This window comes from Cupriavidus numazuensis (genome assembly GCF_905397435.1).
Taxonomy (GTDB): Bacteria; Pseudomonadota; Gammaproteobacteria; order Burkholderiales; family Burkholderiaceae; genus Cupriavidus; species Cupriavidus numazuensis.
In genome coordinates this window covers 222087-408516 of record NZ_CAJPVI010000001.1, presented here as the reverse complement: position 1 = coordinate 408516, position 186430 = coordinate 222087, and the positions used below count along the sequence as shown (strand labels likewise).

General features: G+C 64.9%; 177 protein-coding genes, 1 tRNA gene and 1 pseudogene (1 of these 179 running past the window's edge). 117 read left to right on the top strand and 62 right to left on the bottom strand.

The genetic code is table 11. From position 1 onward, the window contains the following. Positions 1 to 96, top strand: a pseudogene (locus tag KHO41_RS02040) (IS5-like element ISCARN85 family transposase); the annotation flags it as partial. 35 nt (positions 97 to 131) lie between these two features. Continuing rightward, positions 132 to 404 (top strand): hypothetical protein, encoded by a 273-nt coding sequence (locus tag KHO41_RS02035; RefSeq protein ID WP_211951627.1) that lies wholly within the window; start codon positions 132 to 134, stop codon positions 402 to 404. A gap of 637 nt (positions 405 to 1041) precedes the next feature. Here KHO41_RS02035 and KHO41_RS02030 read toward each other — a convergent pair. Continuing rightward, on the bottom strand, positions 1042 to 1233 hold the full coding sequence (locus tag KHO41_RS02030; protein ID WP_211951626.1) for a hypothetical protein: 192 nt from the start codon (positions 1231 to 1233) through the stop codon (positions 1042 to 1044). A 161-nt stretch (positions 1234 to 1394) separates the two neighbouring features. Here KHO41_RS02030 and KHO41_RS02025 point away from each other — a divergent pair, with 161 nt between their 5' ends. From KHO41_RS02025 to KHO41_RS02005, 5 genes are all read left to right on the top strand, one after another. Next, positions 1395 to 1655 carry a hypothetical protein gene (locus KHO41_RS02025; protein ID WP_211951625.1) on the top strand — a complete coding sequence of 87 codons (261 nt, stop codon included), beginning with the start codon at positions 1395 to 1397 and terminating at the stop codon, positions 1653 to 1655. Positions 1656 to 1860: 205 nt separating this feature from the next. Then, a complete protein-coding gene (locus KHO41_RS02020) occupies positions 1861 to 2508 on the top strand; it encodes a PAAR domain-containing protein (protein WP_211951624.1) in 648 nt (215 codons plus the stop codon). A gap of 36 nt (positions 2509 to 2544) precedes the next feature. Continuing rightward, positions 2545 to 3111, top strand: a complete 567-nt coding sequence (locus KHO41_RS02015; RefSeq protein ID WP_211951623.1) for a PAAR domain-containing protein — start codon at positions 2545 to 2547, stop codon at positions 3109 to 3111. Beyond that, positions 3108 to 3734, top strand: coding sequence for a hypothetical protein (locus KHO41_RS02010; protein WP_211951622.1), 627 nt, complete (start codon positions 3108 to 3110; stop codon positions 3732 to 3734). Before KHO41_RS02015 ends, KHO41_RS02010 begins: the two co-directional genes overlap by 4 nt. Beyond that, a complete protein-coding gene (locus tag KHO41_RS02005; RefSeq protein WP_211951621.1) occupies positions 3731 to 4303 on the top strand; it encodes a hypothetical protein in 573 nt (190 codons plus the stop codon). The genes KHO41_RS02010 and KHO41_RS02005 overlap by 4 nt, the downstream gene beginning before the upstream one ends. 272 nt (positions 4304 to 4575) lie before the next feature. Here the strand turns inward: KHO41_RS02005 and KHO41_RS02000 are convergent, their stop codons facing one another. Beyond that, on the bottom strand, positions 4576 to 5691 hold the full coding sequence (locus KHO41_RS02000; RefSeq protein WP_211951620.1) for a porin: 1116 nt from the start codon (positions 5689 to 5691) through the stop codon (positions 4576 to 4578). Between the two features lie 523 nt (positions 5692 to 6214). On the opposite strand from KHO41_RS02000, the gene KHO41_RS01995 reads away from it, so the two are divergent. The 9 genes from KHO41_RS01995 (at position 6215) to KHO41_RS01955 (ending at position 15083) form a co-directional block, all read left to right on the top strand. Continuing rightward, positions 6215 to 7246, top strand: a complete 1032-nt coding sequence (locus KHO41_RS01995; protein ID WP_211951619.1) for an ABC transporter substrate-binding protein — start codon at positions 6215 to 6217, stop codon at positions 7244 to 7246. Positions 7247 to 7248: 2 nt separating this feature from the next. Further along, positions 7249 to 8043: an ABC transporter ATP-binding protein gene (locus tag KHO41_RS01990; protein ID WP_211951618.1), complete on the top strand. Its 795-nt coding sequence runs from the start codon at positions 7249 to 7251 to the stop codon at positions 8041 to 8043. Further along, on the top strand, positions 8043 to 8882 hold the full coding sequence (locus tag KHO41_RS01985; RefSeq protein ID WP_211951617.1) for an ABC transporter permease: 840 nt from the start codon (positions 8043 to 8045) through the stop codon (positions 8880 to 8882). Before KHO41_RS01990 ends, KHO41_RS01985 begins: the two co-directional genes overlap by 1 nt. A gap of 34 nt (positions 8883 to 8916) precedes the next feature. Beyond that, positions 8917 to 10302 (top strand): FAD-dependent oxidoreductase, encoded by a 1386-nt coding sequence (locus KHO41_RS01980; protein WP_211951616.1) that lies wholly within the window; start codon positions 8917 to 8919, stop codon positions 10300 to 10302. Beyond that, entirely contained in the window at positions 10299 to 11489 is a 1191-nt protein-coding gene (locus KHO41_RS01975) for a CaiB/BaiF CoA transferase family protein (protein ID WP_211951615.1), read from the top strand. Before KHO41_RS01980 ends, KHO41_RS01975 begins: the two co-directional genes overlap by 4 nt. Beyond that, a complete protein-coding gene (locus tag KHO41_RS01970; RefSeq protein ID WP_211951614.1) occupies positions 11486 to 12259 on the top strand; it encodes an enoyl-CoA hydratase-related protein in 774 nt (257 codons plus the stop codon). Before KHO41_RS01975 ends, KHO41_RS01970 begins: the two co-directional genes overlap by 4 nt. After that, complete coding sequence (gene fdxA, locus KHO41_RS01965; RefSeq protein WP_211951613.1) at positions 12259 to 12591, top strand: ferredoxin; 333 nt, start codon at positions 12259 to 12261, stop codon at positions 12589 to 12591. The genes KHO41_RS01970 and fdxA overlap by 1 nt, the downstream gene beginning before the upstream one ends. Positions 12592 to 12632: 41 nt before the next feature. Next, positions 12633 to 13547: a LysR family transcriptional regulator gene (locus KHO41_RS01960; RefSeq protein ID WP_211951612.1), complete on the top strand. Its 915-nt coding sequence runs from the start codon at positions 12633 to 12635 to the stop codon at positions 13545 to 13547. A 105-nt stretch (positions 13548 to 13652) separates the two neighbouring features. Next, positions 13653 to 15083 (top strand): aldehyde dehydrogenase family protein, encoded by a 1431-nt coding sequence (locus tag KHO41_RS01955; RefSeq protein WP_211951611.1) that lies wholly within the window; start codon positions 13653 to 13655, stop codon positions 15081 to 15083. An 89-nt stretch (positions 15084 to 15172) separates the two neighbouring features. Here KHO41_RS01955 and KHO41_RS01950 read toward each other — a convergent pair whose 3' ends face one another. Both KHO41_RS01950 and KHO41_RS01945 read right to left on the bottom strand, forming a co-directional pair. Continuing rightward, positions 15173 to 16102: a 2-hydroxyacid dehydrogenase gene (locus KHO41_RS01950; RefSeq protein WP_211951610.1), complete on the bottom strand. Its 930-nt coding sequence runs from the start codon at positions 16100 to 16102 to the stop codon at positions 15173 to 15175. A 1-nt stretch (position 16103) separates the two neighbouring features. After that, complete coding sequence (locus KHO41_RS01945; RefSeq protein WP_211951609.1) at positions 16104 to 16874, bottom strand: class II aldolase/adducin family protein; 771 nt, start codon at positions 16872 to 16874, stop codon at positions 16104 to 16106. Between the two features lie 116 nt (positions 16875 to 16990). Between KHO41_RS01945 and KHO41_RS01940 the strand changes: the two genes are divergently transcribed. From KHO41_RS01940 to KHO41_RS01925, 4 genes are all read left to right on the top strand, one after another. Next, positions 16991 to 17671 carry a Crp/Fnr family transcriptional regulator gene (locus tag KHO41_RS01940; RefSeq protein ID WP_211951608.1) on the top strand — a complete coding sequence of 227 codons (681 nt, stop codon included), beginning with the start codon at positions 16991 to 16993 and terminating at the stop codon, positions 17669 to 17671. A gap of 112 nt (positions 17672 to 17783) precedes the next feature. After that, positions 17784 to 18539: a histidine utilization repressor gene (gene hutC, locus KHO41_RS01935; protein ID WP_211951607.1), complete on the top strand. Its 756-nt coding sequence runs from the start codon at positions 17784 to 17786 to the stop codon at positions 18537 to 18539. Between the two features lie 194 nt (positions 18540 to 18733). Then, positions 18734 to 20407 carry a urocanate hydratase gene (hutU, locus tag KHO41_RS01930; protein ID WP_211951606.1) on the top strand — a complete coding sequence of 558 codons (1674 nt, stop codon included), beginning with the start codon at positions 18734 to 18736 and terminating at the stop codon, positions 20405 to 20407. A 197-nt stretch (positions 20408 to 20604) separates the two neighbouring features. Continuing rightward, positions 20605 to 21912 (top strand): MFS transporter, encoded by a 1308-nt coding sequence (locus tag KHO41_RS01925; RefSeq protein WP_211951605.1) that lies wholly within the window; start codon positions 20605 to 20607, stop codon positions 21910 to 21912. Between the two features lie 57 nt (positions 21913 to 21969). On the opposite strand, the gene KHO41_RS01920 is transcribed toward KHO41_RS01925, so the two are convergent. Then, complete coding sequence (locus tag KHO41_RS01920) at positions 21970 to 22749, bottom strand: IclR family transcriptional regulator domain-containing protein (protein ID WP_211951604.1); 780 nt, start codon at positions 22747 to 22749, stop codon at positions 21970 to 21972. Positions 22750 to 22885: 136 nt separating this feature from the next. Between KHO41_RS01920 and KHO41_RS01915 the strand changes: the two genes are divergently transcribed. Together KHO41_RS01915 and KHO41_RS01910 are read left to right on the top strand one after the other, a co-directional pair. Next, on the top strand, positions 22886 to 24514 hold the full coding sequence (locus KHO41_RS01915; protein ID WP_211951603.1) for an acyl CoA:acetate/3-ketoacid CoA transferase: 1629 nt from the start codon (positions 22886 to 22888) through the stop codon (positions 24512 to 24514). Positions 24515 to 24650: 136 nt separating this feature from the next. Continuing rightward, positions 24651 to 25655: a Bug family tripartite tricarboxylate transporter substrate binding protein gene (locus tag KHO41_RS01910; RefSeq protein ID WP_211951602.1), complete on the top strand. Its 1005-nt coding sequence runs from the start codon at positions 24651 to 24653 to the stop codon at positions 25653 to 25655. A 39-nt stretch (positions 25656 to 25694) separates the two neighbouring features. On the opposite strand, the gene KHO41_RS01905 is transcribed toward KHO41_RS01910, so the two are convergent. Then, positions 25695 to 25877, bottom strand: a complete 183-nt coding sequence (locus tag KHO41_RS01905) for a hypothetical protein (protein ID WP_211951601.1) — start codon at positions 25875 to 25877, stop codon at positions 25695 to 25697. 366 nt (positions 25878 to 26243) lie between these two features. Between KHO41_RS01905 and KHO41_RS01900 the strand changes: the two genes are divergently transcribed. Then, positions 26244 to 27740, top strand: a complete 1497-nt coding sequence (locus KHO41_RS01900; RefSeq protein ID WP_211951600.1) for a DEAD/DEAH box helicase — start codon at positions 26244 to 26246, stop codon at positions 27738 to 27740. A gap of 38 nt (positions 27741 to 27778) precedes the next feature. On the opposite strand, the gene gluQRS is transcribed toward KHO41_RS01900, so the two are convergent. Next, entirely contained in the window at positions 27779 to 28684 is a 906-nt protein-coding gene (gluQRS, locus tag KHO41_RS01895; RefSeq protein ID WP_211951599.1) for a tRNA glutamyl-Q(34) synthetase GluQRS, read from the bottom strand. A 26-nt stretch (positions 28685 to 28710) separates the two neighbouring features. Next, positions 28711 to 29634, bottom strand: coding sequence for a LysR family transcriptional regulator (locus tag KHO41_RS01890; protein ID WP_211951598.1), 924 nt, complete (start codon positions 29632 to 29634; stop codon positions 28711 to 28713). Positions 29635 to 29785: 151 nt separating this feature from the next. Between KHO41_RS01890 and KHO41_RS01885 the strand changes: the two genes are divergently transcribed. Both KHO41_RS01885 and KHO41_RS01880 read left to right on the top strand, forming a co-directional pair. Continuing rightward, positions 29786 to 30484 carry a pirin family protein gene (locus tag KHO41_RS01885; protein WP_211951597.1) on the top strand — a complete coding sequence of 233 codons (699 nt, stop codon included), beginning with the start codon at positions 29786 to 29788 and terminating at the stop codon, positions 30482 to 30484. Positions 30485 to 30719: 235 nt separating this feature from the next. Then, positions 30720 to 31715 carry a CobD/CbiB family protein gene (locus tag KHO41_RS01880; protein WP_211951596.1) on the top strand — a complete coding sequence of 332 codons (996 nt, stop codon included), beginning with the start codon at positions 30720 to 30722 and terminating at the stop codon, positions 31713 to 31715. Between the two features lie 7 nt (positions 31716 to 31722). Here the strand turns inward: KHO41_RS01880 and KHO41_RS01875 are convergent, their stop codons facing one another. The 3 genes from KHO41_RS01875 to KHO41_RS01865 are packed head-to-tail and all read right to left on the bottom strand — an operon-like array spanning position 31723 to position 34292. Then, positions 31723 to 32034 (bottom strand): putative signal transducing protein, encoded by a 312-nt coding sequence (locus KHO41_RS01875; protein ID WP_211951595.1) that lies wholly within the window; start codon positions 32032 to 32034, stop codon positions 31723 to 31725. A 42-nt stretch (positions 32035 to 32076) separates the two neighbouring features. Further along, positions 32077 to 33048, bottom strand: a complete 972-nt coding sequence (rsgA, locus tag KHO41_RS01870; RefSeq protein ID WP_211951594.1) for a ribosome small subunit-dependent GTPase A — start codon at positions 33046 to 33048, stop codon at positions 32077 to 32079. Continuing rightward, positions 33045 to 34292, bottom strand: coding sequence for a M48 family metallopeptidase (locus KHO41_RS01865; RefSeq protein ID WP_211951593.1), 1248 nt, complete (start codon positions 34290 to 34292; stop codon positions 33045 to 33047). Before KHO41_RS01865 ends, rsgA begins: the two co-directional genes overlap by 4 nt. Positions 34293 to 34487: 195 nt before the next feature. On the opposite strand from KHO41_RS01865, the gene orn reads away from it, so the two are divergent. Next, a complete protein-coding gene (orn, locus tag KHO41_RS01860) occupies positions 34488 to 35126 on the top strand; it encodes an oligoribonuclease (protein ID WP_211951592.1) in 639 nt (212 codons plus the stop codon). A gap of 84 nt (positions 35127 to 35210) precedes the next feature. Next, positions 35211 to 36092, top strand: coding sequence for an AEC family transporter (locus KHO41_RS01855; protein ID WP_211951591.1), 882 nt, complete (start codon positions 35211 to 35213; stop codon positions 36090 to 36092). An 18-nt stretch (positions 36093 to 36110) separates the two neighbouring features. Here the strand turns inward: KHO41_RS01855 and mog are convergent, their stop codons facing one another. Both mog and yjgA read right to left on the bottom strand, forming a co-directional pair. Then, complete coding sequence (gene mog / locus KHO41_RS01850) at positions 36111 to 36749, bottom strand: molybdopterin adenylyltransferase (protein ID WP_211951590.1); 639 nt, start codon at positions 36747 to 36749, stop codon at positions 36111 to 36113. Then, on the bottom strand, positions 36746 to 37348 hold the full coding sequence (gene yjgA / locus KHO41_RS01845) for a ribosome biogenesis factor YjgA (RefSeq protein ID WP_280519684.1): 603 nt from the start codon (positions 37346 to 37348) through the stop codon (positions 36746 to 36748). Before yjgA ends, mog begins: the two co-directional genes overlap by 4 nt. A 57-nt stretch (positions 37349 to 37405) precedes the next feature. Here yjgA and pmbA point away from each other — a divergent pair, with 57 nt between their 5' ends. Continuing rightward, positions 37406 to 38773, top strand: a complete 1368-nt coding sequence (gene pmbA, locus KHO41_RS01840; RefSeq protein WP_211951588.1) for a metalloprotease PmbA — start codon at positions 37406 to 37408, stop codon at positions 38771 to 38773. A 152-nt stretch (positions 38774 to 38925) separates the two neighbouring features. Here the strand turns inward: pmbA and KHO41_RS01835 are convergent, their stop codons facing one another. The 5 genes from KHO41_RS01835 to KHO41_RS01815 all read right to left on the bottom strand — a co-directional run bounded on the left by KHO41_RS01835 (position 38926) and on the right by KHO41_RS01815 (position 41961). Next, positions 38926 to 39186 carry a hypothetical protein gene (locus tag KHO41_RS01835; RefSeq protein WP_211951587.1) on the bottom strand — a complete coding sequence of 87 codons (261 nt, stop codon included), beginning with the start codon at positions 39184 to 39186 and terminating at the stop codon, positions 38926 to 38928. 45 nt (positions 39187 to 39231) lie between these two features. Next, positions 39232 to 39492, bottom strand: a complete 261-nt coding sequence (locus tag KHO41_RS01830; protein WP_211951586.1) for a hypothetical protein — start codon at positions 39490 to 39492, stop codon at positions 39232 to 39234. Positions 39493 to 39824: 332 nt separating this feature from the next. Beyond that, positions 39825 to 40325, bottom strand: coding sequence for a dihydrofolate reductase (locus KHO41_RS01825; RefSeq protein ID WP_211951585.1), 501 nt, complete (start codon positions 40323 to 40325; stop codon positions 39825 to 39827). Next, positions 40322 to 41116, bottom strand: coding sequence for a thymidylate synthase (locus tag KHO41_RS01820; protein WP_211951584.1), 795 nt, complete (start codon positions 41114 to 41116; stop codon positions 40322 to 40324). The genes KHO41_RS01825 and KHO41_RS01820 overlap by 4 nt, the downstream gene beginning before the upstream one ends. Before the next feature lie 131 nt (positions 41117 to 41247). Continuing rightward, a complete protein-coding gene (locus tag KHO41_RS01815; RefSeq protein ID WP_211951583.1) occupies positions 41248 to 41961 on the bottom strand; it encodes a TerC family protein in 714 nt (237 codons plus the stop codon). A gap of 532 nt (positions 41962 to 42493) precedes the next feature. On the opposite strand from KHO41_RS01815, the gene egtD reads away from it, so the two are divergent. Both egtD and KHO41_RS01805 read left to right on the top strand, forming a co-directional pair. After that, on the top strand, positions 42494 to 43609 hold the full coding sequence (gene egtD, locus KHO41_RS01810; RefSeq protein WP_211951582.1) for an L-histidine N(alpha)-methyltransferase: 1116 nt from the start codon (positions 42494 to 42496) through the stop codon (positions 43607 to 43609). 84 nt (positions 43610 to 43693) lie between these two features. Further along, entirely contained in the window at positions 43694 to 44950 is a 1257-nt protein-coding gene (locus tag KHO41_RS01805; protein ID WP_211951581.1) for an SUMF1/EgtB/PvdO family nonheme iron enzyme, read from the top strand. An 821-nt stretch (positions 44951 to 45771) separates the two neighbouring features. Here KHO41_RS01805 and KHO41_RS01800 read toward each other — a convergent pair. Further along, positions 45772 to 47676: a DEAD/DEAH box helicase gene (locus KHO41_RS01800; RefSeq protein WP_211951580.1), complete on the bottom strand. Its 1905-nt coding sequence runs from the start codon at positions 47674 to 47676 to the stop codon at positions 45772 to 45774. Between the two features lie 812 nt (positions 47677 to 48488). After that, on the bottom strand, positions 48489 to 48713 hold the full coding sequence (locus KHO41_RS01795) for a hypothetical protein (protein WP_211951579.1): 225 nt from the start codon (positions 48711 to 48713) through the stop codon (positions 48489 to 48491). Between the two features lie 496 nt (positions 48714 to 49209). On the opposite strand from KHO41_RS01795, the gene KHO41_RS01790 reads away from it, so the two are divergent. After that, positions 49210 to 51267 (top strand): serine/threonine protein kinase, encoded by a 2058-nt coding sequence (locus KHO41_RS01790; RefSeq protein WP_211951578.1) that lies wholly within the window; start codon positions 49210 to 49212, stop codon positions 51265 to 51267. Positions 51268 to 51290: 23 nt separating this feature from the next. On the opposite strand, the gene KHO41_RS01785 is transcribed toward KHO41_RS01790, so the two are convergent. Further along, on the bottom strand, positions 51291 to 52538 hold the full coding sequence (locus KHO41_RS01785) for a formylglycine-generating enzyme family protein (protein ID WP_211951577.1): 1248 nt from the start codon (positions 52536 to 52538) through the stop codon (positions 51291 to 51293). Between the two features lie 329 nt (positions 52539 to 52867). Here KHO41_RS01785 and KHO41_RS01780 point away from each other — a divergent pair, with 329 nt between their 5' ends. From KHO41_RS01780 to KHO41_RS01745, 8 genes are all read left to right on the top strand, one after another. After that, the gene (locus KHO41_RS01780; protein WP_211951576.1) at positions 52868 to 53293 is read left to right on the top strand and encodes a DUF4399 domain-containing protein; all 426 of its coding nucleotides are present in this window, start codon (positions 52868 to 52870) and stop codon (positions 53291 to 53293) included. Positions 53294 to 53319: 26 nt separating this feature from the next. Continuing rightward, positions 53320 to 53748 carry a DUF4399 domain-containing protein gene (locus tag KHO41_RS01775; protein WP_211951575.1) on the top strand — a complete coding sequence of 143 codons (429 nt, stop codon included), beginning with the start codon at positions 53320 to 53322 and terminating at the stop codon, positions 53746 to 53748. Positions 53749 to 54168: 420 nt separating this feature from the next. Continuing rightward, entirely contained in the window at positions 54169 to 55653 is a 1485-nt protein-coding gene (locus KHO41_RS01770) for an efflux transporter outer membrane subunit (protein WP_211951574.1), read from the top strand. A gap of 212 nt (positions 55654 to 55865) precedes the next feature. After that, complete coding sequence (locus tag KHO41_RS01765) at positions 55866 to 58481, top strand: FHA domain-containing protein (protein ID WP_211951573.1); 2616 nt, start codon at positions 55866 to 55868, stop codon at positions 58479 to 58481. Continuing rightward, the gene (locus KHO41_RS01760; protein ID WP_211951572.1) at positions 58478 to 59860 is read left to right on the top strand and encodes an HlyD family efflux transporter periplasmic adaptor subunit; all 1383 of its coding nucleotides are present in this window, start codon (positions 58478 to 58480) and stop codon (positions 59858 to 59860) included. Before KHO41_RS01765 ends, KHO41_RS01760 begins: the two co-directional genes overlap by 4 nt. 65 nt (positions 59861 to 59925) lie before the next feature. After that, the gene (locus KHO41_RS01755) at positions 59926 to 60678 is read left to right on the top strand and encodes a peptidylprolyl isomerase (RefSeq protein WP_211951571.1); all 753 of its coding nucleotides are present in this window, start codon (positions 59926 to 59928) and stop codon (positions 60676 to 60678) included. Next, positions 60659 to 63790 carry a peptidase domain-containing ABC transporter gene (locus tag KHO41_RS01750; protein WP_244873679.1) on the top strand — a complete coding sequence of 1044 codons (3132 nt, stop codon included), beginning with the start codon at positions 60659 to 60661 and terminating at the stop codon, positions 63788 to 63790. Before KHO41_RS01755 ends, KHO41_RS01750 begins: the two co-directional genes overlap by 20 nt. Beyond that, positions 63787 to 65097: a sigma-54 interaction domain-containing protein gene (locus KHO41_RS01745; protein ID WP_211951570.1), complete on the top strand. Its 1311-nt coding sequence runs from the start codon at positions 63787 to 63789 to the stop codon at positions 65095 to 65097. Before KHO41_RS01750 ends, KHO41_RS01745 begins: the two co-directional genes overlap by 4 nt. A 49-nt stretch (positions 65098 to 65146) precedes the next feature. Here KHO41_RS01745 and KHO41_RS01740 read toward each other — a convergent pair whose 3' ends face one another. Next, a complete protein-coding gene (locus KHO41_RS01740; RefSeq protein WP_211951569.1) occupies positions 65147 to 65968 on the bottom strand; it encodes an extracellular solute-binding protein in 822 nt (273 codons plus the stop codon). A 142-nt stretch (positions 65969 to 66110) separates the two neighbouring features. On the opposite strand from KHO41_RS01740, the gene KHO41_RS01735 reads away from it, so the two are divergent. The 5 genes from KHO41_RS01735 to KHO41_RS01715 all read left to right on the top strand — a co-directional run bounded on the left by KHO41_RS01735 (position 66111) and on the right by KHO41_RS01715 (position 71692). Beyond that, positions 66111 to 67208, top strand: a complete 1098-nt coding sequence (locus KHO41_RS01735) for a substrate-binding domain-containing protein (protein ID WP_211951568.1) — start codon at positions 66111 to 66113, stop codon at positions 67206 to 67208. An 88-nt stretch (positions 67209 to 67296) separates the two neighbouring features. After that, a complete protein-coding gene (locus tag KHO41_RS01730) occupies positions 67297 to 67899 on the top strand; it encodes a DUF4126 domain-containing protein (RefSeq protein WP_211951567.1) in 603 nt (200 codons plus the stop codon). A gap of 70 nt (positions 67900 to 67969) precedes the next feature. Then, positions 67970 to 70585 (top strand): ABC transporter permease, encoded by a 2616-nt coding sequence (locus tag KHO41_RS01725; RefSeq protein ID WP_211951566.1) that lies wholly within the window; start codon positions 67970 to 67972, stop codon positions 70583 to 70585. A 47-nt stretch (positions 70586 to 70632) separates the two neighbouring features. Then, positions 70633 to 71052, top strand: a complete 420-nt coding sequence (locus KHO41_RS01720) for a group II truncated hemoglobin (RefSeq protein WP_211951565.1) — start codon at positions 70633 to 70635, stop codon at positions 71050 to 71052. Between the two features lie 34 nt (positions 71053 to 71086). Next, positions 71087 to 71692, top strand: coding sequence for a DUF924 family protein (locus KHO41_RS01715; RefSeq protein ID WP_211951564.1), 606 nt, complete (start codon positions 71087 to 71089; stop codon positions 71690 to 71692). 28 nt (positions 71693 to 71720) lie between these two features. On the opposite strand, the gene KHO41_RS01710 is transcribed toward KHO41_RS01715, so the two are convergent. From KHO41_RS01710 to KHO41_RS01665, 10 genes are all read right to left on the bottom strand, one after another. Further along, positions 71721 to 72305: an LOG family protein gene (locus KHO41_RS01710; protein ID WP_211951563.1), complete on the bottom strand. Its 585-nt coding sequence runs from the start codon at positions 72303 to 72305 to the stop codon at positions 71721 to 71723. Further along, positions 72302 to 73009 carry a TetR/AcrR family transcriptional regulator gene (locus tag KHO41_RS01705; protein ID WP_211951562.1) on the bottom strand — a complete coding sequence of 236 codons (708 nt, stop codon included), beginning with the start codon at positions 73007 to 73009 and terminating at the stop codon, positions 72302 to 72304. Before KHO41_RS01705 ends, KHO41_RS01710 begins: the two co-directional genes overlap by 4 nt. 90 nt (positions 73010 to 73099) lie before the next feature. Next, positions 73100 to 73585 carry a diacylglycerol kinase gene (locus tag KHO41_RS01700; protein ID WP_211951561.1) on the bottom strand — a complete coding sequence of 162 codons (486 nt, stop codon included), beginning with the start codon at positions 73583 to 73585 and terminating at the stop codon, positions 73100 to 73102. Beyond that, positions 73512 to 74639 carry a glycosyltransferase family 4 protein gene (locus KHO41_RS01695; protein WP_211951560.1) on the bottom strand — a complete coding sequence of 376 codons (1128 nt, stop codon included), beginning with the start codon at positions 74637 to 74639 and terminating at the stop codon, positions 73512 to 73514. The genes KHO41_RS01700 and KHO41_RS01695 overlap by 74 nt, the downstream gene beginning before the upstream one ends. Positions 74640 to 74697: 58 nt before the next feature. Continuing rightward, positions 74698 to 75696: a UDP-2,3-diacylglucosamine diphosphatase gene (locus KHO41_RS01690; RefSeq protein WP_211951559.1), complete on the bottom strand. Its 999-nt coding sequence runs from the start codon at positions 75694 to 75696 to the stop codon at positions 74698 to 74700. A gap of 116 nt (positions 75697 to 75812) precedes the next feature. Further along, positions 75813 to 76790 (bottom strand): esterase/lipase family protein, encoded by a 978-nt coding sequence (locus KHO41_RS01685; RefSeq protein ID WP_211951558.1) that lies wholly within the window; start codon positions 76788 to 76790, stop codon positions 75813 to 75815. Continuing rightward, positions 76787 to 77323 carry an RDD family protein gene (locus KHO41_RS01680; protein WP_211951557.1) on the bottom strand — a complete coding sequence of 179 codons (537 nt, stop codon included), beginning with the start codon at positions 77321 to 77323 and terminating at the stop codon, positions 76787 to 76789. Before KHO41_RS01680 ends, KHO41_RS01685 begins: the two co-directional genes overlap by 4 nt. A 117-nt stretch (positions 77324 to 77440) precedes the next feature. Next, positions 77441 to 78202, bottom strand: coding sequence for a DUF3106 domain-containing protein (locus tag KHO41_RS01675; RefSeq protein WP_211951556.1), 762 nt, complete (start codon positions 78200 to 78202; stop codon positions 77441 to 77443). Between the two features lie 2 nt (positions 78203 to 78204). Continuing rightward, a complete protein-coding gene (locus tag KHO41_RS01670; protein WP_211951555.1) occupies positions 78205 to 78639 on the bottom strand; it encodes a DUF3619 family protein in 435 nt (144 codons plus the stop codon). Continuing rightward, the gene (locus KHO41_RS01665) at positions 78636 to 79202 is read right to left on the bottom strand and encodes an RNA polymerase sigma factor (protein ID WP_211951644.1); all 567 of its coding nucleotides are present in this window, start codon (positions 79200 to 79202) and stop codon (positions 78636 to 78638) included. Before KHO41_RS01665 ends, KHO41_RS01670 begins: the two co-directional genes overlap by 4 nt. A 345-nt stretch (positions 79203 to 79547) precedes the next feature. On the opposite strand from KHO41_RS01665, the gene KHO41_RS01660 reads away from it, so the two are divergent. The 7 genes from KHO41_RS01660 to KHO41_RS01630 all read left to right on the top strand — a co-directional run bounded on the left by KHO41_RS01660 (position 79548) and on the right by KHO41_RS01630 (position 87264). Continuing rightward, positions 79548 to 81311, top strand: coding sequence for an acetolactate synthase 3 catalytic subunit (locus KHO41_RS01660; RefSeq protein WP_140952704.1), 1764 nt, complete (start codon positions 79548 to 79550; stop codon positions 81309 to 81311). Then, positions 81312 to 81803, top strand: coding sequence for an acetolactate synthase small subunit (gene ilvN / locus KHO41_RS01655; protein ID WP_010809144.1), 492 nt, complete (start codon positions 81312 to 81314; stop codon positions 81801 to 81803). Between the two features lie 126 nt (positions 81804 to 81929). Then, a complete protein-coding gene (ilvC, locus tag KHO41_RS01650) occupies positions 81930 to 82946 on the top strand; it encodes a ketol-acid reductoisomerase (protein WP_211951554.1) in 1017 nt (338 codons plus the stop codon). Between the two features lie 248 nt (positions 82947 to 83194). Further along, entirely contained in the window at positions 83195 to 83848 is a 654-nt protein-coding gene (locus KHO41_RS01645) for a phosphatidylserine decarboxylase (protein ID WP_211951553.1), read from the top strand. Positions 83849 to 83873: 25 nt separating this feature from the next. Then, complete coding sequence (gene pssA, locus KHO41_RS01640; RefSeq protein WP_211951552.1) at positions 83874 to 84767, top strand: CDP-diacylglycerol--serine O-phosphatidyltransferase; 894 nt, start codon at positions 83874 to 83876, stop codon at positions 84765 to 84767. 134 nt (positions 84768 to 84901) lie between these two features. Continuing rightward, positions 84902 to 85405, top strand: a complete 504-nt coding sequence (gene lysM, locus KHO41_RS01635; protein WP_211951551.1) for a peptidoglycan-binding protein LysM — start codon at positions 84902 to 84904, stop codon at positions 85403 to 85405. A 317-nt stretch (positions 85406 to 85722) separates the two neighbouring features. Next, the gene (locus KHO41_RS01630) at positions 85723 to 87264 is read left to right on the top strand and encodes a 2-isopropylmalate synthase (protein WP_211951550.1); all 1542 of its coding nucleotides are present in this window, start codon (positions 85723 to 85725) and stop codon (positions 87262 to 87264) included. A 133-nt stretch (positions 87265 to 87397) separates the two neighbouring features. Here the strand turns inward: KHO41_RS01630 and KHO41_RS01625 are convergent, their stop codons facing one another. Next, on the bottom strand, positions 87398 to 87925 hold the full coding sequence (locus KHO41_RS01625; protein WP_211951549.1) for a hypothetical protein: 528 nt from the start codon (positions 87923 to 87925) through the stop codon (positions 87398 to 87400). A gap of 192 nt (positions 87926 to 88117) precedes the next feature. Between KHO41_RS01625 and KHO41_RS01620 the strand changes: the two genes are divergently transcribed. The 46 genes from KHO41_RS01620 to ureG all read left to right on the top strand — a co-directional run bounded on the left by KHO41_RS01620 (position 88118) and on the right by ureG (position 132595). Continuing rightward, complete coding sequence (locus tag KHO41_RS01620) at positions 88118 to 89368, top strand: branched-chain amino acid ABC transporter substrate-binding protein (RefSeq protein ID WP_211951548.1); 1251 nt, start codon at positions 88118 to 88120, stop codon at positions 89366 to 89368. A gap of 176 nt (positions 89369 to 89544) precedes the next feature. Beyond that, positions 89545 to 89814 (top strand): 30S ribosomal protein S15, encoded by a 270-nt coding sequence (rpsO, locus tag KHO41_RS01615; protein WP_211951547.1) that lies wholly within the window; start codon positions 89545 to 89547, stop codon positions 89812 to 89814. Between the two features lie 429 nt (positions 89815 to 90243). Beyond that, positions 90244 to 92430 carry a polyribonucleotide nucleotidyltransferase gene (pnp, locus tag KHO41_RS01605; protein WP_211951545.1) on the top strand — a complete coding sequence of 729 codons (2187 nt, stop codon included), beginning with the start codon at positions 90244 to 90246 and terminating at the stop codon, positions 92428 to 92430. A 162-nt stretch (positions 92431 to 92592) separates the two neighbouring features. Continuing rightward, positions 92593 to 93597 (top strand): NAD(P)H-quinone oxidoreductase, encoded by a 1005-nt coding sequence (locus tag KHO41_RS01600; protein WP_211951544.1) that lies wholly within the window; start codon positions 92593 to 92595, stop codon positions 93595 to 93597. A gap of 97 nt (positions 93598 to 93694) precedes the next feature. Beyond that, positions 93695 to 94432 carry a triose-phosphate isomerase gene (tpiA, locus tag KHO41_RS01595; protein ID WP_211951543.1) on the top strand — a complete coding sequence of 246 codons (738 nt, stop codon included), beginning with the start codon at positions 93695 to 93697 and terminating at the stop codon, positions 94430 to 94432. A gap of 52 nt (positions 94433 to 94484) precedes the next feature. After that, a complete protein-coding gene (gene secG / locus KHO41_RS01590) occupies positions 94485 to 94850 on the top strand; it encodes a preprotein translocase subunit SecG (protein ID WP_211951542.1) in 366 nt (121 codons plus the stop codon). Between the two features lie 187 nt (positions 94851 to 95037). Beyond that, positions 95038 to 95122 (top strand) — tRNA-Leu (locus KHO41_RS01585). 166 nt (positions 95123 to 95288) lie between these two features. Next, positions 95289 to 95648, top strand: a complete 360-nt coding sequence (locus tag KHO41_RS01580) for an NADH-quinone oxidoreductase subunit A (RefSeq protein WP_011297144.1) — start codon at positions 95289 to 95291, stop codon at positions 95646 to 95648. Between the two features lie 6 nt (positions 95649 to 95654). Further along, on the top strand, positions 95655 to 96137 hold the full coding sequence (locus KHO41_RS01575) for a NuoB/complex I 20 kDa subunit family protein (RefSeq protein ID WP_011297145.1): 483 nt from the start codon (positions 95655 to 95657) through the stop codon (positions 96135 to 96137). A gap of 1 nt (position 96138) precedes the next feature. Further along, on the top strand, positions 96139 to 96738 hold the full coding sequence (locus KHO41_RS01570; protein ID WP_211951541.1) for an NADH-quinone oxidoreductase subunit C: 600 nt from the start codon (positions 96139 to 96141) through the stop codon (positions 96736 to 96738). A 9-nt stretch (positions 96739 to 96747) separates the two neighbouring features. Next, positions 96748 to 98001 carry an NADH-quinone oxidoreductase subunit D gene (locus KHO41_RS01565; protein ID WP_011297147.1) on the top strand — a complete coding sequence of 418 codons (1254 nt, stop codon included), beginning with the start codon at positions 96748 to 96750 and terminating at the stop codon, positions 97999 to 98001. A 188-nt stretch (positions 98002 to 98189) separates the two neighbouring features. After that, positions 98190 to 98690, top strand: a complete 501-nt coding sequence (gene nuoE / locus KHO41_RS01560; RefSeq protein ID WP_211951540.1) for an NADH-quinone oxidoreductase subunit NuoE — start codon at positions 98190 to 98192, stop codon at positions 98688 to 98690. Between the two features lies 1 nt (position 98691). After that, on the top strand, positions 98692 to 99987 hold the full coding sequence (gene nuoF, locus KHO41_RS01555) for an NADH-quinone oxidoreductase subunit NuoF (protein WP_211951539.1): 1296 nt from the start codon (positions 98692 to 98694) through the stop codon (positions 99985 to 99987). A gap of 12 nt (positions 99988 to 99999) precedes the next feature. Then, entirely contained in the window at positions 100000 to 102375 is a 2376-nt protein-coding gene (nuoG, locus tag KHO41_RS01550) for an NADH-quinone oxidoreductase subunit NuoG (protein WP_211951538.1), read from the top strand. 27 nt (positions 102376 to 102402) lie between these two features. Then, complete coding sequence (gene nuoH, locus KHO41_RS01545) at positions 102403 to 103467, top strand: NADH-quinone oxidoreductase subunit NuoH (protein WP_211951537.1); 1065 nt, start codon at positions 102403 to 102405, stop codon at positions 103465 to 103467. 72 nt (positions 103468 to 103539) lie between these two features. After that, a complete protein-coding gene (gene nuoI, locus KHO41_RS01540; RefSeq protein WP_011297152.1) occupies positions 103540 to 104031 on the top strand; it encodes an NADH-quinone oxidoreductase subunit NuoI in 492 nt (163 codons plus the stop codon). Between the two features lie 143 nt (positions 104032 to 104174). Then, entirely contained in the window at positions 104175 to 104819 is a 645-nt protein-coding gene (locus tag KHO41_RS01535) for an NADH-quinone oxidoreductase subunit J (protein ID WP_211951536.1), read from the top strand. Between the two features lie 17 nt (positions 104820 to 104836). After that, positions 104837 to 105142, top strand: a complete 306-nt coding sequence (nuoK, locus tag KHO41_RS01530; RefSeq protein WP_011297154.1) for an NADH-quinone oxidoreductase subunit NuoK — start codon at positions 104837 to 104839, stop codon at positions 105140 to 105142. A gap of 61 nt (positions 105143 to 105203) precedes the next feature. Beyond that, positions 105204 to 107291 carry an NADH-quinone oxidoreductase subunit L gene (nuoL, locus tag KHO41_RS01525; RefSeq protein ID WP_211951535.1) on the top strand — a complete coding sequence of 696 codons (2088 nt, stop codon included), beginning with the start codon at positions 105204 to 105206 and terminating at the stop codon, positions 107289 to 107291. Between the two features lie 27 nt (positions 107292 to 107318). Beyond that, positions 107319 to 108785 (top strand): NADH-quinone oxidoreductase subunit M, encoded by a 1467-nt coding sequence (locus KHO41_RS01520; protein WP_211951534.1) that lies wholly within the window; start codon positions 107319 to 107321, stop codon positions 108783 to 108785. An 18-nt stretch (positions 108786 to 108803) separates the two neighbouring features. Further along, a complete protein-coding gene (gene nuoN, locus KHO41_RS01515) occupies positions 108804 to 110279 on the top strand; it encodes an NADH-quinone oxidoreductase subunit NuoN (RefSeq protein ID WP_211951533.1) in 1476 nt (491 codons plus the stop codon). Positions 110280 to 110298: 19 nt separating this feature from the next. Further along, positions 110299 to 110607: a DUF2818 family protein gene (locus KHO41_RS01510; protein WP_011297158.1), complete on the top strand. Its 309-nt coding sequence runs from the start codon at positions 110299 to 110301 to the stop codon at positions 110605 to 110607. Positions 110608 to 110652: 45 nt separating this feature from the next. Continuing rightward, the gene (locus KHO41_RS01505; RefSeq protein ID WP_211951532.1) at positions 110653 to 111267 is read left to right on the top strand and encodes an NUDIX domain-containing protein; all 615 of its coding nucleotides are present in this window, start codon (positions 110653 to 110655) and stop codon (positions 111265 to 111267) included. A gap of 145 nt (positions 111268 to 111412) precedes the next feature. Continuing rightward, the gene (locus KHO41_RS01500) at positions 111413 to 111871 is read left to right on the top strand and encodes a DUF1178 family protein (RefSeq protein WP_211951531.1); all 459 of its coding nucleotides are present in this window, start codon (positions 111413 to 111415) and stop codon (positions 111869 to 111871) included. A gap of 86 nt (positions 111872 to 111957) precedes the next feature. Then, positions 111958 to 113160 (top strand): acyl-CoA dehydrogenase family protein, encoded by a 1203-nt coding sequence (locus tag KHO41_RS01495; RefSeq protein ID WP_211951530.1) that lies wholly within the window; start codon positions 111958 to 111960, stop codon positions 113158 to 113160. 13 nt (positions 113161 to 113173) lie between these two features. Then, complete coding sequence (locus KHO41_RS01490) at positions 113174 to 114292, top strand: acyl-CoA dehydrogenase family protein (protein ID WP_211951529.1); 1119 nt, start codon at positions 113174 to 113176, stop codon at positions 114290 to 114292. 156 nt (positions 114293 to 114448) lie between these two features. Then, positions 114449 to 114892 (top strand): MaoC family dehydratase, encoded by a 444-nt coding sequence (locus KHO41_RS01485; RefSeq protein WP_211951528.1) that lies wholly within the window; start codon positions 114449 to 114451, stop codon positions 114890 to 114892. 36 nt (positions 114893 to 114928) lie between these two features. Next, positions 114929 to 115405, top strand: a complete 477-nt coding sequence (locus tag KHO41_RS01480) for a MaoC family dehydratase (RefSeq protein ID WP_140950133.1) — start codon at positions 114929 to 114931, stop codon at positions 115403 to 115405. Between the two features lie 569 nt (positions 115406 to 115974). Next, the gene (gene cyoA, locus KHO41_RS01475; RefSeq protein WP_211951527.1) at positions 115975 to 116946 is read left to right on the top strand and encodes a ubiquinol oxidase subunit II; all 972 of its coding nucleotides are present in this window, start codon (positions 115975 to 115977) and stop codon (positions 116944 to 116946) included. 8 nt (positions 116947 to 116954) lie between these two features. Then, on the top strand, positions 116955 to 118928 hold the full coding sequence (gene cyoB / locus KHO41_RS01470; protein ID WP_011297166.1) for a cytochrome o ubiquinol oxidase subunit I: 1974 nt from the start codon (positions 116955 to 116957) through the stop codon (positions 118926 to 118928). A 5-nt stretch (positions 118929 to 118933) separates the two neighbouring features. Further along, positions 118934 to 119581 (top strand): cytochrome o ubiquinol oxidase subunit III, encoded by a 648-nt coding sequence (cyoC, locus tag KHO41_RS01465; RefSeq protein WP_041679857.1) that lies wholly within the window; start codon positions 118934 to 118936, stop codon positions 119579 to 119581. Next, positions 119582 to 119932, top strand: a complete 351-nt coding sequence (gene cyoD / locus KHO41_RS01460) for a cytochrome o ubiquinol oxidase subunit IV (RefSeq protein ID WP_011297168.1) — start codon at positions 119582 to 119584, stop codon at positions 119930 to 119932. Between the two features lie 336 nt (positions 119933 to 120268). Continuing rightward, positions 120269 to 121525: an urea ABC transporter substrate-binding protein gene (urtA, locus tag KHO41_RS01455; protein WP_211951526.1), complete on the top strand. Its 1257-nt coding sequence runs from the start codon at positions 120269 to 120271 to the stop codon at positions 121523 to 121525. 140 nt (positions 121526 to 121665) lie between these two features. Beyond that, positions 121666 to 123327 (top strand): urea ABC transporter permease subunit UrtB, encoded by a 1662-nt coding sequence (gene urtB / locus KHO41_RS01450; RefSeq protein ID WP_211951525.1) that lies wholly within the window; start codon positions 121666 to 121668, stop codon positions 123325 to 123327. Beyond that, complete coding sequence (gene urtC, locus KHO41_RS01445) at positions 123327 to 124541, top strand: urea ABC transporter permease subunit UrtC (RefSeq protein ID WP_211951643.1); 1215 nt, start codon at positions 123327 to 123329, stop codon at positions 124539 to 124541. Before urtB ends, urtC begins: the two co-directional genes overlap by 1 nt. Continuing rightward, complete coding sequence (urtD, locus tag KHO41_RS01440; protein ID WP_011297172.1) at positions 124538 to 125386, top strand: urea ABC transporter ATP-binding protein UrtD; 849 nt, start codon at positions 124538 to 124540, stop codon at positions 125384 to 125386. The genes urtC and urtD overlap by 4 nt, the downstream gene beginning before the upstream one ends. Before the next feature lie 2 nt (positions 125387 to 125388). After that, positions 125389 to 126081 (top strand): urea ABC transporter ATP-binding subunit UrtE, encoded by a 693-nt coding sequence (gene urtE, locus KHO41_RS01435; protein WP_211951524.1) that lies wholly within the window; start codon positions 125389 to 125391, stop codon positions 126079 to 126081. Positions 126082 to 126213: 132 nt separating this feature from the next. Then, the gene (locus KHO41_RS01430) at positions 126214 to 127083 is read left to right on the top strand and encodes an urease accessory protein UreD (protein WP_211951523.1); all 870 of its coding nucleotides are present in this window, start codon (positions 126214 to 126216) and stop codon (positions 127081 to 127083) included. Positions 127084 to 127117: 34 nt separating this feature from the next. Next, positions 127118 to 127420 carry an urease subunit gamma gene (locus tag KHO41_RS01425; RefSeq protein ID WP_011297175.1) on the top strand — a complete coding sequence of 101 codons (303 nt, stop codon included), beginning with the start codon at positions 127118 to 127120 and terminating at the stop codon, positions 127418 to 127420. 51 nt (positions 127421 to 127471) lie between these two features. Beyond that, positions 127472 to 128083: a HupE/UreJ family protein gene (locus KHO41_RS01420; protein WP_211951522.1), complete on the top strand. Its 612-nt coding sequence runs from the start codon at positions 127472 to 127474 to the stop codon at positions 128081 to 128083. Positions 128084 to 128093: 10 nt separating this feature from the next. After that, a complete protein-coding gene (locus KHO41_RS01415) occupies positions 128094 to 128399 on the top strand; it encodes an urease subunit beta (RefSeq protein ID WP_211951521.1) in 306 nt (101 codons plus the stop codon). Beyond that, entirely contained in the window at positions 128399 to 130114 is a 1716-nt protein-coding gene (ureC, locus tag KHO41_RS01410) for an urease subunit alpha (protein WP_211951520.1), read from the top strand. The genes KHO41_RS01415 and ureC overlap by 1 nt, the downstream gene beginning before the upstream one ends. Before the next feature lie 14 nt (positions 130115 to 130128). After that, on the top strand, positions 130129 to 130731 hold the full coding sequence (gene ureE / locus KHO41_RS01405; RefSeq protein ID WP_211951519.1) for an urease accessory protein UreE: 603 nt from the start codon (positions 130129 to 130131) through the stop codon (positions 130729 to 130731). Then, a complete protein-coding gene (locus KHO41_RS41765) occupies positions 130634 to 131245 on the top strand; it encodes an endonuclease domain-containing protein (RefSeq protein WP_342344452.1) in 612 nt (203 codons plus the stop codon). The genes ureE and KHO41_RS41765 overlap by 98 nt, the downstream gene beginning before the upstream one ends. A 13-nt stretch (positions 131246 to 131258) precedes the next feature. Next, positions 131259 to 131951 carry an urease accessory protein UreF gene (locus KHO41_RS01395; RefSeq protein WP_211951518.1) on the top strand — a complete coding sequence of 231 codons (693 nt, stop codon included), beginning with the start codon at positions 131259 to 131261 and terminating at the stop codon, positions 131949 to 131951. A 14-nt stretch (positions 131952 to 131965) separates the two neighbouring features. Further along, the gene (ureG, locus tag KHO41_RS01390) at positions 131966 to 132595 is read left to right on the top strand and encodes an urease accessory protein UreG (RefSeq protein ID WP_211951517.1); all 630 of its coding nucleotides are present in this window, start codon (positions 131966 to 131968) and stop codon (positions 132593 to 132595) included. Between the two features lie 9 nt (positions 132596 to 132604). On the opposite strand, the gene KHO41_RS01385 is transcribed toward ureG, so the two are convergent. Next, positions 132605 to 132994 carry a helix-turn-helix domain-containing protein gene (locus KHO41_RS01385; protein ID WP_211951641.1) on the bottom strand — a complete coding sequence of 130 codons (390 nt, stop codon included), beginning with the start codon at positions 132992 to 132994 and terminating at the stop codon, positions 132605 to 132607. A 260-nt stretch (positions 132995 to 133254) separates the two neighbouring features. Here KHO41_RS01385 and KHO41_RS01380 point away from each other — a divergent pair, with 260 nt between their 5' ends. Continuing rightward, positions 133255 to 134091, top strand: coding sequence for a hypothetical protein (locus tag KHO41_RS01380; RefSeq protein ID WP_211951516.1), 837 nt, complete (start codon positions 133255 to 133257; stop codon positions 134089 to 134091). A gap of 50 nt (positions 134092 to 134141) precedes the next feature. Here KHO41_RS01380 and KHO41_RS01375 read toward each other — a convergent pair whose 3' ends face one another. Further along, a complete protein-coding gene (locus KHO41_RS01375) occupies positions 134142 to 134834 on the bottom strand; it encodes a glutathione binding-like protein (RefSeq protein WP_140950800.1) in 693 nt (230 codons plus the stop codon). A gap of 143 nt (positions 134835 to 134977) precedes the next feature. Continuing rightward, positions 134978 to 136240: an acyl-CoA dehydrogenase family protein gene (locus KHO41_RS01370; protein ID WP_211951515.1), complete on the bottom strand. Its 1263-nt coding sequence runs from the start codon at positions 136238 to 136240 to the stop codon at positions 134978 to 134980. Between the two features lie 177 nt (positions 136241 to 136417). Between KHO41_RS01370 and KHO41_RS01365 the strand changes: the two genes are divergently transcribed. The 3 genes from KHO41_RS01365 to ggt all read left to right on the top strand — a co-directional run bounded on the left by KHO41_RS01365 (position 136418) and on the right by ggt (position 140752). Next, positions 136418 to 137356, top strand: a complete 939-nt coding sequence (locus tag KHO41_RS01365; protein WP_211951514.1) for a LysR family transcriptional regulator — start codon at positions 136418 to 136420, stop codon at positions 137354 to 137356. 209 nt (positions 137357 to 137565) lie between these two features. Then, complete coding sequence (locus KHO41_RS01360) at positions 137566 to 138744, top strand: CAP domain-containing protein (protein ID WP_211951513.1); 1179 nt, start codon at positions 137566 to 137568, stop codon at positions 138742 to 138744. 121 nt (positions 138745 to 138865) lie between these two features. After that, positions 138866 to 140752, top strand: coding sequence for a gamma-glutamyltransferase (gene ggt, locus KHO41_RS01355; protein ID WP_211951512.1), 1887 nt, complete (start codon positions 138866 to 138868; stop codon positions 140750 to 140752). Positions 140753 to 140838: 86 nt separating this feature from the next. Here ggt and KHO41_RS01350 read toward each other — a convergent pair whose 3' ends face one another. The 5 genes from KHO41_RS01350 to KHO41_RS01330 all read right to left on the bottom strand — a co-directional run bounded on the left by KHO41_RS01350 (position 140839) and on the right by KHO41_RS01330 (position 146356). After that, positions 140839 to 141840 carry a Bug family tripartite tricarboxylate transporter substrate binding protein gene (locus KHO41_RS01350; RefSeq protein ID WP_211951511.1) on the bottom strand — a complete coding sequence of 334 codons (1002 nt, stop codon included), beginning with the start codon at positions 141838 to 141840 and terminating at the stop codon, positions 140839 to 140841. A 222-nt stretch (positions 141841 to 142062) separates the two neighbouring features. Further along, the gene (locus KHO41_RS01345) at positions 142063 to 143139 is read right to left on the bottom strand and encodes a phosphotransferase (RefSeq protein ID WP_211951510.1); all 1077 of its coding nucleotides are present in this window, start codon (positions 143137 to 143139) and stop codon (positions 142063 to 142065) included. Between the two features lie 60 nt (positions 143140 to 143199). Then, complete coding sequence (locus tag KHO41_RS01340; protein WP_211951509.1) at positions 143200 to 143925, bottom strand: histidine phosphatase family protein; 726 nt, start codon at positions 143923 to 143925, stop codon at positions 143200 to 143202. A gap of 84 nt (positions 143926 to 144009) precedes the next feature. After that, positions 144010 to 144789: an oxepin-CoA hydrolase, alternative type gene (locus tag KHO41_RS01335; protein ID WP_211951508.1), complete on the bottom strand. Its 780-nt coding sequence runs from the start codon at positions 144787 to 144789 to the stop codon at positions 144010 to 144012. A gap of 43 nt (positions 144790 to 144832) precedes the next feature. After that, on the bottom strand, positions 144833 to 146356 hold the full coding sequence (locus tag KHO41_RS01330) for a 3-hydroxyacyl-CoA dehydrogenase (RefSeq protein WP_211951507.1): 1524 nt from the start codon (positions 146354 to 146356) through the stop codon (positions 144833 to 144835). A gap of 184 nt (positions 146357 to 146540) precedes the next feature. Between KHO41_RS01330 and KHO41_RS01325 the strand changes: the two genes are divergently transcribed. After that, positions 146541 to 147182 (top strand): glutathione S-transferase, encoded by a 642-nt coding sequence (locus KHO41_RS01325; RefSeq protein WP_211951506.1) that lies wholly within the window; start codon positions 146541 to 146543, stop codon positions 147180 to 147182. 81 nt (positions 147183 to 147263) lie between these two features. Here KHO41_RS01325 and KHO41_RS01320 read toward each other — a convergent pair whose 3' ends face one another. Next, complete coding sequence (locus KHO41_RS01320; RefSeq protein ID WP_211951505.1) at positions 147264 to 148436, bottom strand: pyridoxal phosphate-dependent aminotransferase; 1173 nt, start codon at positions 148434 to 148436, stop codon at positions 147264 to 147266. A 78-nt stretch (positions 148437 to 148514) separates the two neighbouring features. Further along, complete coding sequence (locus KHO41_RS01315; RefSeq protein ID WP_211951504.1) at positions 148515 to 149039, bottom strand: putative toxin-antitoxin system toxin component, PIN family; 525 nt, start codon at positions 149037 to 149039, stop codon at positions 148515 to 148517. 39 nt (positions 149040 to 149078) lie between these two features. Between KHO41_RS01315 and yaaA the strand changes: the two genes are divergently transcribed. Both yaaA and KHO41_RS01305 read left to right on the top strand, forming a co-directional pair. Next, positions 149079 to 149864: a peroxide stress protein YaaA gene (gene yaaA, locus KHO41_RS01310; protein WP_211951503.1), complete on the top strand. Its 786-nt coding sequence runs from the start codon at positions 149079 to 149081 to the stop codon at positions 149862 to 149864. A gap of 23 nt (positions 149865 to 149887) precedes the next feature. Beyond that, positions 149888 to 151030: a M14 family metallopeptidase gene (locus KHO41_RS01305; RefSeq protein WP_211951502.1), complete on the top strand. Its 1143-nt coding sequence runs from the start codon at positions 149888 to 149890 to the stop codon at positions 151028 to 151030. Positions 151031 to 151100: 70 nt separating this feature from the next. Here the strand turns inward: KHO41_RS01305 and KHO41_RS01300 are convergent, their stop codons facing one another. The 3 genes from KHO41_RS01300 to KHO41_RS01290 form a co-directional block, all read right to left on the bottom strand. Beyond that, positions 151101 to 151892 (bottom strand): BspC domain-containing protein, encoded by a 792-nt coding sequence (locus KHO41_RS01300; RefSeq protein WP_368013929.1) that lies wholly within the window; start codon positions 151890 to 151892, stop codon positions 151101 to 151103. A gap of 205 nt (positions 151893 to 152097) precedes the next feature. Then, positions 152098 to 152988 carry an N-formylglutamate amidohydrolase gene (locus KHO41_RS01295; RefSeq protein WP_211951501.1) on the bottom strand — a complete coding sequence of 297 codons (891 nt, stop codon included), beginning with the start codon at positions 152986 to 152988 and terminating at the stop codon, positions 152098 to 152100. Between the two features lie 13 nt (positions 152989 to 153001). Further along, positions 153002 to 153988, bottom strand: coding sequence for a tripartite tricarboxylate transporter substrate binding protein BugE (locus tag KHO41_RS01290; RefSeq protein WP_211951500.1), 987 nt, complete (start codon positions 153986 to 153988; stop codon positions 153002 to 153004). A 133-nt stretch (positions 153989 to 154121) separates the two neighbouring features. On the opposite strand from KHO41_RS01290, the gene KHO41_RS01285 reads away from it, so the two are divergent. Both KHO41_RS01285 and KHO41_RS01280 read left to right on the top strand, forming a co-directional pair. Further along, a complete protein-coding gene (locus KHO41_RS01285; RefSeq protein ID WP_211951499.1) occupies positions 154122 to 155024 on the top strand; it encodes a LysR family transcriptional regulator in 903 nt (300 codons plus the stop codon). A 106-nt stretch (positions 155025 to 155130) separates the two neighbouring features. Beyond that, positions 155131 to 156279 carry an ABC transporter substrate-binding protein gene (locus tag KHO41_RS01280; protein ID WP_211951498.1) on the top strand — a complete coding sequence of 383 codons (1149 nt, stop codon included), beginning with the start codon at positions 155131 to 155133 and terminating at the stop codon, positions 156277 to 156279. 43 nt (positions 156280 to 156322) lie between these two features. Here KHO41_RS01280 and KHO41_RS01275 read toward each other — a convergent pair whose 3' ends face one another. From KHO41_RS01275 to KHO41_RS01265, 3 genes are read right to left on the bottom strand one after another with little or no spacing between them, the layout of a single operon-like run. Beyond that, on the bottom strand, positions 156323 to 157498 hold the full coding sequence (locus KHO41_RS01275) for a vWA domain-containing protein (protein ID WP_211951497.1): 1176 nt from the start codon (positions 157496 to 157498) through the stop codon (positions 156323 to 156325). 35 nt (positions 157499 to 157533) lie between these two features. Then, complete coding sequence (locus KHO41_RS01270) at positions 157534 to 158127, bottom strand: GNAT family N-acetyltransferase (protein WP_211951496.1); 594 nt, start codon at positions 158125 to 158127, stop codon at positions 157534 to 157536. Next, positions 158127 to 159014, bottom strand: coding sequence for an AAA family ATPase (locus tag KHO41_RS01265; RefSeq protein ID WP_211951495.1), 888 nt, complete (start codon positions 159012 to 159014; stop codon positions 158127 to 158129). The genes KHO41_RS01270 and KHO41_RS01265 overlap by 1 nt, the downstream gene beginning before the upstream one ends. 505 nt (positions 159015 to 159519) lie before the next feature. Here KHO41_RS01265 and KHO41_RS01260 point away from each other — a divergent pair. Together KHO41_RS01260 and KHO41_RS01255 are read left to right on the top strand one after the other, a co-directional pair. Next, on the top strand, positions 159520 to 159867 hold the full coding sequence (locus KHO41_RS01260) for a c-type cytochrome (protein ID WP_211951494.1): 348 nt from the start codon (positions 159520 to 159522) through the stop codon (positions 159865 to 159867). Positions 159868 to 159880: 13 nt separating this feature from the next. Beyond that, positions 159881 to 160279, top strand: coding sequence for a c-type cytochrome (locus tag KHO41_RS01255; protein ID WP_211951493.1), 399 nt, complete (start codon positions 159881 to 159883; stop codon positions 160277 to 160279). Positions 160280 to 160371: 92 nt separating this feature from the next. On the opposite strand, the gene aroG is transcribed toward KHO41_RS01255, so the two are convergent. The 4 genes from aroG to KHO41_RS01235 form a co-directional block, all read right to left on the bottom strand. Continuing rightward, a complete protein-coding gene (gene aroG / locus KHO41_RS01250) occupies positions 160372 to 161451 on the bottom strand; it encodes a 3-deoxy-7-phosphoheptulonate synthase AroG (protein WP_211951492.1) in 1080 nt (359 codons plus the stop codon). Between the two features lie 407 nt (positions 161452 to 161858). Further along, positions 161859 to 163319 carry a metalloprotease TldD gene (gene tldD / locus KHO41_RS01245; RefSeq protein WP_211951491.1) on the bottom strand — a complete coding sequence of 487 codons (1461 nt, stop codon included), beginning with the start codon at positions 163317 to 163319 and terminating at the stop codon, positions 161859 to 161861. A gap of 84 nt (positions 163320 to 163403) precedes the next feature. After that, positions 163404 to 164225, bottom strand: a complete 822-nt coding sequence (locus KHO41_RS01240) for a carbon-nitrogen hydrolase family protein (RefSeq protein ID WP_211951490.1) — start codon at positions 164223 to 164225, stop codon at positions 163404 to 163406. Positions 164226 to 164263: 38 nt separating this feature from the next. Beyond that, entirely contained in the window at positions 164264 to 168523 is a 4260-nt protein-coding gene (locus tag KHO41_RS01235; RefSeq protein WP_211951489.1) for a YhdP family protein, read from the bottom strand. Between the two features lie 226 nt (positions 168524 to 168749). Between KHO41_RS01235 and glnE the strand changes: the two genes are divergently transcribed. Together glnE and rrtA are read left to right on the top strand one after the other, a co-directional pair. Next, positions 168750 to 171602 (top strand): bifunctional [glutamate--ammonia ligase]-adenylyl-L-tyrosine phosphorylase/[glutamate--ammonia-ligase] adenylyltransferase, encoded by a 2853-nt coding sequence (gene glnE / locus KHO41_RS01230; RefSeq protein WP_455363898.1) that lies wholly within the window; start codon positions 168750 to 168752, stop codon positions 171600 to 171602. A gap of 73 nt (positions 171603 to 171675) precedes the next feature. Next, complete coding sequence (gene rrtA / locus KHO41_RS01225; protein ID WP_244873682.1) at positions 171676 to 172212, top strand: rhombosortase; 537 nt, start codon at positions 171676 to 171678, stop codon at positions 172210 to 172212. Positions 172213 to 172224: 12 nt separating this feature from the next. On the opposite strand, the gene mprA is transcribed toward rrtA, so the two are convergent. The 4 genes from mprA to KHO41_RS01205 all read right to left on the bottom strand — a co-directional run bounded on the left by mprA (position 172225) and on the right by KHO41_RS01205 (position 177254). Next, positions 172225 to 173907, bottom strand: coding sequence for an MprA protease, GlyGly-CTERM protein-sorting domain-containing form (gene mprA / locus KHO41_RS01220; protein WP_211951487.1), 1683 nt, complete (start codon positions 173905 to 173907; stop codon positions 172225 to 172227). A 143-nt stretch (positions 173908 to 174050) separates the two neighbouring features. Beyond that, a complete protein-coding gene (locus tag KHO41_RS01215; protein WP_211951486.1) occupies positions 174051 to 174491 on the bottom strand; it encodes a hypothetical protein in 441 nt (146 codons plus the stop codon). A 61-nt stretch (positions 174492 to 174552) separates the two neighbouring features. After that, positions 174553 to 176283 (bottom strand): DNA repair protein RecN, encoded by a 1731-nt coding sequence (gene recN, locus KHO41_RS01210; RefSeq protein ID WP_211951485.1) that lies wholly within the window; start codon positions 176281 to 176283, stop codon positions 174553 to 174555. A gap of 53 nt (positions 176284 to 176336) precedes the next feature. Further along, complete coding sequence (locus tag KHO41_RS01205; protein WP_211951484.1) at positions 176337 to 177254, bottom strand: NAD kinase; 918 nt, start codon at positions 177252 to 177254, stop codon at positions 176337 to 176339. 112 nt (positions 177255 to 177366) lie between these two features. On the opposite strand from KHO41_RS01205, the gene hrcA reads away from it, so the two are divergent. From hrcA to KHO41_RS01190, 3 genes are all read left to right on the top strand, one after another. Beyond that, on the top strand, positions 177367 to 178404 hold the full coding sequence (gene hrcA / locus KHO41_RS01200; RefSeq protein WP_211951483.1) for a heat-inducible transcriptional repressor HrcA: 1038 nt from the start codon (positions 177367 to 177369) through the stop codon (positions 178402 to 178404). Between the two features lie 82 nt (positions 178405 to 178486). Further along, on the top strand, positions 178487 to 179602 hold the full coding sequence (gene hemH, locus KHO41_RS01195) for a ferrochelatase (protein ID WP_211951482.1): 1116 nt from the start codon (positions 178487 to 178489) through the stop codon (positions 179600 to 179602). Beyond that, positions 179599 to 179994, top strand: a complete 396-nt coding sequence (locus tag KHO41_RS01190; protein WP_211951481.1) for an RNA-binding S4 domain-containing protein — start codon at positions 179599 to 179601, stop codon at positions 179992 to 179994. Before hemH ends, KHO41_RS01190 begins: the two co-directional genes overlap by 4 nt. Positions 179995 to 180066: 72 nt before the next feature. On the opposite strand, the gene KHO41_RS01185 is transcribed toward KHO41_RS01190, so the two are convergent. Continuing rightward, on the bottom strand, positions 180067 to 180408 hold the full coding sequence (locus KHO41_RS01185) for a hypothetical protein (protein ID WP_211951646.1): 342 nt from the start codon (positions 180406 to 180408) through the stop codon (positions 180067 to 180069). Positions 180409 to 180497: 89 nt separating this feature from the next. Here KHO41_RS01185 and grpE point away from each other — a divergent pair, with 89 nt between their 5' ends. Together grpE and KHO41_RS01175 are read left to right on the top strand one after the other, a co-directional pair. Continuing rightward, positions 180498 to 181052, top strand: a complete 555-nt coding sequence (grpE, locus tag KHO41_RS01180) for a nucleotide exchange factor GrpE (RefSeq protein ID WP_211951480.1) — start codon at positions 180498 to 180500, stop codon at positions 181050 to 181052. 101 nt (positions 181053 to 181153) lie between these two features. Continuing rightward, the gene (locus KHO41_RS01175; RefSeq protein WP_211951479.1) at positions 181154 to 181579 is read left to right on the top strand and encodes a thioredoxin family protein; all 426 of its coding nucleotides are present in this window, start codon (positions 181154 to 181156) and stop codon (positions 181577 to 181579) included. A 12-nt stretch (positions 181580 to 181591) separates the two neighbouring features. On the opposite strand, the gene KHO41_RS01170 is transcribed toward KHO41_RS01175, so the two are convergent. After that, complete coding sequence (locus KHO41_RS01170; protein WP_211951478.1) at positions 181592 to 182845, bottom strand: phospholipase A; 1254 nt, start codon at positions 182843 to 182845, stop codon at positions 181592 to 181594. Positions 182846 to 182976: 131 nt separating this feature from the next. Next, positions 182977 to 183408, bottom strand: coding sequence for a DUF1841 family protein (locus KHO41_RS01165; RefSeq protein WP_211951477.1), 432 nt, complete (start codon positions 183406 to 183408; stop codon positions 182977 to 182979). A gap of 100 nt (positions 183409 to 183508) precedes the next feature. Between KHO41_RS01165 and KHO41_RS01160 the strand changes: the two genes are divergently transcribed. Further along, positions 183509 to 184435, top strand: a complete 927-nt coding sequence (locus KHO41_RS01160; protein WP_211951476.1) for a DMT family transporter — start codon at positions 183509 to 183511, stop codon at positions 184433 to 184435. 89 nt (positions 184436 to 184524) lie between these two features. Next, positions 184525 to 185112: a malonic semialdehyde reductase gene (locus tag KHO41_RS01155; protein WP_211951475.1), complete on the top strand. Its 588-nt coding sequence runs from the start codon at positions 184525 to 184527 to the stop codon at positions 185110 to 185112. Between the two features lie 67 nt (positions 185113 to 185179). Here the strand turns inward: KHO41_RS01155 and nth are convergent, their stop codons facing one another. Both nth and rsxB read right to left on the bottom strand, forming a co-directional pair. Then, positions 185180 to 185824: an endonuclease III gene (gene nth / locus KHO41_RS01150; protein WP_211951474.1), complete on the bottom strand. Its 645-nt coding sequence runs from the start codon at positions 185822 to 185824 to the stop codon at positions 185180 to 185182. Beyond that, positions 185821 to 186430, bottom strand: partial view of an electron transport complex subunit RsxB gene (rsxB, locus tag KHO41_RS01145; protein WP_211951473.1) — the 3' portion only. 137 nt of this gene lie beyond the right edge of the window; only the last 610 of its 747 coding nucleotides appear in the window; the start codon falls outside the window, past its right edge; the stop codon is at positions 185821 to 185823. Before rsxB ends, nth begins: the two co-directional genes overlap by 4 nt.

Here is a 186430-nt window from a genome sequence, read left to right as displayed (position 1 = left end):
AAAGGCTTTCGTCGCATCTTCTCCCGGTTCGACAAGCTGGACGTGATGTTCATCGCCTTCATCAATTTTGCGCTCATCGTCGACGGGCTCAGATAGTGTGAACAGGCCCTAACTATTCACAAGAGGTGACCATGAGCGAACTGACAGTCGGTGAGTTGAGGCGCCAACTCGATGGTCTGGACGACGACGTAAAGCTGTCGTTCTCTGGCGGCCTAACCTTTTACCGGCTCAAACGCTGGGGCGACGACGAATTCATCGTCGAGTTCAACGAGCCACAGGCAGACTTGTCTGACTCGTTTAAAAGGAAGAACCCGAATGTGAAGGTCGCGTTCATTGACATTAGCAATGTCGAGTGGGACGAGTCGGGTGTCATCGGCGGCCCTATCGACGTTGGGGTTCGGTAACCGGCTTCCGCTTGAGGCTTACACAGTGCTTATGTGCTGCGGGTAGAGGCGAACAAATCGCAACCGCAGCAGGAACTTAGCTGTCCCGTCCAAGTAATTCACGGTTGCTTGTTCTTCGCCTGCTGACAGGCGCGCCGCTACAGGCCGCGCACAGCGCTCGCCCGTAGGGTAGAGGCGCCCCCAGTGGTGATCGCGGCCCCAGCCGCCCGCTGTCGCCGCGCGGCCATACAAACGACAGCGGGTGCCATGTGGCACCCGCTGAAGGCAGAATCAGGCGGTGTATGAGTCGCCCTGCTGCTGGTTCCGTTTGATTAACGAGCGACGGTTTCCTATGGCTCGACTGCATCAGCGCCCCGCTGGACAAGACGCTGACGTTCTTCAGTTCATCTTCCACCGACCTCCATTCCGTGCATGAACGCACTCGGCTTGTACCGGTGGGTCACGTCGTTGTGGTTAGCGATGGGAGGTGGCTCGGGCAAGCTCTCTTGACCACACAGTCGCGCGAGGTATTCCGTCGCAATTGTTTCCCATTCCTCGGCGCCCATCATGTCCGGCCATGCCCCGCGAGGACGGTTCACACTGCGCGACTGCTCGACGCGATCAAGCCTCCGCAGTGTGGCCAGGCTGACTCGCGCTCTCATAGCTTGAACGTGATCTTGTTCAGCAGCGGTGCAAGCGCCTGCAACGGGGCTCGGTTGCACTCCACGCATTGCAGATTCGACACATACCGCTCCGCGACGTGCCCATTCTCACAGGGCGTGCCGGTGAAGAAGTGAGTCAATCCCCGGGCCTTCGCTTCGGATCTGGTGATCTCGATACGGTGGGTCATTGCATTCTCCTTGGCGGGACATACCCGACGCGCTGTGAAGCAGACGGGCAGCCTGCATGCGTACCTCAGGGTCATCGCAGTCGCGGATCGCCTCGTAGCACACTCGAACGGTCAGCGCATATTCGACCTCCATTTGCTCCGCGTCGAACGTACCGCCGTCATTGCTTACCACGCGGGCCTGCTGCGCCGTGATCGGGCTCAAGGTCGCGTGGGGTGCTAACGCCGGGTTGCTGTCCGTCTCGTCATACTCCTCAATGAGCCTGTGCGCGAGTTCGCGTGCCTCGTCCATGCTCGTGGGCAAGCGCCTGGATTACATCGAACCTTCGGGGGCGGTGCTGCCCAAGGCCGAAGCACTGCTGCCGATGTCTACAAAGTCCTCGCGCGATTTCGAGGCCCTCAGCGCGGTATGGTTTCGCCAGTGACTAGGCCGCATTGACGACGGGCCGGGCAAACCCCGTCCGGCCCTTGTCATCAATCCCTCTGAAATCTGCCTTTAGAAAGTCGAAATCACTTTAGGCATTTTCCTATATATCCCCCGCCTCGCATTTGGCAGCGTATGCAACGCCGGTGCGCATTGCGCCTGCGGCAGTCGCTGGCTGCCTTGGTAGCTATCTGGAGGCATTACGAATGAAAGAATCGCAGCAACCTATTCAACATCTGTTTGCAACCATCGGTGCGAAGACTGCGCTCGGCGGACGGGTGACTACCGCCACCAGTGGTCTTGTTCTGATGGGTTTGGCCGTCGCGAATGTTGGCGACGTAGTGACCTACGACGATGGTAGCGAGGCCGTGATTATCGATGGTGCCGGAGGATATGCCTACAGCGGAGACAAGCCGTTTGCCCTGGTAGGCAGTCACCTGAGCAACGGGGACCGTATTGTCGAGACGCTTCAGACTGGCCGGGGGATCGTGGTCCGCGAGGGCGACACCGTTGAAGGGCTCTTTGACCTGGCCTATGTGCCGCGGCCCGCCCCGCCGCGTTACCGGCTCGCCATGCGCGGCGCGACGACCGCACGGGGCGGGGTGTTGCGCGAGGTTTCCAGCGGATGGACTTTGCCCGATATGTTCGGCAACGCTGGCGCAGTGGGGGACCTGATTCATTATCGCGACGGTTCCACAGCGCGCATCGTCAGCGGCTTGGGTCTGGTGGACAACGGCGACTTCAAACCCTTGGCTTTCGTCGGCAGCAAGCTGGATAACGGCGACACGATTACCGATAGCCCTGAGCGCGTCGGCGCAGTGTCATCCAGCATGTTCACGGTCATGCGGCGCTAAGAGCCCATCTACCACCGACGAAAGAAGGAGGTATCGATGCCTGATACACGGTATTTTCTAAAGCATGGTGACCGGACCAGCACGGGCGGGCAACTTATCGCGATTCGCCCAAATTTTGCCCACCACGGAGTGGCAATGGGCATCGAAGGGGATATTGCAACGTGCCCGGTCTGTAAGTCATCTGGCCCCGTATTCAATGATTGCTATCCCAGTTGTGACTATCATGGCACGCAAGTGCTCGTGAACGGTGCGCGCGTGTACTGCAAGTGTGCTGAGCATCCAACTGTGTTCAATACGCAAAGAGATTCGACGGTCGAGGTCAACAGGAGTGCCCGTTACTCGCCTCCGTTGTCTGCTTCCAACTCGTATCGGGCAGAACCCTCCGCCCTTCAAGACGGAGAGGAAATCATCGAGCAATACTACGAACTAATTGATGCGAGCACAGGCGAACCCGCATCCGGCTATCGCCATGACTTGTTTATCGATGGTGAACGCGTTAGTCAAGACATGGCGTTGAACGGTGGGCGGAGCGCGACGGTGCGCGGCGGGCTCTCAACCCGCATCGTGATTTGGCTGGACAAGTCTCAGGAGACCCGAGCATGAGCGATTCTAAGGCTGCATCCCCCTTAACGTCCGAAGAGCGCCTTCTAGCGTCCATCGCCTACGGTGAGGCTTCCACGCAAGACAGCTACGAAGAGATGGCGGCCATCGCCAGCGTCATGGTTCGTCAGATGAAGGCGCGTGGCTACACGACCATCGACTCTTTCACGAAGAGTGATAAGACGTTCTCCTTCGCAGTAACGGACGGAAACGAGCGGTATGCGAAGATGATGAAGGCCAAGGATACGGATATTGTGAAGAGTGCCGCCTTGTCGGATGCCGTCAAGGCTTCCAAGAACGCTTTCGCGGGTGGGCAGGATTACTCGAATGGTGCGTACTTCTGGGACGGCGCGGACATCAAGTCCAACTACAAGAACCACGCCAAGGTGAAGAAGGGTGTTCACATTGACCCGGCACACAACGTCTATGGGATTCCGGACTCGGAGAAATTGAAGATCCTCAACAAGACGGTCAAGAAGAAAGTCAACGGAAAGGTCGTCACCTCACAGGAGGAAGTTGGCCGATACTCATGGGTGTATGAGTCCACTGCCGGTGTCGGTGGAACGATCTTCTGGCGCTACGGCCGGGACTTTGTGAACGTTACCCGTGCGAAGGAGTACCGATGATTCGACGAGCTGCCCCCGCCGCAATATTGCTGAGCCTCTGCGCGGTCTCGATGCAGGCATACGCGGAGAGGCCGCCGGAGGCGATTATGGATAGCTGCCTGCTGTTCGATAAGGCGATGCGCAGTTCCATTGTGATCACGCCTATCGACGGGCCGGAGGTGCTGGAAGACGAGTACGCGGTTCCCGGCTATACGGTATTCAAACCCGGCATCAGGTCCAACCCTCTGGCCGTTGGCTATGCGACCAGCCAGCGAGGCATGAATGACTTCGTAATGGTCGGCAAGTATCGCGGCTATCTCCGCCGTGCCGTGCCGCTAGGCAAGTTCAAGCCCGAGCGAATCGAGCCGCCGGAAAGCGCGGCGTATGCGATTGTCCAGGAGGGCGCGAGCCGGTACGTGTGCGTGATGACGAGCGACGGAAACGGAAGCGCAGCTTTCGTGCGATCGGCGCTTGTGGCCCGCATTCCGGCTAAGAAGATCGCGAGCATGACGCTCTACTACAAGGTCGCGGACGTGAAGAAGTTCAAGGTGTTCGATGAGACCCGCAACGATGAGGAGAAGCAACGATGACCAATAGACTGATCATTGCGGCGGCGATGGACAAGCTACAGCAGCGGAATTATGCGGCCGACAACGAATCGGCGGGAGGTCAGGCTAGTGGCCAATTTGTGGCAGATTAGGCAAGTTGTAGGAGGTGGCGAGAATCGGAATTCTTGGAATTCATAATCCGTTGGTGCCGTGTTCGACTCACGGGAGGCCCACCATTAAGCCAAAAAGGGCTTACAGCGATTCGCTGTAAGCCCTTTTTTCATTTCCGCTGCAAGGCGCGCGCTGCGTAGCCGTCAGAACTTATGGCGAATCCCCGCTACGGCGGTCACCTGTGACTTCGTAGACGACGGTGACAGCGTATAGATCTGCGCATAGGTGGCATCGCCCGCCGCACGTTGGTAGATCCCGACCAGGAAAAGGTCCGTGCGCTTGGAAAGGAAGTAGTCGGCGCCAAGGTTGAGCTGGTGCCATTTGGGCTGGTTGCCCCCGGGCTGGTATTCGCCCCAGGTGTAGATGTACGCGACGCCGAGGAGCAGTTCGGGCGAGATGTTGTGGGTGACCGAGATCTCGCCGTTGTTGACGGTCAGCCTGGTCTTGTCCAGGTAGTCAAAGCGCACATTGGTGTATAGCAGCGACACGCCTGTCTTGCCGAACTGGTAGGCGCCGCCGGAGCCGAAGATGCGTTGATGCTCGACTTTCGCTCCGCTTGCCAGGCTCGTGACGAACGGCGACGTAAAGCCGTAGTCGCCCACCACGGCGCCGGACTGGTTGCTGGCGCTGTTCGGCGTGTTCAGTTCTTCATAGGCGACACCCACGGACAGATCGCCGCTCTTGTAGGAAACCCCCAGGCTGTAGGCATTGTTCGAGCGGAAATCACCCGGCTTCTCGCCGAGGCTGAACATGCCGGCGAACTGGAGTCCGCCATACGTAGGGCTCTTGTACGCGAGCGTGTTGTTGACGCGGAAGGTGTTGAAGACGTTGTCGCTGTCGCCGATGTGCGTGCCAAATGCGGCGAACTGCGTGGCCGACTCATACGGCCACAACGTAGCCGCGGGCAGATCGTACTGCCGCCCCAGGGTGATCGTGCCCAGTTGCTGCGATGACATACCGACGAACGCCTGGCGCCCGAACAGGCGACCGCCTTGCGACAGCGTACCGGTGTCGATGGCGAAGCCGCCTTCCAGTGTGTAGAAGGCGTTGACCCCGCCGCCAAGTTCTTCCGTTCCCCGCAAGCCCCAGCGCGGCGTCTGCATCGGCCCGTTGGGCATCTGCACCTGGGAGTGGCCATTCTGATTGTTGGCATACAGGATGCCGGTCGAAATCAGGCCATACAGATTGACCCCACTCTCCGCATGGGGGGTCGAGTACGCCAGCAGCATGGCAGCGCCAGCGATGAGTCGTCGCTTCATGAAGATGTTCTCCTAATGGGCAATGAATGAATAAGGGACGTCCTCCCCGGATGCACGCATGTGCACAGGGATCGAAAAAGGCGGGGCTGGGGAAGCGGCGGGAAGCTGCTAGGTGGGCAGTGCGGTCGTGCCGCAGGCCGCGGTCAATGCCGCGCGCGTCGGAACAGGCATGCCGGCGGGCGTGGACGTAGGAATGCCGGGTAGCCGGCTAAACACATTCTTCACATTGGTCTCCTCTTGAATCTCTTTTTTCACGAGATTTAGGGCCATTGTCTGCGCAGGAAATCCGCCCGAGGAAGCACAGATTTTGGCTCCCATCGAGCGAATTTTTCGCTCACCGCCACGCCGGGCGCCCGCTTGGGCACATCGGGTGATCTGGATGCCAGTGCTCTAATTTCGGCATCACCAATGCTCTAAAAACGATTCTTGTTAGAGCACCTGCGCCCACGCAGAATAGACCCACACGAGATTTGGCCGGTGTTGCCAGGCCAGCGGAATGCAAGAGAAACCAAAGGAGATGTAGATGTCAGGACTGGAAAATCCGAGGCGCCGCCAACTGCTGCAGACGTCGGTCGCAGCGGGCGGACTGGCCGCCTCGGGCGCATTGCTGTCCGTACGCTGCCTTGCGGCCGATCGGGCCATGATCAATATGCAACTGGGCTGGGTGCCCGGCGGCAACCAGGTAGGCGAGGTCGTGGCCAAGCGCCTCGGCTACTACGAGCAGGAAGGGATCGATTTCAAGATCCAGGCCGGAGGCCCGAATATCGATGGCGTGGCCATCGTCGCCTCCGGGCGTGGCGAGGTCGGACAGATCTCTTCGAGCCCCTCGGTCATGCTGGCCGTGTCGGAAGGCCTGCCGGTCAAATGCTTCGCGGTTGGCCTGCAACAGCATCCGTACGCTTTCTTCTCGCTCAAGAAGACGCCGATCCGCTCCCCGCAGGACATGATCGGCAAGCGTATCGGCATCCAGGCTACTGGCCTGGTGCTGCTCAAGGCCTTGATGGTCAAGCACAAGATCGCAGAGAGCCAGGTCAATATCGTGCCGATCGGGGCCGACATGACGCCGCTGCTGAGCGGCCGCGTCGATGCGGTGACGGGCTGGCAGACCAACGTTTCCGCCCTGAAGGCGCTAGGTGCGGACCGCGTCGACCTGAGCCTGTGGGACTCGGGAGTACGCCTCTATGCCTTGCCCTACTACGCGCACACCAGCACGCTGAGCAAGCATCCGGAGTTGCTGCAGCGGTTCCTGCGTGCGACGGCACGCGGCTGGGTCTATGCGAACAAGAACCGCGACCAGGCTGTCGACCTGCTGCTCAAGGACTACCCAAGCCTCAATGCAGCGGATGAACGCGCCGCCATCGATTCGTTGATGGGGTACGCCTTCGGCAAGGACAGCCGCACGCAGGGCTGGGGCACGATGGATCCCGCCGTGTGGCAGGAGCAGATCTCCCTGTATGCGCAACTCGGCCAATTCCGCGCGCGCCCCCCGAAGCTTGAGGATGTGATGACGCTCGACATCCTGCAGGCCACCAAGTCTTCCCGTTTGATGGTGTAAGCATGCACGCAGCTCAACCCAATCTCTCGAGTTCGGCGCTGTCGATCAGTTGCCGCAATATCAACGTCCGCTTTTTCACCGACCGCCGCAAGACGACGGCTCTCGAAGGCCTGAGCCTCGATGTGGCCAGCGGGGAATTCCTGACCTTGCTTGGCCCTTCGGGTTGCGGCAAATCGACCTTCCTGCGCGTGGTTGCCGATCTGGTCAAGCCAAGCCGCGGGGAGATCCAGGTGCTCGACGTGGCCCCGCAGGTTGCGCGGGCTCGCCGCGATATCGGATTCGTATTCCAGGACGCGGCGCTGCTGCCGTGGCGCACCGCCTTGCAGAACGTCGAGTTGCCGCTGGAAGTCGCCAATGGCCGCGCGCGCGCCGGCCGCGCGACCCCGCGCGAATTGCTCGAACTGGTCGGACTGAAAGGCCGCGAGGATGCCTACCCGCACGAGATGTCTGGCGGCATGCGCCAGCGCGTGGCGATCGCCCGGGCACTGGTCAGCGACCCCAAGGTGCTGCTGATGGACGAGCCGTTCGGCGCCCTCGACGAAATTACGCGCGACCGGCTCAACGAGGAGTTGCGCCGCGTCTGGCGCGAAATGGGACTGACCATCCTGTTCGTCACGCACAGCATCTACGAAGCGGCATTCCTCGGCCAGCGCGTGCTGCTGCTGGCCGCCAACCCGGGCCGGGTCAAGGAGATCGTGCCGGTCACATTGCCCGAGGACCGCACGCTGGATATTCGTGAAACGTCCGAATTCGTACAACTGAGCGCGCATCTGCGGCGCGTGCTGGAGACCTGCTGATGAGCACTTCGCAAATAAAGCTGAACCTGCCGGACGTGGGGCCGGATGCCGAGGCGGATGCCTACTTTGCCGGCCGCCGCCGCCGCATCTGGCGGGCACGTGCCATGCCTGCGCTGGGCATCGCCGGACTGCTGCTGGCGTGGTGGGCGGTGGTGGCGGGGTTCGACATCAAGCCATTTATCGCGCCGTCACCGGGCCTGGTGCTGCAGACACTGTTCGACAAGCGCGACGTGTTGTTGCAGAACCTGCTCCCGACCACTATCGAAGCAGTCGGCGGCTTCCTGCTCGGGAACCTGCTCGCGATCGTGTTGGCGACTGTGTTTGTTCACAACAAGACGCTGCAGGAGATCTTCTATCCGGTGGCGGTGATGATCAATTCGATCCCGGTGGTGGCGAAGGCGCCGATCCTGGTGCTGATCATGGGCAACGGCATCGAACCGAAGATCACCATCGCTGCCATCGTGTGCTTCTTCCCGACGCTGGTGAACATGGTGCGCGGGCTGGAAGCCGTCAATCCGCAATCGCTGGAGCTGATGCAAGTGCTGTCGGCCAGCAAGCGGGAGATCTTCTTCAAGCTGCGCCTGTTCAATTCGCTGCCCTATCTGTTTTCCGCCTTGCGAATCGCGGCCTCGATGTCGGTCATCGGCGCGGTGGTGGGCGAGTGGATCGGCGCGACCGAAGGTGTGGGCGCCATGATCATCCAGGCCACCTATGCCTTCGACTCCGCCTTGCTGTATGCGGCCATCGTCATGTGTGCGGCGATGTCCGGCACTTTCTTCCTGGTAATCGCGGCGCTCGAGCGCTGGCTTATCAAGTGGCAACCCCAGAACGCCCATTGAAGACGGCGCGACAACAATTATTCCGAGGATAGCAATGAACAAGATCAGTGACTGGATCCAGCAGCCGGCACGGGACGTGCGCGTCGCAGCCAAGGCCGATGTGGTGGTAGTGGGGGGTGGCCCGGCGGGGCTGTCGGCCGCGCTGGCGGCTGCGCGCAACGGCGCCGATACCATCCTGCTCGAGCGCTACAACCACCTGGGCGGCCTGGCCTCCGGCGGCATGGTGCTGGTGCTCGACGACATGTGGGACGGGCACCAGCAGGAAATCTCGGTGCGCGGCAATTGCATGACCATGATCGAGCGCATGGCCGCGCTTGGCCTGGCCAGGTTCCCGAAGTCCAACGAATGGGGCGAGGACCCTGCCGCCTACCGACGCTGGGGACGTTGGGGCACGTTTGACTTCCATAGCCAGAAGACGCCGCACCCGGTCTGCTTTGCTGCGGCCTTTGATCCCGATGCCTACAAGCGCGTGGCGCTCGACATGGTGCAGCAAGCCGGCGTCCGGCTGCGGCTGCACTCCTGGTTCTCGCAGACCCTGGTCGAGGACGGCCAGGTGAAGGGCGTGATCTGCGAAACCAAGAGCGGGCGCGAGGCCATTCTGGGCGACGTGGTGATCGACGCCACCGGCGACCTGGACGTCGCCGCCTCGGCCGGCGCGCCGCACATCGGTGGCAGCTATATCACCACCACCGTGTTCCGCCTTGGTGGCGTCGACACGGAAGCCGCCGAGCGATTCGAGCATGAGGAACCGGAGGCCTATGCGCAGCTCGATCGGCAGATCAAGCGCATCCTCGGCGGCTCCTGGGGCCTGTGGTGGCTCAAGACGCCGCTGCCGGGCGTGGTGTGGTGCAACTGCCCGCACATGGCCGGCATCGACGGCCTGAAGGCGGAAGACCTGACCCGCGCTGAATTCCAGGGGCGCAGCCACATTCACGCCGTGATCGAGTTCGTGCGCGAGAAGCTTCCCGGCTTCGAGCAGTGCTACCTGATCGACGTCGCGCCGCAGACCGGCGTGCGCCAGACGCGCCTGCTCGAAGGCGAGTACGTAATGAGCAAGGAAGACGTGGCGCAGCGCGTGCGCTTCGAAGACAGCATTGCGCGCGGCCGCGATTACTACATGCCGTACCGCGTACTGCTGCCAAAGCAGGTGGACAACCTGCTGGTGGCCGGCCGCCACTACTCGGCCAGTTCGCAGGCGCAGAAGATTTCGCGCGAGATTCCGCCGTGCATGGCGATGGGCGAAGCGGCGGGCGTCGCGGCGGCAGTGGCGCTTCAGTCGGGCGTGCGGGTGCGTGATGTCGACGTGAGCCGCGTGCAGAAGACCCTGCGTGCCCAGGGCGCGGACCCCGGTGACCAGAGCGGCCGCAATGCCGATATTCCGGCGCTGGCCGCATACGTGCCGCAGGCGCAGGCAGCATGAACAAGAAGGAGAACGAGAACATGCAGCAAGACTTGCCGCTGACGGGAATCCGCGTGATCGATTTCACGCAGGTGATGATGGGGCCGGTGTGCACGCAAACGCTGGCGGACTACGGCGCCGACGTGATCAAGGTAGAGCGCAGGGGAGCTGGCGATCTCAGCCGGTCCACCTTCGCGCCGGTGGCGGGTGCCGACAACCCGATCTTCTGCAGCCTGAACCGCAACAAGCGCAGCGTCGCGCTCGACCTGCGCGATCCGGAGGCCATGGCCGATGTGCGGGCGCTGATCGCCGGCGCTGACGTGGTCGTCAACAACTTCCGTGCGGGGGTGATGGAGCGCATGGGCCTCGGCTACGAGGCATGCCGCGAACTCAACCCGGGGATCATCTACGCGGTCGGTACGGGTTTCGGAGAGAGCGGGCCTTACGCGCACAAGGGTGGTCAGGACGTTCTCGCGCAAGCCGTCAGCGGCGTCATGGCGCGCCGCGCCGACGAGTCGGTGCCGGTCTCCGTCTATCCGACCGCGCTGGCCGACTACTCGGCTGGCATGCATATGGTGCAGGGCGTGCTGCTGGCCCTGCTGCACCGTGCCCGCACCGGAGAGGGACAGAAGATCAGCGTGTCGCTCTACAACTCGATGCTGGCCATGCAGATGCAGGAAGCGGCCATGATCATGATGGAGGACTCGGAGGTCAACTGGGCCGCGATGCCGCTGTCCGGTGTGTTCCACACCCTGACGGGGCCGCTGGTGATGGTCGGCGCCTTCAAGGAGAACCCGCTGCGCGACATCTGTACCGCGCTCGGCCTTGAAGACATGTCGGTCGATCCGCGCTATTGCGACCTGAACCGCCAGTTCGAGAACAAGGCCACGCTGCAGGCGGCATTGCGCGAACGCTTTGCCACCGGCACCCGCGAACACTGGCTGCAGCGGCTGGAAGAGCAGGACATCCTGTGTGCGCCGGTGCGCGACCTGCGCGAGGCGCTGAAGGACCCGCAGACCCTGCACAACCAGCTCCTGCTGGAAGGCCAGGGAGAAGGCAGGCCGGTCCGGTTCGTCGGCAGCCCGATCAGCATGTCGTCAGCCCAGGTCAGCCTGCGCCGGGCGCCGCCGCGCCTTGGCCAGCACAACGACGAGGTGCTGGGCGAAGTGGCCCGCGCGCGCGCCAATACCAGTGTGGGGGCAGTATGAGCGTACACCTGCAAGTCGAGAACTACGTCGCCACGGTGACGCTTTCGCGCCCCGATGTGCTCAACGCGATCGACCTGGCCACCGAGGCCGAGTTGCAGCGCATCTGGAGCGAACTGGAACACCGCCGCGACGTGCGCGTGGTGGTGCTGACCGGCGAGGGCGAGCGTGCCTTCTGCGTCGGCGCCGACCTGAAGAATCCCGCAACCACGGGTCTCGAGTACTGGGGCGCGGCGCGTCCCGGTGGCTTTGGCGGCATCGCGCTGCGCGAGACACTGAACGTGCCGGTGATCGCTCGCGTGAACGGCTTCGCGCTTGGCGGCGGCTTCGAAATGGTGCTGGGCTGCGATATTGTGGTGGCGTGCGAGGAAGCGAGCTTCGGTTTGCCCGAGGCGCTCGTCGGGCGTATGCCGCTCGATGGCGGCATGACGCTGCTGCAGCGGCAGATTCCCTACCGCAAGGCCATGGCGATGCTGCTGACGGGGCAGCGGATGTCGGCGCGCGAGGCCGCAGACATCGGCCTCGTCAACGAAGTGGTGCCGCGCGAAGGGCTGGACGCGGCGGTGCAGCGCTGGGTCGATGCGCTGCTGGCCTGCGCGCCACTGTCCCAGCAGGCCATCAAGCAAGTGGTGCGGCGCACCTCGACGCTGTCGCCGGCCGACGCCCAGGCCTTGCGGCTGCCGGCGCTGGTGACCGCGCTGCAGTCCGAGGACGCGCACGAAGGCGTGCTGGCCTTCCAGCAGAAGCGCAAGCCGCAGTGGCAGGGGCGGTGATGGCTTACGTCATTGCCTCGGCCTGTATCGATGTCAAGGACGGCGCCTGCGTAAAATGCTGTCCGGTCGATTGCATCTATGAAGGCGGCCGCACCCTCTACATCCATCCCGACGAATGCATCAGCTGCGGGGTGTGCGTGTCGGTGTGCCCGACCGAAGCCATCTACGAGGATGTCGAGTTGCCGCCGGCGGAAGTGGTGTTCGCTGACATCAACCGGGAGTTCTTCCATGCCGGGGTTAGCGGGGTTGGCTCACCCGGTGGTGCGGACTATGTCGGCCCACTGGCATGCGATCATCCCCTTGTCGCGGCGTTTCCGGCCAGGGACAGGTAAATAGCGATCGCGCCGGTATCGCGAATCGGGGAGAACAGGTCATGCACGCCAGCATTCTGAAGTACTTTGTCGAGGTCGCCCGTTGCGGATCGATCCGCAAGGCTGCGCAGAATCTTTATGTTGCGTCGAGCGCGGTGAACCGGCAGATCCTCAAGCTGGAATCGGAGATGGGCACCGACCTGTTCGACCGCCTGCCCAACGGCATCCGCCTGAACGCGGCCGGAGAGCGGATGCTTCAGCATATCCGCGTGACGCTGAACGACTTTCACCTGATGCGCAGCGAACTCGACGAACTCAAGGACGAGCGCAAAGGGCACGTGTCGGTCGTGGCGATGGACTCGCTCTTTGTCGACTTCCTGCCCGCGGCAGTGGAAGACTTCTCGGAGCTTTATCCGGCCGTGACGTACTCCATCGCAGCGGTTACGCCCTGGGATGTGCCGTCCAAAGTGCTGGGCGGCGAGTTCGATGTCGGCGTCACCTTCATCGCCAAGCTCCCGGCCGGCCTGGACGTGGCGGCACAGGTGGCGCTGCCGCCCGGAGTGGTGATGGCATCGTCGCATCCGCTGGCCAGGCAGGAACGCCTGAGCTTTGCGGACTGCCGCAACCACGCGTTCCTGCGGCTGGAGGGGCGCTCCCCGATACAGGGCGTGGTGTCTCCGAAGTTTGCGGAATTCTGGGATCTGCTGACGCCCAGCGTCACCTGCAACTCGACCACGCTGCTCAAGCGGCTGATCGCATCGGGGCGGGGCATCTCGTTTTTCTCCAAGCTTGCCTTCGTGGAGGAAATCGCGAGCGGCGAAGTGGTCTGGCGTCCCTTCGACGAGCCCAATATCAACGCGCTGACCGTCGGCATCATCACCCCGACTCAGCGTGCGCTGCCCAATGTCACGCATGACTTCGTCAGAGGCATCGTGCATCGCCTGAAACAGGTGGAGCTGTCCCTGCTCGATACCTGAGCACCCGGCGTCCCGCACTTGGCTTGTCTTGATCTTTCCCGCTTTGGGCGGGAGAGCGGGCGGCTGTCGCCCGTTCCATCCCTCATCAACCGTGAGTACCTTCGAATGAATCGCAACTACATCGCCGGCCAATGGCTGGAGGGCGTCACCACTGTCGCCAACATCAACCCGTCCGACACCACCGACATCGTCGGCTACTACGCCCAGGCCGATGCCGCCCAGGCAGACGAGGCCATCGCTGCAGCGCATGCAGCGGCGCCGCTGTGGGCGAGCAGTACGCCGCAACAGCGCGCCGATGCGCTGGACCGGATCGGCAGCGAGATCCTTGCGCGCCGCGAGGAGCTCGGCCGATTGTTGTCGCGCGAGGAGGGCAAGACCTTGCCGGAGGGCATCGGCGAGGTTGCGCGCGCGGGCAATATCTTCAAGTTCTTTGCCGGTGAAGCACTGCGCCAGCGTGGCGACAAGCTGGCCTCGGTACGCCCGGGCATCGAGATCGAGGTCACGCGCGAGCCGGTCGGTACGGTCGGAATCATTGCGCCGTGGAACTTCCCGATCGCGATTCCAGCCTGGAAGATTGCGCCGGCGCTCGCGTTCGGCAACACGGTCGTATTCAAGCCGGCGGAGCTCGTGCCGGGCTGCGCCTGGGCGCTGGCGGAAATCATCAGCCGGGCCGGGCTGCCTGCGGGGACGTTCAACCTGGTGATGGGCCGGGGTGCGGAGGTCGGCCAGGCCCTGCTGGATGATTGGCGCATTGACGCGATTTCGTTCACCGGGTCGGTTGCTACCGGCACCCGCGTGGCACAGGCGGCCGCGACGCGGCTGGCGAAGGTCCAGCTCGAGATGGGCGGCAAGAACCCGATGGTGGTGCTCAACGATGCCGACCTGGACGTCGCGGTCGAATGCGCGGTACAGAGCGCGTTCTTTTCCACCGGCCAACGCTGTACGGCGTCCAGCCGGCTGATCGTGGAGGAGGGCATCTACAAGCGCTTCGTCCAACGCATGCGCGAGCGTACTGCGGGCCTGAAGATCGACCATGCGCTTGCCACCGGCACTGACATCGGGCCAGTAGTCAGCGGCGCACAGATCGAGCAGGATCTGAGCTACATCGCGATCGGGCAGCAGGAAGGCGCACGGCTTGTGCATGGCGGCGAAGCCGTGACGCGTGCCACGCCGGGCCATTACCTGACGCCGGCCATCTTTGCCGACTGCAGCAACGAGATGCGGATCTGCCGTGAGGAAATCTTCGGGCCCGTTGCTGCCATCATCCCGGCGCGCGACTATGAGCATGCACTGGAGCTTGCCAATGACACGGAATTTGGCCTTGCTACCGGCATCTGCTCTACGTCGCTCAAGCATGTACAGCATTTCAAGCGGCACGCGCAGGCGGGCATGGTCATGGTCAACGTGCCCACCGCAGGCGTGGACTACCACGTGCCATTCGGCGGCCGCAAGGCATCCAGCCTCGGCTCGCGGGAGCAAGGAAGCTATGCGGCCGAGTTTTACACGACGGTAAAGACGGCCTACGTGGCCGGGTAAGGTCAGCGGGGCGCTATGGCCGCATCCCTGAGCACTCTGCGTGAACAAGGATGCGGCTTGTGCTGGCCTGTCAGGCTTGTCGGCTTGCTTCAGTATCCGGCCGTGCGATCGACCAGGTTCAGCAACTCCCTGCCATCGCGCATCCGCCGCACGTTCTCCACGCACTGCTGCGCGACCAATTCATACGACGGATCGCACGCAATATGCGGCGTGGCTTCGATGCGCGGATGGTTCCACACCGGATCGCCGGGCTCCGGCGGTTCCTTCGAAAACACATCGAGCGCCGCACCGGCCAGATGGCCTGCGTCGATCAGCGCGATCAGGTCGGGCTCGACCAGATGCTCGCCCCGGCCGACGTTGATGAAGAACGCGCCGGCGGGCAGTTGCGACAGCGTTTCCCGATTGAGCAGGCCGTGGGTCTGCGGCGTCAGCGGCAGCGTGCAGACGAGGATATCGGTCTGCGCGAGCATGGCCGACAGGCCCTCGGCACCGGTGTAGTCGGTCACGCCCGGAATGCCCTTGTCACTGCGGCTCCATCCCGCCACCGGAAAGCCGATGGACGCGAACGTGCGCGCGACGGCGCTGCCGATCTCGCCCATGCCAAGCACGCCCACGCGGTAGTGCGCGAGGTCGGGGGCAGGGTGGCGCTTCCATTCGCCGCGGCGTTGCTGCTCGGCATAAGTGCCGAGGCGACGCGCATGGCGCAGGGCCATGGCCAGCACGTAATGCGCGATGCCCGTCTGCTGGCCCGGATCGACCACGCGCGTGACTGGCATGCTTTCGGGCAGATCGGGCGCGCTCACGAGCTTGTCGACGCCGGCCGCGGCGCTGCAGATCAGGCGCAGGTTGCGGTAGGCGGGCAGCACGCCAGGCTTCAGGCCCCAGGCGATCATCGCTTCGACTTCGTCGGCGGGCGCGTTTTCGCGGCCGATCCAGACCGGGATGTCGGGCGCGGCTTCGCGCAGTGCGGCGCCAATGGCGCCGGCCATGAACGATGGCAGATGTACGAGGATGCCCATGTCAGTTCCGGAAGTCGGGTTGGATACGGTCCAAACGGCGCAGCAGGGCCGGCCATGCGAGGCCCGAGCCCTTGCCCTTGGTCGCCTGGCGCGCCTGTTCGCCCACGTCGGCGCTGGCGGATTCCGGCACCGTGGTCAACGCCGAGCCGCCGCTCTGCGCGAGGATCTGGATGCGGCAGGCCGACTCCAGCGTGTACATCGTCAGGAACGCGTCGGACACCGCGCGGCCGCAGGTCAGCAGGCCATGGTTGCGCAGGATCATCTGCTTGCTGCGGCCCAGGTCGGCGACCAGGCGAGCCTTCTCGTCCTCGCGCAGCGCCACGCCTTCGTAGTCGTGATAGGCCAGGCCCATGCGCGCGAACATCGCCTGTTGCGACAGCGGCAGCAGGCCGGCCTGCTGCGCCGACACCGCCACGCCGTGCGGCGTGTGCGTATGCATGACGCAGCCGATTTCCGGACGGGCTTCATGCACGGCGCTGTGGATGATGAAGCCGGCCGGGTTCACGTCGTACGGCGTGTCGAGCACGGGCTCGCCGTGGTGGTCGACCTTGACCAGGCTCGACGCCGTGATCTCGTCGAACAGCATGCCGTACGGATTGATCAGGAACTGGTCCGGCGCGTCGGGTACGCGTGCCGAGATGTGCGTGAAGATCAGGTCGTCCCAGCCGAAATGCGCGACCAGGCGATAGGCCGCTGCCAGGTCGACGCGCATCTGCCATTCCGCGTCGGAAACTTGATTCCTGACGGAATCGACGAGTTGAACTTGCGCCATGTGAATGCCTCCGGGGGTGCTTTCTGTGTTGTGAGTGCCGTGGCATTCTGCCCCCGCGGGCGCACGCAAGTCTGTTAAGTATTGGACAATCTCGCTTTGGTCAGCGGGAGGGTGATGTGAAAGGCGTGGATTCCGGCAAGGCGCTGCCGCGCAGCGTGATCACGACTGGCTGGCTGCACAATGCGTCGGCCCGCGTGCTCGATGCCGTACAGAAGGCCGCACGCCGTCAGCGCTTCGGCGATGGCGCGATGATCTTCGCGCGCGGCGATCCGCCCACGTATTTCTGCATGGTGCTGGCGGGGCGCGTGCGCATGAGCCGCGTCAGCGCGAGCGGGCGCGAGTCGGTCTATGCGGTGATCGGGCGCGGCCGGTGGTTCGGCGAGATCTCGCTGCTCGACGGCAAGCCGCGCACGCATGACGCGTTCGCAGTCGGTAGCACCGAACTGCTGGTGCTGGGCCGCCGCGACTTCGACCGCATCCTGGTTGCGCATCCGGAAGGCATGCACCTGATCGTGCAGCAGATGTGCGCACGGCTGCGCGTGGCGTTCGACCATACCGAGCATGCGCAGCAGGCGCCCGTCGATGCGCGCATGGCCGCGCGCCTGCTCGAACTGGCCGACCGCACCGACCACGTGGTGCGCGTGTCGGCCGAAGACCTCGGCGACATGGTCAACCGCTCGCGCCAGACCGTGGCCAAGTATCTGCAGGCGTGGGAAGAGGCGGGCTGGATACGACGCCACTACCGGCAGGTGGAACTGCTGCAGCCCGCGGCACTCAGGAAGCTGGCAACCGGTTGAGGGGGGTGCGCCGCGTGGTACATTCGCCGATGATGTAAACACCGCTCTATACAAGTCCGGCGGGCACCGCGGCAGCATTGCCGGCGGCGCCAGCCTCCACGGGAAAACAGTTTTGTCTCAAGCCACCGCACAGCCGGGCCGGCCCGCCGCCGGGCTGTCCGATACGCTGCCGGCACCGCTCTATGCGCGCGTCAAGCAGTTCATCAGCAGCAAGATCGCCGATGGCAGCTGGCCGCCGCATCATCGCGTGCCTTCCGAAACCGAGCTTGTCGAAGAACTCGGCGTGAGCCGCATGACGGTCAACCGCGCGCTGCGCGAACTGACTGCCGACGGCATGCTGGTGCGCATGCAAGGCGTGGGTACTTTCGTCGCAGAGCCCAAGCGCAACTCCGCGCTGTATGCGGTCAATAACATCGCCGAGGAAATCGCGGCGCGTGGCCGCCGCCACCATGCCAGGGTGGTCAAGAGCAGCGAGGAGGTTGCGGGCGCCGCGCGCGCGGCCGCGCTCGATGTGGGCGAGAGCCAGCGCGTGTTCCACACGGTGATCGTGCACTACGAGGACGATGTGCCGATCCAGCTCGAGGACCGCTACGTCAACCCGACAGTCGCGGCCGATTACCTCGAGCAGGACTTTACGCGCCAGACGCCCTACGAATACCTGTCGCGCGTGGCGCCGCTGACCGAGGGCGAGCACGTGGTCGAAGCGGTGCTGGCCACGCCCGACGAATGCGCGCTGCTGCAGATCGACCGCGGTGAGCCGTGCCTGCTGATCCGCCGGCGCACGTGGTCGGGCAACCGCGTCGTGACGTCGGTGCGCCTGCTGCATCCAGGCTCCATGCATCGGCTGGAAGGGCGCTTCACTTCCTGACCCCGCGTTACTAGTTCGACACTCGCGCCCGGCAAAGTCCGGGCGCAGTCACTTCAAGGCTTAGGTTCTTTGTCGGTCCTCGGGAATACCCCAATACATCTATGCTTGTATATACAACACTATACACCCCTATCAGATGATGTTTCCCGGCCGTGCCGAGGCCAGTTGTTCCGAAATCCCGAAGGAGTTGTGCCGTGAGTGAGAACCCCCGTTTCCGCGATATCGAAATCCGTGCCCCGCGTGGTACCCAGCTGACCGCCAAGAGCTGGCTGACCGAGGCCCCGCTGCGCATGCTGATGAACAACCTCGACCCCGAGGTCGCGGAGAACCCGAAGGAACTGGTGGTCTACGGCGGCATCGGCCGCGCTGCGCGCAACTGGGAATGCTACGACCGCATCGTCGAGGTGCTGACCCGCCTGGAAGACGACGAGACGCTGCTGGTGCAGTCGGGCAAGCCGGTCGGCGTGTTCCGCACGCACCGCGACGCGCCGCGCGTGCTGATCGCCAACTCCAACCTGGTGCCGCACTGGGCCAACTGGGAACACTTCAACGAGCTCGACGCCAAGGGCCTGGCCATGTACGGTCAGATGACCGCCGGTTCGTGGATCTACATCGGCAGCCAGGGCATCGTGCAGGGCACGTACGAGACCTTCGTCGAGGCCGGCCGCCAGCACTACGGCGGCAACCTCAAGGGCCGCTGGGTGCTGACCGCGGGCCTCGGCGGCATGGGCGGCGCGCAGCCGCTGGCCGCGACGCTGGCGGGCGCCTGCTCGCTGAACATCGAATGCCAGCAAAGCCGCATCGATTTCCGCCTGAAGACGCGCTATGTCGACGAGCAGGCCACCGATCTCGACGACGCGCTGGCCCGCATCGACCGCTACACCTCGCAAGGCAAGTCGATCTCGATCGCGCTGTGCGCCAACGCCGCCGAAGTGCTGCCGGAACTCGTGCGCCGCGGCGTGCGCCCGGACATGGTCACCGACCAGACCAGCGCGCATGACCCGCTCAACGGCTACCTGCCGGCGGGCTGGGGCTGGGACGAATACCGCGAGCGTGCGCAGCGCGAGCCGGCCGTGGTGGTGAAGGCCGCCAAGGCGTCGATGGCCGCTCACGTGAAGGCCATGCTGGACTTCCAGAAGATGGGCGTGCCGACCTTCGACTACGGCAACAACATCCGCCAGATGGCCAAGGAAGAGGGCGTGGCCAATGCCTTCGATTTCCCGGGCTTCGTGCCGGCCTATATCCGCCCGCTGTTCTGCCGCGGCATCGGCCCGTTCCGCTGGGCCGCGCTGTCGGGCGATCCGCAGGACATCTACAAGACCGACGCCAAGGTCAAGGAACTGATCCCCGACGACGAGCACCTGCACCGCTGGCTCGACATGGCGCGTGAACGCATCAGCTTCCAGGGCCTGCCGGCACGGATCTGCTGGGTTGGCCTGGGCCTGCGCGCGAAGCTGGGTCTGGCATTCAACGAAATGGTCCGCAGCGGCGAGCTGTCGGCGCCGATCGTGATCGGCCGCGACCACCTCGATTCGGGTTCGGTCGCGAGCCCCAACCGCGAGACCGAGTCCATGCAGGATGGCTCGGACGCCGTGTCCGACTGGCCGCTGCTCAACGCGCTGCTCAACACCGCCAGCGGCGCGACCTGGGTGAGCCTGCACCACGGCGGCGGCGTCGGCATGGGCTTCTCGCAGCATTCGGGCGTGGTGATCGTCTGCGACGGTACCGATGAAGCCGCCGCGCGCATCGCCCGCGTGCTGAACAACGACCCCGCCACTGGCGTGATGCGCCATGCGGACGCCGGCTATCAGATCGCCGTCGACTGCGCGCACGAGCAGGGCCTGGACCTGCCGATGCTGCGCGGCTGAACAGAGTCCAAGAACCCCATGTTTGCTCCCCTCTCCCGCTTGCGGGAGAGGGGCGAGGGAGAGGGCGGGCGTTCGCAATGGCGACACGCTCTCCTTCGTGGAGACGCCGGCCCTCTCCCCCAGCCCCTCTCCCACTTGCGTGGGAGAGGGGAGCAAACAGACTGATTCCACAAAAGCATCACCGGGAGACAATCCGCATGCCCTCCGATATCACTGCGCCCGCCTGTGATGGCGCCACTGGCGCCCCGACTCCAGCTCTGTCCCGCGCGCGCGCCATTGCCGCCATCACGATCGGCAACGGCCTGGAGTTCTACGATTTCGTTGTCTACAGCTTCTTTGCCACGCTGATCGGCCGGCTGTATTTTCCGGTCGACAACCCGACCGGCCAGCTGCTGATGTCGTTCGCCACGTTCGGCGTCGGCTTCCTCATGCGTCCGCTGGGCGGCCTGCTGATCGGCATGTACGCCGACCGTGCCGGACGCAAGCCGGCCGTGGCGCTGACGCTGTGGCTGATGGGCCTGAGCTCGCTGATCTTCGTGGTGACGCCGCCGTACGCGCAGATCGGCATCCTCGCACCGGCCATGGTGGTGCTCGCGCGGCTGGTGCAGGGCTTCGCCATTGGCGGCGAGATGGGCGCATCGACCGCGCTGCTGCTCGAATACGCGGATGACCGCACGCGCGGCTTCTATACCGCGTGGCAGCCGTTCAGCCAGGGCCTGGCGGCGCTGATGGGCGCGGTCACGGGCCTGGTGCTCAGCAATGTGCTGGCGCCGGCCGAGCTGGAATCGTGGGGCTGGCGCCTCGCGTTCCTGATCGGCATTCTGGTCATTCCGGTCGGCCTGTTGATTCGCCGCCGCCTGGAGGAAACTGCAGAGCCTTTGCACCACGGCGAACACGCTGCGCAATGGCCGCTGCTGCGCCAGCATGCACGCGAAGTGCTCGCGAGCGTCCTGCTGATGATCGGTCTGGCCTCGTCGACCTATATCGTTATCTACTACCTCAGCAACTACGCCGTGAGCGTGCTGAAGATGCCGCTGTCGCTCGGTATCTGGGCTGGCTGCATTGCGGCGGCGGTGCAGGTGGTGCTGTCGCCGTTCGCCGGCTGGCTGGCCGACCGCGTCGGCCGCAAGACGGTGGTGCTGTGGTCGCGCGTGGCGCTGCTGGTGATGGTGTACCCGGCCTTCATGCTGATCAACGCGGAGCCATCGCTGGCGCGTCTGCTGGTGGTCGTGGCCTGCCTGTCGGTGCCGATGTCGATGACCTCGCCCGCGTCGATGGTGCTGGTCAGCGAGGTGCTGCCGAAGCGCCTGCGTGCGACCGGCCTGTCGATCGCGTATTGCGTGGCCATCGCCATCTTCGGCGGCTTTGCGCAGTACTTCTCGACCCGGCTGATCCAGATCACCGGTGATGCCAATGCGCCCGCGCTCTACGTGATCGGCTGCGGCCTGGTGTCGCTGATCGGCCTGGCGATGGTGCCCGAGACGCTCGGACGTCGACTGAAATAAACGCTGCGATGGCGTTTGACCGCAGGCTCGTTCATGCGCTGACGCGGTACTTGCCGCTCAGCGCGCCTGCAGGATCCCTTCGATCTGTGCCGCTGCTTCAAGCAGCGGCGGCAGGAACCGAGTTTCGAGATGGGCTTTGTCCCGGCTGCCCAGCACCATGCTGTAGCCGAGCCCTGCCACCACCTTGCCAGCCTGGTTGCGCAGCGGCACCGAGATGCCGGCATAGCCGTCGACCAGTTCGCTGACCAGCACGCAGTAGCCGTCCGCGCGGATCTGCCGCAGCGTGCGCGCCAGCGCCGTCCGCGAGCTGACGGTGAACGGTGTGAGCTTGCGCAGCTCGGCACTGGCCAGGTACGCGTCCAGCGCATCATCCTCCATCCCCGCCAGCAGCACGCGCCCGAGCGAGTGCGCATACGCAGGCATGCGGCGGCCCAGCGCCATGTCCACACGCAGCAACTGCCGCGGTTCCTCGCGCGCCACCAGCACGACCGATTCCGCATCGAGTACGCCGACCGAACAGCTTTCGCCCAGTTGCGCGCATAGCGCCTGCAGATAGGGCCGCGCGAGCTGAGGCAGGTTCATGGATGCGAAGTAGGCGTACCCCAGTTCCATCACCCGCGGCGTGAGCGCGAACTCGCGGCCGTCTTGCGACAGGTAGCCGTTGTGCTGCAGCGTCAGCAATAGCCTGCGCGCAGCGGCGCGCGTGACGTCGAGCTGCTCGGCCACTTCCTGCATGGTGAGCCGTTCCGCGCCGCCGGCAAACAGCCGCAGCAGGGCCAGCCCCTTGGTCAGCGAATCGAGCAGTTCTTCTTTCTTGGGCGCTTCGTGGTCGGACATGAGCCTGTCGTGGATCGGGAAATGGCGGGATTTTCCATGCCTGCCCGGACTTGCGCGACGGGATGGCAACTCCGTATGATATGCGTTTTGCGAACAAATGTTCGCAAAACGCATAGAACAAAACACGGAGACCGCCATGAAGGTGATTACCGCGCAGCAAGCGGCCGCACTCGTCCAGGACGGCTGGACCGTCGCCAGCGCAGGCTTTGTCGGCGCGGGCCATGCCGAGGCGATTACCGAGGCGCTGGAGCAGCGCTTCCTGCAAAGCGGGCTGCCGCGCGACCTGACGCTGGTGTACTCGGCCGGGCAGGGCGACCGCGGTGCGCGCGGCGTGAATCACTTCGGCAATGCCGGCATGACGGCCAGCATCGTTGGCGGCCACTGGCGTTCGGCGACGCGGCTGGCCACGCTGGCCATGGCCGAGCAATGCGAGGGCTACAACCTGCCGCAGGGCGTGCTCACGCACCTGTACCGCGCGATTGCCGGCGGCAAGCCCGGCGTGATGACGAAGATCGGCCTGCATACGTTTGTCGATCCGCGCACGGAACAGGACGCGCGCTACCACGGCGGCGCAGTCAACGAACGGGCGCGCCGCGCACTGGCTGACGGCAAGGCCAGCTGGGTCGAGGCGGTGAATTTCCGCGGCGACGAATACCTGTTCTATCCGAGCTTCCCGATCCACTGCGCGCTGCTGCGCTGCACGGCTGCCGACACGCGCGGCAACCTGAGCACGCATCGCGAAGCGTTCCATCACGAACTGCTGGCGATGGCGCAGGCCGCGCACAACTCCGGCGGCATCGTGATCGCGCAGGTGGAAAGCGTGGTCGACCATCACGAGATCCTGCAGGCGATCCATGTGCCGGGCATTCTCGTGGACTATGTCGTCGTCTGCGAGAATCCGGCCAACCACCAGATGACGTTCGCCGAGGGGTTCAATCCGGCCTACGTGACGCCGTGGCAAGGCGAGTCGGCGAGCCCGCCGCCTGCGGCCGCCACGCCTTCGGACGCCCCGCCTGACGCACGCACCATCGTGCAGCGTCGCGCCGCGATGGAACTCGCGCGCCGCCGGCCGCGCGTGGTCAACCTTGGTGTCGGCATGCCGGCCGCGGTCGGCATGATGGCCGCCGAAGCGGGACTCGACGGCTTCACGCTGACCGTAGAGGCTGGTCCGATCGGCGGCACGCCGGCCGATGGCCTGAGCTTCGGCGCATCGGCCTATCCCGAAGCGGTGGTCGACCAGCCCGCGCAGTTCGATTTCTACGAAGGCGGCGGCATCGACCTGGCGATCCTGGGCCTGGCGGAGCTTGACGGACACGGCAACGTCAATGTCAGCAAATTCGGCGAAGGCGAGGGCGCGCTGATTGCCGGCGTGGGCGGCTTCATCAACATCACGCAGAGCGCGCGTGCCGTGGTGTTCATGGGCACGCTGACCGCGGGCGGGCTCGAAGTCCGCGCCGCCGAGGGCAAGCTGCAGATCGTGCGCGAAGGGCGCGTGAAGAAAATCGTGCCCGAAGTCTCGCACCTGAGCTTCAACGGTCCCTATGTCGCGTCGCTCGGCATCTCCGTGCTGTATATCACCGAGCGTGCCGTGTTCGAGATGCGCGCCGATGACGGCGGCGAGCCGTGCCTGACGCTGGTCGAGATCGCTCCCGGCATGGACTTGCAGCGCGATGTGCTCGACCAGTGCGCGACGCCGGTCGCGGTTGCAGCCGAGTTGCGCGAGATGGATGCGCGACTGTTCCGGGCAGGGCCGATGCGCCTCTGAGCGCGTACCCATCCGCTTCAAACATCGATCATCAGAAGGCCGGCACGTACCGGCCATCGAGGAGACACGCCCAGACCGCATGCCTACCGTAGTGGATTCATCGTTTCCGATTCATCGCAGCACCGTAGCAGCCATCATGCACAAGACAAGCCGACGTACTTTCGCGCGCCGCCTGGGCGCCGCCATTATCCTGACCGCCACCGTGCCGTTCGCCGCGTCCACCGCGTTTGCACAGCAGGGTTATCCGAACAAGCCGATCCGCCTCGTGGTGCCGTTCCCGCCGGGCGGTCCCACCGACACCGCGGCACGCATCATCGGGCAGAAGATGAGCGAGTCGCTCAAGCAGACCGTGGTCGTGGACAATCGTCCGGGCGCATCGGGCACGATCGGTGCGGAAGGGGTTGCCCGGAGCACGCCGGATGGCTACACGCTGCTGGTGCTCGCCACGCCGACGCTGCTGGCGCCGCACCTGATTCCGCGCAAGGGCTACGATATCTTCAAGGACTTCACGCCGATCGGTGCGGCCTACGAACTGCCGATCGTGATGGTGGTGAATCCTCAGGCCATGCCGGATGTGAACGACCTGAAGCAGTACATCGCCAAGGCCAAGGCGAAGCCGGGCTCGCTGAACTACACCAGTGCGGGCAACGGCAGCTTCGGCCATCTGTCGACCGAATTGCTGAAGAGCCTCGGGCATTTCGATGTGCAGCACGTGCCGTACAAGGGCAGCGCGCCGGCCATCTCCGACCTGCTGGCCGGCCAGGTACCGATGATGTTCTCGGACATGATCGCGGCGCTGCCGCACATCAAGGCCGGCAAGCTGCGCCCGATCGCGGTGGGATCGTCAAAACGGGTGAGTTTCACGCCGGATGTGAAGACGGTAGCCGAACAGGGCTTCCCCGGTTTTGACGCCGCAGCCTGGGGCGGCCTGCTGGCCCCGACCGGCACGCCGAAGGAAGTGGTCGCGCTGCTGTCGGCGGAGTTGAAGAGTGCGCTGGCGGACCCGGTGGTGCAGCAGAAGATGCTTGGCGCCGGCACTATCGCTTCGTATATGCCGCCCGATCAGCTCGCGGCGCGCATGCGCGCCGATGACAAGAAGTGGGGCAAGGTGATCCAGGACAACGGCATCCGCGGCGACTGAGCGCGAAGCGGCGAGCCGTCCTGGCAGCCCGATTGGCGCTCAGGCCGCTGTCGGCAGCGCCTGGTGCGCGAACGGCCAGGCTGGCAGTTGCGAGCCGCGTTCCGGCTGGCTGGCGGCGCTGGCCGGCAGCGCGGCCTGGGCCGGCGTGCCAGCCAGGCCGAGGAACGCAGTGGAAGTCATCAGGAAGCGGTCACGCGCCTGGCGAAGGAAGTCCAGATCCATTGTTCGGTGGTAAGGGTTCGGTGTCTTGCCGTGTCGTATGGCAAGCGCCCGGAACAGCCATCGCGGGTTGCAATGGCCGGCGGACAGGTGCGCATCATGGCAGCGCCATGTGACACCTTGTTGAAATCCGCGACACCGATACTGAAACTGAACTGCGCAACACCTCTGTGCGCAGTGCCGCCTTGCCCACCTGTTCAGTACAGCGGCAGAGGTGCTAAAATCTAAGTCTTTGATTCGCTTGGGCAAATGCCGTCAAAGGCATTGCCGTGCCAGGATCCGCCCCGGATCCGGCCTCCAGCAAGGCGAGATGAGTTCCAGACGCGTATCCGTTTGTGCCGGGTTCGCCTCCCGCCACACCCCGATACCATGACAACTACGACCCTACCTGACCAGAACGCAGCCGAACAGACGTTCGAGAGCTTCGGCCTGGATGCGCGCATCCTGCGCGCGCTGTCCGAACAAGGCTACACCAAGCCCACGCCGATCCAGGCGCAGGCCATTCCGGTGGTGCTGCTTGGCAAGGATGTGATGGGCGCGGCACAGACCGGCACCGGCAAGACCGCCGGTTTCGCGCTGCCGATCATCCAGCGCCTGTTGCCGATGGCCAACGCCAGCGCTTCGCCGGCGCGGCACCCGGTGCGTGCGCTGATGCTCACGCCCACGCGCGAACTGGCCGACCAGGTCTACGACAACGTCGCCCGCTACGCCAAGCACACCGACCTGCGCAGCACGGTGGTGTTCGGCGGCGTGGACATGAACCCGCAGACCGACGCCCTGCGCCGCGGCGTGGAAATCCTGGTGGCCACGCCGGGCCGCCTGCTCGATCACGTGCAGCAGAAGTCGGTGAACCTGTCGCAGGTGCAGATGCTGGTGCTGGACGAGGCCGACCGCATGCTCGACATGGGCTTCCTGCCCGACCTGCAGCGCATCATCAACCTGCTGCCGGCGCAACGCCAGACGCTGCTGTTCTCGGCCACGTTCTCGCCCGAGATCAAGCGCCTGGCCGCCAGCTACCTGAAGCAGCCGGTCACGATCGAAGTGGCGCGCAGCAACTCCGCCAACGAAAACGTGCGCCAGATGGTGTACCAGGTGGAAGACGGCCACAAGCAGGCTGCCGTGGTGCACCTGCTGCGCCAGCGCGCCGAGCAGGGCCTGTCGAAACAGTGCATCGTGTTCGTCAACAGCAAGATCGGTTGCTCGCGCCTGGCGCGCCACCTGGAACGCGAAGGCATCAATGCTGCCGCGATCCACGGCGACAAGACGCAGACCGAGCGCATGCAGACGCTGGAAGGCTTCAAGAGCGGCAACATCGACGCACTCGTCGCGACTGACGTGGCCGCACGCGGCCTCGATATCGCCGACATGCCGTGCGTGATCAATTTCGACCTGCCGTTCAGCGCCGAAGACTACGTGCACCGCATCGGCCGTACCGGCCGCGCCGGCGCCAGCGGCGACGCGCTGTCGATCTTCGTGCCCGGCGACGAGCGCCTGCTGACCGATATCGAGAAGCTGATCAAGCGCAGCGTGCCGCGCGGTACGCTGGAAGGTTTTGATCCGACCGGCGAGAAGGCCCGCCAGGAAGACTCCGATCGTCGGCGCCAGCGCGCCGACGTGCGCCGTGCACGCGGCGGCAATGGTGATGGAGAAGGTGAAGATCGCCGTCGCCGCCATGACCATGGGGGCTCGCGCTCCGCGTTCCGCCCGTCGGACGACCCGTTCTTCTCGCGTCCGTACGAGCCCAGCCCGAACAGCGCCTCGGCCAAGCCCGCCGACGAAATGATCGCCGCGGCCCTGTCGCGTGGCCGCCAGGCGCCCAAGCGGCCGGTTGCCGCATTGCTCGGCGGAGCGCCGCGCAAGTCCTGATCGTCCCTTAGTGGCGTGCCGTGAAGCCGGGCTGTGAATCAGCGCCCGGCCGCGGCCGGCAGCGTCGCCAGGCGCTGCAGCCAGTCCCCGGTGGCTCGTTCGAGCCACGTCTTCACGTTGTTCCCGTCATTCCGTAGCCCGAGGTGATCCCCGGCCGCGCGCAGCGCATCGAGCGGCGCGCTGGTGTCGATCGCCTGCGCGCCGCTCTGCTTGCTCAGCTTTTCGCCGACGGCGTTGACCACTACGGGCACATGCAGGTAGCTGGGCGTCGGCAATCCGAGCAGGTGTTGCAGGTGAATCTGGCGCGGAGTGGAGTCGAGCAGGTCGGCGCCGCGCACGATATGCGTGATGCCCTGCAGGCCATCGTCGACCACCACGGCGAGTTGGTACGCCCACAACCCGTCGGCGCGGCGCAGCACGAAGTCGCCCACTTCCGTTTCCAGGTCCTGGCATTGCCGGCCCTGCCAGCGGTCGTCGAAGCAGACGGTGGCGGCCGGACCGTCCGGCACGCGCACGCGCCACGCGCGCGGCAATTTGCCGTTGAGCCCGTGGCGGCATGTACCCGGATAGCCTAGCGTCTGGTGCCGTTCGCGCACATGCAGCAGCGAATCGGCAATCTCCTTGCGCGAGCAGCCGCACGGGTAGAGCTGGCCTGCCGCGTCCAGACGGTGCAGCGCGTCGGCGTACAGCGCCTCTCGCCGGCTTTGCCACACAGGCGGCTCGTCAGGCACCAGTCCCAGCCGTTCCAGCGTCTGCAGGATGTCGATGTCGGCATCGCGCACGCAGCGCGGATAGTCGATGTCCTCGATCCGTACCAGCCATTGGCCGCCATGCGCACGCGCATCCAGCCACGTGGCCAGCGCGGTCACCAGCGAACCCATATGCAGCGGGCCGGTCGGCGAGGGGGCAAAGCGGCCGCGGTAGCCGCCGGCGGATACTGCCATGCGCATATTTCCCGCTCAGTCCCGTCTCAGCCGCCCAGTTCGGGTTGCTGCAGCAGCAGCGCTTGCGCGAGCCGGGGATCTTCGAGCTTGTCGGCCCACCATTGCAGCGCCTTGCCGCGATTGCTGGTGCGCCAGGCCACCTTGAAGTTGCCGGGCGCGCGCACCTCGACGGTTTCGCGGGCCTGCAGCACGCCGCTTTCGATGTGGGGCTGCGCCATGGGCGCTGGCAGCCAGCCACAGCCGAGGCCGCGGATCTGCGCTTCGAGCTTGTCGCGCATGGTCGGCACGACCAGCACGTCCTGGCCGGCCAGCACGCCGTGCGTTCGCGCGGGCAGGTTGCGCGAGGTGTCGCCCACGGCGACGATCCGGTGCCTGGCGATCTGGATGGTGGTCAGCGGCCCCTCTTCGGTCGCGAGCGGGTGATGCGCGGCCACGGCAAAGACAAACGGCATGCTGCCCAGCGCCCGGATCTGGAAGCCCTGCGTGCTTGGGGCGTCATAGGCGCCGCCGATCACCAGGTCGGCACGGTTGCTGACCAGCGCGTCCCACGAGCCGCCGAGCACTTCCTTGGCGAAGCGCAGGCGCGTGGCCGTGTTCTCGGCGTAGAAGTCCTGAACGACCGGTAGCAGCGCGCGGAAATTGATCAGGTCGTCGACCACGATGGTCAGTGTGGCTTCCCAGCCGGTGGCCAGGCGCTTCACGCGGCGCGCCAGGTCGTCCGCGGCGTGCAGCAGGTGGCGGCCTTCGTCGAGCAGTGCACGGCCGGCCGGCGTGAGTTCGGCGCGGTGCCGACGCCGGTCGAACAGCAGGACGTCCAGGTCCTCTTCGAGCTTGCGTACGACGTAGGTCAGTGCCGACGGCACTTTGCCCATCTCGTGGGCGGCGGCGGCAAAGCTTCCCTTGCGCTCGATGGCGTCCAGGACTTCGAGGGATTCGAGGGAGAGTGGCATATTCAGAAATTCTGAATGAGTGCTTCTAAGGCGATGCCGTTCAATATACGCCACTGCGCCTAAACTTCCTAGCATCGTAAGCAAATGCCAAGTCCCACGGCACTATGCCGCTCGGTACTGGTAAGCCAGGGCCACAAGGAGGGCCATCAAAATGATTGAAATCAGAAAGTCTGAAGAGCGCGGTTACGCAGATCATGGCTGGCTGAAGTCGTATCACTCGTTCTCCTTTGCCGACTACTACGATCCCCAGCACGTCCAGTTCGGGCCGCTGCGCGTGATCAATGAGGACCGCGTCGCACCGGGCATGGGTTTCGGCACCCATGGCCATCGCGACATGGAAATCATCAGCTATGTGCTGGAAGGCGAGCTGGCGCACAAGGACAGCATGGGCAACGGCAGCGTGATCCGCCCGGGCGATGTGCAGCGCATGAGCGCTGGTACCGGCGTGCGGCATTCGGAGTACAACCATGCCGCGCACGACACCACGCACTTCCTGCAGATCTGGATCATGCCGGACCGCACCGGGATCGAACCCGGCTACGAGGAAAAGCGCTTCGAGGCGGCCGACAAGCGTGGCCGGCTGCGCCTGGTGGCAAGTCCCGACGGCGCCGACGGTTCGGTCCTGGTGCATCAGGACGTGCGCCTGTATGCCGGCCTGTTCGACGGTGACGAGTCCGCCACGCTGGCGCTGGCACCGGGACGCCGTGCCTATGTGCACGTGGCGCGCGGCCGGGTCGTGGTCAATGGCAAGCCGCTGGAGGCCGGCGATGCGGCCAAGCTGGAGTCCGTGGATGCCGTAGCGCTGACGCAGGGGGAAGACGCTGAAGTGCTGGTGTTTGACCTGTCCTGATCCAAGGGCGACCGCGCGCGGCAGCAGCTGCCGCGCCATCGCGTGATGAAAGCCCGCCGGCGTGTGCCGGCGGGCTTTCTGTCTTTTGTCTTTTGCCGCGGTGCGGTCGTCCGGCAAGTACCGCTGTGCTATCTTCTTGCTATGTATTTGCGACCGGCCCGGCACATCGCCCGCTGGTTGCCGCCCCCGTTACCCGGCCCGTGCGTTAGCGGGCCATTCGTCACCCAGCATCGAGATGACCTTTGTATCTGTTCTCCTGGCGCTGATCGCTGAGCAGTTCCGCGCCCTGGGCCGCAACAACCCGATCCACGAGATCGTGCGCGCGCTCGGTGACCGCGCCGAGCACGCGTTCGATACTGGCCGCCCGCGCGACGCGGCGCTGGCCTGGCTCACGGTGGTGTTGCCGCTCACGCTTGCCGTGATGGTGGTGCACTACCTGCTCGCGTCGATCAGCATCGCCCTCACGCTTGCATGGAACGTGCTGGTGCTCTACATGACGCTGGGTTTTCGCCAGTTCAGCCACTATTTCACGGATATCCACGAGGCCCTGAACCGCGACGACCTGCTCGCCGCGCGCGCGCTGCTGCATGAATGGACCGGCATCGACACCATCGAGATGCCGGTGACCGAAATCGTGCGCCACACGCTCGAAGCCGCGATCGTGGCCGTGCATCGCCACGTGTTCGGCGTGTTCTTCTGGTTCCTGGTGCCGATCGGCCCCGGTGGCGTGGTGCTGTACCGCGCGGCCGAATTCCTGAGTCGCCAGTGGAACCAGCCGTCGGCCGAGCGCAGCCCCGCGCTGGGCCGCTTTGCCGCGCGCGCCTTTTACCTGCTCGACTGGGTGCCCTCGCGCCTGACGGCGATCGGCTTTGCCATCGTCGGCAATTTCGAGGATGCCGTGTACGCGTGGCGCAACCATGCGCGCAAGTGGAACGACGCCGTCAACGGCATCCTGCTCGCTAGCGGCGGCGGGGCGCTGGGCGTGCGGCTGGGCACGCCGCTGCCGGAAGACGATTCCAGCGTCGTGCTGCGCACCAGCATGGCCGCGGGCCCGGCGATCGACTATGCGCCCGGCATGGAAGACGACAGCGGGCCCGAACCGTCGGCGCCCGAGTTTGGTTTCGAACCGAACGTGCGCACGCTGCAGTCGGCAGTGGGGCTGGTGTGGCGCGCGGTCGTGCTGTGGATGCTGCTGCTGGCGATGCTGTCGCTGGCGCTGTGGGTCGGCTGAGCGGCGTCTAGTTCTGGTCCCTGGCGGTGCCGCAACGCCAGCAGGCGCCGAATTGCGGCTCGTGCCATTCGTGGCAGTGGCCACACTGCCAGAGCGGCCCAGGCGGCGGCTCCGTCGCGGCCTTCAACGCAGCCCAGGCCTGCGCTTCCATGTGGTCATCAAGAATCCAGACCTGGGGCGCGCTTTCGCGGAACGGGATTTCCCCGATCGCACCTCCAAGCCACGTATTGCGCAACTCCGCGCGGATGCCTGCAGCCCGCAGCACGTTGCGGCAATGCGCCGCGTGGACAAGCGAGGTGGCGGACAGCAGCAGTTTCATCGGCAGCGCACCGGCAAGGCAGGTGCAGCCACCTTACCACGGCTACCAGGGCTTTTGCTGGCTGGACTCGTGCAGCAGCTGCGTGTACAGCTCGTGGCGGCGCCCCGAGATGCCGCCGGCCTCCACCGCCGCCAGCACGCCGCAGCCCGGCTCGTTGATGTGGTGGCAGTTGTAGAAGCGGCATTCGGTCAGGCGTTCGCGGAATTCCGGAAACGCACGCTCGAGCATGCCTTCGCTCAGGTGGTGCAGGCCGAATTCCTGGAAGCCTGGCGAATCGATCAGGTAGCCCTGCCGGCCATCGACGTTGCCCCATTCGTGCGGCAGGTGATAGAGCCGCGTGAACGTCGTCGTGTGCTTGCCGGAATCGAGCTTGGCCGAGATCTCGCGCGTCTGCGCTTCCACGCCCGGAATCAGCAGGTTCAGCAGCGACGACTTGCCCATGCCAGACTGGCCGATCAGGATGCTCGACAGCCCCGCCAGGCGCGGCTGCAGCGCGGCCAGCGCATGGGCCGGGTCGCCATGCACGGACATCTCGACCGTGTCGTAGCCAAGATCGCGGTATAGCGCCAGCCGGCGCCGCGCTTCATCCAGACGGTCGGGCAGGTCGGTCTTGTTGAGCAGGATCAGCGGGCGGATTTCCATGGCCTCGGCCGATACCAGCGCACGCCCGAGCAGATCCTCGGAGAAGCCCGGTTCGGTCGCCAGCACGATGATGACCTGGTCGATATTGGCCGCGAGCAGCTTGGACTTGAACTGGTCCGAGCGGTACAGCAGGTTCTTGCGCGCGGTGGCGGCCGTGATCACGCACTGGTCGACCGCGGTGCGTTCGACGCTGACATGGTCGCCGACTGCAGTCTCGCTCTTCTTGCCGCGCGGAAACGCGTGCATGTGCGTGCCGTCCGCCAGCTCCACCACGTAGTGGCGGCCATGCGCGGCGATGACCAGGGCGCCTTCGGCGGCTTTGCCTGTGCTGGAATTACCGCCGGCATTGCGGTGTCGTCCGGTGCGGCTCATGCGTGCGCCAGCAGCCGGTCGATCCGCTGCGCGGCGGGCGGGTGCGAGTAGTAGAAGGCGCTGTAGAGCGGGTCGGGCGTCAGCGTGGAGGCATTGTCCTTGTACAGCTTGACCAGTGCCGAGACCAGATGGCCAGCGTTGGTCTGGTCGGCGGCAAAGGCGTCGGCCTCGAACTCATGCCGGCGCGACGATTGGCTCGACAGCGGCCCCAGCAGGAACGTGAATACCGGCAGCGTCAGGAAGAACAGCACCAGCGCCAGCGCGCTGTTCGAGACCCCAAGGTTCGGCGCCACGCCGAGCCCCGTATAGAACCACGTGCGCGTCGACAGCCAGCCGAGCAGCGCCAGGAACACCAGGCTCAGCGCGAAGGTCACGGCGATGCGCTTGGCCACGTGGCGGCGCTTGAAGTGGCCGAGCTCATGGGCCAGCACGGCTTCGATCTCGTCACCGGACAGGCGCGCGAGCAGCGTGTCGAAGAATACGATGCGCTTTGCCGCGCCAAAGCCCGTGAAATAGGCATTGCCGTGCGCGCTGCGCTTGCTGCCATCCATCACGAACAGGCCCTTGCTGGCAAAGCCGCACTTCTTCATGAGAGCCTCGATGCGCTGGCGCAGGGACTCGTCGTTGAGCGGCTCGAACTTGTTGAACAGCGGCGCGATGAACGTCGGGAACACGATGAGCAGCAACAGGTTGAACGCCATCCATACCAGCCACGTCCACACCCACCACAGGCTGCCGGTGCGGTCCATCAGCCAGAGCACCGCGAGCAGCAGCGGCAGGCCCAGCGCGCAGGCGACCAGCAGCATCTTGACCATGTCCGCGAGCCACAGGCGCAGCGTCATCTTGTTGAAGCCGAAGCGCTCTTCGATGCCGAACTGTCCATACAGCGAGAAGGGCAGGTCCACCAGCCCGCCGATCAGCGCGACGCTCGCGATCAGCGCCACGCCGTACGCGTAACCGGGGCCGAACATGTCGAGCCAGAACTGGTTCAGCCACTGCAGCCCGCCGAGCATGGTGAAGCCGATCAGCACGGCGGCGCCGGCCAGCACTTCGAGCATCGACAGCCGCGTGCGGGCGATGGTGTAGTCGGCCGCCTTCTGGTGCGACGACAGCGCGATGGTGTCGGCAAAGCGGGGCGGCACGGCGTTGCGGTGCAGGCCAACATAGCGGACCTGGCGGGCCGCCAGCCACAGTTTGGTCAGCACCATGACGACCAGCGCGGCGAGGAAAATGAACGTGAACATCGGCAAAAGCCTTGTCGGGGAGGCAGCGGCGGCCACATGTGGCTGACGCTGCGCAGGTTATCCACAGAGGCGGCGCATTGACGGCGCAGGTGCGCTGAACGCTGCCACGGCGGACGGATATGCGAGAATTATAAGTTGTTCGCGCGCGCGGGCCTTCCGCGGCGCTTTTTCATTGAGCCAGACACCGCAGTCCACATGACAAGCCAATCCGCCACCAAATCCGTCAAGAGTGAAAACAACCTGGTCTGGTTGGACATGGAAATGACCGGCCTGTCGCCGGATAGCGACCGCATCATCGAGATCGCGATCGTCGTGACCGATTCCGAACTCAACATCCTGGCCGAAGGCCCGGTGCTGGTGATCCACCAGTCCGACGCCGTGCTCGACGGCATGGACAACTGGAACAAGGGCACCCATGGCCGCTCGGGCCTGATCGACAAGGTCAAGGCCTCCACGCTGACCGAAGAGCAGGCCGAGGCCGAGCTGCTGGCCTTCCTCAAGCGCTGGGTGCCGGCCAGCAAGTCGCCCATGTGCGGCAACTCGATCTGCCAGGATCGCCGCTTCATGGCGCGCTACATGCCCAAGCTGGAGGCGTTCTTCCATTACCGCAACCTCGACGTGTCGACGCTCAAGGAACTGTGCAAGCGCTGGGAGCCCGCCATCCACAAGGGCTTCGTCAAGCGCCAGCTGCATACGGCGCTGGCCGATATCCTCGAATCGGTCGAGGAACTGCGCTACTACCGCACGCACTTTATCCGCCATACGGCAGCTACGCCTGCCGCACCGGCCGCTGACGCGCCCGCCGCGCCAGCTGCTGACACCCCCGCCCAATAAACAAGAACCGGCGGACCGGCCCGCGGCCGGTCACGCCGCCCGCCTGCTGCGCGCAGGCTGCCCGATCTCCGTCCCGCCATCCCCATGTTTGCCCGCATCGTCTCCATCATCACACCGGTCATCCTGATCATCCTGGTGGGGTGGCTGTACGGGCGCAAGGCGCATCCCGACATGGCGGGCATCAACCGCGCCACGCTGGACGTGATCGCGCCGCTGCTGGTGGTGTCGGCCTTCGTCAGCAAGGAGTTCGTGCTCGCCGACCAGCTCGTGCTGCTGGCCTGCGCGATTGCCGTGGTGCTGGGCTCGGGCGTGCTCGCGTGGGTCGTGGCGCGCGCACTGCGCGTCGATCCGCGCACCTTCGTGCCGCCGATGATGTTCAACAACTGCGGCAACATGGGTTTGCCGCTGTCGGTCTTTGCCTTCGGGCCGGCGGGGCTGGCGCCCGCGGTGGCGCTGTTCGCGGCGTCGAACCTCATGCACTTCACGATCGGCATGAAGATCGTCAACCGCCATGCCTCGATCGCGCAGATCGCTCGGAACCCGATGGTACTGGCGACGGTGGCCGGCGTTGGGCTGTCGCTCGCGCGGCCGTGGTTCGCGCTGCCGGAGCCGGTCTACCAGTCGATCAAGCTGTTGGGCGATGCCACGGTGCCGCTGATGCTGTTCGCGCTAGGTGTCCGCATGAAGGACGTGAGCCTGCGCAACTGGGGCATGGGGCTGGTGGGTGCCGTGGCTTGTCCGCTCACGGGCATTGCCGTGGCGCTGCCACTCGCGTACTGGGTGCCGATGACTGACCTGCAGCGAGGCCTGCTGTTTGTGTTTGCCTCACTGCCGCCGGCGGTGCTGAACTTCCTGGTGGCCGATCATTTCCGGCAGGAGCCGGACCAGGTGGCGTCGATCGTGCTGCTTGGCAATATCGCCGCCGTCCTTTTCGTCCCCGTGGGGCTATATCTGGGGCTGCGCTGAGCCCCGCTTTGCTGCCGCTCAGGCGGCGGGCTTGCTGCGGATCGCGTGCTTCGGCCGCCAGGCCTTGACCACGCTTTCGTCGGTCTCGATATACGGGCCGCCGATCAGGTCGATGCAATACGGCACTGCAGCAAAAATTCCCTGCACCACCGATTTGCCGGCATCGTCGCTCAGGCCTTCCAGCGTCTCGCGGATCGCGCGCGGCTGGCCCGGCAGGTTGATGATCAGCGCGGCGCGGCTTGGCGTTTCGCGGATCACGGCCACCTGGCGCGAGAGGATCGCCGTCGGCACGAAGTGCAGGCTCACCTGGCGCATCTGCTCGCCGAAACCCGGCATTTCCTTGGTGGCCACGGCCAGCGTCGCTTCGGGCGTGACGTCGCGGCGCGCGGGGCCGGTGCCGCCAGTGGTCAGGACCAGGTCGCAACCGGCCACGTCGACCAGGTCGATCAACGTGCGCGAGACCAGCGCCTGCTCGTCCGGGATCAACCGCTCGACGCCCTGCCACGGCGAGGTCAGCGTGCGGCCGAACCACTCGCGCAGTGCCGGGATGCCTTCGTCCTGGTAGGTGCCGGCCGACGCGCGGTCGGAAATCGAGACAAAGCCCACCACGAGCTCGTCGGGGTGGTTGCGGGCGATCGGTTGCGTGGTCTGCGTCATGCCTCGGGCTCCGGGGTCGGGGGTTGTTCGCCGGCCGCACTGTCCTTCGCTTCCAGCGCGGTCTTGATGGCCTGGAACAGCTCGCGGAAGTAGCGCGGCGGCTTGGCCTGCTCCTTCTCCCTGCGGGCACTGCGGATGATGTTGCGCAGCGTCTGCACGTCCACGCCGGGGTGTTCGCCCAGGAAGCGGGTGAGTGCATCGTCGTCGGCCAGCAGCAGCTCGCGCCAGCGCTCGATCAGGTGCATGCGTGCGGTCTCGGCCTTGCTGGTGCCCTTGAAGCCCTCGAGCGCGGCGCGGATGGCTTCCACCTCGTCGTCTTCGAGGCCACGCATGACCTTGCCGACGAATTGCATCTGGCGCCGCTTGCCTTCATGGCTCGTGGTGCGCCGCGCTTCGTGGATGGCGTCGGCCAGTGCCTCGGGCATCGGCACGCGCGCCAGGCGGTCCTTGGCCAGGGCTTCCAGTTCGGCACCGAGGGCCTGCAGGGCGGTCATGTCGCGCTTCTTCTGCGACTTGCTTTTGGGCTCGTCCATGTCGGGTTCCGGCGCAAAGGCGCCAGGAAAGCGAGAGCCGGGGGAATTACGGGAATTTCGCGTCATGGGCTGCATTTTATCTTGCTATGATTCCCGCTTGGACTTTTGATGACACCGCCCAGCATGGACTCCATCGCCGAACAGACCGCGCATTTCACCCATACCCAGGCCCAGCTCAGCGAGATGGCCGCCGATGTGCTGCGTGTGGCACGCGAACTCGGCGCGACCGATGCTGCGACGGAGATCTCCGAGGGTAGCGGTCTGTCGGTGTCGGTGCGCAAGGGGCAGGTGGAGACCATCGAGCAGAACCGCGACAAGGTGATCGGCGTCACGGTCCTGATCGGCAAGCGCCGCGGCAACGCCAGCACGTCGGATTTCTCGCCGGCCGCGCTGCGCGCCACGGCCGAGGCGGCCTACAACATCGCCCGTTTCACGGCGGAAGACGATTGCGCCGGCCTGGCCGAGGAAGAGCTGCTGGAGCGTAACCCGCAAGACCTCGACCTGTTCCATCCGTGGACGGTCGACGCCGAGGGCGCCATCGACATCGCGCGCCGCGCCGAGGCTTCGGCGTTGGCGGTATCGCCGCGCATCAAGAACAGCGATGGCGCCAGCGTATCGGCGCAGCATTCGCAATTCGTGCTGGCGACCACGCGCGGTTTCATCGGCGGCTATCCGTACTCGCGCCATTTCATTTCGTGCGCGCCGATCGCCGGCAGCGGCGGCGGCATGCAGCGCGACGACTGGTATTCGTCCAAGCGTTCGCCGCTGGCGCTGGCCGTGCCCGAGGACATCGGCCGCTATGCCGCCGAACGTGCGCTTGCCCGCCTGAATGCGCGCAAGCTGTCTACGCGCCGCTGCCCCGTGCTGTTCGAGGCGCCGCTGGCAGCCGGCCTGCTCGGCGCCTTCGTGCAGGCGGTTTCCGGCGGCGCGCTGTACCGCAAGTCCACCTTCCTGCATGACACGCTGGGCAAGGCGGTGTTCGGCCCGCATATCCAGATCCACGAGCGTCCGCACGTGCCGGGCGCCATGGGCAGCGCGCCGTTCGACGAAGAGGGCGTGCGCACGCGCGAACGCGATGTCGTGCGCGACGGCGTGGTGGAGGGCTACTTCCTGTCGACCTACTCGGCACGCAAGCTCGGCATGAAGACCACGGGCAACGCAGGCGGCTCGCACAACCTGACGCTCACGAGCGATCTGACCACGGCCGCCGACGATTTCCGCGGCATGCTGAAGAAGCTCGGCACCGGCCTGCTGGTGACGGAGTTGATGGGGCAGGGGGTGAACTACGTGACCGGCGATTATTCGCGCGGCGCGTCGGGCTACTGGGTCGAGAACGGCGAGATCCAGTATCCGGTCGAAGAAATCACCATCGCCGGCAACATGGGCGAGATGTTCCGCCAGATCGTCGCCATCGGCGCGGATTCGCTGGTGCGCGGCACCAAGGAAACCGGCTCCATCCTGATCGAACAGATGACCATCGCCGGCAACTGATCGCGTACGGCGCAAGCCAGTGAAAAGAAAGACCGCCCGAAAACGGGCGGTCTTTTTTTGTACCCGGCGTACGGCTGCCGGGCCGGGCATGGAGCAGAGCGCCGAACTGCGCCGGCTTCTCGGCTCCTCTTCCTCCGTTCCTGCTTCGCGGCTTAGTGCTGCAGGGCCGCGACAACGCCCCCTACATTGTTGATCGAGTTCATCACGCTCTTCATGTCGACATTCGTGCGGGTCGAGGCATCGACCTGCGTGACCGGCGCCACGATGGTGTTCGGGCTGGCGAACGACACGCCGCCGGCGCTGGTGATGGCATTGACACCGCTGTTCAGGAACAGGCTGCCGCCGCGCACTGCGCCCATCTTGGCGCTGTCGAGGTCTTGTTCGAGCGGGAGGTTCTGGATGGTCAAGGACATGATGGTCTCCTGGGATCGTTTTGGATGAATGGGGTCGTGGGTGGCTTAGAGCTGCATGGCCTGCACGATGCCGCCAACGTTGTTCAGCATGTTGGAGACCGACTTCATGTCGACGTTGGTGCGGGTCGAGGCATCGACTTGCGTGACGGGTGCCACGATCGTGTTCGGGCTGGCGAACGACACGCCGCCACCGCCGGTGATGGCATTGACGCCGCCGTTCAGGAACAGGCTGCCGCCGCGTACGGCGCTCATCTTGGCGCGGTCAAGGTCTTGTTCGACGGGCAGGTTCTGGATGATCAGGGACATGATGGACTCCTTGGATTTGCTGGCTGGTTGGCTTGGTGGAGCACGTTTGCTGCGCTCGCAGTCATATACGCATGGGGTGTGCCAGGGCGTGGCCAGTTTCTTCTTTGACGTCTCAAGTCACTGAAATCAAAAGGAAAATCACGTTTTCTGCCGGGTGGAGACCAGCGCGGAATGGTGCTGCCATGTTCGATGGCGGCCAACATATCGCCGCCGCCTGTTCGCGCACCAGCGACACATCGTGTCCCAACCGCTCGAAAACTCCTTGGAGGCACGGGCGAAAAAAAAGCAGGTGCGGATCGCACCTGCTTTCATGTTGCGCCTGGTCGGCTTTTTTACTCTTCCCCGGAAGGCGGCCGATCATACGTCACGAATGCATAGTCAAAGCCATTGGCCTCCGAATGATGCGTTTCGCGGGACGTCTCAATCCATTTCGCCGGATCGATGGCGGGGAAGAACGCATCGCCCTCAACATCCGCATCGATCTCTGTCACCACAAGCCGATCCGCACTGGGCAGCGCCTCGGCATAAAGCTGCGCACCACCGATCAGAAACACCTGTTCGACGCCTACGCAGAGCCTTTGCGCATCTTCCAGCGAGATGGCAACTTCAGCGCCTTCCAGCTTCAGATCCGCGTTGCGGCTCACGACTATATTGCGCCGCCCAGGCAGAGGCCGGCCAATCGAATCCCAGGTCTTCCGACCCATGATGATCGGCGCACCCATGGTAGTCCGCTTGAAATGCGCAAGGTCTTCCGGCAACCGCCAGGGCAGCGTGTTGTTGCGGCCGATGGTGCCATTGCGGGCGCGCGCGACGACGAGAGTCAGCAACGTCATACGGCCACCGGTGCCTTGATGGCCGGATGCGACTGGTAGCCGACCAGCTCGAAATCTTCGTAGCGGTAATCGAAGATGCTGTCCGGCTTGCGCACGATCTTCAGCGTCGGCAGCGGCAGCGGTTCACGCGACAGCTGCGTCTGCACCTGCTCGTAGTGGTTGCTGTAGATATGGCAATCGCCGCCGGTCCAGATGAAATCGCCGACGTCCAGGCCGGTCTGCTGCGCGATCATGTGCGTCAGCAGCGCGTAGCTCGCGATATTGAAAGGCACGCCGAGGAAGATGTCGGCGCTGCGCTGGTACAGCTGGCACGACAGGCGCCCGTCGGCCACGTAGAACTGGAAGAACGCATGGCACGGCGGCAGTTTCATGCGCGGGATGTCGGCCACGTTCCAGGCCGAGACAATCAGGCGGCGCGAATCCGGGTTGGCGCGGATCTGGTTCAGCAGATCGGTGATCTGGTCGATATGGCGGCCGTCGGGCGTCGGCCACGAACGCCACTGGGAGCCATAGACCGGCCCCAGTTCGCCGTTCTCGTCGGCCCATTCGTCCCAGATGCTGACGCCGTTCTCCTGCAGCCAGCGCACGTTGGTCGAGCCCTGGAGGAACCACAGCAGTTCGAGGATGATCGACTTCAGGTGCAGCTTCTTGGTGGTGACCACCGGGAAGCCCTGGCTCAGGTCGAAGCGCATCTGGTGGCCGAACACCGAGCGCGTGCCGGTGCCGGTGCGGTCGGCCTTTTCGGTGCCATGCTCGTACACATGGCGCATGAAGTCGAGATACTGTTTCATCGGCGCGGGGCAGGGTGGAATGTGACGCGGGCGCGGGCCCGCAAACCGGACATTTTAAAGCAAGAAGGGCCACTCCCTCGGGCGGCCCTTCGGCAACGGCCAGGGTAGTTGCCCTGGCGTGGCGGCAACCCTTAGTGGCTGCCGGCCGGTTGCTGTTGCTGATGTTGCTCGCGGCGCTTCTGCACCAGGTAGCCGCCGCCAAGCACGCCGCCGATGATCAGCACGTACAGGCCCCAGTTGACCACCGGGTTGGCTTCGAAGAACGCCTTGACCAGCGGCTCGTGCACGATCATCTTCACGGCCGTGAAGGCCAGCACGCCGGCGCCGATGTAGATGATTGCCGGGAAGCGCGCCATCAGCTTGAGCACCAGGCTCGAGCCCCACACCACGATGGGAATGCTGATCAGCAGGCCCAGCACCACCAGCAGGAAGCTGCCGTGCGCGGCGCCGGCCACGGCCAGCACGTTGTCCACGCCCATCACCGCGTCGGCGATGATGATGGTCTTCATCGCGCCCCACAGCGTCGAAGCGCCGGAGCCGTGCTCGTCGCCGTCGCCCTCATCGGACAGTAGCTTGTAGGCGATCCACACCAGCGCGAGACCACCGATCAGCAGCAGGCCCGGAATCTTGAGCAGCCAGACCACGCCGATCGTCATGGCCGAGCGCACGACCACGGCACCGACGGTGCCCCAGACAATGGCTTTCTTCTGCAGGTGCGACGGCAGGTTGCGCGCCGCCAGCGCGATCACGATCGCATTGTCGCCGGCCAGGACCAGGTCAATGACGACGATGGATAGCAGTGCCGTCAGGAACTGCATCGTGAACAGATCGGTAAACCACTCCATGAACTCTCCTCAAGTACGAATAGCCGCAAACGTGCGTTTGGTTCGCCTGGAGTCGTGGAGTGAGACGGGGGACCGGGGGTCGCCTTTGCAAACCATGATTCCAGGTTGCAAAGGTCTTGCTCGACGTCTGGCGCGATCTGCGCACCAGTGTCAGCACAACCGGAGACGTCAGTCTCGGAATGACGATTGTGCTAAGGGCATGGCCCCGGAGCTACTCCCCTTTGAAGGGACGCGGACTGAATGTTTCCGCGTTGGGCCGGATTATAAACGAATTGTTGCGCCGTGGCGGCATTGGGGAAGATACGGGGGTGGGGCAGTATGTTGCGTGTGCGACACATGGAGCTGCGCATCTATCTTGCAATGCAGCAAGCGCAATTGCCGTGCGGCACCTATTCTTGAACATCGACTTTCGGCCGATGCGTCCCGGACAGCACAGCGGCGCATCCCGTGAGCCAGCGCGGCCCCACGCGATGCGGGGACGTGTACGCCTCGGGGAATAAAAAGTGGATCCACGACCACACAAGGAAACGTCATGCCGGCTGTCCCGACCCCGCTTAACCGTTCCCGCTCCAACAACTCACACCACAACGCTCACGATTCCCACGACGCCAACGATGCTCACGCCGCCCATGCGGAGGCCGCCTCCCACCCCTCGCTGGTGACGGTGTCCAACGGACATGCCGCGAAGGACGTCCCGCCGCAACCGGAGTTCATCCAGCAGTACCGCGAAGACAGCAGCGCACTGCGCGAGCAGGTACTGGCCGGGCTGCGGCAGTCCGATGCAAGCATCAGCCCGAAGTTCTTCTACGACGTGCTCGGCTCGCGCCTGTTCGAGGCCATCACCGACCTGCCCGAGTACTACCCGACACGCACCGAGGCGGCGATCTTCGCCAGCGCGGCGCCTGCCATTGCCGCGCGCGCTGGCAGTGGCTGCGTGCTGATCGACCTGGGCGCCGGCAACTGCGAGAAAGCGGCGCGGCTGTTCGGCAGCCTGCGGCCGGCGCAGTATGTGGCGCTCGATATCTCGGTGGAGTTCCTGCGCGGCACGCTGTCATGCCTGCAGCAGCAGAACCCGGACATTCCGATGCTCGGGCTCGGCGCGGACCTGTGCGGGAGCTTTGACCTGCCGCGCAGTGTCAGGCGCAGCAGGCGGCTGTTCTTCTATCCGGGCTCGAGCATCGGCAATTTCTCGCCCATGGATGCGCTCGCGCTGCTGCAGCGACTGCGCGGCGCCGCCGGGCGTGGCGATGGGGTGCTAATCGGCGTGGACCTGCTCAAGGAAGAGGCCACGCTTGTTGCAGCCTATGACGATCCGCTCGGTGTCACTGCTGCCTTCAACCGCAACGTGCTGCGCAACGTGAACCGCATCGTTGCCACGGATTTCGACGTCGACGACTGGCGCCATGTAGCGAGCTTCGACCGGGAGGCGTCGCGGATCCAGATGCATCTGCAGGCGAGCCGGCCGGTCAGGGTGCATTGGGATGGCGGTGAGCGCCGGTTCGGCGAGGGCGAGCGTATCCATACCGAAGATTCCTACAAATACCGTCCCGGCGATTTCGCCTTGCTGCTCGAAGCCGCCGGCTTCGATGATCCGGTGTACTGGACCGATCCACTGGGCTGGTTCGCGGTGTTCCACGCGCGCGCCTGAGGCCTGTCTTGGTGTGGTGTCATAATGGCCGCTGCCATGGCGGGCGGCCGCCCGTCTTCGTCCTTCCCGAACGGATGTTTCCCGATGAGCGGCTTCTCCATGCTTCCCGATCTCTACTTCAGTGGCGGCCAGGCGGGCTGGTCCGACGCCCGCCGCCTGCCCCGCGAGGGGCTGGCCCAGGCGCTGGTCGATGCGCGCAGCCGCACCCTGGCCTGGCTGGCGGTGTTCGGCCAGACGCGCAAGGGCTGGGATGTGCCGCGGCAATACGATGCGAATCCGCCGCTGTGGACGCTGGGGCATATCGCCTGGCACGCCGAATGGTGGTGCCTGCGCGGCGTGCGGCAGATCGATCGTGGCGGCGTGCCGGTGCCCGTGGCCAGCGACCCGTCGCGCCTGGATGGCGCGGACGAATGGTTCGACCCCGACCGCATCGGGCCGGACGAACGCTGGGAGATCGTGCTGCCCGACGTTGCCGTGGTCAAGCAATACGCCTCCGACGTGCTCGACGGCCTGCTGCGCCGCCTGGCCCTGCTGCCCGACGATGGCGACCTCACGCTCTATCCGTTTCGCCGTGCGCTGTTCCAGGAGGATGCGGAGGCCGAAAACCTGGCCGCGTTGCTGCAGGCGCTTGGCGTGGCGCCCGCCGCGCCGGTTGCGCCGGGACCCGGTGTGTCGGTCGCGCATGCCGGCACGCTGCATTTTCCCGGTGGCCGCTTCACGCAGGGCTGGTCGGATCCGGACGGCTACGCGCAGCCCGATGAACTGCCGCCGCAGCCTACCTATGTGCCGGCCTTCGAAATGGACGCCGCGCTGGTCAGCAACGCGCAATTCCTCGAGTTCGTCCAGGACGGTGGCTATGAACATCCGGCCTGGTGGTCGACCGCCGGCCGGCAGTGGCTGATGACGCAGGAGCGCTCCGCGCCGCGCTACTGGTCGCGGCATCCGGAGTCGCGCGCATGGATGGTCGAGCGATTCGGCACGCTGCGCACGCTCAACCCTGACGAGGCCGTGCGCCACGTCACGCTGTACGAAGCGCAGGCCTGGTGCGCATGGGCAGGGCGGCGCCTGCCGGTGGAAGCGGAATGGGAACTCGCCGCGCTGCAGAACCGTGGGCTGCAGTGGGGTAGCTTGCGCGAGTGGACGGCGTCGCCGTACGAGCCGTATGCGGGGTTTGCGGCGTCGCCATCGGACAGTGAACTGGTGGCGCGTTTCGGCACGTATCAGGCGGTGCGTGGCACGACGTTCGTCAGTTCGCCGCGGCAGCGGCATGTGCGGGCGAGGCTGGCTTTGCTGCCGGAGGAGGATTTTGTGTTTGTGGGGTTTAGGAGTTGTTCGGTGTAGAGGGTGGTACTTGGCGGGCGCCGCTGTTTCGCCGGCGTAGCCGGCGAGTCACTTTTGTCCGAGCGACAAAAGTAACCAAAAACGCGTTTTGGTTGCCCCAAAGGGGCGAATTTTTATCGTAGTGTGCTGAAGGTGTTGTACGGGTATGGGCTTCAGAGTCAGTGACGCTGCCTGCCGCGTGGGGCACCACCGTGAGTGGGATTACAGCGCTGATTGAACGAGCCCTGCAAGCGTCTGTGGCCCCCGCTGCGAGCGGTATCGTGTGATCGCCTTCGGCTGCGCTGCGCGCAGAGCCCAAGTCTGAGCACGTGGGTCCAAGGCGAACCACGCCTCGGTGACGATGCCTGCCATTGCATGCGCGGAGTAGAGAGAGGGAGAAGAAAGCCGACCCTCTGGCGTCAGCGACGTTGATGCGCTTGCCCCCAGACGACGACGTGCGCGCAGCGCAGCCGAAGGCGTCCTACCACTGACCTGGTTGAAACGCTGTACCCGAGTCCGTCTTGGGGATTGTCCAAAAGCCGTGCCGCGCGAGGCACAGGTTCTGACTCACATGGCGTAGCAGGGTCGAACGGCTGACCACCGTGGCAGGCGTCCAAAGCCGTTTGAACCCCTGCCGCCGTGGAATTGATGGCCAGCGGCAACGACGCGCTTTTTGGTTACTTTTTGTCGCTCGGACAAAAAGTGACTCGCCGGCTACGCCGGCGAAACAGCGGCGCCCGCCAAGCACGACAGCCGCGCAATCCAGCAGAGAACCAAAAAAAAAGAGCACCCCGCAGGGTGCTCTCCATTACACGAACGGCGCGCGCAGCGCCATAAGTGCATTAACGCTCGAAGCGCGAACGGCTGTTGCCATTACGTTGGCCGCCAAAGCCGCCTTCACGGTTGCCGAAGCTGCGACCACCCTCACGGCCGCCGCGATCACCGAAGCTACGGCTTTCGCCGCCGAACTTGCGATCACCAAAGCTGCGGTCGCCGAAGCTGCGTTGCTCGCCGCCACGGTAGCCACCACCTTCGCGGTTGCCGAAACCACGGTTGTCGTCACCGAAGCTGCGGCCGCCTTCCGGGGTGGCGCGCTGGCCGAAGCCGCGGTTGTCGCCGCCGAACTTGCGCTCGCCACCGAAGTTGCGCTCGCCGCGGTCGCCGAAGCTGCGTTGCTCGCCGCCACGGTAGCCACCGCCTTCGCGGTTGCCGAAACCACGATTGTCATCAGCGAAGCTGCGACCACCTTCCTGGTTGCCACGGTTACCGAAACCACGGCTTTCGCCGCCGAACTTGCGGTCACCGAAGTTGCGGTCGCCGAAGCTGCGCTCACCGCCACGGTAGCCGCCGCCGCCGTTGCCACGGCCGCCCGGCTTGCCGCCGAAGTTCGAACGCGGCTTGGGCGAGCGGCGCGGTTCCAGGCCTTCGATCACCGAAGCGTCGATGCGCTGGTTCGTGAAGCGCTCGATGCGCTTCCACTGGAACGTGTCGTTGTGGTTCACCAGGTTGATCGCGACGCCCGAGCGGCCGGCGCGGCCGGTACGGCCGATACGGTGCACGTAGTCCTCGGCCTGCTTGGGCAGGTCGAAGTTCACCACGTGGGTGATGTCGGGTACGTCGATGCCGCGCGCGGCCACATCGGTCGCGACCAGCACGCGCAGGTTGCCGCGGCGCAGGGCGGTCAGGGTGCGGTTACGCGCGCCCTGGGTCATGTCGCCGTGCAGGGCGCCAGCGGCAAAGCCGGTGTCGGACAGGCGCTCGGCCAGCGAGTCGGCATCGCGCTTGGTGGCCGTGAAGACGATGGCCTGCTTGAGCGACGAATCGCGCAGCAGGTGGTCCAGCAGGCGTTCCTTGTGCGACATGTCGTCGGTGAAGTGCAGGCGCTGCTCGATGTGGCTCTGGTCGGCGCGGGCCGCGGCGATTTCAATGCGCTGCGGATCCTTGAGCTGGCGCGAGGCGAGCTGGGCGATACGTGCGTCCAGCGTGGCCGAGAACATCAGCGTCTGGCGGCTCGCCGGGGTGGCGTCGACGATCGCGTCGATGTCATCGGCAAAGCCCATGTCGAGCATGCGGTCGGCTTCGTCGAACACCAGCATGTCCAGCGCGGACAGGTCGATGCGGCCGGCCGAGATATGGTCGAGCAGGCGGCCCGGCGTGGCGACCAGGATGTCAGGCATCTTGGACAGCGCGGCCAGCTGCTTGGGGTAGGGCATGCCGCCCAGGATGCTCGCGCAAACGATGCGGCGCAGGTTGCGGCCATACTTGGCAGCGGCTTCGGTCACCTGCAGCGCTAGTTCGCGCGTCGGCGTCAGCACCAGCAGCGACGGCTGTGCCGGCGACGGACGGGGACGCTTGCCCTTCATGCGCTTGGCCGGTTCGGTCGGGCGGTTCGTTGCGGGCTTTTCGCTGATGCGCTGGATAGCCGGCAGCATGAACGCCGCCGTCTTGCCCGAGCCGGTCTGGCTCGACACCAGCAGGTCGCGGCCGGCCAGGAAGGCGGGAATGGCCTGCGCCTGGACGGGCGTCGGGTTGTTGTAGTTCAGTTCGGAGAGCGCACGCAGGATGGCCGCATCCAGGCCAAGCGTGGCAAAGCCGTTGGTGACTTCCTCTGCCGCGACGGTTTCGGTCACTTGCTCGGGGTTGAGCATGGCGTCGAGCTTGTCGAGCGGGCTCTGGACAGCGGAAGTGATCGAAGCGTCGGTGGCGGAGGCAATAGCTTGCTCCGCACGAGTGTCGTGCTGGGTCATGTCGTAAGGATCAAAAATGCATGGCACCCCTGGCAAAGCAAAAATAGGGGTGGGCGCAGTGCAAAGTCTTAAAAAAGGCTTCGGCGCCAATCGGTGAGGCCGTTACGACAGACTCAGCTGACAGTACGGCGGCAGGCAGGGTGTCGGCAGGCGCAAAGGCCAGCCACATGGTCCCTGGCAGGCAAACAGCTCAATTCAGGCTGTTCAACAGGATCGGAGACGAGGCTACGTCGGTGAGCGGTGCGTTCTGTCGGCAACTGACACAGCAATACAAACGCGGTCAGTGCGGAGAAACAGAGCTTGGGAGGGCAGCGGAATCGCCTTGGCGGGAAGTGCCTGGCGGGTGGCGGAACTCACAGTTGCGAAACTCACGGCGCGGATTATAGCAGAACCGTTGAGAATTGTTGCGGTGCGAAAAAGTAACCAGATATGTCAGGAAGCCGGCACCTGGGCGCCGGCTCTGGCACTCGGGGCCGGCGATTGCCAATTCCGGGTTGAAAGCCCGAGGGGCCATCCTATACTCAAGGCGCGAGCACTGGATTGCTCGCCCGGGGCGGACAATAAAGTTCCCGTACTGGCCTTCTACAGCGATATTGCATCACTGCTCGCTGTGAGCATTGCGGTCATTGTCGTCACTGCCAGAATTCCTGCGACTCTCCGGGTGGTCCGGTGGGACGTCCGCGTCATGGGCGGAATCATGGGAAACCTGCTTGACATGGAATGACCGAACTGCTGATGGCGTTGACCCAGAAGGTCCGGGGCCGTCCGCAACCAGCCCGCCAGGCCATGGCGGGCTTTCTCTTTTGGGGCGGTCACTTGCGGGGCAACTTGCCTTCGATGCGCTCCAGCGGCCTGACATGCGGATTGGTCGGCCAGCCTTGCGGATAGGTGACGAGCCGCGATGGTCCGCGCTGCCGGATTCCGTGCCAGCCACGGCCCGCCGCGCCGCCGCTGCGGCTGCCGCCGAGAATGGCGGTCATGGCATCCCTGTCCAGGTCGATGCTTTCACTGAGGTCCTTGATGACGATCACTGCCATGGTGTTCTCCGGTCAGGGGGCGCCGCGGCCGCGTGGCAGCAACGCCGATTCAGTATAGGTGCACGTTGCGGCCCTGCCGGGACGCAACGCCACGCGCTGCGACTAGCGCCGCGCAACGATCCGGTCGAAGCGCAATGCGTCGACCGGGAGGCATAAAAACGCAGGAGTCATGCCAGTTTTGCGGGGTTTGACGCGTGGGATGAGTGAGAGCTAGTTGCCATGCGGGTTTGCGGGAAAAACCGGCCATCCCGCAACGCGCGATCAGCCGACCTGCATTCACGAAAGTGACTGGGATTCACCAACAGACGGGTGTTCGCTGTTGGGCGTATTCCAACAGCGGTCCGACGGCAAGTGACCCATGCGCTTGCAAGGTGGCAAGCGCGCCGCGCCGCGGGTACGCTCGGTTTGCGGATGCCAAGAGTGCGCACTAGTATCCATCGTGGACGGTGCGCTTGCGTGAGGGCGTTCCGCTTGCATCGACTTCGGGGCAACGCCGGTGGCCAGTGTCAAAGACCTGATTCGGAAGTTCCAGAACGGCGGACTGTCCGACGACGAGTTTGTTGCGTCGTTCGATATGGCGCTGGCGCACGAGCGCACCACGCCAAGCCAGCTCGCACGCGTGATCATCGAAGAAAACACGCGCTTCCCGTTCCCGCCCGCGGTCTATGCCGAAGTCATGCGCCGCATCGAACGCAGCGGTACGACGCAGTTCGATCCGGCGGGCGAATCCACGCGCATGGAAGGTCCCGTGACGGGCTCGCTCTATGCCACGTCACCGGCCGTCGGCACGGTGCCACCCGCGTCGCGGCCGAAGGGCGTCGGCGACACGCTGAACGGACGCTTCGTGCTGGAAGAGTGCCTCGGCGTGGGCGGCATGGGCACGGTGTACAAGGCACTCGACCTGCGCAAGCTCGAGGCTTCGGACCGCAAGCCGTATATCGCGATCAAGGTGCTCAACCTGCAGTTCAGCGGCCACCCCAAGTCGCTGATCGCGCTGCAGCGCGAAGCGCGCAAGGCGCAGACGCTGGCGCACCGGAATATCGTCACGGTCTACGATTTCGACCGCGATGGTCCGGTGGTTTTCCTCACCATGGAATACCTGTCCGGCAAGCCGCTCAGCCAGGTCCTCAAGGCCCCCGGCTTCAACGGCATGCCGATGACCCGGGTCATGCCCATCGTCGCGGGCATGGGCCATGCGCTCGCGTATGCGCACGAGCGAGGCTTCGTGCACTGCGACTTCAAGCCCGCCAACGTCTTCCTGACCGACAGCAACGAAGTCAAGGTGATCGACTTCGGCATCGCGCGCGGCTTCCTGCCCCCGGCGGATGAATCGGACAAGACCGTGTTCGATCCGGGCTCGCTCGGCGGCATGACGCCGGCCTATGCGAGCCCCGAGATGTTCGAGCACCGCGAGCCCGATCCGCGCGATGACATCTATGCTCTGGCCTGCGTGACGTATGAACTGCTGACGGGGCGGCATCCGTACGAACGCATGTCGGCGAACCAGGCGCGCGCGGCGGGACTGAAACCTGTGCAGCCAAAAGAGCTGGCGCGCACGCAGTGGAAGACATTGCGCGAGGCGCTGTCGCTGGACCGCGAGACGCGCACGCCGACCGTCGAACGTTTCCTGGCAGGCATGAGCACGGGGTCGGCGGCGTCGGCGCGACGGCGGCCGGCGCTGCTGGCAGGCGCAGCCGTGGCGGCAGTCGTTGGCGTGTCGGCGGTGGGCTACTACGCATGGCGTACCAGTCGAACGGCGCCGACACCGCCCGTCGTGGCGCAGGCGGACAGTGCACCGGCCACGCCATCGACGCCGCCTGCATCGACGGCTTCCGAAGCACCTGCCGCACCGCCGGTCGCTGCCCGGCCGCAGGCCGAGGTGTTTTCCATGCCTGCCGTGCTGCGCGTCGTGGCCGCCGTGCCATGTTCGCTGCTGGTCGCGAATTCGCCGGAGAACGGCAGGGTGCGCGTGCGTGGCTACCTGGCCGAGAGTGTGGGCGTCTCGGGCCTGCGCGAGCAGCTCAACGCGCTGCCGGGCGTGAAAACGCTGGACGTGGACACGCAACCGCTAAGTGCTGACAAGTGCGATATCGCACGCTTGATTGCGCCGTACTGGTCCGGCCGCCGTGAAGGCGCCGCCGCATCGTCGTTGCGCACACGTGGCAACCGCACGCAGCTCACCGAGGGCGCGCCACTGGTGCTGGAACTGCGTACGCCCGCGCAGGACTCCTACGTCTACGTCGACTATTTTGCCGCGGACGGCAACGTGGCCCACCTTGTGCCGAGCACGCGCGTGCAGGCGCACCAGGCGCCGGCCAGCTATAGCGCAACGATCGGCGATGGCGGCGAGTGGGTGATCTCGCGCCCGTTCGGCACGGAGCTGGTCGTGCTGCTGACCACGCCGGCGCCGCTGTTCGACGGGCGGCGTTCCGACGTGGAGTCGTGGCAGGACTACCTGAAGGCCGTGGAAAAGCCGCTTGGGCAGATGGCGCACAAGTACGGGCAGGACCGCATCAGCGCGGACCTCGTGGAGATCTCCACGCGCGCGAAGTGAGGCTTGGAGGGCGAGGCGTTACGCTACTTCAGGTCGCGCGCCACGCGGAAGCCGTTTTGCGATTGCCGCACGCTCGAGCTGTACTTGAAGCGCGTCGACGACACCATGTAGGTTGCGCCTTCGCGCCATGATCCGCCGCGGATCACGCGCGCGCCGCAACTGGCTTCTTCCCAGCTCCGGCCGTCGGCCGGCGCGTTCTTGTAGCTGCTGTGCCAGCAGTCGCGAACCCATTCCCACACGCTGCCGTTGACGTCGTAGAGGCCGAACGGATTGGCCGCGAACGATCCCACATTGGCTGGCGCATCCTGGCTCCACGGGTCGCCGCAGTCCTTGCAGTTGGCCGTGCCCTTGCGCATCTGGTCGCCCCACCAGTAGGCCGATGCGGTGCCGCCGCGCGCCGCGTATTCCCATTCCGCTTCGGTCGGCAGGCGGTAGGTCTTGCCGGTGGTCTTGCTGAGCCAGGTCACGTACTGCTGCGCGTCGTCCCAACTGACATCGCGCACCGGTGAGTTCTTGGCACTGTTCGCGACCGTGGCGATCCGGTCGCAGCCACCGGTGTCGACGCAGGCGTTCCACTGCTCGACGGTCACTTCATAGCGGCCGATCGCAAACGGCTGGCTGATCGAAACGTGGTGAGGCGGCTTTTCGGCGGGGTCGCTCGCATTGCTGCCCATGGTGAAGCTGCCGGCTGGCAGGCTCACCAGCACGGGGCAGACCGGGCAATCGCGAATCTCGCCTTTGGCTTCGACAGGTGGCTTGCGCTCGCCGCCCACGCTGACCGACCCGGAAGCCGTCGTGCCCGGACGCGAAGGTGGCGCTTCCGATGGCGCCGCGCCTGCACCGGCTGCTGCACCGGCTGCTGCGGGAGCCGGCGGTGCGGACCGCTGCGGCGGCGGGGTAGCCGGTTTGGCCGGAGGCGTCGCGGCAGCCGGTGGCTTGGCGCGTTCCGGTGGCGGAGTTTTTGCAGCGGGCGCACTGGCGGCCGCGAGGCGTTCCATGCGTGCCCGCGCAAGCGCCGCGAAACGCCCGTTCGGGTATTGCTTGAGATAAGCCTCGTAGTCGCCGGCGTAGTTGCTGTTCTTGATCGATTCCCAGAACGTCAGCTCGTACTGCTCATCGCTGTTCTTGGGCAGGATGCCGGCGAGCAGCACCGGTGCACTGTTGCCCGCAGCCGATGCTTCGCCGGCGGTGGCCGGGACCGCCATGCCACCGAGGACCGCGCTGAGGCTCAGCACGGATGCGATCAGAACGACAGGAGGTTTGCGCCACATTTTCGGACCCCGTTGGAACTGCGGCCAGCCCGATGCGCGCGCTGTGGCGGCGCCTGGGGCGCATTGTGGTGTTGCCGCGACGTCGGCTTGCTTCAAGATAGCACAGCGATTGTGAATCCGGAGGTGCTTGCATCGGCGCCTGTGGCGCCCAGCGCATGCGGGTCGCGCAAAGTCGATGCGAAGATGTCATCGCGAGTTCGCTTTTTGCCAAGTTCCGTTCTAACCTGAATACCGAATCGCCGAGCGCTGGGCCAAGAGCAACCAGAAGAACCACGGGCTTGCGGGACAACGTGATCGGGTATTCGGACACTCTCCGGGAGGCGCCGCGTATGTCCAGACGATTCCTGCTCCGCCTGTTGGCGGCTATGGCCGTGGCCGTTGTGCCATCCGTCTCGATGCCGACTTCGGCGCCGCCGAATGCGGAGGTCTACATCATCTGGCCGCCGGACGGCGCCGTCATCACTGGCGGCAAGTTCTGGATCCGCATGGGCCTGCGCAATATGGGCGTCTGTCCCAAGGGCATCGAATCTGCCAAATGCGGCCATCATCACCTGCTGATCGATACGGATCTGCCGCCGCTGGACAAGGAAATCCCTTCCGACAAGAACCACCTGCACTTCGGTGCGGGGGAAACGGATGCGCGCATCGAACTGCCACCGGGCAAGCACACGCTGCAACTGCTGCTCGGCGATGCCAAGCACGTGCCGTTCGATCCGCCGCTCTACTCGAAGAAGATCACCATCACGGTGAAATAGCCGAACCAGCGCGAGGGGGATCCACCATGTTCAAGCTGCTAGCCGCCACGTTGCTCGGCGCGTGCCTCCTGCTGCCAGCCGCGGCCATGGCCGGGGAAACGCCGGCGCCGCCGGATGCGTACCTGTACATCGGCTTTCCGAACAACGGGCAGGTGCTGCCCGCGGGCAAGCCGTTCAAGGTATGGTTCGGCCTGCGCAACATGGGCGTGGCGCCAAAGGACGTCAAGTACCCGAAGACCGGCCACCACCACTTGCTGATCGACGTGGACCTGCCGCCGATGGACAAGGAAATCCCGAACGATCGCAATCACCTGCATTTCGGCGCGGGCGAAACCGAGACCATGGTCGAGCTGCCACCCGGCAAGCACACGCTGCAGTTGATCATGGGCGACGACAAGCACATCCCGACCAATCCGCCGATCTACTCGAAGAAGATCACCATCTACGTGAAGTGATTCCCGCTGCGTGGCGGCCGGTTGGCCGCCACGCGTCCTTGCGCGCGCGGCCTGCGGAGTGGCCCGTCGCACCACATTTACTGTCGTGCACTGTCGTATAACAGCCGACAGTGATCGGCCGACTGTTGGTTCCCGTACGCCAGTGGGCACGCTGTCAATGTGTTCCATCATGGCCCCGCCTATTCCCCGTTGCGCATAAAGCCGCTTGTTTTCAAGGCTTTGCGGTCGATACCGCGCGCACCGCGCCACGCTGGCACACCCTGTGCAATGGTTATCCGGAAAGCAACACCGGACGCCATCTGCCGATGCGCATCCACAACCTCACCGCCGGCCTCATTTCGGGGTTGGAGTGCGCGCCAGCGCGAACCACAATACAGACACGCAAGGCAGGGCGGCACCACTCCGGTGGCGTCGTCGTGCATGCGGTTGCAGGAAGACATCGTGCCCAACGTCTCTACCGAATCGTCCTTGACTGTTCCGCGGCCGCGCCGCATTTTTGCCTGGGTCGCAGCTGCGGCCTGCGCGGGATGGCTCACCGGCTGTGCCGACTTCCGTCCGCCGGTGTACGAGCGTCCGGAAACGCCGGCCAAGACGGAATGGTCGCGGCAGGAGTCGATCACGGTATCTCCGGCCGAGACCGTGCAGCCGAACTGGTGGCAGGGGTTCAAGGACCCGTACCTGAACAAGCTGATCACGCAGGCGCTGTCCGGCAACTACGACATCAAGGTGCTCGCCGCGCGCATCCGCGTGGCGCAGGCGCAGATCGGTGAAGCGAAGGCCGGCCAGCTGCCGGTGATCGACCTCAATGCCAACGCGAACGTCACCAAGACCACCGGCCAGGCGGTCGCGCGCAGCTACAACCTGGGCGGCCAGTTGAGCTGGGACATCGACATCTGGGGCAAGGTCGAGAAGGGCGTGCAGGCGCAGACCGCCGAGTTCCACGCCACCGAAGCGGACTGGCGCGCAGGCTACCTGACGCTGGCGGCCAATGTCTCGACCGCTTACTTCCAGATCCTGCAGTTCGACGAGCAGATCGATCAGCAGGCGCGCACCGTGCAGAAGAACGGGCAGATCCTCAACACGTACCAGGCCATGTTCCAGAACGGGCTGGTGCCGAAGATCCGCGTGATGCAGCAGCAGGCGGAAATCAACCGGCTGACCAAGGACCTGATCGAGCTGCGCCGCTCGCGTGACGTGACCGAGAACGCGCTGGCCACGCTGGTCGGCGTCCCTGCCGGCAATCTCAAGGTGCCGCCCGGCAAGCTGCAGGAGCGCGTGCAGCCGCCGCCGGTGCCGGCGGGCCTGCCGTCGCAGTTGCTGGCGCGCCGGCCCGACATCGTGGCCGCGGAGTATCGCGTGCTCGCGGCGTACAACATCGTCGGCCAGGCCCGGCTCGCGCAACTGCCGAGCATCAGCCTGACCGCGAACGGCGGCATGGCCAGCTTCGCGCTGAACAGCTTGCTGAAATCCTTCACGTTCGGCCTCGCGCCCAGCATCACGCTGCCGATGCTGGACCCCAACGTTCGCGCCCGCATCAAGACGACTGAGGCGCAGGTCAAGGTGGTGGAAAGCGATTACGGCCGCACCGTGATGAACGCGTTCGAAGAGGTGGAAACCGCACTGGTCAACGTCGACGCGCACAAGAAGCAGCGCATCGAGTTGCAGCAGCAGGTTGACCAGTTGCGCGTGGTGTCCTCGCAGATCGAGGCGCAGCTCAAGGAAGGCGTGGTGTCGCAGCTCGAAGTGTTCGAGACCGAGCGTTCGCTGCTGAGCGCGCAACTGTCCTTGTTGGCCGTCCACCAACAGATCCTTGCCGATACTGTCACGCTCTACAAGGCGCTCGGCGGCGGCTGGACCGACGTGCGGGTCAGCAACGCGACGGCGAGCAATTCGCCGTCGCAGTGACCCGGCGCCCGTTCGTCAGGCAGCGTTCACGATACATCAGCTTCCGGGCAGGCAGGGCACGCCAGCGGTTTGCGCCGCATGGGCGACACCTTGCGCGCTACGGCTGGTGCGCATTCAATTGACTAGCGAGAGGCGTCGCCTACTATGTTGATTGTCGATTCATCCTCCGGTGCGGCAGCGTTCGACGCTGCACCTGTTGGTTTCTTGGAAACATGGCTCCTGACGATGCACTGATCATGGAAATGCCGGTGAGGATGGGTCAGGAGTTCGACATTCTGCTGACGCCCGTCTCGCGTCCGGAACTGGGCGAGATCCGCATCGGCGAAGACCTGTTCGCCGTTGGCCGGAGCGAGGCACCGTTCGTTTCCTACCCCGAAGAGCTGACCGCGGCGCTGTCGCGCCGGCACGCGCGCATCTTCGCCGAGCACGGCGCGGTGTACGTGGCGGACCTCGGCAGCAAGAACGGCACGCGCATCAACGGCGCCGACGTTGCCGGGCATCCGCTGCGGCTCAGCGACGGGGACGAGCTTTCCTTCGGGTCGGCGCTGTCGTTCCACGTACGGCTTTCGCCGCGCGTGGCCGCGCCGGAAGCGCCGCGCGTGATGGTCACGCTGCAGCCGGAACGCAGCGACCTGGGTCTGCAGCCGATCGAGCTGAGCGGCTTCCCGTACCTGATCAGCAAGGCCGATGACACGTTCGCGCGCTACCGCGACAGCCATCCGCAGCAGGTCAACTACCTGTCGCGGCGCCATGCGCATATCTACCTGAAGTGCGGCGTGCCGTTCCTGGAGGACCTGGGCAGCACCAACGGCACCTTCGTCAACGGCCACCGTCTTGCCGATCATGGCGTGCCGCTCAACGATGGCGACCTGATTGCGTTCGGCGGCAGCCACTTCGTCTACAAGATCGCGGTGCAGCGCGAAGGCGATGCCGACGCCACGGCTACGCGCACCGTGTTCGCCGCACCGGATGCCGTGGCCGACGTCGAGCCCGTTGCCGAGCATACGGCGGCGCCGGCGCATGCACTGGATGACGACGCGGACAAGACAACCTTCGTCGGCGCGGCCGATTCGTTCCTCGATATCTTTTGCGTCGACTACGCGGCGCGGCAGGAAGACGAGGTCAATGCCGATGCCGAAGCGCAGGCCGCGGCGGCTACCGATGCGTCGGCGCGCAAGGGAAATGCGTCGCGCAGCCGCACGGCGCTGCTTGCGGGAGAAGTCGCCGGACGCTTTGGCCTGAATGACCCGGTGCGCGTGCGGCGCGCAGCGCGATGGGGCCTGGTGGTGCTTGCGCTGATTGCGGTGGGCCTCGGTGCGCTCTACCTGCGCGGCATGCCAGAGCGCGACGTGAAGTCGCTGCTTGCCGACGGCCAGTACGCCGGGGCAGCCAAGGCGGCGGACGCCTATCTCGCGCGGCACCCCGACGATGCGGCGTTCCAGGCCATGGGCACGGAAGCGTTGCTGCGTGCCTACGTGCCGCAATGGGCGGCCAAGCTCAAGGCAAAGGATTTCAGCGGCGCCGCTACGCTGCTGGCCGAGATGGCCTCGGGCAGCCAGCACAACGCGGACGCACACCCGCTGGTGCGCGAGCTCGAATGGATCGGCGACCTGGAGCGCTACTTCGCGCAGCGCGGCGGTGCGGAAGCGCCGATCCGGCTCTACACCGATGAGTCCGTCATACGCGGCCTGCTGACGCACTGGAACCAGGACACCGGCGCGCACCAGCGTGCGCTGGGGCGCATCGCCGGATACGAACCGGCATTCCGCGACGTCTATGCGAGCGCGCTCAGCGATGTGCGCAAGCTGCAGACGGACGAGTCGGTCTACCTGGCCGCGATCGACCGGCTCAATGCCACGATCGCCACCGAACTCGCGCGCGACAAGCCCGAAGCGCTGCAGCCGGTGCTGGATGACTATAAGGAAAAATACCCGCGGCTGTCCGGCCTGGACAAGCTGCAGGACGACCTGCGCCGCTACACCGCGCTGATGCAGCCGCTGCGCGCCCGCAACCCGGGGCCGCTGGTGGCGCGCATGGCCGATGCGAAGTTCGCCACGCCGCCATTCCAGGCACAGTACGCGCGTCTCGCGCAGCGCCTTCCCACCACGGACGTCGCGCGCCAGTATGCCGTGGCCGCGCAAGCGTGGCAGCGCGGCGACAGCGCGACCGCCATCGCGGGCCTGCGCCGCATCAGCGCCGGGCCGTGGGCCGACGACGTGGCGAAAGACGCCGCGCACAAGCAGCAGGTCGCCACGCAGTACGCGGCACTGCAGGGCTCGCGTGGTGCGGGGGGCTACGAGGACAAGCTGCTGGGCTTCTACGCCATGCTGGATCCCGACGAGGACAAGTACTACGCCAAAGCCGTGGAGCCGGATGTCACCGCGATCCGCGACAGTGCCTTGCGGCGTGCGCGTGAGCTGGTGAGCCGCGCCATTGCAGGCTGGAAGCAGTACCGCGCCAACGGCCAGATCGGCGCCGACCAGCGGCTGGAACCCGGCATTTCGCCGAAGTTCCGAGACCAGGCGAAGCGCCTCGCGCAGGCGCAGGAAGATGCGCGGCAAGGGATTCGCATCGTCAGTCAGCTCAAGGCCGGCGAGAGCGCAGATCTCGCGCAGTGGAACAAGGCGGAAGAGGAGATCCGCGCAGAAGTCGACCAGCAGCGCCGCGCCTTGCAGGAGCTGCGCATGGTGCTCGACCCGGCCGTGCTCAAGGCCAAGCTGGACCTGCTGGGCGGCGAAGCGCAGGGCACCGAAGCTCCGGCTGGGGCATCGGCTGCAGCGGCCGCCACCGCGGCGGCATCTGACAAGCCGAAAGAGGCGCGGCCATGAACGACACACAAGGCAGCAACCGCCTGAGGCCACTATCCGAGGCGCTCGAGGACCACGGCGGCGAAGGCATTGCCATCCTCACGGCCGAGCCGTGGCGGCTGAGCTTGCTGACGATCGTGACGACGTTCGCGCTGGTGGTGTGCGCGCTGATCTGGTCGTTCTTCGGGCATGCCGACGTGATCGTCACGGCCGAGGGTACGCTCGCGCCGGAGTCGGAGGTCAGGCGCTTCTACGCCCCCGTGGACGGCGAACTCGCGGACCTGTATGTCGCCGAGGGACAGCCGGTGTCGAAGGATGACGTGCTGGCCCGCCTGAACGCACGCGGCGCCATTGAAGCCGCGGCCAATGCGCTGGAAGCGCAGCTCAAGCTCGAAGACTCCGAGCGCGAATGGAAGCAGTTCCCAGAGAAGAAGGCGTTGATGGAGCGTCGCGCCGCCGCGCTCAAGCAACAGATCGACGTGGGCACGCGCCAGCATGAAACGCGCATTGCCGAGGGCACGACAAAGCTGACCGAGCAGCAGCGCGCGCAGATTCAGGAGGCGCGCAGCAATGTCGAGAATTCGCGCCGGGCCCGAGACTTCGCGCGCCAGGAGCAGGACCGCTATACGCGGCTGTTCGCGCTGCCGGCCGGCGGTGGCGTGTCGCAGTCGCAAGTGGATGCCAAGCGCGCGGCCACGCAGGAGGCCGAAAACACGCTGCGCGTGGCGCAATCGCGGCTGGCCGAGCTGGAAGCGCGGCAGGGCCAGGAGCTGACCCAGGCCAACGTGCAGCTCGAAAGCAGCGGCCAGGAACTTGCCGGTCTGCGCGTGCAGTACGACGCGGCGATGCGCGAGATTGCGAGTACCGAGGACAAGCTGCGCCTGCAGGTGCAGACTGCGCGCCTGGTGGCCGAAGCGGCCGCGCGCATCCGCTTCGAGAACATCGACAAGGACAACTTCCTGCTGATCCTTGCGCCGGTGTCGGGCGTTATCACGGACGTGACCTCGACCCAACGCGGTGACAAGATCCAGGCCAATACACCGATCGGTGGCATCGCACCCAATGACGCGCGCCCCGTGCTGAAGATCGCCATTGCCGAACGCGACCGCGCGTTCCTGAAGGAAGGCCTGCCGGTCAAGCTCAAGTTCAACGCGTTCCCGTACCAGCGCTATGGACTGATCGAAGGCACGCTCGAATACATCTCGCCGGCGACCAAGCCGGGCGGGCCGGACAAGCAGCCGGTCTATGAAGGCCGCATCCGCCTGTCGCGCGATTACTACGCCGTGGGCGAAACCCGTTACCCGCTGCGCTACGGCATGACCGCCACGGCGGAGATCGTGGTGCGCGAGCGCCGCCTGATCGACCTGGGCCTGGATCCGTTCAGGCAGGTGGCAGGCTAGCTGGGCACGGGGTTCACGGAGCGAATCGCGACCGCCGCAGTGCGGCCGTTATAGGAGGTAGGGCCATGACTGGCATTGTGCGTATCGACGACGAGGCACTGGGCGTCGAAGAATTCATCCGCCTGCTCAAGTTCACCGGGCAGTTCGAAGGCCTGGTCGAGCAGATGGTGCGCGACAAGCTCACCGTCCATGCCGCGAAGCGCGCGGGCATGGCCCTGACGCAGGAAGAGATCCAGGAGCGCGCCGACCAGTTCCGGCGCGTGCAGGGGCTGCACCGCGCGGCGGACATGAACCACTATCTCGACGCACTGGGCGTGAGCCTGGACGAGTTCGAGGTCTTCATCACCGACAGCCTGTACCAGGAGCGCATGATAGAGCAGGTCTGCAACGACGCCGCGGTGCACGAATACTTCCAGCTCAATTCGCCGCGCTTCGACAGCATTGAGGTCAGCCACATTGTGGTGGACAGCGAAGGCAAGGCCAAGGAACTGATCTCGTACCTGCAGGACGACCCCGACAGCTTCGCCGAGATGGCCCGCGAGCATTCGATTGCCGATACGCGCGAACGCGGCGGCGACATCGGCAAGGTCTTGCGCGGCTCGCTCAAGACAGATATCGAAGCGAAGGTCTTCAACGCGGAAGCCGGCGACCTGCTCGGGCCGTTCGCGGCGGCGGACCGCTCGTTCTTCGAGGTTTTCCTCGTGCGCGCGAAGCATCCCGCGACGCTCGACGGCGACGTCGCCGTGGAAGTGCGCCGGCTCTTGCGCGAAGAGTGGCTGATGGCGAGGGCGCAGGAACATGTCATCGAAGCCCGCTAGCGAAGGCGCAGCGGCGGCCGAGGTGCCGCCGCCAGCGGCCGCACCTGCATCGCCCGCATCCCCTGCTGCGGGTGCATCGCTCGCCGATTTCCTGTCAACGGTCGAGATCCTGTCGGCACTCACGCGTGACGAACTGGAGCAGCTCGCGGCCGCGGCCCAGACGCAGACGTTCGGCTTCGGCGACACCGTATGCAATGCCGGTGAGCCCGCACCCGGCCTGTACATCATCAAGGCCGGCTCCGTGCGCGTGTTCAACGAGGAGCACGGCAAGGAAATCAGCATGGGCGTGCGCAAGACCGGCGAGGTCTTCGCGGATGTCGCGCTGCTGCGCGACTATCACCATGAGTCGTCGGTGCGCGCATCAGGCAAGACCGAGCTGCTGATGATCCCGCGCAGCGTGGGCGAAAAGGTCGTGGCGGGCAACCAGGCCGCTCTGGCTTTTATCACCAGCTATGTGGCGATCAGCTCGGCAGGCGGGTTCGTGGCGCGGCTGTTCGATTTGCGCGGCAAACTGGACCGGCGCGAGCTCGAAGATGCCGTGCGCAGCGTGGGTGTCAAGCGCGTGGCCGCGGGCAAGGAGATCCTGAAGCAGGACGGGCGCGATGATCGCCGGCTCTACGTGGTGCGCCAGGGCGCCGTGCGCATCGTACGCAACGAGGACGAGGACGAGTTTCCGCTCGCCACGCTCGGGCAGGGCGACATCTTCGGCGAGCGCGCATGCGTGATGCGGCAGGAGCAGATCGCCTCCGCGATCGCCGAGACCGATGTCCGCCTGCTGGTGATTCCTGAAAAGACCGTGCAGCTCATCCTGGAACGCAACCCGCGCTTGCGCGAAGTGCTGGAAGAGCGCATCCGCGTGGTCGATCGCGAGCTGCATCGGCAGAAGAAGCTTGCCGAACGCCGCAAGCGCCCGGTGCTGCTGGACCTGCAGTCCAAGCCGGAGCTTGGCGAGCGGCTGATCCGCCGGTTTGCGCTGGTGGAGCAGGCCGAGGAGATGGATTGCGGTGCCGCCTGCCTGGCCATGATCTGCCGGCACTACGGGATTCCGATGTCGCTCGGCAAGCTGCGCGAACTCGCCAATGTGACCACGCAGGGCGCGACGCTGGAAAGCCTTGCACGCGCCGGCGAGTCGCTTGGCTTCACCACGCGCGGCGTGCAGTGCACGCGCGAGTCGCTGATGGGCTTCGAGCTGCCGTTCATCGTGCACTGGGAGGGCTACCACTACGTGATCGTGTACGGCGTCTCGGCGCGCTGGGTATGGGTGGCGGACCCGGGTATCGGCTTCCGCAAGATGAGCGCCGAGGAGTTCGAGCGCGGCTGGAGCGGCACCTGCCTGCTGTTCAGCCCCGGCGAGAGCATGGCGCAACTGTCGGTGCAGCGCTCTCCGTGGCTGCGCTTCATCAGCTATTTGGCGCCGTACAAGAAGATCCTCGCGCACCTGTTCCTGGCCACGTTCGTGATCCAGGTGCTCGGCGTGGTGCCGCCGCTCATCATCCAGAACATCCTCGATGGCGTGGTCGTGCACCAGAATATCGGGCTGCTGAATTTGCTGATCGTCGGGCTGATCATCGCGAACCTGTTTTCGCAGCTGATGTCGACGATCCGCGCTTACCTGGCCAACTTCATGGTGCGCAACATGGATTTCGCCATGATGTCGCACTTCTTCAAGCACACGCTGTCGCTACCGCTGTCGTTCTTCGCCAAGCGCAAGACCGGCGACATCTTCGCGCGCTTCCAGGAGAACCAGACCATCCGCGCCTTCCTGACCGAGTCCACGGTGACGACGGCGCTGAACCTGCTGATGGTGTTCATCTACTTCACCATCATGTTCCTCTACAACGTCAAGCTCACGCTGCTGCTGATCGCGTTCGTGATCCCGATTGCGGCGTTGACCGTAGTGGTGACACCCAAGGTGAAGACCTACGCGCGCGAGGTGTTTGCTGCATCGACGGACGCCAAGGCCTATCTCATGGAAACGCTGGGCGGTGCCGAGACCGTGAAGGGCATGGGCATCGAGCGGCCTGTCCGCCTGCGCTGGGAAGCCAAGTATGCGAAGGCGCTGGAAAAGCAGTACCAGGCGCAGGCTTTCCACATTCTTGTCGGCATGATCAGCCAGTTGCTCAATGCGGCGACCACGATCGCCGTGCTGTGGGTGGGCGCCACGCTGGTGCTGCAGCGCGAGCTGACCATCGGCCAGTTGATCGCCTTCAATGCGTTCATGGGCAGCGTGCTCGCGCCGTTGATGGGGCTGGTCGCGTTGTGGGGCCAGCTTAACGATGCCGGCGTGGCGATGGAGCGGCTTGGCGACGTGCTGGACCTGGAGCCCGAACAGAAGCCACAGGACGTGATGTCGCGCGTGCTGCTACCCGACCTGCAGGGCGAGATCGAGATGAACGGGCTGTACTTCCGCTACGGCGGCGAGGACACGGCCTATGTGCTCGAGAACATCAGCCTGCATATCAAGCCGGGCGAGATGGTGGCCATTGTCGGGCGCAGCGGCTCCGGCAAGACCACGCTCGCCAAGCTGCTGGTCGGCTTCTACCGGCCCACGGAAGGCTCGATGAAGGTCGACGGCTATGAAATCGGCATGATCGACACCGAGTTCTACCGCGCCCAGGTCGGCTACGTGATGCAGACCAACCTGCTGTTCTCCGGCACCATCGCCGAGAACATCGCCTGCGGCGACGAGAGCCCCGATCGCCGCCGCATCGAGGAAGTGGCCAGGATGGCCGACGCGCACCCGTTCATCACCAAGCTGCCGCTTGGTTATGAACAGATCGTGGGCGAACGCGGCATGGGCCTGTCGGGCGGGCAGATCCAGCGGCTGTGCATTGCGCGCGCGCTGTATCACGATCCGCGCCTGCTGGTGTTCGACGAAGCGACGTCGGCGCTCGATACGCAGTCCGAGAGCAACATCCTCGCGAACATGCAGGAGATCCTGCGCGGGCGCACGGCGGTGATCATCGCGCACCGCCTGAGCACCATCATGCAGGCCGACAAGATCCTGGTGCTGTACGAAGGCGCCGTCGTCGAGCAGGGCCGTCACGAGGAACTGCTCGACCGCAAGGGCATGTATTACCAGCTGGTGCAAAAGCAACTGAGCTCAGCATGAAGCTATATAACCAGGGCGCCCGGCCGCCTGCCGCCACCGGCACCTCTACCGTCTCGTTTGCGGGGCTGATCGAAAAGCTCGAGATCCTGCGCTCCACGCTGCGCTGGTCGTCGCGGCTCGAGCGCACCGATATCGAGAAGCTGCTCAAGCAGGCCACCACGCTGCGCGACGAGGTGATGGGGCTGTCGCACAAGGAACGCTTCGTGCAGGCCGCAACGGGCGGCGAGGTGCCCGTACAGGAGGAAATCGAACGCATGCCCCGCGAGCGCCGGCAGGCGCTGCTGGAGCGCAGCTTTATCTTCGAAGGGACGTTCGGCGATAACCCGAAGCTGCTCGAATCACTGGAAATCTCCGAGAAAGCGGCACCGACCGACCTTCCCGTGCTGATCGATGGCGAAAGCGGCACCGGCAAGGAGCTGATGGCCAAGGTCATCCATGCCAACGGTTCGCGGCAGGATCGGCCGTTCATCTCGGTCAACTGCGGCGCGATTCCGGACAGCCTGCTCGAGTCCGAACTGTTCGGCCACAAGAAGGGCGCGTTCACGGGCGCCAGCAACGACCGGCGCGGCAAGTTCGAGAGCGCCCACACCGGCACCATCTTCCTCGACGAAATCGGCGAGCTGCCGCTGACCGGGCAGGTCAAGCTGCTGCGCGTGCTCGAGGCGCACGAGATCCAGCGCGTGGGCTCGGACGAAGTGATTTCCGTCGACACGCGCATCGTCGCCGCGACCAACAAGGACCTGCGGCGCATGAGCAAGGAGGGGACGTTCCGCGAGGACCTGTTCTACCGGCTCAGCGTGATCCACGTGTCGCTGCCGGCGCTGCGCGAGAGGCGCGACGAGATCCCGTTGCTGGTCGCCTATTTCAGCGACGAAGCGGCCGGCATGCTCAAGCGCAGGCCGGTCAGGCTGACGCCGAGACTGCGCGACTTCCTGATGCATTACGAGTATCCGGGGAACATCCGCGAGCTGCGCAATCTGTTGTACCGGGTGTCGTGCCTGGCCGGCGATACGGCGGACCTTGTCCACCTGCCGGTGGACATTCGTCCGAAGCCGGCTGCGCTGGCCGTGGTGCCGATCGGGCCGGTCGGTGCGTTGTCAGCGTTGCCTACGTCGCTGAGCGAAGCCAAGCGCGCGGCCAGCGACGAAGCGGAACGCGCGTTTCTGGAGCGGGGACTGCAGGAAGTCGGGGGCACCGTTGCCGAACTGGCGCGGCGGTGCGACATGAACCGTTCGCATCTGCAGATGCTGCTGAAGAAGCACGGGATTCATTCGAAGGATTTTCGGGGGCAGAGGGAGAAGGCGTGAGAAGCGGTGAGGGACGGGGGCCCGCCACATACGGCGAGCCCCCCAACCTTCACTTGCCCTTGTAGTCCGGGAAAAAGAGCTGTTCGCCTTCGACCTTGTAGCCCGCAATGGCCTGCTGTCCTTCCGGCGAGGTCATCCACTCCACCAGCTTCATCGCGTCGGTGTAGTTCGTGCCCGGGTGCTTGGCGGGATTGACCGCGATGACGCCGTACGGGTTGAACATCTTCGGATCGCCCTGCACGGCGATCGCCAGGCCGGTCTTGGCGCGGTAGGCGCCATAGGTGGCGCGGTCCGACAGCGTATAAGCGGGCATCTGGGCGGCCATGGTCAGCACCTCGCCCATGCCAAGCCCCGCGTTGACATACCAGGGCTGGCCCTTCGGTTCGATGCCGAGCTGCTTCCAGTAGTCCTTCTCCATCACGTCGGTGCCGGAGTTGTCCCCGCGCGAGATGAACTTGCTGCCGCTGCCGGCCAGTTTGCGGAAACCCGCCAGCACGTCCTTGCCGCCCTTGATGCCAGCCGGGTCACTGGCCGGGCCCACGACGATGAAGTCGTTGTACATGACGTCGCGGCGGTTGACGCCGTAACCGGCCGCCACGAATTCATCTTCCATCTTGCGCGCGTGCACAAGCAGTACGTCCACGTCGCCCATCTCGCCCATCTTCATGGCCTTGCCCGAACCGACGGCGATGACCTTCACGTTCACGCCGGTCTTCTGTTCGAACTTCGGCAGCAGGTACTTGAGCAGGCCCGAGTTCTCGGTACTCGTGGTGGTGGCCAGCTTCAGTTCACCGGCCTGTGCGGCGGAGAGGGCCATCAGGCAGGCAATGGCGGTCATGACGGGAAGCTTGCGAAAACCGATCCGTGACATGTGTGGTTCCTTGATTTATGTTTATGAAAACATAATTGCCACGCCCTTGCGGGTCATGGAGAATGCAAAAAACAACATCAAAAGCGGGGTAGTTCATTGTCTGTGAAGCCGAATCGATGTGTAAATATGCAAGGCGAAACATATGACTTTTCGCTTTGACCTGTTTCCGGTCATCGCCGCGGACGACAACCCGCGCGCCAACGGCAAGGTGTTCCAGTTGCTCAAGGCGGTGCGCGAAACCGGGTCGCTGCACCGCGCGGCGCGCGAGATCGGCTTGTCCTATCGCCATGCCTGGGGCGTGATGCGCACCTGGGAGGCCATGCTGGGACGCAGCGTGCTCGATATGGAGCGTGGGCGCGGCGCGTCGCTGACGCGCTTCGGCGAGCGGCTGCTGCGTGCCGAGATGCGGTTGCGCGAGACCCTCGACCCGGCTGTACAGCGCGCCATGGCCGATTTCATCGCCGACCTCGACGACGCGGCGCAGCCGCAGACCAGCGTGCATTTTTCGGGAAGCCACGATCCGGCCATCGAGGTACTGGCCGGTGCGCTCAAGGACCAGCCGTCCGGGCTTCATCTCGATACGGTGTTCTGCGGCAGCGTGGAAGGGCTGATCTGCCTGCAGGAGCGGCAGTCGGAACTGGCCGGCTTCTATGTGTCGCCCGTGCAGACCGCGGGCTCGGTGGCGCACCTGACATTGCGCAAGTGGCTGCGGCCCGCTTCGGTGCGCCTGCTGCGCCTGGCATGGCGCGAACAGGGCCTGATCGTGTCGCCGGCGTTGAGTGCAGAAATCCATGATCTGCGTGACCTTGTTCGCACCCAGGCGCGTTTCGTCAACCGGCAGCGCAGTTCCGGTACGCGCATGCTGTTCGATCAGCTCCTGGCCGCGCAAGGGCTGTATCCCGACCAGATCTCCGGGTACGACGAACCCGAGTTCAGCAATGAAAAGGTGGCGGAAGCGGTCCACACAGGGCGCGCGCAGGTCGGTTTCGGACTACGCATGAACGCCGAGGCGCTGGGACTGGCCTTTGTGCCGCTCACGCGAGAGGCGTACTACCTGGCGCTGCGCAAGAATGACCAGACCGCAGGCTGGATGGCGGGCCTGCTGGCCTTGCTGGCCGACCCGGCGTTCGCGCGCCGCATCGAAGCGCTGCCGGGCTACACCATGGCCGAGCCTGCCGGCATCCTGACGCCGCAGGAGGCCTTGCCCTGGTACGGGGCGGACGGCAAAGAGGGCGGCTGAGCCGCGCCTGATCACGGGGGCGGGGATCGCGCTACACTCCTTGCGATGGCCTGCACAGCTCGATCGCCCCGCCAACGCAAGGAGCACCATGCTGGAAACCGCTGCCCTGGCCGCAGGCATGTCCTGGGCCAGCGGCTTTCGCCTCTACCTGGCTGTCCTGACCGCGGGCGTGCTGTCGCGGCTGGGCTGGCTCGACCTGCCGCCCGGGCTGCATGCGCTGGAATCGTGGTGGGTGATCGGCGTGGCGGCGGTGCTCGCGCTGGCGGAGTTCGTCGCCGACAAGATCCCGGGTTTCGACTCGGTGTGGGACAGCATCCATACCTTCATACGGATTCCGGCCGGCGCGATCCTTGCCGCGGCCGCGTTCGGTCAGATGGACCCGCAGTGGATGGTCGCGGCGGGCCTGGTCGGCGGAACCCTCGCCGGTACGGCCCACGTCGCCAAGGCCGGCACGCGCGCCTTGATCAATGTCTCGCCGGAACCGTTTTCGAACTGGGCGGCCTCATTCACGGAGGACGTGACGGCGACCGGTAGCCTGCTGCTGGCCTTTTTCCTGCCCGTGCTGTTCCTGGTCCTGCTGGCCGTCTTCCTGCTGGTGGCCATCTGGCTGCTGCCCAAGCTATGGCGCGGGCTGCGCCGTCTGCATGCGAGCTTGCGCAACCGCTCGGGCCCGCCTGCAAGACGAACCTGAGCGCCCCATCACCCATGCTGCCTGTACCAGGTGCCGGCAGCGCCACGAACGAGACTGAAACCAAGAACTGATGCCGACCGAGCCAGCTTCCGTGCCCGATACTGCCGTTTCCCAAGCCATTGCCAGGTCCGTGTCGCAAGGGCGGCCATTCTCGGCCTGGCGCCAGGCCTTGCGCATGGCGCGGCGCGACTGGCTGGCCGGCGAGCTTTACCTGCTGCTGTTTGCGCTGGTGCTGGCGGTCGCGGCGCTGACCAGCGTCGGCTTCCTGGCCGACCGCATGCGCCTGGGCCTGGAGCGCGATGCGCGGCAGATGATTGCCGCGGATGTGCTGCTGGTGTCGGACCAGCCATTCGATGCTGCATTTTCCTCGCGCGCGGCCGGTGCGGGCCTGGCGGTCGCGCATACGGTGACATTCCCGAGCATGGCGACGGCCCGCCGTGCCGATGCCGCCGCCGGCGCCGAGGCGCCCAGCCAGCTCGCCGCGCTCAAGGCGGTCAGCGCCGGCTATCCGCTGCGCGGCAGGCTGAAGGTGGCCACCGCACCGGGTGGCCCCGAACAGGCTGCCGAAGGCATTCCCGCGCCGGGCACGGTCTGGGTGGACGAGGCGCTCCTTTCTGCGCTGGGGCTGCGCATCGGCGATGCGCTCCAGCTTGGCAACCGTACGTTCCGCATCGACCGCATCCTGACCCAGGAACTGGACCGCGGCGCGGGCTTCATGAATTTCGCGCCGCGCGTGCTGTTGCCGCTGTCCGATCTCGACAGCACGGGCCTGATCGGCTGGGGCAGCCGCGTGAGCTACCGCCTGCTCGTAGCGGGCACCGACGCTGCCGACAAGGCCTACCAGCGCTGGGCGGGCGACGAGATCAAACGGCTCAAGCTGCGCAACACGCGCGTGGAGTCGCTGGAATCGGGCCAGCCGCAGATGCGCGCCACGCTGGACCGCGCGGAGCGCTTCCTGTCGCTGGTGGCGGTGCTGTCGTCGATGATCGCCGCGGTGGCGATCGCCATGTCGGCGCGCCGCTATATGCAGCGGCATACCGACGCCTGCGCGGTCTACAAGTGCATGGGGCTGTCGCGCCGGCAGATCCTGGCGGCGTTCGGCATCGAGTTCCTGCTGCTCGGGGCGGCTGGCTCGGTGGTGGGCGTGGTGCTTGGCTACCTGGCCCACTACGGATTGCTGTTGTCGCTGGGCGGCCTGCTGCAGGTGTCGCTGCCGCAGCCTTCGCTGTTGCCGGCAACGGTTGGCATCCTGGCAGGTCTGGTGCTGCTGGCCGGCTTTGCCTTGCCGCCGCTGCTGGCGCTGACGCGCGTGGCGCCGCTGCGCGTGCTGCGCCGTGATATCGGCCCGCCGCCGGTGTCGGCATGGGCGGCCTACGCGCTCGGCCTTGGCGCCTTTATCGGCTTGCTGCTGGTGGCGGCGCGCGACCTGCGGCTCGGACTGACCACGGCTGGCGGGTTTGCGGGTGCCGGGGCCGTTTTTGCATTGCTGGCGCTGGGCATGCTGATGCTGCTTTCGCGGGCGTTGCGTGGCCGGCTGACGGGGCGCTCGGCGGTGGGCTGGCGCTTTGCGCTGGCCGTGCTGGAACGCCGGCGCGCGGTGACGGTGCTGCAGACGGTGGCGCTGGCGATCGGCCTGATGGCGCTGCTGCTGCTGGGCATGACGCGCAACGATCTCGTCGATTCCTGGCGCAGTGCCACGCCGGCTGACGCCCCCAACCGCTTCATCATCAACATCCAGCCGGACCAGCGCGAGCCGCTGCGCGGCATGCTGGCCACGGCGGGCATCCATGACCTGCTCTACCCGATGGTGCGCGGACGCCTCACGCATATCGGCGAGCGCGCGATCCGCGCCGACAGCTTTGCCGAGGGCCGCGCGCGCAACCTGGTGGAGCGCGAGTTCAACCTGTCCTATACCGATGCGCTCCCCGAGGGCAACCAGGTAGTGGCCGGGCGCTGGTCCAATGGCACGGGTACGGGCGCGGGCGCATCGGTGGAGGAGGGCATCGCCAAGACGCTGGGCATCCGGCTGGGCGACACCCTGCGCTTCGACGTGGCCGGCCAGAGCGTGCAGGCGCCGGTCACTTCGCTGCGCAAGCTCGACTGGGGATCGATGCGCGTCAATTTCTTCGTGATCCTGCCGCCGTCCGCGATGCATGGCTTGCCCGAGACCTACATCACCTCGTTCCACCTGCCGCCAGCGAGCGCGGCGCTCGGCAACCGGCTGATCGCGGCGTTCCCCAACATCACGGTGGTCAACACCGACCTGATCCTGCGGCAGATACAGGCCGTGGTGGATCAGGTGATCGCCGCTGTGGAGTTCCTGTTCGTCTTCACACTGGTGGCCGGGATCACCGTGCTGTACGCGGCACTCTCGGGCGCGCGCGACGAACGCATGCGCGATGCCGGGCTGCTGAAGGCACTCGGCGCTTCGGCGGCACAGGTCAAGCAGACGCAGTACGCCGAGTTCCTGGTGGTCGGCGGGCTCGCGGGCCTGCTCGCGAGCATCGGTGCGATCGCCGTAGGCTGGGGCCTGTCCCAGCACGTCTTCGATTTCCCTTACCGCTTCAATCCGTGGATCGTGCCGACCGGCGTGGTTTCTGGCATGCTGTGCGCTTTTGCGGGCGGCTGGCTGGGCCTGCGCGATGTGCTGCGCCAGCCGGCGCTGGCGACATTGCGTGACGCGTAATGCTCCGGAATGCCCTGGAACGCCGCCTGAAGTTTGCGAGTATCTGAATGAGTACCGAACCTGAATCCACCGGCCAGGCCGGCACCGATGTCACCGCCTTCGACCTGGTCGGCGGCGAGGCGCGCGTGCGCGAACTGGTGGACCGCTTCTACGACCTGATGGACCTGGAGCCCGAATTCGCGGGCCTGCGCGCGCTGCATCCGGCTTCGCTGGACGGCTCGCGCGACAAGCTGTTCTGGTTCCTGTGCGGCTGGCTGGGTGGCCCCAATCATTTCATCGAGCGCTTTGGCCATCCGCGCCTGCGTGCGCGCCATATGCCGTTCGAGATCGGCATCAGCGAGCGCGACCAGTGGATGCGCTGCATGGCGCTGGCGATGCAGGACGTCGGCCTGTCCGAGGACCTGCAGATGCGCCTGATGCAGGCTTTTTTCCAGACCGCCGACTGGATGCGCAACGTGGCCCGCTGAAGCGGCCCGGATCTTTTCGAGAAAGGGTAGGACGATGCAAGACAAGTTGCCCGAAGCTGCCCATGAGCTGCTGGAATTCTGGTTCGGCCACCATGGCTCGCCGCAATGGAATACGGCGCGGCCCGAATGGTTCACCAAATCGGCGGCGTTCGATGACGTCATCCGCACGCGTTTCCTGACGCTGTGGGAAGCGGCGCACTCGGGTGACCCCGATGAAGGCGAGGACTGGTGCGCCACGCACGAAGGCGCCTGCGCCCGCGTGGTGCTGCTCGACCAGTTCCCGCGCAACCTGTTCCGCAACGATCCGCGCAGCTTTGCCACCGACGCCCAGGCGCTGGATCTGGCGCGGCGCATCGTGGATGGCGGCATGGACCGCGAACTGCCCACGGGCTATCACCGCGTGTTCTGTTACCTGCCGTTCGAGCATTCGGAATCGTTGCGCGACCAGGATGAGTCTGTCCGCCTGACAACGCAGTTGCGCGAAGACACCGCGGGCAAGGTCGACGTGGTCGAGTGGGCGGAAAAGCATCGCGCGGTGATCGCGCGCTTCGGGCGCTTTCCGCACCGGAATGCCATCCTGGGCCGGCAGAGCACGCCGGAGGAAGTGGCATTCCTGAAGGAGCCGGGCTCGCGGTTCTGACCGTCGCGCCCGGCCTGAGAGACGCTGCTCAGGTCTCGTCGCGGTGTTCCTGCCACTTGTCGACGCGCACGCGCGGCGCGTCGGCCAGCTTTGCCAGCAGCGCGGCCGGCGTGTCGGCCACGCGCAGCAGGTCGACATGCACCTGCTTCAGGAAGCCTTCCTGCACGGCATGCGACATGAAGCCGAGCATGCCGTCATAGAAGCCCGCCACGTTGAGCAGGCCGACCGGCTTGGCGTGGTAGCCGAGCTGCAGCCACGTGAAGGTTTCGAACAGTTCCTCGAAGGTGCCGACGCCGCCGGGCATGGCGATGAAGGCATCGGCGCGGTCGGCCATCATCTGCTTGCGCTCGTGCATATTGCGCACGACATGCAGCTCGGTCAGGCCGCGATGGCCGACTTCCTTCTGCATCAGCGCGTCGGGGATGATGCCGATGGCGCTGCCGCCATGCGCGAGCACGGCATCGGCAACGATGCCCATCAGGCCGACCTTGCCGCCACCGTAGACCAGCGACATGTCGTTGTCGACGAGGGCCTTGCCGAGCGCGCGGGCGGCTTCGGCATATTCAGGGCGGTTGCCGGGGCTGGAACCGCAATACACGCAAACGGATTTCACTTCCTGTCCTTGTCTGACTGGTTTTCCTGGGCCGCCTTGGACGCCGCGTAGTCGCGCGCGAGCTGGTCGAACGCATCGCGCGCACGGCCGCGCAGGTACGGCGCCAGGATCGAGAAGATGTGATAGCTGGACCCGTGCAGGTAGCCGCGGATCTGCTCGGGGTCGTTGTACTGGCGCGGGCGCTGCACGAACTGGAACGACAGCCAGTACGTGGCGATCACCACGATATTCGTACAGATCGCTTCCACCTGTTCGGGCGTGGCTTCCATCTCGCCATCTTCGATGAACTGGCGGCAGATCTCCAGCGCAAAGCGCTTCTTCTGCTCGACAATCCGCTTGAAGTTGGTCTCCAGCATGCGGTTGCGCGCGAGCAGGTCGTTGATGTCCCGGTACAGGAAGCGGTAGTTCCACAGGAACTCCGACATGTACTGCAGGTAGCCCCAGCTTTCGTCCAGCGTGGCCTTGTGATCCTCGGGCAGCTTCAGGCGGCGTTCCATCTCCTGCTCGAATCGCACGAAGATGGAATTGATGATGTCGTCCTTGTTGCGGAAGTGGTAGTAGAGATTGCCGGGGCTGATCTCCATTGCCTCCGCAATGGTGGTCGTGGTGACGTTGGGTTCGCCGACTTCGTTGAACAGGCGCAGCGAGACGTCGAGGATGCGGTCCCTGGTACGGCGGGGGCCGGTTTGCGGTTTGGGTTCCATGGGCGTCCGGGCGATCGGTAAATCGGGGCAGGGTAGCGATTATAAGCAATCGGCCTGCCTGCCCCTTCCGCCTTTCCGGGGCGCCGGCGCTCAGCCCCCGAGCTGGCGCAGCCAGTGCAGCACGTGCGGCCCGGCAATGGCGATCCACGTGCCGCCGCACAGGATCAGCGCCAGCATGACCGCGGCGCTGCCGAAATCCTTGGCGCGCTTGGACAGGCTGTGCCGCTCCAGCGAGATGCGGTCGATCGCCGCCTCGATGCTCGAGTTCAGCAGCTCCACCATCAGCACCACCAGCAGCGTGCCCAGCAGCATGATGCGCTCGACTGTGCCGACGGGCAGCACGAATGCGCACGGCGTGAGAATCACCACCAGCGTCAGTTCCTGCCGGAACGCGCTTTCTTCGAGCACCGCGTAGCGCAGGCCGGACAGCGAATTCAGGGCGGCATGCCAGGCGCGGGCCAGACCGCGGTTGCCCTTGTGCGGGTTCTGTTCAATCGAATAGTCACTGCTTGGCGGGCGAGGCGCCTGCCCCCGCAGCGGCGGGTCGGACGGCAGCGGCTGAGTGGGTTTCGACATGGTTGTGCGAGGCTGGTTGGGTTGGCATCTCGCCTGCGCTGCCGGTACTGCCGCCGGCCGAAAGCGGACGCAGGTGCGCCAGGAACTGCTCGGAGGCTGCGCGCCACGAAAATCGCTCGGCATGGGCGCGGGCGGTGGCGCGGTCGATGCGCAGCGCTTCCAGGCAGGCTTCACGCAAGTCTTCATGCATCACGCCGGCCGGGCTGTCGCCAAGCACGTCGATCGGGCCAGTGACCGGGTAGGCGGCTACCGGCAGGCCGCTCGCCAGCGCCTCGAGCAGTACCAGGCCGAAGGTGTCGGTGCGGCTCGGGAACACGAAGACATCAGCCGAAGCATACACCCTGGCCAGTTCTGGCTGGCTCAGCACGCCGAGGTAGTTCGCGCCGGGGTAGTGCGCGCGCAGCGAAGCCAGTGCCGGGCCGTCGCCGACCACCCATTTGGAGCCCGGCAGGTCCAGCGCCAGGAAGGCTTCCACGTTCTTTTCCACGGCTACGCGGCCGACGTACAGGAAGATCGGATGCGCCGTGTTGAGCACGTTGACGTGCTGCGTCTTGAAGACGTCGAGATCCACGCCGCGCGTCCACAGCACGCAGTGGCCGATGCCGTAGCGCTGCAGGTCGTCCAGTACCACGGGCGTGGGCGCCATCACGGCCTGCGCCTGGCCGTGGAACCAGCGCAGGAAGCGGTACGTCCACGACAGTGGAATGCCGAAGCGCGCGTGCACATACTCCGGAAAGCGCGTGTGATAGGCCGTGGTGAACGGCATCCGCCGGCGCAGTGCGTAACGGCGCGCCGCCATGCCGAGCGGGCCTTCCGTGGCGATATGCAGCGCGTCGGGCGCAAAGTCGTCGATGCGCTTGGCCACCCGGGCCGCAGGCAGCAGCGACAAGCGGATCTCGGGGTAGGTCGGGCAGGGAAGCGTGCGGAATTCCAGCGGCGTGATCATGTCCACCGTATGGCCCATGGCTTCGAGCTCGCGGCGGGTGGACTTGAGCGTGCGCACCACGCCATTGACCTGCGGTTCCCAGGCGTCGGTGACGATCAGGATCTTCATGCGGGCTCCTCGATGGTGTGGCCGCGTTCTAAAGGGGAGTGACGGTGTGGCGTGCCGCTCAGCTGCTGATGGCGGCCACGCGCCGGCGCTTGCGGGGGCGGGCCTCGAGCGGGTCGAGCAGCGTGGTCCAGTAGACGATCTTCAGTTCGCCTTCCATGGTTTCGACCAGTGCGGACAGGCTTTCCACCCAGTCGCCGTCGTTGCAGTAGATCTGGCCGTTCACCTCGCGGATTTCGGCCTTGTGAATGTGGCCGCAGACCACACCGTCGCAGCCGCGCCGGCGCGCTTCATCGACCATCGCATGCTCGAACGAGCTGATGTAGTTGACCGCGTTCTTGACCTGGTGCTTCAGGTACTGCGACAGCGACCAGTACGGGAAGCCCAGCCGCGCGCGGATGCGGTTGAAGTGCCGGTTCATCGCCAGGATCACCGTGTACAGCGAATCGCCGAGATAGGCCAGCCAGCGCGCGTGCTGCACCACGCCGTCGAACAGGTCGCCATGCACGACCCACAGGCGCTTGCCGGTGGCCGTCACGTGCACGGTTTCCTCGCGCACGGTGATGTCGCCGAACGCCAGGCCATCGAACTGGCGCGCGACTTCGTCGTGGTTGCCGGGCACGTAGATGACCTCGGTGCCTTTGCGCGCCTTGCGCAGCAGCTTCTGCACCACGTCGTTGTGGCTCTGCGGCCAGTACCAGCCGCGCCGGAGCTGCCAGCCGTCGATGATGTCGCCGACCAGATAGAGCTGTTCGGATTCGTTGTGCTTGAGGAAGTCGAGCAGATAGTCGGCCTGGCAGCCGGCGGTGCCCAGATGGATATCGGACAGCCAGATCGCGCGGTACTGCTGGATCGGATGCGGCTCGGGAGGGAAGTGCTGGCCCGCGTCGGCCGGAGGTGTCAGAGCCTGGATGGCGGGGGGCTCGGCCGGCGGCGGCACGAAGGCCGCGAGCGCGGCGATACGCGACAAGACCTGGGAAAGCTCGGGATCAGGGCTGCCGCGCAGCCTGAGCGTGAATCCCGACAGAACTCCGAGTGCGGATCGGATGGCTTGAACCATGGCGGCCCCGTTGACGGCAATGGCTGCATTCAGCCAGCGCGCCGTGACGAAGCCGTGTCGGAAACATGACTGACATGTGAATCGTTGCCGGGATCCGACAGCGTCGGGCGGTGCTGTCAGGACGCCTTATTGCGCAGCGTGGCCAGCGCTTCCACCACGGCCGTGACGGCGCGCCGATCGCGCAGCAGCGATACATGGCCGATGCCGGTCAGCGCGATGTGCCGCGCGCCATCCAGCCAGCTCGTGCAAGGCGGCCCGGAGATGGAGTCGTGCCAGCTGAAGATGGAAACCATGCGCGCGCGCAGGGCAGGGGATTCGGCCGCAGCCAGGGTCGTGAGCCATGGGCCGCCACAGCGCATTTGCCAGGCATTGCGCCCGGCGCCGAAGCGCGCGAGCGCACAGCCGTGATGCGGTGTGCCAAGCGTGACGATGCCGGCGCAGACGCCGTGTGCGCCCTTCGCCAGCGCCGCGCGAGCGACCAGTCCGCCCATGCTGTGGCACACCAGCAGCGGTGCGTTTCCTGTTCTTGCTGTGATCTGCTCGATATGCTGCAGCAAAGCGTCGGCATAGTCGTCGATGTCACCGAGAACCGGCTCCATGTCGATCGCTTCACAACGGTAACCGGCTGCTGCGAGTGCGGGCTGCAGGTCGAGCCACACCGCATGGTTGCAGGCATAGCCATGCACGAGCAGCACGGCAGGCGTCTGGTCGGCAGCGAGGGAATTGGCAGGTGCCGCGTAGCGGCGGTGTGAGAAGAACGGCTGCAGCCAGTTGAACATGCGGAATACCGCGATGTACTCCAGGGCAAAGCAGCGCATGGCCTCGGCCAGCGGCAAGGGCTGCCGGCTGCTGGCGAGAGTCGACGGTGCGGGAGGTGGCCACTGCTGGCGTAAAACGCCGGTACCATGCTGCGTCATGGCGAACGCCAGGGCGATGCCCACGGCAAGACCGCCCAGCACTGCGACGGCGCCGGCAGCCAGAGCCGCCGGCCAATGCCAGCCCGCTTGCTGCGTCAGTTGCCAGCCAATGCCGGCCGCTGCGGCCGCCTGCAGCATCACCGCCACGCGGCGGGCGCCGGCGGCGCTCACGGTCATGGGCGCGGCGCGCGCAGGTCAACCAGGCGCGTGCGCGCGAGACGGTCGTGCAGGAACTGGCGGCGCGGATCGAGCCAGGCCAGCAGGATCCAGATGAGCAATCCAGCGCCCAGTACGCCGACGAAGGGCCCTTTGACCAGCCCGAGCGCGTGCCCCAACGCAGCCGACGGCGGCAGCCAGAGCCAGGCCAGCACGTAGCGCAACGCGGCTTGCGGCCAGCGCGGCCGTACTCCGGCTGCGGTTTCGATGCGCATGCGCCAGGTCTGCATCGCCAGCGTCTGGCCGCTGCGCTGCCAGAACCACGTGAAATAGAGCCCCATCACCAAGAAGCTCCAGCCCTGGATTGCGTAGGGGCTGTCGAGGCCCAGTTTCTGCAGCGCCGGGCGGACCAGCAGGAAGAGCGCGGTTGACGCGCTCAGCACCCCGAACAGCAACACGCCTTCGTACAGCATGCAGGCGATGCGGCGGCGCAGCGATGGCGCGGTCGGGAAAGAGGCGTTGGCGGACGACGGAGCGAGGGTAGCGGCTGGCATGGCACGGAAATCGGGAGACCTTGGTTCAGGCGTACCGGCCGTGGCCAGGCCCGGCAAGGCCACGTGCGGAATCCGGCGATTATGCCAAATGCCCGCCTGCGGGGCGCGTTGGCGCCCTTACTGCCGGATCGTGCCGTCGGCCTGGGTGGCGGCAGCGGCTTCGGAGGCGCCTTCCATGGTCGCTGGGGCCGCCGCAGGCACGGCGGGAGCGGGCGCCACAGGCGTTGCGGCGGGCGCAGTCACGGACGCGTCGGCAGTGCTGGACTTGGCCGCCGGCGCTGACGCCGGCTTCGCGGCGACCGACGCGGGCTTCTTGTCCTGGTGGATCTGGCGGCTGGTATCGCTGGGCAGGCGCTTGCCGCTGGGCAGCGCACTGACCGCGCCGGGGCGGCGCGGTACGCGTTCGGCCGCGGCGAGATTCTTCTTCTGCTCTTCCGGCAGTTGCTGGTACTTGTCCCAGGCTTCCGCTTTCTTTTCGGCTGGCAGCGCCCGCGTGATCTGGTAGTTCTCTCGTGCCAGGCGGCGCTGCTGCGGCGTCAGTTTGACCCATTCGGTCATGCGTGTCTGCAGGCGCGCCTGTTCGTCAGGCGAGAACTTCGGATAACGCTCGGCAATCCGCAGCCATTTGCGTCGATTGAGCTCGGGAAGCGTGTCCCACAGCGGCTGCAGCGGGCCGAGGATGCGTTGCTGGACCGGGGTCAGCTCGGACCATGCCGGGCGGGCATTCACCACCTGTGCGGCTTGCCCTGCGGACGCCGGGCCCTGGGCGCGTGCATCGGGCGGTGCCGCGCACCAGGCGGCAGCCGCGCAGAAACCGGCCAGCAGCAAGGTACCCAGCCGGCGGCGTGGGGCGTCGGGGCGGAAAATCGCACGGGCCATGTCTATTGCCCGCGCTTGAGGAACACGTGGAAGCCCTGATCGGCGTATGCCGTCGGCGGGAGATCGTCGAGCAGCATCGCGGCGTCGATATCCGCGAGTTCCTCGACACGTTTCTGCTGCTGCCAGTGATAGATGCCGAACAGGCCGGCGCCAAGCGCGACCAGTGTCCAGATCAGTGCGCCGCGCCGCAGCCAGCCGCCGATCCGGTGCAGCGGCGTGTCTTCCTCGTCCTCGAACGAGGGCGTGTGGCCACCTGGCATCGCATACTGCGGCACGCGAACCGGCGCCTCGGCCTTCTTGTGGGCCAGCGCCATGCGGCGCGCAGCCGCGAGCCGCTCGGTCACGTCCGCTGGCAAATGGTCGGCGGACGCATCAAGTGCAGCGCGAATCTCATGCGCGAAGCGTAGTTCCTGGATTTCTCTGTCGTTTCTGCTCATAGTCGGACCCCCCGTGCGCGCAGTGCTTGCGCCAGGGTATGCGTGGCACGGGAACAGTGCGTCTTGACGCTGCCTTCTGAGCACCCCATGACCGCGGCGGTTTCGGCGACGTCCATATCCTCCCAGTAACGCATCAGGAACGCCTCGCGTTGACGCGTGGGCAGGCGCTGGATTTCCTGCTCGATGATCGCCATGACCTGCGCCCGCTCGACCTTGTCGGCACTGCTCTCGGCCATTTCCGTGCCGGCTTCTGCCACGAGCGTATCGAGCAGGTCGTTATCGTCGCCTTCGCGCTCGTCGCGCAGCGTGGAGAACAGTGATACCCAGGTATTGCGGACTTTCTGGCGGCGGAACCAGTCGTGAATGGTGTTCTGGAGAATGCGCTGAAACAGCGGCGGCAGCTCGGCGGCGCTCTTGTCGCCGTACTTTTCCGCGAGCTTGATCATGGCGTCCTGGACGATGTCCAGCGCAGCTTCGTCGTCGCGCACGGCAAACACCGCCTGCTTGAAGGCGCGCCGCTCGACGCTGGCGAGAAAATCGGACAGTTCCTGGTCGGTAGCCATGCAGGCGGGGAAAACAATATCTCTGTGCTGGCGGATGTGCTGCGAACGGCTCGCCGCATACCCGGAGTGGTGCGATGCTAGCAAAAAACAAGCACGCATGACCACTTCTGTATTGCACCTAATACAAGATGGTCCCGCTGAAATGCTGGCGGGACGACACAAAAAGACCGTAGACCGCGCTGGTGCATTGCAGTATCATCGACGGTTCACACGACATCAGTGGTTGTCTCATCAGACCGCTTATGAGGCGGTCTTCTCATGCAGACGCGCACCGCTTGAACCCGTGCCACAAGCCCGGCAGAGAGCATCCAAACAATTTTTTGCCGAAAATTGCAAAGGACTGAAATGAACATGCCCAGCGCGGAATTCTCCCACGCAGACAGCAATTCATCTGCCGCACCCGAAATGATCGGTGCGGAAATTCTCGTTCATGCACTAGCCGAAGAAGGCGTTGAATACGTCTGGGGTTATCCCGGCGGCGCAGTGCTGTATATCTACGACGAGCTCCACAAGCAGAAGAAATTCGAGCACATCCTGGTGCGCCACGAGCAGGCCGCGGTCCATGCCGCAGACGGCTATGCACGGGCAACCGGCAAGGTGGGCGTCGCCCTGGTGACCTCGGGTCCCGGCGTGACCAATGCCGTCACGGGCATTGCCACCGCGTACCTCGATTCGATCCCGATGGTGGTGATCACCGGCAACGTGCCGACCCACGCGATCGGCCAGGATGCCTTCCAGGAATGCGACACCGTCGGGATTACACGCCCGATCGTCAAGCACAACTTCCTGGTGAAGGACGTGCGCGACCTCGCCTCGACCATCAAGAAGGCGTTCTACATTGCTTCGACCGGCCGTCCGGGCCCGGTGGTGGTGGACATCCCCAAGGATGTTTCGCGCAACACCTGCAAGTACGAGTACCCGAAGTCGCTCGACATGCGCTCGTACAACCCGGTCAACAAGGGCCACTCGGGCCAGATCCGCAAGGCCGTGGCGCTGCTGCAGGGCGCCGAGCGTCCGTACATCTACGCCGGCGGCGGCGTGGTGCTGGCCAACGCCAGCGAGGAACTGCGCCAGCTCGCAGCCCTCACGGGCCACCCGGTCACAAACACACTGATGGGCCTGGGCTCGTTCCCCGGCACCAGCAAGCAGTTCGTCGGCATGCTCGGCATGCACGGCACGTATGAAGCCAACATGGCCATGCAGAACTGCGACGTGCTGATTGCCATCGGTGCGCGTTTCGATGACCGCGTGATTGGCAACCCGTCGCACTTCACCTCGCAGGCGCGCAAGATCGTCCATATCGATATCGACCCGTCGTCGATCTCGAAGCGTGTCAAGGTGGATATCCCGATCGTCGGCAACGTCAAGGACGTGCTGCAGGAGCTGATCGCGCAACTGCAGGCCAGCGATGTCAAGCCCAAGCGCGAGGCGCTCGCCAAGTGGTGGGAGCAGATCGAGCAATGGCGTTCGGTGGACTGCCTCAAGTACGACCGCAGCTCCGAGATCATCAAGCCGCAATACGTGGTCGAGAAGATCTGGGAACTGACCAAGGGCGATGCGTTCATCTGCTCCGACGTCGGCCAGCACCAGATGTGGGCCGCGCAGTTCTACAAGTTCAACGAGCCGCGCCGCTGGATCAACTCCGGCGGCCTGGGCACGATGGGCGTGGGCCTGCCGTACGCAATGGGCATCAAGAAGGCGTTCCCGGAGAAGGAAGTCGTCACCATCACCGGTGAAGGCTCGATCCAGATGTGTATCCAGGAACTGTCGACCTGCCTGCAGTACGACACGCCGGTCAAGATCTGCTCGCTCAACAACGGCTACCTCGGCATGGTGCGCCAGTGGCAGGAAATCGAGTACGACAACCGTTACTCGCATTCCTACATGAATGCGCTGCCCGACTTCGTGAAACTGGCCGAGGCCTATGGCCACGTCGGCATGCGCGTGGAAAAGACGTCCGACGTCGAGCCGGCGCTGCGCGAGGCCTTCCGCCTGAAGGACCGTACCGTGTTCCTGGACTTCCAGACCGATCCGACCGAAAACGTCTGGCCGATGGTCCAGGCGGGCAAGGGCATTTCGGAAATGCTGCTTGGCGCGGAGGACCTGTAAATGCGACACATCATTTCGGTCCTGCTGGAAAACGAACCGGGCGCATTGTCGCGCGTGGTGGGCCTGTTCTCGGCCCGCGGCTACAACATCGAGACGCTGACGGTCGCGCCGACCGAAGACGCTTCGCTGTCGCGCATGACAATCGTCACGAGTGGTTCGGATGACGTGATCGAACAGATCACCAAGCACCTGAACCGCCTGGTGGAAGTGGTCAAGGTGGTCGACCTGACCGAAGGCGCGCACATCGAGCGCGAGCTGATGCTCGTGAAGGTGCGCGCGGTCGGCAAGGAGCGCGAGGAAATGAAGCGCACCGCCGACATCTTCCGCGGCCGCATCATCGACGTCACCGAGAAGACCTACACCATCGAACTGACCGGCAACGGCGTCAAGCTCGATGCCTTCCTCGATGCCATCGACCGCACCGCAATCCTCGAAACCGTCCGCACGGGCGGCTCGGGCATTGGCCGCGGCGAGCGCATCCTTAAGGTCTGACCAGGACGTTTCGCAACGCATCCCAAGGCTTAAGCAGTATCCCCCCCGGGCGGCGCGATCCGGTAGCACACGATGCGCCCGATGATGCCGCCTCCTCATACAAAGATTGAGACTGAAGGAATTATCATGAAAGTGTTTTACGACAAGGACGCCGACCTCTCCCTGATCAAGGGCAAGAACGTCACCATCATCGGCTACGGCTCGCAAGGCCATGCCCACGCGCTGAACCTGAAGGATTCGGGCGTGAACGTGACGGTTGGCCTGCGCAAGAGCGGCGCGTCGTGGAACAAGGCTGTCAACGCCGGCCTGCAAGTGAAGGAAGTGGCCGAGGCCGTGAAGGGTGCCGACGTGGTCATGATCCTGCTGCCGGACGAGCAGATCGCCGACGTGTACAAGAACGAAGTGCACGACAACATCAAGGCAGGCGCCGCGCTGGCCTTCGCCCACGGCTTCAACGTGCACTACGGTGCCGTGGTGCCGCGCGCCGACGTGGACGTCATCATGATCGCGCCGAAGGCCCCGGGCCACACCGTGCGCGCCACGTACACCCAGGGTGGCGGCGTGCCGCACCTGATCGCCGTGTACCAGGACAAGTCGGGCGCTGCCCGTGACGTCGCCCTGTCGTACGCCACCGCCAACGGCGGCGGCCGTGCCGGCATCATCGAAACCAACTTCCGCGAAGAAACCGAAACCGACCTGTTCGGCGAGCAGGCCGTGCTGTGCGGCGGTACCGTCGAGCTGATCAAGGCTGGCTTCGAAACGCTGGTGGAAGCCGGTTACGCGCCGGAAATGGCCTACTTCGAGTGCCTGCACGAACTGAAGCTGATCGTCGACCTGATCTACGAAGGCGGCATCGCCAACATGAACTACTCGATCTCGAACAACGCCGAATACGGCGAGTACGTCACCGGCCCGCGCATCGTGACGGAAGAGACCAAGAAGGCCATGAAGCAGTGCCTGAAGGACATCCAGACCGGCGAATACGCGAAGAGCTTCCTGCTCGAGAACAAGGCTGGCGCCCCGACCCTGTCGTCGCGTCGCCGCCTGAACGCCGAGCACCAGATCGAAGTGGTTGGCGAAAAGCTGCGCGCAATGATGCCGTGGATCGCCAAGAACAAGATGGTCGACCAGTCGAAGAACTAAGCTGCCTGTCAGCGTGAAGGCCGCCCACCTGTAGGTGGCCGGCCAAAGCCGTTCAGTGTTTCGTGGATGCCTTCTATATTGAGAAGGGATTGGCGGGGCCTGAACGGCTTTTTGTTATCCTTGTCAGACTTTGGGCGGAGCGTGCCTTATCCTGCTCCGCGTCGGCGCCGTCGAGCCCTGACAGTGGCCGTATCCGCTGCACCTGAGTGCGCGATCGTGCCTTTTCCTCTCAACCAAACAAGCACTGCATGAACTATCCTCATCCGCTGATCGCCCGTGAAGGCTGGCCATTCCTGGCCGGCGCCTTTCTTATCTCGCTGCTGGTACACGCCAGCGCGGGCTTCTGGTGGGCATTGCCGCTGTGGATCATCACGCTGTTCGTGCTCCAGTTCTTCCGCGATCCGCCGCGGCCCATCCCGGCGCAGCCGAATGCCGTGCTGGCACCAGCTGACGGGCGCATCGTCTCGGTCGAGAAGGTGCAGGATCCCTATGCCGGCCGCGAAGCGCTGAAGATCAGCGTGTTCATGAACGTGTTCAACGTGCATTCGAACCGCGCCTCGGTCGACGGCAAGGTCGAGAAGCTCGAATATTTTCCGGGCAAGTTCGTCAACGCCGACCTGGACAAGGCTTCAACCGAGAACGAACGTAATGCGGTGGTCATCCGCCGTGCTGCTGACGGCCAGATCGTGACGCTGGTGCAGGTGGCTGGCCTGGTGGCACGCCGCATCCTGTGCTACACGAAGGTGGGCGACAGCCTGTCACGCGGCCAGCGCTATGGCTTCATCCGCTTCGGCTCGCGCGTGGACGTCTACCTGCCAGTGAGCGCGCGGCCGCGCGTCACCATCGGCGAAAAGGTGTCGGCATCGTCGACGATCCTCGCCGAGCTGGACGAAGCCAAGTAAGCGACAACCGGACAGGAGCGCTGTAATGGTTGCCTTTCACCGCCGCAACAAGCGGGCCAACAGCGGAAACGTGACGCATCTGCGTCCGTTCCGTCATAACCAGCTGCGCGGCGCCGACGACCTGGACGACGATGCCGCCGACGACGACCACGACATCGTCTACCAGCGGCCGCGCCGGCGCGGCATCTACCTGCTGCCGAATGCGTTTACCACGGCTGCGCTGTTCGCCGGCTTCTTCGCGATCGTGCAGGCCATGAACATGCGCTTCGACGTGGCGGCCATCGCCATCTTCGCAGCCATGGTGCTCGACGGCATGGACGGGCGCGTGGCACGCATCACCAACACGCAGAGCGCGTTTGGCGAGCAGTACGATTCGCTGTCGGACATGACGTCGTTCGGCGTGGCGCCGGCCCTCGTGATGTACGAATGGATCCTGCACGATCTGGGCAAGTGGGGCTGGATAGCAGCCTTTGTCTACTGCACGTGCGCGGCGCTACGGCTGGCGCGCTTCAACGCCAATATCGGCGTGGTCGACAAGCGCTTCTTCCAGGGGCTGCCGAGTCCTGCAGCAGCGGCGCTTGTCGCCGGCTTCGTCTGGCTCGTGATCGACAACAAGCTGCCCGTCAAGGAGCTGTGGATGCCGTGGGTGGCGTTCGGCATCACGCTGTACGCGGGGCTGTCGATGGTTTCGAACGCGCCGTTCTACAGCGGCAAGGCGCTGGATGTCCGCTACCGCGTGCCGTTCGGCATGATGGTGCTGGTACTGGTGCTGTTCGTGCTGGTATCGACCGATCCGCCCGTTGCGCTGTTTGCACTGTTTGTCGCGTATGCAATTTCAGGCTACGTGCTGTGGGGCTGGCGTGCCATCCACGGGCAGCCAGGCGTGGCAAAGAAGGTGCGCGATAACGGCTCGCACTGAGCGTGGTGGCAGGGGAGGGCGCTCAGGCGCCCTTCGTGCTTTTCGCCGGCTGCTTCGAATCCGGATTGCCGCGGTCGCTACCGTGCTACCGCGGCATGCATTCTGTGTTTTCCACTCACCGTCAGGAGGATGTCATGGGCATGTTCGACTTCATCAAGGAAGCGGGCGAAAAGCTGTTCGGTACCGGCGAAGCCAAGGCTGCGCAAGCGGCTGCCGCGGCCGATGCATCGGCCGAGAAGGTCGATGCAGCCAACCGAGCCGCGGGGGATGCCATTGAGGCGTACGTCAAGAAAATGGGCCTCGACGCCACCGGGCTGATGGTGCAAGTGGACGGCTCGCAGGGCCTGGTGACCGTGTTCGGCGTAGCGCCGGACCAGGCCACGCGTGAAAAGATCATCCTGTGCTGCGGCAACGTCGAAGGCGTCGACAAGGTGGAGGACAAGATGTCGGTCAACGTGGAATCGACCGAATCGCAATGGCACACCGTGGTCAAGGGCGACACCCTGTGGGCCATTTCGCAGGCGGCCTACGGCAACGGCGCCGAGTACAACCGCATCTTCGAAGCCAACACGCCGATGCTGTCCCACCCAGACAAGATCTATCCGGGCCAGAAGCTGCGGATTCCGCCGAAGGGCTGAAAACGCGCGGGCCGCACCCGTAAAAGCCCGTCTTGCACGGGCGCAGCAACTCCGCTATATTCCTTGCCATGATTTCGCGCCAAGCCCTACTCGCCCGCACCAAGCTAGGTGGCCTACTAGGCCATCAGGTCGGGACGCGCGCGCGCTGAGGCTACCCATACCCTCAGCACGGAATCACCAAGGAATTTTCCAACGCCCCGGCCTGCATCGATGCACGCCGGGGCGTTTTGCATTCACTCGCAGCGAATGCGTGGAACAGGCGGTACCCGGCGGCACGATGGCGGGGACAGCACACAATAATGCCCAGGAGCTCCACAATGTCTGACAAACTCATCATTTTCGACACCACCTTGCGCGATGGCGAGCAGTCGCCCGGCGCCTCGATGACGCGCGAGGAAAAGATCCGCATTGCGAAGCAGCTGGAGCGCCTGAAGGTCGATGTGATCGAAGCGGGCTTTGCCGCAAGCTCCAATGGCGACTTCGAAGCCATTCGCTCGATCGCTCAGGTCGTGAAGGATTCGACGATCTGCTCGCTGGCTCGTGCCAACGACAAGGACATCGCGCGCGCCGCCGAAGCGCTCAAGCCGGCCAACTCGTTCCGTATCCACACGTTCATCGCCACGTCGGCGCTGCACATGGAAAAGAAGCTGCGCATGACGCCGGACCAGGTCTATGAGCAGGCTCGCTTGGCCGTTCGCTTCGCGCGCCAGTTCACGGACGATATCGAGTTCTCGCCGGAAGACGGCAGCCGCTCGGACATGGACTTCCTGTGCCGCGTGCTCGAGGGCGTGATCGCCGAAGGCGCGACCACGATCAACCTGCCGGACACCGTGGGCTACGCGGTGCCGGAAGGCTACGCCGACCTGATCCGCTCGGTGCGCGAGCGCATCCCGAACTCGGACAAGGCCGTGTGGTCCGTGCACTGCCACAATGACCTCGGCATGGCGGTGGCGAACTCGCTGGCCGCGGTGAAGCTTGGCGGTGCGCGCCAGATCGAATGCACGATCAACGGTCTGGGTGAGCGCGCCGGCAATACCAGCCTCGAAGAAGTCGTGATGGCCGTGAAGACGCGCCGCGACTACTTCAATCTCGATGTCGGCGTCGATACCTCGCAGATCGTACCGGCCTCGAAGCTGGTGTCGCAGATCACCGGTTTCGTGGTGCAGCCGAACAAGGCCGTCGTCGGTGCCAACGCGTTCGCGCATGCTTCGGGCATCCACCAGGATGGCGTGCTGAAGGCGCGTGACACGTACGAGATCATGCGCGCGGAGGATGTGGGCTGGACCGCCAACAAGATCGTGCTGGGCAAGCTGTCGGGCCGCAATGCCTTCAAGCAGCGCCTGCAGGAACTGGGCGTCGAGCTTGAGAGCGAAGCCGAGGTCAATGCCGCGTTCGGTCGTTTCAAGGAGCTTGCCGACCAGAAGGCCGAGATCTTCGACGAAGACATCATGGCCATCGTCTCGAACGAAGCCCAGCACGACGCCAACGAGCACTACCGTTTTATTTCGTTGTCGCAGCGCTCGGAAACCGGGGAGCGTCCGCATGCGCGCGTCGTGTTCAACATGGACGGCCAGGAGCATTCCGGTGAAGGCGAGGGCAACGGCCCGGTCGATGCCACGCTGCATGCGATCGAATCGCAGGTGAACAGCGGCGCCGAGATGGTGCTGTACTCGGTGAACGCCATCACGGGCGGCACCGAGGCACAGGGCGAAGTGACGGTGCGCCTGTCCAAGGCCGGCCGCATCGTCAACGGCGTCGGCACCGATCCGGACATCGTCGCGGCTTCGGCAAAGGCCTACCTGGCCGCGCTGAACAAGCTGCACGACAAGGCCGTGCAGAAGATCAATCCGCAGATCTGATTTTCAGACCCGCATCCTGGCGTCGCCCGTATTCCGGGTGATGCCTGCGGCGAAGGGCCTATCCGGCCTGAGCGCCCGAACCAGCCCGCCGGCCGCCAGACGTGGTCCGCGGGCTGTTTTCATTGGCCACGGTCTACCAGCGCCTGCGGTCCGGGTCGTAGAGCGGGTCCGGCGTGATCTGCGTCTGGCGCAGGATGCCGTCGTCATCGAAATAGAAGTTGAACAGCGACGGCCACACGCCCTCATGGCGAAAGCGGTAGGTCCAGACCTCGCGCTTCATGCGCGGAAAATACTGAACCGGCTCGCGAGTCATGCCGAAATGCTCCTGCACATCGCGCTTGGTCCATTTGCCGACCTCGGCCTTGTACAGCTCGAGCGTATCGAGCATGTTGCGGAAATCGGTCAGGTTACCGTTGCGGTCAAAGTCGGCCGCATAGGCTTGCTGGCCTAGCGGCTGTTGAGAATAGATCCAGCGCGTGGTGCCGTCGCGCAACGCGTAGACCTCCGGCGGCGGGCCGAAGCGTGCCTGCACGGCAGCCTGCGGGGCGCCAATCAACTTTCGCCCTTCGTCCACGGGCATCAGGGTCGCGCAAGCCGACAGCAGGGCGACGCTTGCCGCCAGCGCGATCCGGCGGCCGGTGCGAATCAGGGATCGGTTCATGGCTACCTCGGTTCATACAGTGGCTGAAGTGTAGCGATTCAAGCGGTCGACGTGCATCTGGCATATCTTTTTGCCATGAAGTCGCGGTAAGTTCGTGCAGACAGCGTCTTACTGAGTCAGGCGCGGTTTCGCTCAACGATTTGCGATGCGCGCGGTGCTGCCTTACCATGCGCGCTTTCGCGGAGACTTGGCATGTGGAAACTGGCAAAAGGTTGGCTCGCGGCCGGCCTGATGTGTGTGGCAGCGGGCGCCCAGGCGCAGGAGCCGATCCGGCTTGGCATGATCGACGGGCTGTCCGGGCCGTTCGCCAATGCCGGCGAAGCCGTGGTGCGCAACCTGCGCATTGCGATCGAGCGCGTCAATGCGCGCGGCGGCGTGAAGACTGCGCAGGGCCGGCGGCCGATGGAACTGGTTACGTTCGACAGCAAGGGCAACGTCGACGAAAGCCTGATCCAGCTCCGCAGCCTCGTGGACAAGGGCATTCCCTTCGTCCTGCAGGGCAACAGTTCCGCGGTGGCCAGCGCGCTGGTCGCGGCGATCAACCGGCACAACGTGCGCCAGCCCGATGCGCGGGTGCTGTTCCTGAACTATTCGGCGGTCGACCCCAGCCTGACCAACGAAAACTGCAGCTTCTGGCACTTCCGCTTCGATGCCAGCGCGGACATGCGCATGCAGGCGCTGGCCGAGGTCATCCGTCAGGATCACTCGGTGCGGCGTGTCTACCTGATGAACCAGGACTACAGCTTCGGCCAACAGGTATCGCGTTCCGCGCGCGATATGCTGTCGGCCAAGCGGCCGGACGTGCAGGTGGTCGGCGATGAATTTCATCCGATCGGCAAGATCAAGGACTTCGCGCCCTACATTACCAAGATCAAGGCCAGTGGCGCCGACGCCGTCGTGACGGGAAACTGGGGCAACGACCTCACGCTGATGGTCAAAGCCGCGCGCGAAGGTGGGCTGCAGGCGAAGTTCTACACGTTCTACGGCAATGGCCTCGGTGCGCCGGCCGCGATGGGCGATGCTGGCGTGGGCCGTGTGCTGGCCGTGGCGGAATGGCATCCGAACGTCGGCGGCGCCGCGTCGGACGCCTTCTATGAACAGTTCCGGGCGCGCTACCCGGAGCCCAAGGACGACTACGTGCACCTGCGTATGCAGATGATGATCGAGATGCTGGCGCGCGCCATCGAAAAGGCCGGCTCGACCGATGCGGTGAAAGTCGCCCATGCGCTGGAAAACATGCGCTACGTCAACGACTTCCATGAGGCCACGATTCGCGCCGAGGACCATCAGGTCCTGCAGCCGCTGTATGTGTCGGTGATGGAGCGGCAGGGCGGCGAAGTGCGTTTCGACAACGAAGGCTCAGGCTACGGCTTCCGCACGGTACGCAAGCTCAAGGCGGCGCAGACCACGCTGCCGACCACGTGCCGCATGCAGCGCCCTTAGGGCGCGATCAGGGGAGTCAATGGCAAGCCTGGCCCTTTGCGGCCGCTTTTCCGTTATAATGCGCCGCTGTCGTTGTCCGGCGCTCGCCGGTTGCGGCAGATGCCTGTCTAGTACGCATGGCACGACGCAAGCGGCGCATCCCGCGCTGTCGCGTTCGCAAGTGAAAGGAAATCATCATGGCATTCTCCGGTATCAACAAGACCGAAGTCATCAAGCAGTACGCACGTGGCGCCAACGACACTGGCAGCCCCGAAGTTCAGGTGGCTCTGCTGACCACCCGCATCAACGAACTGACCCCGCACTTCAAGGCCAACATGAAGGATCACCACAGCCGCCGCGGCCTGCTGCGCATGGTGAGCCGTCGTCGTCGCCTGCTGGACTACCTCAAGTCCAGCGATGCTGACCGTTACCGCGCCCTGATCGAAAAGCTGGGCCTGCGCAAGTAAGGATTGGCTGGCATGGCAGCGCGATTCCTGGTTTTGCACGGTTTCGCGTGAGGCCTCGATGCCTGCTTCAGCATTGCTGGGGCAGGCATTTTGCATTTCTGGCGGCCAGTTTGTGCCTGCGCGAAATGCAGCATGTTGATGGGTGATTTTTACTTCACTTTGCCGAGCAAATTCTGATTCGCCGGCCCCCCGTTGCGGCAAGCCCTGCAACGGAGTAAGTTGCTCTTTTTCATGGTTTTAAGTATCCGGACCGGCCAAGGAAACAGGGCTTTGTGTCATTCCAGCGCGGCATCGGCGACAGTGCCGCGCTGGAATGGCATAGCACTTCCCTGCAACTGCGACCGCCTCCGGCAGTTAGCCCGCGGCTGAGAACGCGGGCGAGGCACGCCGCGCAACGATTGCGGCGTGCACGCAAGACAAGGAATGCAAATGTCCATGTTCAACAAGGTTGTGAAGCAGTTCCAGTGGGGCCAGCATACGGTCCGCATGGAAACTGGCGAAATCGCCCGCCAGGCTGGCGGCGCCGTGATCGTCGACGTGGAAGATACCGTCGTGCTGGCGACCGTTGTCGCGGCCAAGAGCCCGAAGCCCGGCCAGGACTTCTTCCCGCTGACCGTCGACTACATCGAAAAGACTTACGCCGCAGGCAAGATCCCCGGTGGCTTCTTCAAGCGTGAAGGCCGTCCGTCGGAAAACGAGACGCTGACTTCGCGCCTGATCGACCGTCCGCTGCGCCCGCTGTTCCCGGAAGGCTTCTACAACGACGTGCAGGTGGTGATCCACGTGGTGTCGCTGAACCCGGAAGTGCCGGCCGACATCCCCGCGCTGATCGGCGCGTCCGCCGCGCTGGCCGTGTCGGGCATTCCGTTCAATGGCCCGGTGGGTGCTGCACGCATCGGCTACAAGGACGGCCAGTACCTGCTGAACCCGACCCGTTCGCAGATCGCCACGTCGGACCTGGACCTCGTCGTCGCCGGTACCGAGCGCGCCGTGCTGATGGTCGAATCGGAAGCCAACCAGCTGTCGGAAGAGGTGATGCTGGGCGCCGTGGTCTATGGCCACGAGCAGATGCAGGTCGCGATCAACGCCATCCACGAACTGGTGCGTGAAGGTGGCAAGCCCGAGTGGGACTGGGCCGCCGCGCCGAAGAACGAAGCCCTGATCGCCAAGGTCACGGAAGTCGCGCTGCCGCTGCTGCAGGAAGCCTATCAACTGCGCCAGAAGTCGGCCCGCAGCCAAAAGCTGAAGGAAGTGTCGGCCAGCGTGACGGCCGCCCTGGCCGAGGCCGGCGTCGAAGCCGACAAGGTGGAAGTCGGCAATATCATGTTCGACCTCGAGGCCAAGATCGTCCGTGGACAGATCCTCGGCGGCGAGCCGCGTATCGACGGCCGCGACACCCGCACCGTGCGTCCGATCGAAATCCGTTCGTCGGTCCTGCCGCGCGCCCACGGCTCGGCCCTGTTCACCCGCGGTGAAACCCAGGCGCTGGTCGTGGCCACGCTGGGCACGAAGAGCGACGAGCAGATCATCGACGCGCTGGCCGGTGAATACCGCGACCGCTTCATGCTCCACTACAACATGCCTCCGTTCGCCACTGGCGAAACCGGCCGCGTGGGTAGCCCGAAGCGCCGCGAAATCGGTCACGGCCGTCTGGCCAAGCGCGCACTGATCCCGGTGCTGCCGAAGGACGACGAGTTCGCCTACACCATCCGCCTGGTTTCGGAAATCACCGAGTCGAACGGTTCGTCGTCGATGGCTTCGGTCTGCGGCGGCTGCCTGGCACTGATGGACGCTGGCGTCCCGGTCAAGGCGCATGTGGCCGGCGTGGCCATGGGCCTGATCCTGGAAGGCAACAAGTTTGCCGTGCTGACTGACATCCTCGGTGACGAAGATCACCTCGGTGACATGGACTTCAAGGTGGCGGGTACCGACAACGGTATCACCGCGCTGCAGATGGACATCAAGGTTCAGGGCATCACCAAGGAAATCATGCAGGTTGCCCTGGCGCAAGCCAAGGAAGGCCGTCTGCATATCCTGGGCGCGATGCAGGGTGCCATGGGCCACGCGCGCACCGAGCTGTCGGCGCACGCACCGCGCATGATCACCATGAAGATCCATCCGGACAAGATCCGCGAAGTGATCGGCAAGGGCGGTTCGACCATCCAGGCACTGACCAAGGAAACCGGCACGACCATCGACATCCAGGAAGACGGTACGATCACCATCGCGTCGACCTCGACCGAAGGCATGGCCGAAGCCAAGCGTCGCATCGAGGGCATCACCGCCGAAGCCGAAGTGGGCAAGATCTACAACGGCACGGTGCTGAAGCTGCTGGACTTCGGCGCGATCGTGAACATCCTGCCGGGCAAGGATGGTCTGCTGCATATCTCCGAGATCGTCAACGAGCGCGTGAAGGACATCAAGGACTGGCTGAAGGAAGGCCAGCAACTGCGCGTCAAGCTGATCCAGGCTGACGAGAAGGGCCGTCTGCGCCTGTCGCTGAAGGCCGCGCTGGCGGAAGAGGGTGGCAGCATCAGCCCGGTGAATGCCGGCGAAGCCGCCGCGGCTCCGGCTCCGGCTGCGGCTCCGGCAACTCCGTCGGACCAGCAGCAGTAAGCTGCAATCGGTGCCGCCCCAGGCGGCGTCGGACAAAAAACGGCTGGCGATGTCCAGCCGTTTTTTTGTTTACACTGCCGGGCAACCCATTGAGCAATCGCTCTTACCGAAGCGCCGCGACAGCGTCATCGCCTCGCGCACAGATAAAGACAAGGAGCAGCAATGCAAGCCATCGAGATTCGCGAATACGGTGCCCCCGAGGTCCTGCAGGAGACGCAACGGCCTGATCCTGTGCCCGGTGCCGGCGAAATCCTGATCCGCGTGGCCGCGGCTGGGGTCAACCGCCCCGACGTGTTCCAGCGTACCGGCAACTATCCGGTGCCGCCGGGCGCGTCCGACCTGCCAGGTCTGGAAGTGGCCGGCGTGGTGGTCGGTGGTGACCTGTCTCATGCCGACAATCGCTTCGGCCTGAAGGTCGGCGACCGCGTGTGCGCGCTCGTGCAGGGCGGTGGCTATGCGCAGCTTTGCATCGCCCCGGTAGCGCAATGCCTGCCGGCCCCGAAGGGCCTGAGCGATATCGAGGCAGCGGCGTTGCCTGAGACGTTCTTCACGGTCTGGAGCAATGTGTTCGATCGCGGCTACCTGGGCCAGGGCCCGCGCGGCAAGGACGAGACGCTGCTGATCCAGGGCGGTTCGAGCGGCATCGGCACGACCGCGATCCAGATCGCCAAGGCGCTCGGCTACAAGGTGTTCGTCACGGCGGGTACGGACGAGAAGTGCAAGGCTTGCGAAGACCTCGGCGCCGATCGCGCGATCAACTACAAGACCCAGGATTTCGTTGCCGAAGTCGCCGCGCTGACTGAAGGCAAGGGCGTCGACGTGATCCTCGATATGGTCGCCGGCTCATACCTCGCGCGCGAGCTGAAGTGCATTGCCGATGACGGCCGCATTGTCATCATCGCGCTGCTGGGCGGCGCCAAGGCGGAAATCCCGCTCGGCGACATCCTGCGCCGCCGTATCACGGTCACGGGTTCGACGCTGCGCCCGCGCTCCGCATCGTTCAAAGGGCAGATTGCGCAGGCACTGCACCAGCAGGTGTGGCCGCTGCTCGAAGCCGGCAAGATCAAGCCGGTGATCCACAAGGTTTTCCCGGCCGCGCAGGCCGCCGAAGCGCATCGCCTGATGGAGTCGAGCGAACACATCGGCAAGATCGTACTGACCTGGTAATCGCGCGAAAAAGTTGCTACCGGGGCCGATCCGGCCGCGGTAGCGCCGGTCCCCCGCCGCAAGCTACAATAACGGGTTTGATTTGGGAGGGGACCTCGTGAGACAAAAGCTCGTCATCGGCAACTGGAAGATGCACGGCAGCCTGGCCGCCAACGCTGCGCTGCTGGAAGGTATCAAGGCTGCACCCGCGCGTGCGCGGCTGGCGGTCTGCGCACCTTTCCCCTATCTTGCACAGTGCCAGGCGTTGCTGAATGGCTCGCAGGTGTCCTGGGGCGCACAAGATGTGTCCGCTGAGGCGCGTGGCGCATTCACCGGCGAGGTGGCTGCGTCGATGTTGGGCGAGTTCGGCTGCACATACGCGCTGGTCGGACACTCGGAGCGCCGCACGTACCATGGGGAATCCGACGCCGTGGTGGCTGCCAAGGCGCTGCGCGCCTTGGAATTCGGCATCATTCCGGTGATTTGCGTCGGCGAAACGCTCGCCCAGCGCGAAGCCGGCGAGACCGAGGCTGTGGTGGGGCGCCAATTGCAGGCCGCCCTGGATGCGCTGTCGGTCGAGCAACTGGGTCGTGCGGTGCTTGCCTATGAGCCCGTGTGGGCCATCGGTACCGGCAAGACGGCAAGCAGCGAGCAGGCGCAGGCCGTGCATGCTTTCTTGCGCGCCAAGGTGCGCGAACGCGACGCTGGTGTTGCTGACCGTATGGCGATTTTGTACGGTGGCAGTGTCAAGCCGGACAATGCAGTCGAATTGTTTTCCATGTCCGATATCGACGGGGGCCTGATTGGTGGTGCCTCGCTGAAGTCGGATGATTTTCTCGCGATCGGCAACGCCTGAATGCCCGTCGTGCCAGACATCCGATCAGGCAAGTAACGCTAACTTTATCCAAATGGCAATTTTCAAGACTTTGTTGGTGCTGGTGCAGGTGTTGTCGGCGCTCGGCGTCATCGGCCTCGTGCTGATTCAACACGGCAAGGGCGCCGATGTTGGCGCGGCGTTCGGGTCGGGAGCTTCGGGCAGTCTGTTCGGCGCTACGGGCTCGGCAAACTTCCTGTCGCGTACTACGGCGGTGCTGGCTACGCTGTTCTTCATCTGCACGCTGAGCCTGACGCTGATGGGTAACTACAAGCCCACCACGTCGCTGGGCGTGATGGGTGCGGCCCCGACTGCTGCGCCGGCTCCGGCTGCTGCATCGGCGCCTGCTGCGGCGGCCGCGGATGCATCGTCGCCGGCTGCGCCCGCTGTTCCGAAATAATCAACCGGCCTTGAATTCGATTCCTGATTTTTTTTGCAGTTGTGCGTTGAACAATGCAGCAAACCGGGTTAGAATCCAAGGCTTGAAACGATTCCCCAGCGATGGGGCTTAAGCAAAGGCAAAAACCTTTGCAAAAGCTCTGAAGGGCCTAAAAAACCCGGCGCCAGGCAATATTGTTTCTCCCCCAGCCGACGTGGTGAAATTGGTAGACACGCTATCTTGAGGGGGTAGTGGCGAAAGCTGTGCGAGTTCGAGTCTCGCCGTCGGCACCAAACAACTCGATCGGAGTCCGCTCCCGGGCAATGCTCCCGGCCAGCGGACTCCGGCGGTCCGCAAGGCGGCGCGCCGTGAGGTCTTCGGCATAGCGCCTGGGGTGGGCAACAGGACGCCGCTTCAGCTGGTGCTGTTGACAACATTCCAGATAAGGCTGGCCGCATCTTGACTCTCGAAGCCTACTTCCCCGTTCTCATCTTCATCATCTTCGGCGTCGTGCTTGGCATTGCGCTGATGTCGATTGGTCGGATCCTCGGTCCGAACAAACCTGATCCCGCGAAGCTGTCGCCGTACGAATGCGGCTTCGAAGCGTTCGAGGATGCGCGCATGAAGTTCGACGTGCGCTACTACCTCATCGCCATCCTTTTTATCCTGTTCGATCTCGAAACCGCCTTCCTGTTTCCGTGGGGTGTTGCCCTGCGCGAAATTGGCTGGCCGGGATTCATCGCCATGGGCGTGTTTCTGCTGGAATTCATCGTGGGCTTCGTCTACATCTGGAAAAAGGGCGCGCTCGATTGGGAGTGATGTGAAATGGCAATCGAAGGCGTTCTCAACGAAGGCTTTGTCACGACTACTGCTGACAAGCTGATCAACTGGACCCGCACCGGGTCGCTCTGGCCGATGACCTTCGGCCTGGCCTGCTGTGCTGTGGAAATGATGCATGCCGGCGCCGCGCGCTACGATCTGGACCGCTTCGGCGTGGTGTTCCGCCCGTCGCCGCGCCAGTCGGACGTGATGATCGTGGCCGGCACGCTGTGCAACAAGATGGCACCCGCGCTGCGCAAGGTCTACGACCAGATGGCCGAGCCGCGCTGGGTGATCTCGATGGGCTCCTGCGCCAATGGCGGCGGCTACTACCACTACTCGTATTCGGTGGTGCGTGGCTGCGACCGCATTGTGCCGGTGGACATCTACGTGCCGGGCTGCCCGCCCACGGCTGAAGCGCTGATCTATGGCGTGATCCAGCTGCAGAACAAGATCAAGCGCACCAACACCATCGCGCGCAAGGGCTGACATGGCGAAGCTTGAGACCCTGAAGGCCGCGCTCGAGAAAGTTCTCGGCAAGCGCGTGCAGAAACTGATCGAGGCGACCGGCGAACTGACGCTGATCGTCAAGGCAGATGACTACCTCGAAGTTGCCCGCACGCTGCGCGACGATCCGTCGCTGCGTTTCGAGCAGCTCATCGACCTCTGCGGCGTCGACTATTCCGACTTTGGCGACGGCGCCTGGGACGGTCTGCGTTTTGCCGCGGTATCGCACCTGCTGTCCGTGACCCACAACTGGCGTCTGCGTCTGCGCGTGTTTGCGCCGGATGACGATTTCCCCGTGGTGCCGTCGCTGATCGACGTGTGGAACTCGGTCAACTGGTTCGAGCGCGAAGCGTTCGATTTCTATGGCATCGTCTTTGAAGACCATCCGGACCTGCGCCGCCTGCTGACCGATTACGGTTTTGTCGGCCACCCGTTCCGCAAGGACTTCCCGGTGTCGGGTTACGTGGAAATGCGCTACGACCCCGAGCAGAAGCGGGTCATTTACCAGCCGGTCACGATCGAACCCCGCGAAATCACGCCGCGCGTGATCCGCGAGGAAAACTACGGCGGCACGCAGCACTGATTACGCGCCATGGCAGATATCAAGAATTACACCCTGAACTTCGGCCCGCAGCACCCGGCCGCACACGGCGTGCTGCGCCTTGTGCTGGAGCTGGACGGCGAAGTGATCCAGCGTGCCGATCCGCACATCGGCCTGCTGCACCGTGCCACCGAAAAGCTGGCAGAGCAGAAGAGCTGGATCCAGAACGTTCCGTACATGGACCGTCTCGACTACGTGTCGATGATGTCCAACGAACATGCCTACGTGATGGCGATCGAGCGGCTGCTCGGCATCGAAGTGCCGATCCGCGCGCAGTACATCCGCGTGATGTTCGACGAAATCACCCGCCTGCTGAACCACCTGATGTGGATCGGCGCGCATGCGCTCGACGTGGGCGCGATGGCGGTGTTCCTCTACGCGTTCCGCGAGCGGGAGGACATGTTCGATATGTACGAGGCGGTGTCGGGCGCGCGCATGCACGCGGCCTACTACCGTCCGGGCGGCGTGTATCGCGACCTGCCTGACACAATGCCGCAATATCGGGCGTCCAAGGTTCACAACGAGCGTGCCATCAAGGTCATGAACGAAGCGCGTTCGGGCTCGCTGCTGGACTTTATCGAGGACTTCACCAACCGGTTCCCGAAGTACGTCGACGAGTACGAGACGCTGCTGACCGACAACCGGATCTGGAAGCAACGCCTGGTCGATATCGGTGTGGTCAGCCCGGAGCGTGCGCTGCAGATGGGTTTCACCGGGCCGATGCTGCGTGGTTCGGGCATTGCCTGGGACCTGCGCAAGAAGCAGCCGTACGAGGTGTACGACAAGATGGACTTCGATGTGCCGGTGGGCGTGGGCGGCGACTGCTACGCGCGCTACCTGGTCCGCGTCGAAGAAATGCGCCAGTCCAACCGCATCATCAAGCAGTGCATCGAATGGCTGCGCCGCAATCCGGGCCCGGTGATCACGGACAACCACAAGGTTGCGCCGCCGTCGCGGGTGGACATGAAGTCGAACATGGAAGAACTGATCCACCACTTCAAGCTGTTCACCGAAGGCATGCACGTGCCGGAAGGTGAAGCGTATGCAGCGGTGGAGCACCCGAAGGGTGAATTCGGTATCTACGCGATCTCTGACGGCGCGAACAAGCCGTACCGCCTGAAGATCCGCGCACCCGGCTTCCCCCACCTGGCCGCCCTCGACGAGATGGCCAAGGGACACATGATTGCTGACGCGGTAACGATCATCGGCACGCAAGACATCGTCTTCGGCGAGATCGACCGCTAAACACGGACCGCTGGCCTGGACGACGATCCGGGCGCTTCCTTGCCGCGACCGGTGCGTCATCGGGGAGCGGCGGGGAAACCCACGGCGGAACGGCAGGGCCTAAGGCCCGCCGGCGGAACAGGCAGCGACGGCTGCAAACCTGCGGATGCAAGCCCGTTTGCTGCCTCCGCCGTTTTACTGCAATGACCATGCTATCAGCAGAAGCTCTCAAGGAAATCGATCGCGCGATCGCGAAGTATCCGGCCGACCAGAAGCAGTCGGCCGTGATGGCGGCGCTTGCCGTGGCACAGGGCGAGGTGGGCTGGGTTTCCCCCGAAGTCATGCAGTTCGTCGCCAGCTACCTCGACATGCCGCCCGTGTGGGTGGAAGAGGTGGCGACCTTCTACAACATGTACGACACCAAGCCGGTGGGCAAATTCAAGCTCGCCGTCTGTACCAACCTGCCGTGCGCCCTGTCGGGCGGCGAGCGGGCCGGCGAGTATCTCAAGCGCAAGCTTGGCATCGATTACAACGAGACCACTGCCGACGGCTGCTTCACCCTCAAAGAGGGTGAGTGCATGGGCGCCTGCGGCGACGCGCCGGTAATGATCGTCAACAACACCCGCATGTGCAGCTTCATGAGCGACGACAAGCTCGACGCGCTGGTCGACGAGCTGAAGGCCGACGCTGCCGCCAAGGGGGCAAAGTAACATGACCTCTCTGCACGACCGCCACATCCAGCCGCTGATCCTGGCCGGCCTGGATGGCAAGAACTGGCACCTGGAAGACTACGTCAAGCGCGGCGGCTACCAGCAGCTCAAGCGCATCCTGACCGAGAAGATCCCGCCCGAGCAGGTGATCGCCGACGTCAAGGCTTCCGGCCTGCGTGGCCGTGGGGGCGCAGGCTTCCCGACCGGCCTGAAGTGGAGCTTCATGCCGCGTACGTTCCCGGGCCAGAAGTACCTCGTCTGCAATACCGATGAGGGCGAGCCCGGTACGTTCAAGGATCGCGACATCATCCGCTACAACCCGCACTCGCTGATCGAGGGCATGGCCATCGGCGCTTACGCGATGGGCATCACCGTGGGCTACAACTACATCCACGGCGAGATCTGGAACGAATACAAGATCTTCGAGGAAGCCCTCGAAGAGGCGCGTGCCGCAGGTTTCCTCGGTGACAACATCCTGGGTTCGGGCTTCAACTTCCAGTTGCACGCCCACCATGGCTATGGCGCGTACATCTGCGGCGAGGAAACTGCGCTGCTCGAATCGCTGGAAGGCAAGAAGGGCCAGCCGCGTTTCAAGCCGCCTTTCCCGGCCAGCTTCGGCCTGTACGGCAAGCCGACCACCATCAACAACACCGAGACGTTTGCCGCGGTGCCGTTCCTGCTGGCCGTTGGCCCGGAGAACTACCTGAAGATGGGCAAGCCGAACAACGGCGGCACCAAGATCTTCTCGATCTCCGGTGACGTCGAGCGTCCGGGCAACTACGAGATCCCGCTGGGCACGCCGTTCGCCAAGCTGCTCGAGCTGGCCGGCGGCATGCGCGGCGGCAAGCGCATCAAGGCAGTGATTCCGGGTGGTTCGTCCGCACCGGTCGTGCCGGGCGAGATGATGATGGCGTCCGACATGGACTACGACTCGATCGCCAAGGCCGGCTCGATGCTGGGCTCGGGCGCCGTGATCGTGATGGACGAGACGCGCTGCATGGTGCGCTCGCTGCTGCGCCTGTCGTATTTCTATTTTGAAGAATCGTGCGGCCAGTGCACGCCGTGCCGTGAAGGCACCGGCTGGCTGTACCGCATGGTCAATCGCATTGAACACGGAGAAGGGCGCCAGGAAGACCTGGACCTGCTCAATAACGTCGCGGAAAACATCATGGGCCGCACCATCTGCGCGCTCGGCGATGCCGCGGCGATGCCGATCCGCGGCATGCTCAAGCACTACTGGAAAGAGTTCGAATATCACGTCGAACACAAGCAGTGCATGGTTCCGGCCTACATCTAAGCGTGGCAGAACATGGTTGAACTCGAGATCGACGGCAAGAAGGTTGAGGTTGCTGAAGGCAGCCTGGTGATGGAAGCCGCCCGCAAGCTGGGCACCTACATCCCGCACTTCTGCTACCACCGCAAACTGTCCATCGCGGCCAACTGCCGCATGTGTCTGGTTGAAGTTGAAAAGGCGCCCAAGGCGCTGCCGGCCTGTGCCACCCCGGTGACCCCGGGCATGAAGGTCTTCACCAATTCGGAGAAGGCCGTCAAGGCGCAGAAGTCCGTGATGGAATTCCTGCTGATCAACCACCCGCTCGACTGCCCGATCTGCGATCAGGGCGGCGAATGCCAGCTGCAGGATCTGGCCGTGGGCTATGGTGCTTCGGAGTCGCGCTACAAGGAAGAGAAGCGCGTGGTGTTCCACAAGAATGTGGGCCCGCTGATCTCCATGGAGGAGATGACCCGCTGCATCCACTGCACCCGCTGCGTGCGCTTTGGCCAGGAAGTGGCCGGCGTGATGGAGCTGGGCATGCTGGGCCGCGGCGAGCACTCGGAAATCACGACCTTCGTCGGCCAGACCGTGGATTCGGAACTGTCCGGCAACATGATCGACCTGTGCCCGGTCGGCGCGCTGACCAGCAAGCCGTTCCGCTACTCGGCCCGTACGTGGGAGCTCGCACGCCGCAAGTCGGTGTCGCCGCACGACGGCCTGGGTGCCAACCTTGTCGTCCAGAGCAAGAACCAGCGCGTCATGCGCGTGCTGCCGCTCGAGAACGAAGACGTCAACGAGTGCTGGATCTCGGACAAGGATCGCTTCTCGTATGAAGGCCTGAACAGTGCCGACCGCCTGACTCGCCCGCTGCTGAAGCAGGGCGGCCAGTGGATCGAAACCGACTGGCAGACGGCGCTCGAATACGTGGCCAATGGCCTCGCGAGCATCAAGCGCGATCATGGCGCCGACCAGATCGCCGCACTGGCCAGTCCGCACAGCACGCTGGAAGAGCTGTACCTGCTGGGCAAGCTGATGCGCGGCATTGGCAGCGACAACGTCGACTTCCGCCTGCGTCAGTCCGATTTCTCGGCAACGCTGAAGGGTGCGCCGTGGCTCGGCATGCCGGTGGCTGACGTGTCCACGCTGCAACGCGTGCTGGTGATCGGCTCGTCGCTGCGCAAGGATCATCCGCTGCTGGCCTCGCGCTTGCGCCAGGCTGGCAAGAAGGGCGCTCGCGTCGCCCTGCTCGGTGCTGGCGGTGAAGACCTGCTGATGCCGCTGGCTGCACGTATCGACGTGGCCCCCTCGGGCTGGACCGCTGCGCTGGCCGGTATCGCCCGCGCCGTGGCGACGGCCAAGGGCGTCGCCGCACCGGCAGGCACCGAAGGTTTTGACGGTAACGATGCTGCCCGTGCCGCCGCCGACGCGCTGCTGTCGGGCGAGCGCCGTGCCGTGTTCCTCGGCAACGAGGCTGTGCGTCACCCGCAATTCGCCGCGCTGCACGCGCTGGCACAGTGGATCGCCACGGAAACCGGCGCCAAGCTGGGCTTCCTGACCGAGGCAGCGAACACCGTGGGCGGCTATGTCGCCGGCGCGCTGCCGAAGCAGGGCGGTGCCAATGCGCAAGCGATGCTGGAGTCGCCGCGCAAGGCTTACGTGCTGCTCAACACCGAGCCCGAGTTCGACGCCGCCGATCCGCGCAAGGCCCTGGCCGCGCTGGCCCAGGCTGGCACCGTGGTCGTGCTGTCGCCGTTCCGCTCGGAAGCAGCCATGCAGTATGCCGACGTGATCCTGCCGGTCACGCCGTTCACCGAAACCGCTGGCACCTTCGTCAACTGCGAAGGCCTGCCGCAGAGCTTCAACGGTGTGGTGCGTGCGCTGGGCGAATCGCGTCCGGCCTGGAAGGTGCTGCGCGTGCTGGGTAACCTGCTGGACGTGGCCGGTTTCGACTACGACAGCGCCGAAGCGGTTCGCGCCGAAGTGCTGGCCAGCCCGGTTGCGCCGCAACTGAGCAACGCCACCGACGCGCCGATCCGCGTGAGCGCCGCCGCTGCCAATGGCATCGAGCGTATTGCAGATGTGCCGATCTACCACGCCGACCCGATCGTGCGTCGTGCCGAATCGCTGCAGCTGACCGCCGCGGCCCGCCGCGCGCAGCAAGTGGCGCTGTCCGCCGACCTGTTCGCCGGCCTGGGTATCCAGTCGGGCGATCCGGTCCGCGTGACGCAGGGCGAGGGTAGCGTGGTGCTGCCGGGCGTGCTGGAAAACACGCTGCCGGCGAACACCGTGCGCGTTCCGGCTGCAACGCCGGCGGCGATGAGCCTCGGCGCGATGTTCGGCACGGTCAAGGTCGAGAAGGCTATCGACCTGTCCGCCGGCCAGAAGGCCGCTGCAACGGCCGGCGCGGCCTGAGCCATACAAGAATAGCGAGAACGCAACATGATCGACTGGATTACCTCGCAAGGCCACGCCATCTTCGGCGGCGCTTGGACGCCGCTGTGGATCCTGATTCGGGCCGTGCTCATTGTGGTGCCGCTGCTGCTGTGCGTGGCTTACCTGATTCTGTGGGAGCGAAAGCTGATCGGCTGGATGCACGTGCGTCTGGGTCCGAACCGCGTCGGCCCGCTGGGCCTGCTGCAGCCGATTGCCGACGTGCTGAAGCTGCTGCTCAAGGAAGTCATGATGCCGACGCAGGTCAGCAAGGGCATGTACCTTGTTGCGCCGCTGATGGTGCTGATGCCCGCCGTGGCGGTCTGGGCGGTGATTCCGTTCCAGGCAGAAGTTGTCATGGCCAACGTGAACGCGGGCCTGCTGTACGTGATGGCGATCAGCTCGGTCGGTGTCTACGGCGTGATCCTGGCCGGCTGGTCCTCGAACTCGAAGTACGCGTTCCTGGGCGGCATGCGCGCCGCCGCGCAGATGGTGTCGTATGAAATCGCCATGGGCTTCGCGCTGGTGACAGTGCTGATGGTCGCAGGCAGCCTGAACCTGTCGGCAATCGTCAACGGCCAGAACACCGGCTACTTCGCCAACATGGGGATCAACGTCCTCTCGTGGAACTGGCTGCCGCTGCTGCCGATGTTCGCTGTGTACTTCATCTCGGGCGTGGCCGAAACCAACCGCCACCCGTTCGACGTGGTGGAAGGCGAGTCGGAAATCGTGGCCGGCCACATGATCGAATACTCGGGCATGGGCTTTGCGCTGTTCTTCCTGGCCGAATACATCAACATGATCATCATCTCGACGATGACCTCGCTGATGTTCCTGGGTGGCTGGGCGCCTCCGTTCTCGAGCTTCCTGACCAACGCGATCCCCGGCTTCTTCTGGCTGCTGATCAAGGTATTCCTGCTGCTGTCCGTCTTCATCTGGATTCGTGCCTCGTTCCCGCGCTACCGCTATGACCAGATCATGCGCCTGGGCTGGAAGGTGTTCATTCCCCTGACCGTGGGCTGGCTGATCATCGTGGCGATCTGGATCAAGTCGCCTTGGAACATCTGGCACTGAACGGCCAAACGAGGGACGCGCACGCTGCAACGAAGCGGCGCGAGCCTCGGGAAACACTAGGAAGCAATCGTCATGCTGCTCGCCATCAAGGACTTCTTTAACAGCCTGCTCCTGAAGGAACTCTTCAAGGGTATGGCACTGACCGGCCGCTATCTCTTCGCGCGCAAGGTCACGGTCCAGTTCCCGGAAGAGAAAACGCCGATCTCGCCGCGTTTCCGTGGCCTGCATGCGCTGCGCCGCTACCCGAACGGGGAAGAGCGCTGCATCGCCTGCAAGCTGTGCGAAGCCGTGTGCCCGGCGCTGGCCATCACGATCGAGTCTGATGTGCGTGCCGACGGCACCCGCCGTACCACGCGCTACGACATCGATCTGACGAAGTGCATTTTCTGCGGCTTCTGCGAAGAGGCCTGCCCGGTCGACGCCGTCGTCGAAACGCCGATCCTGGAATACCACGGCGAGAAACGCGGCGACCTGTACTTCACGAAGGACATGCTGCTGGCAGTGGGCGACCGCTACGAGCCGCAAATTGCCGCTGCGAAGGCCGCGGACGCCAAGTACCGCTGATATCTGCTGGCGCCGGCCTGGCCGGCGCTGCCAAGCGAATTTGAATCGGGCCCCGCAAGGGGCCAATGGAAGGATGCCGCAGGCGCGGACCACCCGGTAGGGGAGGTTTGTGCCGAAGGCCAAGAGAGGATCCGACAAGGACCATGGAACTCACGACCACCATCTTCTACGTCTTTGCGCTGGTGCTGGTGCTCTCCGCACTGAAAGTCATCACCGCGAAGAACCCGGTGCACTCCGCACTGTTCCTCGTACTGTCGTTCTTCACGGCCGCGGCGATCTGGTTGCTGCTCAAGGCGGAATTCCTCGCCATCCTGCTGGTGCTGGTGTATGTCGGCGCCGTGATGGTGCTGTTCCTGTTCGTGGTGATGATGATCGATATCGACATCGAGCACCTGCGCAGGGACTTCTGGACCTATGTGCCGCTCGCGTCCGTGGTCGGTGCGCTGATCATTGCCGAAATGGCCATCGTGCTGGTGCGCAACTTCATCGGCACGACCGCACCGGTGCTGCCCGCCGGTTCGCAGGATCCGGGCTACTCGAACACGGGTGCGCTCGGCAAGCTGATCTACAACGACTATATCTATGCCTTCGAAGTGGCCGGCATCATCCTGCTGGTGGCCATCATCGCGGCCGTGGCGCTGACCATGCGCCGACGCAAGGACGTCAAGGGCCAGGATATCTCGTCGCAGCTGCGTACCCGTCGCGAAGACCGCGTGCGCCTGGTGGCCATGCCGGCCGAAAGCCAGACTGCCCAGGCCGACGCCGCGGCTACCGCCAACAAGAACTAAAGCCACGGAGAAACGCTGTGCTCTCTCTCGCCCATTTCCTCGTGCTCGGTGCGATCCTGTTCGCGATCAGCATCGTCGGTATTTTCCTGAACCGCAAGAACGTGATCGTGCTGCTGATGGCGATCGAACTCATGCTGCTTGCGGTGAACATGAACTTCGTCGCCTTCTCGCACTACATGGGCGACCTGGCCGGACAGGTTTTCGTTTTCTTCATCCTCACGGTGGCCGCAGCCGAGTCGGCAATCGGTCTGGCAATCCTGGTCGTGCTGTTCCGCAATCTGGACACGATCAACGTGGACGACATGGATACCCTGAAGTACTGATCCATGACGCACTACGCAATGAACCCAGACTGCTCACCGCTCGCACACCAATAAGCGTCCTATGGCAACCACGCTCAACCCCAACCTGCTGCTCGCGATTGCGCTGGCGCCGCTAGTCGGCTCAGCCATCGCCGGCCTGTTCGGCACCAAGTTCTTTGGCCTGTTTTCCTCGGAGTCGCGCGGCGGCCGGATTGTGGCCCACACCGCGACGATTCTCGGCGTGGCCATTTCCTTCGTGCTGTCGGTGATGGTGCTGCTCGATGTCATGAACGGCGCGAGCTACAACGGCACCGTCTACGAGTGGATGGCCATCGGCGACCTGAAGATGGAAGTCGGCTTCCTGGTCGATTCGCTGACCGCGATGATGATGGTCGTGGTGACCTTCGTGTCGCTGATGGTGCATATCTACACCGTTGGCTACATGGACGGGGACCCCGGCTACAACCGCTTCTTCTCGTACATCTCGCTCTTCACCTTCTCGATGCTAATGCTGGTGATGAGCAACAACTTCCTGCAGCTGTTCTTCGGCTGGGAAGCGGTGGGCCTGGTGTCCTACCTGCTGATCGGCTTCTGGTACACCCGCCCGACCGCGATCTTCGCGAACCTGAAGGCGTTCCTGGTGAACCGTGTCGGTGACTTCGGCTTCATCCTCGGCATCGGCCTGCTGCTGGCTTACAGCGGCAGCATGAACTACTCGGACGTGTTCGCTGCCCGCGAGAAGCTGGCGACGGTGATCTTCCCGGGCACCGACTGGATGATGCTGACGGTTGCCTGCATCTGCCTGTTCATCGGCGCCATGGGCAAGTCCGCCCAGTTCCCGCTGCACGTCTGGCTGCCTGACTCGATGGAAGGCCCGACCCCGATTTCCGCGCTGATCCACGCCGCTACCATGGTGACGGCCGGCATCTTCATGGTCAGCCGCATGTCGCCGCTGTTCGAGCTGTCGGACACCGCGCTGTCGTTCGTGCTGGTGATTGGCGCCATTACTGCGCTGTTCATGGGCTTCCTGGGCATTATCCAGAACGACATCAAGCGCGTGGTTGCGTACTCGACGCTGTCGCAGCTCGGCTACATGACCGTGGCGCTGGGTGCGTCGGCCTACTCGGTCGCCGTGTTCCACCTGATGACCCACGCGTTCTTCAAGGCACTGCTGTTCCTTGGCGCGGGCTCGGTCATCATCGGCATGCACCACGATCAGGACATCCGCAACATGGGCGGCCTGCGCAAGTACATGCCGATCACCTGGATCACCTCGCTGGTGGGTTCGCTCGCACTGATCGGTACGCCGTTCTTCTCGGGCTTCTACTCGAAGGATTCGATCATCGAAGCCGTGGCCGAGTCGCACCTGGCCGGTTCGGGCTTTGCCTACTTCGCCGTGCTGGCCGGCGTGTTCGTGACCGCGTTCTACTCGTTCCGCATGTACTTCCTGGTCTTCCACGGCAAGGAGCGCTGGGGCCAGAACCATGCTCACCATGGCCACGAGGGCGACCATGACGAGGAAGAGGTGTCGCATGACCACCACCATGGCCTGGCTGCCGGCGAGAAGCCGCACGAGTCGCCGTGGGTCGTGACGCTGCCGCTGGTGCTGCTGGCCATCCCGTCGGTCATCATCGGTGCGATCGCCATCGAGCCGATGCTATTCGGTGAGTTTTTCAAGCACGGCGTGGCATTCAAGGACGTGATCTTCGTCGGCGAGAACCACCACGCCATGAAGGAACTGGAAGAAGCCTTCCACGGCTGGGTGCCGATGGCGATCCATTCGCTGACCACTCCGGTCCTGTGGCTGGCCATCGCCGGTGTCGTGCTGTCGTGGTTCTTCTACATGAAGCGCCCGGACATCCCCGAAGCGATCAAGAGCCGCTTCTCGGGCCTGTACAAGCTGCTCGACAACAAGTACTACATGGACGCCATCAACCAGGCCGTGTTCGCACGCGGTGCCCGCCTGCTGGGTACCGGCCTGTGGAAGGGTGGCGACCAGAGCTTTATCGACGGCCTGTTCGTCAATGGTTCGGCGCGCGTGGTGGCTTCGTTCGCCGCAGCCAGCCGCTACCTGCAATCGGGTTATATCTACCACTACGCATTCGCGATGATCGTCGGCATGCTGGTGCTGCTGACGCTCACCGTCACAGGCGTGATTGGCACCAAGTGATAGGCACCGAGTAAGGAAAACAAAGAAATGGTTCTGTCTTTCGCAATCTGGCTGCCTATCTTCTTCGGCTTGCTGATACTGGCCTCGGGCTCGGACCGCAGCGCCGGCTACGTGAGGTGGATGTCGCTGTTCGGCTCGATCGCCAGCTTCATCGTCACGCTGCCGCTGGTGTTCCACTTCGACAAGTCCACCGCGGCGATGCAGTTCGTGGAGAAGTCGTCCTGGATCGAACGCTTCAATATCCAGTACTACCTGGGCGTTGACGGCATCTCGATGTGGTTCGTCGTGCTGACCGCCTTCATCACCGTGATCGTCGTGATTTCGGCCTGGGAAGTGATCACCGAACGCGTGGCCGAGTACATGGCCTCGTTCCTGATCCTGTCTGGCGTGATGGTCGGCGTGTTCTGCGCGCTGGACGGCATGCTGTTCTACGTGTTCTTCGAAGCCACGCTGATCCCGATGTACATCATCATCGGCGTGTGGGGCGGTCCGAACCGTGTGTACGCGGCCTTCAAGTTCTTCCTGTACACGCTGCTGGGCTCGCTGCTGACGCTGGTCGCGCTGCTGTACCTGTACAGCAAGACCGGTACTTTCGAGATCCTGCAGTGGCACCAGGCCAAGCTGTCGCTGAACGAGCAGATCGCGCTGTTCATCGCCTTCTTCATGGCTTTCGCCGTCAAGGTCCCGATGTGGCCGGTGCACACCTGGCTGCCCGATGCCCACGTGGAAGCGCCGACCGGTGGTTCCGTCGTGCTGGCCGCGATCATGCTGAAGCTCGGTGCCTACGGCTTCCTGCGGTTCTCGCTGCCGATCGCGCCTGACGCAAGCCATTCGCTGGCGGCGTTCATCATCACCATCTCGCTGATCGCCGTGATCTACATCGGCCTGGTGGCGCTGGTGCAGGCCGACATGAAGAAGCTGGTCGCGTATTCGTCGATCGCGCACATGGGCTTCGTGACGCTTGGTTTCTTTATTTTCAATGAAATCGGCATCGAAGGCGGCATCGTGCAGATGATCTCGCACGGCTTCATCTCGGGCGCCATGTTCCTGTGCATCGGGGTGCTGTACGACCGTGTGCACTCGCGCCAGATCGCCGACTACGGCGGTGTGGTGAACACCATGCCGAAGTTCGCTGCGCTGTCGGTGTTCTTTGCGATGGCCAACTGCGGCCTGCCGGCAACTTCCGGTTTCGTTGGCGAATTCATGGTGATCCTGGGTTCGGTCCAGTACAACTTCTGGATCGGCCTGCTGGCCGCCACCGCGCTGATCTTCGGGGCTGCGTATTCGCTGTGGATGGTCAAGCGCGTGATTTTCGGCGACATCGTTCACCAGCACGTCCGCGAACTGGTCGACCTGAACAAGCGCGAATTCGTGATGCTGGGCCTGCTCGCCATCATGACGTTGTACATGGGCCTGTACCCGAAGCCCTTCACCGACGTGATGCACGCCTCGGTGGTCAACCTGCTGTCCCACGTGGCGCAGTCCAAGTTGTAATCGGGGAGAGATAACACTATGCAACCGTCCTCGACTCTCGCCCCGGTGGCGCCGATTATTTTCCTGGCGATCTCGATCGCCGCGGTCAACTGGATCGACCTTGCCCGCGGCAAGGGCAAGCAAAGCGTCGCGTACCCGCTGTCGCTGCTGTTCACGGCGGTGCTGACCCTCTGGTTCGGCATCAACGCCTCGACCGGCGAAACGCACTACGCGTTCGCCAACCTGGTCGTGATCGATCCGCTGGCCAACGTGCTGTCGGCGTTCTGCTCGGCCGGCCTGTTCGTCACGCTGGTCTACACGCGCCGCTACCTCGCCGACCGCAATATGTACGCCGGCGAGTTCTATCAGCTCGCGCTGTTCACGCTGGGCGGCCAGATCGTCATGATCACCGGCAACAACTTCCTGACCCTGTACCTGGGCCTGGAACTGTTGTCGCTGTCGTCGTACGCACTGGTGGCGCTGCGCCGCGAGTCGCGCGTGACGTCGGAATCGGCGATGAAGTACTTTGTGCTGGGCGCGCTGGCTTCGGGCTTCCTGCTGTACGGCATCTCGATGATGTACGGCGCGACCGGTTCGCTGAACCTCGGCGAAGTGTTCCGCGTGGTCGAGTCTGGCCGTGTCAACACGACTATGCTCGCCTTCGGCGTGGTGTTCATCGTCGCCGGCCTGTCGTTCAAGTTGGGTGCCGCACCGTTCCACATGTGGATTCCGGACATCTACCAGGGCTCGCCGACCGCGGTGACGCTGCTGATCGCTGGTGGCCCGAAGGTCGCGGCATTCGCGCTGATCGTGCGTGTGCTGGTGGAAGGCCTGCTGCCGCTGGCCGCCGACTGGCAGACCATGCTGGTGATCCTGGCGGTCCTGTCGCTGGCGATCGGTAACCTGACCGCCATCGTCCAGACCAACCTGAAGCGGATGCTCGCTTACTCGACCATTTCGCACATGGGCTTCATCCTGCTGGGCATGCTGTCCGGTGTGGTGGCCAACAAGGCGGATGGCGCGGCGAATGCCTACAGTGCGTCGATGTTCTACTCGATCACGTACCTGCTGACGACGCTGGGTACCTTCGGCCTGATCCTGCTGCGCACGACCAAGGGTTTCGAGGCCGAGACGCTGGAAGACCTGAAGGGCATGTCGCGCCGCAACCCGTGGTTCGCGTTCCTGATGCTGGTGATGATGTTCTCGCTGGCCGGCATTCCGCCGACCGTGGGCTTCTACGCCAAGCTGGCGGTGCTCGAAGCCGTGGTGAAGTCGGGCATGACCTGGCTGGCCGTGGTGGCGGTGCTGTTCTCGCTGATCGGCGCGTTCTACTACCTGCGTGTCGTCAAGCTGATGTACTTCGATGCACCGGTCGGCGAAGAGCCGCTCGAAGCGACGGCTGGCCTGCGTTCGATGCTTAGCCTGAATGGCGCCGCAGTGATCGTGCTGGGTATCTTCCCGGCTGCGCTGATGAACCTGTGCTACCAGGCCATCCGCGCAACGCTGGCTTCGTAAGCGCACGAGGCGACAAGACATGAGTTCCCCGGCGGGCGGCTGGTTTGTCATCTTGCTGGCACTGGTTTGTGCCAACCTGCCGTTCGTCAACCAGCGCCTGTTCGCAGTGATCCCGCTGCGCTGGAGCCGCAAGCCGCTGTGGCTGCGGTTGCTGGAACTGATCTGCTGGTATGCGGCCGCCGGCCTGGCCGGCTTTGCGGTGGAGGCGAGCCTCGGCAACGCCTTTCCGCAAGGCTGGCAGTTCTACGCCATCACGGCGTGCATGATGCTGGTGTTCGCCTTCCCAGGCTTTACCTGGCAGTACCTCGTCAAACACCGCACGGCCTGAAGCCGGTCATGAAGCCGCCGGGCGTGCCATTCACCCGGAGCGCTCATGACGGACAAGACCCAGGACTCCGACTTTCCGCCGTCCAATGATGACGGACTCAAGGAAGTCTGCGTGGCTTCGGCCACCGTCCATCGCGGCAAATTTCTCACGCTGAAGCAAGACATCGTCCGCCTGCCCGACGGCAAGCAGACTGGCCGCGAGTACGTCGTGCATCCCGGCGCGGTCATGATGATCCCGCTGTTCGACGATGGCACCGTGCTGATGGAGCGGCAGTTCCGCTATCCGGTCGGCGAAGTCATGGTCGAATTCCCCGCGGGCAAGCTGGATCCCCAGGAAGGCGCGTTGCGTTGCGGCGAGCGCGAGTTGGAGGAAGAGACCGGCTACAGCGCCGCGCGCTGGGACTACCTGACCCGGATCCATCCGGTGATTTCCTATTCGACCGAGTTCATCGACCTGTTCCTCGCACGTGACCTGACCGAGGGGCAGGCAAAGCTCGATGATGGTGAATTCCTCGAAACCTTCATCGTCCCGGCAGGCCAGGTGCTGGACTGGGTGCGCCAAGGCCGCATTACCGACGTGAAGACGATCATCGGCGCGTTCTGGCTGGAAAAGGTAATCTCGGGGAACTGGCAGCCTGGCGAACAGCCAGTGCCACGCTGAAATGGGGCGATAGCCGGCCAGTAAGGCAAGCGGTGTGCTTTCCGCTCCACGTGAATGCGGGAAATCCCTTCGGAAAAAAATTAGCACGACCGTTCACAAAATTTTGATTCACGGATACTATTCCCTTTGACGGGCTGGAAAGATCATGAAGGTGCTCGACCTGCGCTGTGCGCAAAACCATCGTTTCGAAGGCTGGTTTGCTTCTGAGGATGATGCGCAATCGCAAATCGCACGCGACCTCGTCCAGTGCCCGGTCTGCGGTGACCACGCCGTGAGCCGGCTGCCCAGCGCGCCGCGCCTGAATCTGTCAGGGGCGACGCAGGCGCAGCGCGGACCGGTGAAGGCGGAGCAAGCGGCGCATGCGCCGGCTCCCTTGCAAACCTTGCAGGCGGCCTATATGAAGGCCGTGCGGCAGGTGATGGCGCAGACTGAGGATGTGGGCGACCGCTTTGCCGAGGAGGCAAGGCGCATGCACTACGACGAGGCGCCGGAGCGCGGTATTCGCGGTTCGGCTTCCGCGGAGGAAGTGCAGGCGCTGGCGGAAGAGGGCATCGAGACATTCCCGCTCGTGGTGCCGGATGCGTTGAAGCAGACGGCTCACTGAATTGCGTCCTGTGCCCGTAGTTGTCGGCGCAAGACGCGCAGGCAGAACTACTTGCCGGCACCTTGCCGGCATCACTGGAGACGGGCATGGATCTCAATTACTCGGCGTCCGACGACGCCTTCCGCGAGGAAGTGCGTAGCTGGCTGGAAGCCAATCTGCCGGAGGAAATCCGCAGCAAGGTGCTCAACCATCGCCGCCCCAGCCGCGACGACCTGGTGCGCTGGCACAAGATCCTGGCGGCCAAGGGCTGGTCGACGCCGCACTGGCCCGTGCAATACGGCGGCACCGGCTGGAACGCCACGCAGCGCCATATCTGGGATGAGGAAAACGCCCGCGCCGGCGCGCCCGGCGTGCTGCCGTTCGGCGTGGCCATGGTCGCGCCCGTGATCATGAAGTACGGCAACGAGCAGCAAAAGTCGTACTACCTGCCGCGTATCCTGGACTGCACCGACTGGTGGTGCCAGGGCTACTCCGAGCCGGGCTCGGGCTCCGATCTGGCTTCGGTCAAGACCCGTGCGGAACTGACTTCGGACGGCAAGCACTACATCGTCAACGGCCAGAAGACCTGGACCACGCTCGGCCAGCACGCCGACATGATCTTCTGCCTGGTGCGCACCGATCCGGAAGCCAAGAAGCAGGAAGGCATCTCCTTCCTGCTGATCGACATGAAGACCCCGGGCATTACCGTGCGCCCGATCATCATGCTCGACGAAGACCATGAAGTGAACGAAGTGTTCTTCGACAACGTCCAGGTGCCGGTGGAAAACCGCGTGGGCGAGGAGAACAAGGGCTGGACCTACGCCAAGTACCTGCTCGGCCACGAGCGCACCGGCATTGCCCGCGTCGGCAATTCCAAGCGCGAGCTCGGTTTCCTCAAGCGCGTGGCGCGCCAGCAGCAGAAGAACGGCAAGCCGCTGCTGGAAGATCCGGTATTCGGCGCCAAGGTTGCCGCGCTGGAAATCGAACTGATGGCGCTGGAGATCACCGTGCTGCGCGTGGTGTCGAGCGAGGCTGCGGGCAAGGGCCCCGGTCCGGAAGCGTCGATGCTGAAGATCAAGGGCACGGAGATCCAGCAGTTGCTGACCGAGCTGATGGTGGAAGCCGTCGGCCCGTACGCGCAGCCGTTCGACCCGGCCTACCTGGAGTGCGAACACGAGCATGCGGTGACCGGCTATGACGACGCCGCTCCGCTGGCCTCCTACTACTTCAACTATCGCAAGACCTCCATCTACGGCGGGTCCAATGAAATCCAGCGCAACATCATCAGCCAGATGATCCTGGGGCTGTGAGGAGACACGGAACATGAACTTCAATCTCAGCGACGAACAGAAGCAACTGGCTGACGCCGTACGCCGTTTCATCGACAAGGACTACGACTTCGAGTCGCGCAAGAAGCGCTACGAGAGCTCGGCCGGCTACGGCGAGAATACGTGGGGCTCGCTGGTCGAACTCGGCCTGACCGCGCTGCCGGTGCCGGAAGAGCAGGGCGGCTTCGCGGGCAAGGCGCTGGACATGATGGTGGTGCAGCAGGAACTCGGCCGCGGCCTGATCGTGGAGCCGTACCTGGCGACCGTCGTCGGCGCGTATGCGCTGGGGCTCGCAGGTGGCCAGGAAGCGCTGCTCGAGCAGGTTGCAGGCGGTGAACTCAAGCTGGCGGTGGCCTTCAATGAGCCGCAGGCGCGCTATGAACTGAACAACGTGCGCGTGACCGCGCGCGACGGCAAGCTCAACGGTCGCAAGGCCGTGGTGATCCACGGCGGCCAGGCCGACAAGCTGATCGTGTCGGCGCGCAGCAGCGGCGCGGATGCCGACCGCGACGGTATCTCGCTGTTCCTGGTCGATGCCAAGGGTGCCGGCGTCAGCATCAAGGACTACCGCACCATCGACAACCTGCGTGCCGCAGATATCACGTTCCAGGACGCTCCGGCCCAACTGCTTGGCGAGGCTGGCAAGGCCTTCGCCCAGATCGAGCAGGTGGCCGACTACGCCGCGGTGCTGCTGTGCGCCGAGGCTGTGGGCGTGATGGACAACCTCAACGCTGCCACGCTGGAATACGCCAAGACGCGCCAGCAGTTCGGCCAGCCGATTGCGCGCTTCCAGGCGCTGCAGCACCGCATGGTCGAGATGTTTATCCATGCCGAGCAGTCGCGCTCGATCACGCTGCTGGCTGCGGCCCGCTTCGAGGAGAGCAACCCCGAAGAGCGCCGCCGCTACGTCTCGGCCGCCAAGGCACGGGTCGGCCAGGCCGCGCGCTATGTCGGCCAGGAAGCGGTGCAGATCCACGGCGGCATGGGCGTGACCAACGAACTGCCGGCCGCGCACATGTTCAAGCGCCTGGCGCTCATCAACACGACGTTCGGTGACGTCGATCATCACCTGGGCCGGTTCGCCGGGCAGGCAAGCTTCCAGGAAGCTGCCTGATCCCCTGATGCCAGTCGAAACCGCGCCGTAGTCCAGGCGCGGTTTTTTCTTTGCGGGCTGTTAGGGGCGGGTTCGGCAAATACGGACGCACACCGCCACGCCCCATGCGATCATCGTGATGACAAGTCAACAGCCAGCGACTACGGAGATAAATCCATGCTGTATTTCGAGGACTTTGAGGTCGGGAGCCGCCGCGAACTCGGCTCCTACCTGGTTACCGAGGAAGAGATCCTCAGCTTTGCCCGCCAGTACGATCCGCAGCCGTTCCATATCGACAAGGACGCCGCTGCCAAGAGCATCTACGGCGGGTTGATTTCCAGCGGCTGGATGACGTGCTCGATCATGATGCGCCTGCTGGTGCTCAGCACCACGGGCAAGTCGGCCAGCATGGGGTCACCGGGCCTCGACGAGGTCCGCTGGCTGAAGCCGGTCTACGCCGGCGACACGCTGACCGCCGTGCTGGTCGTGCTGGATACCCGGCCGTCGCAATCCAAGCCAGACCGTGGCGTCGTGCATACCCAGTGGGAAGCTACCAACCAGCGCGGCGAACTGGTCTGCACGGTCAAGGGCATGGGCATGTACGGCCGCCGCCCGGCCTGAGATCGCAACACCCCACACACAGAGGAGATAACCCACATGCGTACCATCGCATCGCTCGAAGAACTGGAAAGCCTGCAAGGACAGGAGGTCGCCGTCAGCGACTGGATGGAGATCACCCAGGAACAGGTCAACCTGTTCGCCGAGGCGACCGGTGACCACCAGTGGATCCACGTCGACGTGGAGCGCGCCAAGAAGGAATCGCCCTATGGCGGCCCGATCGCGCATGGTTTCCTGACGCTGTCGCTGGTGCCGAAGTTCATGCACAACGCGCTGCACATGCCGTCGAAGATCGGCGTGAACTATGGCCTGAACCGGGTGCGTTTCACGGCACCGGTGCCGGTGGGCAGCAAGCTGCGCGCACGTATCAAGCTGCAGAAGGTCGAACGGCTCGACCCGCTGCCCAAGTCGCCGGAACTGGTGGGCGCTCAGTCCACTTGGGAGGTGACGATCGAACGCGAGGGCAGCGACCGTCCCGTGTGCGTGGCTGAGTCAATTAGTCGCAGGTACGGTTAAGCCACTGTTGTTTTGTTGATACAGGAAGAAAAGGGCCGTCGAGAGGCGGCCTTTTTCAGTTTTTGACGATAATGATGACAACGCCACACATTTTCAGTGACTGTCACATCGCATATTGTGATTGTCCGGTTATCTGAACAGTGTGTTCTGTGTCGTTGGGTTTACCCGTAATGTTGCATTGCGGTACAGTCGCGCCCACGATGTTTTACGTGTTGCACATTTCGGCCGGAAACCGCGCTTGCTCACAAGGCAGGCCAGCCGGGAAGTGCAAAAACTTCGTGGTTCAACGCTACCCGGCCGCAGTCTTGAGCCGGGACCGTTCGCGGTTTCGGCCATCAGGTGCCGCAGTGCCACCGCCTCAGGCGGGCCGCTCGCGCAGTCGTCAGTTGTCCTTCCGTGTTCATGGCGTTATCAGGCCGCATGGTCACTCGGCGTTAAATCCGCCAGACCGCAACGCCAGCTAAGGACACGTCCTTCCGGTTTTCCCTCAGCCCAACGCCTCTTGCTTCCGGCATCAGGCGGTGAAGCCACGCTTTGCCCAAGCGCGGCCTAACCAAACCAGTCGTGACATGAAGAAACCCATACTGCCGCGGTGGACGCGGTCTCTGCCAAGCCTCGGCCTGCTCTTGCTGCTCGCCGGCTGCAACATGACGCTGCTCGACCCGAAAGGGCAGGTAGGCGTCGACATCAAAGGCATCATCCTGATCGCCACCTGGCTCATGCTGCTGGTGGTGGTGCCGGTGATCGTCCTGACGCTGGTGTTTGCGTGGAAGTACCGTGCCAGCAATACCTCGGCACGCTATGAACCCGACTGGTCGCACTCGACTGCCATCGAAGTCGTGGTGTGGCTGATTCCCTGCCTGATCATCATCGCGCTGGGCATCATCACGTGGAAGTCTTCGCACGACCTCGATCCCTACAAGCCGCTGGAATCCAAGCAGAAGCCGATCACCGTCGAGGCGGTCGCGATGAACTGGAAGTGGCTGTTCATCTATCCGGAACTGAAGATCGCGACGGTCAACCAGATCGCGTTCCCGGTGGGTACGCCGGTGAACTTCAAGATCACGTCGGATTCGATCATGAATTCGTTCTTCATCCCGCAACTGGGCAGCCAGGTTTACGCCATGGCCGGGATGGAGACCAAGCTGCACCTGATTGCCAACGAGGCCGGCACGTATGACGGCATGTCCGCCAACTACAGCGGCGGCGGTTTCTCGGGCATGAAGTTCAAGGCGACGGCCATGTCGAACTTCGAGTTCGACGCATGGGTTGCCAAGGTGCGCGCGTCCGAACGTCAGCTCGCCAGCGCGGACTACAAGGTCCTGGCCCAGCCGAGCGAAGCGGAGCCGGTTGCCTACTACGGCAAGGTCGAAGACGGCCTGTTCACCGGTGTCCTGCACCAATACATGGGCAACGACGGCCATGCCATGGCCCGCGAGGGTTTTGATGGCGGCCCGATCTGTACGTCGCGTAACACGCTCGGCGAAGAGCGGGTGTCCATGGCCACGCCGGCCAAGCCGGCGCTGGGCGCGCAATCCTAGGAGCAATGATGTTTGGCAAATTGAGTTTGTCGGCGATTCCGTTTCATGAGCCGATCATCATGGTCGTACTGGCCGGCGTCGCCCTCGGCGGCGCTGCGCTGCTAGGCGCGATCACGTATTTCAAGAAGTGGGGCTACCTCTGGAATGAGTGGTTCACTTCCGTCGATCACAAGAAGATCGGCGTGATGTACTGCCTGGTCGCGCTGGTCATGCTGCTGCGCGGCTTTTCCGACGCGGTCATGATGCGCGCGCAGCTGGCGCTCGCCACGAACGGTGCCCACGGCGTCCTGCCGCCGGAACACTACGACCAGATCTTCACCGCCCACGGCGTGATCATGATCTTCTTCGTGGCCATGCCGCTGATGACGGGTCTGATGAACCTCGTGGTGCCGCTGCAGATCGGCGCGCGCGACGTGGCGTTCCCGTTCCTGAACACGCTGTCGTTCTGGCTGTTCGTGTCGGGCGCCATGCTGGTCAACATCTCGCTGGGCGTTGGCGAATTCGCCAAGACCGGCTGGCTTGCCTACCCGCCGCTGTCGGGCCTCGACTTCAGCCCGGGCGTAGGGGTGGACTACTACCTCTGGTCCTTGCAGATTTCAGGGTTGGGTACGCTGCTGACCGGCGTGAACTTCCTGGTGACGATCCTGAAGATGCGCGCCCCGGGCATGACCCTGATGCGCATGCCGGTGTTCACCTGGACCGCCCTGTGCACCAACGTGCTGATCGTGGCTGCCTTCCCGGTGCTGACCGTGTCGCTGGCGCTGCTGGGCCTGGACCGCTACTTCGACATGCACTTCTTCACGAACGATGGCGGCGGCAATGCCATGATGTACGTGAACCTGATCTGGATCTGGGGCCACCCCGAGGTGTACATCCTGATCCTGCCGGCATTCGGTATCTTCTCTGAAGTCATCGCCACGTTCTCGGGCAAGAAGCTGTTCGGCTACAAGGGCATGGTGTACGCGACCGCGGCCATCATGGTGCTGTCGTTCATCGTGTGGCTGCACCACTTCTTCACGATGGGCTCGGGTGCGAACGTCAACGCGTTCTTCGGTATCACGACCATGATCATCTCCATCCCGACCGGGGTGAAGATCTTCAACTGGCTGTTCACGATGTACCGCGGCCGTGTGCAGATGACCACGCCGGTACTGTGGACGCTGGGCTTCATGATCACCTTCGTGATCGGTGGCATGACCGGCGTGCTGATGGCCGTGCCGGCAGCCGACTTCGTGCTGCACAACAGCCTGTTCCTGATCGCCCACTTCCACAACGTGATCATCGGCGGCGTGCTGTTCGGCTACCTGGCCGGCATCACCTACTGGTGGCCGAAGGCGTTCGGCTTCACGCTGAACGAGCGACTGGGCAAGTACGCGTTCTGGTGCTGGCTGGTGGGCTTCTACTTCGCCTTCATGCCGCTGTACGTGCTGGGCCTGATGGGCATGACCCGTCGTCTGAACCACACCGACAACCCGGCCTGGACGCCGTGGCTGTACCTGGCCGTGGTGGGCGTGGTGTTCGTGGCCCTGGGCATCTTCTTCCAGGTGCTGCAGATCGTCGTGTCGATCCGCGACCGCAAGAAGCTGGCCGACGTGACCGGCGACCCGTGGGGTGGCCGCACGCTGGAATGGGCTACCTCGTCGCCGCCGCCGTTCTACAACTTCGCGCACACCCCGGTGGTGCGTGACCTGGACGCGTTCGCCGACATGAAGGCCCGTGGCGAAACCATCCCGACCAGCGGCTACGAGCAGATCCACATGCCGAAGAACACCGGCGCTGGCTTCTGGATGGGCCTGTTCAGCCTGGTGCTGGGCTTCGCCCTGGTCTGGCACATCTGGTGGCTTGCCGCCGTGGGCCTGGTCGGCATGGTGGTGTCGTTCATCCGCCGCGCCAACGATGACCACATCGACTATTACGTGCCGGCCGCCGAGGTCGAGCAGATTGAAACGCGCCAACTGCAGCGCATTGCTTCGCAGGCCTGATGACCATGTCGACAGAAGTCCTTGATCGCTTCGGGGCGGCGCAAGCCCCGGCTCATGCGCACTCGCACGACGAGACGCACGACCACGCGCACCACGACACCAGCGAGAACACCATCTTTGGTTTCTGGCTGTACCTGATGAGCGACTGCATCTTGTTCGCGTGCCTGTTCGCCGCCTTCGCCGTCCTGCGCGGCGAAGTGGCGGGCGGCCCGTCGGCCAAGGAGCTGTTCGAGCTCAACTACGTGCTCGTCGAGACCTTCATCCTGCTGTTCTCGTCGATCACGTACGGGTTCGCGATGATCTCGATGCAGAACCGCTCGAAGGGGCGGGTACTGGTCTGGCTGGGCATCACGTTCCTGCTGGGCGCCGCGTTCATGTACATGGAAATCAACGAGTTCCATCACCTGATCGCCGAAGGCGCCGGACCGAGCCGCAGCGCGTTCCTGTCGTCGTTCTTCACGCTGGTGGGCACCCACGGCCTGCACGTCGCAAGCGGCATGGTGTGGATGCTGGTCCTGATGTGGCAAGTCAGCAAGAAGGGCCTGACCCCGACGATGTCCAAGCGCCTGAACTGCCTCAGCCTGTTCTGGCACTTCTTGGACGTGGTCTGGATCGGCGTCTTCACCGTGGTCTACCTGATGGGAGCAATGTAAATGGCACAGCAACACGCAGCGTCCGCGCACGCCGAGTCGCACGGCCACAGCAGCTTCAAGTCCTATGCGATCGGCTTCGTGCTGGCGGTGATCCTGACCGTCATCCCGTTCAAGATCGTGATGGACGGCACCATGGACCGCGGCACGACCCTGCTGATCATCCTCGGCATGGCCGCGGTGCAGGTCGTCGTCCACCTGAAGTACTTCCTGCATATGGATGGTTCGAAGGAACAGCGCTGGAACGTGATGTCGTTCCTGTTCACGCTGCTGATCCTGTTCATCGTGCTGGCCGGTTCGCTCTGGATCATGCACAACATGAACGCGAACATGATGCCGTGGATGATGAAGTGATCGTCTTCGGGTAATGAACAGAAACGGGGCCTTCGGGCCCCGTTTCTGTTTTTGGCACCGCACCATGCCTGGGTGCGCTCTCATTCGTCGACCGGCGCGTCCACTAGCACTCTGCACCCGATTGCACCGTGCACGAAGGCGGTGCGTCGGTGTCCGTGCTCGCCCGGCACCAGCGTGGTGCTTCCCCTCGGCAGCCTCCCTCAATTTGTCTCTTGCCGGGCGCCCGCCGGCTTCCTGTCGTGTTCCGCCATCTCGGTGCACCATGGCACGCTAGTTGCAGATGCATCACCCGGGGTGCGTTGAGTCCCGTAACCAAACGACAAACTGGGAGCTGCAATGAAACGACGTGACATGCTGAAGCTGTCGGCGGTAGCCGCCGCGGCGATGATCAGCGCCAGCCCGCTGGCGATGGCGCAGTCCAAGGAACCGATCAAGGTCGGCATCCTCCATTCGCTGTCGGGCACCATGGCCATTTCGGAGACGTCGCTCAAGGACGTGGCCCTGATGACCATCGACGAGATCAACAAGAGCGGTGGCGTGCTCGGCCGCAAGCTTGAGCCCGTGGTCGTGGATCCGGCATCGAACTGGCCGCTGTTCGCCGAGAAGGCGCGCCAGCTGATCACCAAGGACAAGGTCGCTGTCACGTTCGGCTGCTGGACTTCGGTGTCGCGCAAGTCGGTGCTGCCGGTCTACGAGGAACTGAATTCGCTGCTGTTCTACCCCGTGCAGTATGAAGGCGAGGAGATGTCCAAGAACGTCTTCTACACCGGCGCCGCTCCCAACCAGCAGGCCATCCCGGCCGTCGAGTACCTGATGAGCAAGGAAGGCGGCGGAGCGAAGCGCTTCTTCCTGCTTGGCACCGACTACGTCTACCCGCGCACCACGAACAAGATCCTGCGCGCGTTCCTGAAGAGCAAGGGCGTCGCGGACAAGGATATCGAAGAGGTCTACACGCCGTTCGGCCACAGCGACTACCAGACCATCGTCGCGAACATCAAGAAGTTCGCGCAGGGCGGCAAGACGGCCGTGATCTCGACCATCAACGGCGACTCCAACGTGCCGTTCTACAAGGAACTCGGCAACGCTGGCCTGAAGGCCAAGGACGTGCCGGTGGTGGCCTTCTCGGTCGGCGAGGAAGAACTGCGCGGCATCGACACCAAGCCGCTGGTCGGCCACCTGGCTGCATGGAACTACTTCATGTCGGTCAAGAACCCCGAGAACGAAGCGTTCAAGAAGCAATGGGCGGCCTGGGTCAAGGCGAACAACCTGCCTGGTGGCGACAAGCGCGTGACCAATGATCCGATGGAAGCCACCTACGTCGGCATCCACATGTGGGCGCAGGCCGTGAAGAAGGCCGGCACGACCGATCCGGACAAGGTCCGCGCCGCCATGTATGGCCAGACCTTCAAGGCACCGGACGGCTTCACGCTGACCATGGGCGACAACCATCACCTCTACAAGCCGGTGATGATCGGCGAGGTGAAGGGCGACGGCCAGTTCACGGTGGTGTGGAAGACGGCGAAGCCGATCCGCGCGCAGCCGTGGAGCCCGTTCATCTCCGGCAATGAAGGCAAGCCGGACAAGGTGATGTAAGGCAGCCAGTCGCTGCACCCCTGGCAGGCGCGCTCCGCCGGCTCACCGTTGCCGGCTGGTGGCGGTGCGCGCCTGACCGGGCCGCGGGGGTTCCCAGAAAAAAGCAGGCACGACCACGTGCCGCCTAATCGCCAGCACCTATGTCCCATTCGTTACCGAAGATCGCCGTGTCGTGGCTGCGCGCCATGCTGGCTGTGCTGCTGCTTGCCGTGCCGCTGTGGGCAGCCGCCGCAGGCGCATTGACGCAAGCCGACCTCAAGCCATTGGCCGAGGACGATTTCGATGCCAAGACTGCGGCCTTGTCCGTGCTGGCCAAGGCGCCGCCTGAGCAGGCCGGCCCTATCCTGAAAGCGCTGCAGGACGACGCGCTGCAATATGCGCCGTCGGTGGGCATGGTGCGCCAGGAAGGTGACAAGACCGTCGATGCCATCTCAGGCAAGCCAGTGACGGTCAAGGCCGATGAGCTCGAATCATTGACCCTGAATAACAGCCTGCGCGCGATCGTCGATAGCGCCGCAAGCGGATTCCTGCTGCAGTCGCCCGATATCTCGGTGCGCACGCAGGCGATCAACACGCTGTACGACCAACCAGAGAATGCGTCGCGGGCGAGCGTGGAGACGGCGCGCAAGGTCGAGGCCGATCCCGGTCTGCGCGCCCGGCTGGACGTGATCTGGGCCACCACCGTGCTCGCGGAAGAAGTGAAGTCCGATGACGCGGCCCAGCGTGAAGCGCGGCTCGAAGCGATCCGCATTCTCGGTCGCGACAGCAATCCGCAAAGCCGCCAGAAACTGGCGCCGCTGGTCGAGCGCGGCAGCGATGGCAAGTATCGTGAACCCGATGTCGAAGTGCGCACCGCCGCGCAGCAGGCGCTCGACGCGCTGCGCAGCGACCAGCGCCGTGCCGAACTGGTCGGCAACCTGTTCGCGGGCCTGAGCCTGGGCAGTGTGCTGCTGCTGGCCGCGCTGGGCCTGGCGATCACCTACGGACTGATCGGCGTCATCAACATGGCGCACGGCGAATTCCTGATGATCGGCGCCTATGCGACCTATGTGGTGCAGACGTTGTTCCGCACCTATGCGCCTGGTGCGTTCGACTGGTATCTGCCTGCCGCGCTGCCGGCGTCGTTCCTGGCGGCCGGCATCGTCGGCTTCGTGCTCGAGCGGCTGGTGCTGCGCCATCTCTATGGCCGCCCGCTGGAGACGCTGCTCGCCACGTTCGGCGTGAGCCTGCTGCTGATGCAGGCAGTGCGCACGCTGTTCGGTGCGCAGAACGTTGAGGTGGCCAACCCCGCGTGGATGAGCGGCGGCGTCGAATGGATGCCGGGTCTGGTGATTCCCTACAACCGCATCGTGATCATCCTGTTTGCGCTGGCCGTCGTGGCCATTGCATGGGCGGTGCTCAACCGTACGCGCCTCGGCCTGTTCGTACGTGCCACGACACAGAACCGGACCATGGCTGCCTGCGTGGGCGTGCGTACGTGGAAGGTGGACAGCTACGCGTTCGCGTTCGGCGCCGGCATCGCAGGCCTGGGCGGCTGTGCGCTGTCGCAGATCGGCAACGTCGGCCCGGACCTCGGCCAGGCCTACATCATCGATTCCTTCATGGTCGTGGTGCTCGGCGGGGTGGGGCAGTTGGCAGGCACCATCGTCGGCGCGTTCGGCCTCGGCATCATCAACAAGTTCATCGAGCCGTTCTACGGCGCGGTGCTGGCCAAGATCTTCGTCCTGGTGCTGATCGTGCTCTTCATCCAGAAGCGGCCGCAGGGACTTTTCGCGCTCAAGGGGCGCAGCGCGGAGGCATGATGCAGAGCTTTCACTCAAACTCCCCGGGCACGCCGTTCCGCCTGTCGGTGCCCGAGCGCCAGCCGCTGTTCACTGGGCGCGGCTGGGCTGCGCTGGCGATACTGACGCTCGTCGTGGCGGTCGGCGTTCCGGTGTGCGCGCTGATGGTGCCGGAAGGGCATCCGCTTCATCTGTCGGCCTATGCGCTGACGCTGATCGGCAAGATCATGTGCTTCGCGCTGGCCGCCATTGCACTCGATCTCGTGTGGGGCTACTGCGGCATCCTGAGCCTTGGCCATGGCTTGTTCTTCGCGCTCGGCGGCTACGCGATGGGCATGTACCTGATGCGATCCATCGGCCGCGAAGGCGTGTACAAGAGCGACTTGCCGGACTTCATGGTGTTCCTCGACTGGAAGGAGTTGCCGTGGTTCTGGCACGGCACCGAGCATCTCTGGTACGCGCTGCTGCTGGTGGTGCTCGTGCCCGGCGTGCTGGCGTGGCTGTTCGGCTTCTTCGCGTTCCGTTCGCGCATCAAGGGCGTGTACCTGTCGATCATCACGCAGGCCATGACGTATGCGGCGATGCTGCTGTTCTTCCGCAACGAGACCGGTTTCGGCGGCAATAACGGCTTCACCGACTTCAAGCGCATCGCGGATTTCGCAGTCGCCGCGCCGCAGACGCGCACGGCGCTGTTCGTGCTGACGTTCCTCGCGCTGATCGCCGGGTTCGTCGCGTGCCGCTACATCGTGACGTCGAAGCTGGGCCGCGTGGTCACGGCCGTGCGCGACGCCGAGATGCGCGTGATGTTCTCGGGCTACAACCCGCTTGGCTACAAGTTGTTCGTGTGGACGTTCTCGGCCGTGCTGTGCGGCATTGCGGGCGCGTTGTATGTGCCGCAGGTTGGCATCATCAACCCGGGCGAGATGTCGCCGGGCAACTCGATCGAGATGGCCGTATGGGTGGCCGTCGGTGGCCGCGGCACGTTGATCGGGCCGGTGATCGGCGCGTTCCTGGTCAATGGCGCCAAGACGATGTTCACGGCGTACTTTGCCGAGTACTGGCTGTTCCTGCTCGGCGCGATGTTCGTGCTCGTCACGCTGTACCTGCCTGATGGCGTGATCGGGTTGTGGAAGCGCCTGCGCGAACGCAGCAGCCGTGCCACGCCGGCAGCGCCCGCGCCGACCGAGGCCGTATCCAGCCCTGCGGTAGCAGGACGCACCGGAGGTGAAGCATGAATGCCGCGCTCGAATACGGCCAGGCGGAAAGCGGCAATGCCACGGGCCTTGGCCGCGTGGTGGAGCCGGGCACGATCGATGTCTCGCATGGCCCCATCCTTTACCTGGAAGACGTGACGGTGCAGTTCGGCGGCTTCCGCGCGCTCAACAAGCTGAGTCTGTCGATCGACCACGGCGAACTGCGCTGCGTGATCGGCCCCAATGGCGCGGGCAAGACCACGATGATGGACGTCATCACCGGCAAGACCGGCCCGCGCAATGCCAACGTGAGTGGCCGCGTGTTCCTGGGCCAGACCATCGACCTGATCCGCATGACCGAGCCGCGCATTGCGCAGGTCGGCATCGGCCGCAAGTTCCAGAAGCCGACGGTGTTCGAACAGCATGCCGTCTGGGAAAACCTCGAACTCGCGATGAAGGCCGACAAGCGCTGGTGGTCGTCGCTGCGTGCGCGGCTGACCGGGGAGGGGCATCGTCGCATTGAAGAGACGCTGGCGCTGACGGGGCTGGAGGACGAGGCCTATCGTCCGGCCGGACTGCTGTCGCACGGCCAGAAGCAGCGGCTGGAAATCGGCATGCTGTTGATGCAGCAGCCGCAGTTGTTGCTGCTGGACGAACCCGTGGCCGGCATGACTGATGAGGAGACCATGCAGCTTGCCGCGCTGTTGAACAGCCTGCGCGGCAGCTGCTCGATGATGGTGGTCGAGCACGACATGGAGTTCGTCGCGGCGCTCGCCGGCGACGAGGGCAGGGTCACGGTGCTGGCTGAAGGCAGCGTGCTGGCCGAAGGCACGCTCGACAGCGTCAAGCGCGACGAACGCGTGATCGAATCCTATTTGGGAAGATAGCCATGCTGCAGGTCAATGCACTGAACCAGTTCTACGGCGGCAGCCATATCCTGCGCAACGTCTCGTTCGAGGTGCCGCGCGGCAAGCTCACCACGCTGCTCGGCCGCAACGGCGTGGGCAAGAGCACCTTGCTCAAGTGCCTGATGGGCGTGGTGCCCACGCGCAGCGGCAGCATCCAGTGGGAAGGGCGCGCGCTGGAAAAGAAAGCGCCTTACGAGCGCGTCTCGGCAGGTCTCGCCTACGTGCCGCAGGGGCGCGAGATTTTCCCGCGGCTCACGGTCGAAGAGAACCTGCTGATCGGCGCGGCGAGCCGGGCGCGGCCGACGGGCGTGCCGGATCGCATCTATCAGCTGTTCCCGGTGCTGCGCACCATGCGCCAGCGCCGCGGCGGAGACCTGTCCGGCGGGCAGCAGCAACAGCTCGCGATCGGCCGTGCGCTGATGAGCGAGCCCGAACTGCTGATTCTCGACGAGCCGACCGAAGGCATCCAGCCATCGATCATCCAGGACATCGGACGGGCGCTGCGCCTGCTGGTGGACGAGTTCGGCATGACGGTGCTGCTTGTCGAGCAGTACTACGAGTTCGCGCGACATATCGCCGACCATTACGTCGTGATGAGCCGAGGCGAAGTCGTGGCGAAAGGCGAGGGCGCCAACATGGAGCAGGACGGCGTGCGGGAGCTGATTGCCGTGTGAAGGTGCGAAGCGGTGCAGGTGCCGTTCGCGACGCTTCCGCAGAGGCGGGCGGCGCGCTATGATTTCCGCCATCCGCTGCGGCGCGCGTGCCGCAGCTTGCCCCGCTTGCATCGCCGGCCTATTCATCGAGCCATGCGTCATCCCGATTTTCCTTCCACTGTTGCTGTGCCGCCCGCATGGCAGGCCAGCCTGCGCCTGCGCTTTGCCGCGCGCGGCGCACGCACCGTACTGGCCGGGCGGCAGCATCGCGGCCCATTGATGGTGCAGAAGCCGCTCTATCCGGAGGGGGATATCTGTCATGCCGTCATCCTGCATCCGCCGGCGGGCGTGGCGGGCGGCGACACGCTCGATATCGACCTGCATGCGGAAGCCGGCACCCATGCCGTGATCGCCACGCCGGGCGCCACCAAGTGGTACAAGTCGCTCGGCCGTGACGCGTCGCAGCATGTGCGCCTGACCGTCGAGGAAGGCGCGCGGCTCGACTGGCTGCCGCAGGAAAACATCGTGTTCGACGATGCGCGCGCGCGCATTGCAACCGAACTTTCTATTGCGCCAGGCGGCAGCGCGATTGGCTGGGATGCCGTCGTGCTGGGCCGGCAGGCCTCGGGCGAGCAGTGGAATCGGGGCGCGCTGTGGCTGGATACGCAGGTGCGCTGCAACGGCCGTGCGCTGTGGATCGAGCAATCGCATCTCGATGCCGGGTCGCCACTGCGCGGTGCAGTGGCGGGGCTTGACGGCATGTCGGTGCTTGGCACGCTGTGGGCGGTCGGACATGGCGCGACGCAAGAACTGGCCGAGTCGCTCGCGGAACGCCTGCCTTACGCGGCCGATCTGCGCGCCGGGGTGACATGCCTGTCGTCACCGGCGCAGTCGATGCTGCTGGTGCGCGTGCTGGGCCGACAGATGGAAGCGGTCAGGCATGTCATGGTCGATGCATGGAGCGCGCTGCGCGAGCCGATCCACGGCGTGCCGGCGCGGCCGTTGCGGCTGTGGGCCACCTGAAGACAGGAATACGAGAACAACAAGGACATCGACAATGGAACTGACACCGAGAGAGAAGGACAAGCTGCTGATCTTCACCGCCGCGCTGCTTGCGGAGCGCCGCCGCGCGCGCGGTCTCAAGCTGAACTATCCCGAAGCCGTGGCGCTGATCACCGCCGCAATCATGGAAGGCGCGCGCGACGGCCGCACGGTCGCCGAACTGATGCACGAAGGCACTACCGTGCTGAGCCGCGACGACGTGATGGATGGCGTGGCCGAGATGATCCCCGAGATCCAGGTTGAAGCGACGTTTCCGGACGGCACCAAGCTCGTCACGGTTCACCATCCCATTGTCTGAAGACTTACCGGACCACACCGACAACAGCAACAACATCCATCGAGAGCCGATATGAACCGTTCCGCCTGCTCGCGCCTGGCCCTGGGCGCCACGCTGTCCCTCGCTGCCGCCTCCGCGTTTGCCCATCCCGGCCATGATGCCGCTACCGTCGGGGCCAGCTTGTGGGCAGGCCTGCTGCATCCTTTCACCGGCGCGGATCACTTGCTGGCGATGGCAGCGGTGGGTGTCTGGAGCGCCCTGTGCGCACGCTCGGCAGCGGATACGTTGCGCCTGCCGCTCGCATTTGTGGCGCTGATGCTGGTCGGTGCCGGCCTTGGGCTCGCCGGTGTGGCGCTGCCCGCGGTGGAACCGATGATTGCCGCCTCGCTGCTCGTGGTCGGCGTGCTGGTCGCAATTCGCGCGAAGCTGCCGGCGTGGGCCGGCATGGCGATCGTCGGCGGCTTCGCCGTATTCCATGGTTATGCGCATGGTGCCGAGCTTCCCGGTACTGCCGCTGCGCTTCCGGCCGTGCTGGCGTATGTCGGCGGCTTTGCCGTGGCCACCATGGCGCTGCACCTGTTGGGTATCGTGGCGGGCACGTATCTGCGCCATCGCGCGGGTTGGCTGGCGCGCGTGGCGGGTGCGGGCGTTGCGCTGTACGGCGTCGGCCTGCTGATGGCCTGAGGAGATGGCGATGATTCCCGGTGAACTGATGCCTGCGGACGGCGAGATCGAACTCAATGTGGGCCGCTCCACGGTGAGCGTGACGGTGGCCAACACGGGCGACCGGCCGATCCAGGTGGGCTCGCATTTCCACTTCTACGAGACCAACGGCGCGCTGTCGTTCGATCGCGAGGCTACGCGTGGCTTCCGCCTCAATATCGCCGCGGGGACTGCCGTGCGGTTCGAGCCGGGCCAGACACGCACCGTGGAACTCGTCGCGCTCGATGGCGACCGCATCGTCTACGGCTTCAACGGCAAGATCATGGGAGCGCTGTAATGGTGAAGATCTCCAGGCAGGCCTATGCGGAAATGTTCGGCCCGACCACCGGCGACCGCGTGCGGCTCGCCGATACCGGGCTCGTGATCGAGGTCGAGAAGGACTTCACGATCTACGGCGAGGAAGTGAAGTTCGGCGGCGGCAAGGTGATCCGCGACGGCATGGGACAGAGTCAGCGCATGGCGAAGGACTGCGTCGACACGGTCATTACCAACGCGCTGATCGTTGACCACTGGGGCATCGTCAAGGCCGATATCGGGCTCAAGGGTGGGCGGATCGCGGGGATCGGCAAGGCAGGCAATCCCGATATCCAGCCGGGCGTGACGATCGTCGTAGGGCCTGGCACGGAAGTGATCGCGGGCGAGGGCATGATCGTTACGGCGGGCGGCATCGATACGCACATCCACTTTATCTGCCCGCAACAGATCGAAGAAGCGTTGATGAGTGGCGTGACCACTATGATCGGCGGCGGGACTGGCCCGGCCACCGGTACGTTCGCAACAACTGTCACGCCGGGGCCGTGGTACATGGAGCGCATGCTGCAGGCCATCGAGGCGTATCCGATGAATATCGGGTTGCTCGGGAAAGGCAATGCAAGCCAGCAGGCGCCAATTCTTGAGCAGGTGGAAGCAGGCGCCATTGGCCTGAAGCTGCACGAGGACTGGGGCACGACGCCGGCTGCGATTGATACCTGCCTTTCCGTGGCCGATGCGACCGACACCCAGGTGGCTATCCACACCGACACGCTCAACGAGGCGGGGTTTGTCGAGGCGACCATCGCCGCATTCAAGGGCCGCACCATCCATACGTACCACACCGAAGGCGCCGGCGGTGGCCATGCGCCCGACATCATCAAGGTGTGCGGCGAGGCCAACGTGCTGCCGTCGTCGACCAATCCGACGCGGCCCTACACGGTGAACACACTGGACGAGCACCTCGACATGCTGATGGTGTGCCATCACCTCGATCCGGCGATTGCCGAGGACATTGCCTTTGCGGAAAGCCGTATCCGCCGCGAGACCATCGCCGCGGAAGACATCCTGCATGACCTCGGCGCGTTCTCGATGATATCGAGCGATTCGCAGGCGATGGGGCGCGTGGGCGAGGTCATCATCCGCACGTGGCAGACCGCGCACAAGATGGCGGCGCAGCGCGGCAAGCTGCCGGGCGATCCGAACGATGCGCGCGGCGGGCACGACAATTTCCGCGTCAAGCGCTATATCGCCAAGTACACGATCAATCCGGCGCTGACGCATGGCATCGCTCACGAAGTCGGCTCCATTGAAGTCGGAAAGTGGGCCGATCTCGTGCTGTGGCGCCCGGCATTCTTCGGTGTAAAGCCGAGCCTGATCCTGAAGGGCGGGATGATCGCCGCTGCTGCAATGGGCGATCCCAACGCCTCGATCCCGACGCCGCAGCCGGTTCACTACCGCCCGATGTTCGCATCGGCGGGTGGGGCACTGCACAAGTCGTCGCTGACCTTTGTCTCGCAGGCGGCGCTTGCTGCGAATGTCGGCGAGCGGTACGGGCTGGCGAAGACGCTGTCGGCGGTACGCGGCACGCGCACGGTGAGCAAGCGGGACATGGTGCACAATGACTGGCAGCCGCATGTCACCGTGGATCCCGAGACCTACCAGGTTGTCGCCGATGGTCAGTTGCTGATGTGCGAGCCAGCCACGGAGCTGCCCATGGCGCAGCGCTATTTCCTGTTCTGATTCTGGTTCCCGCAATGCTGAAGATCGACAAAGTCCTGAGCGCGCCGCACGGCATCGCCGCCGTGCTTGTGCGCCGCGCCCCCAAGCTGGTTCTGCCGTTTGGCGAGCGCAGCAAGAGCCGGTTGCGTGCCGTGCTCGACAACGGCGACGAGGCCGCGTTGTTCCTGCCGCGCGGCACGGTGCTGCGAGGCGGTGATCTGCTGGTGGCCGAAGACGGCAGCTTCGTCGAAGTGCAGGCCGCTGCGGAGCGCGTGCTGGAAGTGCGCGCTACCGACGCGCATGCGCTGATGCGGGCCGCGTATCACCTCGGGAACCGGCATACGCCGGTGGAAGTGGGGCGCGACTATCTGCGGCTCGAGTTTGATCCGGTGCTCGCGGATATGCTGGCGCGGCTGGGTGTGCAGGCTGTACAGATCGACGCGCCGTTCGAGCCGGAAGCGGGTGCCTATGGTGGCGGTCACAAGCACGGGCATGACGCCACCTTCGCGGAAGACTATGCGGCGGCGCAGGCGGTGTTTCATGAGCATCACGGGCATGACCATGATCATGGGCACTCGCACTCGCACTCGCACTCGCATGAGCATGAGCATGACGAGCATTGTGGGCACAAGCATTGATGTCTTAGGTTCAAGTTTCAGGCGTATGAAGGTGCGACCACGCCATGACATGCCGACGTCGGAACTCCCCTCTCCCGCTTGCGGGAGAGGGGCGGGGGGAGAGGGTAGGCGCTTGCCAGCACCTACGTTCGCACGCATGCTGAGATCTAACCAGACTGATGCCGAGCAATGCCTCTGGTACCACTTTCGAGCTCATCGATTCTTGGGCCAGAAGTTCAAGCGCCAGTACCGATTGGGCCCGTATATTGCAGACTTCGTCTGCATGGCCTTAAAGCTTGTCATTGAAGTCGATGGAGGCCAGCATGGTGGTGCAGAGGACGTCCGACGTGACGCTTGGTTTCGGCGCGAAGGGTTTCATGTGCTGCGGTTTTGGAACCACGAAGTATTAGGACATACAGAAGCTGTGCTTGAAGCCGTTCGTAGGTCATTGTTGGAGCTAGGGCACGACGATGCGCCTGCCCTCTCCCCCAGCCCCTCTCCCGCAAGCGGGAGAGGGGAGCGGTCCGGCGGTTGAGTAGGATGGAGCCGTGAAAAGCGTTCGCCAACTTATCTCCCTGCTTCACCTGGCCTCCCCCGCGCTGCCCATCGGCGGCTTCAGCTACTCCCAAGGTCTCGAAGCCGCCATCGACATCGGCTGTGTCCGTGATGCCGATACCGCCGAACGCTGGATCCGCGACAACCTGCTATACGTCCAGGCGCAATGCGAAGCGCCGTTGTGGCTGCTGCTGCATCGCGACTGGCTGGCGATGGACGTCGATGCGGTGCGCGAGTGGAACGGCTGGTTCCACGCCACACGCGAGACGTCCGAGTTGCGGCTCGAGACCGAACAGATGGGCTGGTCGCTCGCGAAGCTCGTGGGGCAGATGGGATGGGGTGGCGATGCGTTGCGCGAGCATCTTGCCGTCATATCGCCGGTATGCCTGCCGACGGCGTTTGCGGCAGCCTGTGTGGCGCTGGAGATTGATGAGCGCGAGGGCCTGGCTGCCTATTGCTTCAACTGGGCAGAAAACCAGGTGGCATCCGCCATCAAGGCCGTGCCGCTAGGGCAGGTGGCCGGCCAGCACATGCTGCGGCGCTTGCACGATGCAGTGCTCGCAGCAGTCGATGAAGCTGTACAACGCGCCGCGGAAACGCCACCGAGGCTTTCCACGTTTTCACCGATGCTGGGACTGCTTTCGTCTCGTCACGAAACGCAGTACTCCCGGCTGTTCCGTTCCTGAATCCCGAAGCGATCATGACCCAGGCTCGTACCAAGAAGAATCCTCCGCTGCGCGTCGGCGTCGGCGGCCCTGTCGGCTCCGGCAAGACCACGCTGCTAGAGATGCTGTGCAAGGCGATGCGCGACCGCTATGACCTGGTCGCCATCACCAACGATATCTACACGAAGGAAGACCAGCGCCTGCTGACGATCTCCGGCGCACTGCCTGCCGAGCGCATCATGGGTGTCGAGACGGGCGGCTGCCCGCATACGGCGATCCGCGAAGATGCGTCGATCAACCTCGAGGCTGTCGACCGCATGCTGGCGAAGTTTCCGGATGCGGACGTGGTCTTCATCGAGTCCGGGGGCGACAACCTGGCGGCGACGTTCAGCCCGGAATTGTCCGACCTGACGATCTACGTGATCGACGTGGCCGGCGGCGAGAAGATCCCGCGCAAGGGCGGGCCGGGCATTACCAAGTCGGACCTGCTGGTCATCAACAAGACCGACCTGGCGCCCTATGTCGGCGCTTCACTCGAAGTGATGGAGAGCGATGCGCGCAAGATGCGCGGGGAGCGCCCGTTCGTGATGGGCAGCGTGAAGTCGGGGCAAGGGCTGGACGAGGTGATCCGCTTTATCGAACGCCAGGGCATGCTGGGCGTGTGAGCGGGCTCGTCAGCCCAAGCGGTAACTGCCTTTGCGCGCCAGCGCGCGGACCATTGCCGCAACCAGGTCTACCTCGGCCTCGCTGAGTTCGGCCATATGCCGGAGCGTCGCTTCGATGGCGGCGTTCTGCGCATTGCCGAACACGGAACGCGGCTCTTCGACTTGCAGGGCAGAGCTTCTCTGTTTCTCAAAATCGAGCATCTCTGACGGTGGCACGCCGAGCGTATCGGCCAGCATGCAGATATTGAGCAGCGCCAGGTTGCGCTTGCCGCGTTCGATGCCGCTCAGGTAAGAACGTGCCAGGCCGCTTTCCAGCGAGAGCGTTTCCTGCGACCAGCCACGTTGTTTGCGCAGTCGGGCAAGATGCAATCCGAATTCTCTGAGAGTCTGTTTGGTCATGGTCATTGGGAAGTTATGCTCGGCGACAGGCTAGGAGTTTGACGCTGCAGCAACGACGCCTTATATTCCAACTCACCATCGGTGTCTGATCCGCAGTCTCAAGGGATGCGCCAGCAGAAGGCGCGCACCGTGGCATGAACCGGGCGGCCTGACGGCCGTGCCAAACGGGGTACACGCAATGGAAAGCTCGCGTCGATTGCGCGGGTGTCGTTGCGTCTGAGGGGACCATCGTGTTTCCTTCGCTCTGTCAGGGGATTGCCATGCAGATCTACTCGCTGTTCGACGCGCCGATGCGTGCCTTCAGCCAAGGTCGCGCAACTGCCGCGGACCTTCATATCGGATTCCATTCCCGCCTGTTGCCGCCCTGTGCGGGGCCGGGCGTGACGTGCGACTACGTCTTCCTGCAAGCTGGTCAGACCCAGCAGGTCTTCGTGGCCACGCGCGGTGAATGGTGGGCGTGCCTGCGCGGAGGCATCCGCATTGCCGCGCCGCACCATGCGCCCGTGCTGATCGGCAGCGCCGACATGTTTGCGCCGACGCCCGACTTGCCCATGCAGGTGCATGTCGCGCTCGACAGCATCCTGGTGCGTATTGCGCCGGATGATAGCCCTTCAACCGCTGATGCACCGCTAACCGAAGACACCTTGTTGCAAGGTGAGGCGCTACGTTATTCGCTGGGGTGTGTCGCCACGCTCGACAATCAGGTCGGCTCGACGCTGGAAATTGCGAGCAACGGACAACCGGCGGCGCGCAGGCATGCGGGCTTTGCGCAGCTGCAGGCAGGGGAGTGCCTGCTCGCCAACGGGCTGCGGTGGGCGCTATGCCATCGCGGTGCGCTGTGCCTGCGCTGGCGTCAGGGCGGGGAGAATCTTCTGAATTTTGTTCAACCGGGCACGTTATTCGTGCCGGATTCGCACGAGTCCTACAGTGTGGAAGTGCTGCTGCCCGCTACCAGCTTGCTGTACTGCAGTGGTGACACGGCGCGCGATGCGCTGGATGGATTCAATGCGGTTTGTCGGTTGCCGGTCGGGCGTGGCGGCATCCTTGAAATGCCGCGCGCGCCGTACGGCGTGCAGGCGGAGTGCCTGCCAGCCTGAACGAGGGGGCAAATGCCGGCGGCAAGGCATGCCGCCGGGGCCATCCGGCTTCAGTGACGCTTGTACTGCGTGGCGCCAAACAATATTTCGCGAGCTTTGTCGTCCTGCAGCGGCTTGCGCGCACTGGCCAGCACTTCGACGCCGCGTTTCACGGCCGGGCGTTCGGCGATGGTGTTGAACCAGCGCTTCAGGTTCGGATACTCGTCCAGTTCCACGCCCTGGTTCTGCCAGCTGCGCAGCCACGGGAACGTCGCGATATCGGCAATCGTGTACTGGTCGCCGGCCAGCCATTCGTGCCGCGACAGTTGCGTGTCGATCACGCCGTACAGGCGTTTCGCTTCATTGGTGTAGCGATTGACCGCGTACTCGATCTTCTCGGGCGCGTAGATGCGGAAGTGGTGGGCCTGGCCAAGCATCGGGCCGACGCCGCCCATCTGGAACATCAGCCATTGCAGCGCCTCGTACTTGCCGCGCACGTCTTCCGGCAGGAACTTGCCGGTCTTGCCGGCCAGGTAAAGCAGGATGGCGCCCGATTCGAACAGCGAGATCGGCTCGCCGTCCGGACCGTCAGGGTCGACGATGGCGGGGATCTTGTTGTTCGGGCTGATCTTGAGGAACGCCTCGCTGAACTGGTCGCCCGCACCGATGTTGATCGGGTGGACCTTGTACTCGAGGCCGCACTCCTCGAGCATGATATGGACTTTGTGGCCGTTGGGCGTTGCCCAGCTATAGACATCGATCATCGCAAGAAGTCTCCTGACTGCGATATGGGGAAGGAGGGGCAGGAAAAGGATCGATCGATTTAAGCACAGAAGAAAAAAACGCGCAGACGGGCTGCGCGTTTCCATACTGCCGGCGGGGTTGCCGGCTGCGTGTCGGGCTGGACTCAGAAGCCGCGTGCCACCGGCATCTTCACGTCTTCCGGCTTCAGGCCCATGTGCTTGGCCAGTTCCAGCTTGGCGATGGCGTTGCGGTGCACCTCGTCCGGACCGTCGGCCAGGCGCAGCGTACGCTGGTGCGCCCACCAGTTGGCCAGCGGGAAATCGCTCGACACGCCGGCCGCGCCATGTACCTGGATCGCCCAGTCGATCACCTTCAGTGCCACGTTCGGGGCCACCACCTTGATCATCGCGATCTCGGCCTTGGCGACCTTGTTGCCGACGGTGTCCATCATGTAGGCGGCCTTGAGCGTGAGCAGACGGGCCATCTCGATCTCGCAACGTGCTTCGGCAATGCGTTCCTGCGTGACGCCCTGGTTGGCGACCGGCTTGCCGAATGCGACGCGCGACAGTGCGCGCTTGCACAGCAGTTCCAGCGCGCGTTCCGCCACGCCGATGCTGCGCATGCAGTGGTGGATGCGGCCCGGGCCGAGGCGGCCCTGCGCGATCTCGAAGCCGCGGCCTTCGCCGAGCAGGATGTTCGAGACCGGCACGCGCACGTTCTTCAGCTCGATTTCCATGTGGCCGTGCGGCGCGTCGTCATAACCGAACACCGGCAGGAAACGCTTGATGGTGATGCCCGGCGTGTCGGCCGGCACCACGATCATCGACTGCTGCTCGTGGCGGCCCGCATTCGGATCGGTCTTGCCCATCACGATGTAGACCTTGCAGCGCGGATCGCCAGCACCCGACGACCACCACTTGGTGCCGTTGATCACGTAATGGTCGCCATCACGCTCGATGCGGCATTCGATATTGGTGGCGTCCGACGAGGCCACGGCCGGCTCGGTCATCAGGAAGGCCGAGCGGATTTCGCCGGCGAGCAGCGGCTCGAGCCACTTGTCCTTCAGTTCTTCGGACGCGTAGCGCTCCAGCGTTTCCATGTTGCCGGTATCGGGCGCGGCGCAGTTGAAGACTTCGGCCGACCAGGGCACCCGACCCATGATTTCGCACAGCGTCGCGTATTCGAGGTTCGACAGGCCCTGCGGTGCGCGCGGCGAACGCGGCAGGAACAGGTTCCACAGGCCGGCTTCGCGCGCCTTGGGCTTCAGTTCCTCGATCAGCTTGCTCGGCACCCAGGCGTTGCCGGCCTGGCGGTTGGCATTGATCTCTTCGTAGAAGCGCTTTTCGTTCGGGTAGATGTACTGGTCGAAGAAGGCCAGCAGCTTGGCCTGCATCTCCTTGACCTTGGGCGTGTATTCGAATTGCATGGGGTCTCCTCGCTACCAGGTAGTGGTGCGCCGGTGGCCCCGGCAGCACAGGTTGGTACGGACAGTACGCGGCATATGCCGATGGAATGCACTCTATCTGAAACCGGGTAATAACAAAAATGAATTTTCTGGATTTGTCAGTATCAATGTCCTGCATTCCGTGCCAGAATGGGAGCCATGCAGCTATCCCGCATCGACCTCAATCTCTTCGTGGTGTTCGACGCTATCTATAGCGAAGGCAGCATCACTGCGGCGGCACGTCAGCTCAACCTGACGCAACCGGCGGTGAGCCACGCGCTGGGTCGCCTGCGCGGCCTGTTCGACGACCCGCTGTTCGAGCGGCGCGGGCAGGGCATGGCGCCCACGCCGCTGGCACGCTCGCTCGCATCGGAGGTCCGCTCGGCGCTGCAGTCCTTTGCGCGCACGCTGCAGGACACGCCGCACTTCGATCCGACCAACACCGTGCGCCGCTTCACCATCGGCATGCGCGACGCGCTGGAATCCACGCTGCTGCCGCCGTTGATGGCGCGCGTGACCTCGGTGGCGCCGCAGGTCGAGATCGCCGCGATCCGGTTCGACCGGCGCGAGATGGAATCCGAACTGCTCGCCGGCACGATCGATGCCGCGATCGATATCCTGCTGCCGGTGTCGCCGGCCATCCATCACGCCCAGTTCATGGCCGATCCGATGATCGTGCTGGCGCGCCGCGACCATCCGCTCGTGAAGAAAGAGCTGACGCTGGAACGCTATCTGGCTGCCGAGCATGTGCACGTGTCCTCGCGGCGCCGTGGTGCGGGGCTGGAAGACCAGGCGCTGCACCGCATGGGGCTGACGCGCCGGGTGCGGCTGCGCTGCCAGCACTATGCCGCGGCCTGCCGCGTGGTGAGCTGCACGGACCTGCTTGCAACGCTGCCGCTGCGCTACGCGCGCATCGCGAACGAACCGTATGCCAACCGCATCCTGTCGCTGCCGTTCAAGGTGCCGTCTCTCGAACTGCATCTGTACTGGCATGCCGGCGGTGAGAACGACGGCGCCAATCGCTGGCTGCGCGAGCAGCTTATGGCGGTGATGTCCGCGCTCGGCGGCGGCGTGCCGGAAGCCCAGCCGGCGGCCTGACGCCGCCCGGTGCAGCGCGCGCGGGTCACACGTAAGCCATTGTTAGCGGGCTGGACGCTCGCATACCGTCTCCCTACCATCGTCGGGTCACGTCTGCCCCCGGCGTCACCACGCAAGCCCGCGCCTGCGTTCCGGTGATGTCCTGCTGCGCCCGCATTGCCGGGCTGCCACGGGCAGTTTCTCCATCAGAACTACGACGATACAGATCGATGACCGGGAAACGCTTGCCTGCTGAAAACACATTCCATTCCCCGACTTCGCGCGCGATGCCGCTGCGCTGGCGTACGCTGTGCGGCGCCGCCTTGCTGTCGGCGCTTGCCGCCTGCGGCGGCGGCGGTGATGGCGGCGATGGCGGCGGTTCGGCCGCCAGCGGAAGCGCCAACGGAAGCGCCCAGCCATCGGGCCAGAGCGGTTCGACGCAGGCGGGCTCATCGACGCCCGTGACAGCCGGCGGTTGTTACACCGTAAGCGGAGCGAAGCCTGGCGCGCCAGCCGGTGGCGGCATCACGTTGCTGCCCGCGCGCGGCACCGCCGTGAGCAACTATCGCGTGCTCGACGACGCGCGCAGCGCGGGCCTGTGTTACGCCAATTTCCGACGTGAGCAGGTCGGCCTGCCGCCGCTCGCAGCGCGTGATGCGCTCAACAGCGTGGCGCAGAACCACACGGCGTACATGCTCGCCAACCAGACGCTCACGCACGACGAAGTCTCGGGCAAGGCCGGCTACACCGGCGCCACGCCTGACGCGCGTATCCAGGCTGCGTATCCGACTAACGCCAATGCGGAGGTCGTGGCGGGTGCGAACAAATGGACGTCCGTAGCGAACGCGCAGCTGTCGCTGTCGCCGAAGGACTCGCTTGTATCGGACCTCGTCAACGCGCCGTTCCACCGTGCCGCGCTGCTGGGCAGCTACGGCTCCGCGGGCAGCGGCTATGCGGAAAGCGTGGGCCCGAACGGCAGCGGCACGGCGGCGTACTACTACCAGACCGTCGACCTGGCCGACGCGTCGAAGGGCGGCACGGACAACCAGATGGTCGCGTATCCGTTCGACGGGCAGGCCGACGTGCCGGCAAGCTGGGTCAACTCTGAAAGCCCGAACCCGGCGCCCGGCTATGAGAACAAGACCATGGGCTATCCGGTATCGCTGCAGGCAATCAACACCTCGCTGCAATTTAATGCGGACAGTTTCACGATCACGGACGCGCAGGGCCGCAATGTCGACTGCCTGAAGGTCGACAGCCGCTCTTCCGGTCTCTCCGGTGCGGCGCGCGGCCTCGCGATCTGCACGCCGCTGGCGCCGCTGGCAAGTGGCCAGCGCTACAGCGTCGCCGTCAGCGGCACGCTCGGCGGGCAGGCGGTCAATCTGAACTGGTCGTTCACCACGCGCTGAGCCTTCGCCGTCACCCGGCCTGCGGATCGCGCACGCCGGGTGAACTTGTCGGGCTTTGTCTGACACCGCCGTGCGTCTGCGGCCACTACAATCGGCAGATCGTTCGTGGCGGAGATATCGCATGGCTCACCTGCTTGCATCCCGATTGGCGTGGCGCGGCTCGATCGTTGTGACGTTCACGGCGCTGATGGCCGCGTGCGGCACGCAGAGCGGCGCCCCTGCGGCGCCTGCCGTCACGGCCGCGCCCGCGGCACCTCCTCCTCCAGCCACGGCAACGCTGCCACCCGCGCCTGAAATTGCGTCGGGCTACCGCACCGACATGTCGACCGTCTACGCCGAGAAGCACATGGCGGCGGCGGCCAATCCGCTCGCCACCGAGGCCGGGCGCGACGTACTGCGCCAGGGCGGCTCGGCGATCGACGCCGCCATTGCCATGCAGGCAGTGCTGACACTGGTCGAGCCACAGGCCTCGGGTGTCGGCGGCGGTGCCTTCATCATGTACTGGGACGGCAAGCGCGTGCAGGCCTTCGACGGCCGCGAGACCGCGCCGGCCGGTGCGACGGAAAACCTGTTCCTGCGCCCCGACGGCAAGCCGATGGAATTCAGCGAAGCGCAGATCGGCGGGCGCTCGGTGGGCACGCCCGGCGTGCTGCGCGCGCTCGAAATGGCGCACCGCGAGCATGGCAAGCTCAAGTGGTCGCAACTGTTCCAGCGCGCGATCTCACTTGCGGAGAAGGGATTCCCAATCTCTCCACGGCTTTACGCGCAGGTGGCGAGCGACAAGTTCATGTCGAACTCTCCCGAGATGTCCGCGTATTTCCTCGATGCGCAGGGCAAGCCCAAGCCGGCCGGCACCATCCTGAAGAACCCACAACTCGCGCAGACGCTTCGCGCGATCGCTGCGAATGGTCCCAATGCGCTGTACACCGGGCCGATCGCACGCGACATCGTTACCAAGGTCAACGGCAGCCCCAATCCGGGCAGCCTGTCCACGCGCGATCTCGTGAACTACCGGGCCAAATTGCGGGTTCCGGTCTGCACCGACTACAAGCGCTGGAAGATCTGCGGCATGCCGCCGCCGTCGTCGGGCGGGATCGCGCTGGCGCAGATTCTCGGCACGCTGCAGGCGCTGGAGACGCGTAACCCGAAGTACGCGCTCGCCGCACTCAAGCCATCCACGGTCAGCACGCCTGCTGTCATGGAAGCCAATCCCGATGCCGTCCACGCGATTGCCGAGGCCGATCGCCTGGCCTACGCCGACCGCGGTCTCTACGTGGCGGATTCGGATTTCGTGCAGGTCGATATCGCGGGCATGGTCAACCCGGCCTACCTGGAGCAGCGCGCGTCGCTGATCACCGACAAGAGCATGGGCAAAGCCCAGCCCGGCGTGCCGCCGGGCACGTCGGTAGCCTTCGCGCCGGACCGCTCGCCGCCGCGCATCTCCACGTCGCAGATCGTCGCAGTGGATAGCCGCGGCGGAGCCATTTCCATGACCACGACGGTCGAGTCCTACTTCGGCTCGCACATCATGGTGCGCGGCTTCATGCTCAACAACCAGCTCACGGACTTCTCCTTCCTGCCGAGCGAAAACGGCAAGCCCGTGGCCAACCGCGTCGAGCCGGGCAAGCGCCCGCGTTCGTCGATGGCGCCAACGCTCGTGTTCGACCGGGAGAGCGGCAAATTCCTGGGCACGGTGGGATCGCCGGGCGGCTCGCAGATCATCGAGTACGTTTCCAAGACGCTGGTTGGACTGCTCGACTGGAATATGGACGTACAGGCGGCCATCGGTATGGCCAACTTTGGTAGCCGCAACGGGCCGACCGAGCTGGAGAAGGGTTTGGTTACGCCGGCTTTGGCCGAGGCGCTGAAGCAGCGCGGCCATCAGGTGGCGGAGATCGAGATGACGAGCGGCACGCAGGCCATCATGCGGCGTCAGCGGGCCGATGGGCGGCCGGTATGGGCTGGAGGTGCTGATCCGCGGCGTGAAGGGGTGGCGCTGGGGGACTGAAAGCCGGAAACCGGAGGAGGGCGGGATTCGTAGTCCCGCCCTTTTGTTTCAACTATCGGACTTTCTTCAACGCGGATTTGCCGCCGTCACGCATCCAGTTTCACGCCGGCGGCCTTGACCACCTTGGCCCAGCGCGTTTCTTCGGTCTGGTAAAAGCGCGTGGTTTCAGCCGGAGTCATGGTCACGACTTCTGCCCCCTGACCGGCAAGTTGCGCGCGGATATCCGGCGAGCGGATGATGCGGACCAGCTCGGCATTGACGCGCGCAATGATGGCATCAGGCATGGATGCCGGCGCCATCACGCCTTGCCATGTGCCGGATTCGAAGCCGGGCACGCCCTGTTCCGCGATCGTGGGCGTCTGGCCCACCAGCGGCATGCGGGTGCGCTTGGACACCGCGATCAGCTTTAGCTTGCCGGCCTGCACCTGCGGCAGCGTGGCCAGCATCCCGTTCATCAGCACCTGCGCGGTGCCGCCCACGGTGTCGGCAATCGCCTGTGCCCCTCCCTTGTAGGGCACGTACTGCCACTTGGCCCCGGTAGCCTGGGCCACGGCCACGCCGGCCAAGTGCGGCGCACTGCCAATGGCCGTCACGGCGAAATTCAGTTGCGATTTCTGCGACAGGTCCACCAGTTCCTTGAGGTTCGAGACCTTGACCGACGGATGCACGACCAGCAAGTGCGGCGAGTAGGCGAGCATCGCCACGCCCTTCAGGTCCTTGCCCGGATTGAACGTCAGCTTGGTGTATACGGACGGGCTGATCGCCAGCGCGCCGACGTCGCACAGCAGCAGCGTGTGGTTGTCGGTGCCTGCCTGCGCTGCCATGGCCGCGCCGATGTTGCCGTTGGCGCCGGGGCGGTTGTCGACCACGATCGGCTGACCCAGCGCCTCGCCGAGCTGCTTGCTGATCATCCGCGCGATGATGTCCGACGAGCCGCCGGCCGGGTAGGGAACGATCAGGCGGATCGGGCGGTTGGGCCAGGCGTCGGCAGCATGGGCGGCGCGCGGAAGCACCGCCGAGGCGCCGCCCAGGGCGCCGAGCGCGGCCAGGCTGGATGCCTGCTGCAGGAACATGCGGCGAGAGGTCATACAATGTCTCCGGAAAACGCTTAATTATCAGTCGTCATACAACATGGCTTGCATAGTAGACGGCTTTGCGCAAATCCGACATCGGGAAAATACTGAGATAGGACCATAACCCTATGCGCTGGCGGGTTACAGGCCGAAAACGCAACAGCGCGCCGAAGCGCGCTGTTGTCTGATGACATAACTGTCTTCAGGCGGGTTTGCCGCCTTTGGTTGGCTTTTCGCTTACTGCTTGGCCTTCTTCGCGTATTCCCAGCCCATTTCCGCCATCGGGCGGGCACGCTTGCCGGCGTCGAGCGCCTGCGCGGACGACGCCGTGCCGTCGACCACGCGCTTCATGATGCCCTGCAGGATGCCGGCGATGCGGAACATGCTGAAGGCCAGGTAGAAATTCCAGTCGCCGGTGATGGGGCGGCCGGTGCGCTGCTCGTACAGCTTGCGGTAGCTGGCCTCGTCGGGGATGCCGAGCGCGGCATGGTCCAGGCCCGCGATGCCGCGGAACTGGCCCGGCGCGATGTGCCAGCTCATGCAGTGGTAGCCGAAGTCTCCCATCGGGTGGCCGAGCGTCGACAGCTCCCAGTCCAGCACGGCCAGCACGCGCGGCTCGGTCGGGTGGAACATCAGGTTGTCGAGGCGGTAGTCGCCGTGGACGATGCTGGTCAAGTCGGCGTCTTCCTGCGGGATATGCTGCGGCAGCCAGTCGATCAGCGAATCCATGGCCGGGATCGATTCGGTTTCCGACAGCTTGTACTGCTTGGTCCAGCGTTCGATCTGGCGCTGGAAGTAGTTGCCAGGCTTGCCGTAGTCGCCAAGGCCGATGGCCTGGTAGTCGACGGTATGCATGGCCGCGATCACGCGGTTCATCTCGTCATAAATGGCGGCGCGCTCGGCCGGGCTCATGTCGGGCAGCGACTGGTCCCACAGCACGCGGCCGCTGACGAACTCCATGATGTAGAACGCACGGCCGATTACCGATTCGTCCTCGCACAGCGCGTACATCTTTGCCACCGGCACGTCGGTGCCGGCGAGCGCGGCCATGACGCGGTATTCGCGTTCGATCGCGTGCGCGGACGGCAGCAGCTTGCTCTTGGGGCCGGGCTTCGCGCGCATCACGTAGGTCTGGCCCGGCGTGATGAGCTTGAAGGTCGGGTTGGACTGGCCGCCCTTGAACTGCTCCACGCTCAGCGGGCCGGCAAAGCCTTCCACATGCTGGCGCATCCAGGCTTCCAGTGCCTCGGTGTCGAAACGCTGCTGGTCCGCCACGGGGCGCGTGCCCTCGAAGTGCGATACGTTGCTGCTCATGCTGTCTCCGGTAGTTCTCTGTGGGTATCGGTGATGAAGAAGGGGGTGCCTGCGGTGGGATCAGGCAGCGGGCGGCCGTCCGCGCAGATACTGGTGCAGCAGGACTTCCATCGTTGTGTGGCGAGAGCCGCTGTGCACCGGTGTCGGTGGTGAATAGTTGGTCATGCGCACGACCCAGTCGAGCGGATCGTCGCCCATGTCGAGCACATTGATGCAGCCCGCTGTCTGCAGCAGCGAGCCGAAGAACACGCGCCGGCCGCAGGTGATGGCCTGCGACAGGATCACGCGGTTGGTCGCGCCGTGCAGGACCAGCAGTGCCGTGTCCCAGCCCGGATCATCGCGCAGGCGTTGCAGCGCCGGCAGCACGCGGTCGAGGAAATGGCCAATGGTTTCGCCGTTCAGGAAGCGCTTGTCCTCCGACACTTCGCCCTCGAACGCGCCGACAAAGGCATCGCGAAGGTCTTCGGTGGCAATCGCGGACAGGTCGCCGCCGCGGATCTCGCGGAAGTCGGGCCAGACTTCAGGCGATACGTCCTGCATGTCGGGCAGTTCGGCGAGCACAAGCTCGGCGGTCTCCACGGTGCGGGGCAGGCCGCTGACGATGACGCGGTCGAAGCGGATATTCTCGGCTGCAAAAGCACGTCCTGCGGCGGTGGCCTGCATGCGGCCGGTCTCGTTGAGCGGGACCATCTCGGGCAGCGCCGGGCGGCCGCCTTCATCGAAATATGAAACGGAGCCATGGCGCATCAGGTAGATGCGGCGGCGTGAGGACGGCGGCAATTCCATGCATGTCTCCCTCATGTCAGCAGGCCCGTCTCGCGCGGGCTACTGCGGCGGCACGGTACCGCGCCGCCATGTTCAACGCAATGTTCAGCGGTAGCGCGGCTTGCGCTTTTCCAGGAAGGCGGTGATGCCTTCGCCCCCGTCTGCGTGGTGCAGCGCTGCCACGAAATTGTCGCGCTCGGCCACGAGGTGCTCGCTCAGCGAAGCCGTGCCCGCATGGTTGATCAGGCCCTTGATGCGGCCTACTGCGTGCGGCGACTGCTCGGCGATGCCTTCGGCCAGGCGCAGCGCTTCGGTCAGTGCCTGGCCCGGCGGCACCACGCGGTTGACCAGCCCGAACTGCGCGAGCCTGGCGCCATCCACGGGCTTGCCTTCCATCATCAGTTCGCTGGCCAGCGCACGCGGCAGGGCACGCGCCAGTTCGTACGAACCACCGCCATCTGGCGTCAGGCCAACCTTGACATAGGCCATGACGAACTTGGCGTCGCTCGCGGCGACCACGAAATCGCAGGCCAGCACGACCGAGAAGCCGGCTCCCGCCGCCGCACCTTCCACTGCCGCGATGACCGGCTTGGGGAACGCGTGCAGCGTTTCGATCCAGTGGTTCAGCGTCTCGATGCTTTCGGCCTGCACTTCGCGCGGCTTCGAGCGGTTGCCGAGCAGCCGGTTCAGGTTGCCGCCGGCGCAGAAGATGCCATCGGCACCGGTAATGATGACGGCGCGCACCGAATCATCGCCGGCGGCGGCATTCAGCGCCTCGAACGAGGCGGCGTAGATATCCGGATGCAGCGCATTGCGTGCTTCCGGGTTCGAGATGGTCAGCACCAGCGTCGAATCGACGCGGGACGTAAGCAACTGTGCGGTCATGGGCAGCCTCGGGAAATTGCGGGGGCAGGGGAGCCGAGGCTCCTCAGTTCTCTTCGGTAAGCAGCGACAGGCCGAGACCGGCGCGGCGCCACAGCCACGGGCTCGGGCGGTAGCGCATGTCGCCGGTCAGCGCTTCCATATTGCGCAGCGTTTCCAGCACCAGTTGCGGGCCGACGGCGTCGCCGAGCGCCAGCGGGCCTTTCGGATAGCCGAGACCGAGGTTCACGGCCAGATCGATGTCGGCCGGCGAGGCAATGCGCTGCTGCGCGATATCGCTGGCGATGTTGATGATGCAGCAGAGCACGCGCTGGGCGACGAAACCGGCTGAGTCGCGGATCACCGTGACCGGCACGCCGTCGCTCGCGAACAGGCCGTGCGCGGCGTCGCGCGCGGCGGCGCCAGTGGCGGGCGTGGTCATCAGCGTGCGGCGCTTGGTGGCTTCGAACGGCAGCAGCGTGTCGATGGCCACCGTGCGCGAGGCATCGAGCCCTTGCTGGAGCGCGGTGGTCGTGGCGTCAAGGCCCAGCGGCGTGACGACGATCAGCGCATCGGCCGAAGGCTGGTCGCCGCTCTCGGGCGTCACGCCCAGCGCGCCGAGCAGCCTCGTCACCATGGCATGGCCGCGTTCGCTGGCGCGGCTGACCCACACGCTCGCCGGACGCGCCGACGGGACGGCGGCAACGGTCGGGACCTGCTTCTGGCCGTCGACGTAGCGGTAGAAACCCGCGCCGGCCTTGCGGCCGACCAGCCCGCCGACCGAGCGGATTGCCGTGATCGGCGACGGGCGGTAGCGCGGCTCCTGGTAGAACTGGTTGTAGATCGATTCCATGACCGGGTGCGATACATCGAGCCCCGTCAGGTCCATCAGCTCGAACGGCCCCATGCGGAAGCCGGCCTGCTCGCGCATGATGTTGTCGACATCGACGAACTCGGCCACGCCTTCCTGCGCGACCTTGATACCTTCGATGTTCATGCCGCGGCCGGCATGGTTGACGATAAAGCCCGGCATGTCCTTGCAGCGCACCGGCGTATGGCCCATGCGGCGCGACAGTGCCATCAGCGCATCGCCGACGGCCGGGTTGCCCGACAGGCCATCGATCACTTCGACCACCTTCATCAGCGGCACCGGGTTGAAGAAGTGGTAGCCGACGACGCGGCCCGGTTCCTTCGCACCGACCGCAATCGCGGTGATCGACAGCGACGAGGTGTTCGACGCGATGATCGCGTCAGGACGAAGCACGGCTTCGAGCTTGGCAATGAGGTCGCGCTTCACGTCGAGCCGCTCGACGATCGCCTCCACCACCATGTCGCATCCGGACAGGTCTTCGAGCGCGCCGCACGGCTTTACGCGGGCCAGCGTGGCGTCGGCGTCGGCCGCCGAGATCTTGCCTTTTTCAGCGAGCTTGCCGAGCGTATCCTGCAGATGCTTGCGTGCGGCTTCCACGGCTTGTGGGTTGGCGTCGTACAGGTTGACGGTCAGGCCAGCCTGTGCGGCAATCTGCGCAATACCTCGGCCCATGGCGCCCGTTCCGACGATGCCGAGCGTCTCGATGGTGAAAGTGCTCATTTTTTGTCCCTGAAGTTGTGGTTAAATTAGCACGATCGTACGTTTTTTGCATCTTTCCGGAAATGGCCGGAAGGCAGGCGGCGTGCGCTGATCGGCCAGTCCGGCGGCACCAGAAGACCGGGATGGTTCACAATCGCTACGGACTTGCGTCCGCAAGCGTGGATTCCAACAGGAGAGAGACGACATGCTGAAACTGTGCGGATTTGCCGCCAGCAACTACTACAACAAGGTCAAGCTGGCACTGCTGGAGAAGAATGTGCCGTTCGAGGAGGTGCTGGCCTGGATCGGCGAGACCGACACGACAGCAACGCCGGCCGGCAAGGTGCCCTACATGATCACCGAATCGGGTTCGTTGTGCGAGTCGGAAGTCATCAACGAATACCTGGAAGCCGCTTATCCGCAGACGCCGCTGCTGCCGAGCGATCCGCTGCAGGCTGGCAAGGTGCGCGAGATCGTCACATTCATGGAGCTGTACCTCGAACTGACCGCCCGCGAGCTGTACCCCGAGGCGTTCTTCGGCGGCAAGGTCAGCGATAACGTGAAGGAGCGCCAGCTCAAGCTGCTGACGCGCTACATTCCGGCATTCGCCAAGCTCGCGAAGTTCTCGCCCTTTATCGCGGGCGATACCTTTACGCTGGCCGACTGCGCCGCCGCAGTCCACCTGCCGCTGGTGTCTTCGTGCACGAAGATCATCTACGGCAAGGACCTGTTGGCCGACCTGCCGGTCAAGGAATACCTGAAAACGCTGTCGGAGCGCCCGTCGGTGCAGAAGGTCAATGCCGACCGCAAGGCGAACACCGAGCTGATGCTGAGCCGGAACAAATAAGCGCCGGCCTGTATTGGTACAGCGCGTAAAGCAGAACGCCCGCGGCATGCCGCGGGCGTTCTTGTTTCGGATGCCCCGATTTCAGAGCTTTGCCAGCCGCTCCAACGCCAGCGCCAGCGTCTCCTCCTTCTTGGCGAAGCAGAAGCGCACCACGCCCGATTCACGCGGCTGCGTGTAGAAGGCCGAGACCGGGATCGCCGCCACGCCGATCTCGCGCGTCAGCCACATCGAGAACTCGGCCTCGCTGAGGTCGGAAATCGCGGAGTAGTCCACGCACTGGAAATACGTGCCTTCGGAAGGCAGCAGCTTGAAGCGCGTGTTGGCCAGCCCGGCGCGGAAGTAATCGCGCTTGGCCTGGTAGAACGCGGACAGCTCCAGGTACGGCGCGGGATCGGCCATGTAGTCGGCCAGGCCGTGCTGTACCGGCGTGTTCACGGTGAACACGTTGAACTGGTGGACCTTGCGGAATTCCGCCGACAGCGCCGCGGGCGCGGCCACATAGCCGACCTTCCAGCCCGTCACGTGATACGTCTTGCCGAAGCTCGAAATCACGAAGCTGCGCCGTGCGAGTTCCGGATGGCGCGACACCGACGCATGCGGCTCGCCGTCGTAGACCATGTGCTCGTAGACCTCGTCCGACAGCAGCAGGATGTCGGTGCCAGCCAGCAGTTGGGCCAGCTTGTCCATGTCGGCCGCACGCAGGATCGTCCCGGTTGGGTTGTGCGGCGTGTTGATGAGGATCATCCGCGTACGTGGCGTGATGGCTGCGGCAAGGCGGTCGAACGGCACGCGGAAATCGGGCGCCTCCAGCGTGACCGGCACGGCGGTCGCGCCGGCCAGTTCAATCGCGGGCAGGTAGCTGTCGTAGCAAGGTTCCAGCACGATCACCTCGTCGCCGGGATGCACGGCGCACAGGATCGCGGTCAGGATGCCCTGCGTGGCGCCGGCCGTGACGGTGATCTCGCTTTCCGAGCTATAGCGGTGGCCGTACAGCGTGGCGATCTTGTCGGCGATCGCCTGGCGCAGGCGCGGCACGCCGGCCATCGGCGGATACTGGTTGTGGCCCGTGCGCATGGCGTGGGTCACGGCATCAACGATGCGCGGATCGCAATCGAAGTCGGGGAAGCCCTGGCCCAGGTTGACGGCGTTCTTTTCGGCCGCCAAAGCGGACATCACGGTGAAGATCGTGGTGCCGACGGATGGCAGGCGCGACACGGGCGGAGTCAGCGGGGCGAGGTTGGAGTCAGCGGACATGGGCGACGGTGTAGGGCAAGGGCGGAAAACCGCTTGCCGGGGCGGCAACAGCGGCAATTCTAAAGCGATTCGCGGCGATCAGGCTGCGGCTGCCAGTGCGGCCAGCCACTGGCCGAACGCGGGCGGTGTCATCACTTCGACGCCGCTCGAGCGGCGCAGGCGGCTCCTGAGCTTGAGCACGGCCTTGTCCTTCGACACCAGGCACGCGGCGCGCGAAAAGTGCGCGAGCTCGACGAATTTCTGGTCGTCCGTGTCCTTGCAGCGTGGCAACCGTATGGCGTCGGCGTCTTCCTGCGAAGGCAGCGGCTCCAGCGTGCTGAAGCGGTCCACGGTGGCCAGCGCCGCGTCGATATCGACCGCGAAACGCGCAAATTGCGGATACGCGAGCACGCGGCGCAGTTCTTCGCGGCAGTCGGCGCGGATCACCGGCGCGATGGTGCCGGCTTCAAGCGCTTCGAGGATCGGTCTGGTGTGCGGGTCGCCGAAAACCAGCAGGTCGACCCAGATATTGGAGTCCAGTACCACGCGAGGCGGGTTGCTGACGGCAGAAGTGATGTCGACGAGGCTGGACGCCGAGGCGTCACCGGAAGGCGGGTTGGTCATTCGCTACAATCTTGGCTTTGTGTTTCCCGCAATTTTGCCATGCTCATCGCCCTGTCTCCCGCGAAGTCCCTGGACTACGAGACGCCTGCGCGCATCAAGACCCATACGCTGCCGCGTTTCATCGAACGTTCGGCGGTGCTGATCGAACGCCTGCGCAAGCTCGCGCCGCAGGATGTCGGCGCGCTGATGGACATCTCCGACAAGCTCGCCGTGCTCAACGTCACGCGTTATGCAGAGTGGTCGGAGACCTTTACCGCCGCCAACAGCAAGCAGGCGGTGCTGGCCTTCAATGGCGACGTGTACGACGGCTTCGATGCAAAGAGCCTGTCGGCCGATGACCTCGGCTTTGCGCAGAAGCACGTGCGCATCCTGTCCGGCCTGTACGGCGTGCTGCGCCCGATGGACTGGATGCAGCCTTACCGACTGGAGATGGGCACGCGACTCGATAACGTTGCGGGCAAGGATCTCTATGCATTCTGGGGCGACGACGTGACGCGCCTGCTCAACGACGACATGGCCGGACTCAAGCACGAAGGCGCGCCGACGCTTGTCAATCTCGCCTCGGAAGAGTATTTCAAGGTGGTGCGTCCGAAGGTGCTGAACGCGCGCATCATCACGCCGGTGTTCGAGGACTGGAAGGGCGGCCGTTACAAGATCATCTCGTTCCATGCCAAGCGTGCGCGTGGCACCATGGCGCGCTATGCGGTCACGCATCGCGTCACGGAGCCCGCTGCGCTCAAGCGCTTTGCGGAAGACGGCTACGCCTTCGATGCCGCCGCTTCCGACGACGGCCGCTGGGTGTTCCGCCGCCGCCTCGAAGACTGAACCCTGCCACGGAGCTGCCCGACATGACTTCAGGCCTGCATATTTCCACCAGTTTCGATTCGGGCGCGATCGAGGTCGAAGCGCTCGATCATGCCGACGATATCCGCCTGCGCATTCGTGCCGATTCGCACGCGGACTTCCGCCAGTGGTTCCATTTCCGGCTGCAAGGCGCTGCAGGGCAGGCGTGCCGGCTGCAGTTCCTCAACGCGGGGGACTGCACGTATCCGGACGGCTGGCGCGACTACCGCGCGGTGGCCTCGTACGATCGCGCGAACTGGTTCCGTGTGCCGACGCGCTTTGACGGGCAGGTGCTGACGGTCGAGTTCACGCCGGAGCATGACAGCGTATGGCTGGCGTACTTCGAGCCTTATCCCGAAGAGCGTCACCTGTCGTTGCTGGCGACCTGCCAGCGCTCGCCGCTCGCAAAGCTATCGCACCTGGGCAGCACGGTCGATGGCCGCGACATGACGCGCGTCACGGTGGGCCAGCCCGGCCCCGGCAAGAAGACCATCTGGATGATTGCGCGCCAGCATCCCGGCGAAAGCATGGCCGAGTGGTTCTGCGAAGGCGTGCTCCAGCGCCTGACCGGCACCGGCATGTGGGCGCACGACCCGGTCGCGCGCAAGCTGCTCGAGCACGCCGTGTTCCATATCGTGCCGAACATGAACCCGGACGGCTCGGCGCGCGGCAACCTGCGCACCAACGCCGCCGGCGCCAACCTGAACCGCGAGTGGATGACGCCGAGCCCGGAGACAAGCCCTGAAGTCTGGTACGTGCGCCGCGCGATCGAGGCGACGGGCTGCGACCTGTTCTTCGACATCCATGGCGACGAAGGCCTGCCCTACAACTTCGTCGCGGGCAGCGAGATGCTGCCGAGCTTCACCGAGAACCAGCGCGAGCAGCAGGCGCGCTTCATCGAAGCCTTCAAGCGTGTCACGCCGGACTTCCAGGACGTGCATGGCTATGCCGCGAGCAAGTACAACGCCGATGCGCTCAAGCTCGCGTCGAAGTACATCGGCCACACGTTTGGCTGCCTGTCGCTGACGCTGGAGATGCCGTTCAAGGACAACGCCGACCTGCCCGATGCCACGGTGGGCTGGAACGGCGCGCGCAGCGCGCTGCTCGGCACGGCGATGGTGGAGGCGATCCTGGATTTCCTCGGCTAAGCCTGGCCGCAGCGAGCGACAAAGGCCCGCCAATATGGCGGGCCTTTTTGCATGGGTTTGCTCAAGGTGCTTACTGCTTCTTCTTGCTCGTGCTCTTGCCGGACGATTTGGAGGAGGACGAAGACGAAGCCTTGGCCGATGACTTGCCCGACGTACTGCTCTTCGCCGAAGCCGTCGAGGTGCTCTTGGACTTGCTGCCCTTCGCCCCCTTCTTGCTGCTCTTGCTGGACGAGGCGTGGCTGGATGTCGCGACGGCTGGCGCCGCTGCCGGTTCCGCGATGGTCGCGCCGCTGCTGTCGAGCAGTTCGTACGCGAGCATCATGCCGTCGTCGTAGCCGCAGCGTACCTTGACAGGCTGCCATTGCTCTTCGCCACGGCGCTTGTGGGCCATTGCGGAGAATGTCACCACCGAACTCACCGGCACGGATTGCTTGCCCTGCGAGAAACGGCCGCTCCACGGTTCCACCGTGGCCTGGCCGGCGCCAAGCGCGCCGGTGGGGATCTTGAGCGCGTCGTACGTGGCCGAGCGGGGCAGGACCCAGCTTGCGTGGGCCGCGCAGTCGGCGACGTCGCTGGTGGCGCCCTCGGATTTCATCAGCTGGTCGCGCATCTTGGCGCGGTACTCGGCAAGGCTGACGCGCCCGCGGTCGGGCAGGGTGATGGTCTTGGTCGGTTCGGAGGCGGGCGTTGCCGGGGCTGCGGGCGCGGGGCGGGCAGGGGCGGCAGGGGTCGCGGACTGGCTGGCGGCATCGGTGCCATCAGCCGGCGTATTGGCGCAGCCCGCCAGCACCAACGCACCGGTTACTGCGGCGGCCAGCATGCTGAGGTGGCTGCCGATCAGTCGGGAGATTCGTCGGATCACGGTGTCTGTCTTGCCATTCCGGCAAGCATGGGTTCGCAAAGGATTGCCATGATAGAGGAAACCTATCTTGCAAAGTTCCTAAACTTTGTTACCCATTCTTTTAACGCACGAATGACCCGCGGGCATTAACAGAAAGCCCCTGTGTTGTGCAACCGAGATGAACCCGGATGCAGTGCGCTGCATCCGGGATCCCTTCTGCCGCGGCTCAGCGCAGCGCGCGAGCGGGCATGGAGCGCGTGAACTTTAGCAGTTCATCGAGCAGGGTGTTGAGGTCGTGCCGTAGCTTGGCAAAGCCGGCCGTGTGAGTCAGGCCCGCTTCATCCATGTAGAGCTTGCGGTTGATCTCGAGCTGCAGGCTGTGGCGGCCAGTCTGCGGCTGGCCGACCACGCGCACGATTTCCACGCCCTTGTACGGGTGGTTGCGCCAGACTTCGTAGCCCATGTCCTTGAGCACGCCTTCGACACGGTCGGTGAAGCGCTTGTCGCATGTCGTGCCGTCACGGTCGCCGACGACGAAATCGGGGTGTTGAAGCCCCGGGAATTCCGTCGCGTACTGAGCCGCCTGGCTCGGCATCGAATGGCAGTTGATGTGCCACGCCGCGCCATGTTCGGCCACGGCGCGATCGCCGAGCTTCTGCAGCTGTGCGTAGTAGGGCAGGTAGCAGCGGTCGATGCGCGACTGCACTTCCTCTACGCTCAGCTTGCGGTCGTAGATCGCCTCGCCGGTGTCGAGCACGCGCCAGACCAGGCCCTTGCCCAGTCGGGTCTTGGCGGTATCCTGCTTCGCGCCGGGCCACGGCGCGTCGAGCAGCGCTTCATCGATTTCCTCGAGTCCGCGGTTGGCGTCCAGGTAGCTGCGCGGGAAGCCCGCGCACAGCAGCGGAATGCCGCGCGAGGGGGCGCCGGCGTAGAGCTCGTCGACAAAGGTGTCTTCGGCCTGTCGCAGCAGCGGCAGGGGCAGGCTCGGGGCCGGGCGGAAGTCCGTCGGGTACGTGGTAGCGCTGTGCGGCGAGTCAAGGAACAGCGCGCTTACCGGGCCTTCCGGCTGGTAAAGCTGGTACGGACTGTCCGCGCTCTTTCGGTCTGCTTCGGTCATGGTGCTGCGGCAATCAGTCGAGGGAGATCTTGGCTGCGGCGGCGACGCGCTTGTTCTTGGCCACTTCCGTCTTGATCTGCGCGGCAAACTGCGCAGGCGTGTTGCCCACCGGCGTGGCGCCCAGCTTTTCCAGTTTAGCCTTCACCTCGGGCAACGCCAGCACCTTGATGGCAGCCGCATTCAGCTTGTTCTGCAGGTCAGCAGGAAGATTCGCCGGGGCGATCAGGCCGAACCATGCAGCGTCGTTGACTTCGGGCAGGCCCAGTTCGGCGAACGTCGGCACGTTGGGCAGTGCGGCAACGCGCTTGGGTGCAGCCACGGCCAGCGCGCGCAGCTTGCCGCCTTCGATAAACGGCAGCGACGACGGCAGGTTGTCGAACAGCACCTGGACCTGGCCGGCCAGCGCGTCGTTCAGCGCCGGGCCCACGCCTTTGTACGGCACATGCAGCAGTTCGGTCTTGCTGCTCATCTTGAACAGCTCGCCCATCATGTGCGACACGCTGCCATTGCCGGCCGAGCCGTACGCGAGCTTGTTGGGCTGGGAATGCGCCAGCGCGATGAACGACTTCATGTCGGTGGCCTTCACCGACGGGTGGATGCTCATCACGTTGGGCACCGAGGCCAGGTTCGTGATGGTCGTGAAGTCCTTGGTGGCGTCATAGGACAGCCGCGGGTACACCGCCGGGTTGATGCCATGCGTCGAGGCCGTGGCAATGCCGAGCGTGTAGCCGTCCGGCGCCGCCTTGGCGAGGTAGGCGGTACCGATGCTGCCGCCCGCGCCGCCGCGGTTGTCCACGACCACGGCCTGGCCCAGTTGCTGGCCGAGCTTGTCGGCGACGATGCGCGCCACGATATCGGTCGTGCCGCCGGCCGGGAACGGCACCACCAGCGTGATCGGCTTGGTCGGGTAGTTGGACTGGGCGGCGGCAGGCAGCGCGGCGCCAGCGGCAATGGCAGCCGAGGCTGCGGCGAGAACGCGGAGAAGTTGTCGACGTTGCATGATTCTTGCGGAGCAGGAGGGATCGGAATGGAGAGAAAAGCGGTTTCCCCGATTCTGCTCGCGCCGGCAAGATGCCGGCAAACGAAATAAAATCGCACGGTCATTCCATTTGGTCGTGAAATTGAGGTGATGTATGCGGCGCATGATGCCGTCGATGACCGAATTGCAGGCCTTTGAAGCGTCGGCCAGGCACAGCAGCTTTACCGCGGCCGCGCGGGACCTGCATGTGACGCAGGGTGCAGTCAGCAAGCAGGTGCGCAGCCTGGAGTCGCTGCTCGGTGTGGAGTTGTTCGAACGCGTGCGCCAGCGGCTGGTACTGACGCCGGCCGGCGTGCGCTATCTGGAACGCGTCCGGCCCACACTCGACGAGATCGAGGCGGCCACGGTAGAGGCAGCGGGCCGCGAACAACAGGCGGGGACGCTGCATATCGCGAGCATGCCGACGCTCGGCGCCAAATGGCTGATCCCGCGTTTGCCCCAGTTCTTTGCGCGGCATCCCGAAGTCCGGCTCGAGTTCGTCCCGCACGCGCAGGGCTATGTCTTTGCCGAGCCCGAACTGGACGCGGCGATCCGCTTTGGCGTGGGAATCTGGCCCGGGAGCCAGGCCGACTACATGATCGGCCGGGAAATCGTGCCCGTGTGCCGGCCGGCTTTGCTGGCGGCCCATCCGGGCGGCGTAGTCAGCACGCCCGCAGCGTTGCAGCAATATCCCTTGCTGCACCACACGACAGTGCCCGAAGCCTGGCCCGACTGGTTCGCCGAACTCGGCGTGCCGACGCGCGACGCCTGGGCCGGAGCCCGCTTCGACCAGTTCTCGCTGCTCACGCAGGCGGCGCTGTCCGGTCTTGGTATTGCGCTGATCCCGCGTTGCCTGATCGAGGAAGAACTGGCTACCGGCGCGCTGGTGGTCGCCCACCCGGCACGCGTGCTCAGCAACAAAGGCTATTACCTGTGCTACCCGGAGCACAAGCAACATCTGCCTGCCTTGCAGACCTTCCGTGCGTGGCTGATGGAGGGCACTGACACGCGCGGCTGACTTTGTTGCCTCGCGGCCGCAACAGACAGGGTTTGCCGCCATATTCGCGCGCCCGAGCCGTCGCGGACACTGCCTCGCGAAAAAGGAACAGAGGCGGGGTCAATCGATGGATCGCAGGCAGTTTGTATGGACGGCAGCAGCGCTTGGCGCAGCCGCTGTGGCAAGGCGCGCGCGGGCGGCGGGAGCGGCACCAGGCGTCTATCCGGACCGTATCGTGTTTGGGCAGACCATCGGCTTCGAAAGCGTGTGGGGCGGTCCTTACCGTAACTACACGGACGGCCTTCTCACGTACTTCAACCATGTCAACGCGAAGGGCGGCGTCAACGGCCGGCGGCTGATCGTAAAACGGCGCGAGGACCACTATGCGCCGGAGAACACCGTTGCCAATGTGCAGGCATTCCTGCAGGACGAGGTCTTTGGCCTGCTCTGCATGGGCGGCACGGCGAACGTACTCGCGGCATTGCCGCTGATCGAGCAGCACCGGCTGCCCGTGGTGGGGGCATTCACGGGCGCGCCGGACGTACGCAAGGATTCCGCGCCGCTGTTCCATACGCGGAGCGGATTTGTCGACGAGGTGATGCGCATGGTCCAGCATGCGACCACCATCGGTCTCAAGCGAATCGCGGTGGTTTATCAGGACAACCTGTTCGGCAAGGTGAATGCCGAAGCAGCGGCCGATGCGGCGCGCAAATATGGCGGCGTGATTGCCGCGATGGTGCCCCACAGCGTGCAGGGCGAGGATATTCCGGCAGTCGTGGCGAAGCTGCAGGCGGCCAGGGCGCAGACCACGCTGTTGTTCACGGCACCGCAATGGGTGGCGGACATCCTGACCACCCACCATTCCCGGCACGGCCCGCTGCCGCATCCGTGGATTCTCTCTGTCACCTCGACGAAGCAGGTGTTCGAGAAGGCTGGCGAACTATCGCGCGGGGTGGCTGTGACACAGATCATGCCGAACCCCGCTTCGCGCGTGGTGCCGCTGGCGCGCGACTTCCAGGAGACGTTCGACAGGGCGGGCGTGACGGAAAACCGTACCTATGAGGCCGTGGAAGGCTTCCTGACCGCGAAGGTGGTCGTGGAAGGATTGCTAGCGTGCGGACCGAATCCCACGCGCGAACTGTTCATCAGCAAGCTCGAGGCATTCGGCAAGCGGGAGTTCGGCGGCTTGCGCGTGCACTATGAACGCAACCGGCACAGCGGCCCGGACTACGTCGAGGTGGCGATGATCGGCAGCGGCGGCCGAATCATCAGCTGAAAGGAAAAGAGGCGCCCATGCGGCGCCTCTCGGATGGCTTCCCTTACTTCGACAACACTTTCATCGCCGATTCCAGCCCCGCCAGCGTGACCGGGTACATGCGTCCCTTCATCAGCTGGTTGATGACCGTGATCGACTGCCGGTATTGCCACAGGCCTTCCGGTTCCGGATTGAGCCAGACGAAGTGCGGGAACTGCTCGGTCACGCGGTTCAGCCACACGGAGCCGGCCTCGGTGTTGTTGTATTCGACCGAGCCGCCGGGCTGCAGGATCTCGTACGGACTCATCGTCGCATCGCCGACGAAGATGACCTTGTAGTCGGGCGTGTACTTGTGCAGCAGATCCCACGTATTGAGCTTTTCGGCATGGCGGCGCCGGTTGTTGCGCCACACGTGGTCGTACAGGCAGTTGTGGAAGTAGTAGTACTCGAGGTGCTTGAACTCGGTCTTGGTCGCGGAGAACAGTTCCTCCACGCGCTTGATGTGGTCGTCCATCGAGCCGCCCACGTCCATCAGCATCAGCACCTTGACCTTGTTGTGGCGCTCGGGCCGCAGCTTGATGTCGAGCAGGCCGGCATTGGCCGCGGTGGAGTGGATGGTGTCGTCGAGATCCAGTTCGGTGTCGGCGCCATCGCGCGCGAAACGGCGCAGGCGGCGCAGCGCTACCTTGATGTTGCGCGTGCCCAGTTCGACCTGGTCGTCATAGTCCTTGTAGGTGCGCGCGTCCCACACCTTGATCGCGGTGCGGTTGCCCTTGGACGGCCCGCCGATGCGGATGCCCTCGGGGTTGTAGCCGCCGTGCCCGAACGGCGAGGTGCCGCCCGTGCCGATCCACTTGTTGCCGCCCTCGTGCTTTTCCTTTTGCTCTTCGAGCAGTTGCTTCAGGCGTTCCATGAGCTTGTCGAGGCCGCCCATGGCTTCGATCTTGGCTTTTTCCTCGGGCGACAGCTCGCGCTCGAGCGTCTTCTGCAGCCAGTCGAGCGGAATATCGGACTTCCAGTCGACCAGGCTTTCCACGCCCTTGAAGTACGCGCCGAAGGTCTGGTCGAACTTGTCGAAGTGCTTCTCGTCCTTGACCAGCGTCATGCGCGACAGGTAGTAGAACTCGTCGATCGACGGCGTGATGATCTGAGCCTTGAGCGCCTCCAGCATGGTCAGGTATTCCTTGACCGAGACCGGCAGCTTGGCGTGGCGCAGCGAGAAGAAGAAGTCGATCAGCATGATGCCTCGCGATCAGTGTCAGCAGGCGGTGCGCATCAGCGCGGCCGCTCGAGCTGGAATTGCAGGTGGTTGCGCACCGTGGGCCATTCGCTGGCGATGATCGAGAACACCACGGTGTCGCGCAGCGAGCCGTCCGGCATGCGCATGTGGTTGCGCAGCACGCCGTCCTGTTTCGCGCCCAGGCGCGCAATGGCCGTACGGCTCTGGTGGTTCATCCAGTGCGTGCGGAACTCCACGGCGATGCATTCGAGCTGCTCGAACGCATGGCGCAGCAGCATCAGCTTGCACTCGGTGTTCAGCGGCGTGCGTTGAACACGTTGCGCGTACCACGTGGAGCCGATCTCGACGCGCCGGTTGGCAGCGTCGATGTTCATGTACGTCGTCATGCCGGCCAGTTGGCCGTTCGCATCGCGCACTGCGAACGGCTGCATCGAACCTTGCTCTTGCAGGCCCAGGCGCCGCGCGATTTCGGCTTCCATGCGTTCGGGCGCCGGCACGCTCGTGTACCAGAGCTTCCACAGGTCGCCGTCGGCAGCTGCGGCACGCAGGCCTTCCGCATGCTCGGGCCGGAGCGGCTCGAGCGTGGCGTGACGGCCTGACAGCGTGACGGGCTGGATGAAGTCGCTCATCAGCGGTTCGACCGGTTCATGAACACCAGGCGCTCGAACAGGTGCACGTCCTGCTCGTTCTTGAGCAGCGCGCCATGCAGCGGCGGGATTGCGGCCTTCTTGTCCGGGCTCTTCAGCGCCTCGGGCGGGATGTCCTCGGCCATCAGCAGCTTGAGCCAGTCGATCAGTTCCGAGGTCGACGGCTTCTTCTTCAGGCCCGGCAGGTTGCGCATCTCGTAGAACGATTCCAGTGCTGCCGCCACCAGTTCGCGCTTGATGCCGGGGTAGTGCACGTCAACGATGCGCTGCATGGTCTCGGCATCGGGGAACTTGATGTAGTGGAAGAAGCAGCGGCGCAGGAACGCGTCGGGCAGTTCCTTCTCGTTATTCGACGTGATGATCACCAGCGGGCGGTGCTTGGCCTTCACGAGTTCGCGCGTCTCGTAGACGTAGAACTCCATGCGGTCGAGTTCGCGCAGCAGGTCGTTCGGGAATTCGATGTCGGCCTTGTCGATCTCGTCGATCAGCAGCACGAGCTGCTGGTCGGCTTCGAAGGCCTGCCACAGCACGCCCTTGACGATGTAGTTGCGGATGTCATGCACGCGGTCGTCGCCAAGCTGCGAATCGCGCAGGCGCGACACGGCGTCGTACTCGTACAGGCCCTGCTGCGCCTTGGTGGTCGACTTGATGTGCCACTGCAGCAGCGGCATGCCCAGCGCGGCGGCCACTTCCTCGGCCAGCATGGTCTTGCCCGTGCCGGGCTCGCCCTTGATCAGCAGCGGACGCTGCAGCGTGCGCGCGGCGTTGACGGCCAGCTTGAGGTCGTCGGTGGCGACATACTGGTCACTACCTTCGAATTTGACCTGCTGGGAGGAGGCTTGGGCGGAAGCGTTGGCGGTGTTGGACATGAGGCAACCTGAGGTGACGGCCGGCACCCGGCTGGATGAAGCCGGGTCGGCGCATTGAGCGCAGTCTCTTCGCGCTGTGACGCGTGCTTTCATTATGGAAACCGGATTCGCGAACGGTCGTTCGGATTCCCTGAATGGTCGAGTATAAAAGACCTTTGCGGTTCGTGTTGGGAGACGCTGACATCGTGGCCGCGCGCGGGCCCGTTGGCTGGACTGCCAGGTGCCGCCTGCTGTACAATGCGGCGGTTTGACGCGCCCCCACGTCCAGTTCTCCAGTATCCGGCAGTCCGCGTTCAGAAGCACCTGCGGCCCGTCCGGGTCGCGGCGATTGCGAGAGGTGGTTCCAGAATGGTGTTCCACATCCCGGCAACGAACCGGATGCGACAGTCTGGCGGATTGCTCCCTGGTCGCCACTGGCTGCCAGGCTTCCCCCAGAAGCATTCTGAGACCGTCTCCGCCCGGCAGGGCAGGTCACGCACGGTTTAACTTCCAATCCGCAAAGACAATGAAAAAGCTCCTCACGATGGTGGTGCTGGGCGCGGCTGCAACGGCCGCACAGGCACAGGAAGTCAAGGGCAATGGAGACGCTGCCAAGGACAAGGTTGCAATGTGCATCGGATGCCACGGCATTCCGGGCTACCGTGCGTCGTTCCCCGAAGTCTATGAAGTGCCGATGCTGGGCGGCCAGAGCGCCAAGTACATCGAAAATGCGCTGAAGTCCTACCAGAAGGGCGACCGCAAGCACCCGACCATGCGCGGCATCGCCGCCTCGCTGACCGACCAGGACATCGCCGACGTGGCTGCCTACTACTCGCAGCAGAAGGGCGGCTCGCAGAACAATTCCCTCAAGTAAGAGACACCGGATCATGAAGACGCTTCAGACGCTTTCGTTCGCGATTGGCGCACTCGTGCTGGGTGCCTCCGCTGCCACCGCCTCGGCGGCCGACCTCGCCGCCGGCAAGGTGCTCGTGGAAAAGGGCAACTGCGTGGCCTGTCATGGCCAGGGCATGAACGCCCCGATCTCGCCGGACTATCCGAAGCTGGCCGGCCAGCATGCGGACTATCTCTACCACGCGCTGCTGTCGTACCAGGTTTCGGGCGTGCCGCAAGTGGGCCGCTCCAACGCGATCATGGCCGGCCAGGTCAATGCCAACCCGGCCGTCACGGGCAAGGATGGCAAGCCGCGTCCGTTCACGCGCAAGGAGCTGAAGGACATCGCCGCGTATATCGAATCGCTGCCGGGCGACCTGGTGCTGAAGAAGTAAGCTGCACGCAGGGCAGGCAACAAAAAACCGCTTCAATATGAAGCGGTTTTTTGTTTTGCGGTGTACGCGAGGCATTGCCCCGCGTCTTGTGCTCAGTTGCCGCTGCCGCTTGCCAGTCGACGCGCCTTGACGGCCTCGGCCAGCGTTTCCAGCACCTTGACCGATTCGTCCCAGCCGATGCACGCGTCGGTTACCGACTGGCCGTAAGTCAGGCTTTCCACCGGCGTGCCCTGGACATGGTCCTGGCGGCCAGCCACCAGGTGCGACTCGACCATCACGCCGACGATGCGGTCGTCACCGGCGGCGAGCTGGCGGCCGATGTCCTCGCACACGGGGATCTGGTTCTCGTGCTTCTTGCTGCTGTTGGCGTGCGAGGCATCGATCATCAGGCGCGCGGCCAGGCCGGACTTGGCGATGGCGTCGCACGCTTCCTGCACGCTCGCGGCATCGTAGTTCGGCGCCTTGCCGCCGCGCAGGATGATGTGGCAGTCCTCGTTACCCGAGGTCGACACGATCGCCGAGTGGCCGCCCTTGGTCACCGACAGGAAATGGTGCGGCTGCGATGCGGCCTTGATCGCATCGACGGCGATCTTCACGTTGCCATCGGTACCGTTCTTGAAACCGACCGGGCACGACAGTCCCGATGCGAGTTCGCGGTGCACCTGCGATTCCGTCGTACGCGCGCCGATCGCACCCCAGCTCACGAGGTCGGCGATGTACTGCGGGCTGATCATGTCGAGATACTCGGTGCCGGTCGGCACGCCCAGTTCGCTGATGTTCAGCAGCAGCTCGCGCGCGGTGCGCAGGCCGTCGTTGATCTTGAAGCTGCCGTCCATGAACGGGTCGTTGATCAGGCCCTTCCAGCCCACCGTGGTGCGCGGCTTCTCGAAGTAGACCCGCATCACGACTTCCAGCTCGTTGGCGAAGCGCTCGCGCTGCACCTTGAGCAGCTTCGCGTATTCGAGCGCGGCCTTGGTGTCGTGGATCGAGCACGGGCCAATGATGACGATCAGGCGGTCATCCATGCCGTGCAGGATGCGATGCATGGACTGGCGCGCGGCGTAGATCACGTCCGAAGCCTTTTCGGAGCAGGCGAACTCGCGGATCAGGTGCGCGGGCGGCAGCAGTTCCTTGAGTTCACGAATGCGCAGGTCGTCGGTGTTCTTCAGCATGATGGGTCCGGTCTTGTGAGGTCGTAGGTCTGGGCGAAACAGGCAAAAAATGCAGAGATAAAAAAACCGCCAGTCTTGCTGGCGGTTTTTTCTTTTCGGTTCGGGGCGCTTACAGCCGTCCCTCCCTATCCGCCAGCGGTGTGGGTTCGCTAAAAAAGTAAAAGTAAAACTTAGCGGACATGGCGGAGAAGGATTTGGCTGGGGTCAGCTTGAATTCGATTTCGTTTCGAGGCGCGGCATTTATGCTGCGCTGCGTGACAACGGGGCAGAAAATTGCGCGGGCACCGTCAAAAACTCGGGGTGCGGCGAGTGACTGCCAAAGTACGAAGCATCTTTATAGCGTGTTTTGTAAAAGTTGGCAAGTGTCGCGCCCGGCCCGCAGCCGGCCAGGGCGCGACCGCCACCGATTACGCCGTGCCGCCTACCGTCATGTTTTCAATGCGCAGCGTCGGCTGGCCGACGCCCACCGGCACGCTCTGGCCTTCCTTGCCGCACACGCCCACGCCCGAGTCCAGCCGCATGTCGTTGCCGATCATGGTGACGTCCTTGAGCGATTCCGGGCCGTTGCCGACCAGCGTGGCGCCCTTGACCGGGTAGGTGATCTTGCCGTCCTCGATCATGTAGGCCTCGCTTGCCGAGAACACGAACTTGCCGTTGGTGATGTCGACCTGGCCGCCGCCGAAATTCACGGCATACAGGCCCTTCTTCACGCTGGCGATGATCTCCTGCGGATCGCGGTCGCCGTTGAGCATGTAGGTGTTGGTCATGCGCGGCATCGGCAGCGCGGCGTAGCTTTCGCGGCGCGCGTTGCCGGTCACGGGCATCTTCATCAGGCGTGCGTTCAGCGTGTCCTGGATGTAGCCGCGCAGGATGCCGTCCTCGATCAGCGTGGTGCACTGGGTCGCGTTGCCTTCGTCGTCGAGGTTGAGCGAGCCGCGGCGGTTGGCCAGCGTGCCGTCGTCGACCACGGTCACGCCCTTGGCGGCGACGCGTTCGCCCATGCGGCCCGCGAAGGCCGACGAGCCCTTGCGGTTGAAGTCGCCCTCCAGGCCGTGGCCGACGGCTTCGTGCAGCAGCACGCCGGGCCAGCCCGGACCGAGCACCACGGTCATCGCGCCGGCCGGGGCGGGACGTGCGTCGAGGTTGACCAGCGCCGACGACACGGCCTCATCGACATACTTCTGCAGCAGTTCATCGGTGAAGTAGCCGTAGGCATAACGGCCGCCGCCGCCGGACGAACCCATTTCGCGCCGACCGTTGTGTTCGGCGATGACGGTGACCGACACGCGCACGAGCGGGCGCACGTCCGCGGCGATCACGCCGTCGCTGCGCGCCACCAGCACCACGTCATATTCGCCAGCCAGGCCGGCCATGACCTGCACCACGCGCGGATCCTTCGCGCGCGCCATGCGCTCGACGCGCTCGAGCAGGGCCACCTTCTCGGCAGCGGCCATCGAATCGAGCGGATCGTTCGGCGTGTACAGGTTGCGGCCGGTCTGCGTGGCCAGTTCACCGGCCACCTTGACGCGGCCCCTGCCGGCGCGGCCGATCGTGCGCGTGGCCGCTGCGGCCTGCGACAGCGCGGGCAGGCTGATGTCATCCGAATAGGCAAAGGCGGTCTTGTCGCCCGAGACCGCGCGTACACCGACGCCCTGGTCGATGCTGAAGCTGCCCGATTTGACGATGCCTTCTTCCAGGCTCCACGCCTCGTTGCGCGTGTACTGGAAGTACAGGTCGGCATAGTCGACCTTGTGCGTGAAGATGTCGGCCAGTACGCGCTGCAGCTTGGCCTCGTCCAGGCCGTACGGCGCCAGCAGCAGTTGCTGCGCGGTGGCAAGGTTGCGGATTCCGAGATCGCCGGCGTTCATGAACAGTCCTTTTCTTTCTTGCAGATGCGCCGGCATGGTTGCCGGCGTCGTGAATCAGGTTGGAAGGCGGAGTTACCGCCAATGCTACAGCACCCGGTGTCGCAGCGCGGGCAGGTTCTGCCGGACTTCGGCAAGCCGCGCCGGGTCGATCACGCCGCTGACCACGCCTTCGCCTTCGGGCAGCATGGCCAGCACTTCGCCCCACGGGTCCACCAGCATCGAATGGCCCCAGGTGCGCCGGCCATTCTCGTGCTTGCCGCCCTGTGCGGCCGCGAGCACATAGCACTGGTTTTCGATCGCACGGGCGCGCAACAGGATTTCCCAGTGCGCCTGTCCCGTGGTGTAGGTGAAGGCGGCCGGCATCAGGATCAGGCTGGCGCCGTCGTCGCCGGCCAGGCCGCGATAGAGCTCCGGGAAGCGCAGGTCGTAGCACACCGACATCGCCACGCGTCCGCATGGCGCGTCGAAGCTGACCGGCGTGCTGCCCGCCAGGATGGTGCGTGATTCGTCATAGCTTTCCGCGCCGCGCGTAAAGCCGAACAGGTGGATCTTGTCGTAGCGCGCCATGCGTTCGCCGCGCGGGTCGAACGCGAGCGACGTGTTGTAGACGCGGTCGTCGTCGCCGCACCACATCGGCAGGGTGCCGCCCACCAGCCAGACGCGGTGGCGCTTCGCGGCATCGGCCAGGAAGCGCTGCACGGGGCCGTCGCCGTCCTGTTCGCGGATGGCGATCTTGTCGGCTTCGCGCTGGCCCATCATGCAGAAGTATTCGGGCAACAACACCAGTTCGGCACCGGCGCGCGCGGCTTCGGCAATCAGCGCATCGGCACGTGCGAGGTTGGCGTCGAGCGACGTGCCGGTCACGGTCTGGATGGCGGCAACACGGAACGGGGCAGGGGCTTGCATGGGTCGTTTCCTCTGGCAGCGCGCCGCGGCGCGGGGGATCAGCGCTGCAGGGCCGGCTCGGCGCGGTTCTGGTACGTCGGATGTTGCGCCTTATTGTCCCCCAGATTGCCGATCTGCGGGTTGGCCCAGCTGCCCGTGATGCGGTAGTGCTGCGTGAACACCTTGGAGAACTCGTCGGCAAACAGCAGCTGCGCGGCAAGCGTGCCGATCCCGAGCACCGGGTTGATGAACGCCGCCGCCACCGACGTGGTGGTGGCGTTGATGCGCGGCACCACGCGTACATCGATGTCCTGGGTTTCGCGCAGCAGGTTGGCCGATCCCGACATGCTCGCAATGATCTGCGGGCTCTTCAGTTCGAAATCCTGGATCGTGCCGACGCCGTTCTCGATGGTGCCGGAACCGGTGATGCGGTCGAACAGCAGGCCGCGCCCCGACAGCGTGCGGAAATCCAGCGTGGCAAAGCGCAACAGGCCTTGCAGGCTGAGCACGCCGAGCAGGCGCGCGGCACCGGGGTCGACGCTGAGGATCTGTCCGTTCTCGAGATCGAGCGAGAGTCGGCCAGTCAGGGTGGGGTAGTCGATCGACATCGGCGAGCCGCGCCACACCACGCGGCCTTCGAGCTTGCCCTTGCCGTCGCGCAGCGTGTGCGGCAGGCCCAGGCGTTCCAGCGTGGCGCCTGCGTCGCGGATGTCGATGGCAAAGGTCAGCGCCGTGCGGCGCGGGGCATTGGCCGCATCGCCGTCGCGCAGCCGGCGCGGCACGCGCCAGGTGCCGCTGCCGGTCAGCGTAGCGCCGGGCTGGTCGATCAGCAGCCGTTCCAGGGTCCACACCGGTTCGTCGCCGCTCTTGCTGCTGCGGGCCACTACCTCGAGCTTGCCGAAGTCATGCCCGTGCAGCGTGAACTGCTCGGCGACCAGGTCGATGGATGGCAGGGTGTCGATGCTGTTGGCGATCGCGTCGACGACATTGTGTTCGTCGTTCGCGTCGGGCACGTTCAGGCGGCTCAGGCGCAGGCGCATGGCGCCGGAACCGGACGGGCCTTCGGCGCGCCATTGCATGTTGCCGGCAATCTGGCGCGATTCGAGCTTGACGTCCCAGCCGGCCGCTTCGCGCGTTGCGTCGACTGTGACGTCGTCGAGCGTGCGGCCCGCGGCGTGCAGTGTGCGCATGCGCGCGTTGATGCGCTCGGGCAGGAACGCCGGCGGGCTGGCGCGATGGCTGCCATCGCCCTGCGTGCCGCCCAGGCTGGCCAGTGCCGCGCGCCAGCCGTCGAAATCGAACTGGTCGAGCGTGGCCACGGCCGTGACGCCGCTTGCCGGCAACGACGCGGCCTGTTGCAGGCCGATACCGCCGGCCACCACCTCGGTGTCGCCGCCATTGCGGTCCGGGCGCAACAGGTAGCGCGCGTTGAGCGCGCCGCCAAGCTGGACCACTACCTCTTCCAGGCCAGCGCGTCCGGGGGCGGGCCGCAGGTCGAAGCGCAGCGGCATGTCTTGTGCGGCAGTCTTGGCCAGCGGCGCGGGCAGGCCGATGGCCATGCCGTTGAGATCCGAGCTGACCTGAACCTGCGTCTGCTTCTCGTGCGAACTGAACACCGCACTGTAAGCGGTACTGCCTTCCATGCGGGCGGCCAGCGTGGCCAGCGAAGAACCCGTTGCCGCTTCGCGCATGCCGGCTCCCGTGGCATTGCCGTTCGCGGTCACGCGCACGCTGCCGTCTGGCTGCGATCCGCCGCCGATGCGCACTTCGCCGCCGAGGAAGCGCGCACGCATATTCTCGAGCTGGAAGCCATGCTCGTTGAAGGCAATGACGCCGCTGGCGCCGCCCAGTTGCGGGATCTGCGGATTGAGCACGACGTCGTTGCCGGGAAACCGGAAGCTGCCCTCGACGCGGGTGGCGTTGGCGTTGGTCAGTGGCATATCGAGCTTGAGCTTGAGTTCGCCGTTGCCCTGCGCGTGCGCGTTGTCCGCAAAGTGTCCGGTCCACTCGCGCACGGGCGATGCCGCCATGTAGCGCAGGAAGCCCTGCACTGCGCCGCTTGCCCCGCCGTCGATTTCCAGGCGGCCATGGTCGCTGAGGTCATCGATGCGGCCGTTCACGTCCTGCAGCGTCACGCCGGCAATGCCTTCGACCGCGGCGCGGCGGGCCACGAACGACATGCCGCCGCGCTCGAACAGTACCTGGCCGTCGATGTCGGCAAACGTCGGCCACAGCGGAGTGCCGCCGGGGCCGGTGTCGTGCGCGGCGATCTGGTACCTGACCTGCCGGATCGGTACTTCGACGCGGAAATCGCCGGCTTTTTCGTGCGGTGCATGGAACGGGAAATGCGTCAGGTCGCCCTTGAGCACGAAGCGCACGCCGCTCGCTTCGCCACCGGCCAGCGCGCCCGCGAGGTAGTGGCGCGTGCTGGCGGGAATGCCGAGCGGCAGATAGCGCGGCACCCGCGCGACCTGCGCGCGGCTCAGTTCGCCGCTCAGGTCGGCAATGCCGGATGCGCTGTCGCCGCCGGTGCGCCACGTGCCGTTCACGCTGCCGGCCGTGTCGGCATTGGCAAAGCGGAGGTTCTCCACATTGACGGCCGTGTTGCCATCCTGGCGGGTCCAGCGCACATCGCCGCTGAGCTGGTCGAAGGGCAGGCGCGGCTCGTCGAACATGCCAGGCAGGACCAGCGCGGCATTGCTGCCTTCGACATGCACCTTGCCCTGCCGGTCGTCGAAACTGAATGTGCCGGACAGGTTGGCAAAGCCCGGCACGCCGAGGTTCGGCTTGCCGTTGGGACCGGTCGCGGGCACGGCAGGCTGGCCGTTGACCGACACATTGCGCAGCGTGCCCTGCACGGTGTAGTGGGCCTTGCCCGGGCGGCGTTCAAGCACACCCGCGCGGTCGCGGTTCCAGCTCACGTTCAGGTTGTCGATATGGCCCGCCGGCTGCAAGGCGCGCAGCTGGCGCAGCACCGCAGTATCGATCGGCATCGACGTGGCCAGCGCTCGTACCGTGTTGAGGTCGAACGTCGGCGCCTTCAGTGTGAACTTGCGCAGTTGGTCCTTATTATCCCGGGCCCATCCCAGCGTGACCTGCCGCATGCCTTCGCGCCAGGCGGTGTCGTTGGCCGAGGGCGGGCCGGCTGCCGGGTGTGGCTGCCAGAGCAGGGTGTTGATCGTCAGCAGGTTGTTGCCGTCGCGGTCGCTGCGATGCACGAGGAAGGCCTGCGTATTCGCGAGTTGCAGGGCTTCGCTGGCGCCTGCGAGCTGCAGGTCGATGTTGCTGCCGCGCAGCCGCGCCTGGCTGCGCACGATGCGGCCGCCGCTGAATTCCACGGTGCCGTCGGTACTGAAGCTGCCATCCGACACGCGTTCGAACACGGTCAGGTAGCGTTGCATCACGGGGAGTTGCAGTTGCGTCACGTCCCAGCTTGCCTGCCCGGACCAGTGGCGCCAGTTGCCGGCGCTGTGCAGATAGTCGTGGCGCAGGCTTGCGCGCAACACCAGCGGCCGCGGCGCCAGCGCCTCGGACTGCGCCTCCAGGCTGATCTCGTGGTGCAGGCCCTTGCGCCGGGCGCTGAAGTGGATCTGCGCCACGTCGAGCTGCGGCAGGCGGCCCTTTTCGTCCAGCCAGCGCAGCTTGCCGTCGGCCAGGTCCAGGCTGCCCTGTGCCATCAGCCAGTCGAGGAACCGGTTGTCGTCGGGCTTGCCGCCGGCGGTATCGACGGCCATGCCAGCGACCAGCAGCTTGCCCTCGGGCGTGCGGCGCACCAGCACATCGGTCCCCGAGGCATCAAGCGTTACGAACTGCAGGTCCATGCTGAACAGCGAGCGCCAGGCCAGCTTGCCGTTCAGCGCGCCGGCCGCGAGCAGCGTACGCTGCTGGGCATCGACCAGCTTGAGGCCGCGCGCGCGGAAGGCCGGGTGCCAGCCGTCCCAGTAGGTATCCAGCGAATCGATGGTCAGCTTGGCCGACAACGCCAGCGTGCCGCGGTCTTCCAGCCATTGCCGCGCGGCGGACGCCTGTGGCCAGAGCACGAAACGGATCAGCAGGCCCGCCACGAGCGCCAGCGCGGCCAGGGCGAGAGCCAGGCGGGCCAGCGTGCGGCCCAGTCCGCGCCAGAGCGGATGGCGCACCGCCGCGCGCAGCGACCCGGCGCAAAGGCGTGCGAACGCGCGCAGGCGATCGGCAGGCGAAACCGGCGTCGGGGCAGCAGGGGAAGCAATGGAAGGGGCCAGGCCGGCGACGGCCTCCTGGCTACCCGCGCCCGCATTGGGGTTGGAGCCGTCAGCGGGGTTTGGGGCGCGGCTGGACATGCGCAGATTATCCGACAATACTAGCCGCTCTCCAATCTGGCGCCCGGCCTTTGTATGTTGCAAACAGTTGACACGCAAGGGATGCCGCGGGCGCGCCGCACCTGTCCCTGCATTTCAAGTTACTGGAATGACTGCCTCTGATCCGACGAGTTCCGCCGCGGGCACCACCGCCGAAATCCAACCCGGTCAATATGGCGCAGGCGCCACGGGCCAGCCGTTATGCGACATGGCCTGCGGCGCATTCGCCACTACCGCTGCCACAGGGCCGGAACCGGTCGATTTCGAGGGCCACGTATTGTACTCGGCCTCGTACTCGCATTACGCAAGGCGTGTCCTCCTGGCCAGGCCGGAGCTGCCGGGCATCGTTTCCGCCGCTGCGGCGCAGCCGCTGACCAGGGCCTGGATGAGCGAGCGCCTGAAGGCCTTGCAGGAGCCTTCGGCCGACATGGAGGAGTCCGTCAAGCGCGCGCTGCGGCGTCTGCGCGCCGAGGTCATGTGCGTGGCGATCGAGCGCGACCTGCGCGGCCACGCGACGCTGGCCGAAGTCACGGGCGCGATGACCGACCTTGCCGAGCTTTGCATCCAGCATGGCCTGGCCATGCTCGGCGACGACCTGGCGGCGACTTACGGCAGGCCGGTCGGCGAACAGAGCGGCGAGGTGCAGGAGCTCGTCGTGGTCGGCATGGGCAAGCTGGGCGGGCGCGAGCTCAATGTCTCGTCCGATATCGACCTGATCTTCCTCTACGACGAGGACGGCGAGACGGCCGGCGGCACGCGCAGCCTGTCCAACCATGAATATTTCATCCGGCTCGGCCGGCGCCTGATCAACCTGCTGGCCGACGTGACCGGCGACGGCTACGTGTTCCGCGTCGACATGCGCCTGCGGCCCAACGGCGATGCGGGTCCGCTCGCCTGCAGCTTCGGCATGCTCGAGGAATACCTGGTGGTGCAGGGCCGCGAGTGGGAGCGCTATGCGTGGATCAAGGGCAGGGTGGTGTCGGCGCTCGATACCCCGCATGCCGAGCGCACCGCGGCGCTGCTCGCGCGGTTGACCACGCCCTTCGTGTTCCGGCGCTATCTGGACTACGGCGTGATCGCGGCTATCCGCTCGTTGCATGCGCAGATCCGCAGCGAGGCGGCCAAGCGCAGCGGTGGTCTGGCCGGGCATGGGGTCAACCAGCGTTCGTTCAATATCAAGCTCGGCCGCGGCGGCATCCGCGAGATCGAGTTCATGGCGCAGGTGTTCCAGCTGATCCGCGGCGGGCAGGATCCCGCGCTGCGCGTGCGGCCTACGCTCGAGGTGCTGGCCGTCGCCGTCGACCGCGGCCTGCTGCCCGCAGCCCAGGCCGCGCAGCTCTGCGATGCCTACCGCTTCCTGCGCCAACTCGAACACCGCTTGCAGTATCGCGACGACGCCCAGACCCACCACCTGCCGACCACGCCTGAAGAACAGCTCGCGGTCGCGCAGATGATGGGCTGCGCCGACTGGGCCGCCCTGACAGCCAGGCTCGCGGCGCTGCAGGAGCCGGTCGCGCAGCAGTTCGAGGCCACGTTCTCGGACCCCGACGCCTCGCCGTGCGAGGCGCTGTGGCCTGGCCTCGTGCTCGAAGACCAGCAGGCGCGCACCACGCAGGACGGCCCGGACCAGAGCGGGCCGGATACCGAGGTGTCGCCGTGCCAGCGCCTGCAGGACGCCGGTTTCACCGATTGCACGGGCCTGCTGGACCGTCTGCGCGCGATCGCCACGTCGCTGCGCTACCGCGCGCTGTCCGAATCGAGCCGCGTGCGATTCGACCAGCTCGTCAACCGCGCGCTCGATCTTGCGGCCAGACAGAAGGACGCGGACAGCACCATTACGCGCTTCATCGATTTCCTCGAGGCGATCAGCCGGCGCGCATCGTATCTCTCGCTGCTGTCGGAATATCCGCAGGCGATGGACCGCGTCGCGCATACGCTGCATGCGTCGCGCTGGGCGGCCGCTTACCTGACGCGCCATCCGCAACTGCTCGACGAATTGCTGGACAGTGATGCGCTGGCTGGCGCGCCCGACTGGCCCGCATTCCGGCGACGGCTGGCCGAGCGGCTGCTGGCCGCGGACGGCCAGATCGAGCAGCAGATGGACATCCTGCGCCGCGAGCACCATGCCGAGACGTTCCGCATCCTGTTGCAGGACTTGCAGGGGCTGCTGACCGTCGAGCAGATCGCGGACCGGCTGTCCGACCTGGCCGATGCCATGCTGGAGGCCACGCTGGAAACGGTCTGGCGCCAGCTCGCCACGCGCCATTGCGACACGCCGCGCTTTGCCGTGATTGCCTATGGGCGCCTGGGTGGCAAGGAACTCGGCTATGCCTCGGACCTCGACATCATCTTCCTGTACGAAGACGAGCACGAGCGTGCGCCGGACGTGTACGCCGCGTACGCACGGCGCCTGATCACCTGGCTGACCAGCCATACCGCGGCCGGCTCGCTGTTCGACGTCGACATGCGCCTGCGCCCCAACGGCGCGGCAGGGTTGCTCGTGACGAGCTTCGATGCCTTCCGTCGCTACCAGCTCCGTGAAGGCGACAACACCGCCTGGGTCTGGGAACACCAGGCGCTCACGCGCGCTCGCTTCTGCGCGGGCGATGCGGCGATCGGCGCACGCTTCGAAGCGCTGCGTGACGAGATCCTGCGCCAGCCGCGCGATGCCGCCGCACTGCGCGACGAGATCGTGCAGATGCGCGGCAAGGTGGCGGAGGGCCACCCCAATCCCACACCGCTGTTCGACCTGAAGCATGACCGCGGCGGCATGGTGGATATCGAGTTCACCGTGCAGTACCTCGTGCTGCTGCATAGCGGGACCCATCCGCAGCTCACGCGTAACGCGGGCAATATTGCACTGCTGCGCGAAGCGGGTGAACTGGGGCTGATCGACGCCCCGCTGGCGGTGCAGGTCGGCGACGCCTACCGTCAGTTCCGCGCGCTACAGCATCAGCTGCGGCTCGACGGGCAGGGCCAGGCGCGCGTGCCGGCCGAGCAGGTGGCCGAACAGACGGCGCACGTACGGGCGCTCTGGCAGGCCGTATTCGGTGCCGGCTGATCCGGGCCGGGACGGCGCGACATGGCCAGGCGTGCTGGCCGCCATCGGCGCGGTGTGGATACTGTCCGCGCTGATGAGCTTCGTGCCATGGCTGCACGCGCACGGCCTCTACCTGCGCGACGCCGTGCGGACCGGCAACGAGTGGTGGCGACTGGTCACCGCAATGTGGGTCCACCTGGACTGGCGCCACTGGCTTGCTGATAGCTGTGCCGCGGCGGGTTTGCTGCTGCTGGCTGGTCGTGCGGCGCGCGCGAGAGAGTCGTTGCTGGTATTGGCGGTCTGCGGCATCGTCGTGCAGGTGGCGCTGCTGCGCATGCCCGCGATCGGCTGGTATGGCGGATTGTCGGGCGCGCTGCACGGGCTGGCGCTCTGGGGCGCACTGAGCCTGTTGCGCGAGCCGGGCTTGCTGCGTGCGATCGGTGTGCTGCTGAGCCTCGGCGTGATCGTCAAGGTGTGGCTCGAACAATCGTGGCTCGCGCCGGTGGTGTTCGATCCGTCATGGGGGTTTGGCGTAGTCCGTGCCGCCCATGCGGCCGGCGCCGTGGCCGGACTCGCTTGCTGGCTGCTGCAGGACTGGTGGCGGGGCCGGCGCGCGCGGGCCCCGCATTGACGCCTGCGTCGCTTAACCGCGCCGCCGCAGCGCGAAAGCCAGCATTCCGATCACGCCCAGTGCGGCTGCCAGCCATGGCATTACCGCGCCGCCACCACCACCGCCACCACCACCGCCTCCACCGCCGCCGGATTGCGAAGCAGCCGGCGGAGCCGCGCTGACGTTGGCCGCCGCGCTCAGCGCCGCATCGGCATCGAGCAGGCCCGCGCCACAAACGCCCTGGTTGGTCGTGCAGTAGGTGCCGGACGGATGCGGCCGCGCCGAACTCTTCAGCGCGGCAGTCACCTGTGCTGGCGTCAATGACGAGTTCACGGCCAGCATCAGCGATACCACGCCCGATACCATCGGCGCCGCGAAACTGGTGCCCTGGGAGTTGCTGATCGTGTATGTGCCCAGCGAGGTCGTGCCGTTGTTGAATAGCGTGCGGATAAACGACGGGGCGGTCGTGCAAGTCCCGTTCTGGACCTTGGAATTGCCGCAGCCGCCGCCCGGTGCGCTGATGGTGACGTTTGAGCCCACATTGGCGTAGCTTGCGTTTTCGCCGTCGTTGGCATGCGCGGTCACGGCAATCACGCCGCTGCAATCGGCCGGCGCTTCCAGCGCCCCGGCGTTGTTGCCGGAGGCCACGACCACGGATACGCCACGCGCGACCACGTCGTTGATGGCCTGTTGTTCGATGCTCGTGCAAGTGCCGCCGCCGAGGCTGATGTTGACCACGCGCGCCGGGTTCGGGTTGTCCGGCACACTGGGAACGCTGAGTCCGGCGGCCCAGCGCAGGCCGTCCACGGTGTCGGACAGCAAAGCGCCGCAGCGGCCAGAGACGCGCACGGGCAAGATGCGCGTGTTCCAGTCGACGCCGGCAATGCCCTGTGCATTGTTGGTCACGGCGCCCAGCACGCCCGCTACCCGCGTGCCGTGCCAGCTGTTGACGGTCGCATCCTGTGTCGGGGTGGAACTGCCCGGGCAAAGGAAGCCCGCCGGGACGTTGTCGCCTGTGTCCGTGGCGTCGCTGTCGCGGCCGTCGCCATCGTTGGAAATCGTGGCGTTGCTGATGAAGTCGTAGCCAGGCAGCAGCTTGCCGGACAGGTCCGGATGGGGCAGGGTGCCGGTGTCGAGCACTGCCACGACCATATTCGTACTGCCGCGCGAGCGGTCCCATGCATGCGGCAGGTTGGCGCCGCCCGTGACGGTGCCGGTGCCCATCATGTAAGGCTGTGCCGAGGCGAATTCAGGGTCGTTGGGCAGCGTGTCGTGCAGGTGCAACCAGCGATCAGGCACGGCATCTGCGACGCGCGGATCCTGCCGCAACTTGGCCGCCAGTCCTTCCGGGTCGGCATGGCTGCCATCCGCGGTTCCAAGCAGTTGCAAATTGCCTGCCATGCTTCGCCGCACGGCAAGGTTGACCCCTGACTGGCTCCGCAGGTGCTCCAGACGGTCTTCGGAAGCCGTCGCGCTTTGCTTGGCGTCCGCCATTGCGCCGGAAGCACCGCCGACAGCGGACGCGCTGGGCACCATGTTGGCATCACGCCAGCGAACGATAACATTGCCCGTATAAACCGGCGCCGCGCGGACGCCATCACCGGCCACCGCGGCAGGGACGCATGCCGCCCAGGACAGCACTGCCATCAGGGCAGCCGACCATCGGGCGGCAACGGCGCGGCCAGAACGAAAAACGGGGTGCGACGGACGCAGCATGAACACCTCCCGGTGCGTCCCGGCGGGCTCGCCTCATGGCGCCGACCTGGGGACGATGCTATGTAGCGAATACGATCCAGTCGGATTCCGCAAGTGTGGCGAAGGCTTAACCCGTCCAAGTATGGTCCGGTAGCCCACGCAGCCTAGCTGGCCGGCATGTCGCGGCTGACGGGCATCGTGTGGTTCGGCTTGAGCACCCGGTCCGGCTCGGCGGTGCCGACGCGCGGCGCCGCGCGCAGGGTGGCGAGTGCCTGGTCCATGGTGGTGTCCGGCGACGCGCTGATCGCCGTCACAAGCCATATCCCGCCCGACAGCGGCCGCTTGACCACGAAGCGGATCGGCCCTTCGATGGTGTCGAGCAGCTTGCCCGCTTCTTCGGAGATGATCACGTCGGGCGCCGTGAAGCGGACCATGATGTCGCCCACCACGCGGTCAGCCGTGATGGCGCCGCGCGGCGGTTGCGATGCCTTGGGCTGGGCCTGGCACCCGGGCAGCGCCAGCAGTGCCACGGTGGCGGCCGTCGCGGCGGCCAGTGCCGGCACGAAGGCGCGCGAGCGGCCGGCGGTCGGCAGTGGGCGGGTCATGGTTTGCTCCTGTGAATGCGTGAAAAGTTGCGGCGGCGACGGATGCCAAGCCCTTGGGCGCTCAGCCGGCGCTACGCCGCGCGCGCCTGCCTTCCTTGCCGCCGCCGGCCGCGCGCGCGCCTTGCGCTAGCATTTCCTCGGCATGCTGGAGGGTGGTGGCGGTCACCGTCGCGCCGCCGAGCATGCGCGCGGTTTCCACCACGCGGCCTGCGGCATCGAGCGCGCGGATGCGCGAACGCGTGACGGAGCCGGCCCCGTCGCCGGTGGTTTCCTTGCTTACCAGCAAGTGATGTCCGGCCTGTGCGGCCACCTGCGGCAGGTGCGTCACGCACAGGACCTGGCGTGCGCGGCCGAGTTCCTGCAGGCGCCGGCCGACCACTTCGGCCACGGCGCCACCAATGCCGGTGTCGACTTCGTCGAAGATCAGCGTCGGCGTAGGCGCGGCTTCGCTGGTGATGACCGAGATGGCCAGGCTGATGCGGGCGAGTTCGCCGCCCGATGCGACCCGGGCCAGCGGCCGGGCACTGACGCCGGCATGGCCGGCCACCAGGAATTCCATCTGCTCCAGGCCATAGCTCTGGCCTTCGTCGAGCGGGTTGAGCGCGGCGACGAAGCTGCCGCCCGCCATCGACAGGCCCTGCATGGCTTCGGTGACGGCCGCGGACAGCGCTTCGGCGGCTACCTTGCGCGCCTGGCTCAGGTGCTGGGCCAGCGTCAGGTAGGCGGCCTTGGCGGCGGCCTCGCGCGCTAGCACCTTGTTGATGTCCTGCGCCGACTGCAGGTCGTCGAGCTGCTGGCGGCGCGCCACCAGTTCGTCGGCGAGCTGCTCGGGCGGCAGCCGGTATTTGCGCGCCGTGGTGTGCAGCGCCTGCATGCGTTCGTTGACGGCTTCGAGCCGTTCGGGATCGAGTTCGAGCCGGTCGACATAGCGCATCAGCGAATGCGCGGCTTCCTCGGCCTGCACCTGTGCGGGCTCCAGCGCAGCCAGCACGTCGCGCAGCGACGGGTCGACATCGGCGAGCTGCTGCACGCGGTGCACGATGGAATTCAGCGCCGACAGCACTGAACCGTCGGCTTCGGACAGCGCGTCGAGCGCGGCACGGCTGCCGTCGATCAGGCCCGCGGCGTGCGACAGGCGGTTGTATTCGGCCTGGATCTCTTCCCATTCTCCGGCCTGCGGCGCGAGCTTTTCCAGCTCGCCAACCTGCCATTCCAGCCGTTCGCGTTCAAGCTGCATCTCGCGCGACTGGTGTTCCACGGTCTCGCGCTGCCGCACGCAAGCACGCCACGCGCGCCAGGATTCCGCCACGGCGCCAGCCTGCTGGGTCAGCCCGGCGTGCGCGTCGAACAGCAGACGCTGGGCGTCGGGGCGCAGTAGTTGCTGGTGCGCGTGCTGGCCGTGAATGTCTACGAGCTGGTCGCCGACCTCGCGCAATTGGGCCAACGTCGCGGCCGCGCCATTAATGAAGGCCTTGCTGCGGCCGCTGCCGTCCACCGTGCGTCGCAGCAGCACCGTGCGCACATCGCCGTCCTCGTCGACGCCGAGTTCGCGTTCCTCGAGCCACGCGTCGAGTGCCGCATGGGTCGAAAAGGTGGCGCTGATGCTCGCGCGCGCGGCGCCTTCTCGGACCACGCCGGCATCGGCGCGTTCGCCGAGCACGAGTGCCAGCGCATCGATCAGGATCGACTTGCCGGCGCCGGTTTCTCCGGTGAAGACGGTGAAACCGGACTGGAAATCGAGGTCGAGCGTATCGACGATGACGAAATCACGGATGGACAGGCTGCGCAGCATCGTGGCGGTGAAAAGTTTCGGTCGGTGCGGACGGAAGGCGCTGGGCCTCAGGCTCAGAGCCGGTTGTCCTCGGTCGGATACTCGTGCCAGTGCAGCTTCTTGCGCAGCGTGGCGTAGTAGTTGTAGCCCACCGGGTGCAGCAGCTGGATGGTCTTCTTCGAGCGCCGCACGACGATGCGATCGCCCGGCAGCAGCGAGGTCAGCGACTGCATGTCGAAGTTGACGCTGGCATCGCGCGCCGTGGCGACCTCGATCGTAACCTCCGCCTCCTGCGGCAGCACGATCGGCCGGTTGGACAGCGAATGCGGGGCAATCGGCACCAGCACCAGGCCGGACAGCGTCGGATGCAGGATCGGGCCGCCGGAAGACAGTGCATACGCCGTCGAACCGGTCGCGGTGGACACGATCAAGCCGTCCGAACGCTGGTTGTACATGAAATAGCCATCCACCGACACGGCCAGTTCGACCATGCCCGAAATGCCCGAGCGGTTGACCACCACGTCGTTAAGCGCCAGCGCCGAGAAAATCGGACTGTCGTCGCGCACCACGCTCGATTCCAGCAGCAACCGGGTTTCGGCTTCGTAGCGGCCTTCCAGCATGTCGGGCAGCACCGACTGCACGTTTTCGAGCGGGATGTCGGTCATGAAACCGAGCCGGCCGTGGTTGACGCCGATCAGCGGCACATTGTGGCCGGCAAGCTGGCGGGCAATGCCAAGCAGCGTGCCGTCGCCGCCGAGCACCACGGCCACGTCGGCTTCCCGGCCGATCTCCTCGGCGGTCAGGGCAGGGTAGCCGGTCAGCCCCGTGGCCTGCGCGGTCTCGCGCTCGAATACCACATCCTGGCCATTCCGGAGGATGTAGGACGCAAGCTCCTCCAGCGGGCCTTCGATGCCAGCAGTCGAGTACCGGCCCACGAGGGCCACGGTCTTGAATGGGGTGCGCAAGGCGCTGGTTTTCTGGGGGGCAGACATGCCGGGATTAGACCATACCGCTGTGACCGTTGTCAGCATGGGCCGGGCGCGCCACCGGGCACCTGCCGTGCGGGCGCCCGAAGCCGTAAAACTTGCGTAAAATCGGGGCATCATGGATGAACGTTCGAAAACGCTGCTCAAGACCCTGATTGAGCGCTACATTGCCGAAGGCCAGCCGGTCGGTTCCCGGACCTTGTCCAAGTATTCCGGACTGGACCTGTCGCCGGCCACGATCCGCAATGTGATGTCCGATCTGGAGGAGATGGGCTTCATCTCCAGTCCGCACACGTCGGCGGGGCGCATCCCCACGCCGCGCGGGTACCGCCTGTTCGTCGACACCATGCTGACGGTCAAGCAGATCGAACGCGGCGGCCTGGAAATGACGGAGCTGGCTGGGCAGATCCAGGGCCAGCTCGGCGGCCAGCAGCTCGGGCCGCAGCGCATGATCACGGCAGCCGCGCGCACCTTGTCGAACCTCTCGCACTTCGCCGGCGTGGTCATGACGCCGCGGCGCGCGCAGTCGTTCCGGCAGGTCGAATTCATGCGGTTGTCGGACAAGCGCATCCTGCTGATCATCGTCAGCCCTGAAGGCGACGTGCAGAACCGGATCATCCAGACCGAACTGTCGTACACGCCGGCGCAACTGATCGAAGCGGCGAATTTCTTCAACTCGCACTATGCGGGCATGAGCTTCGATGCCGTGCGCGACCACCTGCGCGTGGAGCTGCAGGACCTGCGCCGCGACATGTCGCAGCTGATGCAGGCGGCGGTCGAGGCGGGCAGCAGCGCCATGGAAGAGGAGGACGATCACCTCTATATCAGTGGCGAACGCAAGCTGCTCGAAGTCGAGGACCTGGCTTCCAGCATGGACAAGCTGCGGCGGCTGTTCGACGTGTTCGAGCACAAGACCAGCCTGCTCCAGCTGCTGGATGTCTCCAGCCATGCGCAGGGCGTGCAGATCTTCATCGGCGGCGAAAGCCAGCTCGTGCCGATCGAGGAGATGGCCGTGATCACCGCGCCGTATGAGGTCGACGGCCAGATCGTTGGTACGCTGGGGGTCATCGGCCCGACCCGCATGGCCTATGAGCGCGTGATTCCGATTGTCGACATCACCGCACGCCTGCTGTCGAGCGCACTGAGCCAGAACTAGGACCCGACCCGCGGGTCACACAGTCTGCGTCCCCATTTCCACAGCCCGGCGGCAGCGGCTGCCCGGCCATACCGGAAGCGACATGACGTTTTCTCCCGAACCGGCCTACCAGCACGGCCAGGCGCCGCGCACGGCCATTTTGCTGGTCAACCTGGGCACGCCCGACGCGCCGACCCCGAAGGCGGTGGGGCGCTACCTGAAGGAATTCCTGTCCGATCCGCGCGTGGTCGAGATTCCGCGCCTGGCCTGGCTGCCGCTGCTGCATGGCGTGATCCTGCCGTTGCGCGCGCGCGCGTCGGCACTCAAGTACGAATCGATCTGGCTGCGCGAGGCGCATATGACCGGATCGCCGCTGCTCGTGCACAGCGAACGCCAGGCGCACGCGCTGCAGCGCCTGTTCAACCAGCAGGGCTACGAGGTCACGGTGGCGTGCGCGATGCGCTACGGCAATCCGTCGATCGCCTCCGTGCTGGAGGCGCTGCGCCGCCAAGGGACGGAGCAGGTACTGGTGCTGCCGATGTATCCGCAGTACTCCGGTACCACCACGGCCACGGCGTTCGACGAGGTGTTTCGCGTACTCGGCCAGTGGCGCAACCAGCCCGAAATCCGGCTTGTGAAGCATTTCCATGACCATCCCGCCTATATTGCGGCGCTCCACCAGCAGGTTGGCGCGTATTGGGCGCAGCACGGCATGCCGGATTTCGCGCGCGGCGACAAGCTGATCCTGTCGTTTCACGGCGTGCCGCGCCGGACGCTGGAACTGGGCGATCCTTACCATTGCGAGTGCCTGAAGACCGGCCGCCTGCTTGGCGATGCACTGGGCTTGCAGCCGGGTCAGTATCAGGTGACGTTTCAGTCTCGTTTTGGCAAGGCCGAGTGGCTGCAGCCTTATACCGCTCCGACGCTGGCCGAGCTTGGCAAAGTGGGCGCCGGCCGCGTTGACGTGTTCTGCCCGGGCTTTCCGGCAGACTGCATCGAGACCCTGGAAGAAATCGCCATGGAAGGACAAACGGAGTTCATGGTCGCCGGCGGCAAGGAATTCCACTTCATCCCATGCATGAACGACGCCCAGCCCTGGATCGCGGCACTGGCCGAGATTGCCTTGCAGCACGTGCAGGGCTGGCCGCTGAACATGCCGCATGCGCATGAACTCGAAGCGCGCCGCAGCCGCGCGCAGACTCGCGGAGCCGCAGCATGAATATCAGTTTCGAACCCGATGCGCGGTTGCGTATCGACAAATGGTTATGGTGCGCGCGTTTCTTCAAGACGCGCTCGCTGGCGGCCGAGGCCGTGGAGCGCGGCAAAGTGACGGTCAATGGCCAGCCGTGCAAGAATTCGCGCGAGGTCAAGCCCGGCGACACGATCGTGCTGGAAGCCCACCAGCAGCGCTGGGAACTCGTGGTGAAGGGCATCGCACCGGCGCGCGGTTCGGCGCCGGTGGCGCAGACGCTGTATGCCGAAACCGAGGCCAGCCAGGCGCGTCGCCAGGCCGAAACGGAACAGCGCCGCTACCAGCCAGAGCCGTCGTCCCAGTTGCAGGGCCGCCCGACCAAGCGGGACCGGCGGCGCATCGACGATTTCAGGAGTTGAATACAACAACGCAGCCGAACCGGCCGAAACCGGTCGGCCGCGCGGGCAGAATCGACGTCAACCGCGATGGCTTTAAGGGTTGACGTATTGGACGATGTAATGTTTGAACACAGCCTTGCCGCTGCCATACTCGGTATCGCGCGGAGTGAGCGCGCCGGACAGGCAGATAAAGACCGTCATTACTGACAGTGCGGCAAGCAGGCAGAGCGTCACGACAGGCAGCTTGTGCATGGCCAACCTTTCGGAAGAGGCACAAATGTGAATCAACTCCGGCCCCCCGGTATTTTTGTCATTTTTCTTGATAAGAATCTTAGTGAGTGCAGTGCACCAAAGCAATAAGCGGTCGATTGCATAAGGGGGGCGTTTGTAACGGTGTGTTTCGGAGTCTCTTTGCAACCACTCTTGAAAATCCACGGTTTGGTACAACATCCCCGTGACACACGCCGATTTACCCACCGCGGCCCGCATTGGCCGGTCGCGATAATGTATTGATACGGATCGACATGGAAGAACAGAAGCAGACGCCATCCACCCCGACGCCTGACACGGCCGCCGAAGCGGCCGCCAATGCCGCAACGGCTGCGCCCGAAACTGCCGGCGCGGATGACGTGGCGGCGCAGCTTGCCGCGCTGGAAGCCAAGGCGCGCGAGCACTACGACATGTACGTGCGTGCTGTCGCGGAGGGTGAAAACATCCGCCGCCGGGCGCAGGACGACGTGTCCAAGGCGCACAAGTTCGCCATCGAGAATTTTGCCGACAACCTGCTGCCCGTCATGGACAGCCTGCAGGCTGCGCTGGCAGATGGCTCGGGCGATATTGCCAAGCTGCGTGAAGGTGTCGAGCTGACCGCGCGCCAGCTGTCGGCCGCCTTCGAGCGCGGCAAGATCGTGGAACTGAACCCGGTCGGCGAGAAGTTTGACCCGCATCGCCACCAGGCCATCTCGATGGTCCCGTCCGAGCAGGAGTCGAACACCGTCGTGGCCGTGCTGCAGCGCGGCTATACGATTGCGGATCGCGTGCTGCGTCCGGCGCTGGTGACGGTATCGGCCCCCAAGTAAGCGGTAGCGGCGGGCTCGCCTGATGCGCCCGCAGGCTTTGCCCAACGACGCCCCAGCGCCATCCTGGCCCTGGGGCGTCTTGCCATTCCGGGAGGTATGACATGAGCGATGCAGCAGCCGGAACCCCCGCGTCCTCCGACGCGCACCTTGACCACCGCGCGTTCGACGCATTCGGCATGCAGTCGGTGGACAGCACGTCGATCGACGCCGCCGTGGCCGCGGCCGGCGACAAGCTGGTGTGCGTATTCTTCTGGGGCGTGGACTGTTTCAACTGCGAGATGGCGAAGAAGGCCATGCTGGCCAATCCGGAGCCGATCCGCGCGCTGGACCTGCACTGGCTGCATGCCAATGTCTATGCGCATCCCGACCTTGGCCGGCGCTTCGGGCTGCATGGCATCCCGGTCTTCATGTTCTTCCGGAACGGCAAGAAGCTTGGCCGGGCCACCGGGTGGCACGGCCATGGCCAGTTCGCGGCGGCCGTGGCCAATGCGCGGCTGAAGTCGGAAGGCAAGCCGCTGGCCGGCTAACCGTTTATCCGGCTAACGGGACAGCGCATAGCCAAGCCGGAACTGCCAGGGAACCTTCTGGTTGTAGTCGAGCAGGCTCTCCCCGTAGCCGACGAAATACCCTGCCATCAGGTACCCCGCCGTGCCCGGAATGAGCTGCGCAAGCGGATAGGTCACGCGCGCGTCGACACTGCCGTACCACTTGCGTGTGCCCTTGCGCACGGTTGCGGCGAATTCCCACGAATCCGCTTTGCCATAAGCCACGTCCAGATCCATGTACCCGCGGTAATGCGCGATGTCGGGGTTGTCGTTCTTTTCCAGGTAGGCGTAGAGCTTGGGCGCGACGCGCCAGTGCCAGTCGTTCTGGTCGCCGAAATAGAAGGTCGGCTTGAGAAAGACCGTGTTGATGCTGCGTGATTGGTCGCCGTCACGCCCGTTTGACTCGTGCTCGAATCCGGTGGCCAGCGACAGGCGGCTGATGGCGCGGTTGTGCACGCCGGTGTCCGACAGGTAGTAGTAGAAACTCGGCCGGTAGTTGGTGTCGCGAAACGGCTTGGACTCCTCCGACAAGTCCCACAGCGAGAACTGCGTGTACCCGAAGTAGAGATTGTCGATCAAGCGTCGCGACGCCGGATCGGTGCCTTCGAAGATCCGGTACTTGAAGCTGAGCTGGAATTTCGCGTTGCCGCCGTCGTGTGCGCCGACGATGAAGTACATCGGATCGTTGAACGACAGGCGCGCGCTGTCGCGCAGGTCGGCGGGCGCGGGTGCCGGCTGGATGGCGGAGGCGACGGGCACTATTGGGGCTGGCGTTTCGGCGGACAGGGTCTCATGGGTTGGCGCGAATGGGGCGGTGGCCAAGGGCGTAGCGGCAGGCTGGTCGGGCGTCGCCTGTTGGTTCAGCGTGACGAGCACGGGTGCAGCGTCGATGCCGATGGCATCAAGGCGCACCGTGCCGCGCAGCCCCGGCGGTAGCTCGGCCGCATAGCGGATCGTCCGGTTTTCGCCTTTGCGCAGGGAAAGCACGGCGGGGCCAGGCTCCGTGCGCCGCAGCACGAGTTTCACGGGCGCCTGCAGGTCGCCCGAGGCCGTGACCTCAAGCGTGTCGGGTACCGCGTACCGCCGGGTGCCGGTTTCCGCGCTGATCAGCAGGGTGAGCGTGAGTGGTCGGGTGCCGTCGATGACGCGGGCAGGCTGGAGCATCGAGACCGCGGCGTGGCCGGAGAGGGGCCACGCACAGGCGAGCAGCAGGCATAGCCGTCCCCAGGTCGTTGAAGTCTGGAGCATGTCGGTAGGCGCCTTGTCCGGCTGGACGGTGGGCGCAGGCGGATGGCAATGCGCGCAAGCCTACCACGTCACTCGGCGACATTTGTGACGAATTGTACGCAGGCGGCGCGGCCCGCCCCTGCCATTCGAGTTCAGCGCGACGCGCGGCGCCTTACGGAGTCGACGTATTGCGCGCCGTCCGGCGGCAGCCCCGAACGCTGTGCCTGCCACAGCATCTCGCCCAGACACTCCATGATCTGGTGCTGGGCTTCGTGTGGCGAATCGAGCCGCTGTGTCAGGGCTTCATAGGCCTGGCGGATGCCCGGCGGCTGGTCGATCGACACCTGCTCGGAGATCGACAAGTGCATGGACAGGTGCAGGAAAGGATTGGTCTGGCCCTGCTCGGGGGTGTAGTCCTGCGCCAGCGCGCCTTCGGTATCGGTGAGCAGCGCGTGATATTCGGGGTGCTCGCGGATCCAGTCGACGGCAATGGCTTCCAGCGGGGTCAGGACGCCGCCGGTGAGTTGCTTCTGCCAGGCATCGCAGAAAAATCGGCGGACTTCTTCACGGGACGGATTGAACATGATGGCGGCATTGTAAACGAGCGCTCTCACCCGTGCTGACGGTGGCGCCGGCGCCATTAGAATGCGGGGTTGGCCAATTTGCCGTGCTGCCCCAATTTCCATGACCGCTACCACGCCCGCTGCCTCCGAGCGCGCCCGCGAAAAATTCGTCGGCGTGCTGCTGATCGCCCTGTCGGCGAGCGCCTTCGGCGCCATGGCCATCTTTGCGCGATTCGCCTACGAGGCCGGCGCCGATGTCTATGGCTTGCTGACGGTGCGGTTCACGCTGGCCGCTGTGGCGCTGGCCTTTGTCATGCGGGCGCGCGGCATCCAGTTGCCATCGTGGGGGCGCGTCTTGGCGCTGGCAGCCATGGGGGGCATCGGGTACGTCGGCCAGTCGTTCTGCTTCTTCAGCGCGCTCAACCATGCGCAGGCGAGCCTGGTGGCCTTGCTGCTTTACCTGTATCCGTTGTTCGTCACGATCCTGGCGGCAATCTTCCTCAAGGAGCGGTTGACCACGGCCGCCGTCATTGCGCTGGTACTGTGTTCGGTGGGCGCGGGGCTCACGGTTGGCGGCGGGGAGGGCAGCCCGCTCGGGATTGCACTGGGTCTGGCGGCCGCCGTGATCTACTCGGTGTACATCATCGTCGGCGCGCGCGTCACGGCGGGCGTCAATGCGATTGCCACGACCACGGTGATCTGCACCGCGGCGGCACTGGTCTACGGCACGGTCAGCGTGCTGCGGATCGGCGCGGGCGTGCCGCCGCAGTTTCCGGCCACCGCCGGCGGCTGGCTCGCGATGCTCGGCATTGCGCTGCTGTCCACGGTGCTGGCTATCCTGACTTTCTTTGCCGGCTTGCAGCGCCTGGGCGCCGCGCAGGCGTCGATGCTGTCGACGCTGGAGCCGGTCGTCACCGTCGCCCTGGCCGCCGTGCTGCTGGGCGAGCACATCAGCGGCGCGCAGGCGGTCGGCGGTGGGCTGATTCTGGCTGGCGTGCTGTGGCTGACCCGCCGTGCGAGCGGATCGGGCGAAGTACAACAGAATTGAATTTCCTGATCAAAGCACCTGTACGCGGGCCCTTTGGCCCTTGGGTACAATTCGCGTTCCCTTTCACACCCATGTACAGGAACGAGCGCATGACCCAGATCGATCAGGCAGCCCTGGCCCAGTTGTTCACCGAAGCCCGCACGCACAACGTGTGGCAAGATCGTCACGTGGACGATGCCGTGCTGCAACAGGTCTATGAAGCCGTGAAGTTCGGCCCGACGGCTGCCAATAGCTGCCCGATGCGCATCGTCTTCGTCAAGAGCGCTGCCGAGAAGGCCCGCCTGGTCGAGTGCGTGTCGGCTGGTAACACCGAAAAGACGCGCTCGGCGCCGGTCACGGCGATCATCGCGTTCGACAAGGCCTTCCACGACCAGTTGCCCAAGCTGTTCCCGCATGCCGATGCACGCTCGTGGTATGCCGGCAACGATGCCAAGATCGCCCGCGATGCGCTGATGAACAGCTCGCTGCAAGGTGGCTATTTCATCCTGGCCGCACGCGCCATGGGCCTGGATTGCGGCCCGATGGGCGGCTTCGACGCGGACAAGGTCAATGCCGCGTTCTTCCCGGACGGCAAGTGGGAAGTCAACTTCCTGTGCAACCTCGGCTATGGCGAGGGCGACAAGCTGCACCAGCGCCTGCCGCGCCTGTCGTTCGAAGAGGCCTGCCGCATCGTCTGATCCGGCACGTCGCGCGCGACATGAAAAAAGACCCGCCTTGGCGGGTCTTTTTCGTTTGTGGCGGTGTTCAGCCTTGCGGCGCTTCGGTCTTGTCGCGGTACTCGCACAGCGGCTCGATCACGCAATGCCAGCACTCCGGCTTGCGCGCCTTGCAGACGTAGCGGCCGTGCAGGATCAGCCAGTGGTGGGCATCGTGCAGGAACTCCCTGGGCACAACCTTGAGCAGCTTGTCCTCGACGATCTGCACGTTCTTGCCGGGTGCAAGGCCGGTGCGGTTGGCCACACGGAAGATGTGGGTGTCGACGGCAATCGTCGGCTCGCCGAAAGCGGTATTCAGTACCACGTTGGCGGTCTTGCGGCCCACGCCGGGGAGCGCTTCCAGCGCGGCGCGGTCCGGCGGCACTTTGCCGCCGTGCTGCTCGACCAGGATGCGGCAGGTCTGCATCACATGCTTCGCCTTGGTCTTGTAGAGCCCGATGGTCTTGATGTACGCGCTCAGCCCTTCCTCGCCGAGATCCAGCATCTGCTGCGGCGTGTGAGCGACCGGGAACAGCCGGCGCGTGGCCTTGTTGACGCCGACATCGGTCGCCTGCGCCGACAGCAGTACGGCGATCAGCAGTTCGAACGGGGAGCTGTATTCCAGTTCGGTGGCCGGCGCGGGATTGACCTCGCGCAGGGTCTCGAACAGCGCATGAACCTTGGCGGCATTCATCGTTCTGGTGGCGTCGGTTTGTCGTTGTTGTTGTCGCCCGCATTGCCGTTGTCTGGCGTGGCGGTGCTGCTGCGCGCGGCCTGCTGCTTCTGGCGCGCGCGTTCGATGGCGGCCTGGATGATGGCACGCTTGCGTTCTTGCGCGGCGCGTTCAGTTTCGGATTGCGCGGCTTCCGCCTGCAGGGCCTCGAGCTTGGCGGCGGCCTTGGCCGCGAGGCGCGCGTCGTTTTCCTCACGCTCGCGTACCAGCCGCAGTTTGCGCGCGACGTAGCGCGCGTGCGCAGCGTCGGCCTGGTCCTGCGTCCAGGCGTCCCAGCCGGTGCGCTCGCCCGTGACGGGCACCATGTCGATGCAGTCGACCGGGCAGGGCGGCACGCAGAGGTCACAGCCCGTGCACAGCTCCGGAATGATCGTGTGCATCTGCTTGGCCGCGCCCGCGATGGCGTCGACCGGGCAGGCCTGGATGCACAGGGTGCAGCCGATGCACAGGCTTTCGTCGATCAGCGCAACGGCGCGCGGCTGCTCGACGCCGCGTTCGGGGTCGAGCGGAAGCGGTTCGGTGCCGAGCACCGCGGACAGGCGGCGGATTCCCTCCGCGCCGCCGGGC

Excerpts from the sequence above, each read along its gene's own strand:
- KHO41_RS02035 (WP_211951627.1), top strand. The coding sequence starts at position 132 with ATGAGCGAACTGACAGTCGGTGAGTTGAGGCGCCAACTCGATGGTCTG.
- KHO41_RS02030 (WP_211951626.1), bottom strand. The coding sequence starts at position 1,233 with ATGACCCACCGTATCGAGATCACCAGATCCGAAGCGAAGGCCCGGGGA.
- KHO41_RS02020 (WP_211951624.1), top strand. The coding sequence starts at position 1,861 with ATGAAAGAATCGCAGCAACCTATTCAACATCTGTTTGCAACCATCGGT.
- KHO41_RS02015 (WP_211951623.1), top strand. The coding sequence starts at position 2,545 with ATGCCTGATACACGGTATTTTCTAAAGCATGGTGACCGGACCAGCACG.
- KHO41_RS02010 (WP_211951622.1), top strand. The coding sequence starts at position 3,108 with ATGAGCGATTCTAAGGCTGCATCCCCCTTAACGTCCGAAGAGCGCCTT.
- KHO41_RS02005 (WP_211951621.1), top strand. The coding sequence starts at position 3,731 with ATGATTCGACGAGCTGCCCCCGCCGCAATATTGCTGAGCCTCTGCGCG.
- KHO41_RS02000 (WP_211951620.1), bottom strand. The coding sequence starts at position 5,691 with ATGAAGCGACGACTCATCGCTGGCGCTGCCATGCTGCTGGCGTACTCG.
- KHO41_RS01995 (WP_211951619.1), top strand. The coding sequence starts at position 6,215 with ATGTCAGGACTGGAAAATCCGAGGCGCCGCCAACTGCTGCAGACGTCG.
- KHO41_RS01990 (WP_211951618.1), top strand. The coding sequence starts at position 7,249 with ATGCACGCAGCTCAACCCAATCTCTCGAGTTCGGCGCTGTCGATCAGT.
- KHO41_RS01985 (WP_211951617.1), top strand. The coding sequence starts at position 8,043 with ATGAGCACTTCGCAAATAAAGCTGAACCTGCCGGACGTGGGGCCGGAT.
- KHO41_RS01980 (WP_211951616.1), top strand. The coding sequence starts at position 8,917 with ATGAACAAGATCAGTGACTGGATCCAGCAGCCGGCACGGGACGTGCGC.
- KHO41_RS01975 (WP_211951615.1), top strand. The coding sequence starts at position 10,299 with ATGAACAAGAAGGAGAACGAGAACATGCAGCAAGACTTGCCGCTGACG.
- KHO41_RS01970 (WP_211951614.1), top strand. The coding sequence starts at position 11,486 with ATGAGCGTACACCTGCAAGTCGAGAACTACGTCGCCACGGTGACGCTT.
- fdxA (WP_211951613.1), top strand. The coding sequence starts at position 12,259 with ATGGCTTACGTCATTGCCTCGGCCTGTATCGATGTCAAGGACGGCGCC.
- KHO41_RS01960 (WP_211951612.1), top strand. The coding sequence starts at position 12,633 with ATGCACGCCAGCATTCTGAAGTACTTTGTCGAGGTCGCCCGTTGCGGA.
- KHO41_RS01955 (WP_211951611.1), top strand. The coding sequence starts at position 13,653 with ATGAATCGCAACTACATCGCCGGCCAATGGCTGGAGGGCGTCACCACT.
- KHO41_RS01950 (WP_211951610.1), bottom strand. The coding sequence starts at position 16,102 with ATGGGCATCCTCGTACATCTGCCATCGTTCATGGCCGGCGCCATTGGC.
- KHO41_RS01945 (WP_211951609.1), bottom strand. The coding sequence starts at position 16,874 with ATGGCGCAAGTTCAACTCGTCGATTCCGTCAGGAATCAAGTTTCCGAC.
- KHO41_RS01925 (WP_211951605.1), top strand. The coding sequence starts at position 20,605 with ATGCCCTCCGATATCACTGCGCCCGCCTGTGATGGCGCCACTGGCGCC.
- KHO41_RS01920 (WP_211951604.1), bottom strand. The coding sequence starts at position 22,749 with ATGTCCGACCACGAAGCGCCCAAGAAAGAAGAACTGCTCGATTCGCTG.
- KHO41_RS01915 (WP_211951603.1), top strand. The coding sequence starts at position 22,886 with ATGAAGGTGATTACCGCGCAGCAAGCGGCCGCACTCGTCCAGGACGGC.
- KHO41_RS01910 (WP_211951602.1), top strand. The coding sequence starts at position 24,651 with ATGCACAAGACAAGCCGACGTACTTTCGCGCGCCGCCTGGGCGCCGCC.
- KHO41_RS01905 (WP_211951601.1), bottom strand. The coding sequence starts at position 25,877 with ATGGATCTGGACTTCCTTCGCCAGGCGCGTGACCGCTTCCTGATGACT.
- KHO41_RS01900 (WP_211951600.1), top strand. The coding sequence starts at position 26,244 with ATGACAACTACGACCCTACCTGACCAGAACGCAGCCGAACAGACGTTC.
- gluQRS (WP_211951599.1), bottom strand. The coding sequence starts at position 28,684 with ATGGCAGTATCCGCCGGCGGCTACCGCGGCCGCTTTGCCCCCTCGCCG.
- KHO41_RS01890 (WP_211951598.1), bottom strand. The coding sequence starts at position 29,634 with ATGCCACTCTCCCTCGAATCCCTCGAAGTCCTGGACGCCATCGAGCGC.
- KHO41_RS01885 (WP_211951597.1), top strand. The coding sequence starts at position 29,786 with ATGATTGAAATCAGAAAGTCTGAAGAGCGCGGTTACGCAGATCATGGC.
- KHO41_RS01880 (WP_211951596.1), top strand. The coding sequence starts at position 30,720 with ATGACCTTTGTATCTGTTCTCCTGGCGCTGATCGCTGAGCAGTTCCGC.
- KHO41_RS01875 (WP_211951595.1), bottom strand. The coding sequence starts at position 32,034 with ATGAAACTGCTGCTGTCCGCCACCTCGCTTGTCCACGCGGCGCATTGC.
- rsgA (WP_211951594.1), bottom strand. The coding sequence starts at position 33,048 with ATGAGCCGCACCGGACGACACCGCAATGCCGGCGGTAATTCCAGCACA.
- KHO41_RS01865 (WP_211951593.1), bottom strand. The coding sequence starts at position 34,292 with ATGTTCACGTTCATTTTCCTCGCCGCGCTGGTCGTCATGGTGCTGACC.
- orn (WP_211951592.1), top strand. The coding sequence starts at position 34,488 with ATGACAAGCCAATCCGCCACCAAATCCGTCAAGAGTGAAAACAACCTG.
- KHO41_RS01855 (WP_211951591.1), top strand. The coding sequence starts at position 35,211 with ATGTTTGCCCGCATCGTCTCCATCATCACACCGGTCATCCTGATCATC.
- mog (WP_211951590.1), bottom strand. The coding sequence starts at position 36,749 with ATGACGCAGACCACGCAACCGATCGCCCGCAACCACCCCGACGAGCTC.
- yjgA (WP_280519684.1), bottom strand. The coding sequence starts at position 37,348 with ATGACGCGAAATTCCCGTAATTCCCCCGGCTCTCGCTTTCCTGGCGCC.
- pmbA (WP_211951588.1), top strand. The coding sequence starts at position 37,406 with ATGGACTCCATCGCCGAACAGACCGCGCATTTCACCCATACCCAGGCC.
- KHO41_RS01835 (WP_211951587.1), bottom strand. The coding sequence starts at position 39,186 with ATGTCCTTGACCATCCAGAACCTCCCGCTCGAACAAGACCTCGACAGC.
- KHO41_RS01830 (WP_211951586.1), bottom strand. The coding sequence starts at position 39,492 with ATGTCCCTGATCATCCAGAACCTGCCCGTCGAACAAGACCTTGACCGC.
- KHO41_RS01825 (WP_211951585.1), bottom strand. The coding sequence starts at position 40,325 with ATGACGTTGCTGACTCTCGTCGTCGCGCGCGCCCGCAATGGCACCATC.
- KHO41_RS01820 (WP_211951584.1), bottom strand. The coding sequence starts at position 41,116 with ATGAAACAGTATCTCGACTTCATGCGCCATGTGTACGAGCATGGCACC.
- KHO41_RS01815 (WP_211951583.1), bottom strand. The coding sequence starts at position 41,961 with ATGGAGTGGTTTACCGATCTGTTCACGATGCAGTTCCTGACGGCACTG.
- egtD (WP_211951582.1), top strand. The coding sequence starts at position 42,494 with ATGCCGGCTGTCCCGACCCCGCTTAACCGTTCCCGCTCCAACAACTCA.
- KHO41_RS01805 (WP_211951581.1), top strand. The coding sequence starts at position 43,694 with ATGAGCGGCTTCTCCATGCTTCCCGATCTCTACTTCAGTGGCGGCCAG.
- KHO41_RS01800 (WP_211951580.1), bottom strand. The coding sequence starts at position 47,676 with ATGACCCAGCACGACACTCGTGCGGAGCAAGCTATTGCCTCCGCCACC.
- KHO41_RS01795 (WP_211951579.1), bottom strand. The coding sequence starts at position 48,713 with ATGGCAGTGATCGTCATCAAGGACCTCAGTGAAAGCATCGACCTGGAC.
- KHO41_RS01785 (WP_211951577.1), bottom strand. The coding sequence starts at position 52,538 with ATGTGGCGCAAACCTCCTGTCGTTCTGATCGCATCCGTGCTGAGCCTC.
- KHO41_RS01780 (WP_211951576.1), top strand. The coding sequence starts at position 52,868 with ATGTCCAGACGATTCCTGCTCCGCCTGTTGGCGGCTATGGCCGTGGCC.
- KHO41_RS01775 (WP_211951575.1), top strand. The coding sequence starts at position 53,320 with ATGTTCAAGCTGCTAGCCGCCACGTTGCTCGGCGCGTGCCTCCTGCTG.
- KHO41_RS01770 (WP_211951574.1), top strand. The coding sequence starts at position 54,169 with ATGCGGTTGCAGGAAGACATCGTGCCCAACGTCTCTACCGAATCGTCC.
- KHO41_RS01765 (WP_211951573.1), top strand. The coding sequence starts at position 55,866 with ATGGCTCCTGACGATGCACTGATCATGGAAATGCCGGTGAGGATGGGT.
- KHO41_RS01760 (WP_211951572.1), top strand. The coding sequence starts at position 58,478 with ATGAACGACACACAAGGCAGCAACCGCCTGAGGCCACTATCCGAGGCG.
- KHO41_RS01755 (WP_211951571.1), top strand. The coding sequence starts at position 59,926 with ATGACTGGCATTGTGCGTATCGACGACGAGGCACTGGGCGTCGAAGAA.
- KHO41_RS01750 (WP_244873679.1), top strand. The coding sequence starts at position 60,659 with ATGTCATCGAAGCCCGCTAGCGAAGGCGCAGCGGCGGCCGAGGTGCCG.
- KHO41_RS01745 (WP_211951570.1), top strand. The coding sequence starts at position 63,787 with ATGAAGCTATATAACCAGGGCGCCCGGCCGCCTGCCGCCACCGGCACC.
- KHO41_RS01740 (WP_211951569.1), bottom strand. The coding sequence starts at position 65,968 with ATGTCACGGATCGGTTTTCGCAAGCTTCCCGTCATGACCGCCATTGCC.
- KHO41_RS01735 (WP_211951568.1), top strand. The coding sequence starts at position 66,111 with ATGACTTTTCGCTTTGACCTGTTTCCGGTCATCGCCGCGGACGACAAC.
- KHO41_RS01730 (WP_211951567.1), top strand. The coding sequence starts at position 67,297 with ATGCTGGAAACCGCTGCCCTGGCCGCAGGCATGTCCTGGGCCAGCGGC.
- KHO41_RS01725 (WP_211951566.1), top strand. The coding sequence starts at position 67,970 with ATGCCGACCGAGCCAGCTTCCGTGCCCGATACTGCCGTTTCCCAAGCC.
- KHO41_RS01720 (WP_211951565.1), top strand. The coding sequence starts at position 70,633 with ATGAGTACCGAACCTGAATCCACCGGCCAGGCCGGCACCGATGTCACC.
- KHO41_RS01715 (WP_211951564.1), top strand. The coding sequence starts at position 71,087 with ATGCAAGACAAGTTGCCCGAAGCTGCCCATGAGCTGCTGGAATTCTGG.
- KHO41_RS01705 (WP_211951562.1), bottom strand. The coding sequence starts at position 73,009 with ATGGAACCCAAACCGCAAACCGGCCCCCGCCGTACCAGGGACCGCATC.
- KHO41_RS01700 (WP_211951561.1), bottom strand. The coding sequence starts at position 73,585 with ATGTCGAAACCCACTCAGCCGCTGCCGTCCGACCCGCCGCTGCGGGGG.
- KHO41_RS01695 (WP_211951560.1), bottom strand. The coding sequence starts at position 74,639 with ATGAAGATCCTGATCGTCACCGACGCCTGGGAACCGCAGGTCAATGGC.
- KHO41_RS01690 (WP_211951559.1), bottom strand. The coding sequence starts at position 75,696 with ATGGTTCAAGCCATCCGATCCGCACTCGGAGTTCTGTCGGGATTCACG.
- KHO41_RS01685 (WP_211951558.1), bottom strand. The coding sequence starts at position 76,790 with ATGACCGTGAGCGCCGCCGGCGCCCGCCGCGTGGCGGTGATGCTGCAG.
- KHO41_RS01680 (WP_211951557.1), bottom strand. The coding sequence starts at position 77,323 with ATGCCAGCCGCTACCCTCGCTCCGTCGTCCGCCAACGCCTCTTTCCCG.
- KHO41_RS01675 (WP_211951556.1), bottom strand. The coding sequence starts at position 78,202 with ATGGCCCGTGCGATTTTCCGCCCCGACGCCCCACGCCGCCGGCTGGGT.
- KHO41_RS01670 (WP_211951555.1), bottom strand. The coding sequence starts at position 78,639 with ATGAGCAGAAACGACAGAGAAATCCAGGAACTACGCTTCGCGCATGAG.
- KHO41_RS01665 (WP_211951644.1), bottom strand. The coding sequence starts at position 79,202 with ATGGCTACCGACCAGGAACTGTCCGATTTTCTCGCCAGCGTCGAGCGG.
- KHO41_RS01660 (WP_140952704.1), top strand. The coding sequence starts at position 79,548 with ATGAACATGCCCAGCGCGGAATTCTCCCACGCAGACAGCAATTCATCT.
- ilvN (WP_010809144.1), top strand. The coding sequence starts at position 81,312 with ATGCGACACATCATTTCGGTCCTGCTGGAAAACGAACCGGGCGCATTG.
- ilvC (WP_211951554.1), top strand. The coding sequence starts at position 81,930 with ATGAAAGTGTTTTACGACAAGGACGCCGACCTCTCCCTGATCAAGGGC.
- KHO41_RS01645 (WP_211951553.1), top strand. The coding sequence starts at position 83,195 with ATGAACTATCCTCATCCGCTGATCGCCCGTGAAGGCTGGCCATTCCTG.
- pssA (WP_211951552.1), top strand. The coding sequence starts at position 83,874 with ATGGTTGCCTTTCACCGCCGCAACAAGCGGGCCAACAGCGGAAACGTG.
- lysM (WP_211951551.1), top strand. The coding sequence starts at position 84,902 with ATGGGCATGTTCGACTTCATCAAGGAAGCGGGCGAAAAGCTGTTCGGT.
- KHO41_RS01630 (WP_211951550.1), top strand. The coding sequence starts at position 85,723 with ATGTCTGACAAACTCATCATTTTCGACACCACCTTGCGCGATGGCGAG.
- KHO41_RS01625 (WP_211951549.1), bottom strand. The coding sequence starts at position 87,925 with ATGAACCGATCCCTGATTCGCACCGGCCGCCGGATCGCGCTGGCGGCA.
- KHO41_RS01620 (WP_211951548.1), top strand. The coding sequence starts at position 88,118 with ATGTGGAAACTGGCAAAAGGTTGGCTCGCGGCCGGCCTGATGTGTGTG.
- rpsO (WP_211951547.1), top strand. The coding sequence starts at position 89,545 with ATGGCATTCTCCGGTATCAACAAGACCGAAGTCATCAAGCAGTACGCA.
- pnp (WP_211951545.1), top strand. The coding sequence starts at position 90,244 with ATGTCCATGTTCAACAAGGTTGTGAAGCAGTTCCAGTGGGGCCAGCAT.
- KHO41_RS01600 (WP_211951544.1), top strand. The coding sequence starts at position 92,593 with ATGCAAGCCATCGAGATTCGCGAATACGGTGCCCCCGAGGTCCTGCAG.
- secG (WP_211951542.1), top strand. The coding sequence starts at position 94,485 with ATGGCAATTTTCAAGACTTTGTTGGTGCTGGTGCAGGTGTTGTCGGCG.
- KHO41_RS01575 (WP_011297145.1), top strand. The coding sequence starts at position 95,655 with ATGGCAATCGAAGGCGTTCTCAACGAAGGCTTTGTCACGACTACTGCT.
- KHO41_RS01570 (WP_211951541.1), top strand. The coding sequence starts at position 96,139 with ATGGCGAAGCTTGAGACCCTGAAGGCCGCGCTCGAGAAAGTTCTCGGC.
- KHO41_RS01565 (WP_011297147.1), top strand. The coding sequence starts at position 96,748 with ATGGCAGATATCAAGAATTACACCCTGAACTTCGGCCCGCAGCACCCG.
- nuoE (WP_211951540.1), top strand. The coding sequence starts at position 98,190 with ATGCTATCAGCAGAAGCTCTCAAGGAAATCGATCGCGCGATCGCGAAG.
- nuoF (WP_211951539.1), top strand. The coding sequence starts at position 98,692 with ATGACCTCTCTGCACGACCGCCACATCCAGCCGCTGATCCTGGCCGGC.
- nuoG (WP_211951538.1), top strand. The coding sequence starts at position 100,000 with ATGGTTGAACTCGAGATCGACGGCAAGAAGGTTGAGGTTGCTGAAGGC.
- nuoH (WP_211951537.1), top strand. The coding sequence starts at position 102,403 with ATGATCGACTGGATTACCTCGCAAGGCCACGCCATCTTCGGCGGCGCT.
- nuoI (WP_011297152.1), top strand. The coding sequence starts at position 103,540 with ATGCTGCTCGCCATCAAGGACTTCTTTAACAGCCTGCTCCTGAAGGAA.
- KHO41_RS01535 (WP_211951536.1), top strand. The coding sequence starts at position 104,175 with ATGGAACTCACGACCACCATCTTCTACGTCTTTGCGCTGGTGCTGGTG.
- nuoL (WP_211951535.1), top strand. The coding sequence starts at position 105,204 with ATGGCAACCACGCTCAACCCCAACCTGCTGCTCGCGATTGCGCTGGCG.
- KHO41_RS01520 (WP_211951534.1), top strand. The coding sequence starts at position 107,319 with ATGGTTCTGTCTTTCGCAATCTGGCTGCCTATCTTCTTCGGCTTGCTG.
- nuoN (WP_211951533.1), top strand. The coding sequence starts at position 108,804 with ATGCAACCGTCCTCGACTCTCGCCCCGGTGGCGCCGATTATTTTCCTG.
- KHO41_RS01510 (WP_011297158.1), top strand. The coding sequence starts at position 110,299 with ATGAGTTCCCCGGCGGGCGGCTGGTTTGTCATCTTGCTGGCACTGGTT.
- KHO41_RS01505 (WP_211951532.1), top strand. The coding sequence starts at position 110,653 with ATGACGGACAAGACCCAGGACTCCGACTTTCCGCCGTCCAATGATGAC.
- KHO41_RS01500 (WP_211951531.1), top strand. The coding sequence starts at position 111,413 with ATGAAGGTGCTCGACCTGCGCTGTGCGCAAAACCATCGTTTCGAAGGC.
- KHO41_RS01495 (WP_211951530.1), top strand. The coding sequence starts at position 111,958 with ATGGATCTCAATTACTCGGCGTCCGACGACGCCTTCCGCGAGGAAGTG.
- KHO41_RS01490 (WP_211951529.1), top strand. The coding sequence starts at position 113,174 with ATGAACTTCAATCTCAGCGACGAACAGAAGCAACTGGCTGACGCCGTA.
- KHO41_RS01485 (WP_211951528.1), top strand. The coding sequence starts at position 114,449 with ATGCTGTATTTCGAGGACTTTGAGGTCGGGAGCCGCCGCGAACTCGGC.
- KHO41_RS01480 (WP_140950133.1), top strand. The coding sequence starts at position 114,929 with ATGCGTACCATCGCATCGCTCGAAGAACTGGAAAGCCTGCAAGGACAG.
- cyoA (WP_211951527.1), top strand. The coding sequence starts at position 115,975 with ATGAAGAAACCCATACTGCCGCGGTGGACGCGGTCTCTGCCAAGCCTC.
- cyoB (WP_011297166.1), top strand. The coding sequence starts at position 116,955 with ATGTTTGGCAAATTGAGTTTGTCGGCGATTCCGTTTCATGAGCCGATC.
- cyoC (WP_041679857.1), top strand. The coding sequence starts at position 118,934 with ATGTCGACAGAAGTCCTTGATCGCTTCGGGGCGGCGCAAGCCCCGGCT.
- cyoD (WP_011297168.1), top strand. The coding sequence starts at position 119,582 with ATGGCACAGCAACACGCAGCGTCCGCGCACGCCGAGTCGCACGGCCAC.
- urtA (WP_211951526.1), top strand. The coding sequence starts at position 120,269 with ATGAAACGACGTGACATGCTGAAGCTGTCGGCGGTAGCCGCCGCGGCG.
- urtB (WP_211951525.1), top strand. The coding sequence starts at position 121,666 with ATGTCCCATTCGTTACCGAAGATCGCCGTGTCGTGGCTGCGCGCCATG.
- urtC (WP_211951643.1), top strand. The coding sequence starts at position 123,327 with ATGCAGAGCTTTCACTCAAACTCCCCGGGCACGCCGTTCCGCCTGTCG.
- urtD (WP_011297172.1), top strand. The coding sequence starts at position 124,538 with ATGAATGCCGCGCTCGAATACGGCCAGGCGGAAAGCGGCAATGCCACG.
- urtE (WP_211951524.1), top strand. The coding sequence starts at position 125,389 with ATGCTGCAGGTCAATGCACTGAACCAGTTCTACGGCGGCAGCCATATC.
- KHO41_RS01430 (WP_211951523.1), top strand. The coding sequence starts at position 126,214 with ATGCGTCATCCCGATTTTCCTTCCACTGTTGCTGTGCCGCCCGCATGG.
- KHO41_RS01425 (WP_011297175.1), top strand. The coding sequence starts at position 127,118 with ATGGAACTGACACCGAGAGAGAAGGACAAGCTGCTGATCTTCACCGCC.
- KHO41_RS01420 (WP_211951522.1), top strand. The coding sequence starts at position 127,472 with ATGAACCGTTCCGCCTGCTCGCGCCTGGCCCTGGGCGCCACGCTGTCC.
- KHO41_RS01415 (WP_211951521.1), top strand. The coding sequence starts at position 128,094 with ATGATTCCCGGTGAACTGATGCCTGCGGACGGCGAGATCGAACTCAAT.
- ureC (WP_211951520.1), top strand. The coding sequence starts at position 128,399 with ATGGTGAAGATCTCCAGGCAGGCCTATGCGGAAATGTTCGGCCCGACC.
- ureE (WP_211951519.1), top strand. The coding sequence starts at position 130,129 with ATGCTGAAGATCGACAAAGTCCTGAGCGCGCCGCACGGCATCGCCGCC.
- KHO41_RS41765 (WP_342344452.1), top strand. The coding sequence starts at position 130,634 with ATGAGCATCACGGGCATGACCATGATCATGGGCACTCGCACTCGCACT.
- ureG (WP_211951517.1), top strand. The coding sequence starts at position 131,966 with ATGACCCAGGCTCGTACCAAGAAGAATCCTCCGCTGCGCGTCGGCGTC.
- KHO41_RS01385 (WP_211951641.1), bottom strand. The coding sequence starts at position 132,994 with ATGACCAAACAGACTCTCAGAGAATTCGGATTGCATCTTGCCCGACTG.
- KHO41_RS01380 (WP_211951516.1), top strand. The coding sequence starts at position 133,255 with ATGCAGATCTACTCGCTGTTCGACGCGCCGATGCGTGCCTTCAGCCAA.
- KHO41_RS01375 (WP_140950800.1), bottom strand. The coding sequence starts at position 134,834 with ATGATCGATGTCTATAGCTGGGCAACGCCCAACGGCCACAAAGTCCAT.
- KHO41_RS01370 (WP_211951515.1), bottom strand. The coding sequence starts at position 136,240 with ATGCAATTCGAATACACGCCCAAGGTCAAGGAGATGCAGGCCAAGCTG.
- KHO41_RS01365 (WP_211951514.1), top strand. The coding sequence starts at position 136,418 with ATGCAGCTATCCCGCATCGACCTCAATCTCTTCGTGGTGTTCGACGCT.
- KHO41_RS01360 (WP_211951513.1), top strand. The coding sequence starts at position 137,566 with ATGACCGGGAAACGCTTGCCTGCTGAAAACACATTCCATTCCCCGACT.
- ggt (WP_211951512.1), top strand. The coding sequence starts at position 138,866 with ATGGCTCACCTGCTTGCATCCCGATTGGCGTGGCGCGGCTCGATCGTT.
- KHO41_RS01350 (WP_211951511.1), bottom strand. The coding sequence starts at position 141,840 with ATGACCTCTCGCCGCATGTTCCTGCAGCAGGCATCCAGCCTGGCCGCG.
- KHO41_RS01345 (WP_211951510.1), bottom strand. The coding sequence starts at position 143,139 with ATGAGCAGCAACGTATCGCACTTCGAGGGCACGCGCCCCGTGGCGGAC.
- KHO41_RS01340 (WP_211951509.1), bottom strand. The coding sequence starts at position 143,925 with ATGGAATTGCCGCCGTCCTCACGCCGCCGCATCTACCTGATGCGCCAT.
- KHO41_RS01335 (WP_211951508.1), bottom strand. The coding sequence starts at position 144,789 with ATGACCGCACAGTTGCTTACGTCCCGCGTCGATTCGACGCTGGTGCTG.
- KHO41_RS01330 (WP_211951507.1), bottom strand. The coding sequence starts at position 146,356 with ATGAGCACTTTCACCATCGAGACGCTCGGCATCGTCGGAACGGGCGCC.
- KHO41_RS01325 (WP_211951506.1), top strand. The coding sequence starts at position 146,541 with ATGCTGAAACTGTGCGGATTTGCCGCCAGCAACTACTACAACAAGGTC.
- KHO41_RS01320 (WP_211951505.1), bottom strand. The coding sequence starts at position 148,436 with ATGTCCGCTGACTCCAACCTCGCCCCGCTGACTCCGCCCGTGTCGCGC.
- KHO41_RS01315 (WP_211951504.1), bottom strand. The coding sequence starts at position 149,039 with ATGACCAACCCGCCTTCCGGTGACGCCTCGGCGTCCAGCCTCGTCGAC.
- yaaA (WP_211951503.1), top strand. The coding sequence starts at position 149,079 with ATGCTCATCGCCCTGTCTCCCGCGAAGTCCCTGGACTACGAGACGCCT.
- KHO41_RS01305 (WP_211951502.1), top strand. The coding sequence starts at position 149,888 with ATGACTTCAGGCCTGCATATTTCCACCAGTTTCGATTCGGGCGCGATC.
- KHO41_RS01295 (WP_211951501.1), bottom strand. The coding sequence starts at position 152,988 with ATGACCGAAGCAGACCGAAAGAGCGCGGACAGTCCGTACCAGCTTTAC.
- KHO41_RS01290 (WP_211951500.1), bottom strand. The coding sequence starts at position 153,988 with ATGCAACGTCGACAACTTCTCCGCGTTCTCGCCGCAGCCTCGGCTGCC.
- KHO41_RS01285 (WP_211951499.1), top strand. The coding sequence starts at position 154,122 with ATGCGGCGCATGATGCCGTCGATGACCGAATTGCAGGCCTTTGAAGCG.
- KHO41_RS01280 (WP_211951498.1), top strand. The coding sequence starts at position 155,131 with ATGGATCGCAGGCAGTTTGTATGGACGGCAGCAGCGCTTGGCGCAGCC.
- KHO41_RS01275 (WP_211951497.1), bottom strand. The coding sequence starts at position 157,498 with ATGCTGATCGACTTCTTCTTCTCGCTGCGCCACGCCAAGCTGCCGGTC.
- KHO41_RS01270 (WP_211951496.1), bottom strand. The coding sequence starts at position 158,127 with ATGAGCGACTTCATCCAGCCCGTCACGCTGTCAGGCCGTCACGCCACG.
- KHO41_RS01265 (WP_211951495.1), bottom strand. The coding sequence starts at position 159,014 with ATGTCCAACACCGCCAACGCTTCCGCCCAAGCCTCCTCCCAGCAGGTC.
- KHO41_RS01260 (WP_211951494.1), top strand. The coding sequence starts at position 159,520 with ATGAAAAAGCTCCTCACGATGGTGGTGCTGGGCGCGGCTGCAACGGCC.
- KHO41_RS01255 (WP_211951493.1), top strand. The coding sequence starts at position 159,881 with ATGAAGACGCTTCAGACGCTTTCGTTCGCGATTGGCGCACTCGTGCTG.
- aroG (WP_211951492.1), bottom strand. The coding sequence starts at position 161,451 with ATGCTGAAGAACACCGACGACCTGCGCATTCGTGAACTCAAGGAACTG.
- tldD (WP_211951491.1), bottom strand. The coding sequence starts at position 163,319 with ATGAACGCCGGCGATCTCGGAATCCGCAACCTTGCCACCGCGCAGCAA.
- KHO41_RS01240 (WP_211951490.1), bottom strand. The coding sequence starts at position 164,225 with ATGCAAGCCCCTGCCCCGTTCCGTGTTGCCGCCATCCAGACCGTGACC.
- KHO41_RS01235 (WP_211951489.1), bottom strand. The coding sequence starts at position 168,523 with ATGTCCAGCCGCGCCCCAAACCCCGCTGACGGCTCCAACCCCAATGCG.
- glnE (WP_455363898.1), top strand. The coding sequence starts at position 168,750 with ATGGCCTGCGGCGCATTCGCCACTACCGCTGCCACAGGGCCGGAACCG.
- rrtA (WP_244873682.1), top strand. The coding sequence starts at position 171,676 with ATGAGCTTCGTGCCATGGCTGCACGCGCACGGCCTCTACCTGCGCGAC.
- mprA (WP_211951487.1), bottom strand. The coding sequence starts at position 173,907 with ATGCTGCGTCCGTCGCACCCCGTTTTTCGTTCTGGCCGCGCCGTTGCC.
- KHO41_RS01215 (WP_211951486.1), bottom strand. The coding sequence starts at position 174,491 with ATGACCCGCCCACTGCCGACCGCCGGCCGCTCGCGCGCCTTCGTGCCG.
- recN (WP_211951485.1), bottom strand. The coding sequence starts at position 176,283 with ATGCTGCGCAGCCTGTCCATCCGTGATTTCGTCATCGTCGATACGCTC.
- KHO41_RS01205 (WP_211951484.1), bottom strand. The coding sequence starts at position 177,254 with ATGTCTGCCCCCCAGAAAACCAGCGCCTTGCGCACCCCATTCAAGACC.
- hrcA (WP_211951483.1), top strand. The coding sequence starts at position 177,367 with ATGGATGAACGTTCGAAAACGCTGCTCAAGACCCTGATTGAGCGCTAC.
- hemH (WP_211951482.1), top strand. The coding sequence starts at position 178,487 with ATGACGTTTTCTCCCGAACCGGCCTACCAGCACGGCCAGGCGCCGCGC.
- KHO41_RS01190 (WP_211951481.1), top strand. The coding sequence starts at position 179,599 with ATGAATATCAGTTTCGAACCCGATGCGCGGTTGCGTATCGACAAATGG.
- grpE (WP_211951480.1), top strand. The coding sequence starts at position 180,498 with ATGGAAGAACAGAAGCAGACGCCATCCACCCCGACGCCTGACACGGCC.
- KHO41_RS01175 (WP_211951479.1), top strand. The coding sequence starts at position 181,154 with ATGAGCGATGCAGCAGCCGGAACCCCCGCGTCCTCCGACGCGCACCTT.
- KHO41_RS01170 (WP_211951478.1), bottom strand. The coding sequence starts at position 182,845 with ATGCTCCAGACTTCAACGACCTGGGGACGGCTATGCCTGCTGCTCGCC.
- KHO41_RS01165 (WP_211951477.1), bottom strand. The coding sequence starts at position 183,408 with ATGTTCAATCCGTCCCGTGAAGAAGTCCGCCGATTTTTCTGCGATGCC.
- KHO41_RS01160 (WP_211951476.1), top strand. The coding sequence starts at position 183,509 with ATGACCGCTACCACGCCCGCTGCCTCCGAGCGCGCCCGCGAAAAATTC.
- KHO41_RS01155 (WP_211951475.1), top strand. The coding sequence starts at position 184,525 with ATGACCCAGATCGATCAGGCAGCCCTGGCCCAGTTGTTCACCGAAGCC.
- nth (WP_211951474.1), bottom strand. The coding sequence starts at position 185,824 with ATGAATGCCGCCAAGGTTCATGCGCTGTTCGAGACCCTGCGCGAGGTC.